Origin of the sequence: Arthrobacter sp. CJ23 (assembly GCF_024741795.1) — a bacterium.
In the GTDB taxonomy this organism is placed as follows: domain Bacteria; phylum Actinomycetota; class Actinomycetes; order Actinomycetales; family Micrococcaceae; genus Arthrobacter.
In genome coordinates this window covers 113,612-344,297 of sequence record NZ_CP102950.1, presented here as the reverse complement: position 1 = coordinate 344,297, position 230,686 = coordinate 113,612, and the positions used below count along the sequence as shown (strand labels likewise).

Annotated in this window: 167 protein-coding genes, 1 tRNA gene, 7 rRNA genes and 2 pseudogenes (2 of these 177 cut by a window edge); 76 read left to right on the top strand and 101 right to left on the bottom strand. The window is 66.5% G+C overall.

All coding sequences use genetic code 11. The features are described 5' to 3' along the window. The 5 genes and pseudogenes from solA to NVV90_RS01415 form a co-directional block, all read left to right on the top strand. Positions 1-267, top strand: the final stretch of a protein-coding gene (gene solA, locus NVV90_RS01435; RefSeq protein WP_258439421.1) for an N-methyl-L-tryptophan oxidase. 867 nt of this gene lie to the left of the window's left edge; only the last 267 of its 1,134 coding nucleotides appear in the window; its start codon lies off the left edge, out of view; its stop codon occupies positions 265-267. Between the two features lie 78 nt (positions 268-345). Next, positions 346-1,599 (top strand): aspartate aminotransferase family protein, encoded by a 1,254-nt coding sequence (locus tag NVV90_RS01430; RefSeq protein WP_258439420.1) that lies wholly within the window; start codon positions 346-348, stop codon positions 1,597-1,599. A gap of 24 nt (positions 1,600-1,623) precedes the next feature. Then, entirely contained in the window at positions 1,624-3,075 is a 1,452-nt protein-coding gene (locus NVV90_RS01425) for an NAD-dependent succinate-semialdehyde dehydrogenase (protein ID WP_258439419.1), read from the top strand. Positions 3,076-3,108: 33 nt separating this feature from the next. Then, positions 3,109-3,285, top strand: a pseudogene (locus tag NVV90_RS01420) (GntR family transcriptional regulator); the annotation flags it as partial. Between the two features lie 30 nt (positions 3,286-3,315). Next, positions 3,316-3,807, top strand: a complete 492-nt coding sequence (locus tag NVV90_RS01415; RefSeq protein WP_258441032.1) for a GntR family transcriptional regulator — start codon at positions 3,316-3,318, stop codon at positions 3,805-3,807. Positions 3,808-3,984: 177 nt separating this feature from the next. Here NVV90_RS01415 and NVV90_RS01410 read toward each other — a convergent pair whose 3' ends face one another. From NVV90_RS01410 to NVV90_RS01385, 6 genes are all read right to left on the bottom strand, one after another. Then, positions 3,985-6,357, bottom strand: a complete 2,373-nt coding sequence (locus NVV90_RS01410) for a glycoside hydrolase family 65 protein (protein WP_258439418.1) — start codon at positions 6,355-6,357, stop codon at positions 3,985-3,987. A 28-nt stretch (positions 6,358-6,385) separates the two neighbouring features. Next, on the bottom strand, positions 6,386-7,111 hold the full coding sequence (locus NVV90_RS01405; RefSeq protein ID WP_258439417.1) for an HAD family phosphatase: 726 nt from the start codon (positions 7,109-7,111) through the stop codon (positions 6,386-6,388). 15 nt (positions 7,112-7,126) lie between these two features. After that, positions 7,127-8,155 carry a LacI family DNA-binding transcriptional regulator gene (locus NVV90_RS01400; protein ID WP_258439416.1) on the bottom strand — a complete coding sequence of 343 codons (1,029 nt, stop codon included), beginning with the start codon at positions 8,153-8,155 and terminating at the stop codon, positions 7,127-7,129. 247 nt (positions 8,156-8,402) lie between these two features. Further along, positions 8,403-9,020: an alpha/beta hydrolase gene (locus NVV90_RS01395; RefSeq protein WP_258439415.1), complete on the bottom strand. Its 618-nt coding sequence runs from the start codon at positions 9,018-9,020 to the stop codon at positions 8,403-8,405. A 297-nt stretch (positions 9,021-9,317) separates the two neighbouring features. After that, entirely contained in the window at positions 9,318-10,556 is a 1,239-nt protein-coding gene (locus NVV90_RS01390; RefSeq protein ID WP_258439414.1) for a M20 family metallopeptidase, read from the bottom strand. A 58-nt stretch (positions 10,557-10,614) separates the two neighbouring features. Continuing rightward, entirely contained in the window at positions 10,615-11,997 is a 1,383-nt protein-coding gene (locus tag NVV90_RS01385; protein ID WP_258439413.1) for a DUF3100 domain-containing protein, read from the bottom strand. A gap of 111 nt (positions 11,998-12,108) precedes the next feature. Here NVV90_RS01385 and NVV90_RS01380 point away from each other — a divergent pair, with 111 nt between their 5' ends. The 7 genes from NVV90_RS01380 to NVV90_RS01350 all read left to right on the top strand — a co-directional run bounded on the left by NVV90_RS01380 (position 12,109) and on the right by NVV90_RS01350 (position 20,786). After that, on the top strand, positions 12,109-13,095 hold the full coding sequence (locus NVV90_RS01380) for an Lrp/AsnC family transcriptional regulator (RefSeq protein WP_258439412.1): 987 nt from the start codon (positions 12,109-12,111) through the stop codon (positions 13,093-13,095). Positions 13,096-13,246: 151 nt separating this feature from the next. Continuing rightward, positions 13,247-14,599 carry an HNH endonuclease signature motif containing protein gene (locus NVV90_RS01375; protein ID WP_258439411.1) on the top strand — a complete coding sequence of 451 codons (1,353 nt, stop codon included), beginning with the start codon at positions 13,247-13,249 and terminating at the stop codon, positions 14,597-14,599. 312 nt (positions 14,600-14,911) lie between these two features. After that, complete coding sequence (locus NVV90_RS01370; protein ID WP_258439410.1) at positions 14,912-15,697, top strand: DeoR/GlpR family DNA-binding transcription regulator; 786 nt, start codon at positions 14,912-14,914, stop codon at positions 15,695-15,697. Then, positions 15,694-16,680, top strand: coding sequence for a 1-phosphofructokinase family hexose kinase (locus tag NVV90_RS01365; RefSeq protein ID WP_258439409.1), 987 nt, complete (start codon positions 15,694-15,696; stop codon positions 16,678-16,680). Before NVV90_RS01370 ends, NVV90_RS01365 begins: the two co-directional genes overlap by 4 nt. Positions 16,681-16,682: 2 nt before the next feature. Further along, complete coding sequence (locus tag NVV90_RS01360; RefSeq protein WP_258439408.1) at positions 16,683-18,725, top strand: fructose-specific PTS transporter subunit EIIC; 2,043 nt, start codon at positions 16,683-16,685, stop codon at positions 18,723-18,725. 39 nt (positions 18,726-18,764) lie between these two features. Continuing rightward, positions 18,765-20,477: a phosphoenolpyruvate--protein phosphotransferase gene (ptsP, locus tag NVV90_RS01355; protein WP_258439407.1), complete on the top strand. Its 1,713-nt coding sequence runs from the start codon at positions 18,765-18,767 to the stop codon at positions 20,475-20,477. Between the two features lie 30 nt (positions 20,478-20,507). Next, positions 20,508-20,786: an HPr family phosphocarrier protein gene (locus NVV90_RS01350; RefSeq protein ID WP_258439406.1), complete on the top strand. Its 279-nt coding sequence runs from the start codon at positions 20,508-20,510 to the stop codon at positions 20,784-20,786. 738 nt (positions 20,787-21,524) lie between these two features. Here NVV90_RS01350 and NVV90_RS01345 read toward each other — a convergent pair. Continuing rightward, complete coding sequence (locus NVV90_RS01345) at positions 21,525-22,469, bottom strand: Ku protein (RefSeq protein ID WP_258439405.1); 945 nt, start codon at positions 22,467-22,469, stop codon at positions 21,525-21,527. A gap of 38 nt (positions 22,470-22,507) precedes the next feature. On the opposite strand from NVV90_RS01345, the gene NVV90_RS01340 reads away from it, so the two are divergent. Next, entirely contained in the window at positions 22,508-25,054 is a 2,547-nt protein-coding gene (locus tag NVV90_RS01340) for an ATP-dependent DNA ligase (RefSeq protein ID WP_258439404.1), read from the top strand. An 81-nt stretch (positions 25,055-25,135) separates the two neighbouring features. On the opposite strand, the gene NVV90_RS01335 is transcribed toward NVV90_RS01340, so the two are convergent. Together NVV90_RS01335 and NVV90_RS01330 are read right to left on the bottom strand one after the other, a co-directional pair. After that, a complete protein-coding gene (locus NVV90_RS01335) occupies positions 25,136-25,396 on the bottom strand; it encodes a hypothetical protein (RefSeq protein ID WP_258439403.1) in 261 nt (86 codons plus the stop codon). A gap of 72 nt (positions 25,397-25,468) precedes the next feature. Further along, positions 25,469-25,684: a hypothetical protein gene (locus NVV90_RS01330; RefSeq protein WP_258439402.1), complete on the bottom strand. Its 216-nt coding sequence runs from the start codon at positions 25,682-25,684 to the stop codon at positions 25,469-25,471. A 469-nt stretch (positions 25,685-26,153) separates the two neighbouring features. Between NVV90_RS01330 and NVV90_RS01325 the strand changes: the two genes are divergently transcribed. Continuing rightward, positions 26,154-26,957: a putative protein N(5)-glutamine methyltransferase gene (locus NVV90_RS01325; RefSeq protein ID WP_258439401.1), complete on the top strand. Its 804-nt coding sequence runs from the start codon at positions 26,154-26,156 to the stop codon at positions 26,955-26,957. A 256-nt stretch (positions 26,958-27,213) separates the two neighbouring features. Then, complete coding sequence (locus NVV90_RS01320; protein WP_258439400.1) at positions 27,214-28,914, top strand: MFS transporter; 1,701 nt, start codon at positions 27,214-27,216, stop codon at positions 28,912-28,914. On the opposite strand, the gene NVV90_RS01315 is transcribed toward NVV90_RS01320, so the two are convergent. Beyond that, positions 28,845-29,360, bottom strand: coding sequence for a hypothetical protein (locus NVV90_RS01315; protein ID WP_258439399.1), 516 nt, complete (start codon positions 29,358-29,360; stop codon positions 28,845-28,847). The genes NVV90_RS01320 and NVV90_RS01315 overlap by 70 nt on opposite strands. A 165-nt stretch (positions 29,361-29,525) precedes the next feature. Here NVV90_RS01315 and NVV90_RS01310 point away from each other — a divergent pair, with 165 nt between their 5' ends. From NVV90_RS01310 to NVV90_RS01300, 3 genes are all read left to right on the top strand, one after another. Continuing rightward, entirely contained in the window at positions 29,526-30,230 is a 705-nt protein-coding gene (locus NVV90_RS01310; protein WP_258439398.1) for a response regulator transcription factor, read from the top strand. Then, positions 30,227-31,579 carry a sensor histidine kinase KdpD gene (locus NVV90_RS01305; protein ID WP_258439397.1) on the top strand — a complete coding sequence of 451 codons (1,353 nt, stop codon included), beginning with the start codon at positions 30,227-30,229 and terminating at the stop codon, positions 31,577-31,579. The genes NVV90_RS01310 and NVV90_RS01305 overlap by 4 nt, the downstream gene beginning before the upstream one ends. 63 nt (positions 31,580-31,642) lie before the next feature. Then, the gene (locus NVV90_RS01300) at positions 31,643-32,062 is read left to right on the top strand and encodes a VOC family protein (protein ID WP_258439396.1); all 420 of its coding nucleotides are present in this window, start codon (positions 31,643-31,645) and stop codon (positions 32,060-32,062) included. Here NVV90_RS01300 and NVV90_RS01295 read toward each other — a convergent pair. Then, positions 32,032-32,934: an alpha/beta fold hydrolase gene (locus NVV90_RS01295; RefSeq protein ID WP_258439395.1), complete on the bottom strand. Its 903-nt coding sequence runs from the start codon at positions 32,932-32,934 to the stop codon at positions 32,032-32,034. The two genes, NVV90_RS01300 and NVV90_RS01295, sit on opposite strands and share 31 nt — an antisense overlap. A 113-nt stretch (positions 32,935-33,047) precedes the next feature. Between NVV90_RS01295 and NVV90_RS01290 the strand changes: the two genes are divergently transcribed. Further along, the gene (locus NVV90_RS01290; protein ID WP_258439394.1) at positions 33,048-33,692 is read left to right on the top strand and encodes a TetR/AcrR family transcriptional regulator; all 645 of its coding nucleotides are present in this window, start codon (positions 33,048-33,050) and stop codon (positions 33,690-33,692) included. 73 nt (positions 33,693-33,765) lie between these two features. Here NVV90_RS01290 and NVV90_RS01285 read toward each other — a convergent pair whose 3' ends face one another. Beyond that, positions 33,766-34,221 (bottom strand): SRPBCC family protein, encoded by a 456-nt coding sequence (locus tag NVV90_RS01285; RefSeq protein ID WP_258439393.1) that lies wholly within the window; start codon positions 34,219-34,221, stop codon positions 33,766-33,768. Between the two features lie 396 nt (positions 34,222-34,617). Here NVV90_RS01285 and NVV90_RS01280 point away from each other — a divergent pair, with 396 nt between their 5' ends. The 8 genes and pseudogenes from NVV90_RS01280 to NVV90_RS01245 all read left to right on the top strand — a co-directional run bounded on the left by NVV90_RS01280 (position 34,618) and on the right by NVV90_RS01245 (position 45,107). Beyond that, positions 34,618-36,165, top strand: coding sequence for a circularly permuted type 2 ATP-grasp protein (locus NVV90_RS01280; protein WP_258439392.1), 1,548 nt, complete (start codon positions 34,618-34,620; stop codon positions 36,163-36,165). A gap of 53 nt (positions 36,166-36,218) precedes the next feature. Further along, a complete protein-coding gene (locus tag NVV90_RS01275) occupies positions 36,219-37,145 on the top strand; it encodes an alpha-E domain-containing protein (RefSeq protein ID WP_258439391.1) in 927 nt (308 codons plus the stop codon). Beyond that, positions 37,142-37,990 carry a transglutaminase family protein gene (locus NVV90_RS01270; RefSeq protein WP_258439390.1) on the top strand — a complete coding sequence of 283 codons (849 nt, stop codon included), beginning with the start codon at positions 37,142-37,144 and terminating at the stop codon, positions 37,988-37,990. The genes NVV90_RS01275 and NVV90_RS01270 overlap by 4 nt, the downstream gene beginning before the upstream one ends. A 165-nt stretch (positions 37,991-38,155) precedes the next feature. Continuing rightward, positions 38,156-39,145: a LacI family DNA-binding transcriptional regulator gene (locus tag NVV90_RS01265; RefSeq protein WP_258439389.1), complete on the top strand. Its 990-nt coding sequence runs from the start codon at positions 38,156-38,158 to the stop codon at positions 39,143-39,145. 638 nt (positions 39,146-39,783) lie between these two features. Beyond that, on the top strand, positions 39,784-39,918 hold the full coding sequence (locus NVV90_RS01260) for a hypothetical protein (RefSeq protein WP_258439388.1): 135 nt from the start codon (positions 39,784-39,786) through the stop codon (positions 39,916-39,918). Beyond that, positions 39,915-42,524 carry an alpha-glucan family phosphorylase gene (gene glgP, locus NVV90_RS01255; protein WP_258439387.1) on the top strand — a complete coding sequence of 870 codons (2,610 nt, stop codon included), beginning with the start codon at positions 39,915-39,917 and terminating at the stop codon, positions 42,522-42,524. The genes NVV90_RS01260 and glgP overlap by 4 nt, the downstream gene beginning before the upstream one ends. A gap of 116 nt (positions 42,525-42,640) precedes the next feature. Continuing rightward, positions 42,641-43,951: pseudogene (gene glgC / locus NVV90_RS01250) on the top strand (glucose-1-phosphate adenylyltransferase); the annotation flags it as partial. 88 nt (positions 43,952-44,039) lie between these two features. Beyond that, complete coding sequence (locus NVV90_RS01245; RefSeq protein WP_258439386.1) at positions 44,040-45,107, top strand: FUSC family protein; 1,068 nt, start codon at positions 44,040-44,042, stop codon at positions 45,105-45,107. Here NVV90_RS01245 and NVV90_RS01240 read toward each other — a convergent pair. After that, complete coding sequence (locus NVV90_RS01240; RefSeq protein ID WP_258439385.1) at positions 45,073-45,840, bottom strand: SDR family oxidoreductase; 768 nt, start codon at positions 45,838-45,840, stop codon at positions 45,073-45,075. The genes NVV90_RS01245 and NVV90_RS01240 overlap by 35 nt on opposite strands. A gap of 204 nt (positions 45,841-46,044) precedes the next feature. On the opposite strand from NVV90_RS01240, the gene NVV90_RS01235 reads away from it, so the two are divergent. Next, the gene (locus tag NVV90_RS01235) at positions 46,045-46,464 is read left to right on the top strand and encodes a YciI family protein (protein ID WP_258439384.1); all 420 of its coding nucleotides are present in this window, start codon (positions 46,045-46,047) and stop codon (positions 46,462-46,464) included. Positions 46,465-46,508: 44 nt separating this feature from the next. After that, positions 46,509-47,756, top strand: a complete 1,248-nt coding sequence (locus NVV90_RS01230; RefSeq protein WP_258439383.1) for an RNA polymerase sigma factor — start codon at positions 46,509-46,511, stop codon at positions 47,754-47,756. 36 nt (positions 47,757-47,792) lie between these two features. Here NVV90_RS01230 and NVV90_RS01225 read toward each other — a convergent pair whose 3' ends face one another. From NVV90_RS01225 to NVV90_RS01210, 4 genes are read right to left on the bottom strand one after another with little or no spacing between them, the layout of a single operon-like run. Continuing rightward, positions 47,793-49,634 carry an IucA/IucC family siderophore biosynthesis protein gene (locus NVV90_RS01225; protein WP_309304086.1) on the bottom strand — a complete coding sequence of 614 codons (1,842 nt, stop codon included), beginning with the start codon at positions 49,632-49,634 and terminating at the stop codon, positions 47,793-47,795. Next, positions 49,631-50,221, bottom strand: coding sequence for a GNAT family N-acetyltransferase (locus NVV90_RS01220; protein ID WP_258439382.1), 591 nt, complete (start codon positions 50,219-50,221; stop codon positions 49,631-49,633). The genes NVV90_RS01225 and NVV90_RS01220 overlap by 4 nt, the downstream gene beginning before the upstream one ends. After that, positions 50,218-51,561 (bottom strand): lysine N(6)-hydroxylase/L-ornithine N(5)-oxygenase family protein, encoded by a 1,344-nt coding sequence (locus NVV90_RS01215; protein ID WP_258439381.1) that lies wholly within the window; start codon positions 51,559-51,561, stop codon positions 50,218-50,220. Before NVV90_RS01215 ends, NVV90_RS01220 begins: the two co-directional genes overlap by 4 nt. Then, a complete protein-coding gene (locus tag NVV90_RS01210) occupies positions 51,558-53,132 on the bottom strand; it encodes an aspartate aminotransferase family protein (protein ID WP_309304085.1) in 1,575 nt (524 codons plus the stop codon). Before NVV90_RS01210 ends, NVV90_RS01215 begins: the two co-directional genes overlap by 4 nt. Positions 53,133-53,516: 384 nt before the next feature. Between NVV90_RS01210 and NVV90_RS01205 the strand changes: the two genes are divergently transcribed. Continuing rightward, complete coding sequence (locus tag NVV90_RS01205) at positions 53,517-53,867, top strand: hypothetical protein (RefSeq protein ID WP_258439380.1); 351 nt, start codon at positions 53,517-53,519, stop codon at positions 53,865-53,867. 30 nt (positions 53,868-53,897) lie between these two features. On the opposite strand, the gene NVV90_RS01200 is transcribed toward NVV90_RS01205, so the two are convergent. The 4 genes from NVV90_RS01200 to NVV90_RS01185 form a co-directional block, all read right to left on the bottom strand. Further along, a complete protein-coding gene (locus NVV90_RS01200; RefSeq protein WP_258439379.1) occupies positions 53,898-54,254 on the bottom strand; it encodes a GNAT family N-acetyltransferase in 357 nt (118 codons plus the stop codon). Continuing rightward, complete coding sequence (locus tag NVV90_RS01195) at positions 54,251-55,636, bottom strand: acyltransferase (protein WP_258439378.1); 1,386 nt, start codon at positions 55,634-55,636, stop codon at positions 54,251-54,253. The genes NVV90_RS01200 and NVV90_RS01195 overlap by 4 nt, the downstream gene beginning before the upstream one ends. A gap of 85 nt (positions 55,637-55,721) precedes the next feature. Beyond that, positions 55,722-56,921 carry an amidohydrolase gene (locus NVV90_RS01190; RefSeq protein ID WP_258439377.1) on the bottom strand — a complete coding sequence of 400 codons (1,200 nt, stop codon included), beginning with the start codon at positions 56,919-56,921 and terminating at the stop codon, positions 55,722-55,724. Next, positions 56,918-58,339 carry an MFS transporter gene (locus tag NVV90_RS01185; RefSeq protein ID WP_258439376.1) on the bottom strand — a complete coding sequence of 474 codons (1,422 nt, stop codon included), beginning with the start codon at positions 58,337-58,339 and terminating at the stop codon, positions 56,918-56,920. The genes NVV90_RS01190 and NVV90_RS01185 overlap by 4 nt, the downstream gene beginning before the upstream one ends. Before the next feature lie 149 nt (positions 58,340-58,488). Here NVV90_RS01185 and NVV90_RS01180 point away from each other — a divergent pair, with 149 nt between their 5' ends. Both NVV90_RS01180 and NVV90_RS01175 read left to right on the top strand, forming a co-directional pair. Beyond that, entirely contained in the window at positions 58,489-59,493 is a 1,005-nt protein-coding gene (locus tag NVV90_RS01180; RefSeq protein ID WP_258439375.1) for an Lrp/AsnC family transcriptional regulator, read from the top strand. A gap of 165 nt (positions 59,494-59,658) precedes the next feature. Further along, positions 59,659-62,436: an aminotransferase class I/II-fold pyridoxal phosphate-dependent enzyme gene (locus NVV90_RS01175; RefSeq protein ID WP_396125333.1), complete on the top strand. Its 2,778-nt coding sequence runs from the start codon at positions 59,659-59,661 to the stop codon at positions 62,434-62,436. On the opposite strand, the gene NVV90_RS01170 is transcribed toward NVV90_RS01175, so the two are convergent. From NVV90_RS01170 to NVV90_RS01150, 5 genes are all read right to left on the bottom strand, one after another. Then, entirely contained in the window at positions 62,433-62,825 is a 393-nt protein-coding gene (locus NVV90_RS01170; RefSeq protein ID WP_258439374.1) for a DUF1304 domain-containing protein, read from the bottom strand. The two genes, NVV90_RS01175 and NVV90_RS01170, sit on opposite strands and share 4 nt — an antisense overlap. A 38-nt stretch (positions 62,826-62,863) precedes the next feature. Further along, a complete protein-coding gene (locus NVV90_RS01165) occupies positions 62,864-63,739 on the bottom strand; it encodes a class II fructose-bisphosphate aldolase (protein WP_258439373.1) in 876 nt (291 codons plus the stop codon). Continuing rightward, positions 63,739-65,205: a GntP family transporter gene (locus NVV90_RS01160; RefSeq protein WP_258439372.1), complete on the bottom strand. Its 1,467-nt coding sequence runs from the start codon at positions 65,203-65,205 to the stop codon at positions 63,739-63,741. Before NVV90_RS01160 ends, NVV90_RS01165 begins: the two co-directional genes overlap by 1 nt. Before the next feature lie 101 nt (positions 65,206-65,306). Next, on the bottom strand, positions 65,307-66,206 hold the full coding sequence (locus NVV90_RS01155) for an NAD(P)-dependent oxidoreductase (protein WP_258439371.1): 900 nt from the start codon (positions 66,204-66,206) through the stop codon (positions 65,307-65,309). A 45-nt stretch (positions 66,207-66,251) separates the two neighbouring features. Continuing rightward, positions 66,252-67,748, bottom strand: coding sequence for a four-carbon acid sugar kinase family protein (locus NVV90_RS01150; RefSeq protein ID WP_258439370.1), 1,497 nt, complete (start codon positions 67,746-67,748; stop codon positions 66,252-66,254). A 132-nt stretch (positions 67,749-67,880) separates the two neighbouring features. Between NVV90_RS01150 and NVV90_RS01145 the strand changes: the two genes are divergently transcribed. Then, on the top strand, positions 67,881-68,687 hold the full coding sequence (locus NVV90_RS01145; RefSeq protein WP_258439369.1) for an alpha/beta fold hydrolase: 807 nt from the start codon (positions 67,881-67,883) through the stop codon (positions 68,685-68,687). 78 nt (positions 68,688-68,765) lie between these two features. Beyond that, positions 68,766-69,467, top strand: a complete 702-nt coding sequence (locus NVV90_RS01140; RefSeq protein WP_258439368.1) for a FadR/GntR family transcriptional regulator — start codon at positions 68,766-68,768, stop codon at positions 69,465-69,467. 85 nt (positions 69,468-69,552) lie between these two features. On the opposite strand, the gene NVV90_RS01135 is transcribed toward NVV90_RS01140, so the two are convergent. Continuing rightward, on the bottom strand, positions 69,553-70,521 hold the full coding sequence (locus NVV90_RS01135; RefSeq protein ID WP_258439367.1) for an AraC family transcriptional regulator: 969 nt from the start codon (positions 70,519-70,521) through the stop codon (positions 69,553-69,555). A 550-nt stretch (positions 70,522-71,071) separates the two neighbouring features. Between NVV90_RS01135 and NVV90_RS01130 the strand changes: the two genes are divergently transcribed. Genes NVV90_RS01130 through NVV90_RS01105 form a run of 6 tightly spaced genes read left to right on the top strand, consistent with a single transcriptional unit; the run spans position 71,072 to position 79,083 of the window. Then, positions 71,072-71,857, top strand: coding sequence for an SDR family oxidoreductase (locus NVV90_RS01130; protein WP_258439366.1), 786 nt, complete (start codon positions 71,072-71,074; stop codon positions 71,855-71,857). 57 nt (positions 71,858-71,914) lie between these two features. Continuing rightward, positions 71,915-73,156 carry a styrene monooxygenase/indole monooxygenase family protein gene (locus tag NVV90_RS01125; protein WP_258439365.1) on the top strand — a complete coding sequence of 414 codons (1,242 nt, stop codon included), beginning with the start codon at positions 71,915-71,917 and terminating at the stop codon, positions 73,154-73,156. 26 nt (positions 73,157-73,182) lie between these two features. Further along, on the top strand, positions 73,183-74,964 hold the full coding sequence (locus NVV90_RS01120) for a flavin reductase (protein WP_258439364.1): 1,782 nt from the start codon (positions 73,183-73,185) through the stop codon (positions 74,962-74,964). Positions 74,965-74,985: 21 nt separating this feature from the next. Further along, complete coding sequence (locus NVV90_RS01115; RefSeq protein ID WP_258439363.1) at positions 74,986-76,617, top strand: NAD(P)/FAD-dependent oxidoreductase; 1,632 nt, start codon at positions 74,986-74,988, stop codon at positions 76,615-76,617. Between the two features lie 7 nt (positions 76,618-76,624). Beyond that, a complete protein-coding gene (locus tag NVV90_RS01110; protein ID WP_258439362.1) occupies positions 76,625-77,410 on the top strand; it encodes a cyclase family protein in 786 nt (261 codons plus the stop codon). Further along, positions 77,407-79,083 (top strand): thiamine pyrophosphate-binding protein, encoded by a 1,677-nt coding sequence (locus NVV90_RS01105; protein WP_258439361.1) that lies wholly within the window; start codon positions 77,407-77,409, stop codon positions 79,081-79,083. Before NVV90_RS01110 ends, NVV90_RS01105 begins: the two co-directional genes overlap by 4 nt. An 82-nt stretch (positions 79,084-79,165) precedes the next feature. Here NVV90_RS01105 and NVV90_RS01100 read toward each other — a convergent pair whose 3' ends face one another. Then, entirely contained in the window at positions 79,166-79,594 is a 429-nt protein-coding gene (locus NVV90_RS01100; RefSeq protein ID WP_258439360.1) for a universal stress protein, read from the bottom strand. Positions 79,595-79,782: 188 nt separating this feature from the next. On the opposite strand from NVV90_RS01100, the gene NVV90_RS01095 reads away from it, so the two are divergent. Beyond that, positions 79,783-79,992: a dodecin gene (locus NVV90_RS01095; protein ID WP_258439358.1), complete on the top strand. Its 210-nt coding sequence runs from the start codon at positions 79,783-79,785 to the stop codon at positions 79,990-79,992. A gap of 77 nt (positions 79,993-80,069) precedes the next feature. On the opposite strand, the gene NVV90_RS01090 is transcribed toward NVV90_RS01095, so the two are convergent. Continuing rightward, positions 80,070-81,533: a YdiU family protein gene (locus NVV90_RS01090; protein ID WP_258439357.1), complete on the bottom strand. Its 1,464-nt coding sequence runs from the start codon at positions 81,531-81,533 to the stop codon at positions 80,070-80,072. A 109-nt stretch (positions 81,534-81,642) separates the two neighbouring features. Here NVV90_RS01090 and NVV90_RS01085 point away from each other — a divergent pair, with 109 nt between their 5' ends. The 3 genes from NVV90_RS01085 to NVV90_RS01075 are packed head-to-tail and all read left to right on the top strand — an operon-like array spanning position 81,643 to position 84,502. Next, entirely contained in the window at positions 81,643-82,614 is a 972-nt protein-coding gene (locus NVV90_RS01085; protein ID WP_258439356.1) for an aldo/keto reductase, read from the top strand. A gap of 5 nt (positions 82,615-82,619) precedes the next feature. Further along, on the top strand, positions 82,620-83,450 hold the full coding sequence (locus tag NVV90_RS01080) for an aldo/keto reductase (protein ID WP_258439355.1): 831 nt from the start codon (positions 82,620-82,622) through the stop codon (positions 83,448-83,450). 2 nt (positions 83,451-83,452) lie between these two features. Then, the gene (locus tag NVV90_RS01075; RefSeq protein ID WP_396125332.1) at positions 83,453-84,502 is read left to right on the top strand and encodes a lactonase family protein; all 1,050 of its coding nucleotides are present in this window, start codon (positions 83,453-83,455) and stop codon (positions 84,500-84,502) included. On the opposite strand, the gene NVV90_RS01070 is transcribed toward NVV90_RS01075, so the two are convergent. Both NVV90_RS01070 and NVV90_RS01065 read right to left on the bottom strand, forming a co-directional pair. Continuing rightward, a complete protein-coding gene (locus NVV90_RS01070; RefSeq protein ID WP_258439353.1) occupies positions 84,499-84,729 on the bottom strand; it encodes a hypothetical protein in 231 nt (76 codons plus the stop codon). The genes NVV90_RS01075 and NVV90_RS01070 overlap by 4 nt on opposite strands. After that, entirely contained in the window at positions 84,726-84,923 is a 198-nt protein-coding gene (locus NVV90_RS01065; protein WP_258439351.1) for a hypothetical protein, read from the bottom strand. The genes NVV90_RS01070 and NVV90_RS01065 overlap by 4 nt, the downstream gene beginning before the upstream one ends. A 404-nt stretch (positions 84,924-85,327) precedes the next feature. Here NVV90_RS01065 and NVV90_RS01060 point away from each other — a divergent pair, with 404 nt between their 5' ends. After that, positions 85,328-88,060, top strand: a complete 2,733-nt coding sequence (locus tag NVV90_RS01060; protein WP_258439350.1) for an alpha-amylase family glycosyl hydrolase — start codon at positions 85,328-85,330, stop codon at positions 88,058-88,060. A 77-nt stretch (positions 88,061-88,137) separates the two neighbouring features. Here NVV90_RS01060 and NVV90_RS01055 read toward each other — a convergent pair whose 3' ends face one another. The 12 genes from NVV90_RS01055 to NVV90_RS01000 all read right to left on the bottom strand — a co-directional run bounded on the left by NVV90_RS01055 (position 88,138) and on the right by NVV90_RS01000 (position 103,338). Then, a complete protein-coding gene (locus NVV90_RS01055; protein ID WP_258439349.1) occupies positions 88,138-88,713 on the bottom strand; it encodes an HhH-GPD-type base excision DNA repair protein in 576 nt (191 codons plus the stop codon). A gap of 5 nt (positions 88,714-88,718) precedes the next feature. Further along, positions 88,719-89,762, bottom strand: coding sequence for a HoxN/HupN/NixA family nickel/cobalt transporter (locus NVV90_RS01050; protein ID WP_258439348.1), 1,044 nt, complete (start codon positions 89,760-89,762; stop codon positions 88,719-88,721). Continuing rightward, positions 89,762-90,619, bottom strand: a complete 858-nt coding sequence (locus NVV90_RS01045; protein WP_258441026.1) for an urease accessory protein UreD — start codon at positions 90,617-90,619, stop codon at positions 89,762-89,764. Before NVV90_RS01045 ends, NVV90_RS01050 begins: the two co-directional genes overlap by 1 nt. Before the next feature lie 47 nt (positions 90,620-90,666). After that, positions 90,667-91,284, bottom strand: a complete 618-nt coding sequence (gene ureG, locus NVV90_RS01040) for an urease accessory protein UreG (RefSeq protein WP_258439347.1) — start codon at positions 91,282-91,284, stop codon at positions 90,667-90,669. 16 nt (positions 91,285-91,300) lie between these two features. Beyond that, positions 91,301-92,008: an urease accessory protein UreF gene (locus tag NVV90_RS01035; protein WP_258439346.1), complete on the bottom strand. Its 708-nt coding sequence runs from the start codon at positions 92,006-92,008 to the stop codon at positions 91,301-91,303. Beyond that, entirely contained in the window at positions 91,989-92,474 is a 486-nt protein-coding gene (ureE, locus tag NVV90_RS01030; RefSeq protein ID WP_258439345.1) for an urease accessory protein UreE, read from the bottom strand. Before ureE ends, NVV90_RS01035 begins: the two co-directional genes overlap by 20 nt. A 21-nt stretch (positions 92,475-92,495) precedes the next feature. Then, on the bottom strand, positions 92,496-94,268 hold the full coding sequence (gene ureC / locus NVV90_RS01025) for an urease subunit alpha (RefSeq protein ID WP_258439344.1): 1,773 nt from the start codon (positions 94,266-94,268) through the stop codon (positions 92,496-92,498). Then, entirely contained in the window at positions 94,265-94,642 is a 378-nt protein-coding gene (locus tag NVV90_RS01020) for an urease subunit beta (protein WP_258439343.1), read from the bottom strand. The genes ureC and NVV90_RS01020 overlap by 4 nt, the downstream gene beginning before the upstream one ends. Before the next feature lie 13 nt (positions 94,643-94,655). Further along, positions 94,656-94,958 carry an urease subunit gamma gene (locus NVV90_RS01015; protein WP_207617649.1) on the bottom strand — a complete coding sequence of 101 codons (303 nt, stop codon included), beginning with the start codon at positions 94,956-94,958 and terminating at the stop codon, positions 94,656-94,658. Between the two features lie 331 nt (positions 94,959-95,289). Beyond that, positions 95,290-97,530 (bottom strand): immunoglobulin-like domain-containing protein, encoded by a 2,241-nt coding sequence (locus NVV90_RS01010; RefSeq protein ID WP_258439342.1) that lies wholly within the window; start codon positions 97,528-97,530, stop codon positions 95,290-95,292. Between the two features lie 53 nt (positions 97,531-97,583). Further along, on the bottom strand, positions 97,584-100,664 hold the full coding sequence (locus NVV90_RS01005) for a beta-L-arabinofuranosidase domain-containing protein (RefSeq protein WP_258439341.1): 3,081 nt from the start codon (positions 100,662-100,664) through the stop codon (positions 97,584-97,586). 136 nt (positions 100,665-100,800) lie between these two features. Beyond that, positions 100,801-103,338 (bottom strand): alpha-L-arabinofuranosidase C-terminal domain-containing protein, encoded by a 2,538-nt coding sequence (locus tag NVV90_RS01000; RefSeq protein WP_258439340.1) that lies wholly within the window; start codon positions 103,336-103,338, stop codon positions 100,801-100,803. A gap of 385 nt (positions 103,339-103,723) precedes the next feature. Here NVV90_RS01000 and NVV90_RS00995 point away from each other — a divergent pair, with 385 nt between their 5' ends. The 8 genes from NVV90_RS00995 (at position 103,724) to mmsB (ending at position 114,144) form a co-directional block, all read left to right on the top strand. Then, positions 103,724-104,704 (top strand): ABC transporter substrate-binding protein, encoded by a 981-nt coding sequence (locus NVV90_RS00995; RefSeq protein ID WP_258439339.1) that lies wholly within the window; start codon positions 103,724-103,726, stop codon positions 104,702-104,704. Between the two features lie 107 nt (positions 104,705-104,811). Continuing rightward, a complete protein-coding gene (locus NVV90_RS00990; RefSeq protein ID WP_258439338.1) occupies positions 104,812-106,338 on the top strand; it encodes a sugar ABC transporter ATP-binding protein in 1,527 nt (508 codons plus the stop codon). Further along, a complete protein-coding gene (locus NVV90_RS00985) occupies positions 106,335-107,366 on the top strand; it encodes an ABC transporter permease (RefSeq protein ID WP_258439337.1) in 1,032 nt (343 codons plus the stop codon). The genes NVV90_RS00990 and NVV90_RS00985 overlap by 4 nt, the downstream gene beginning before the upstream one ends. After that, positions 107,366-108,382: a galactofuranose ABC transporter, permease protein YjfF gene (gene yjfF, locus NVV90_RS00980; protein WP_258439336.1), complete on the top strand. Its 1,017-nt coding sequence runs from the start codon at positions 107,366-107,368 to the stop codon at positions 108,380-108,382. The genes NVV90_RS00985 and yjfF overlap by 1 nt, the downstream gene beginning before the upstream one ends. 89 nt (positions 108,383-108,471) lie before the next feature. Continuing rightward, a complete protein-coding gene (locus NVV90_RS00975; protein WP_258439335.1) occupies positions 108,472-109,923 on the top strand; it encodes a family 43 glycosylhydrolase in 1,452 nt (483 codons plus the stop codon). A 185-nt stretch (positions 109,924-110,108) separates the two neighbouring features. Then, entirely contained in the window at positions 110,109-111,230 is a 1,122-nt protein-coding gene (gene chvE / locus NVV90_RS00970; RefSeq protein WP_258439334.1) for a multiple monosaccharide ABC transporter substrate-binding protein, read from the top strand. A 76-nt stretch (positions 111,231-111,306) separates the two neighbouring features. Beyond that, positions 111,307-112,836 (top strand): multiple monosaccharide ABC transporter ATP-binding protein, encoded by a 1,530-nt coding sequence (gene mmsA / locus NVV90_RS00965; protein WP_258439333.1) that lies wholly within the window; start codon positions 111,307-111,309, stop codon positions 112,834-112,836. Positions 112,837-112,842: 6 nt separating this feature from the next. Next, positions 112,843-114,144 (top strand): multiple monosaccharide ABC transporter permease, encoded by a 1,302-nt coding sequence (gene mmsB, locus NVV90_RS00960; protein ID WP_258439332.1) that lies wholly within the window; start codon positions 112,843-112,845, stop codon positions 114,142-114,144. 200 nt (positions 114,145-114,344) lie between these two features. Here the strand turns inward: mmsB and NVV90_RS00955 are convergent, their stop codons facing one another. The 8 genes from NVV90_RS00955 to NVV90_RS00920 all read right to left on the bottom strand — a co-directional run bounded on the left by NVV90_RS00955 (position 114,345) and on the right by NVV90_RS00920 (position 151,161). Continuing rightward, positions 114,345-115,361, bottom strand: coding sequence for a LacI family DNA-binding transcriptional regulator (locus NVV90_RS00955; protein ID WP_258439331.1), 1,017 nt, complete (start codon positions 115,359-115,361; stop codon positions 114,345-114,347). Next, positions 115,358-116,254: an aldose 1-epimerase family protein gene (locus NVV90_RS00950; RefSeq protein ID WP_258439330.1), complete on the bottom strand. Its 897-nt coding sequence runs from the start codon at positions 116,252-116,254 to the stop codon at positions 115,358-115,360. The genes NVV90_RS00955 and NVV90_RS00950 overlap by 4 nt, the downstream gene beginning before the upstream one ends. Continuing rightward, positions 116,251-117,771 (bottom strand): L-arabinose isomerase, encoded by a 1,521-nt coding sequence (gene araA / locus NVV90_RS00945; protein WP_258439329.1) that lies wholly within the window; start codon positions 117,769-117,771, stop codon positions 116,251-116,253. Before araA ends, NVV90_RS00950 begins: the two co-directional genes overlap by 4 nt. Before the next feature lie 54 nt (positions 117,772-117,825). Beyond that, positions 117,826-118,533, bottom strand: a complete 708-nt coding sequence (locus tag NVV90_RS00940) for an L-ribulose-5-phosphate 4-epimerase (RefSeq protein WP_258439328.1) — start codon at positions 118,531-118,533, stop codon at positions 117,826-117,828. Further along, positions 118,530-120,254 (bottom strand): ribulokinase, encoded by a 1,725-nt coding sequence (gene araB, locus NVV90_RS00935; RefSeq protein WP_258439327.1) that lies wholly within the window; start codon positions 120,252-120,254, stop codon positions 118,530-118,532. The genes NVV90_RS00940 and araB overlap by 4 nt, the downstream gene beginning before the upstream one ends. Before the next feature lie 134 nt (positions 120,255-120,388). Continuing rightward, positions 120,389-121,399, bottom strand: a complete 1,011-nt coding sequence (locus NVV90_RS00930; protein ID WP_258439326.1) for a LacI family DNA-binding transcriptional regulator — start codon at positions 121,397-121,399, stop codon at positions 120,389-120,391. A 71-nt stretch (positions 121,400-121,470) separates the two neighbouring features. Beyond that, the gene (locus tag NVV90_RS00925) at positions 121,471-150,753 is read right to left on the bottom strand and encodes a carbohydrate-binding protein (RefSeq protein ID WP_258439325.1); all 29,283 of its coding nucleotides are present in this window, start codon (positions 150,751-150,753) and stop codon (positions 121,471-121,473) included. 335 nt (positions 150,754-151,088) lie between these two features. Continuing rightward, positions 151,089-151,161 (bottom strand) — tRNA-Lys (locus NVV90_RS00920). Positions 151,162-151,296: 135 nt separating this feature from the next. On the opposite strand from NVV90_RS00920, the gene NVV90_RS00915 reads away from it, so the two are divergent. The 3 genes from NVV90_RS00915 (at position 151,297) to NVV90_RS00905 (ending at position 153,822) form a co-directional block, all read left to right on the top strand. Next, a complete protein-coding gene (locus tag NVV90_RS00915; protein WP_258439324.1) occupies positions 151,297-151,956 on the top strand; it encodes a hypothetical protein in 660 nt (219 codons plus the stop codon). Positions 151,957-152,192: 236 nt separating this feature from the next. Continuing rightward, on the top strand, positions 152,193-152,810 hold the full coding sequence (locus tag NVV90_RS00910) for a DUF47 domain-containing protein (RefSeq protein ID WP_258439323.1): 618 nt from the start codon (positions 152,193-152,195) through the stop codon (positions 152,808-152,810). Position 152,811: 1 nt separating this feature from the next. Beyond that, positions 152,812-153,822 (top strand): inorganic phosphate transporter, encoded by a 1,011-nt coding sequence (locus NVV90_RS00905; RefSeq protein ID WP_258439322.1) that lies wholly within the window; start codon positions 152,812-152,814, stop codon positions 153,820-153,822. A gap of 33 nt (positions 153,823-153,855) precedes the next feature. Here the strand turns inward: NVV90_RS00905 and NVV90_RS00900 are convergent, their stop codons facing one another. From NVV90_RS00900 to NVV90_RS00885, 4 genes are all read right to left on the bottom strand, one after another. Beyond that, positions 153,856-154,755 carry an RNA polymerase sigma-70 factor gene (locus tag NVV90_RS00900; RefSeq protein WP_258439321.1) on the bottom strand — a complete coding sequence of 300 codons (900 nt, stop codon included), beginning with the start codon at positions 154,753-154,755 and terminating at the stop codon, positions 153,856-153,858. Between the two features lie 5 nt (positions 154,756-154,760). Beyond that, positions 154,761-155,342, bottom strand: coding sequence for a carboxymuconolactone decarboxylase family protein (locus NVV90_RS00895; protein ID WP_258439320.1), 582 nt, complete (start codon positions 155,340-155,342; stop codon positions 154,761-154,763). Positions 155,343-155,431: 89 nt separating this feature from the next. Beyond that, positions 155,432-156,100 carry a response regulator gene (locus NVV90_RS00890; RefSeq protein WP_258439319.1) on the bottom strand — a complete coding sequence of 223 codons (669 nt, stop codon included), beginning with the start codon at positions 156,098-156,100 and terminating at the stop codon, positions 155,432-155,434. Then, positions 156,097-157,674, bottom strand: coding sequence for a sensor histidine kinase (locus NVV90_RS00885; protein ID WP_258441025.1), 1,578 nt, complete (start codon positions 157,672-157,674; stop codon positions 156,097-156,099). The genes NVV90_RS00890 and NVV90_RS00885 overlap by 4 nt, the downstream gene beginning before the upstream one ends. A 272-nt stretch (positions 157,675-157,946) precedes the next feature. Here NVV90_RS00885 and NVV90_RS00880 point away from each other — a divergent pair, with 272 nt between their 5' ends. The 4 genes from NVV90_RS00880 to NVV90_RS00865 all read left to right on the top strand — a co-directional run bounded on the left by NVV90_RS00880 (position 157,947) and on the right by NVV90_RS00865 (position 162,548). After that, on the top strand, positions 157,947-158,960 hold the full coding sequence (locus NVV90_RS00880) for a tripartite tricarboxylate transporter substrate binding protein (RefSeq protein ID WP_258439318.1): 1,014 nt from the start codon (positions 157,947-157,949) through the stop codon (positions 158,958-158,960). Then, positions 158,957-159,478 (top strand): tripartite tricarboxylate transporter TctB family protein, encoded by a 522-nt coding sequence (locus NVV90_RS00875; RefSeq protein ID WP_258439317.1) that lies wholly within the window; start codon positions 158,957-158,959, stop codon positions 159,476-159,478. The genes NVV90_RS00880 and NVV90_RS00875 overlap by 4 nt, the downstream gene beginning before the upstream one ends. 1 nt (position 159,479) lies before the next feature. Next, entirely contained in the window at positions 159,480-161,033 is a 1,554-nt protein-coding gene (locus NVV90_RS00870) for a tripartite tricarboxylate transporter permease (RefSeq protein ID WP_258439316.1), read from the top strand. A 246-nt stretch (positions 161,034-161,279) separates the two neighbouring features. Continuing rightward, positions 161,280-162,548 (top strand): IS110 family transposase, encoded by a 1,269-nt coding sequence (locus tag NVV90_RS00865; protein WP_258437945.1) that lies wholly within the window; start codon positions 161,280-161,282, stop codon positions 162,546-162,548. A gap of 372 nt (positions 162,549-162,920) precedes the next feature. On the opposite strand, the gene pstB is transcribed toward NVV90_RS00865, so the two are convergent. From pstB to pstS, 4 genes are all read right to left on the bottom strand, one after another. Then, a complete protein-coding gene (gene pstB / locus NVV90_RS00860; RefSeq protein WP_258439315.1) occupies positions 162,921-163,700 on the bottom strand; it encodes a phosphate ABC transporter ATP-binding protein PstB in 780 nt (259 codons plus the stop codon). Positions 163,701-163,773: 73 nt separating this feature from the next. Then, on the bottom strand, positions 163,774-164,877 hold the full coding sequence (gene pstA, locus NVV90_RS00855) for a phosphate ABC transporter permease PstA (RefSeq protein WP_258439314.1): 1,104 nt from the start codon (positions 164,875-164,877) through the stop codon (positions 163,774-163,776). Further along, positions 164,878-165,810 carry a phosphate ABC transporter permease subunit PstC gene (pstC, locus tag NVV90_RS00850; protein ID WP_258439313.1) on the bottom strand — a complete coding sequence of 311 codons (933 nt, stop codon included), beginning with the start codon at positions 165,808-165,810 and terminating at the stop codon, positions 164,878-164,880. A gap of 147 nt (positions 165,811-165,957) precedes the next feature. Beyond that, positions 165,958-167,076, bottom strand: coding sequence for a phosphate ABC transporter substrate-binding protein PstS (gene pstS, locus NVV90_RS00845; RefSeq protein WP_258439312.1), 1,119 nt, complete (start codon positions 167,074-167,076; stop codon positions 165,958-165,960). A gap of 267 nt (positions 167,077-167,343) precedes the next feature. Here pstS and NVV90_RS00840 point away from each other — a divergent pair, with 267 nt between their 5' ends. The 3 genes from NVV90_RS00840 (at position 167,344) to NVV90_RS00830 (ending at position 170,652) form a co-directional block, all read left to right on the top strand. After that, positions 167,344-168,471, top strand: a complete 1,128-nt coding sequence (locus tag NVV90_RS00840) for an aromatic acid exporter family protein (protein ID WP_258439311.1) — start codon at positions 167,344-167,346, stop codon at positions 168,469-168,471. A gap of 121 nt (positions 168,472-168,592) precedes the next feature. Next, positions 168,593-169,966, top strand: a complete 1,374-nt coding sequence (gene radA, locus NVV90_RS00835; protein ID WP_258439310.1) for a DNA repair protein RadA — start codon at positions 168,593-168,595, stop codon at positions 169,964-169,966. Between the two features lie 62 nt (positions 169,967-170,028). Then, a complete protein-coding gene (locus NVV90_RS00830) occupies positions 170,029-170,652 on the top strand; it encodes a Pr6Pr family membrane protein (protein WP_258439309.1) in 624 nt (207 codons plus the stop codon). Between the two features lie 12 nt (positions 170,653-170,664). On the opposite strand, the gene NVV90_RS00825 is transcribed toward NVV90_RS00830, so the two are convergent. Continuing rightward, positions 170,665-172,278 carry a peptide chain release factor 3 gene (locus NVV90_RS00825; protein WP_258439308.1) on the bottom strand — a complete coding sequence of 538 codons (1,614 nt, stop codon included), beginning with the start codon at positions 172,276-172,278 and terminating at the stop codon, positions 170,665-170,667. Positions 172,279-172,640: 362 nt separating this feature from the next. Here NVV90_RS00825 and disA point away from each other — a divergent pair, with 362 nt between their 5' ends. Beyond that, on the top strand, positions 172,641-173,717 hold the full coding sequence (gene disA, locus NVV90_RS00820) for a DNA integrity scanning diadenylate cyclase DisA (protein WP_258439307.1): 1,077 nt from the start codon (positions 172,641-172,643) through the stop codon (positions 173,715-173,717). Between the two features lie 29 nt (positions 173,718-173,746). Here the strand turns inward: disA and NVV90_RS00815 are convergent, their stop codons facing one another. After that, a complete protein-coding gene (locus tag NVV90_RS00815) occupies positions 173,747-174,328 on the bottom strand; it encodes a hypothetical protein (protein ID WP_309304084.1) in 582 nt (193 codons plus the stop codon). Between the two features lie 410 nt (positions 174,329-174,738). On the opposite strand from NVV90_RS00815, the gene NVV90_RS00810 reads away from it, so the two are divergent. The 4 genes from NVV90_RS00810 to NVV90_RS00795 all read left to right on the top strand — a co-directional run bounded on the left by NVV90_RS00810 (position 174,739) and on the right by NVV90_RS00795 (position 177,226). After that, positions 174,739-175,704, top strand: a complete 966-nt coding sequence (locus tag NVV90_RS00810) for an A/G-specific adenine glycosylase (protein WP_258439305.1) — start codon at positions 174,739-174,741, stop codon at positions 175,702-175,704. A 136-nt stretch (positions 175,705-175,840) separates the two neighbouring features. Next, complete coding sequence (locus NVV90_RS00805; RefSeq protein ID WP_258439304.1) at positions 175,841-176,272, top strand: DUF3592 domain-containing protein; 432 nt, start codon at positions 175,841-175,843, stop codon at positions 176,270-176,272. A gap of 3 nt (positions 176,273-176,275) precedes the next feature. After that, positions 176,276-176,707, top strand: a complete 432-nt coding sequence (locus NVV90_RS00800) for a DUF3592 domain-containing protein (protein ID WP_258439303.1) — start codon at positions 176,276-176,278, stop codon at positions 176,705-176,707. 66 nt (positions 176,708-176,773) lie between these two features. After that, positions 176,774-177,226: a hypothetical protein gene (locus tag NVV90_RS00795; RefSeq protein WP_258441024.1), complete on the top strand. Its 453-nt coding sequence runs from the start codon at positions 176,774-176,776 to the stop codon at positions 177,224-177,226. Positions 177,227-177,236: 10 nt separating this feature from the next. Here NVV90_RS00795 and NVV90_RS00790 read toward each other — a convergent pair whose 3' ends face one another. After that, positions 177,237-178,232, bottom strand: a complete 996-nt coding sequence (locus NVV90_RS00790) for an alpha/beta hydrolase (RefSeq protein ID WP_258439302.1) — start codon at positions 178,230-178,232, stop codon at positions 177,237-177,239. A 40-nt stretch (positions 178,233-178,272) separates the two neighbouring features. Beyond that, entirely contained in the window at positions 178,273-178,989 is a 717-nt protein-coding gene (locus tag NVV90_RS00785) for an alpha/beta fold hydrolase (protein WP_258439301.1), read from the bottom strand. Between the two features lie 365 nt (positions 178,990-179,354). Between NVV90_RS00785 and NVV90_RS00780 the strand changes: the two genes are divergently transcribed. The 3 genes from NVV90_RS00780 to NVV90_RS00770 all read left to right on the top strand — a co-directional run bounded on the left by NVV90_RS00780 (position 179,355) and on the right by NVV90_RS00770 (position 182,758). Further along, a complete protein-coding gene (locus NVV90_RS00780; protein ID WP_258439300.1) occupies positions 179,355-181,586 on the top strand; it encodes a helix-turn-helix transcriptional regulator in 2,232 nt (743 codons plus the stop codon). Between the two features lie 226 nt (positions 181,587-181,812). Next, positions 181,813-182,130, top strand: coding sequence for a hypothetical protein (locus NVV90_RS00775; RefSeq protein WP_258439299.1), 318 nt, complete (start codon positions 181,813-181,815; stop codon positions 182,128-182,130). A 13-nt stretch (positions 182,131-182,143) separates the two neighbouring features. Beyond that, positions 182,144-182,758, top strand: coding sequence for a dihydrofolate reductase family protein (locus NVV90_RS00770; RefSeq protein WP_258439298.1), 615 nt, complete (start codon positions 182,144-182,146; stop codon positions 182,756-182,758). On the opposite strand, the gene NVV90_RS00765 is transcribed toward NVV90_RS00770, so the two are convergent. Further along, the gene (locus NVV90_RS00765) at positions 182,745-183,542 is read right to left on the bottom strand and encodes a helix-turn-helix transcriptional regulator (RefSeq protein ID WP_258439297.1); all 798 of its coding nucleotides are present in this window, start codon (positions 183,540-183,542) and stop codon (positions 182,745-182,747) included. The two genes, NVV90_RS00770 and NVV90_RS00765, sit on opposite strands and share 14 nt — an antisense overlap. Before the next feature lie 70 nt (positions 183,543-183,612). On the opposite strand from NVV90_RS00765, the gene NVV90_RS00760 reads away from it, so the two are divergent. Beyond that, positions 183,613-184,125 (top strand): glyoxalase/bleomycin resistance/extradiol dioxygenase family protein, encoded by a 513-nt coding sequence (locus NVV90_RS00760; RefSeq protein ID WP_258439296.1) that lies wholly within the window; start codon positions 183,613-183,615, stop codon positions 184,123-184,125. 4 nt (positions 184,126-184,129) lie between these two features. On the opposite strand, the gene NVV90_RS00755 is transcribed toward NVV90_RS00760, so the two are convergent. From NVV90_RS00755 to lysS, 10 genes are all read right to left on the bottom strand, one after another. Further along, on the bottom strand, positions 184,130-184,489 hold the full coding sequence (locus NVV90_RS00755) for a VOC family protein (protein WP_258439295.1): 360 nt from the start codon (positions 184,487-184,489) through the stop codon (positions 184,130-184,132). A gap of 28 nt (positions 184,490-184,517) precedes the next feature. Continuing rightward, complete coding sequence (gene dhaM / locus NVV90_RS00750; protein WP_258439294.1) at positions 184,518-185,207, bottom strand: dihydroxyacetone kinase phosphoryl donor subunit DhaM; 690 nt, start codon at positions 185,205-185,207, stop codon at positions 184,518-184,520. Beyond that, positions 185,204-185,884, bottom strand: coding sequence for a dihydroxyacetone kinase subunit DhaL (gene dhaL / locus NVV90_RS00745; protein ID WP_396125331.1), 681 nt, complete (start codon positions 185,882-185,884; stop codon positions 185,204-185,206). Before dhaL ends, dhaM begins: the two co-directional genes overlap by 4 nt. Beyond that, a complete protein-coding gene (gene dhaK / locus NVV90_RS00740; protein ID WP_258439292.1) occupies positions 185,872-186,873 on the bottom strand; it encodes a dihydroxyacetone kinase subunit DhaK in 1,002 nt (333 codons plus the stop codon). The genes dhaL and dhaK overlap by 13 nt, the downstream gene beginning before the upstream one ends. A gap of 606 nt (positions 186,874-187,479) precedes the next feature. Continuing rightward, positions 187,480-187,989 (bottom strand): amino-acid N-acetyltransferase, encoded by a 510-nt coding sequence (locus tag NVV90_RS00735; RefSeq protein ID WP_258439291.1) that lies wholly within the window; start codon positions 187,987-187,989, stop codon positions 187,480-187,482. A 25-nt stretch (positions 187,990-188,014) separates the two neighbouring features. Further along, positions 188,015-190,117 carry a S9 family peptidase gene (locus tag NVV90_RS00730; RefSeq protein WP_258439290.1) on the bottom strand — a complete coding sequence of 701 codons (2,103 nt, stop codon included), beginning with the start codon at positions 190,115-190,117 and terminating at the stop codon, positions 188,015-188,017. 229 nt (positions 190,118-190,346) lie between these two features. Further along, positions 190,347-192,839, bottom strand: coding sequence for an ATP-dependent Clp protease ATP-binding subunit (locus tag NVV90_RS00725; protein WP_258439289.1), 2,493 nt, complete (start codon positions 192,837-192,839; stop codon positions 190,347-190,349). Between the two features lie 421 nt (positions 192,840-193,260). After that, on the bottom strand, positions 193,261-193,587 hold the full coding sequence (locus tag NVV90_RS00720; RefSeq protein WP_258439288.1) for an Lsr2 family protein: 327 nt from the start codon (positions 193,585-193,587) through the stop codon (positions 193,261-193,263). Between the two features lie 122 nt (positions 193,588-193,709). Then, positions 193,710-193,883 carry a hypothetical protein gene (locus NVV90_RS00715; protein WP_258439287.1) on the bottom strand — a complete coding sequence of 58 codons (174 nt, stop codon included), beginning with the start codon at positions 193,881-193,883 and terminating at the stop codon, positions 193,710-193,712. Positions 193,884-193,885: 2 nt separating this feature from the next. Continuing rightward, positions 193,886-195,352: a lysine--tRNA ligase gene (gene lysS, locus NVV90_RS00710; RefSeq protein ID WP_396125379.1), complete on the bottom strand. Its 1,467-nt coding sequence runs from the start codon at positions 195,350-195,352 to the stop codon at positions 193,886-193,888. Positions 195,353-195,536: 184 nt separating this feature from the next. Here lysS and NVV90_RS00705 point away from each other — a divergent pair, with 184 nt between their 5' ends. Then, positions 195,537-196,406 carry an alpha/beta fold hydrolase gene (locus NVV90_RS00705; RefSeq protein ID WP_258439285.1) on the top strand — a complete coding sequence of 290 codons (870 nt, stop codon included), beginning with the start codon at positions 195,537-195,539 and terminating at the stop codon, positions 196,404-196,406. Positions 196,407-196,483: 77 nt separating this feature from the next. After that, positions 196,484-197,317: an alpha/beta fold hydrolase gene (locus NVV90_RS00700; RefSeq protein WP_258439284.1), complete on the top strand. Its 834-nt coding sequence runs from the start codon at positions 196,484-196,486 to the stop codon at positions 197,315-197,317. On the opposite strand, the gene NVV90_RS00695 is transcribed toward NVV90_RS00700, so the two are convergent. Continuing rightward, positions 197,318-198,166 carry a DMT family transporter gene (locus NVV90_RS00695; protein ID WP_258439283.1) on the bottom strand — a complete coding sequence of 283 codons (849 nt, stop codon included), beginning with the start codon at positions 198,164-198,166 and terminating at the stop codon, positions 197,318-197,320. A gap of 7 nt (positions 198,167-198,173) precedes the next feature. Next, the gene (locus NVV90_RS00690; RefSeq protein ID WP_258439282.1) at positions 198,174-199,025 is read right to left on the bottom strand and encodes an alkaline phosphatase family protein; all 852 of its coding nucleotides are present in this window, start codon (positions 199,023-199,025) and stop codon (positions 198,174-198,176) included. Positions 199,026-199,096: 71 nt separating this feature from the next. On the opposite strand from NVV90_RS00690, the gene NVV90_RS00685 reads away from it, so the two are divergent. Further along, entirely contained in the window at positions 199,097-199,957 is an 861-nt protein-coding gene (locus NVV90_RS00685) for a LysR substrate-binding domain-containing protein (RefSeq protein WP_258439281.1), read from the top strand. A 69-nt stretch (positions 199,958-200,026) separates the two neighbouring features. Here the strand turns inward: NVV90_RS00685 and rrf (NVV90_RS00680) are convergent. The 4 genes from rrf (NVV90_RS00680) to NVV90_RS00665 form a co-directional block, all read right to left on the bottom strand. Beyond that, positions 200,027-200,143 (bottom strand): 5S ribosomal RNA (gene rrf / locus NVV90_RS00680). Positions 200,144-200,339: 196 nt separating this feature from the next. Next, a 23S ribosomal RNA gene (locus NVV90_RS00675) occupies positions 200,340-203,478 on the bottom strand. A gap of 540 nt (positions 203,479-204,018) precedes the next feature. Further along, positions 204,019-205,544: ribosomal RNA gene (locus NVV90_RS00670) — 16S ribosomal RNA — on the bottom strand. The 16S, 23S and 5S rRNA genes sit together here, the layout of an rRNA operon. 413 nt (positions 205,545-205,957) lie before the next feature. Beyond that, entirely contained in the window at positions 205,958-206,953 is a 996-nt protein-coding gene (locus tag NVV90_RS00665) for a patatin-like phospholipase family protein (RefSeq protein WP_258439280.1), read from the bottom strand. Positions 206,954-207,262: 309 nt separating this feature from the next. On the opposite strand from NVV90_RS00665, the gene NVV90_RS00660 reads away from it, so the two are divergent. Further along, positions 207,263-207,604, top strand: coding sequence for a YciI family protein (locus NVV90_RS00660; RefSeq protein ID WP_258439279.1), 342 nt, complete (start codon positions 207,263-207,265; stop codon positions 207,602-207,604). 31 nt (positions 207,605-207,635) lie between these two features. Here NVV90_RS00660 and NVV90_RS00655 read toward each other — a convergent pair whose 3' ends face one another. The 21 genes from NVV90_RS00655 to NVV90_RS00555 form a co-directional block, all read right to left on the bottom strand. After that, a complete protein-coding gene (locus NVV90_RS00655) occupies positions 207,636-207,953 on the bottom strand; it encodes a chorismate mutase (RefSeq protein WP_258439278.1) in 318 nt (105 codons plus the stop codon). Positions 207,954-208,151: 198 nt separating this feature from the next. Beyond that, positions 208,152-208,268: ribosomal RNA gene (gene rrf / locus NVV90_RS00650) — 5S ribosomal RNA — on the bottom strand. Between the two features lie 137 nt (positions 208,269-208,405). After that, positions 208,406-208,522, bottom strand: a 5S ribosomal RNA gene (rrf, locus tag NVV90_RS00645). Positions 208,523-208,719: 197 nt separating this feature from the next. Continuing rightward, positions 208,720-211,857: ribosomal RNA gene (locus NVV90_RS00640) — 23S ribosomal RNA — on the bottom strand. 539 nt (positions 211,858-212,396) lie between these two features. Continuing rightward, positions 212,397-213,923: ribosomal RNA gene (locus NVV90_RS00635) — 16S ribosomal RNA — on the bottom strand. 417 nt (positions 213,924-214,340) lie between these two features. Beyond that, positions 214,341-215,786 carry an MDR family MFS transporter gene (locus NVV90_RS00630; protein ID WP_258439277.1) on the bottom strand — a complete coding sequence of 482 codons (1,446 nt, stop codon included), beginning with the start codon at positions 215,784-215,786 and terminating at the stop codon, positions 214,341-214,343. Positions 215,787-215,891: 105 nt separating this feature from the next. Next, entirely contained in the window at positions 215,892-216,794 is a 903-nt protein-coding gene (gene panC / locus NVV90_RS00625) for a pantoate--beta-alanine ligase (RefSeq protein ID WP_258439276.1), read from the bottom strand. Positions 216,795-216,800: 6 nt separating this feature from the next. Next, a complete protein-coding gene (locus NVV90_RS00620; RefSeq protein ID WP_258439275.1) occupies positions 216,801-217,709 on the bottom strand; it encodes a Rossmann-like and DUF2520 domain-containing protein in 909 nt (302 codons plus the stop codon). Continuing rightward, entirely contained in the window at positions 217,702-219,246 is a 1,545-nt protein-coding gene (locus NVV90_RS00615; RefSeq protein ID WP_258439274.1) for a PH domain-containing protein, read from the bottom strand. The genes NVV90_RS00620 and NVV90_RS00615 overlap by 8 nt, the downstream gene beginning before the upstream one ends. After that, positions 219,243-219,755 carry a PH domain-containing protein gene (locus NVV90_RS00610; protein ID WP_258439273.1) on the bottom strand — a complete coding sequence of 171 codons (513 nt, stop codon included), beginning with the start codon at positions 219,753-219,755 and terminating at the stop codon, positions 219,243-219,245. Before NVV90_RS00610 ends, NVV90_RS00615 begins: the two co-directional genes overlap by 4 nt. Continuing rightward, positions 219,736-220,257 (bottom strand): DUF3180 domain-containing protein, encoded by a 522-nt coding sequence (locus tag NVV90_RS00605; protein WP_258439272.1) that lies wholly within the window; start codon positions 220,255-220,257, stop codon positions 219,736-219,738. Before NVV90_RS00605 ends, NVV90_RS00610 begins: the two co-directional genes overlap by 20 nt. Before the next feature lie 3 nt (positions 220,258-220,260). Further along, positions 220,261-220,800: a 2-amino-4-hydroxy-6-hydroxymethyldihydropteridine diphosphokinase gene (gene folK, locus NVV90_RS00600; protein ID WP_258439271.1), complete on the bottom strand. Its 540-nt coding sequence runs from the start codon at positions 220,798-220,800 to the stop codon at positions 220,261-220,263. Then, positions 220,797-221,186, bottom strand: coding sequence for a dihydroneopterin aldolase (folB, locus tag NVV90_RS00595; RefSeq protein WP_258439270.1), 390 nt, complete (start codon positions 221,184-221,186; stop codon positions 220,797-220,799). Before folB ends, folK begins: the two co-directional genes overlap by 4 nt. A 14-nt stretch (positions 221,187-221,200) precedes the next feature. After that, on the bottom strand, positions 221,201-222,106 hold the full coding sequence (gene folP / locus NVV90_RS00590; RefSeq protein WP_258439269.1) for a dihydropteroate synthase: 906 nt from the start codon (positions 222,104-222,106) through the stop codon (positions 221,201-221,203). A gap of 7 nt (positions 222,107-222,113) precedes the next feature. After that, entirely contained in the window at positions 222,114-222,755 is a 642-nt protein-coding gene (folE, locus tag NVV90_RS00585; protein WP_258439268.1) for a GTP cyclohydrolase I FolE, read from the bottom strand. Between the two features lie 10 nt (positions 222,756-222,765). Further along, positions 222,766-224,838, bottom strand: coding sequence for an ATP-dependent zinc metalloprotease FtsH (gene ftsH / locus NVV90_RS00580; protein ID WP_258439267.1), 2,073 nt, complete (start codon positions 224,836-224,838; stop codon positions 222,766-222,768). Between the two features lie 186 nt (positions 224,839-225,024). Beyond that, positions 225,025-226,068 (bottom strand): LacI family DNA-binding transcriptional regulator, encoded by a 1,044-nt coding sequence (locus NVV90_RS00575; RefSeq protein ID WP_258439266.1) that lies wholly within the window; start codon positions 226,066-226,068, stop codon positions 225,025-225,027. A 98-nt stretch (positions 226,069-226,166) separates the two neighbouring features. Further along, on the bottom strand, positions 226,167-227,504 hold the full coding sequence (locus NVV90_RS00570; RefSeq protein ID WP_258439265.1) for a right-handed parallel beta-helix repeat-containing protein: 1,338 nt from the start codon (positions 227,502-227,504) through the stop codon (positions 226,167-226,169). Positions 227,505-227,533: 29 nt separating this feature from the next. Further along, on the bottom strand, positions 227,534-228,484 hold the full coding sequence (locus tag NVV90_RS00565) for a carbohydrate kinase (protein ID WP_258439264.1): 951 nt from the start codon (positions 228,482-228,484) through the stop codon (positions 227,534-227,536). Between the two features lie 15 nt (positions 228,485-228,499). After that, the gene (locus NVV90_RS00560) at positions 228,500-230,083 is read right to left on the bottom strand and encodes a glycoside hydrolase family 32 protein (protein WP_258439263.1); all 1,584 of its coding nucleotides are present in this window, start codon (positions 230,081-230,083) and stop codon (positions 228,500-228,502) included. A gap of 39 nt (positions 230,084-230,122) precedes the next feature. Beyond that, positions 230,123-230,686, bottom strand: the 3' portion of a protein-coding gene (locus NVV90_RS00555) for a LacI family DNA-binding transcriptional regulator (RefSeq protein ID WP_258439262.1). Its footprint extends 480 nt past the window's final position; only the last 564 of its 1,044 coding nucleotides appear in the window; its start codon lies off the right edge, out of view; the stop codon is at positions 230,123-230,125.

Sequence of the window (230,686 nt, the reverse complement as noted above, 5' to 3'; positions counted from 1 at the left end):
ACCACGGAGACCGTTACCGAGTTCTTCCCTGGCCTGTTCCCGTCGATTGTGCGTTCGGATGCCTTCCCGGACCTGTATACCTCGGATGCACAGCCGCTATTGGGCTTCCTCGACGGCTCCAGCAGGATCTACTCCGCAACGGGCTTTTCCGGCGCCGGATTCAAAATGGCCTCTGGCTATGGCGAGATCGCGGCCGGCGAAGCCCTCGGCAAGCGGTCATTTGACGGGCTGGAATTCGTCCGACCCCAAAGATTCAAGAAGATCTAGCGACACTCGTGGGCGCTTCGGGCGAGACACGAATCGCGTATTGTTGACAATCTACAGTTCCTAAGAAAGTATGAAGCCATGGCAACACTCAGCCCTATCCTGAAGCAGGCGACCCCCGTGGTCGTCGACCACGCGTCCGGCAGCTGGATCCACGCGACCGACGGCAAGAAGTACCTCGATTTCACCACCGGGATCGGCGTCACCAGCACGGGTCATTGCCACCCCGACGTTGTCGCGGCGGCCCGCGAGCAGGTGGGCAAGATCGTGCACGCCCAGTACACGACCGTGATGCACAAGCCTTTGCTGGAACTCACGGAACTCCTCGGCGACGTCCTGCCCCAGGGTTTGGACAGCGTCTTCTACGCCACCTCCGGCTCCGAAGCCGTGGAAGCCTCCATCCGTTTGGCCCGCATGGCCACCGGCCGGCCCAACATCATCTCCTTCCAGGGCGGCTTCCACGGGCGCACCGTCGCGGCGGCATCCCTGACCACCGCCGGAACCAAGTTCCGCTCAGGATTCTCCCCCCTGATGAGTGGCGTGCACGTGGCCCCCTTCCCGCACTGGTACCGGTACGGCTGGGACGAAGCCACCGCCGTCGAATTCGCCCTGAAGGAACTGGACCACCTTCTCCTCACCATCAGCACCCCGAGTGACACCGCAGGGTTCATCATCGAACCCGTCCTCGGTGACGGCGGCTACATCCCCACCCCCGTTGCCTTCCTCCAGGGACTCCGGGAACGCGCTGACCGGCACGGCATCGTGCTCATCCTGGACGAGGTCCAGGCCGGCGTCGGCCGCACGGGCAAGTTCTGGGGCCACGACTGGGCCGGAATCCGGCCCGACGTCGTGATCACCGCCAAAGGCCTCGCCAGCGGCTTCCCGATCTCCGCCATCGCCGCCTCCGCAGAGCTGATGGGCAAGGCCTGGCCCGGTTCCCAAGGCGGAACCTACGGCGGAAACGCCGTCGCAGCAGCAGCCGGCGTCGCCACGCTGGGCGTCATCCAGCGGGAAAACCTGGTGGAAAACGCCCAGCTGCGCGGCGACGAACTCAGGGCAGGGCTGGACGCACTGCAGGCAGAGTTCACCGGAATCGGCAACGTCCGCGGCCGGGGCCTGATGCAGGGCGTCGAATTCACCGCAGCCGACAACACCCCGGACCCGGCAACCGCCCTCGCCGTCCAGCAGGCCGCCATCAAGGAAGAGCTCCTGCTCCTGACCTGCGGCCCGCACGGCAACGTCATCCGCCTCATCCCCGCCCTGAACGTCAGCAGCGATGAAATCCAGGCAGGCCTGACCAGGTTCACCCAGGCCCTCAAAACGGCCACCTCCTAGCCCCTGATCACTGAAAGAGCGAACATGAACTCCTTTGATCCCGCCACTCTCCACACAGATCTGTTCATCGATGGATCGTGGCAAAAGGCAGCTGCCGGCGCCACGTTCCCGGTGGAAAACCCTGCCACGAATGAAGTGATTGCCCACGTTGCCGACGGCGGTCCGGAAGACGCCGCCCGGGCCATCGAGGCTGCCGGCCGCGCCCAGGCCGCATGGGCAAAGTCCACACCCCGCGAACGGGCCGACATTCTCCGCCGCGCCTTTGAACTGGTGATCGCCAACACAGACCGGCTCGCCGCCATCATGACCGCTGAGATGGGCAAGCCGCTTGCGGAAGCAAGGGGCGAAGTGGCCTACGGCGCTGACATGCTCCGCTGGTTCTCCGAGGAAGCTGTCCGTATCGGCGGTGACAGCGCGAGTTCCGTAGACGGGAATACGCGGATCCTGATCACCAAGGAACCAGTGGGACCCACCGTATTGGTGACTCCGTGGAATTTCCCGCTCGCCATGGGTGCCCGAAAGATCGCCCCTGCCATCGCTGCCGGCTGCACCATGGTGTTCAAGCCGGCGGAGCTGACGCCTCTGACGTCACTCGCCCTTGTAGAGATCTTCAAGGAAGCCGGGCTTCCCGACGGCGTGCTGAACGTTGTGACGACATCCAGCGCTTCCAGCGTGGTACGAACCTGGACTGACAGCGGAATCGCCCGCAAGATCAGCTTCACCGGCTCAACCGAGGTCGGCAAGATCCTGCTGAGGCAGGCCGCGGACAACGTGATGCGGTCCTCCATGGAGCTTGGCGGAAACGCTCCGTTCATCGTGCTCGCTGATGCTGACATCGAGAAGGCCGTGGATGGAGCCATGAAGGCAAAGATGCGGAACATGGGCGAAGCCTGCACGGCCGCGAACCGCTTCTTCGTGCACCGTTCCGTCGTGGAGGAATTTGGCGAGAAGTTCGCCAAGAAGATGTCAGAATTGCAGGTAGGCAACGGCGCTGTAGCCGGCACCGACGTCGGGCCCCTCATCGAGCAGAAGGGCCTGGACAAGGTCGAAAGCCTTGTTGCCGATGCAGTCTCCAAGGGCGCACGGGTACTGACGGGCGGAAGCCGTCCGGAAGGCCCGGGCTACTTCTACTCCCCCACCGTCCTGGTGGATGTGCCCACGGACGCCGCACTGATGAGCACGGAAATCTTCGGTCCAGTCGCTGCGATCACGCCGTTCGACAGCGAGGACGAGGTCCTCCGCCTGGCCAACGATACCGAGTGGGGCCTGGTGGGGTACGTGTTCACGGAGAGCATGGACAAGGCACTGCGGTTCTCCGCGGAACTGGAGGTCGGAATGGTCGGCCTCAACACCGGACTGGTTTCCAACCCGGCGGCACCCTTTGGCGGCGTCAAGCAATCCGGACTGGGCCGCGAAGGCGGAAAGATTGGAATCGACGAATTCCTGGAGTACAAGTACACGGCAATAGCGGTCTAGTAGATTCAACTTGCCAAAGCATGAAATGAGGGGATGTCAATGGCGGCACCGGAGGGAATGTTCGTACTGGAGGGCCGGCCCACGGCGCAGCTGATCGCTGACCAACTCCGGGAGCTCATCGTCCAAGGGGCTTTCAGCCCTGGGCAGCAGGTGAACGAATCTGCTTTGGCGAGCCAGCTCAACACGTCAAGGGGCCCCCTCCGGGAGGCCCTGCAGCGGTTGAGCCAGGAGGGGATCCTGGTGAGCAAGCGCAACCGTGGCGTCTTCGTGTCGGAGCTTACAAGTGAAGACGTCAGGGAGATCTACGCCGTTCGTGAGGCGGTGGAGCTGGCTGCCGCCAACACGCTCCTGGACTCTGAGCCAGAACAGGTGACAGATACCTGCAGGGAACTCAAAGGCATCATCAGGAGCATGGCCAAGCAGGTTGCGGCGTCGGATTGGCAAGCCATTGCACGTCTCGACATGCAATTCCACACAGCCTTCGTTTCCGGTACCGGAAACACCCGCCTGATCCGGATTTACGAGACACTCGCAGCGGAATCCAGGATGTGCATCCTCAGCCTGGAAGTCGCCTATCCCCGCATCGACGCGCTGGTGCAGGAACACCAGACCCTCCTTGACCTGCTTGAGGCGCGCGACCGGAGCGGACTTCAGCAGGCCATCAAACGCCACATGCGGAAAGCCGTAGAGGACCTCACTTCAACGACGGAAGCAAACGGTATTACGGCATAAGAGACAACAAGCTCTACACATGGGAAGGGTCCAGTTCCAATGGAACTGGACCCTTCCCATGTCCCGACTGGGGCACACTTCCTGCCCCCACCAACCCATCTGACCAGCAATAGTGGTTGTTCTGAGCCGTCAGAACAACCACTATTGCGAGCTAGTTGGGCAAGCCGGATGCGAAGGTTACTGCCTCACGATGGGGAGGCCAGCCGTCGGGAAGACGCTCGGGAACACCGACGGCGGCGGCACGGGGACCGTCTCCAGCGGCACCCTCACGCCGTCCGCGGCGACGACGACGCGCTGGCCGCGCACGCTGACCTCCAGCGGGCTGGTATCCAGCGGGCCGCCGTCGGGCCCTGCTCCCTCGACCAGCGCGAGGCTGATGGCACCGGGCACCAGATCCACGGCCAGGAGCCGGCCGCGGATGGTGAGCCGGAAGGACAGCCCGTCCCACTCGGCCGGGAGCCGCGGATCGAAATGCAGCAGCTCGCCCTGGTCGCGCATGCCGGCGAAGCCGGACACGAGGGAGCTCCAGATCCCGCCGGTGGAGGCGATGTGGACGCCGTCGATCGTGTTGCCGTGCGAGTTGTCCAGGTCGATGAACAGCGCCTCGGTGAAGTGCTTGAGCGCGACGTCGGAATAGCCCACCTCGGCGGCCATGATGCCCTGCACGCAGGCGGACAGGGTGGAGTCGCCGGTGGTGATGGGGTCATAGAAATCGAAGGCGCGCTGCTTTTCCTCGGCCGTGAAGTCCTGCCACTGCAGGAACATGGCCAGCACGGTATCGGCCTGCTTGAGGACCTGGTGCCGGTAGATCACCAGCGGGTGGAAGTTCAGCAGGAGCGGGTACTTGGACCGCGGCGTGGACCAGTCCCAGGGCTCCAGGGTCATGAAGTCGTTGTCCTGGCTGTAGACCTTCATGTGCGGGTCGTAGGGCAGGGACATGCGTTCGGCCGCCTGGCGCCACAAGAGCCGCTCGGTGTCCGCGATGCCGGGGTGGTCCAGGGCCGCGGCGGCGCGCAGGTTAAAGCGGGCCATGACGTTGGTGTACAGGTTGTCGTTGACCACGGCCGTGTACTCGTCCGGGCCGGTGACGCCATGGATGTGGAACATGCCGTCCTTGCCGAAGAAGCCCAGGGAGGCCCACATGCGGGCGGTCTCGATCAGCAGTTCGGCGCCGATTTCCGAGCGGAAACCGGCGTCGCCGCTGGCCCATTCGTAGCGCCTGGACGCGAAGGCGATGGCCGCGGCGATGTGGAACTGGGCCGTGCCCGCGGCGTAGTAGGCGCTGGCCTCGAGGCCGTTGATGGTGCGCCACGGGAACAGGGCGCCGTCCACGCTCAGTTCCTTGGCCCGGACGCGCGCGTCCGGCAGCATGGCGTGCCGGGATTCCAGGACCTTCCTGGCCCCGCCCGGGTTCGTGTACGTCAGGTAGGGCAGGAGGTAGATTTCCTGGTCCCAGAAGTAGTGGCCCTCGTAGCCGGAACCGGACACGCCCTTGGCGGGGATGCCCGCCACGCCCGCGCGCGCGGTGGCCTGGGCCAGCTGGAACAGGCTCCAGCGCACGGCCTGCTGCAGCTCGGGCTGCCCGCCCACCACGATGTCCGCCGTGGTCCAGTACTGCCCGTAGTGGGCCGCGCTTTCGGCGAAGACCGTCCCGACGGCGGCCAGCGCCAGTTCGGCCTCGGCGGCCAGGGCTTCGCCGCGGCCGGGGTCCGCATCCGCGCCGGCCACGGCGTAGCTGACGGACTTCTCCAGCCGGAACGTCTCGCCGCCGCCCACGGCCAGGACGTAGCGGACGGTGGACTCGTCCTCCCCCACCACGGTTTCGAAGGGCTGCTGCTCCACGGAGATCCAGTGGTCCACGGCCATGCCGACGCGCTGCCGGGATTCCGCGGTTTCCCAGGCCAGGCGCAGCGAACCGTCGGAACCGTGCAGGTGCAGCGGCAGCAGGACGCGGCCGGCGTGCCGGCCGGCGCGGCGCGGATCGTGGGCCGATTGGTCCTCCACAGGCTGGTCCTGCCGGTTTACGACGGCGGAGGTGATGTCCGCGGACACCTCGCGGTCCGCCGTCAGGGACAGCTCGATGCCGAGGCAGCCGCGTGAATCGAAGCCGACGGCGCGGCGCTCCACCGTGGTGACCGTCGCGCCGGAGCGGCAGGCCCAGGTGACGGCGCATTCGTACACGCCCGTGGCGAAGTCCACGCTGCGGCGGTAGTCCTGCACCGTCGATTCGGCGAGGGACAGCTGCTCCCCGTCGATGCTGATGGTGAAGTTGTTGGCATCCGGAACGTACACGATCCGCTGGCCCGTCCGGGCGAAGCCGAAGGCGTTCTCGGCGTGCTTGATGTCCCAGGTTTCGTGGAAGCCGTTGATGAAGGTGCCGGGCAGTTCGGCGTCACCGTGGGTCGGGTGGGCGCCGCGGATGCCCAGGTGGCCGTTGCCGAGCGCGAACAGCGTTTCCAGGGTGCCGTCGTCGCCGGGGACGTGGATGCTTTCCGCGAGCTTCCAGGGCTCGCAGGGGAAACGCAGCCGGTCGGAGCTGATGAGTGCCATGGGGTGGTGTGGTCCTTAGAAAGCTCGGTTAGAGGAGGTCGTTGAGGTCGTCGACGACGAACGTCGCGCCGGCGTCGAGCAGTGTCTGGTGGCCCGCGCCGCGGTCCACGCCGATCACCGCCCGGAAGTTCCCGGCACTGCCGGCCTGCACGCCGGACACCGCGTCCTCGACCACGATGCAGTCTTCCGCCGGGACGTCCAGCAGCCCTGCCGCGTAGTCGAAGGTGGCGGGATCCGGCTTGCCCGGGAGCCCTGCGTCGGCGGCCACCTGGCCGTCCACCACCACCGGGAAGTAGCCGTCCAGTCCGGCCGCCTTCAGCACCGCGGGGGCGTTGCGGGAGGAGGAGACGACGGCGAGTTTGAGGCCCTGCGCGAGGGCGGCGTCGATGAAGCGGACGGAGCCGGCGTACGGCACCACCCCGTGGGCTTCGACGATCTCGTTGAAGATCAGGTTCTTCCGGTTGCCCAGGCCCTGCACGGTGGGGTGGGCTGGGTCGTCGTCCGCCGGGCCCTCCGGCAGCGTGATGCCGCGCGAGGCCAGGAAGTCGCGGACACCGTCGAAGCGCGGCTTGCCGTCGATGTAGTCGAAGTAGTCGCTCTCCTGGTAGTCCTGCGCGTGGCCGGTCTCGGCGAGGTAGCCGTCGAAGAGTTCCTGCCAGGCCTGTTCGTGCACGACGGCGGTGGGCGTCAGCACGCCGTCGAGGTCGAACAGCAGCGCTGCAGCGCCGGTCCAGGAAGTGCGGAGTTCAGTCATGGTGCGGTAGTCCAATCAGCGCTTGTGGCGCGTGGTTTTGCGTTCGATGAGTTTGGTGTCCAGCAGATGGTTGGCGGCTTGGTTGGGGGTCTCGGGACTCTGCAGGCGTTCGCACAGCAGGTTGGCGGCGAACGCGCCCTGGTCGGCAACGGGCTGCGCCACAGTGCTCAGGCCCAGGAACCAACTCATAGGGTGATCGTCGATGCCGATGATGGAAACGTTCTTGGGTGCCGAGAGGCCGTGTTCGCGCAGTGCCATGAGCGCACCGAATGCGGCTTCGTCGCACTCCGCGAAGATGGCGCTGGGCACGCTGCGGTGGGCGATGAGCTCGGTCATTGCCCGGCGGCCGCCGTCGATGCTGGAGTCGGCGCTGATGACCAGGTCCGGATGCACCGTGAGGTGGTGCTCGGCCAGGGCCCTACCGAAGCCCTTGAGCCGGTCCCCCGAGGTGAGCACGGAATTCCCGCGCGTCTCGCGGCCCGCCAGCACGGCCAGGTCCCAGTGGCCCAGCCCCAGCAGGTGGGAGGTTGCCGCCCAGGCCGCATGTTCGTCGTCAATCCCCACGTTGTCCCAGGGAACCTTGCTCATCCCGACGCTGGCCACGGCCAGGCCAGAGGCCACCAGGGCCGCGATCTCGTCGTCGCTAAGCTCCACGTTCAGCAGGAGCACGCCATCCACGCGCTGGGCCAGGCCGCTGAGGTCGCCCAGGACCTTGCGGCGCACGCTGGCCTTGTTGCGGAGGCTGATCAGGACGGTGTCGTAGCCGCTGTCCGCGAACACTTCCTCGGCCGCTTCCACGGCCTGGGCAAAGAACCATGCCGTGGCGGTGGGGGCGATGATGGCGATGGACCCGGTGCTGCCGCCGGCCAGGCGGGACGCTGCCGAGGATGCCTTGTAGCCGAGCTTGGCGGCGGCCTCGGCCACCTGGCGCTGCGCCTTTTCCGAGACATTGGGCAGCTTCCGGAGCGCCCTGGACACGGTACAGATGGACAAACCGGACAGGACAGCGACGTCCTGGATGGTGGCGCGGTGAGCCTTAACCATGCAACACGGCCTCAACCCTTTCTCTACTGGATTCGCGCTTGGATTCGCGCTTGGATTCGCGGTGCTGCGATGCACCGTCCGAAAAAGTGTAAGCGCTTACAATTTTTACAATCAAGAGGGTTTCTGCGGATTTCCCAAATGTGACGCGGGCCTCACCGGGAGGCGGGGATTCGGGTGGGGATGCGGCCCTCAGCAGGCCCCGGCGCTACCCCTCAGCGGACCCCGGCGCTGCCCCCGGCGCTGGTGCTCAGCGGAGGACGTAGTGGCGCAGGAAGGCGCTCACATCGACCAGTTCCGGCGATTCAATCCGGTGGCCCATGCCGGGGTAGCTCCTGGCCGTCAAGGCCATGTTGGCATTGAGCCACTCCCCCGTGTATTCGATGGCATCGCCATTGATGACAAGATCGGCCTTGTCGCGACCCCAGAAGAACGGCGGAGGGCTGTCGAAGGACTCACTGAGCGCGAGCAGATCGTTCTCCAGCACGAAGCCGGACAGGCCCACCGTGGCCTTGAATGCGTGGGGGCGGAGGCGCAGGAGCGTGCTGGCCATGGCCATGCCCTGCGAGTAGCCGAGAAGGCTGACGCTGCTGTGGTTGTCCTTGACCGAGTTGATCCAGGCAAAGACCTTGTTGGTGGACGTGATCACGTCGGCGAAGTCGTTGGCCAGGAAATAGTCCAGAAGGAACCAGCCGTGATGGTCGCCGATGTCCATGGGCCCGCGGAGCGCTGCGCAGCTGAACTCGGCCGGCAGTTCGGGAAAGAGCTGCACCATGCGCTGCTCGTCGGTGCCGTAGCCGTGCATCATGACCAGAAGGGGCGTTCCCGCGCGCTCGTTCTCGGGCTTGGACCAGACCACCGTTTCCATGGGGAACAGCCTAATCCCCACCGCCCTCCCTGGACTCGCTCCGCTCGCCCAGGGAACCCTGGCGGCGTGGGCCCATGCGAGGGGCCCCGGCCGAGGGCCCACGACGGCGAGGGTCCCGAACTGAGCGAAGCGAAGCTTGGGAGCCGGCGGGGACTTGCGAGGTTGGGGAGCAAGTTGGGCGCTACGGGGTTCAGACCCGCGGGCGCCCACACCATAAGGCGGCAGGCCGACGTCGGGATCAGTTCCCGACGGCGGCCTGCCGCCTATTGCTTCCGGTCCGCCTTGGCCGAGTCCGCCTCAGCCGAGCGCCGGGCTGCGGGTCGCGCCGGGACGCCGGGCCGCCTGCAATGCGAGCAGGGCTTCGCGGGTTTCCGGGTTGGTGACCATGTCAATGGTGGTCCAGGCCATGCCGAGCGCGCCGTCCAGGGCGGCCTGCTCGCCTGCCGGGGACCCGGCGTCGGTGGCGAATTCGATGGTGTGCGGAACACCGCTGGCACCGAGAACGGAGATCATCGGGTGGATCGAGGGAACGGCGTGCGACACGTTGCCCATGTCCGTGGAGCCGCCGCCGAGCCCGCTGACTTCCACGATCGTGCGGCCCAGGGCCTTGAGGTTCCGGTCCCAGGCCTCCGCCAGCAGCGTGTTCTGGACCAGGTTTTCGTAGCGCGGCTCGGTGGGCGCGACTTCCCAGGTGCAGCCGCTGGCGAGCGCGCCCCCGGCGAAGCAGTTCAGCATGCGCTCCTTGATGTCCTCAAGGGTCTCGAGATCGTGGGCGCGGACTTCGGCGCTGACCACGGTGCGGGCCGGGATGACGTTGGTGACGTCGCCTCCGTGCTCCACGAAGGCGTTCAGCCGGACGCCGTCGGGGAGCTGCTGGCGCAGCAGGCCGATCGCTATCTGGGAGATCGTGGCGGCGTCGCCGGCGTTGATGGCCTTGTGCGGGGCAGCGGCGGCGTGGGCAGCACGGCCGTTGAAGGTTACGGCGAAGCGGTCCACGGCCTGGGAGTGGGTGATCGCGCAGCTGAAGTCCTCGTTGCCGGCGGCGCCGTGGACCATCATGGAAACCGTTGCCTGCTCCCAAGCGCCGGCTTCGAGCAGCAGTGCCTTGCCGCCGCCGTGCTCCTCTGCCGGAGTGCCCAGGAGCACCACCCGCAGGCCAAGCTCGTCGGCCACTTCGCCGAGGGCGAGCCCTGTGCCGAGGGCCGCCGTCGCGATGATGTTGTGCCCGCAGGCGTGGCCGATCTCCGGCAGGGCGTCGTACTCAGCACAGATCACCACGGTGAAGTCACCGCTGCCCCGCACCGCCTCGAAGCAGGTTTCCATTCCGTAGGCGCTGCGTTCGACGGCGAACCCGGCCTCCTCGGCGATGGAGGCGAGGGTTTCCGCGGCGAGCCGTTCCTCGAAGGCCAGTTCCGGGTTGTCGTGGATGATCCGGCTGACCTGGCGCAGGCGGTCTTCCCACGAGTCGATGGTGCCGGAAACGGCCTTCTTGAGGGTATCGACGTCGACGGCGGCGGCTAGGGTCTGGCTGGTCATGGTGGCCTTTCGGGAGTGTCGGGTCAGCGGGTGCGGCTTGATGGCTGTTGGCGGGGCGTCAGTGCGCGCCGAGGCCGAGGGTGAACTGGGCGATGACCACGGAGAAGAGGTACGAGGAAGCGATGGCGATCAGACCCACGGGGACAATCCGCCAGCCGATGCGGCGCAGCAACGGAATGTCCTTGCCCAGGCTCAGCCCGGCGACGGTCAGCACCACGGTGCAGATGGACAGGAAGTTGACGCTGGTGACCATGGTGATCAGGGACTTGGCGAACGGCGAGACCGGGCTGGATGCCAATGCGCCGAGGGTGATGATGAAAACCATGCTGGGGACCTTGCCGCGGCAGAGCCTGGACAAGCCCATGCCCACCAGCAGGAGGGCGTCGATGATGAGGTAGCCGGCCACGATGTTCCAGGAGAAACCGCCCGCGGCGATCGAGGCGATGAAGATGCCGATCACGGTGAGGACAGGCATCGCGATGTACAGCGGAACCTTCACTGGGCCACGGTTTTCACCCTCGGCTTCCGCGGATGCGGACTCGACGGCGGCGGACTCGACGGCGGCAACGTCGGCGGCGGTTCCGGCGGCGGCGGTTCCGGCGTTCGCCGGGGCGCCGAGGTGCGGGAAGCGACGGATAAGTGCGTGGTACATCTTGTCCGCCAGCGGAAGCGCGATCCAGATGCCGACGTACACGCCCAACAGGCTGGTGATGATGTTCGAGGTGCCCGCAACGGCGAAGATCTGATCCTTCAGTTCGGGGAACTGGGCGGCAACGCTCGCGGCGCCTGCAGCCATCATGGAGCCGGAGCCCACACCGGCGCCCATGGCGAGGGCCAGCGGGTCGAAGATGCCCAGGGAAGCGGTCACGGAAGCCAGGAGAGAGATGAAGACGGCGCCGAAGATGGTGCCGAAGACGTACATCGACAGGACGCCGCGGTACGGGTGGGAGTCGGTGCCGTAGCGTTCGCTGACCATGGCGAAGGAGCCTTCACGGTCAATGGAGAAGGTGGCGCCGATGGTTGCCGGGCCCATCTTGAGCATGACGGCCAGCGGAAGCGCAAGGATCAGGGTGCCCAGCAGGTGGCCGACTTCCTGCAGCAGCAGGGCCGGGCCAGCACGGAAGAGCAGGGGAAGGTTCGGGCCCATGGTGAAGGCCAGGCTGCCTACCAGGATGAGGACTGAGACACCCATCAGGGCTCCGGCAGCCGACTGGAGACTCCGCGGCAACGGGCGGAACTTCTGCGAGGAGACGATGCCGCCGGCCAGGATTCCCCACACCATCGGGAGGATCGTGATCGCGGCAAAGCCAACAGGGATGACCTTCGGGCCAACGATCTGGCTCAGGGTCGCAATGAGCAGCGCAAGCCCACCGATGGGCCAGAGCCACGCCAACGATCCCCTGGTGCGCCGGGGAGCGGAGAGAACGGTTGTTGAAGTCATTGGGGGCTTCCTTTGGAACTGATGGGAGGAGAAACCGAATGGCTTAAAAGCTATATAACCCGCGTCACAGCGCCTTAGAATTGCAGGAAATTCAGAAAAGTTTGGTGACAAATGCAGGATCTTGTTTTCGACGAGCGCGATCTCCGGCTTCTGCATGCCCTGCAGGTCCGGCCGAGGGCTCCTTGGGCAACGCTCGCGCCAACGGTTGGCGCGGACCCTGTGACGCTCGCCCGGCGGTGGGAGCAGCTGCAGGAACAGGGCCTGGCCTGGGTGGGGTGCTACCCGGGTGCCGGCACCGGGGCAGTCACGGCGTTCCTGGAAATCGAATGCGCGCCGGCCAGCATGTCCCCCGTGGCGGAGGTACTTGCCAACGATCCCGAGGTCCTCACGATCGACCTGACGGCGGGCGGCCGCGACATGATCGTCACCTTGGTCTGCACGGACGACGCCGCGCTGTCCCGCTATGTGCTTGACCGGCTCTCCACTGTGGATGGCATCCGCAGTATGCGGACGCACCGCGCCATCCAGGTGGTGGCCGATGCCCAGGTCTGGCGCCTGCGCTCGCTGAGCGTTGGCGAAGTCAGGGCCCTGGAACGGGCCATCCCGGCGCCCAAGGAGGTCATGCGCCAGGTCCCCGCCGACATCGAGGAGGGGCTGGCCGGCATCCTGCGCAGGGACGCCCGCGCCTCCGTGACCAGCATTTCCGGCGAACTCGGCATCAGCCAGGCCAGGGTCCGGAGCGCGCTGAACACCGTGCTGGCCCAGCAGCGGGTGGTCATCCGCCTTGAAGTGGCCCGGCCGTATTCGGGCTGGCCGGTGTATGTGTGGTTCTTCATGCGCGTGCCGGCAACGCAGGTGGGCTCGGTGGCCGGGAAGCTGGTGGGCCTGGACGAAGTCCGGCTGGTCACCACCACCGTGGGCAACTACTCCCTGGTGGTGGCCGTGTGGCTGCGCCGCATCGAAGACATCACCTTGCTGGAGCGCCACCTCGGCGAGCGCCTGCCGTTCGCCGAAATCGTGGACCGCTCGATTGTGCTGCGCACCCCGAAGCACCTGGGCATCCGTCTGGATGCTTCGGGGCGGCGCATCGTGAGGTAGGCACCACGACGGCGGCGGCCGGGCATTAGGACGGCGACGCGTCGTGAGGTAAGCATCACGACGACGGCGACGGCGGAGGAGGAGAATGCCGGGCGTCCGAGTCAGATTCCGGCACCCCTTTAATGTCACTGCCTGGTGATGGGATGGGTTCATGGAGATCACCACCGGCCTGGATGAGTGGGCACCGCAGCCTGTTGCGGTGCCCGATCCGTTGCTGGTGCTGGACGGGCTGGTCTCCACTCTGGAGTCGCTGGAAGCGGCGATCGCCGGCTTGCAGGCCATACGGGAGTACACCCTCGCCATGGCCTCGCGGCTGGCGGAGATGATGAACGACGGCGGCTCGCGGCCGGAGTTCGCGGCCGCAGGCCGGGATTCACGCTCGGCGGAGCTGGCCCAGCGTGCGGTGGCGGCTGAGATCGCGACTGCCACCCGTGCGAACGACCGCACGGTGCAGCGGCAGATGGGCCAGGCGGTGGAGCTTCCGGACCGTTTCCCTGTGACGTTCCGGGCCCTTGCGCAGGGCCGGATCAGCCTGGCCCACGCCCGCGTGATCCAGGACGCCGGGACAAGACTGGACGACCCCGCCGCCCTGTCCAGGTATGAGTCTGTGGTGGTGGCCTGCGCCGAAAGGCAGGCGCCTGGCCGCGTAGGGCGCATGGCCGTCCGGGAGGCAGAGAAAGCCCAGCCTTGGCCTTTGACCACCCGGCATGAGCAGGCGGTTGCGGAACGGTGTGTCCGGGTGACACCCTTGCCCGACGGGATGGCAGAACTCGCCGCCACCCTCCCCGCAGCTGTGGCGCACAGCATCCACCGCCGCCTCACTCGCATGGCACGGACACACGCAGAAGCCGCGTCATCGGCCGGCCCCGCCGCGCCGGGCCGAAACACAGACCAGCTCCGCGCCGACCTCTTGGCAGATCTTCTGCTCCGCGGCGCCCCGTCTGCACATGACACCCCGCACGGACACCTGGCAGCCATCACCGCCCGGATCAGGGTCCTGACCGACCCGCTCAACGGCGCAGTCCTCACCGTGGACAGGTACCGGCCCGGCGAAGACCTCAAACGCCTCCTCACGGCCCGAGACTCCAGATGCCGCTTCCCCGGCTGTGGCATCAAAGGCCGCAAGCTGGACCTCGACCACACACACGACGCCGCCCTCGGCGGCCCCACAGAAACCGGCAACCTCGCCGGACTCCGCCGGCGCCACCACATGCTCAAGCACCACACAGCCTGGAAAGCCGGTCAGGCCGGGGCAGGGATCCTGGAATGGACCAGCCCCACCGGCCGAACATACACAGACCACCCGCCAATACCGGCGAGCTACACAGCAACCACAGCCCGCACCCCAGGACCGGCGCCCGGCGGCTCGTGGCCGGCGCCCGGTAGTGGCTTGAAGCCGACCGCAGCCCCTGCCCCACCGCCATTCCGAGTCGCCCCGGTACGCTTCGCCAGCGGAGTACCTCTCCCGAGGCCTAGCATGCGCCGCCATCGCAGCCCTCGCTGAAGGGTTGGGCAGCACCTCAAAGCACAGACGGCCACGAGGGCATCGACGGGCGCTTCATCAGCCGGGAATCCAGCCGGCGGCGGCGCGGGCCCACCCCCGGGGCAAGCTACGGGCACCCCGCTGGGCCCAACCCCAAACGCCCCGCCAAATCACGCGCACGTTACGCGGCCTTCACCAGCCGTGCCCGCGAATCTGTGTTTATGTTGTTTTCTATTGACTTACCAACATGAACAAAGATAGAGTCAAGCAATTCCACATCATGTGATGACTGTCACGGATGGTCCGGCCTTGAATCTACGCAATGGAGGGTACGTGTTCGCAGAGGAGCGCCAGCAGCTCATTTCCAGCCTTGTCGGCGAGCGCGGCCGCGTCAGCGTCACCGAACTGGCCGACCGTTTCAGCATCACCACCGAGACCGTGCGCCGGGATCTCGCCGCCCTTGAAACCGAAGGCAAGCTGCGCCGGGTCCATGGCGGCGCCGTATCCTCGGACCGCCTCAGCACCCGCGAGGAAAGCATCTTCGAGCGCACCGTCCAGCGGAAGCTCGAAAAGCTGCGGATTGCCGACGCCGCCCTGGCCTTGATCCCGGAGTCCGGCAGCATCCTCCTCGACGCCGGTTCCAGCACCGAGACCCTGGCCGAGGTCCTCGCCCAGCGCAACACCACAGCAGGGCCGGACGGGGAGCTCGTGGTCATCACCCACGCCATCCCCATTGCCGGCAAGCTCTCCAACACCCCCGGCATTGCCCTCCAGATCCTGGGCGGACGCGTCCGCGGACTCACCCAGGCCGCCGTCGGACAGTCCACCGTGGACGCCGCCTACAAACTGCGCCCGGACATCGCGTTCGTGGGCGCCAACGGGATCCACCCCGGGTTCGGGCTCAGCACCCCGGACCCCGAAGAAGCTGCCGTGAAGGCAGCCTTCGTCAAGTCTGCCCGCCGCGTTGTGGTGCTGGCCGACTCCTCCAAGCTGGACGCCGAAACACTGGTCCAGTTCGCCGCCCTGAAAGATGTGGACACCTTGATCACAGACAACACCCCCTCAGCAGAGCTCTCGGCCGCCCTGGCCGATGCCGGCGTCGACGTGGTGATCGTATGATCGTCACGCTCACCGCCAACCCCAGCCTCGACCGCACCGTTGAGCTCCCGGGCCCGCTGGCCCGCGGCGAAGTGCAGCGCGCCGTCGCCGTCCACCAGCACTCCGGCGGAAAGGGCGTCAACGTCTCCCGCGCGCTCGTGGCCTCCGGCCTTGAGACCGTGGCGGTGCTGCCGGGCGCGGATTCGGACCCCGTCCTTGCAGGACTGCACGACGGCGGTGTTCCGTTCGCGGCGCTGCCGATCGGCCAGGCGCTGCGCAGCAACGTGACGCTCACCGAACCGGACGGCGTCACCACCAAGATCAACGAACCCGGCCCGGAGCTGGGCGCAGAACAGCAGGAGGCCCTGATCGGGCTGCTGCTGGAGCGCTCCCGTGGCGCCAGCTGGGTGGTACTCGCGGGTTCGCTCCCACCAGGAGTTCCCGCGGATTTCTACGCCACGATCGCAACACGGCTTCGTTCCCGGGCCGATGGCACGGCAGTCCCGAGCATCGCCATCGATTCCTCCGGAGCCCCGCTCGCTGCCGCCCTGAAGGGTGAAGCCGCGGGGAAGCCGGACCTCCTCAAGCCCAACGCTGAGGAGCTTGCCGAGCTCGCCGCAGCGGCGGGTCTCACCAATGTCTCCACGGCTGACGAACTGGAAGCGGACCCGGCCAAGGCGGCCGAAGCCGCTGCCGCCGTCGTCGCCAGCGGTGTAGGGGCCGTTCTTGCAACACTCGGTTCCAAGGGCGCAGTCCTGGTGACGGCCGACGGTGCGTGGTTCGCCACGCATCCGCCGATCAAGGCCGTCAGCACGGTGGGCGCCGGAGATTCCTCACTGGCCGGATACTTGTTGGCCGCTACCCAGGGCAGGTCCCCGCAGGACTGCCTTCGTCAGGCCGTGGCACATGGTGCCGCTGCTGCTTCGCTGCCGGGCTCCACTGTCCCTGCAGTCCACCAGACAACCCCCGACGCCGTAACCATCACGGCCCTTCAGAAGGACTAACAGTGACCCAGCTCATCACCCCCCAATTGGTCACCCTCGACCAGAACCTCGGCGACGCCCCCGCCGACGTCATCCGTTTCCTGGCCGGCAAAGTTGCCGACGCCGGCCGCGCTTCCGAGGTGGAAGGGCTCTTCACCGATGCCTTCGCCCGTGAGCAAAAGACCGCCACAGGCGTCCCGGGCGGCATCGCGATCCCGCACTGCCGCTCCGCCGCGGTGACCGAACCGGCGCTGGCCATGGCCCGGCTTTCCCACAAGGTGGACTTCGGCGCCAAGGACGGCCCCGCCGACATCATCTTCTTCATCGCCGCACCGGAAGGGGCCGATCAGGAGCACCTGAAGCTGCTCTCCAAGCTGGCCCGCTCCCTCATCAAGAAGGACTTCACCGCAGCCCTCCGCGCCGCTGCCACGGAGCAGGACATCGTGGACCTCGTCGACGGCGCCCTGGCGGACAAGCCGGCTGCACACGCCGCCCCCGCTGCCGTCCCTGCAGAGTCTGCTCCGGCCGCGGCTGCAGCACCGGCCGCGCCCAAGCGCATTGTCGCCGTCACGGCCTGCCCCACCGGCATCGCCCACACGTACATGGCCGCCGATTCCCTCGTGGCCGCAGCGAAGGAACTCGGCGTGGACCTGCAGGTGGAAACCCAGGGTTCCGGGGCCGTCACCCCGCTGGACCCCGCGGTTATTGCCGCGGCCGACGCCGTGATCTTCGCTGTGGACGTCGACGTCCGCGGCAAGGAGCGCTTCGCTGGCAAGCCGGTCATCAACGCACCGGTCAAGCGCGGCATCGACGAACCGGCCAAGATGGTGCAGGAGGCTCTCACTGCCGCCGCGGACCCCAACGCCCGTCGTGTTCCGCACTTCGGCGCGGAAGAAAACGCCGAACACGCCGCCGAGGCAGCCAGCGAACACCTCGGCACCAAGCTCAAGAAGGTCCTGCTGACTGGCGTCAGCTACATGATCCCGTTCGTCGCCGGCGGCGGCCTGCTCATTGCCCTCGGCTTCCTGATGGGCGGCTACGGGATTCCCGGATTTGCGGACAAGATCCTGGCGGAGAACACCCTGGGCAACCTGCCGACCGCGTTCCCGGATCAGGCATGGGGTCCGCTCGGCGCGTACCTTGGTGCGGTGCTCTTCAAGATCGGGGCCTTGGCCTTCAATTTCCTCGTCCCGGCGCTGGCAGGCTACATCGCCTTCGGCATCGCCGACCGCCCGGGCATCGCTCCCGGCTTTGTTGCGGGCGCTGTCGCCGGATTCATGGGCGCCGGCTTCCTGGGCGGCATCGTGGGCGGCCTGCTGGCCGGTGTCGCGGCCCATTGGATCGGCAGCTTCACTGTACCCCGGTGGCTGCGGGGTCTCATGCCCGTCGTTATTATCCCGCTTGGGGCCTCCATCTTCGCCTCCGGCCTGATGTTCCTTGTCCTGGGCGGCCCCATCGCTGGCATCACGGTGGCTCTCAACGCTTGGCTGACCGGCATGACCGGCGCCTCCGCAGTGATCCTGGGCATCATCCTCGGCCTCATGATGTGCTTCGACCTCGGCGGCCCGGTCAACAAGGTTGCCTACGGCTTCGCCGTCGCCGGCTTGGGTGCCGGCAGCCTGGACAACCCCGCTCCGCTGCAGATCATGGCGGCCGTCATGGCCGCAGGCATGGTTCCCCCGCTGGCCATGGCCCTGGCCACCGCGCTCAACAAGAAGGGCTTCAGCCTGGTTGAGCGCGAGAACGGCAAAGCAGCCTGGCTCCTGGGTGCTTCCTTCATCTCCGAAGGTGCCATCCCCTTTGCCGCTGCTGACCCGCTGCGTGTCATCCCTGCGTCGATGGTGGGCGGTGCCGTGACCGGTGCTCTCAGCATGGCAGCCGGCGTCACGTCCCAGGCCCCGCACGGCGGCATCTTCGTCTTCTTCGCCATCGGCAACGTGCTCATGTTCGTCCTGTCGATCGTGGCAGGCGTGATTGTGACGGCCCTCGTTCTTCTTGCCCTGAAGCGCTGGGCAGTCCGGAAGCCGGTCGAGGCCGAGCCGGTTCCCGCGACCGCCGCAGCCTGAGCGCGCGAATAGTCATCAAGCAAGTAGAGGATTAGATCCATGCAGACCTTTTCAGGTGTAGGCGTCGCTCCCGGACGTGTCCTGGGGCCGGTGCGGCAGATGCCCAAGCCGGTGCAGGAACCGCACGCGAACGTGAACATTCCTGCCGACGTGACGGTTGAATCGCAGGGGCAGCGCATCAAGGATGCCGCCAAGGCCGTTCAAACCGAACTCCGGGCCCGAGCCGCTACCGCCAGCGGCGAAGGCAAAGAGGTCCTGGAAGCCACCGCGCTGATGGCCGCCGACCCCATGCTGGTGAAGTCGGCCATCAAGCTGCTCTCCCCCGAGGCCCCGGGCGGCGCCCGCACCGCTGAACGTGCCATCTGGGAAGCCGGCGGCACGGTGGCCGAGAAGCTCAAGGCCCTCGGCGGCTACATGGCCGAGCGCGTCGCCGACGTCCTGGACGTCCGCGCCCGCATCGTCTCGGAACTGCGCGGGCTGCCCGCGCCGGGCATCCCGGCGTCGGACGTCCCGTTCATCCTGGCCGCGGAAGACCTGGCCCCGGCCGACACCGCCACCCTGGACCCGGCCAAGGTCATCGCGCTCATCACCTCCAGCGGCGGCCCGCAGTCGCACACGGCCATCCTGGCCCGCGCGCTGGGCCTGCCCGCCGTCGTCGCCGCCTTGGGCGTGGACGATATCGCGGACGGCACCGAGGTCTACGTGGACGGCGCCGCCGGCGCCATCACCGTGGATCCCGGCGAGGAGCTCCGCCTGGCCGCCAAGGCCTGGGCCACCCAGGCTTCGACGCTGGCAGCCTTCAGCGGCAACAACGCCATGGCGGACGGCTTCCGTGTGCCGCTCCTGGCGAACGTCGGCACCGGCGCGGACGCGGTCAAGGCCGCCGGGGCCGGCGCCGAGGGCGTGGGCCTGCTGCGCACCGAGTTCTGCTTCCTGGACCGCGACGACGAACCCACCGTGGAGGAGCAGATCGCCGCCTACGGCGCCGTCTTCGCCGCGTTCCCGGGCAAGAAGGTAGTGGTCAGGACCCTCGACGCCGGCGCCGACAAGCCCCTGCCGTTCCTCACCAACGCCGACGAACCCAACCCCGCCCTCGGCGTGCGCGGCTACCGCACGGACCTCACCTCCCCGGGCGTCCTGGAGCGCCAGCTCGAGGCCATTGCCGCGGCGGAAGCCGCCAACAGCGCCGAAGTCTGGGTCATGGCACCCATGATCTCGACGGCGGACGAGGCAGCGCACTTCGCCTCCCTGTGTGCCGCCGCCGGCCTCAAGACCCCCGGCGTCATGGTGGAGGTCCCCTCGGCCGCACTGACGGCTGCCACGGTGCTGCGCCAGGTCAGCTTCGCGTCCCTGGGCACCAACGACCTCACCCAGTACGCCATGGCCGCCGACCGGCAGCTCGGTCCCCTGGCCACGCTCAACGACCCCTGGCAGCCCGCCGTGCTGCAGCTCGTGAAGCTCACCGCGGACGGCGCCGCCTTGGCCAGCGGCTCCACCGGCACCGCGAAGCCCGTGGGTGTGTGTGGTGAGGCAGCCGCGGACCCGGCCCTCGCCGTCGTCCTCGTGGGGCTGGGCGTGGCCACGCTGTCCATGAGCGCACGGGCGCTGGCCGCCGTCGCCGCCGTCCTGGCAACGGTCACCGTGGCGCAGGCCCAGCAGCTTGCCGCGACCGCGCTCGCCGCACCGTCCGCCGCCGCCGCACGCGCCGCCGTCCGGGCCGAACTCCCCATCTTGGACGAGCTCGGCCTCTAGACTTCAACCACCCGCAAGCAAGGAGCATCAATGTCTGAACGTACCGCCACCATCGCCAGCCGCGTCGGCCTGCACGCCCGCCCGGCCGCCATCTTCGCCGAAGCCGCCGGTGAACTGGACCTCGAGGTCACCATCGCCCGCGAAGGCGAACCCGCCGACGACGCCATGGACGCCGCCAGCATCCTGTCCCTCATGAGCCTCGGCGCCGCCCAGGGCGACGTGGTGGTGCTGCGCGCCGAGGGCGCCGGAGCCGACGAGGCCCTGGAGCGCCTTGTGCAGATCCTCGAAACGGACCACGACGCCGAGTAGTCCGGCTGCGCGGCGGCCGGGGCACCTCCCCGTGGCCCCGCCGTCCTGACCTTCTTTGAATGCCGGACTGCCCTCGACACGCCTGAATCGCGGCGTGTCGAGGGCAGTCTGCGTCCAAGACCGCGTCAGGACAAGACCGGTCAGGAGGGGTCGGCTCCCACGTCTCCATCCGGGATGTTCGGCTCGGGCGGTTCCGGGAAACCCGGTTCGGGGATCGGCGGATTCCCGTCCGGGTCCCAGGGCCCGGGAATTTCGTCCGGATGATGAGGCACAGGAAAGATCTCGGGGTCCCTCGGAATGGGGTTCTCCCCCGGATGCGGCTGCGTTCCCGGGTCGTGGGGGAGCAAATCGGGGCCTGGACCACCCGTCCGTGCGTCCGTGTCCACGGGCGCCGTTTCGTCTGCGGGCTGCCCGCTCGCGGACTCCGCGCCCGAAGGCCCGGCCTGCGGCCCGGGGCCGGCCTCCTGTTCGGGAGTCGGCGTCCCGTAGCCCCCCAAATTGTCTTCGGGGTGTGAGTGCGGCTTTTCCTGACTCATGTCTTCCTCCTCGCCTGTGGTGGATTGCGGTCACCCCCGTGTTGACCTTCTTTGAATTCCCCCAGCGCCGCGGCACGCCTGGCTCCGGGCGGGTCGCGGCGCTTCGCGCCCCAAACAAAGTTAGGACGGGCGACAAGGTCGGGACGGGCGGGCCGGTCACCCCAAGGCGCGCCGCCCAAGAAGCAGGCCCGACGGCGGCGCTTCAGGCCTTCTTGACCCGCGCCCGGGGCTTGCTGGAGGCTTTGTCCGCGGCAGCCTCGTCGTCGGGCGCTTCCGGGGCCTTCGACGCAGCACCCTTGGACCCGGCCGCCTTGCCGGCCCCAGCCCCCGCACCCGCCCCCTTTCCCGACGCGGCATCCTTCCCGCGCTTCTTCTCAAGGCTGCGCTTGAGGGCCTCCATGAGATCGATGACTTCGCCGCCTTCGCCCTCGCCCGCCGGTGCCCCGAACGTGGCCTCGGTGTCCAGGGAGTCGCCCTTCTCGATCTTGGCGTCGATGAGCTGGCGCAGCTGCACTTGGTAGTCGTCCGTGTACTGCTCCGGGTCGAAGTCGTGGGCCATGGAATCCACCAGGGCCGAGGACATCTCGAGTTCCTTGTCGGTGATGGGGATGTCCGTTTCCAGGGAGGGGAAGTCGGCCTCCCGGACCTCGTCCCCCCACAGCAGCGCCTGCAGCAGGAGCACGTCGCCGCGCACCCGCAGGGCGCCGAGCCGGGTCTTCTGGCGCAGGGCGTACTGCACGATGGCCACCCTGTCCGTGTCCTCGAGCGTGCGGCGCAGCAGCATGTAGGCCTTGGGCGATTTGGAGTCCGGCTCCAGGAAGTAGCTGCGCTCGTACATGATGGGGTCCAGCTGCTCGGCGGGGATGAACTCCACCACCTCGATCTCGCGGCTGTTTTCCTCCGGCAGCGACTTCAGCTCGGCCGCGGTGAGGACCACCGTGCGGCCTTCCTCTTCGTAGGCCTTGTCGATATCCTCGAAAGCCACAACATCACTGCAGATTTCGCACTTCCGCTGGTAACGGATGCGGCCGCCGTCCTTGTTGTGGACCTGGTGAAGGCCCACGTCGTGGTCCTCCGTGGCGCTGTAGAGCTTGACGGGCACGTTGACCAGCCCGAACGCGATGGAACCCTTCCAAATGGCCCTCATGCACCAAGTGAACATCACATCAAGGCGGAGGTGAAGAGGTGGCGGGCAAGCAGCAGGAACGCGTGGACGTTGAAGGCCATGAACTCACGATCACCAATCTGGACAAGATCATCTATCCGGAGACCGGCACCACCAAGGGCGAGGTGCTCGACTACTACGCCACCGTGGCCCCTTTCCTCATCCCCGCCGCCGCCAACCGGCCGGCCACCCGCAAGCGCTGGGTCCACGGCGTCGGGACCACGCAGGAGCCGGGGACGATGTTCTTCCAGAAGAACCTGGACGATTCCACGCCGTCCTGGGTTCCCCGCGTGACCATCCAGCACCGGGACCACAAGAATGTGTACCCGCTGGTCAACAACCTCGCCACGCTGACCTGGCTGGCGCAGATCGCGGCCTTGGAAATCCACGTGCCGCAATGGCAGGTGGACGCCGCCGGGGCCATGCTGCCGCCGGACCGCCTGGTGCTGGACCTTGACCCCGGCCCGGGCACCGGGCTGGCCGAGTGCGTGGAGGTCGCCAAGCTGGCGCGCGCCATCCTGAAGGACATCGGCCTGGACCCCGTGCCCGTGACGAGCGGCAGCAAGGGCATCCACCTGTACGCCGGGCTGGACGGCACCCGGAAGTGGGAGCAGGTCTCGGCGTTCGCGCACGAGCTGGCGCGGTCCCTCGAGGCCGACCACCCGGACCTTGTGGTCAGCGACATGAAGAAGGCGCTGCGCGGCGGCAAGGTCCTGGTGGACTGGAGCCAGAACAGCGGAAACAAGACCACCATCGTGCCGTACTCGCTGCGCGGCCGCGCGCACCCCATGGTGGCCGCGCCCCGCACCTGGCGTGAACTCGCCTCCCCCACCCTGGAGCACCTCGATTTCACCGCCGTCCTCAAGCGCGTCAAGGCCGGCAAGGACCCCTTCGCGGCCGTCTCGGCGGACCGCGGCGGACATCCCCCGGCGCACCTTCCGGGCGATGAGGGCAAGGACGGGGACGACGACGGCGGCTCCCCCGGCGGCGGGCCGCGCACCGGCGTCGGGCCGCGCACTGGCGTCGGGGGTTCCGGCGTCGGGGGTTCCGGCGTCGACCCGCGGCTGGCGAGCTACGTGGACAAGCGCGACCCCGGCCGCACGCCCGAGCCGTTCCCCGCCGTCGGGCACGGACGAAGGCCCCAGCCGGACGCGGAACCGAACCCGCCGGGCGGGATCTTCGTCATCCAGGAACATCACGCGCGCCGCTTCCACCTGGATTTCCGGCTGGAACACGACGGCGTGCTGGCCTCCTGGGCCCTGCCGCGCGGAGTCCCGGAGACCTCGGAGCGCAACAACCTGGCCGTGCGCACCGAGGACCATCCCCTGGACTACGCGAAGTTCACCGGCATCATCCCCAAGGGCGAATACGGGGCGGGCACGGTCAGCATCTGGGACAGCGGCGAGTTCGAATGCGAAAAATGGCGCGACGGCAAGGAAGTCATCGCCACGCTCACCGGTCAACCCGGCGGCGGGCTGCACGGCACCAAACGCTTCGCCCTCATCAACACGGGCGAACAGTGGCTCATCCACCTCATGAAGGACCGGCCCACACACCACACAGTGATCATGCCCGCGGCCACCCCCGCCGCCGGCCCCCTGCCCGTGCCGGCCTTCACACCGATGCTGGCCACGGCAGGCACCGCGGCCGACGTCGCCACCGGGAACTGGTTCTTCGAGCTGAAATGGGACGGCTTCCGGGCCCTGGTGCAGCGCTCCGGGGACACCGTGCGGCTGAGCAGCCGGCGGGGCAATGACATGTCGGCCACGTATCCCGAGCTCACGGATCCGGCGTGCTGGCCGGACCGCGACTTCGTGGCCGACGGCGAGATCGTGGCCCTGGACCGGAGCGGACAGCCCAGTTTCGAGCGGCTGCAGCAGCGGATGAACTTGAGCAAGCCCGCCGACGTGGAGCACGCCCGCGCCTCCGTCCCCGTGCGGCTGATGCTGTTCGACCTCCTGCACGACGCCGGCACGGACCTGAGCTCGATGCCGCTCGGCGAGCGCCGTGCCCGGCTGGGCCGTTTCGCCGAGGAGCTGCGCAGCGGATGCCCCATCCATCTGTCCGAGGTCCTGGAGCACGACTTGGACGACATCCTGGCCAGCGCGGCGGAACTGGGGCTCGAGGGCGTCATGGCCAAGCGCGCGGACAGCCGCTACCTCGCGGGCAAGCGCAGCCGTTCGTGGATGAAGCTCAAGCTCGAACAGAGCCAGGAAGTGGTGGTGGGCGGCTGGCGGCCGGGTGCCGGGGCGCGGCAGGGGACCATCGGGGCGCTGCTGGTGGGGATCCCTGACGGCGGGAAGCTGCGGTACGCGGGCCGCGTGGGCACCGGCTTCAAGGACTGGCAGCTGCGCGACATCCTGCAGAAACTCGAGGCCCGGGGCGCGGGAGAATCCCCGTTCCTGGACATCCCGGACGAGGACGCGGCCACGGCCCGCTGGGTGGAGCCCGAGCTCGTGGCGGAAGTGACGTTCGGCGACTGGACGGGCAGCGGCCGGATGCGGCATCCCGTGTGGCGCGGCTGGCGGCCGGACAAGACGCCTTCAGACGTGAGCCAGCCCAACTGACTGACAGTTGTGGTTGTTCTGAGCTCTCAAAACAACCACTACTGCGAGTCAGTTGGGCTGGCTACGCGGTTGGAACGGTGCTTAGGAGGAGTGGGGCATCTGCGGGCGGCTGGTCCGGTGGACCGCCGCCAGCGCGGCTGCCTGGTCTCTGCGTCCGTGGCTCATGCCGCGCTCGCGTGGGTGCCTCTGCTTGCCGTTCCCGTCAGGCCATTGCTGGCCCTTGTTCGTGCCCAGTGTTGCAACTACTGTTGCCGGGGCCGGCATGGGCGCCATGTCCATGGACTCGGCAAGGTGGCTGGCGAGCTCGGGGGTGATGGCTGTTTCAAGGTGCTTCGCAACCATGATTCTTCCTTTCTGCGGTGAAACGAAGGGAATTTCAATCTTAGGTGGGCGAGGACCGCTTGTCTGCAGGATTTACCAGCGGACCTTCTTCTGGGCCTTCGCCTGCTTTCCGCTCGAGTGAGTGGGCTTCTGGCCGCCCCCGGCGCCTTGCCATCCGGGGGCTGAACCCCCGCCGGACTTGCGGGCAAGCATCGCCTTCTGGGCGTCCGTCAGCTTGGACTTGATGCCGCTAGCCGGGGTTTCCGGGGTTTCCGCGGCGGTGTTGTCTTCGGGTTGGCTCGTTGTCATGCAGTGGACTCCTTGGTGTGTGGTGCCTGGGCGAGGAACGGAACCATGGCGTCGGCTGGCCGGACCCAGAACGGCTGGCAACAGCAGGAACGGCATGGAGGCGGGGCTCAACAGGCGTGGATTTTTGTCTTCCGAAACACGACGGGACGGCGACGCCGGACCAACTGCAGCGGCGTGCCGGAACCGGCCGGTCTACTCAAAAATCAGTGTTCCCATGGATCTACCCTAAACACGTGCCGCGCGAATGTGAACCCCGGAGTGCGGGGACACGGCCCGGGCCGTTCCTTTTCACGCCCGCCGGGCTCCGATAGCATGGCTTTTCCACGCCATTTCGCGCCATGTCATTTCACTCCAAGGAGGTGAGACCCATTACCGCTACCGCAGTCCGGGTGCTCCCTCTTGAGACCCCGCGGCGAGCCTGACCCAGGCGGCCCGGAGAGCACCCCTCGGAACCCCGAAAGGCTCTCCCATGCCATCTTCAACATCAGCTTTTTCCCCCGCATCGATCATCACCAGGCTCCGTGCCGCCGGCTGCGTTTTCGCCGAGGAAGAGGCTCGGCTCCTCATCGAAGCGGCCCGCATCCCGGACGAACTGGACCACATGGTGGACCGCCGGATCGCCGGCCTGCCCCTTGAACACATCCTCGGCTGGGTGGAGTTCAGCGGCCTCCGCATCGCCGTTGACCCAGGCGTCTTCGTGCCCCGGCGCCGCACTGAATTCCTGGTGCAGCAGGCCGCCGAGCTCACGTGGCCGGGCGCCGTCGTCGTCGATCTTTGCTGCGGTTCCGGCGCCGTGGGCGCCGCCCTGTCCGCGGCCGTGCCGGGCATCGAACTGTACGCGGCGGACATCGATCCCGCGGCGGTGGCGTGCGCAGCCCGCAACATCGGGCCCGACGGCGGACAGGCCCTTGCGGGCGATCTCTACCGGGCGCTTCCGGAACGGTTGCGCGGACGCGTTGACGTGCTGGTGGCCAACGCTCCCTATGTGCCCACCGAGTCGATCGGCATGATGCCTCCGGAGGCGCGGCTGCACGAACCGCTCGTTGCGCTCGACGGCGGACTGGACGGCATGGACGTGCAGCGGCGGGTCGCTAACGAGGCCTCCGAATGGCTGGCGCCGGGCGGCCACCTGCTCATCGAGACGAGCGCTCGGCAGGCCCCGGAGACGGCCGGAATTCTCGCCCAAAACGGCCTCTGGGTCCGGACCGCATTTTCCGAGGAAATGGACGCGACAATTGTGACTGGCTCCACACGGCAAATTCGGCGAAATTAGCCCGCAAACTCCAGCATTTTGGAGCCGGAACCAATCAATTTGGTTACGATGCCTCGAGAGACGCCAAAATCCCCGTGATTCCGGGGCTGGAGAGTCCAATTAGATTGTCTGACATCTACCCTGAATTCCCCCGATGGGCCTCCAAATGCGGGGGCTCGACTCTCGTTTTGGCGCCAAAGCGCGTAAAATTGAAAACCTGCCCAGAGCGGGGCAGCAGAACGTCGCAAGCAAATGACCTCCCCAAGGAGCAGCCCAAATGCCCATAGACCCAAGCAACACCGTCTCCCCGGCAGGCGCAAGGAACGCCACCGGAACCCGGATGCCGGCACCCACCGGTGCCAAGAAAACCAAACTACTCGCACGCCGCCGTTTGACGGTCTCCGACGTGAACGTCGTGAACCAGCCGATGCTGAAGAAAGCCCTCGGCGGCACCATCGTCGGAAACACCATGGAATGGTACGACGTGGGCGTGTTCGGCTACCTCATCACCACGATGGGTCCCATCTTCCTGCCCGAGGCCGACAAGTCCGTGCAGACCCTGTTCCTCCTCGGAACATTCGCCGCCACCTTCGTGGCCCGGCCGCTCGGCGGCGTGGTGTTCGGCTGGCTCGGCGACAAGGTGGGCCGCCAGAAGGTGCTCGCCGCAACACTCATGCTCATGGCGGCAAGCACCTTCGCCGTCGGGCTCCTGCCCGGCTACGCGCAGATCGGCGTCTGGGCCGCTGCCCTGCTGGTCCTCCTGAAGCTCGTCCAGGGCTTCTCCACAGGCGGCGAATACGCCGGTGCCACCACCTTCGTGAGCGAATACGCCCCGGACAAGCGCCGCGGTTTCTTCGCCAGCTTCCTGGACATGGGTTCGTACATCGGCTTCGCCCTCGGTGCCGCCCTGGTCTCGGCCCTGCAGCTGACGCTCGGCCAGGCCGCCATGGAGGAGTGGGGCTGGCGCCTGCCGTTCCTGCTCGCCGGACCGCTGGGCCTCATCGCCGTCTACTTCCGGAGCAGGATCGAGGAGTCGCCGCAATTCCAGGCAACCCTGGACGCCCAGGAGGCCATTGCCAAGAGCGCCGCCGCGCAGGACGCCAACGTGGCCAAGGGCCCCATCGGCATCATCAAGGCCTACTGGCGCCAGATCCTGCTCGCCATGGTCCTGGCCGCCGCCGCGAACACGGTGGGCTACGCCCTGACCTCGTACATGCCCACGTATCTGACCGATTCCAAGGGCTACGACCCCGTCCATGGAACCCTGCTGACCATCCCGGTCCTGCTGGTCATGGCCGTGTGCATCCCGCTGACCGGCAAGCTGTCCGACCGGATCGGCCGCCGCCCCGTGCTGTGGATCGGCGCGGTGAGCACCGTAGTGCTGTCCATCCCGGCGTTCCTGCTGATCGGCATCGGAGAAGTGTGGTCCACAATGGCCGGCCTCTCGCTCATCGCCTTCCCGGTGACCTTCTACGTGGCCAACCTGGCCTCCGCGCTGCCGGCCCTGTTCCCTACGTCGAGCCGCTACAGCGGCATGGGCATCGCCTACAACTTCTCGATGGCGATCTTCGGCGGCACCACACCGTTCATCGTGCAGGGCCTGATCGACGGCACCGGCAACGACATGATGCCCGCGTACTACCTCATGGCGACGTCCGCCGTGGGCGCGGTGGCCATCTACTTCCTGCGCGAATCGGCCCAGCGGCCCCTGCCCGGCTCCATGCCGAGCGTGGACACCGCCGCCGAGGCCCGCGAACTGGTAGCCACGCAGGACAGCAATCCGTTCATCGACCTGGATGAACTGCCGTTCGACGAGCAGCCGTTCGACGACGTGCCGATTGACAACCGTCCGACGCGCGAACTGGCCTCGGCCGGGGCCGGTTCGGCCGCGGGCGTGGGGAATCCGCGTCAGTCCGGCCTGCGCGCGGATTTCCGCTCCTGCATCCGCTGCGCCGCCTTCTGGATCTTCTCGCCGTAGCCACCGCTCAAGGCGCTCTCCTTGATCTTGGCGGCCGCGGCAAGCTGCCCGCCGTCGGCGGCATCCCGTAGGGCCGTCAAGTCCGCTTTCAAGGCGGCGGGCAGCCTGTCAGCCAGTTTCGGCCGCAGGTCCAGGATGAACCCCGCCACCTTCGCGGCGCGCTGTCCGTAGTCGGGGTTGCTGCTGTCGCCGTTCACGAAGAACCGCAGTGCCAGCCCCGCGCCCGGCCGCCCGAAGAACCGCCCGTCCCGGTCCGGCCCGGAGAATCCCGTGGAGTCCAGCGGTACTGTGAGGGCCGCCGTCGGGCCTGCCGGTACCGCCGCGTTTGCCGCAACGGATCCCCCGCCGAGCAGGAGTCCCGCCGCCAGGACGCCGACGACGGCGGTCCGCGCGGCCGTACGCTTGCCGCCTCCCGCGGGGGTGCTGATGCCTGCTGTGCTGTCCATGGTCCCTGTCCTTTCGATGCCGGCGGCGCTTCCGCCGGGTTCCTTCTCCCACTGTGGTGCGGCACCGTGAACTGGCTGTTCGGCGAATGTTCGGGGAATGTAAAGCCTCCCTGGACGCTGCCGGAAACCACTCCGGCCTGCCTGTCCGTGATGTTGAATGGACGCATGGAGGACGGACGCGGGTTGGTGCTGATTGCCGAGGACGAACAGGCAATCGCCGATATCGAGCGCCTGTACCTGAGCCGGGCCGGCTTCGGCGTGCACGTGGAACGGGACGGGGTTTCCGCGCTGGCCCAGATCCGGCGGCTCAAGCCGGTGGCCGTGATTCTCGACGTCGGGCTGCCGGGCATGGACGGGATCGAGCTGTGCAGGCAGCTGCGGCACGCCGAGGACTGGACTCCGGTGTTGTTCGTGACCGCCCGCGATGAGGAAGTGGACCGGGTGCTCGGCCTCGAGCTTGGGGCCGACGACTACCTCACCAAGCCGTTCTCGCCGGCCGAACTCGTGGCCCGCGTCAAGGCCGTGCTGCGCCGGACCTCGGGGCCTCCGGTACCCAAGCCGCTGGTGCTCGGCTGGCTTGAACTGGACCCGCTGAACCGCACCGCCCGTGCCGGTGCTTCCGCGCTGAACCTCACCGCCACCGAGTTCGATCTCCTCGCCTACCTCATGGCCCAGCCCGGGCGCGTGTTCTCCCGGGAGCAGCTGCTCTCCGCCGTATGGGGGCAGGCCAGCTACGCCGCAGGCAGGACCGTGGACGTGCACATCGCGCAGCTGCGGGCCAAGCTTGGTGCCCACTCCCCCATCGCCACGAGCCGCGGAGTGGGGTACTCGGTGGTGCCGCCCGGTGGCGGACACGGTGGCGGGCCGTGAAGCGCTGGTTCGGCTCGCTCGCCGGGCGGATCACGGCGGTGATTGCCGCCGTCGCCACCGTCGCCGTGGTGCTGGCGGGGCTGCTGGCAGCGCAGCTGGTGAACTCCTCCGCCGTCGATGAGGCACGGAAATACCTGGCCGCCGAGGCCGATGCCCTCAGCGGCCAGCCGCTGCTCGGCAACGTGCAGGACATCCGCTCGGACCTGCTGGTGCACGGCGCACGGCTCGCGCTGGTCCGGGCCGACGGCCGCGTCACGGGTGCCGGCGCCAGACTGGTGGATGACAAGAGCGTGGCGGACGTGCTGGCCGGGCGGCCTGTCTCGAAGACCGTGGACGGCCCGCAAAACCTCGTGGTCCTGGAGGCCCGCCCCATGGCCGGCGGCGGCGGGGTGGTCCTGGTGCAGCCCGTGGCCGAGATCCGCGAAGCCGCCGCGCCGCTGCTGCGCCGGATGCTGATCGCCCTGGCCGTGTGCCTGCTGTTCTCGATCGTGGCCGGCGGGCTCGTGGCGCAATGGCTGAGCCGGCCTTTGGTGCGCACGGCGCAGTCGGCGCACCGTCTTGCCGCCGGCGAACGCTCCGTGGCCGTGTCCCCCGGCGGCCCCGCCGAAGTGGTGGAGGTGTCGCAGGCGCTGGCAGCGCTTGACGCGGCACTGCGGACCAGCGAAGGCCGGCAGCGCGAATTCCTGCTCTCCGTGTCCCACGAGATCCGCACCCCCCTGACCGCGGTGCGCGGCTACGCAGAGGCGCTGGCCGATGGCGTGGTCAGCGGTCCCGAGGTGGCCGGCGTCGGGCAGACGCTGGTGGCCGAAACCAACCGCCTGGACCGGTTCGTCCGGGATCTCCTGGAGCTCGCACGGCTCGAGGCGGACGACTTCCGTGTGGAACTCCAGCCGATCGACGCGGCCCCGCTGCTGCGAGAGAGCTGGCAGGCCTGGCAGGCGGTCTGTGCACAGAACGGAATCGTGGGCAGCCTGAAGCTCCCGGCCGGCCCTTTGCCGCTCCGCAGCGACGGCCAGCGCCTGCGCCAGGTGGTGGACGGCCTGCTGGAAAACGCCCTGCGCGTGACGCCGGAGGGCTCGCCGGTGGTGCTCGCCGCGTACCTGACGGGCAGCGCCGGCGGGCTGACAGTGCAGGTGCGCGACGGCGGTCCCGGACTCACCGGGGCGGATGCCGCCGTCGCGTTTGAACGCGGTGCGCTCTTTGCCAGATACCGCGGCGAGCGCCCCGTGGGCAGCGGGCTGGGGCTTTCCATCGCGGCGCGGCTGGTGGAGCGGCTGGGCGGACGCATCAGCGTGCACACGGCGCCCGAGGGCGGTGCCGCCTTCGTGGTGGAGCTGCCTGGTATTTGAGTTTGGCGCCAGCACTGCGGGCATCCCGTTCCGCAGTACTGGCGCCGGACGTAGACTCGGCGGATGGACGAGAATCCGCTGGACTCCCTGCACCTGGGCTCCCTGCACCACGTCGAGATCTGGGTTCCGCACTTTGAGCGTGCCGATGCCGAATGGGGCTGGCTGCTCGCGGAGCTCGGGTACCGACCATTCCAGAAATGGGAGCATGGCTGCAGCTGGAAGGCCGGGGTCACCTACATTGTGGTGGAACAGTCGCGGGCCCTGACGGGGAGCACCCACCGGCGCACCGAGGCGGGCGTCAACCATCTCGCCTTCCATGCCGGCAGCCGGGAGAACGTGGACCGGATCCAGGGGCTCGGCGCGGACTTCGGCTGGTTCGTGATGTTCGAGGGCAAGTACCCGCACGCCGGCGGCCAGGACCACTACGCGGCGTACCTGGTGAACACGGACGGCTACGAGGTGGAGCTGGTGGCCGGGGACTGAGCGGCTACCAGAGGCCTGGGCTCCGGTTCGTCTTCGACGACAAAGCGGGTGACGGCCTCCAGGGTCAAGTCGGCAGCCAGGATGCGGGTGTGGCCCAGTGCTGTCGCAGCCAGCAACTGGGAACGCCCCGGGTGCGCGGCGGCCAGGCGCTGTGACTGGCCCGGGGACACCACCGCGTCCGCCTCATCGTGGACCAGGAGCAACGGGAGCCCGGCCGGCAAAGGATGGCCCACGCCGGAGAAGCGCTCGAAGATATCCGGACCGTCAGGGAACACACGGCGCTGAAAGACCTGCCGCAGCGCAGTGGTGGTGCCGGGACGGAGTGCAAGCTGGGCGGCGAAGCTGTCAACGAGGTAGCCGGCATCGGCGACGCCGGCAATGCCCACCATGCGGTGCGCCTTGACGCCCTCATTGACGGCCGAGAGTGCGGCCAGGACTCCGAAGGAGTGGGCCACGATCGCATGGAAGCCTTCCTCGGGCTGCAGCTGCCGGATGGCCTCTATGTAGTCGAGGATGTAGGTGCCGCGTCCCTCGGAGTCGCCGTTGGCAGGGGCATCGAAGGCCACCACCGCGAGGCCCTCGGCCCGCAGTTCCCGCACCAGTGCTGCGAATTGGGAGGCACGGCCCTGCCAGCCATGCACCAGCAACACCGTCTTGTTGCCGCGGCCCCACTCATACACGGCAACGCGTTTCCCATCCACGGTGATGTCACGGCGCCTGGCGGAATCGTGCGTGAAGAGGTCCTCTTCACGCACCCGGACGCGGCGACCGACGCGCATGAAGAGCGGGAAGGCGAGTTCAGCGGCGAGCCTCGGGGACAGGCGCCCTGCGGCCGCCAGTACGCCACGGGTGGCCTTGAGAGTCGTGGACATTGCGGGCTCCTTGCGAGCGGTGCTTCAATCGGCGTCGGACGAATGCGGGAATCAAACAATACGTACGATCGTTCTTATTTATATACGAACGATCGTACTACTAAACTGGGAGCATGCAACAGATGGATGGAAGAAAAGCCAGGGGCGACGAATCCCGCCGCACGGTGCTGGCCCGCGCCATCGATATCGCTTCCATGGACGGCCTCGAGGGCCTGACCATCGGCCGCCTGGCCAGCGACGTTTCGGCGAGCAAGAGCGGCGTTGCTGCCCTGTTCGGCTCGAAGGAGCAGCTGCAGCTGGCCACCATCGAGGCCGCCAGCGCCGTTTTTACTGAAGCCGTGATCGAACCCGCCCGGGCCTACCCGCGCGGCCTCCGCAGGGTCTGCGCCCTGGTACGCCTCTGGCTCGGCTACTCCGCGGAGCGCGTGTTCGAGGGAGGGTGCTTCTTCCTGGCAGCATCGGTGGAATACGACTCGAAGCCCGGGCCGGTGCGTGACGGCCTCCTCCGCACTCTCGCAGTGTGGGACGGCTACCTCGCCGCATCCATTGGCTACGCCATGGAGCAGGGCGAACTCCCGGGGCTCACGGATGCCGAGCAATTGGCCTTCGAGATCAACGCCATATTCAACGAATCAAATACCCGCTCCCTGCTGCACGACTCCCGCGTCCCCTACGATCGGGCGCGCACGGCCATTGCGGCCCGGCTTCTGGGCCTCGGAGCCGGGCCCGCAGCCTTGGCGGAGGCCGGGCTGGGCTGAGGACTGGGCCGCACCTCGGATTGCCGGATCGTGAGCAGCAATCAGACGGGCCGGGTGGTCTGCGCCTCCCGGATCATGGCCCCGTCACCGGATTGCACAGAAACGTATTCCGCTGTTCGATAAGCCGCTGCAGGTACCTGCCCAGGAACAGTCTTTCCGCCAGGCGCCCCAAGGGACCGAAAGGCGCGGCGAAGGCGACGCGGTCGATCATGAGGGTGCCGCCGCCGTCGGGCAGGAATTCGTGGGTGTGCCGGAAGTAGCGGAACGGCCCGCTGAGCTGCTCGTCCGTGAACGACGCCGGCGCGTCCATCTGCGTGATCCGGCTGGTCATGCGGAACGGCACGCCGAAATGCCAGGCCTGCCAGGTCACCTGCTCGCCTTCTTCCAGGAGGCCGGTCACCACCCCGGCGATGGCCCGCTCCTTGGACCGTGCCATCGACCCCACATGCGCGTCGACGCTCCGGGACAGGTCGAACAGTTGTTGGGGTTCCAGCGGCGAATGTGTGCGGCAGACGAAGGACACGGGCATCCCTCGATCCTGCCAGACAGCCGCCGCCTCGGGGCCCGCCCCAGGACGGCGTTGAACAATAGGCGAATTTCCTGTTCATTTCGTTGGCGTTAAGTTACAAAGGTGTGGTTTCCGGCCCGTGGCGGCCTCTGATCCTTGAGCTGGCGCTGTCCGGCGGCTGCTTGTCCTCCTGTCGGACAGCACCATGACCTCGCGGCATATTCACCGGAAGGAAGAGGAACTCCCGTCCGGGAACTTTCATTGGGCGCGGGGAAGATTCCTGGCAAGGGATTCCTTGCCAGCTTGCGTGCAGTGCTGAACCGTCTTTGTCGTCAATCAAAATATGTTTCGTGAAGCGAAACACGTTCGCAATACGCGTGGGATGTACTCATTCCACTCGTTTGAAAGGTGAGGGGAATGTCAGACCTGTTTGAAGACTATGGAACAAGCCTCGGACGCAGTGGCGCGTATGACGAGATGTTTGGGGCGAACATGTTGGCCCGTCGTTCCTATTCGGACGTCGCCGGAGCACTCGGGAGCCTCACCCTGGCGGATGTCACCGCCCGTGCTGATTCGATGGCGCGGACGTTCCTGGACCGTGGCGTGACCTTCGACTATGCGGGGGAGGAGCGGCCGTTCCCGCTGGACATCGTGCCGCGGGTGATCCCGGCCGATGAGTGGGATGTCCTGGAGCGCGGCGTGGCCCAGCGGGTGCAGGCGCTCGAGGCGTTCCTGAACGATGTGTACGGGCGCATGTCGGTGGTCTCGGACGGGGTGATTCCCCGGCAGCTGGTGACCACCAGCGCCCACTTCCACCGTGCCGTGCACGGCTTCGAGCCGGCCGGCGGGGTCCGGGTGCATGTGTCCGGCATCGACGTGGTCCGTGACGCGGCCGGCACGTTCCGGGTCCTGGAGGACAACGTCCGGGTCCCTTCCGGGGTCAGCTACGTGCTGGAGAACCGCCAGGCGATGGCCAAGGGCCTGCCGGAGGCCTTCGGCCAGCAGCACATCCGGCCCGTGGAGGAGTACCCGCGCCGGCTGCTGTCCGCGCTGCGCAAGACCGCGCCGTCCGGGGTCGATGACCCCACGGTGGTGGTCCTGACCCCGGGGGTGTTCAACAGCGCGTATTTCGAGCACACCCTGCTGGCCGGGCTCATGGGCGTGGAGCTGGTGGAGGGGAGGGACCTGATCTGCCGCGGGAACCGCGTCTACATGCGCACCACGGCGGGGGAGCAGCGCGTGGATGTGATCTACAAGCGCATCGACGACGATTTCCTGGATCCGCTGCAGTTCCGTTCCGATTCGATGCTGGGCTGCCCGGGGCTGGTCAACGCCGCCCGGGCCGGCGGGGTCACCATCGCCAACGCGGTGGGCAACGGGGTGGCCGATGACAAGCTCGTCTATTCCTATGTGCCGGACCTGATCCGGTACTACCTGCACGAGGAGCCGGTGATCGCCAACGTGGACACGTACCGGCTCGAGGAAAAGGACGCCCGGGAGCACGTGCTGGACCGCCTGGACGAGCTCGTGGTCAAGCCCGTGGACGGCTCCGGCGGCAAGGGCCTGGTGATCGGCCCGGACGCGTCCAGGGAGGAGCTCGAGGCCCTGCGCAAGCGGGTGCTCGCCGATCCGCGCGGCTGGATCGCGCAGCCGGTGCTGCAGCTGTCCACGGTGCCCACGCTGTCCGGGGACCGTTTCGGCCCGCGGCACGTGGACCTGCGGCCGTTCGCGGTCAACGACGGCGAGGACGTCTGGGTGCTGCCCGGCGGACTGACCCGGGTGGCCCTGAAGGAGGGCTCGCTGATCGTGAACTCCTCCCAGGGCGGCGGCTCCAAGGACACCTGGGTCCTGGGCGGGACACCGCAGATCCCGGTCCATGTCCCACCCCGGGAGTCCGTCACCCCCCGGGAGCCGATCTCTGTCTGGCCTGTTGAAAGCAGCTGGCAGGATGGGGCCGAACAGTGACCCCCGCCCCGCCCCCGCCATCCTCCGCCCCGTCCCACCGAAGGTAGAAGACCATGCTTAGCCGGATCGCTGAATCACTTTTCTGGATCGGACGCTACGTCGAACGCGCGGACGGCACCGCCCGGATCCTGGACGTCCACCTCGAACGCCTCAACAACCTGCCGGAGCTCCAGCAGGAGCGGATTTCCCGTGACCTTCTCGCCCTGATGGGTGCCCCCGCGGGCGATGCTCCGGTCAGCCGGGACATGCTGTTGAAGACACTCGCCTACGACAGACGCAGCCCGGCCTCCATTGCCGGTTCCCTTTCGGCAGCCCGCGAAAATGCCCGGCGCGCGCGGGAGACTGTGTCATCGTCCCTGTGGGAGGGCCTGAACACCACGTACTACGGCATCAACAAGCACCGCAGGGACATGGTGGGCACCTATGGTTTCTGCCACTGGGTCCTTGAGCGTTCGGCGATGGTCACCGGCCTCGCCGACTCCACGGTCAGCCACGACGAAAGCTGGCTCTTCCTGGTCCTGGGCCGTTCCCTGGAACGCGCGGACATGACAGCGCGCATGCTGTCCACCCGCGACCTACTCAGCGGCGGCATCTCATGGGTGCACATGCTCCGCTGCGCGGGCGCCTACGAATCTTTCCTGCGCAACAGGGGCGGGTCTTCGGGGGACCAGAACGCCGCCGAATTCCTGCTGCTGGACCGTTTGTTCCCGCGCTCGATCGTCTATGCCCTGCGCGACGCCGAGGAATGCCTGGCCAAGCTGGACCCGTCCTCCCAACGGGTCGGCTTCATCGACGACGCACGGCGCATCGTGGGCCAGGCCCGGACCTTCCTGGAATTCCACCGCACCGACAACCTGCTCGATGAACTCCCGGAACACATGGACCGGGTCCAGAAAGCAGTGGCCCAGGCCTCGGAAGCCATCTCCTGTAAGTACTTCAACCAGGCCAAGCAACTCGAATGGATAGGGGAGGTCTCATGACCCGGCTGAGCATCGTGCACACCACCAGTTACAGCTACAAGGCCGCCGTGGCACGGTCCTACAACGAAGCCCGGCTCACGCCGCTGAGCGACGACGGGCAGATGGTGCTGGAGAGCTCCGTGAAGGTGTCGCCGTCGTCGGCCGCCGTCGGAAACTATAGCGACTACTGGGGCTCCCGGGTGACCACCTTCGACCTGCAGAACCGGCACGAGAACATGAAGGTCACAGCCACCACCACCGTTGAAGTGGACCGGGCCCGGCTCGCGCCGGAGGCCGCCGCCGTTGACTGGGACGTGATGCGCTCGGGCACGGTCACCGACGCCCACAGTGAATGGCTCGCTGCCACACGGCTGACGGACATCGGCGGCGAGGTGCGTGCCGCCGTCGTGCAGGCCACCGAGGGGCTGGCCCCCGCAGAGGCCGCCCCGGCCGTCATGGCGTGGATGCGCGGGGAAATGGACTATGTGAAGGGCGTCACGGGCGTCACCACCAACGCCGAGCAGGCCTGGCGTCAGCGCAAGGGCGTCTGCCAGGACCTCGCGCACCTTGGCATCGGCGCCCTGCGCAGCATCGGCATCCCGGCCCGCTACGTTTCCGGCTACATCCACCCGCGGCCCCAGACCCCGCTCGGTGAGACCGTGGCCGGCCAGTCCCACGCCTGGCTGGAGTGGTGGGACGGGCAATGGCGCAGCTGGGACCCCACCAACCACAAGCCGGCCAGCGATCTCCACGTCACCGTGGCCATCGGCCGGGACTACCGCGACGTCTCGCCCTTGCGCGGCATCCTCTCCGGCGGCGGAGGTGCGGCGCCCACCGTCACGGTTGCCATCACCCGGCTGGCGTAGCGACCCGGAAACCATCTGCACACGCTGTCCGTCCAGGGACGGCGGCTCGCGCAGTGGTTGACTATGTGCAACAGTGGGCTGGGTTTGACGTAGGCGCTGATGGGCCACCGACTGTGAGGGGATCAATTCTTGGCGACTATGGCCGATGTTGCACGGATCGCTGGCGTGTCCAGGAGCACCGTGTCCTATGCCCTCAGCGGGGCCCGGCCCATCTCCCCGGCGACGCGAGAGCGCATCCTGCGCGCCATGGCAGACCTGGGCTACACCCCGAATCTCCTGGCGCAAGGCCTGGCCGGAAAGCGGACCGGCATCGTCTCGTTGATATTCCCGGTGGGCGAACAGGGCATGAACACTACGGAGTTTGAGTATGTGCAGGGCGCAGCAGAGCAGGCGCGTGCCGATGGGTACCATCTTCTGCTGTGGCCGATCGATGCCGAGGACGTCGATGAGGTCCAGCGGGTGGTAGCCCAGGGCCTTGTGGACGGCGTCATCCTGATGGAAATCAGGTCAGTCGACAAGCGGATTCCCGCCTTGGTGCAGACGGGTGTTCCGTTCACGATGATCGGACGGCCAAAGAATGCCGAGGGTCTTACATTTGTGGACGCAGACTTCGAGGCCATGGGAGAGCTTGCCGTGGCGCATCTGGCAGCCTTGGGCCACACGGAAATCGGCCTCGTGACGCATTCACAGGAGTCTCTGGAGGCCGGGTACGGCCCCATGGTCCGGTCCTGGGATGCTGTTGCGGCGTCGGCGTCCCGGCATCGCATCGGCGTGCGTTTGTTTCCGGCAGTCAGCACGCTCGCTGGCGGGCGCGAGGTTTTCGAGCAGATCCTGGCGACGGCTCCGCAAACAACGGGGCTCGTCGCGATCAATGAGGCCGCCACGATCGGTCTACTGGGGGCGGCGAGCAATCACGGCTGGCTTGTCCCGCGGGACCTTTCCGTCGTGGCCATCAACACGAGCGAAGGCGCGGCAGAGCGCACCATGCCTGCCCTGACGACGGTCTCCGCCGATCCTCGGGCAATGGGACGCCAGGCAGCGCATTTCCTGTCCAGGCGGCTCAGGGGTGAGGATGCCGCGGTCCTGCAGGCGCTGGCCGAACCCGTGCTGGCAGTGCGCAGCAGTACCGCGGCGGCTCGTACAAACCAGCCGTAGATCCCCTCACCGGCCACGGCGGGCGGCGGCCGCTGCGCAGGCCTTCCCGGACACACTCCACCCATGGAATGTGATATTTGACACAGTCACCTGCCGGGCTCTACTGTCACAGGTATCGAACCGCGTCGACAAGGCGCGTCGACGATGCAGCGATGAACTTCCTCCTGGTACAACCGCGGTGGACGGTCTCCGATCCGCTTTTGCCAGAGGCTAAGGAAGCAAGACGTGTTTGGAATCATTCGTTTCCCATCAGGGGCATTGCCCCAGCAGACTGCGACCGTGACCGGCAGGGCCGCGCCGGCAGGCGACAGGACGCCCTCCCGGAATCCGGGATCGACGCCAACCTTCCAGCATCGACATGCTGCGACTGCCCGCCTTCGCAAATCCCGGGGCAGCATCGGCCCGGGGCCGGTCATGGGCAGCGAGCCCCCGGCAACTTCGTCCGGCGGCTGAGACCTCCCGGCAACGAACAACACCCGGCTGCGGCTAGAACTCCGCCCGGCCTGGCCGGGCACCATCCCGGCACACCCCCTTACCGGCATCCGGCGGTCCTGCGGCAGACACACGTGCCGCCCCCTGCCCAACGGCTGCTCCCACGTCCCATCAATGAACACGACAACCTCCCGGAGGTACACAGCATGGAAACCATGACCGCACCGGCCATGCGCCGACAGCACAGGATCGCGCCGGCAGGCTGGGAAGAACCGCTATCCAGCGGCGTTGCCGGGACAAGCTCACCGCTGAACAGCGTGGACGCAGGAGACATCAAGTGAAGGCGATTCGAAGGTTTACAGTCCGTACCGTCCTCCCCGAGTCGATCCGGCCCCTGGCACGGCTCGCAAAGAACCTGCGCTGGTCCTGGCATCTGCCGACACGCGAATTGTTTGCCGCGTTGGACCCCGTGGCATGGGAACAGAGCAGGCATGACCCGATGGCCTTCCTTGGTCTGGTCAGCCGGGAGAAGCTGCAGGAACTGGCCGCCGACGGCGCAGTGGTGGAACGCATCCAGTCTGCCGCGGCCGAGCTGGACCGGTACCTCAGCGAGCCGCGCTGGTACCAGGGCCTGGGCGAGGACGCCCCGGCCTGCATCGCGTACTTCTCGCCCGAGTTCGGCATCACCGAGGTCCTGCCCCAGTACTCCGGCGGCCTCGGCATCCTGGCCGGCGACCACCTCAAGGCGGCCTCTGACCTGGGCGTGCCGCTGATCGGCGTCGGGCTGCTGTACCAGGCCGGCTACTTCAAGCAGTCGCTCTCCCGCGACGCCTGGCAGCAGGAGACGTACCCGGTCCTGGACCCGGACGGCCTGCCCCTGACGCTGCTGCGCGGGGAAGACGGGACCCCGGTCCTGATCACGCTCCCGCTGCCCAACGGCCGGACCCTGCGCGCGCACATCTGGCGTGCCGACGTCGGGCGTGTGCCGCTGCTGCTGCTCGACTCCAACGTGCCGGCCAACGACGACGCCGCCCGCGGCATCACCGACCGCCTCTACGGCGGCGGCGGGGACCACCGCCTGCAGCAGGAACTGCTGCTGGGCATGGGCGGGGTCAAGGCGCTGCGCGTCTACCAGCAGCTCACCGGCACCCCCGCCCCCGAGGTCTTCCACACCAACGAAGGCCACGCGGGCTTCCTGGGCATCGAACGCATCCAGGAAGCCATGTCCGATCCCAGCGAACCGCTCACCTGGGACGAGGCCCTGGCCGCCGGCCGCGCCTCCACGGTGTTCACCACCCACACCCCGGTCCCGGCCGGCATCGACCGCTTCGAGACCGTGCAGATCAGGCACTTCTTCGACGCCGGCCTGGCACCGGCCGTGCCCGCCGAGAAGATCCTGGACCTGGGACGCGAGAACTACGACGGCGGCAACCCCGCCGTGTTCAACATGGCCGTCATGGGGCTCCGCCTCGCCCAGCGCGCCAACGGCGTGGCCAAACTCCACGGCGTGGTCTCCCGGGAAATGTTCGCCGGCCTGTGGCCCGGATTCGACCACTCCGAAATCCCCATCACCTCCGTGACCAACGGCGTGCACGTGCCCACCTGGGTGGACCCGAAGATGAGCGAGCTGGCGGCAAAGTACTTTGGTACCAGCGATGTGGACGCCACCGGTTGGGACAAGATCTACGACGTGGATGATACGGAGCTCTGGGGCCTGCGCCGGCAGCTCCGGGCTGCCCTGGTGGAGGACGTGCGCCGCCGCCTGCGGGCCGCGTGGAAGAAACGCGGCGCCGCCGACGCCGAACTGGGCTGGACCGACACCGTCCTGGACCCGGACGTGCTCACCATCGGCTTCGCCCGCCGCGTGCCCACCTACAAGCGCCTCACCCTGATGCTGCGGGACCCCAAACGCCTCAAGGCCCTGCTCCTGGACCCCAAGCACCCCATCCAGCTCGTCATCGCCGGCAAGTCCCACCCGGCCGACGACGCCGGCAAGAAAATGATCCAGGACCTGGTCCGCTTCACCGACGACCCCGCCGTCCGGCACCGGATCGTGTTCCTGCCCAACTACGACATCGCCATGGCACGGACCCTCTTCCCCGGCTGCGACGTGTGGCTGAACAACCCCCTCCGGCCGCTGGAGGCCTGCGGGACCTCCGGCATGAAGGCCGCCATCAACGGCTCCCTCAACCTCTCCGTGCTGGACGGCTGGTGGGACGAAATGTACGACGGCGAAAACGGCTGGGCGATCCCGACCGCCAACAACGGCGCCTCCCCCGAGGAACGGGACAACATCGAGGCCGCCGCCCTCTACGAACTCCTCGAAACCCAGGTCGCCCCGCGCTTCTACGGCCTCACGGTCTCCGACGGCGCCGGCGCGGCCGGCCCCTCGCAGGCACCGGCAGCGGGCGTGCCGACGCACTGGGTCTCCATGATCAAGCACACCCTCGCGCACCTGGGCCCGGCCGTCTCCGCCGAACGCATGCTGCAGGACTACGTGAACACCCTGTACCGCCCGGCCGCCGTTGCGGGCAGGCAGGCGGGAACGGCCTCCTTCAAGGAAGCCAAGGGACTCGCCGCCTGGACCTCCAAGGTCCGCGCCGCCTGGCCGCAGATCGTGGTGGAACACGTCGACTCCGTGGGCGTCTCCGAGGAACCCCAGATCGGCGACACCCTGCACGTCAACGCCTACGTGGCCCTGCACGGCCTCACCCCGGACGACGTCTCCGTGGAGGTCGCCTACGGCCGCGCCGAGGAATCCGACGAACTCGACGACGTCACCGTCGCCGAGCTCGGCGCCCTGGAAAACCTCGGCAACGGCCGCCACCTCTTCAGCGGCTCCGTGGTCATCAACCGCTCCGGCTCCTTCGGCTACACCGTCCGGGTCTTCCCCAAGCACCCGGCCCTGGCATCCAAGGCCGAACTCGGCCTGATCGTCAACGCCTAAAGACGCTGTCACCCCCGCAGGCACTCAAGCCGCGGGGGTGACATGCAACCATCCGCCAAGGCCGCACGCGCAGCCCTGGCCTGCTCAACACCAACATCAAATGCGAGGTAGTCACCATGGCTGTAAAGAAGGTGCTGGCGATTGTTCTCGCCGGCGGTGAAGGCAAACGGCTCATGCCGCTCACGGCGGATCGTGCCAAACCTGCGGTCCCTTTTGCCGGCGGCTACCGGTTGATTGATTTTGCCTTGTCCAATCTCATCAACTCGGGCTACTTGCAGGTGGTCGTTTTGACCCAGTACAAGTCACACAGCCTGGACCGTCACATCTCGGAAACGTGGCGGATGTCCACGCAACTGGGCAACTACATCGCCTCGGTGCCGGCCCAGCAGCGCGTGAGCAAGAGCTGGTTTCTGGGCAGTGCCAACGCGATCTACCAGTCCCTTAACCTCATCCACGATGCCCGGCCGGACATTGTGGTGGTGGTCGGTGCGGATCACGTCTACCGCATGGATTTTGAGCAGATGGTGCGCAGTCACATCGATTCCGGGGCGAAGGCCACCGTTGCGGCGGTACGCCAGCCGTTGTCCATGGCCAGCCAATTCGGTGTGATCGAAGTCGAACCTCCCGAACGTGCTGCAGGCGCGGCCCACAAGATTTCCGCCTTCATCGAAAAACCGGACTCAACACCCGGACTTGCCGCTGACCCCACCCAGTTCCTGGCCTCCATGGGAAACTACGTCTTCGATGCCGACGCCCTGGTGGCCGCACTGGAACACGACTCCCTGCGCCAGGACACCCAACACGACATGGGCGGGGACATCGTCCCGTATTTCGTGAGCCGGGGCGAAGCCTTTGTCTACGACTTTTCCACCAATGACGTCCCCGGCGCCACGGACCGGGACCGCAACTACTGGCGCGATGTGGGCACCATCGACTCCTACTTTGATGCCCACCTCGACCTGATCTCGCCCATGCCCGTGTTCAACCTGTACAACTCCGACTGGCCCATCTACACCCGGCAAAGCATCTCGCCCCCGGCAAAAATGGTCCGCGGCAAGGGCAACGCCGCCGGAACCGCGCTTGACTCCATCGTCGCCAGCGGTGTGGTGGTCTCCGGCGGAACCGTCGAGAACTCAATACTCTCCGATGACGTGTTCATCTCCAGCGGCGCACACGTCACGGACTCGGTGCTCATGGACAACGTGATCATCGGCGAAGGAGCGGTGATCAGGCGCGCGATCCTGGACAAGAACATCAACGTCCCGGCCGGCGCAACCATCGGCCTGGACCCGGACCACGACCGCCGACGCGGCTACAAAGTCACCGATTCCGGCATCACCATACTTGGCAAGGACCAGCATGTCCCCTCCCCGGACGCACGCGACGAGGAACTGGTCCGGGCGGCGCGCACTGGCCCTGAAACGATGTGACCCGGCTAATGGTGGCCATTCCGGGCTTCTGATAATTTCGAAGGAGGGTTTGGACGGATAGGTGGTGTTGGCTGTGCGCAGTGTCATGACCCATGCCCGCTCCCTGCATGCGCTGGGCCCGGCTAACCACGATCGTCTCTCGGCCGTACGCGTTGCCCTGAGCGTGGCTGTGCCTTCCCTTGTCCTGCTGGCCATCGGCCGCCCCGAGCTGACCATGTATGCCGTGTTCGGCGCCCTGACGGGTATGTACGGCCGCTCGGAATCCCACCAGCTGCGCCTCAGGCACCAGGCCCAGGCGGCACTCGTCCTGGTCAGCGGCATCACGGTGGGCGTGTTCCTCTCCGTCAACCATCTCCACTCCTGGTGGCTGGTGTTGGTGGAGGCCCTGCTGGCGGGTGCCGGCTCCCTCTTTTCCGACAAGGTGCGGCTCAAACCGAACGGGCCGTTCTTCGGCATCCTGGCCCTGGGCGCCTGCGCCTCGGTCCCCACCAGCGTGCCGTTGCTGACGGCCGTGCTGATCGGCGCGGCGTCGGCCGCGTTCTCGATCTTGGTGGGCTTCGCCGGCTGGATGCGGGTCCGGGCCTGGCAGTCCGGCGCCGTCCGTGACGTGCCGCGTCTCAGCGGTGAACTCCGGCAGGCCGCGCTGGTCCACGCCGCCCGCTATGTCCTGGCCGTCGGTGCCGCCGGCGCCTTGGGGGTCCTGAGCGGCAGCGGCCACCCGCACTGGGCCATGGCCGCGGCTGCCGTGCCGCTCGCCGGCGCGGACCTGCCCAGCCGCGTCCACCGGGGGATCCACCGGATCGTGGGGACGTTCATCGGCCTGGCGTTGGTCGCCGTCGTGCTTTTCCCGGGGCCGCTGTCCCCGCTGCAGTACTTCCCCGGCCACACGGCTGCCGTGCTGGCACTGCTGGTGATCGCGTTCCAGTTCCCCACCGAGCTGTTCATGGCGCGGCACTACGGCTGGGCCATGGTGTTTTTCACCCCGGTGATCCTGCTGATGACGCAGTTGGCCGCTGCCGCGGACCCGGGCCTGCTGGTCACCGAACGCGCGGTGGAAACATTCGTGGGCGCCGTGATCGGCATCGCCGTGGTGGTGGCCGTCCGCGCGCCGCGGAAGGCTACTGCTTCGCTCGCCGCGGCGGCCCCGAAGTAAACCGCGCCGGCAGCACGCGCGAGACGGCGGCCACCAGCTTGTAGCGCTTGGTGGGGATCGAGACGCCCTTCCCGCGGGCATTCTCGGCCAGGCCATCGCGGACCACCCGGTCCGCGCGCAGCCACATCCAGCGCGGAGCCACCGACTTGTCCATGCCCATGCGGTCGTGGAACTCCGTGTGCGTGAACCCGGGGCAAAGTGCGGTGACGTGCACCCCGCTCGGCCCGTACGCCAGGTTGGCCCAGCGGCTGAAGTTGACCTGCCAGGCCTTCGCGGCCGAGTACGTGCCGCGGTTGGCGAAGGCCGCCACGCTGGCCACGTTGATGATCCGGCCCGAGTGGCGCTGCAGCATCCCCGGCAGGGCTGCATGGCAGAGTTCCATGGGGGTCTGCACATGCAGGCGCAGGTGCATCCTCTCGTCCTCCACAGGATTGTTTTCGAAGGAGTCCAGCAGCCCGATCCCCGCATTGTTCACCAGAATTTCAACCGGCCGCTCGGGGTCCGTGAGGCGCCCGACGACGGCAGCCACGCCGGCGTCGTCGGTCAGGTCTGCGGGCAGCACCTCCGTTTTGACGCTGTAGTCACGCTCCAGTTCATCTGCCATCTGCTGGAGCCGGGCGGCGTCGCGGGCCACCAGGACCATGGTGTGGCCTTCCTGCGCGAGTTGGCGGGAGAACTCGGCCCCGAGCCCTGCTGTTGCCCCTGTGACGAGGGCCGTGGTGGGTGTGTTCATGCGCCCAGACTAGCCGTGTTGGTCGCCGCCGGCGTGGCAGTTCGCGGCAATGTTGGGCGCCGCAACTGCCGCGAAGTGCCATCGTGACACCCGCTGGAAAAAGTTCAGGAAAAAGTCCCGGGTTTGTATCGATCCGCTCGCGCGCCGTTCGACCTGTGGATGAGAAGGTCGAAGGGCGACCTTCCACAAACCAAGGAGTACGTGATGGCCAAGTACATGTTGATTATGCGGGCAGACGACGAGGCGTTCGCGAAGTTCGAGAACATCGATTTCAACGAAATCCTTGAAGCGATGGGCAAGTTCAACGACGAGCTCATCCGCGCCGGGGTTCTGTTGGCGGCCGAAGGCCTCGACGACGCTAAGGACGGGGTGGTGGTCGACTTCACCGGCGAAACACCCGTGGTCACCGATGGCCCCTACGGCGAAACCAAGGAACTGTTCGGCGGCTACTACATCCTGGATGTGGCCTCGATCCAGGAAGCCGTGGAGTGGGCCAAGCGGGCTCCCATGACGGCGGGCACCAAGACCGAGATCCGGCGCGTGACCAGCATCGACGAGTTCCCGCAGGACAACGAATGGATCCAGAAGGAACGCGCCTGGCGCGAGCAGACCGGGCAGCTCTGAGCCGCCTGCACTGACGGCTCTGATACGACAGCCCTGATGCGGCAGTGAGTGCGGTTGAGGCGCGGGGCGCCGTCGAGGCAGTGTGGCGGATGGAATCCGCCCGCATCGTCGGCGCCCTGGCCCGCTATACCGGAGACTTCCCCCTGGCCGAGGACCTCGCTCAGGAGGCACTAGCCGAGGCACTCGTTTCCTGGTCCGTCAACGGGGTACCCGCCGAACCCGCCGGTTGGCTGCTGACCACCGGCCGCCGTCGTGCGATTGATACCTTCCGCCGGCGGGCGGCGCGGGACGAAAAGTGCGCGCTGCTGGCCCGCGGGCTCTCGGAGGAGGAACCGGGGGCGGATGCGTTGTTCGATCCCGATGCGATCGACGACGACGTGCTGGCCCTGATGTTCATCTCCTGCCATCCGGTGCTGGCCAAGGAAGCCCGGATCGCCTTGACGCTGCGGGTGGTGGGCGGGCTGGGCACCGGCGAGATCGCCAAGGCCTTCCTGGTGCCGGTGGCGACCGTCCAGGCGCGCATCACCCGCGCCAAGAAGACGCTGGCCGCCGCGCAGGTGCCGTTCGCCGTCCCCGAACCGCACGAGCTGGCCGAACGGCTGGGCTCGGTGCTTCAGGTCATCTACCTGATTTTCACGGAGGGCTCGTTCGCCTCCGGCGGTGCGGAATGGATCCGCACGGACCTGGCCGGCGAAGCCCGCCGCCTGGCCCGCGTGCTGGTGCGGATCGCGCCCGAACCCGAGGTGTTCGGCCTGCTCGCCCTGATGGAACTCACCGCCGCACGGTTCCCGGCCCGGCTGGACGCCTCCGGCCGCCCGGTGCTTCTGGAAGACCAGGACCGACGGCGGTGGGACCAGTCCGCGATCCGCCGCGGGCGTGCGGCGCTGGCCCGGGCCGCGGGGTCCGGACGCGGGCTGGGCGCCTACGGCCTCCAGGCGTCCATCGCCGAGTGCCACGCAGTGGCGCACTCGGTGGCGGAGACGGACTGGCAGCGGATCGTCATCCTCTACGAAGCCCTGGGGCGGCTGACCCCGTCCCCCATCATCGAGCTCAACTGTGCCGTCGCCGTCGCAATGGCCTCCGGCCCGGCCGAGGGATTGAAGCTGGTGGAGGCGATCGCCGCCCGCGGGGAGCTGGCGGGCTCGCACCTGCTCCCCGCGGTCCGCGGCGAAATGCTCACGCGGCTCGGCCGTCCCGATGACGCGCGCACCGCACTACTGCAGGCCATAGCGCTGTGCGGGAACGCAGCAGAGCGCGCGGTGCTGGAAGCCAAGGTGGACGGGCTCGGCTGAGGGTTGGCTGTGCCACCCGCCGTACCAGTGCCGACGCTACGCGAACCTAGCCAGCGGATTGGCCAGCCGCCCGGCCATCTGCAGGCCGCCGGACGGGTCCGAGATGTCCAGCATCTGCTGGTTGTTGCGCAGCTGCAGCCGGTTGAGGCAGGACAGTTCGAAGTCCGGGGCGAACAGATCGTGCATGGCGAACTGGTCCGCGAGTTCCGGGTGGCGCTGCTGGTATTCGTGCACCACGGCGGCGGCAGTCCCCCAGAACTCCTCCTCGCGGAGCGTCCCGTCCTCCACCAGGATGGCTCCGAGGAAGCGGAAGATGCAGTCGAAGACGTCCGTGAAGATGGCCAGGACCATTTCCTCGGCGGGGATCTCCGCTTTGACCCGGAACACCTCCTCGGGAAGCTCCAGCCGGTCCCCCATGACCACGATTTCCTCGGCGATGTCCTTCATGATGGCCCGCACCGGCACGCCGTTGTCGAGGATCAGGATGACGTTTTCGCCGTGCGGCATGAAGGCGAGCTCGTATTCGTAGAGGCAGTGCACCAGTGGCACGAGGTAGGCCTCGAAGTAGCCGCGCAACCACTCGATGGGTGCCAGGCCGGAGCGTGCAATGAGCGCGGACACCACGGACTGTCCGGAGGGGTCCACGTGCAGCAGCGATGCCATGGTCGCCAGCTGCTGCCCGTCCTTAAGCAACGGCAGCGGACTCTCCCTCCACAAGGCAGAGAGCATCTTGCGGTACGGCGACCCCTTGGCCGAAGCTGCCTCGTAGTAGTGGTTGTGGTAGCCGATGGCCGCGGTTTCACGGATCATGGCCAGGCCCCGGTTCCGGAGTTCCTGGTCATTCGCGATCAGTTCCTGCAACCAGTCGTTGATGGCCGGCGTTGCCTTCATGTACTGCGGAGACAGGCCACGCATGAAGCCCATGTTCAGTACGGACATGGCCGTCTTGACATAGGCCTTTTCCGGCGCCGTGGTGTTGAAGAAGGTCCTGATGGACTGCTGGGCCTGGTACGAATCTTCGCCGGTGCCTAGGTTCACGATGTGGCGCTGGGCGATTTCTGCCGCGAACGTCACCGTGAGTTTGTTGTTCCACTGCCAGGGGTGGACCGGCATCAGCATGTAGTCCTGGGGGTCCAGGCCCTGGGCCGAGAGTTCCGCGTCGAACCACGCCAGGGTTGCGGGCCCGAGCTCGGCCTCGAAGTGGTTCCGGTAGTCCAACCCGGCGCTCGATGTGAAAACAGCCTTGCTGCGGTGCACCGCGATCCACTGCAGCAGCACCGCCGCGCCGCTTTCCGGGGCGTAGGCGTGGTAGTCGGAGAGGCCGAAGCCCAGCCGGCCGTTGTTGGCCACGAAGCACGGATGCCCCTCGCTCATGCTGTGTTCAATGGCCTGGAAATCGGCGGCCGCGTCGGCCCCGCCGGTGATGCCCGCAGCCAACTGAGCCGAACTGAACGGCTTGCCCTGCTTGTAGGCGTGGCTGGCCAGCGTGCTGCTGATCTCCTCGAGGTACACCGGCAACATTTCCTCGCGGATGGCCAGGGTGTCCCGGAACTCGGTGATGAAGTCCAGGGCGTCCAGGGGCAGTTCCTCGCCGTCGCGGAGCCGCGCAATGGACTCCGGGGCGACGGACCAGTGCTCAAGCTGCAGGAGCCGGGCACGGAAGCGGTACTCAACCGTGTCATCGTCGCACACCACCTTATAGAGGCCCACGCCGGCGCCTTCATCGCGGATCAGTTCCGGCACCAGGATGCGTTCGTGCGAGAACTCGGCGATCGCTTTGCTGACAACGTGCCGGTTGGCGGCCTCCCAGCGGGCGGGCGTCAGGTGGGCCACGCGGGCGGCTTCGTGGGTGGTGATGGTTTCAACGGTGGTGGTCACAGGGATTCTCCTCTGCTCGCCGCGACGGGCGCGGCCGGAATCGGGGTCAGGGTGGCGAGGAAATCGGCGCGGGTGCAGAAGCTCAGCAGCGCGTCCTTGTGGTCTTCGGCAGGGTCGACGGCGGGAAGGGTCACCACGCCGCGGGACCGGAAGCCGACCCGCTCGTTGAGGACGTGGATCTTGTGGTTCCGGGCGTCAGGCTCGACGACGACCCGCTGGGTTGCGGGGTCATCGAACAGTTCCGTCATGACGGACTGCATGACGGCGGTGGTGAAGCCAGGCTGTGGATCACCGCTGGGTGGGGACACCAACAGGTGCATGCCGATGTCTCCGGATTGAACCTCATAGACGTCCGCCAACGGCGAGGACTCAGGACGGTACCGCTCCATGAGAAAGGCGGGAACGCCGTCGTCGAGCCCCAGGAACGCCTGGTGGTGGCCGCTGGCGACGATCCGCGAGTGCTCCTCCACAACGTCCTGTTCTGTGGCCGAAACCATGCCCCAGAACCGTGCGTACTGCTGGCTCACCCAGCTGTGGAGGACAGGTGCGTCCGCTATTGGATCGACGGGCCTGAACGTGAATCTCATGCGCCGGCCCCAGCGGTTGCCGGAACGGGAGCGGGCACGGCGGCTGGTGCTCCGAACTGCTGGAACGCGATGCTGCGCTCGACCGGATAGACCTCGCGGCCCGTGATCTCGCGGAGGATGCACGAGTTGCGGTAGGCGGCCATGCCGAGGTCCGGGGTGACGAAGCCGTGCGTGTGCAGCTCCGCGTTCTGGACGAAGATTTCGCCGGGTTCGACGCCGGTTCCATAGTTGCGCTCGACGTCGAAGCGGCCTTTTGAGTCGCGGCGGATGCGGTGGTGGATGCCTCCCAGGAACGCGGGCTCTTTGTAGCTGTAGCCGGTGGCCAGGACCACGGCCTCGGACTCAAGGCTGTAGTCGCGACCGTGTTCCTCGTGGTGCAACTGGAGCGTGTGGGTGCCGGTGGCCGGGTCCCAATCGGCGGCGGTAAACGACGAGTGCGTGTGCAGCTGGGTGTCCACCATGCCGGAAAGGCTCTTGGTGTAGAGGAGATCGTAGATGCCGTCGATCAGCTCCGAGTTGATGCCCTTGTACAGGTTCTTCTGGCTCTTGATCAGGGAATCGCGCTGCTCGCCCGGGAGCGAGTGGAAGTAGTCAACGTACTCCGGCGAGGTCATCTCGAGCGTGAGCTTGGTGTACTCCAGGGGGAAGAAGCGGCCGGAGCGGGTGACCCAGTTGAGCTGGTAGCCGTACACGTCGATTTCCTGAAGGAGCTCGTAGTAGAGCTCCGCGGCGCTCTGGCCGCTGCCCACGATGGTGATGCTGCGCTTGGACTGCAGCTCACTCTTCCTCGACAGGTAGTCGGCGTTGTGGAGGACAAGTCCGCCTGCCTCCACGATTCCTGCACAGGAGTCCGGTACGTACGGGGACGTGCCGGTGCCCAGGACCAGCTTTCGGGCGCGAAGCACCTCAGCGCCGTCCGGGCCCTGCACCGAAAGGCGGTACACGCCGTCGTCGTACGCCACATCCAGCACATCCGTGCTAAATCGCACGGAGTCCAGCTGTCCCGCCACCCACTGGCAGTACTGGTTGAACTCTGCGCGCAGCGGGTAGAAGTTTTCGCGGATGTAGAAGCGGTACAGGCGGCCGCTCTGCTTCAGGAAGTTCAGGAAGGAGTACTTCGAGGTGGGGTCCGCGAGCGTGACCAGGTCCGCCATGAACGGGACCTGGAGGTGGGCGGCCTCCAGCATCATGCCGGGGTGCCAGTCGAAGGATTCGCGGCGCTCCAGGAAGACGGCGTCGAGGCCGTCCACGGGTTCGCTGAGTGCGGCGAGTCCCAGGTTGAAGGGCCCCAGGCCGATGCCCGCGACGTCGTAGATCCTGCCGTTGTCAGGGGTACTCACGCTGCAGCCTCCGTGGTGTTCGCGAGCAGGCTGGCGCCCGTTCGACGGATAAGTTCGATGATTTCCTGGATGTCCCTCAAGCTGGCCTCGGCGTTCAGGAGGGTGAACTTGAGGAAGTGGCGGCCGGCCACCGTGGTGCCTGCCACCACGGCCTCCCCGGAGGCGAACACGGCGGCGCGGATGGCGGGGTTAAGGAGGTCGGCGGCGTCCTCCTCGAGCGGAACGCCGTCCACGACGGGGCGGTAGCGGAACACCAGCGTGCTCAGCTGCGGGTCCGCGGCGAGCTCGAAGTCCGCTTCCTCGGCGAGGAGCGAACCCACCCGGGCGGCGAGGTCGATCGCCTCGTCGAACAGGGCGCCGATGGCGTCCGCGCCCATGATGCGCAGCGTCAGCCACAGCTTGAGGGCGTCGAAGCGCCGGGTGGTCTGGATGCTCTTGTCCACCTGGTTGGGGATCTCGGCTTTGGCGGCGCTTTCCGGGTTGAGGTAGTCGGCGTAGTAGGTGACGTGGCGCAGCATGGCGCCGTTGCGGAGCAGCACGGCGCTGGAGCTCACGGGCTGGAAGAAGGTCTTGTGGTAGTCCACGGTGACGGAATCGGCCAGGCGCGTGCCGTCCAGCAGATGGCGGTAGCGACTGGAGACCAGCAGCCCGCCGCCGTAGGCGGCATCCACGTGCAGCCAGGAATCGTAGGCCCGGGCCAGGGCGGCGAGCTCGGCGAGTGGGTCCACGGAACCAAAGTCGGTGGTCCCGGCGGTGGCCACAACAGCCATCGGCACCAGGCCGGCGTCGCGCACTTCGGCCAAGGCCGCGGCGAGGGCGGCCGGGTCCATGCGGTGGTCCGCGGAGGTGGGCACGGCGATGACGGCGTCGAAGCCCAGGCCCAGCATGGAGGCCGACTTCTGGATGCTGAAGTGGCTGTCCACGGAGGTGAAGATCCGCAGCTTTTCCAGCAGGGAGGGCAGGCGCGCTTCGCCGCTCCCGGCACCGTTGCCGGCGCCGTGCTTGGCCACGGCGTGGTTGCGCGCGATCAGGAGGGCCTGGAAGTTCGACTGGCTGCCGCCGGAGGTGAACACGCCGTCGGCCTCTTCGCCGAAGCCGAGCCGTTCGGTGGTCCAGTCGATCAGGCGGCGCTCGATCATGGTGGCGCCGATGCTCTGGTCCCAGGTGTCCATGGAGGAGTTCACGGCGGACAGGATGGCCTCGCCCACCAGCGCCGGAATCACCACGGGGCAGTTCAGATGCGCGGCGTAGCGGGCGTCGTGGAAGTAGATGGCGTCCTTGAGGTACAGCTCGTCGAGCTCCTCGAGGGCGGCGGTGGTGTCCGGCAGCGGGCGGTCGAGGTCGACTGCGGCCACCCGCGCCTTCATCTCGCCGTGCCCCACGCCGGTGAACGGCCGGGTGGTGCGCTGGACTTTGGTGGAGACGGCGTTGACGGCCTGCAGCAGCTGCGCGACGTAGCTATGCGAATTGCGCGCATTGAACAACTGGCTGGTGGCAGCGAGGGCCAGCTCCACCCTGGAGCCAAAGTCTTCATCCGGGGCAACCCGGCTTTCAATACTGGGCGACGTCACGTCGGCTTCCTTCCATCGGCATTGGGCGCTTCTTAGCAAAGGCAAGCCTTACTTAGGTTTACCTTTTCGTCAAACTTTTGTGAGCTAATTCGCTTCAAGGCCGGGAATCCGCGGATTTTCGTGGGTCAGCGCGCGTCATTGACTTTGCTTGCCGCGCCGCAGAGTGCAAAATCGCGCCCGACGGCGGTTGGCTGGTGTCCGCGGAGCCGCTTCAGTGGGCACCGGGCCGCCTGGGGAACGTCCACTCATGCCACGCATGTTGCCTGGCGACGCGAAGAATACCTTTCGATAACAGGATTCCGGCGTCGACAGGTATTCTGCGAGTCCTCAGACGTTTGCACGTCGCCAGCCGGCTGCCGAGGATTTCTTGGAGAAAGGACTGTGATGAGGACTCCCAAATATCGGGAGCACGATTGGTTCGCTGTGGATGAGCGCGGCAACGCGAACACCGCAGCGCCGGACTACGGGACTGCCGGCTACGTCACCGCACAGGGCAACGCGAAACCGCGCATCAACCCCTTCATCGTGGCGCTCTGGGTGCTGGACGCGGCCCTTCTGGTGCCCGGGATCTGGTCCCTCGTGGCGACCATGGACCCTTCCATCATGTATGGATCCGGCCCGCTGCCCATCCCGTTCCTGATGTTCAACGTCATGCCGTACTGCTTCCTGGCCTCGGCCCTGGCCACCATAGGGCTCCTGTTCTGGCACGCGGCACAGTGGCAGAAAAAGCACTGACGCAGGCAGCGCACTGACGCCTGGAGCCGCCTACTCGTTCTCCGGCTCACCCACGGGCGGTTCGGGCGGCCAGTCGACGTCCAGATCGTAGCCCTCGTGGTGGCGCAGGTAGTGCGCGATGTAGGGGCAATGCGGGATGATGCGCTTGCCGGAGGCCACCACGTCATCCAGGGCGAAGTGGGCCAGGACCTTGGCCAGCCCCTGGCCCTTGAACTTGCTCCGCGTCTCGGTGTGCAGGAAGTCGATGTGGCCGGGTTTGTCCATGAACTGCGAAATCACGGCCACTTCGCCGTCAACCAGGAGCTCGTAGCGGTGGAACTTGTCGTTCCTGACCGTGGTGACACCCGGGCTGAACGACTCTTCGCGTGAATCCGTGAACTCAGTCATGAATCGAGATTGGCACTTAATCCCGGCGCTGGCAATGGCTCAGCCGGCCCGGCCGCGGGCGCCGGCACAGCGGCCCGCGGTGACGCTGGCGGCGGCGCCGGCACCTGCGCCGGGACGCTTGCGGGGACGTGGCCGAGCAGCAGGACGGCCAGCCCGAAGCAGGCCGCTCCCCCGCCCAGCAGCTCAAGCGTCAGGCCGTTGAAGACCGCATCCACCACGGGAATGAACACCGCCACGCCGGCGGCCACCACGGCGGCCGGCGGGCGGCCCCGGGCGTGGACAGCCGCCGTCGGGCGGTCCTCGAGCCTGCCGAACAGCGCCAGGACGGGCACCAGCAGCACCACGACGGCGAGGAAGACGAGCGGCCGGGCCAACCACCACTCCGCGGTGCCGGACGCCGGTTTGGGGAAGTCGGTCAGCAGGAGGAGCCCTGTCATTGCCACGAGCAGCGGCAGGTGCCACAGGTAGATCGTCATGGGCCGGTGGCCCACCACCGAAACCACCCAGTGGATCCAGCGGACGCCGGCCACCCAGGCCACGGCAGGGCGCAGCAGCTGAAGAGTGGCCGTCTGAGAGATACCCAGGAGCACAAGGCAAAGGTTGGGCGGGTTGAGGTTGGTCAGCATGTCTCCCGGATACACAGCCACGCCGGTCACCACGCCAAGGAGCAGGTTGCTTCCCGCGATCACACCAAGCAGCCAGATCCGGCTGCGGCCCGCGAACAGGCCGTCGGCCAGGAAGAAGCCGAGTTGCTGGATGGCGCACCACACGAAGATCAGGTTGATGAACGCCAGCATCGGCAGGAGGCCACGCAAAGAGTCCACCGTGATGATGCAGGCGAGCAGGATCCCCAGCGTCAGCCACGGCGCATGCCCGTGCATCCGGGCCATGAGTGGGACGCTGAGCTGCGCACCAAGGTACGCCGCAAGGAACCACAGCGGCATGCCTGCGCCCGTGGTCATCAGCTGGATGACCTGCGGATCCACGCCCACAAGCCGCGCCATCCAGAGGCCCACGAACATGACAGCGAGCAGCGCCGCGGCGGGCCGGATGAGCCGCAGGAGGCGGAGCTTGGCGTAGTCGAACCCGGTGCCGCCGCCGTCCTTCAGGCGGCGCCATGACTCCAGCCCGGTGACCCCGCCGAGCACGAAGAAGAGCGGCATGACCATCAGGATCCAGGTGAGCGGCACTATCCACGGCTGTTCCATGAGGGTGTTCTCCGTGGTGACCGTGCCGTCGCCGTGCAGCACCGGGCTGACCATCATGGAGTGTCCCAGCACCACCAGGGCGAGGCAGAGAAAACGGACGAGGTCGATCACGGAATCACGCTGGACGCCTCCGGTCCGGCCAACGGAATTCTTCAGCTGCCGTGGACGTCCCATGGCGCTCCTTCGCGAAGGCATCGATCACATCGATTGCTGCCTCCATTGTCCGCCTGCCCGGCGGCCGGAACCAGTAGCTGCGAGCTCAGTGAATGCTGCCGCCAAGCAGGCGGGCCCGCTGACGGGGATCCCGCGCCGCCGCCGCTGCTGCCGCCGCCAGGCCGAACGCGCCATCCAGCACTGCCCGGTCCGCCGAGGCGGAGGAGCCGTAGGCCGCGAACTCCGCGGTGTGGTGGGCCGCGCCGCCCACGTCGTAGCCGAGCAAGGGGTGGATGCTTGGCACCAGCTGCGAGACGTTGCCCATGTCCGTCGACGCCACCGGTTTGCTGTTGAAGGCGACATCCCTCCCCCGGGCACCCATCGCCTCACGGTACGCCTCGGAGAGGAAACCATCCTGCCTCAGCTCGGCGTACTCGTTGCCGGTGGGGGTGACCTTGAGTGTGGCACCGCTGGCGATGGCCCCGGCCTCGAGGCAGCGCCGCACCCGCTCGCCGATCAGGCGCAGCGTCGCCAGGCTCGGCGAGCGCATCTCCACGCTGGCCCGGGCCCGTTCCGGGATCACGTTGACGGCGCTGCCGCCCTCGGTGACGATGAGCGAGACGATGGAACCGGGCGGCAGCTGCTGCCGGGCCAGGGCCACCGCGGTTTGGGCGACCACCAGCGCGTCCAGCGCATTGACGCCCTCCTCCGGTGCCGCTGCAGCGTGGGCCGGACGCCCCTCGTACAGCACATCCCACATGCACATCGCCAGGGAGGAGCCGCCGGTCACGTCCTCGGGGCCGGCGTGGGCCATCATGGCCAGGGACACGTCAGCGAAGAAGCCCTCCTCGATGAGGTCCACCTTGCCCCCGGTGGTCTCCTCGGCGGGAGTGCCAAGGACTTTGACGGTGATGCCGAGTTCGTCCGCGACGGCGGCCAGCGCCAGTGCCGCCCCCACGGCACTGGCGGCGTTCACGTTGTGTCCGCAGGCGTGCCCGATGGCCGGCAGGGCATCGTACTCAACGCAGAGGGCCACCACGACGTCACCGGAACCGAACCGGGCGCTGAAAGACGCCGGAAGCACGGGCTGGACGCTGTCAAAGCCAAAGCCGGCGGTCCGGAGCAGCGCACGCACGCGCTTGGCGGCACGGAACTCCTCGCCGCTGAGCTCCGGATCGGCATGGATCGCATGGCTCAGGCCAAGGATTCCAGCCTCCCAGCGTTCCACCGCAGCAGAGATGCGGTCGTGTATCCCGGTCTCGAGCGCAGGGCCCGGCGCGGTCGGCGTCAGCGCAGCCGGGCTCATGCCGGGACCTCCGTCGCCTTCCGCTTCGGGTAGCGTGCGGATGCTGCCGCGGCGATCAGCGCTGCGACGGCGAGCGCTCCCCAGATCGAGACGAGACCGGCCTCGCTGATGCGCCCGGACTCGGCGGACGACGAGGAGATGAGCTTGACGACGGCGGCGCCCACCGCGATGCCGACGGACAGTGCCAGTTCGTTGAGGCCTGCCGCCGTCGAGGTTTCCTCCAGCGGCAGGCCCTCCACGGACAGGGCGCGGGTGCCTGCCTGGTACATGCCCAGGCTCAGGTTGAACAGGGCGAAGCCGACGCAGTAACCGAGCAGGGAATCGTGGGCCACGATCATGAGCACAAAGCCACCTGCCAGCAGGAGGCCGGCGAAGACGAGCGTGGCCCGCTCGCCGAACGACTTGAGCGCCCGGGCGGTCAGCAGCGAGGACACGAGGGAAAGAGCGGAAGCCGCGGCCAGGACAATGGCGATCATGAGCGGGCTGAGCGCGAATCCGTAGCCGGTCTTGTCAGGGTTGGAGTGCAGGAAGATGCCGTTGGTGCCGAAGTAGCTGATGGATGCGAAGCCGAAGAAGAACGTGGCCAGCGAGACCGTTCGGATGCGCGGGTTGGCGAGCATCCGCAGGTCCATGAACCGCTTGCCCTGCACCGGCGAGCGGGAGTCCAGTTTTGCCCAGAAGGCCAGGAGGGCGAGTCCGAGCAGCCCGGAGGCGATGGTCTTGGCGTCCAGCCAGCCCCACTCCGGCCCCATGGACAGTGCCACGACGAAGCCGATCAGCCCGAGCGAGCAGGCCAGAAGCGGTACGACGGCGATGCCCTCGCGGGTGGGGGTTCCGGCGTCGGGCAGGACGAACGAACAGATCAGTGCCACAACGGCGAACGGAACCGCCACCCAGAGGCCGAGGGTGGGGTCGTTGACCCCGACCACGCCCGCCAACAGCCCGCCTGCGCCGAAGGTGATCATAAGGACGCCGATCATCACGCTGACGCCCGTGCGGGTGTGGGCCGAACTGCTCACGCGCAGGATTCCCATCATGAGGGGAATGAAGCCCACTACGCAGGTGAGCAGGACGACTCCCACGGTCACGGTCCACAGGGAAGGCCAGAAGGCCATCAGGAAGGCGCCCAGCGCCACCACGGCCGTTGACCAGCGGAGCACCAGCCGGTATCCGTAGCTGTCGCCGAGGCGGGAGATGATGGGCGTGAGCACGGCGAAACTGACGTTGGAGATCAGGAAAATGCCGTTGATGGTCGGATCATCGATCGAGAAGGCGGGCCCGAGGGCGGGCAGGATGGGGTTCAGGTACCCCTGGGTGACGCCGCTGAGGGATTCGATCAGGGCCATGGCCACGATCATGCCGGTGATGGTTCTGCGGGCGATGGCCGCCGTCGCCGGTGGGGCTGTCTTGCTTGCCATGTGCTTCCTTGTGTTTCGGGGGGCTTGCGCCGTGACTCCGGGCGCTGGCACCGTGAGTGATGCGAGTCACAACGCTAGACGCAGCCCCATCCACTGCCGGACTATTGCTTGAAATCACCAACGTCACCATTAATTTGAAAGAATCGTCCATGATCTCTGAACTGGATCTTGAAATCGTCAATGCCCTCCAGATCAATCCGAGGGCGGACTGGTCCCGGGTGGCGGACGTCCTGGACCTGTCCGGGCCCACCATCGCCCGCCGCTGGAACGTCCTCGCCGAACAGGGCCTGGCCTGGATTACTCCGTCTCCAGGACCGCGGTACCTCAGCGCCGGCTGGTCCGCCTTCATCAACCTGTCCTCGGTGCCGGGGCAGCACGAAGAGTTGATCCGGCGCTTGTGCGCGGAACCAGCGTTCGGCACGGTGTCCCTGGTGTCCGGCCCCCATGACCTGTTTGTGGACTGCTTCGCGTCGAGCCACGAGGAACTCATGGCGATCGTCACCGGCGCGTTCGCCGACCTGCCGGGGGTGACACGCAGGGAGGTGGTCTTCGTGACGCAGCTTTACCGCCAGGCCTCGGAGTGGCGCAGCGGCACCCTGGAACCGGCGCGGGCCCGGCTCATGGCCAAGCAACCCGCGCCCGCCCCGCCCGCCTACGCTCCGGACCGGGTGGACGCCGCCCTGTTGGCGGAGCTTGCCCAGGATGGGCGGGCCAGCTGGGCGGAACTCGGCGCGGCCTGCGCCGTGTCACCGCAGACTGCCCGACGCCGGGTGGAGCGGATCCTGGCGTCCGGCTACATGACGATGCGGTGCGATACGTCCGTGGCGGTCCAGCAGGGCCTGCGCGAGGTCAGCCTGGTTCTCAACGTCCCCGCCACCCACGTGGACACCATCGGCCGGTACTTCGCCAGCCTCCCCAGCTGCCGGCTCAGCGCCCAGGTTCTGGGTGCCCAGAACCTGGTGGCGACCCTGTGGGTACGCGACTACCTGGAAGTCCAGGCGCACGAACGGGAACTGCTGGCCCGGGCGCCAGGAAGCACGGTGATCTCCCGGCAGGCAGTGGTACGGACCTACAAGCGGCTCGGCCACGTGCTGGACGAGTCCGGCCGCAGCAAGGGCGTGGTCCCATTGCCTCTATGGCGGGAGGCCTCGTAGGCCTTCCCGCCGACCCCATTCTGGTGTGTCAGACAGGACTGCCGCCATGTTCCTGCAGGCGGGGCTGCGTTGGCGTTTAGTTGGTACAGCTGTCAATTCACTTCTGACAACCGTCCCGGCGACGAAGAAGTCACCGGCACCCACAGAACAAGGACCAGGAATCCCATGCCTCCCGCAGCAATCATCCGTGAAAGCCCCGCCGAGCACGCCGAATCCACCGCGGAGGATGTGCCCGCAGCGTCAAACGCCCCCGCATCCACGGCAGGAGCTGATCCGTGTCCTGAGATCCCCAGCAGCGCCTGGCGGATGCGCGTTGACGCGTGGGAGTTCCTCGGCTACGCCGTCAGGCAGTTGACGTCCGGCAGACCCGGCTCGGGAGGCGTTCGCCTGCCCCCTGAGGCGGCAAGGCTGCTGCCGATGTTGGAGGCCATCGAGATGTACTGGGCGTCGCCGGGACAACCCTACGTTGCGGAGATACGGCGACGCCTGGAGTGCAGCGAGTACCTCGAAGCCTTGGGGCTCATCGAGTCGGTTACGCGCCGCTTGGCCGGGCATGGCCAGCAAGTATCCGAACAGTCCGCAGACCCTGAGCGCGAGGCTGAACGGATCGAAAACACAGCGGATGCCCGCCGACGGTTCGAAGTCCTGGTCATCGACGATGTATCGGACACCGAGCGCGAGGCCATGCAGGCCGAACTGCTGGGCCAGCGCCGTGCCGCCGACGACTTCACCTACGAGCTGGTGTTCGTGCCCAGTTTCGAGGACGCCCTGGTGGCGGTGCTCCTGAACCCGGACATCCAGGCCTGCGTCATCAGGCCGGGGTTCACCACCCACACCAGGCAGCAGCTGAGCCGGGACCTCGGGGCCTTCCTCAAGGGATTCGTCCGGGACCCGGCCCCACACCGTCCCATGGACCGCATCCTCCTGCTGGCCGAGAAGCTCGGCGAACTGCGGCCGGAACTCGACCTCTACCTGGTGGCCGGCGTGTCCATCGAGGAGCTGGCGGGATCCCTGACCCGGCGGTTCCGCCGCTTGTTCCGCCGCCAGGACAGCCTCGAACTGCACCTGTCCCTTCTGGGCGGTGCCGCGGAACGCTATGAGGCGCCGTTCTTCCATGCCGTCCAGCAATACAGCCGCAAGCCGGCCGGCGTCTTCCACGCGCTGCCGGTGTCCCGCGGCGGGTCCGTGGTGAACTCCAAGTGGATCAACGATCTCGGCGAGTTCTATGGGCTGAATCTCCTGCTGGCCGAAACATCGGCAACCTCCGGCGGACTGGATTCCCTGCTGGATCCGCACGGCTCCCTCAAGAAGGCACAGAAACTGGCAGCCAGGGCATACGGTGCCCGGAAGTCGTTCTTCGTCACCAACGGCACGTCCACGGCCAACAAGGTGGTGCACCAATCAATCGTTGCCCCCGGAGACGTTGTCCTGGTGGACCGGAACTGCCACAAATCCCACCACTATGCCCTGATGCTGGCGGGGGCCCAAGTGGCCTACCTGGACGCGTACCCCTTGGACGAATTCTCCTTCTACGGCGCGGTTCCGCTGGAGAGCATCAAGCAGATGCTGTTGGACTACAGGCGTGCTGGCCGTCTGGACGAAGTCAAGATGCTCGCCCTGACCAACTGCACGTTCGACGGCATTGTCTACGACGTCGAGCGGGTCATGGAGGAATGCCTTGCCATCAAACCGGACCTGGTGTTCCTGTGGGACGAAGCCTGGTTCGCTTTCGCCGGCTTCCACCACATCTACCGCCGACGCACGGCGATGGCTGCGGCAACCACCCTGGAAAAGCAGTTCCACGACCCGGCGTACGCACGGCGGCATGCCGAGCAGCAGCGCCGGCTTGGCGCCGTCGGCGGTCTCGACACCGTCAGCGACGAGCTGCTCCTGACGACCCGGCTGCTGCCGGACCCGGCCAAGGCACGCCTGCGCGTCTACGCCACGCAGTCCACGCACAAGACCCTGACCTCGCTCCGGCAGGGGTCCATGATCCACGTCCACGACCAGGACTTCGACCAGCTGAACGCCGAAAGCTTCCACGAGGCGTACATGACGCACACCTCCACCTCGCCCAACTACCAGATCCTGGCATCCCTGGACATGGGACGCAGGCAGGTGGAGTTCGAAGGCTACGAGCTGGTGCAGCGGCAGGCCGACCTGGCGGTCAGCATCGCCCAGGCGGTGGCCCGCCACCCCCTGCTGAAGAAGTACTTCAGGGTATTGGGAACCCGGGACCTGATTCCGGCACGGTACCGGGAGACACAGCGGCAGATGCCCCTGCGGGACGGGCTGGCGGCGATGGCCGAGGCCTGGCGGCGCGACGAGTTTGTGGTGGATCCGAGCCGCCTGACCCTGCACATCGGGCTTTCCGGCGTGGACGGCGATACGTTCAAGCACGAGTATCTGATGGACAAGTACGGGATCCAGGTCAACAAGACGTCCCGGAACAGCGTGCTGTTCATGACCAACATCGGCACGTCCCGCAGTTCCGTGGCATACCTGGTGGAGGTGTTGGTCAAGCTGGCGGAGTCCTTTGAGGACGAACAGGCAGCGTTGAGCGGCCTGGGCAAGCGGGCCCACGCAGCCAAGGTTGCGGCGCTGACCAGCGCCCCGCCGCCGCTGCCGGACTTCAGCCGCTTCGCCGCACGCTTCCGCAAGGACGGCCAGACCCCGGACGGCAACATACGGGATGCGTACTTCGAGAGTTACAAGCCGGGTTCCTGCGCCTACCTGGGCACGGCCGAGCTTTCGCGCCGGGTGGAAGCGGGCGAAGAACTCGTGTCGGCCTCATTCGTGACCCCGTACCCGCCCGGCTTCCCGGTGCTGGTCCCCGGGCAGGTCATCACGGCGGAAATCCTGGCCTTCATGTCGGCGCTGGATACCCGCGAGATCCACGGCTTCAACGCGGAGCTCGGGTTCCGGATCCTGACGGGCGCCTAGGCGAGCGCCACGGCCAGGAGGCCGAGCACGACGGCGAGCAGCGGCGTCGTTCCCTGAAGGGCCGCAGGGCGGAGGTACTTGCGTCCGCTCAGGGCGAGCACGACGGCCGCCAGCAGCATGGAGCCGCAGCTGCTGAACACGAGGGTCCAACCGACCACCGGCTGCCCGAGGGACACAGAGCCGATTCCCACCAGCGCGCCGATGGCTAGGAACAGGTTGTAGAAGCCCTGGTTATAGGCGAGTGACTTGGTGGTTTCGGCATCTGCCTGCGAAGTGAGGCTGAAGCGCTTCCACGTGGCCGGCTTGGTCCAGGTGATGGACTCCATGGTGAAGATGTAAACGTGGAGCAACGCCGCAATCAGGGCAAAAACAAGGGAGGCCAGGATCATGCTCTGATCCTAGCCTCCCTGTGTTCTTGCGCTTTGCGTCAGGCGCTCAGCATCGCCAGCGTGGCGCCGGCGAAGGACCACGCAGAGCCGTTCCAGCGGGCCAGCAAACCCTGGAGGTTCTCGCCGTCGGAACGGTGGGCGGCGGTTTCAGCCTCGAGCGTGGCAAGGATTCCTGTGCGAAGCTCTGTGTTGAAGTTCACCTTGCCCACCTGCATGGAGGGCGCCTTGGCGAGCTGCTCGGCCGGGACGCCGGACGCACCGTGAAGCACCAGCGGCACGTCGGTCCGTGCTGCAACTTCCTGCAGCACGTCCCAGCGGATGTTGGGCTCACCCTTGTACTTGCCGTGCACGTTCCCCACGGCAATGGCAAGGAGCTGCGCGCCGGTACGCTCAACGAACTCGGCCACCTGCGCGGGGTTCGTGAGCCCCGCAACTGAAATGCCGGCGTCGTGCGCTGAATCTTCAGCACCGAACGCTTTGTCCTCGTCGCCCGCCAGGCCGCCCAACTCTGCCTCGATCACGACGTCGGACGCACCTTGCGCATCCAGCGCGGCACGGACCTCGCGAACCAAGGCGATGTTGTCCTCGAACGGCAAGGACGAACCATCAGCCAGCACGGCATCCGCACCGGCAGCCACGGAGTCGCGGATGACCTGCAGGTCCGAGGCATGGTCCAGCTGCACCGAGACCGGGACGCTGGCGGAATCGGCCAAGCCGCGCAGGGCCGCAATGAGGCGCAGTCCGTTGGGAGTGGAAGCCGTCTTCGGAGCTACGAGCAGGATGACCCCGAGCCGGGCTTCCTCGGCCGCGGTCACCACGGCCAGAGCCGTGGTGAAGTCGTAGCAGGTGAAGGCCGGAACCGCGGATCCCGCAGCGAGGGCGGAGGTGACGAGGTGGTCGAGTTTGGCTCGCATCAGTGGCCCAGGCCTCCCACCAGGATCCACGCGACGTACGTCAGCACGAAGCCGGCCAGGCCCAGGATGGTGGTGAGGACGGTCCAGGTCTTGAGGCCGTCGGACACGGTGAGGCCGTAGTACCGGACCACGGTCCAGAAGCCGGCGTCGGTGACGTGGGACAGGCCCAGCGAACCGAAGCCGATGGCGATCACGATCACGGCGATCTGGGCCGGCGTGTAACCGCCTTCCATCACGGCCGAAGTGAGCAGGCCGGTGGTGGTCACGATGGCCACGGTGGCCGAACCCTGGGCGGCACGGAGAGCCAGGGAGATGATGAAACCGAGCACAATCACCGGCAGGCCGAGGCTGTCCAGTGTGTGGGACAGTGCGGCGCCGATGCCGGAGGTGCGGAGGACTTCACCGAACACGCCACCCGCTGCAACAACCATGAGGATGGACGCGATGGGAGGCAGGGCGCCTTCGAAGATCTCGCCGGTTTCCTTGAGCGACCAGTGGCGGCGGACTGCCAGCAGGAAGAAGGCGAGGGCCACGGCCACCAGGAGAGCGAAGAACGGGTTGCCAACGAAGGCGGCGATGCCGTACCAGTAGTTGTCCTTGGCGAGCGTGAGGGTGCCGAGCGTGCCGATGAGGATCTGGACGATCGGGGCGGCGATCAGGAACATGATCAGGCCGGGACGCGGAGGAGCGATGGCACGGGCACCGGGACCTTCAGAGCCCACGTGGACCAGGGACTCGGAACCGAACTCCTCAACCTGTGCCTTGACGCCGGGAAGCAGTTCGTATTCCTTGCGGTTCATGATGCTGGCAACCCAGTAGGAGAGGAAGCCGAGCGGCACGCAGATGATGAGCGAGATCAGGGTGATGAGTCCGATATCGGCGCCGAAGACGCCGGCGCCGGCAACGATGCCCGGGTGCGGCGGGACGGCCACGTGGATGGAGAGCATGATGCCGGCCATGGGCAGGCCGAATTTGATCGGGTGGACATTCGCGATCTTGGCGAAGGCGTAGACGATCGGGACGAGGACGATCACGCCGACCTCGAAGAACACGGGGATGGCAACCAGGAAGCCGACGGCAGTGAGGGCCACGGCAACGCGCTTGGCGCCAAGCTTTTCGGTGAAGTGGGTGGCCAGCGACTGGACGCCCCCGGAAACCTCAATCATGCGGCCAAGAACCGCGCCGAGCGCGATCAGCAAGGCAACCTTGCCCATGGTGCCACCGACGCCGGTGGAAACCACCGTGAAGATGTCCTTGAGCGGGATCTGGGCTGCGACGCCCACCAGGATGCTGACGGCCAGCAAGGCCACGAAGGCCTGGATCTTGAAGCGGATGATCAGCACCAGCAGCAGGGCGATGCCTGCCGCGGCGATGGTCAACAGGAGGGGTGTTCCCAGCTCTACTGCTGGTTTGATGGCGGGGGCATCGGCTGCCCGCACGATCAAGGAGTTGACGAGGGGGTTCATTGTGGAGTGTCTCCTTTGACAAACCAGTCTACGAAAGACCGGTGGGAAGTTGCGACGACGGCGAAGGGGGGACCGCCGTCGTCGCAGGTTTTATGGGGCGGTTAGGCAGTGCGCTTCGTGGGCGCGACAACCTTGATGACGGCGGAGTCGTCGGCGGCGGCGAGGCCCTGGGCCTGGCCGAGAAGGTAAAGCTGTTCGGCGGCGGCGGCAACGGGTGCGGCCAGGCCGGCGGCGCGGGTGGCCTTGCCCACGATGCCCATGTCCTTGACGAAGATGTCCAGGCGGGACAGGACCTCGGCGCCTTCCTCGGTGTAGGCCTCGAGGATGCGCGGTCCGCGGTTGGAGAGCATGAACGAGCCCGCGGCACCGGCTTCGAGGGCGGCGAGGGTCTTGGCCTGGTCCAGTCCGAGGGCGTCGGCCAGTGCCATGGCCTCGGCGGCGGCGGCGATGTGCACGCCGCACAGGAGCTGGTTGACGGTCTTCAGGGCCTGGCCGTCGCCGGGCTTGTCGCCCACAACGGTGAGCGTGGAGGCGAGGAGCTCCAGCGCCGGGCGGGCCTTTTCCCGGGCTTCCGGAGACGCGCCCACCACGATCAGCAGGTCGCCTTCGCCGGCACGCTTGGGGCCGCCGGAGAGCGGGGCGTCAACGAGTTCCACGCCGTACTCGGCCAGCTGTGCCACGGTGGCGGGGATGGCTTCCGTGCCCACGGTGCTGCCGAGGATCACCACGGCGCCCGGCTCCAGCACGGAGGCCACGCCGTTCTCGCCGAAGAGGACATCGTTGAGCTGCTCGCCGTTGCGGACGGCCAGGAGCAGGGCGTCGGCGCCCTTCGAGGCTTCCCGTGCGGAGGCGAAGGTGCGGATGCCGGCCTCTTCGGCGAGCTTGAGGCGCGGCTCGGCGATGTCGAAGCCGTTCACGGTCAGCTGGGATGCGAGGCGGGTGGCCATGGGCAAGCCCATGGCGCCGAGGCCCAGGACGGTGACGGTGTAGTTGCTGGTCATGGTGTTCTCCATTGAATGCGGGGGTTGGGGAAGGGGCGGAGTCTGTTAGAAGGTGGTGCTGAGCTTGCGGGTGACCTGGGCCAGTGACTGGTCGTCGCCCACGTTGCCCGCGAACACGATGTACGGGATGCCCTTGGCGGGGCCGTCCACCGGCTCCCAGAGGGAGACGATGCCCGGCAGCATGGGGCCGCGGACGATCGCGTGGCGGATTTCCAGGCCGTGCGCGGCCACGTCCGAGGAGGTGATGCCGCCCTTGGCGATGACGAAGCGCGGCGGGAAGGTCTTGAGTGTACGGTTCACCACCGCGACGACGGCGGCCGAGACCGTGCGGGCGATCTTCAGGCTCGCTGCGGCGTCGTCGGTCTTGATGAGCAGGCGGCTGGTGTGGACGATGACGTCGCCGCTGTGGAGGGCGTCGACTACGTCGGACACCACGGTTCCGATGTAGTCGTCAGCGCCAGCGGCGAGGAGCTGCTCGACGTCGATCTCGATGATGCGGGCCGCGCTGTGCTGGGCCGTGAGGACGTTGAGCTGGCGAGTGGTGACGCCCACGTGCGAGCCGACCACGATCAGGCCGCCGGCGGCGGAGGGGGTGTTGCCCTCGAAGGCTTCCTCGGTGCTGAGTTCGGCGCGGATCTCCTGGCCGATGCGGGCGCGGACGAACGGCGGGCCCACGCGGTAGAGGAGCTTCTTGCCGCGGCGTTCGGCTTCTTCCAGGCCCAGCGACAGGGCGCGGAGGTCGTTCTCGGTGACGATGTCGGCCACGATCGGGGTGGAGTCCGTGGCGCGGTCGAGGGCGTCGGCGATGGCCTTGGCGGAGACGGCGGGATCGCCGTCGGCTCCGGCGGCGCGGATGGTGTTCAGGTCCAGGACGATCACAGAGTCCGCGGCGAAGCGGCCCTGCGACTTCTCCTCCACATATTTGGCCATCTCGGAGTTGGCGAAGCCGAAGCTGGCGTCCTTGGCGAATTCGGTCTCGGACACCGGGGTGAGCTTGCCGGCGTCGTCCCCGGTGCCGCGCATGTAGTGCACGCCGCCGATGGTGACGCGGCCGGCGTCGGGGAAGGCCGGGACGATCACCACGCCGTCGGTGCTTTCGCCGGTGACGGCCTCAACGGTGGCGGCGATGACGTCCGGTTCCAGCGGGTAGTGGCCGCGGAGTGTGGAGTCGCCCCGGCTGACGAAGCCCAGGCGCACGCCGGGCTCCGTGGCTGCCGCGGCGGCCAGGGCGTTGCGCACGATTTCCTCGTTGCGGGCGGCGGCCTCGGCCGGGTCCAGGCTGCGGGTGTTGGTGAGGACGTAGACGGCAGGCTGGGCCTGGGTTTCGGCAATGTGGGCGAACGCCCAGGTGAAATCGGCAACGTCCCAGCGGGTGAGTACCGGCAGCTTGGACACGGACTGCGTGCCCGTGGGGTCGTCGTCGAGCACTACCAGGACGCGGGGGGAGCTTGTGGAGGACGCAGCCATGGCGTCCGCAACCAGCTGTGCGGGAATCTGGACTTCCGCCGGGAAAGCGGCCAGAACATCGACTTCAAGGGTCACGGTGCACTCCATCGTGGGGAAACTTTTGCTGCGGTTTAGTGAATGTAAGATGTCAGACATCTAACATTTGAATGCTAGTGTGACACACGGCTCTTCACCGCGCAAGGTGGCGCTGCTCACTAGGCTGTACGCATGGCCAACAGCGCGGTTTTGCTTCCGTTTGTGGACGTTCGGGCGCCCGCGGCGGTTTCCGCCGACGAGCAAGTCCCTGCAGTCCTGATCCACGGCTGGGCTTCCGGTTCCGCCTACTGGGAACGGCTCGCCGGGAAGCTGCTCGACGCCGGCCGTCCAGTCTGGATTCTCGAGCTACCGGGCTACCACCCAGGTGAGGAACTGCCCAAGGACTTCGAGTGGACGCTGGACTCGGCTGCCGCTTCGGTGGCCGCCGCAGTTCAGACCCGGGCTGAAGGTCCGGTGCATGTGGTGGGCCACTCCTTGGGCGGCAGCGTCGCGCTGACACTGGCGGCAGACCACCCTGGGTCCGTGGCCACGGTGACCTTGGTGGGCATGGTTCCGTCGCCGCCGAACGAGGGCTTCAGGACCATGCTGCTGTCCCAGTTGGAGCAGGGCTTCATCGACGCCGGGACCAGGGCGAAATGCATGAAGGCCTGGTTTGGGCCGCTGTCCGACGAGGACACGGAGCGGCTCAGCAAAGGGTTCGACGTCCCGTTTTCGGTTCTTGGCCCCAGCGGCGTGGCGGGCATGACCGGCGTCGAACCTTCGGTGCCCGGGCGCGTCCACGCGCCACTGCTGGTGCTGGCGGGAACCGGGGACCGCGTGCGGTCCATCGATCAGATGACCGCGTTCGTGGCTGCCAGTCCGACGCGGCAGTTGAAGGCCATTCCCGACGCAGGCCACAGCGTCCACTGGGAGCAGCCGGAAGCGTGTGCCGCGACGCTGAATGAATTTTGGAAAACGAGCTGGCCACCGCCAGCGTAAGATGTCTGACAACCATCCCGTCCCGGGGGAAAAATCCGCGGGGCGCCGGACGGTCTGAAGTACGAGAAATGGGGATACATGGCACGCAAGTCGCTGGTCGGCGTCGTGGCTGATGAGCTGCTGGACCGGATCATCGCGGGTGAGTTTCCGCCGGGAACCGTAGTCCCGGGCGAGCTTGAGCTCAGCGCCAAACACGAGGTAAGCCGCATGACCGTGCGCGAGGCCATGAAGACCCTGGAGGCGCAGCGGATCCTCAGCGTGGAACGGGGCCGCGGCACCTTCGTCAACCCGCTCAACCAGTGGGCGTCGCTGGAAGCCGTCCTTCGCGCAGCCTCCGAAGGAACCAAGGACGCCGCGGCCGCCATCCAGCTCATCGAACTCCGCCGCATGCTCGAAACCGGCGCCTGCGAACTCGCCGCGGAACGCATCTCCGACGACGAAGTCATAACCCTCAAAGAGCACGTGGAAAAGATGCAGGCCGCCCACGAAGTCAACGACGTCGCGGGCTTCGTGGAAGCGGATCTCGCCTTCCACGACGTCATCCTCCACGCCTCCGGCAACGTGTTCGTGGCAGTGCTCTTCGAGCCGCTGCACCGGGTCCTGGAGGCCCGCCGCACGGAGACCTCGGCCTTCGCGGAAATCCAGGAGCACGCAATCGGCCATCACCGGAACATCGCCGCCGCCCTGGCGTCACGCAATCCCAACGAGGCCCGGCTCGCGATGGACGCGCACATGCAGCAGACCCTGGACGACCTGAAGACGTACGTGCTGGAGGCTTAGCCCCCAACTAGGTAGCAGCAAGTGTCGTTCTGAACGCTGAAAACGACACTTGCTGCTACCTAGTTGGGCTAGCGGCTTAGTTGGGCTACCGGCGCAGGCTCTCCGACGGGAGCTCGCCGAAAGTCTTCAGATACAGCGCAGAGAAACGCCCCTGGTGCGTGAAGCCACAAAGTTCCGCAATGGTCGTGACGGTTTGCTCGCGCGGGTTGGCTTCGAGCAGTATCTCCCGGGCACGGTCGAGCCGGATGCTTCGCAGCAACTCCGACGGCGTGGCACCGGCTTCCGCCCGTAGCGCGGTTTGCAGGGTCCGGACCGACACCCTCAGACACTCGGCGATGTCCGGCACGGTGAGTTCCTCCGTTGCATGCCGTTCCAGCAGCTCGCGGCACTCCCTGACAAGACGGCTCTCGGACTCCGCGTCCGGGCTCCCGGCGGCAGGTGCCTCCATCGCCATCAGCAATCGCGACACCATGCTGTCCGCCAACAACCCCTGCACAAACGCCGGGGCGGCGGACTGCGGCTGGCTGATCATGTCGTCATGAAGTTCGACGACGGACCTCAGGAACGCGCGGCCGGCGCCACCCGACAGGTCCATGCCATAGCCCAGCTCAACAGGGCTTTCGCCGTACAGTTGTTCGGCGACGCGCACCAGCGCGGGACGGCGCACGTAGACGATCAAGTGCGGGCTTCCGGTATCCCAACTCATCGAGAACGGCCGGTCGATGGGTGGAACGGTGGCCGTTCTCGGACCCGATTCCACCACGCTTGAACCCACCTGCATGGACGCGTGCCCGGCCAGGGGAATCTGCACCAGATGGAAATCCTGCAGGCCCTCGGGCTCGATGCGGACATCCGCACCGTAGTCCAGGAACTCGATCCCGACGTCGCCCCGATGCAGGGAACGCAGCTTCATATCCACAGACGACGTCCGGGTCCGCGGCGCGAGCTCATGGCTGCAGAACAACTCGGCGATCTTGGCATGTGCCTCGTCCACGTCAGTTGTGGCCATTGTTGGCTGCCCCCGCAGGACGTCACGGGGAAGAATCTTCACCATTTGGGCACCCACTCCACAGTTTTGCGCTTTTCGGATGATCCTCGCGCTACGTGGATATTCCGGATTTCAGCGGCCGCCTAGAGTCGCTCTTAGGACAAGTATGACGCGGCTCACATCACCATAACAGTGCAGAAAGCGGGGTGAGGACCAGTGAAGAACATCAAGCTCGTGCATGACCGTCGGGTCGAATGGGACCGGAACCATCCGAAACCAGCCCCGCGGCCAAGCAAGTGAAGCGCCACTGCCTGCGTGACTCACCCGGAGAGGAAATCCAATGATCTCAATATTCCTGTTCTTCTTTCAACTACTCGATGTGCGCCAGCGAGGACTCGCGGCCCGGGAGATGGAGATGGATGCGAGCTACATCCGACTCACCTCAGCACCATGGGTGGGCTGGCACGAAGAAGTGGCTGAGTCTTCGCTTATCGGATGATCCTCGCGCCAAGTGGATATTCCGGACTACGGCGGCTGTCTAGAGTCGCTCTTAGGACAAAAATGACGCACGTCAGATTTTCGTAATAGCACAATCCGCAATTGAAAGGGTTTGACCATGTCAGCACTCGAAGGCAGGACGGCCATCGTCACCGGCGGAGCCACCAAGGTGGGCCAGGGCGTCGTCAGGGCGCTACGGGACGCCGGGGCCACGGTGGTGGTTGCGGATATAGACCCCGACGGCGGATCGGTCACCGCCGGGCTGGGCGAAGGAATCCACTACTCCCACACAGACATCACGGATGATGCCGCTGTGAACGCGCTCGTTAGCCAGACCGTAGCCACTCACGGTGGACTGGACATCCTGGTAAACCTTGCCTGCACGTACAAGGACGACGGCGCGGCTTCCGGCCGAGCCGACTGGCTCGAAGCGCTCAACGTCAACCTCGTGAGCGCAGTAGTGGCAAGCAACGCAGCTCGCCCCTACCTCAAAGTCTCGGGACACGGCGCCATCATCAACTTCACTTCGATCTCCAGCTCGGTCGCCCAAACCGGTCGCTGGCTCTACCCGGCCAGCAAGGCAGCCCTTGTCCAGATCACCCGCAGCATGGCTGTTGATTTCGCCGCAGATGGCATCCGGGTGAACTCGGTCAGCCCTGGTTGGGTGTGGAGCAACATCATGGACTCCCTCACGAACGGGAGCATCGAGAAGACGGACGCCGTTGCGGCACCCTTCCATGCACTCAAGCGGGTCGGTCGCCCCAAGGAGGTGGGTGACGTGGTCGCCTTCCTCGCCAGCGACCAGGCGAGCTTCGTTACCGGAGCAGATTGGGCCGTCGACGGCGGATATTCCGCCTTGGGTCCGGAACGCGCCGAAGAAACCATTCCGCTTCTCGCCACCTAACACCAAGGTTCTGCAGCTACCTTCAGCACAACTTCCATCAGAGACAAGGGGCAACACATGACGCAACGCCACATCACCATCGTCGGAGCCGGCCAGTCCGGACTCCAGCTCGGCATCGGCCTGCTGGACGCCGGATACCACGTCACCACGATCTCCAACCGCACAGCGGAGGAAATCCACGGCGGCAAGGTTTCGTCCAGCCAGTGCATCTTCCACAATGCCCTGGAGCACGAGAGGGCGCTGGGACTGGATTTCTGGCCAGACGCTCCAACCGTGGACGGCATCTCGTTCACCATTCCGCATCCAGAGCTCCCGGGCGAAAAGGCCATCAGTTGGGCCTCCCGACTGGACAACCACGCAAAGTCCATCGACCAGCGCGTAAAGTTTCCGCGGTTCATGGAGGCCTTCGTGGAACGCGGCGGGGAGCTGATCTTCGAAGACGCCGGAGTGGCCGAACTGGAGAAATACACGCAGGATTCGGACCTGGTGATCGTGGCAGCAGGCAAGGGCGAAATCGCCCAGCTCTTCACCCGCGACGCCGAGCGCAGCAGCTACGATGCGCCGCAGCGCGCCCTTGCGTTGACCTATGTGAAGGGCTTGAAGCCGCGCGAGGAGTACTCGGCCGTCTCATTCAACCTGATCCCCGGCGTGGGCGAATACTTCGTCTTCCCGGCGCTCACCACCACCGGCCCCTGCGAAATCATGGTCTTCGAAGGCGTGCCGGGCGGGCCCATGGACAACTGGAAGGGCCTTTCGCCCGAAGAGCACCTGGAGGCGTCCAAGAACATCCTGAAGACGTTCCTGCCGTGGGAAGCCGAACGTGCCACCGACGTCGAACTGACGGACCCCAACGGTGTCCTTCAGGGCCGGTTCGCACCCACCGTCCGCCACCCTATTGCCACGCTCCCGAGCGGCCGGCAGGTACTGGGGCTGGCCGACGTCGTGGTCCTGAACGATCCGATCACCGGGCAGGGTTCCAACAACGCCAGCAAGTGCGCGGCCTCGTACCTGGACAGCATCGTGCAGCACGGCGGCGGAGCCTTCGATGCACGCTTCATGCAGGCCACGTTCGAGCGCTACTGGGACTACGCCCAACACGTTGCCCACTGGACGAACGCCCTGCTGGCCCCGCCTCCCCCGCACGTCCTGCAGCTTCTGGGCGCGGCCAGCGAGGCCCCGGAAATCGCGCACCGCTTCGCCAACGGCTTCAACCACCCGCCGGAATTCCAGGACTGGTTCATGTACCCGGACAAAGCGGCCGACTACCTGGCGAGCCTCAGCAGCGCCAAGGTTTCGTAGCACTCCCCTGCCATAAAGGAACTGAAATGCGAAAGATTGCAATCATCGGGGCTGGCGAATCCGGCGCCCAGCTGGCCTTGGGCCTGCAGCGGGAAGGCTACGCGGTCACGCTGCTCTCCGATCGCTCGGCAGCCCAGATCCGCACCGGCAAGGTCATGTCCAGCCAGTGCATGTTCGCCACCGCCCTCGACGCCGAGGCGCAATTGGGCACGACGCTCATGGGACTCTACGAGGCCGGATCGGTGCCGGACATCAACGGGATCCGGGTCCGGGTCGGAGGCGCCGGCGACTCGGTCGAAACGTTTGAGTGGGAAGCCCCCTTGGACGGACCCGCCCGCTCCATCGACCAGCGGATCAAGAGTGCCCTGTGGATCGAGACGTTCGTCTCCAACGGCGGAGACTTCCGCATCGAAAAAGTCACTCCGCGCATGCTCGAAGAACTCGCCCGCGACTACGAGCTGGTCATCGTCAGCACGGGCAAGGGCGAGATCGGCCAGATCTTCCCGCGGGACAAGGCGAAGTCGCCCTTCGACCGACCGCAGCGGGTGCTGGCGCTCAACTACGTCACGCTCGACGGCGGTGCCGCCGCCGGCTCGGACGGTACCTCCCAGGACGGCACTGGAGCACAGCAGCAAGGCGACGCCATCCGCATGTCCATGGCTCCCGGCGTCGGCGAGTTCTTCACCTTCCCCGGGCTGACCGTCTCCGGTCCGTGCCGCATGATGGTGTTCGAGGGCGTGGTGGGCGGCCCCATGGACCGTTGGACCGACGTCGGGACCCCCGAAGAGCAGCTCGAGCGCTCCTTGGAGATCCTGCGCGAGCATTTCCCTCACGAGGCAGAAAACTTCGCGGGAGCAACGCTGACGGACAGCGGCGCCACGCTCCTGGGACGCATCACGCCCACGGTGAGGTCCGCCGTCGGGGAGCTCGGCAATGGCAGGCTGGTGTTCGGCCTGGGCGACGCCGTGGTCCTCAACGATCCCCTGACCGGGCAGGGCTCGAACAACGCGACCCTCGCCGCCAAGTATTACCTCGATTCGATCCTCCGCCGCGGCCAGCAACCGTTCGACCGGGAGTGGATGGAGCGGACGTTCGATGAATTCTGGCGCGGCTGGGGCCAGTGGGCCGTGGCGTGGACCAACGACATGCTCAAGCCACGGCGGGACCACCAGGTGACGCTGCTGAGCGAGGCCGCCGAGCATCCCGCGCTGGCTGCCAGCATTGTGGGCGGCTTCGACGATCCCCGGACGTCGTACCCGTGGTGGTTCGATCCGACCGCCGCCGTCGACTTCATGCAGGCACGCAAGGAAGAGGATTCTGCAGCCTTCGACCTGCGCGATTTCCGGAGTGCCCTGGGGCAGTTCGCCACCGGCGTCACCGTGGTCACCACCGTTGCAGCCGATGGCCGGAAGGTGGGCCTGACCGCGAACTCCTTCACGTCGGTCTCCATGGAACCGCCACTGGTGCTGTGGTGCCCCAGCAAGCGGACGCCCAGCCTGGCAGATTTCGAGGATGCCACGCACTTTGCCATCAACATCCTCGCCAGCGACCAGCACGTCCTGTCCCGCCAGTTCGCCACTCCCGCCGCGGACAAGTTCGCCGGAGCCGAAACCACGGACGGCATCGCCGGTGTCCCGCTGTTGAACGGCGCCGTGGCGACGTTCCAGTGCCGCACGGTATCGCGCCACGACGCCGGCGATCACGTCATCTACGTCGGCGAAGTGGAGAAATACAACAACGACGGCGGCGCTCCCCTCGTGTTCCACAGCGGCAAGTACCACGCGACAGCCAGCCACCCCGATTTCTAGGCACTTCTGAAAGGAGCGGTTATGGACGATTCCATTGACGTGGCGGTCATCGGATCAGGAATCAACTCCCTGGTTGCGGCGGCGGAACTTGCCCTGGCGGGGAAGCGCGTGTGCCTCATCGAGCGATCGGAGCGGCTGGGAGGTTTCATCCATTCCTCAGAGCGGACGCTTCCGGGCTTCACCCACGACACGTTCTCGTCCTGGCACCCGCTCTTCGTCTCCGGTGGCGCGTACGGCGTGCTGGGGACGGAGCTGCATGCCAGGGGCCTGGAGTACTGCAACACCCCTGGCCCCGTGACCGCGAGCGTCGCCGCCGACCCGGTGACGGGAGCGCACCGTGTGGCCATTGCCGATCGTGATCCGGGAGAGACTGCCGCGGCCTTCAAGGAACCGGGCGACCAGGAGGCCTACCTGGCAATGCTTGATGACCTCGGCCGCAACGCCGGGACCATCTTCGGGGCCTTCGGTGCGGAACTGCGGTCTTTCAGGGAGGTTGCGAAGATCGCCTTCGGGGCTGTTCGACGAGGCCGGCTGTCCGGGACCGAAGCTTTTGTCAGGGACTCCGTGATGAGCGGCCGCAACTACGTCCGGAGCCGCTTCGACGGGTGGGAAGCGGACCAGCTCTGGTCGCCGTGGCTCCTGCACGCGGGCCTCGGCCCTGACCAGGCCACGGGCGGAGTGATGCTGCCCGTGATGGCCATGACCATGCACGGCTTCGGCCTCCCGGTGGTGAAGGGCGGCGCCTCCCGGTTCGTGGCGGCGTTCGAGTCGCTGCTCCGGGACAACGGGGTCCGGATCTTGCTGGGCACGGAGGTGGAGGAAATCCTCGTTTCGGGCAAGACGGTGACCGGAGTGCGGACTTCGCACGGCGTGGTCTCAGCGCGCACAGTGCTCGCGAACGTCTCGCCGCAGGCGCTGTACACCCGGCTGCTCCGCGATGCCCCGGCCGCGGCGGCCAGTGCGGCAGCCCGCTACCAGAACGGCCGCGGAGCCATGCAGATCCACCTGGCCCTGGACAAAGCTGTTGAGTGGCTCGATCCCAGGCTCAACACCGTTCCGCTGGTGCACATCAGCAACGGTTCGGACAGCACCGGAATTGCCTGCGCCCAGGCCGAAGCCGGGCTCCTCCCGGACGAGCCGACGGTGGTGGTGGGCCAGCAATGCGTCCTGGATCCGTCGCGGGCGCCTGAAGGCAAGGCCACGCTGTGGCTGCAATTGCAGGAAGTGCCGTTTTCGCCGGTCGGCGATGCTGCGGGTGAGCTCGATGTTGAGGCAGGCTGGACCGAAGAGCTGAAGGAGAGGTACACGGAGCGCGTCCTTGACAGGCTGGAACAGTTCGCCCCGGGCACACGGGCAACCGTCCTGGCCTGGGACATCATCGCGCCCACCGACCTGGCCGCCGGGAATCCCAATGCAGTCAACGGCGACCCCTATGGCGGCTCAGCCGAGCTCTTCCAGAACCTCCTCTGGCGGCCGTTCCCGGAGGCGGCCCGCCACCAGACGGCGCTCAAGGGACTCTGGCACATCGGCGCTTCCACCCACCCTGGCCCGGGTCTCTCAGGAGGTTCCGGCCACTTGGCGGCCCAAAAACTGACCACACGCCCCTCACGGCTTTCCCGCATCCAAGCAGCACTGAAACCAAGCAAGCGATAGGAGAACAATGTCTGTTCTGGCCGGGCTCACAGCAGCCCTTTCGAATGGCTCGGTGGAGATCATCGACCTCACCACGCCGCTCAGCTCCGAAACCCCCATCCTGAACCTGCCGCAGCCGTTCGCGAACACGGTGGGCCTGTCCGTCTCGCCGGTAAGCAATTTCGACGACGCCGGTCCCGCCTGGGCGTGGAACGACGTCACGGTGGGTGAACACGCCGGCACGCATCTGGACGCGCCGGTCCACTGGATCACGGGCAAGGACGGGAAGTCGGTGGACCAGATCGAACCCCACCGCCTGGTGGGCCCGGTCGCGGTGATCGACAAGACCGCCGAGGCCTCTTCGGATCCGGATTTCCTCCTCGAACCGGAGCACTTTGAGCAGTGGCAGGAGGAGCACGGCCCGTTCCCGGAGAACTGCTGGGTGGTGTTCCGGACCGGATGGGCGGCCCGGGGCGCCGACGCCGCGGCTTTCGTCAACGCCGACGACGCCGGACCCCACACTCCCGGCGTCTCCGCGGCAGGTGCCAAGTGGCTTGCCGGAAACGCGTCCATCAGTGGCTTCGGTGTGGAAACCGTGGGCATCGACGCCGGGCAGGCCGGCACCCTCGATCCCATGTTCCCCGTCCACTCGTTCCTGCTGGGGGCGGACAAGTACGGCGTAACCTCCCTGCGGAACGTGGACCGCCTCCCGTTTGTCGGCGCCACCCTGGTGGTGGCACCATTGCCGATCGTGGGCGGAACGGGCAGCCCCAGCCGCGTGTACGCCCTGGTGGAAAAGGTGGAGCGCGCATGAGCGGGCAGATCCGGGTTTCCACGCTCGTCGGCAGGACGCTGGCGAAGCTCGGCGTCGGGCATGTCTTCGGGGTGGTGGGCAGCGGCAACTTCGACGTCACCAGCACCCTGGTCCAGGAAGGCATCCCGTACACCGCGGCCCGGCACGAGGGCGGGGCCGCCACCATGGCCGACGCCTACTCCAGGATGTCCGGCAAGGTCGGCGTCGTGACCACGCACCAGGGCTGCGGGCTCAGCAACGCCATCACGGGCATCGGCGAGGCGGCCAAGAGCCGCACCCCGCTGATCGTGCTGACGGCCGACACGCAGGCCGCCGCGACCAGGTCCAACTTCAAGATCGACCAGGACGCCCTGGCCCGCAGCGTCGGGGCCGTGGCCGAACGGATCCACACCCCTGAAACGGCCGTCGCTGACACCGTGAGGGCGTTCAGGACAGCCGTCAACGAACGCCGGACCGTGGTCCTCAGCCTGCCCCTGGACGTCCAAAGCGGCACCGCAGCAGACGAGGCGGGGGCCGTCGTCGTGCCTGTTCCGGCGAAGCTCCGCCCGGACGCCGCCGCGGTGGAGCGGCTCGTGGCGCTGATTTCCGCGGCGGAACGTCCCGTGTTCGTCGCCGGGCGCGGCGGGCGGGGTGCGCGGGACGAAATCCTGGCGCTGGCCCGGCATGCCGGCGCGCTGGTGGCGACGTCGGCCGTGGCGAGCGGGCTGTTCAACGGCGACCTGCACAACCTGGGCATTTCCGGCGGCTTTTCCTCGCCCCTGACGGCGGAGTTCATCAGCGGCGCGGACCTGATCGTCGGCTGGGGATGCACGCTGAACATGTGGACCATGCGGCACGGGCGGCTCATTTCGCCCGGCACCAAGGTGGTGCAGATCGACGTCGAAGACGCCTCCCTGGGCGCCAACCGGCCGATCACCCTGGGCGTCCTGGGCGATTCCGCGCTCACCGCCGCCGACGCGCTCCAGGCGCTGCGCGCCGTCCAAACCGAGCCCGCCGAGAAGTACCGCACGGAGGCCAACGCCCTGGCCATCAAGCAGGGATCGCGGTGGCGGGACGTCGAAACGCCGGACCTGTCCACGGCGGCGTCCATCGATCCGCGCGTGCTCAGCCGCGAACTCGATACGATACTGCCGGCCGAGCGGATCCTGGCCGTGGATTCGGGCAACTTCATGGGCTATCCCAGCCAGTACCTGGCCGTGCCGGACGAGTTCGGCTTCTGCTTCACGCAGGCCTTCCAGGCCATCGGGCTGGGCCTGTCCACGGCCATCGGCGCCGCGCTGGCGCAACCAAACCGTCTGCCCGTCCTGGGCGCGGGCGACGGGGGCTTCCTCATGGGCATCAGCGAACTCGAGACCGCCGTCCGGCTCAAACTGCCCCTCGTGTGCATCGTCTACAACGACGCCGCCTACGGGGCAGAGGTCCACCACTTCGCGGAACACCACTCAGGGGCGGACCTTGGCAGCGTGGTGTTCCCGGAGACGGACCTTGCCGCGATCGCCCGGGGCTACGGAGCCGAAGGGGTGACCGTCCGGACCATCGCCGACCTGGACGCCGTGCGCTCCTGGGTTGACGCGTACCGTGCCGGCACGCAGGAGCGGCCCATCGTCATCGACGCGAAGATCGCCTCAGACGGCGGATCGTGGTGGCTGGCTGAGGCGTTCCAGGGCCACTAGGTGCCGGGAGGCCCAACTGAGTAGCAATAGTGGTTGTTCTGAGCGCTCAGAACAACCACTATTGCGAGCTACTTGGGCGAGCTTAGTCGACGTCCGTGTTCACGATGTACACGTCGCATGGAGCCCCGTGCGCCACGCTGTTGGCGATGCTGCCGAGGACGCGCCCAAGGCCCTTCATGCGCTTGTTTCCAACCACGATCAGCTGGGCCTGGTTTGCCTCGGCGTGGCTGATCAGCGCGTTGGCCGGAGTGCCCCGGGCAGCGAAGTACTTGATGCTGCCGCCCTCCACGGTCAGTTCCTCCGACACCTGGCGGGCCACCGCTTCTGCGGAGTCGGCCGCGGAAACGACAATGCGGTCGCTGCCGCTTCCGAATTCTTCGATGCGGTCACTATCAAAGCCGCTGACCACGTGCAGCTCGGCTTTCAGGGCAGTGGCCAGCTTCGCTGCTGCCACGGCTGCCCGCATTGCCGTCTCGCTGCTGTCAACGCCGACAACGATCAATTCAGTCATGAGTTCTCCTGGGGGTGATGTTCGCTGGTACTGCTGCAATGGATCTGCACTCCATCATCATCGTTCAGGATCCGGTGTTTGCGAAGGAACACGCCTCTGGTCGCCCAGCCATCTGTGGGCTAGTCTGCATTCACGGCCTGCCGCGCGAGCCCGCAGTCCAAAGATCAGAGACGATGATGAGGAGCACCATGGCTGACCACACATATAGCGTTTCCGAGATTGTAGGCACCTCGTCCGAGGGGGTGGACGCCGCCATCAAGAACGGAATAGCCGCAGCCGCACAGACCCTGCGGAACCTTGACTGGTTCGAAGTCAAGGAAATCCGCGGCCATCTGGCCGACGGCGCCGTGGCCGATTGGCAGGTCACCATCAAACTTGGCTTCCGATTGGAACGCTGACCGGACTCCTGATTAACCGCTGATGGCCGCGCCCCGGAAGGGGCGCGGCCATCAGCGCTTAAGCCTGCCTGCACAGTCTAGGTTCCGCAGAAGGTCCGGTAGGCACCGAAGTCTTCCGGGGCTGCGGCGGCATATCGCTCCAGGCCGGGGCGCTCCTCGAAGGGCCGGGCCACCGCGTCCAGGAGCTCGTGGAGCGGATCGAGATCGCCGGCGGTGGCGGCGGCGAGGGCCTCTTCCACGAGGTGGTTCCGGGGTATGTAGGCGGGGTTGACCCGGTCCATCAGGCCGGCGTCGGGGTCTGCCGCGCGCCAGCGCCCAAGCCAGGCATCGAAGGCCGCCAGATCCAGGACCATGCCCCGTGCGGGCCCGGACAGGCCGCGGGCGGCCTTTCCGAGGTTCCGGAAGAACCCGGTGTAGTCGACGCGGCCTTCCTGGAGGAGCGCCAGCAGCTCGTCCACCAGAGGCGAGGCCACGCCGTCGTCAGCGTCTTGGCTCAGGCCAATCTTGGTCCGCATCCCCGCCGACCATGCCGCGCTGTACTGCCGGCGGAAGCCTTCGAGTGATTCGACCGCGAGCGCAACGCCCTGCTCCTCGTCGTCGTGGAGCAGGGGCAGCAGGGCCTCGGCGAGCCGGGCGAGGTTCCACTCCGCCACCACCGGCTGGTTGCGGTAGGCGTAGCGTCCGGATTCGTCGATCGAGCTGTAGACGGCGGCGGGGTCGAACCCCTCCATGAAGGCGCACGGCCCGTAATCGATGGTCTCGCCCGAGATGGTCATGTTGTCCGTGTTCATGACCCCGTGGACGAAGCCCACCAGCATCCACCGGGCCAGCAGCGACGCCTGGGCCGCAATCACCGCCTGGAACAAGGCAAGGTAAGGATTCCCGGCGTCCGCGGCTCCCGGATGGTGGCAAGCGATGGCGTAATCGGCAAGGCGTCGCAGGAGCTCGACGTCGCCGGTGGCGCGGGCGTACTGGAAGCTGCCCACGCGCAGGTGGCTGCTGGCGACCCGGGCCAGCACGGCTCCCGGGAGCAGCGTCTCGCGCTGCACGGCGCGGCCCGTTCCCACGACGGCCAGGGACCGCGTGGTGGGGATGCCCAAGGCGTGCATCGCCTCACTCACGATGTACTCGCGGAGCATGGGCCCGACGACGGCGAGGCCGTCGCCGTTCCGGGCGAACGGCGTGCGCCCCGAACCCTTGAGGTGGAGGTCGCGGGGCCGGCCGTCCACGTGGGTGAGTTCCCCGAGCAGGAGGGCGCGTCCGTCGCCGAGGCGGGGCGAATACCAGCCGAACTGGTGGCCGGCGTAGGCCTGGGCCACCGGGGTGGCTTCCTCCGGGAAATCATTGCCGGTGAGCAGGAGCAGGCCCGCCGGGCTGCGGAGGAAATCGGGGTCGAGGCCCAGCTCGGCGGCCAGCGGCGCGTTGAGCACCAGCAGACGAGGCTCGGGTGCCTTCTCCGCCCGCCAAGGAATGGCCATCTCCGCAAATTCGCGGGCGAAGCGGCCACCGAAGGTGACGGTTGAGGCGGCAGTGTCACTCATCCTTCAAGGATACCGGCGCCCCCTGGGAGAGCAGGATCGCGCCGAACTGCTGACTCCGGGCCGAAAACTGCATAGGCTCAGAACAACAGCCCAAGCCAAAGGAACCAGCGTGCATTACACCCATCTGGGCCGCTCCGGCCTGAAAGTCTCCCGCCTCTGCCTGGGCACCATGAACTTCGGCCCGCAGACCGAGGAGGCGACAGCCCACTCGATCATGGACGCCGCACTGGACTCCGGCATCAACTTCTTCGACACCGCCAACGTCTACGGCGGCACCGGACACCGCGGCTGGACGGAGGAGATCCTCGGCCGCTGGTTCGCGAAGGGCGGCGAGCGCCGCGAACGGACCGTCCTCGCCACCAAGCTGTACGGCACCATGACGGACCGCCCCAACGAGTCCAAACTCTCCGCGCTGAACATCCGGCGCGCCCTGGACGCCAGCCTCAAGCGGCTGCAGACGGACTACATCGACATCTACCAGTTCCACCACATCGATCGCGATACGCCGTGGGACGAGATCTGGCAGGCGATGGAAGTGGCCGTGCAGCAGGGCAAGATCCTGTATGCGGGCAGCAGCAACTTTGCCGGCTGGCACATCGCCCAGGCCCAGGAAGCCGCCCGGAGGCGCCACTACACGGGCCTGGTCAGCGAGCAGTCCATCTACAACCTGCTCACCCGTCAGGTGGAACTCGAGGTCATTCCGGCCGCGCAGCAGTACGGCCTCGGACTGATTCCGTGGTCGCCGCTGCATGGAGGCCTGCTGGGCGGCGTGCTGAAGAAGGAACAGCAGGGCGTCCGCCGCGCCGAAGGGCGTGCACTGGAAACCCTGAAGAAGCACCGGGACCAGATCCAGCAGTACGAGGACTTCGCCGATGACCTGGGCCAAGCCCCCGGCGACATCGCCCTTGCCTGGCTGCTCCACCAGCCCGCCGTGACGGCACCGATTGTGGGGCCGCGCACGCAGGAACAGCTCGACGCCGCCATCCGCGCATTGGATGTCACCCTCGACGCCGATGCGCTCAAGAGGCTGGACGACATCTTCCCGGGGCACCGCACCGCGCCCGAGGACTACGCGTGGTGACCGGCATGGCACTTTCACCGCTCATCGAACTCAACGATGGCCACCGGATCCCGCAGATCGGCTTGGGCACCTGGCCCTTGGACGACGCCCGGGTTGCCGAGGCGGTGGTCCAGGCCGTGGGGCTGGGCTATCGGCACATCGATACCGCCGTCAAGTACGGCAACGAGCAGGGCGTTGGCAACGGGATCCGCGCCTGCGGGGTGGTCCGGGAGGAACTGTTCGTCACCACCAAGCTGGACGGTGAGTTCCAGGGCTCGGGCAGGGCCGCGGCTGGACTGGACGGATCGCTGCAACGCCTGGGCCTGGACTACGTGGACCTGCTCCTGATCCATTGGCCGCTCCCCCGGCGCCGTGACTTCGTCTCCACCTGGAAGACCTTCGAGGAACTGCAGGCCTCGGGCAAGGTCCGCTCGATCGGCGTTTCAAACTTCAAGCCCGCGCACCTGGACCTGCTTTTCGCCGAAACCGACGTTGTGCCGGCCGTCAACCAGATCCAGCTGAGCCCCGCCATTCCGCGGCCGGTTGCGCGTGCGTTCAACCAACAGCACCACATCGTCACCGAGTCCTACAGCCCCCTGGGCGCGGGCGGGGATCTGCTCCATGCCCCGGTGCTGGCCCGCCTCGGGAAGAAGCACGCCAAGACGCCCGGGCAGGTGGTGCTCCGCTGGCACGTCCAGCATGGCCTGGTCGCCATCCCCAAGACCTCGAACCCGGAGCGCATGCAGGAAAACCTGGACGTCTTCGACTTCACCCTGGACCACGAGGACCTCGCCGCCCTGGACACGCTGGACGCCGGGCCCGACGCCGGCGTGGACTCCGACGTGCAGGGCCACTGACGGTGGCAGAACTGGTCTGGACAGGGTCCTACACCGCGGACAGCAACGGGAACGGGAAAGGCATCGGAGCGCTCTCGCTCGGCGCGGACGGCCACGTGGCGTCCCTGGGGCTGGCGACTGCCGCCGATTCGCCGTCGTTCCTTGCAATCCATCCCGAACTGCCGGTGGTCTACGCCGTGGAAGAACACGCGCAGACGGTCCGGGCCTATCGGCCGAGCGGCGCTTCCGGACTTGACCCGCTGGGCGGGACCTGGCCCGCCGGCCCGGCCGCCTGCCATGTGGCGGTGGATCCGCAGGGCCGCTTCCTGGTGGTTGCCTGCTGGGGCGACGGCCAGGTGGTCCTTTACGAACTTGACCACGACGGCGGCATCACCTCGCGCCACAGTGCCGCACCCGCCGTCGACCCTTACGGCGCCGGGCCTGGCGGCGAAGCGCGGCCCAGCCGTGCGCACGCCAGCCTCATGCTGCCGGACGGCCGCATCATGACGACGGACTTGGGCCATGACCTGCTGCGCGTGTGGCGCTACGTGCCGGGCGAGGGCCTGGTGGCGGACCATCAGGTGGTGCTCCCCAAGGGTTCGGGGCCGCGGCACCTGACCCGGCATTCCAGCGGGACCGTCTTTGTGGTGACCGAGTACTCGATCGAGGTGGCGACGGTCAGGCCCTCGCCGGACGGCACGTTTGAGCTCGCGGCCATTGGTCCCGCAACTGCGGAGGGAGCGTTCGACGGCGACTCCGCGGCTGAGATCGGGCTGTCACCGGACGGTCGGCACGCCTATGTTGGCGTCCGGGGGTCGAACCGCATCTGCGTCCTGCGTGTCACGGAGGACGGCACGCGCCTGGAGCCACTGGCGGATGTGCCGAGCGGCGGCAACTGGCCGCGCCACCACCTGGTGCGCGCGGGCTGGCTGCACGTTGCCCACGAACGGTCCAACGACGTGGTGACCTTCCGGCTGCACCCGGAAACGGGGCTGCCGGAAGGCCCGATCAGCCGTGTGGAAACCGGATCGCCGACGGCGCTGCTCGCCGCCGGCCATCTCGACGGGTCCTAGGCGGACCAGACCTCTACGGCGTCCGTTCCACAGAGCAATCTGCGGCCGGTGGGCTCAAGGAGCACCCACAGCAATTCGTGGTCCGTGGAGACCACGTCAACGCGCCCGGCTCCGACACCCCAGCCCGCTTCATAGATCCATACGGCATCGCCGGAGCTGAGCTCCGTCCATTTGGATGAGGGGATGTGCCGGTAGCCGGCCGGCCGCTTCAAAAGGATGCTGGTCATGCAGACGCGCCGCCGGCAGGGCGCCGGCGCCAGATGGTCGGCATGCCGTTGTGGGCGGGAAGCACATGGCCTTCGGGGAACACCTGCACGGCGTCCGGATCAGAGTCCGGGCTCCACAATCCCGATGCCGGGCAGTGGGAACCGGTGGGCATGGCGCGCGTGGCGCGCTCGCGAAGGAGGGCGATGCTCTTCATCGTTGAAATTCATCCTTGAGTCGTGTGAACCAGATCTCCTCAACCCTATGCAAGTCAGGAACGCCGCGTTATGGACAGGTGCATAACATTCCGCAGACTCATCATGCAGAGGCACAATGAGATTTTCCACAACGGGCAGTCGGCAGTAGTGCAAGCGTTTCCAGTTTGGCATCGCGTGATTCAGGAATTCGCCAGCAATTCCCTTCATTTCTGTGGATTAAGCCAACGCAAGCGTTTACAGTTGTGACTTGCCACACAGCAAAGTCGCTTAGCGGAAGGTTCATCACTTGTTATCTCGCAGCCCCCGAACCGTTTACCCCCAAACCGTCCCATCCAGAGCCGCCGTCCCCCGAAAGGACCCGAGTGGAAGTCCGCGCAGGGCATTCCGCCGCACGGCCGCCGTCGTGCTCGCCTCCGCGGTGGTGACGGCGTCGGGCGTCCTGCCCGCGGGCGCCGCGGACATCGGCCTCAAGAAGCCCGCCGCCGATCCAGCAGCCCAGCATTCGGTCCGCGGCGGCGTCAGCAATCAGAACTTCTACTTCGTCATGGCCGACCGTTTCGGCAACGGCAGCACAGCCAACGACGACGGCGGGCTGGGTTCCGATCCGATGGTGTCCGGCTACGATCCCACCCGCAAGGGCTTCTACAACGGCGGCGACCTGAAGGGCCTGCAGGACCGGCTGGAGTACATCCAGGGCCTGGGCACCAACGCCCTGTGGCTCACCCCGAGCTTCAAGAACAAGGCCGTCCAGGGCGGCGGGCAGCTGGACAACAGCTCGGCCGGCTACCACGGCTACTGGGTCACCGACTTCACCCAGATCGACCCCCACCTGGGCACCAACGCCGAGCTGAAGACCCTCATCGACGCCGCCCACGCCCGCGGCATGAAGGTCTACTTCGACATCATCGCCAATCACACGGCCGACGTCGTCCAGTACCAGGAGACGTCCTCGGCGCCCTACATTTCCAAGGCCACGGAGCCGTACCGCGCCGCGACGGGCGAGGCCTTCGACGACCACGACTACGCCGGGACGCAGGACTTCCCCGCACTGGATGCCGCCACGTCCTTCCCCTACACGCCCGCGGTTCCCACGGCCGAGCAGGACGTCAAAGTCCCCGCCTGGCTCAACGACCCCACGCTCTACCACAACCGCGGCAACACCAACTTTGCCGGGGAGGACTCCACGTACGGGGACTTCTTCGGCCTCGATGACCTGTTCACCGAGAACCCGCGCGTGGTTGACGGCATGGTGGACATCTACGAGATGTGGATCCGCGACTTCGGGATCGACGGCTTCCGGATCGACACCATGAAGCACGTGAACGACGAGTTCTGGCAGCAGTTCGGGCCCCGCGTGCTCAGCTACGCCAAGGAACAGGGCAAGGACGAGTTCTTCATGTTCGGCGAGGTCTTCGACACCTCCAAGAGCGTCACCTCGAAGTACACCACCAAGAACCGCATGCAGGCCGTGCTGGACTTCGGCTTCCAGGGTGCCGCCCGCAGCTTCGCGTCCCAGGGCAGCAAGGCCACCGGCCTGGCCGACTTCTTCGCCGGCGACGACTGGTACACGGACGCCGATTCCAACGTCTACCAGCTGCCCACCTTCCTGGGGAACCACGACATGGGTCGGATCGGCACGTTCATCGCCCAGGACAATGCGGGCGCCCCCGACGCCGAACTGGTGCAGCGCGATGAACTCGCCCACGAGCTGATGTACCTCTCCCGCGGCAACCCCGTGGTCTACTACGGCGACGAGCAGGGCTTCACGGGCGCCGGCGGCGACCAGGACTCCCGGCAGTCGATGTTCGCCAGCCAGGTCCAGGAGTACCTCGACGACGACCTGCTGGGCACTGCTTCCACGCACGCCACGGACAACTTCGACGCCCAGCACCCGCTGTACCGCAAGATCAGCGAACTCGCGGCCCTCACCGCCGAGCACCCCGCGCTCCGCGACGGCGCCCAGCAGAACCGCTACGCGGCGGACGGCGCCGGGATCTATGCCTTCTCGCGCATCGATGCCAAGGACCAGCGCGAATACCTCGTGGCCTTGAACAACAGCGAGACCGCGCAGACCGCCGCCATCCCCACCTATGAAGCGAAGCGGCCGTTCGGGCTCGTCTACGGCGATGCCGCGGCCGAGGCGAAGAGCGACGCGCAGGCCAAGCTCACCGTCACCGTGCCGCCGCTGTCCGCCGTGGTGTACCAGGCCAGCGGGCGGCTTGCGAAGTCCACGGCGGCCCCCGCCGTCGTACTCAAGAAGCCGGTCACGGCGGCCGGTGACGCCACCCGCCTGAAGGTAACCGCCGACGTCGACGGCAGCTCGTTCCATGAAGTCACCTTCGAGGCGCGCACGCCGGGCGGCGAGTGGCAGGCGATCGGCACGGACGACAACGCGCCGTACCAGGTGTTCCACGACGTTTCGTCGATCGAAGCCGGCGCCGCGGTGGAGTACCGTGCGGTGGTGCTGGACAACGCCGGCCACACCTCGGCCAGCGAACCGCGCAGCGGTGTGGTGGGCGAGCCGACGCAGCCCGAGACCGTCACCGTGGCGGGCAGCCTCAACACCGAGCTGGGCTGCTCGGAGGACTGGCAGCCGTCCTGCGGGCAGGCGTCCATGAGCTACGAACCGACCCACCGTCTGTGGCAGCTGAACGTCCCGAACCTGCCTGCGGGGCACTACGAATTCAAGGCTGCGCTGAACGGCAGCTGGGACGAGAACTACGGTGCGGGCGGCGAGCCGAACGGCCCCAACGTGGTCCTGGACCACTCAGGCGGCCCCGTCACGTTCCTCTACGACCACGCCAGCAACGTGATCAGTGCCGTCACTGCGGGACAGCAGCCTGCTGCCGTGTCCGTGCCGGGCAGCCTCAACTCCGAGCTCGGCTGCGCGGGTGACTGGATGCCGGACTGTTCGCAGGCCCGGCTGGCGCTGGATCCTTCGGACGGGATCTGGAAGCTGACCGTGGCGAATCTGCCGACGGGATCGTATGAGTTCAAGGCCGCGATCAATGGCTCCTGGGCCGAGAACTACGGCCTGGGCGGCGCCGCGAACGGCAGCAACATTGCGCTGAACCACGACGGCGGCCCGGTCACCTTCCGGTACAACCACGCCAGCCACCTGATCACGGCTGGTTGACCCAAAAGTAGGTAGCGGCAGGTGTCGTTTTGGGCCCCCAAAACGACACCTGCTGCTACTCAGTTGGGATTCAGAGGTTAGCCCTTCGCGGCCTTGGCGGCGGCCTTCGCCGCCTGCTTGCTGGCGCGCACCTTGCCCAGGGATTCCGGATCCACAATGTCCGCGACGGACAGGAAGGCGCCTGCCTGGCCGTAGTGTCCGGCGGCCTCACGCCAGCCTTCTGCCTGGAGGCCGCACTGCTTCCCCAGGAGCGCGAGGAAGATCTTCGCCTTTTGCTCGCCGAATCCCGGCAGGGCCTTGAGCCTGCGCAGCACTTCCTGGCCGTCGGGGTTGCCCTGCGTCCAGATGGCGGTAGCTTCCCCGTTCCACTCGCTGTGCACGGTTTCGGCCAGGTCCTGGACACGTCCGGCCATGGATCCGGGGAAACGGTGCACGGCAGGGCGCTCCTTGAACATGTCAACGAAGCCTTGGGGGTCGTAGCCGGCGATCACCGCCGGATCCAAGGATCCGATGCGCGTCCGGATCTTTTCAGGACCGGCAAACGCCGATTCCATGGTTACCTGCTGGTCGAGCAGCATGCCGGTCAGCAGTGCAAAAGCGTCATCGCTGAGCAGTTTGTCGGCAACGGGGTCCCCCGTGATGTGCAGTTCCATGCGCCCTATCCTGCCACTCTGGCCCGCCCACGCAACGCGGCAACGGCCCACACCACCACGAACAGGGCAATGAGGATCAGCCCGGCGTCGCCGAGGTCGATCCCGCCCAGCCAGCTGGTGAGCGGGTCTTCCAGTGAGAAGGCCGCGTTGAGGAAGCCGCCCAAGGTGATGACGGAGATGAACAGGGCCGAGACGGCCGAGATCCCGGTGATGACCGCGTTGAAGCCCAGCTTCCGCTGCGGGTTGTGGATGGCCGATTTGTACATCTTCATCATGGCGACGCCGTTCGCCGAATCGCACAATGTCATGGCCGCGGTGAACGCCAGCGGGAGCGCCAGCAGGGCGAGCGGCGAGACGCCGGCCAGGGACGCCGCCGTCGTCATGACCAGCAGGCCGATGGTGGTGGCGGTATCGAAGCCCAGCCCGAACAGGAAGCCGATCACGTAGATGTTCCGAGGCCGCTCCACCTTGGCCAGCGGCTTGGCCAGCAGGCGGGCGATGAAGCCCTTGGCCTCGAGGTCCTCCTCGCGCACCTCGCCGCCGCCCTGCACGTTCCGGTAGGCCTGGGCGGCGCGGAGGAAGGCCGAGCCGTTGAAGATGCCCATGGCCAGCAGGAAGAGCCCGGAGACGCCGCTGCCGATCAGGCCCAGCACTAGGTTTCCCGTGGTGCCGTCCTCCATGAACTGTCCCACCAGGGTGGCGCCGGCCACCACCAGGACGCCGGCCAGGATCACCACGGAGCTGTGCCCCAGGCTGAACGCGAAGCCCACGCTGACGGGGTCCTTGCGCTGCGCCACGAACTTCCGGGTGGAGTTGTCGATCGCGGCGATGTGGTCCCAGTCGTAGCTGTGCTTGATGCCGGCCAGGTAGGCGGTCAGGACCAGTCCCAGCGCCAGGGGCTGCCCCGCCCCTGCGATGCCGATGAGGAGAAGCACGACGGCGGCGAGGTGGAGGGCGGCGACGGCGCCGAAGGTGAACAGCAGGCGGGTCTTGATGGACAGCTGCTCACGCTGGCGGTACATGGTGGCGAACTCGGTGAGTGTTGTCATTAGTACTTCCTTAGGTTCAGCGGCGCCTGGCCGTACCAGCGTTCGCGCAGGAGGGCCGTGCAGGCCCCGAGCACATGGTTGAGTTCCTCGGTGCTGTTCGAAAGGGACCGCAGGATGAGTCCCGTGGTCCCGGAGACGGTGGCGGTCAGGGACACGCCTGTGTACGCGTCGCGGCCCGCGGTGAGGGCGTTCAGTTCATCGGCGAGCGCCTGGTCCACGCGGGCGTCCACCACGATCAGCGAGCCCAGGTGGCTGAAGCCCTCCATGAAGCCCATCCCGGTGACGTCCCCCAGCGGGGCGCCGACCCGGGGCCGGATGAGGAGGTTGTCCAGCGCCAGCAGCTCCGTGCCGTGGGTGCCGTCGCCGGCCGGGCCCGCCACGTGGATCTCGGTGCGGAGCCGCAGTTCCTCGTACTTGAACGAGGAACCGTCCGGCGACCAGCCGGGCGTGATGACCTCGGCCATGAGCAGGCTCGACGCCGGGTGCACGGTAATGTGCGTGTTCTGCCGGTAGCTTGCCTCGCGGTAGGCGATGAGCTGGTCCGGGGCCAGCTCCAGCTGCGCCCCCTCCCCCAGTACCAGGGACATCCGCTGCTCAGCGTAGGAGCCCGGCGTCCGGTAGATCTTGGTGGCCGACTGCGTGGTCAACAACAAGCGGGCCCCGGGCTCCACCTCGACGTCCACGGTGTACAGGTCCGCGCCCAGGTAGGCCCCGCCGGGGTTCACCATGACGTAGCAGACCTGGCCCGAGTCATCGAGGTAGTGCGGCCTCAAAACTCTTAAGGCACCCTGATGGAACTGATGCACGGCAACGCAGCGGTCCCCACGCACGGCGACCCTCAAGGCGAGCTCGCCCATCGCCTCCTTGACCGCCGGACCCCTCCCGTCCGCCGTCGTGCCGGTACTCACTGCGTCAGGTCGAGCATCAGGACGTCGTGCCGCACCCATTCGATGACCTTGTCCAGCCCTTCGTCCGTCTTCAGGTTGGTGAAGCAGAAGGGCTTCGCGCCGCGGAATTCCTTTGAGTCCCGTTCCATGATGGACAGGTCGGCGCCGACGTGGGGTGCAAGGTCGGTCTTGTTGATGATGAAGAGGTCGGACTTGATCATGCCCTGGCCGGCCTTGCGCGGGATCTTCTCGCCCTGGGCGACGTCGATGATGTAGATCGAGAAGTCCACCAGCTCGGGGCTGAAGGTTGCGGAGAGGTTGTCGCCGCCGGATTCGACGAAGATCACCTGCAGGTCCGGGTGGCGCTTCTTGAGTTCCTCGATGGCGGCGGTGTTCATCGAGGTGTCCTCGCGGATGGCCGTGTGGGGGCAGCCGCCGGTTTCGACGCCGATGATCCGGTCCTCGGGCAGGATGCCGTTGGCAGCCAGGATCTTGGCGTCCTCGATGGTGTAGATGTCGTTGGTGATGGCGGCCATGGAGATCTCCAGGCTCATGTGGCGCGTGAGCCGTTCCACGAGCTGGGTCTTGCCGGCGCCGACCGGGCCGCCGACGCCGATTTTGATGGGTTCAGACATGTGTCCTCCTGAATGTTTAACTCATGAACATACGGGCACGTTGTCTCTCGTGCCGCATCTGCGAAATCTCAAGTCCGGGGCTCACGGCCCCGAAGTCGTCCCAGCCCAGGTGACGGACCTGCCCGACGGCGGCAGCAACGGCGTCGTGCGCTGCCCGCAGCACGCGCTGCCCGGCGTTCTGGCCGAGCGGGATGGCGCGCACGGCGTTCTGCGTCAGGGACGTCACCGTGGCGAACAGGTACGCGGCCAGCGCTTCCTCGAAGGGAACCCCCAGGGAGTGCGCGACGACGGCGAACGCCAGCGGCTGGTGGCCGGCGGCGCGGCCTTCACCCACCAGGGTCCGGTACGCGTCCAGCTCGGCGGAGGGGAAAACCTCGGTGCCGATCTCGATCAGCCGCCCGCCCATCTTGGTGCTGGCCTCGCGCAGCTGCCGGGGCAGCAGCTGCGCGCTCAGGTAAGCGTCAAGTTCGGCGAGCTCGGCGCCGTCGTAGAGGAAGCGCATGGCCAGGGCGTCCGAGTAGGTCAGCTGCTGGGCCACGAAGGCGTGCAGCCAGGTGCCGAACGTGGCTTCGTCGTGCACCAGGCCGCGGTGGATGTACGTCTCGAAGCCCAGCGAATGCGCAAAGGCACCGGTAGGCAGCGCGGAGTCGGTCAGCTGCTGGAGCGCCAGCCGGTAGCCATGCCCTCCTTCGGCCGGGGCGGGGCTAGTGCGTGTGTTCGGCATGGCGGAACGGCACCGGCATCACGCGCTCTTGGCGGTTGTACAGGACGCCCACGTGCTTGAGATAGTCCTCCACTGTGTGGTCGTACTGGCACACCATCACCTCGGCCGCGTACTCGGAGGCGGCGTCGAAGAACTGGGCCTGCAGGTGGCGGTTGCCCAGGGAGTGCGCCACCACGCCCATCTCGTGGATGGTCCGCGGGGCGATGACCAGCACGTCGGTAGGCAGCACCGAAACCACGATCAGGTTGGCCTCCTCCACGGCGAGGATGTCGCCGTCGCGCAGGTCACCGGAACCGGACGGGAGCCGGATGCCCAGCTCCTTGCCGTGGTCCGTGGTGACGCGCTGGATGCGCTTGACCAGCAGGGCGCTGGGCAGCACGACCTTTTCCCGGTGGTGGCCGGCGTAGGCTTCGGCCTCGGTGGCGGGCAGCTCGTGCAGGTTGCCCAGGATCTTTTCAACAATCACGTGGTGGTCCTCTCGGAGAACTTAGAAGAGGAAGTAGCGCTGCGCCATCGGCAGCACATCGGAGGGTTCGCAGCTGGCTTCCACGCCGTCCACGGTGACGGTGTACGTCTCGGGATCCACCTGGATGTCCGGCGTGGCACCGTTGTGCTTCAGATCGGACTTGGTGAGGTTTCGGATGCCGGACACCGGGCGGATGACCCGCTCCAGGCCCAGTTCCGCGGGCACACCGGCCTCGATGGCCGCCTGGGACAGGAAGGTGATGGAGGACTGCTGCAACGCCTTGCCGAGCGTGGCGAACATGGGGCGCATGGTGCGCGGCTGCGGCGTGGGGATGGAGCCGTTGGAATCGCCCATCAGCGCGTACGCGATCTGGCCGCCCTTGAGCACCAGATCCGGCTTCACGCCGAAGAACGCCGGGTTCCAGAGCACCAGGTCAGCGAACTTGCCGGGCTCGATGGAGCCGATGGACTCCGCCATGCCCTGCGCGATGGCCGGGTTGATGGTGTACTTGGCCACGTACCGCTTGAGCCGGAAGTTGTCGCTTTCCGCACCCAGGCCGTTGGCGGCCCCGTGCTGGGCTCCCGAGGGGTCCTTCAGCACGCCGCGCTGCTGCTTCATGGCGTTGGCCACCTGCCAGGTGCGGGTCACCACTTCGCCCACGCGGCCCATGGCCTGCGAGTCCGAGGAGGTGATGGCGAAGATGCCCAGGTCCTGCAGGACGTCCTCGGCGGCGATGGTCTCGGCACGGATGCGCGAATCGGCGAAGGCCACGTCCTCCGGGATGTCAGGGTTCAGGTGGTGGCAGACCATGAGCATGTCCAGGTGCTCTTCAATGGTGTTGCGCGTGTAGGGCAGCGTGGGGTTGGTGGACGCCGGGAGCACGTTGGGCAGGCCGGCCATCTTGATGATGTCCGGGGCGTGCCCGCCGCCGGCGCCTTCCGTGTGGAAGGTGTGGATGACGCGCCCGTCGATCGCCTTGATGGTGTCTTCCACGAAGCCGCACTCGTTGAGCGTGTCGGTGTGGATGGCCACCTGGACGTCGTATTCGTCGGCGACGCGCAGGGACATGTCGATGGACGAGGTGGTGGAGCCCCAGTCCTCATGGACCTTCAGGCCGATGGCACCGGCACGGATCTGCTCGGCCAAGGGCTCGACGGCGGAGGCGTGGCCCTTGCCGAAGACGCCGATGTTGATGGGCAGGCCCTCGGCGGACTGCAGGATCCGGGAAATGTGCCAGGCGCCGGGGGTGATGGTGGTGGCCTTGGTGCCGTCCGCGGGGCCGGTGCCGCCGCCCACCATGGTGGTGACGCCGTTGCACAGCGCCGTGGGGACCTGGTCCGGGGAGATGTAGTGGATGTGCGTGTCGATGCCGCCGGCGGTGAGGATCTTGCCTTCGCCGGCGATCATCTCGGTGCTGGCGCCGATCACGATGTCCACGCCGTCGGCGATCTGCGGGTTGCCGGCCTTGCCGATCTTGAAGATGTGGCCGTCCTTGAGTGCGACGTCGGCCTTGTAGATGCCGGTGTAGTCCAGCACGATCACGTTGGAGATGACCGTATCCGGGACGTCCAGGACCTCGTCCGAGCCGGGACGCAACCCGTCGCGGGTCACCTGGCCGTTCTGGCCCATGCCGTCGCGGACCACCTTGCCGCCGCCGAACATGACTTCCTCGCCGTAGACGGTGTAGTCCTTCTCGATCTCGAGGAACAGCTCGGTGTCCGCCAGGCGGATGGCGTCGCCCGTCGTCGGGCCGTACAGCTCGGCGTACTGCCGGCGGGAAACCTCGAAGCTCACTGGGCGGTCCCTTCGCTCTTGCGGGAGGCGGCCGCGCCGGCGGGCGCGGTGGCGCGGGCGCCGGCGGTGTCCAGCGGTCCGTTGACGGCGTCGCGGAGGCCGTGGACCTCGCGGGTGCCGGCCAGCTCCACCAGGTGGACGGTCTTGGTGTCGCCGGGCTCGAAGCGGGCGGCGGTGCCCGCTGGGATGTCCAGGCGGCGGCCGTACGCCAGTTCGCGGTCGAATTCGAGGCCGGGGTTCGCCTCGGCGAAGTGGTAGTGCGAGCCGACCTGGACGGGGCGGTCGCCGCGGTTGACGACCTCGACGGCGATTGCCTCGCGGCCGCTGTTGCACGTGATCGGCTCCGAGTGGAGCCTGTATTCACCGGGAATCATGGGGGATGCGCTCCTAGCGGATGGGGTCGTGGACGGTGACGAGCTTGGTGCCATCGGGGAACGTGGCCTCGATCTGCACATCGTGGATCATCTCGGGCACGCCCTCCATGACGTCCTCGCGCCGGAGCAGAGTGGTGCCGTAGCTCATGAGGTCAGCCACCGTGCGGCCGTCGCGGGCCCCTTCGATCAGTTCGTAGCTGATGATCGCCACGGCCTCGGGAAAGTTCAGCTTGAGCCCCCGGGCCTGCCGGCGCCGCGCGAGGTCGGCGGCAACCACGATCATGAGCTTTTCCTGCTCACGGGGCAAAAGATGCATCAGTTCTCCTTCGGAAAGTTGGGTGCCGCGAAGCCGGACGTCAGATCACTCGAGGCTGGAAACAGCCGAGGACGTCGGGGGCAGCTACTACGGTTATAGCTCCAAACGTCTGACACTTCCAGCCAGGCCCGGCGCCGCCTCTCCCCAACGCATTGTGACCAGCGTAAGGGCCGGGCGTTTCCGTCAGGTTTCCGCGCTTCCCAATGACTCGCAGTTGTTGCCGTCATGCGCCTCATGACGACACCGGCTGTGACCCAGATGCGAGGAGGAGGGCCGCCGCTGTGACTAGTTCACAGCTGCGGCCCTCCTCCTCGTTTCAATCGTGCTCAGCTCACCCGAGCTGTCCGTGAAGCTGTTCCAGCTCGGCCTTGGTGACCGGCAGGACAGTCCCGTGGCGCGGAGCCCGGGGCAATTCGTAGTTGCTGGAGAGCTTCCAGTCCGGGTTTTCGAGGCTGGTGCTTTCCAGCGGAATGTAGCCGCGGCCGCCGAACTCGTCAACGAACAGGTAGTACTTTTGTTCGGTGTTCGACTTGAAGACCGTAGGCCCTTCCACCCCGCTTGTGCCGGCATTCTTGCCGATGCAGTTGCCCATCAGGGCCCAGTTGCGCGGGTCCGTGGCGGGCAGGTCGACGGCCAGCAGCTCGTCCGACTTTTCCTGCATGATGTCCAGGCATCCCGAGACACGTCCTTCGTCCTTCGTGAACCGGTAGAACGTATCGCCCTCCTTGATGACGGTGGAGTCGATGACTGAATTCCTGGGATCGTTCCACACCTTGGGCTCGGTGAAGGTCCTGAAGTCCCGGGTGGTGGAGTACATCATCTTGTTGTACGTGCCGCCGGAGTGGCTGGGGTCGTTGTCGGCGTAGATCTTGGAGGCCCAGTAGACAACGTAGGCGCCGATCGTCTCGTCGTAGTGTGCTTCTGGCGCCCAGGTGTTTCCTGCGGTGTCCGGCGAAACCTTCACGTGCCGCTGCGCGGACCAGGTCACCAAGTCGGTGGATTCCCAGACCTCGATGTACTGGCTTCCCTGGCGCTGAGAGGCGTCCCAGCTGGTTCCGCTGCCGATGGAGAGGTCCGTGGCGATCATGTAGAACTTGTCGCCTTCCGGGGAGCGGATGACGAACGGATCACGCAGCCCCTTGGTGCCTAGGCCGGATTTGAGGACGGGCTTTCCGCCGTTCAGTTCGTCCCATTTGAGCGCGTCATTGCCGCGGCTTGCGGCCATGAAGATGTTCTCGCCCGCAAGGTCGTTGCCGGTGAAGTACGCGAAGGCGTACCCTTCCTTGGCCTCGTCCTTGGGCAGGGGCAGAACGGTGGTACGGAACTTTTTCTTGTCCTTGGCCTTGCCGAGGGTGACAGTCGCCTGGAGGTTGAGCTCTGCTGCCCGGTTGCCATAGCCCGGCCGTGTGACCTCGCCGGTGGCGGTGATCACCGAAACGTCGCTGGACTTCCACTCCACCGTGGTTCCGTGAAGTCCCGTGGTGGGAAGGGTGATGTTCCCGCGGATGGCCTCGGCGTCCCACACGTTCAGGGCGGCGGTGGCTTCGCTGACCTTCTGCGCGTCGCTGATGTCCTCCGGCACGGTGACGGAGAACGTCCTGGAGGCCGATGCCCCGCCCCAGCTTGCCGTGGCGCTCAGGGTGACGGTGGCGGTTCCCTCTCCGTGGGCCGGGCGGGTTACGGCGCCCTGGGCGGACACGATGGCTGCATCGGAGGACGACCAGGTGTAGGCCGAGCCGTTGGGGCCGGTGAGGGGCAGCTTGAGGTCGGAAACCACTGCGGACGTATCCCCCAGGGAGAGGTTCTGCAGGTCCAAGGCAACGCGCTGTTCGGGGGAAACGTAGCCCAGCTCGCGGACTTCGTCTGCCGAGAGGGCCCGATTGTAGATGCGAAAGTCCCGGACCTGGCCTTTGAGGTATTTGTCAGCACTGTAGACGGAGCGGCCAAGGTAGTTGGCCGTCGTCGTGCCTCCGCCGATGCTGCCCGGGGTGATGGTGACGCCAGTCTTGCGGGCAACCTCGGTACCGTCCTCGTAGAGGACGGCCGTTCCGCCGCTGAGGGTGTAGGTGATAGTTTTCCAGGCCCCGCGGCCCAGGTCCCGCCCGGCGTTGGTGCTCTGCTCCGTTGCCCAGTTCCCGGAGGCGATGGCGGTCCGGTGCGAGTTGCCGGTGGTGAAGAGGTAGCCGTTCCCGATGCCGTTGCTGGTGTTCCCCATGCCCCAGATGAAGTAGGGGGCGCCCTGGTCGGGCGAGATCTTCACGTCCGTGGAGACCGTGATGGAGTCAAGGCCGCGCATGACGTCGTTCGGGAGGCGGACATGGCCGTTCGTTCCGCCAAGCTGGAGTCCTTCGGTGCCCAGCGTGGTGGCGTCTCCGCTGATCACTCCGTTCCGGCCGTTGCCCGAGCTGTCTTCCGCCACGGTCCCGGCGGTTTCCGTGAGGTTGTATTTGAGGACCAAGCCGTCGTCGACGGCGGCCTGGGCCGGAGATCCGGCGGCCAGTCCGCCGAGCATCACCGCCGCCGCGGTGATGAGTGCCGGACCCCTTCGGGCCCGGAAGGGTGCAAGGAACATGGGAATCGCTTTCTCTGGTGGGGACGGGGGACTTGTTCGAGAGGAGGCGTGGCTCAGGAGGTCAGGCGGACGATGAGCGCCTGCGCCCCGTTGAGCAGAAGCTCCCGCAGCGCCTGGTCAGTGATGGCGCGTGTGGCGGCGTCGACGTACTGCTCGAGGTTGTGCACGGCCTTGGCCGTGGTCTTCCCGGCGAGTGCCTTCTGTGCCAATTTCAAGCGGGCGGCAAGCTGATCGTTGGCTTCGGCCGTGATCCTGCCGGCGGCCAGAGCTGAGGACGCCATGTCCTGGAGATCGTCGATCTCTCCCGCCGGGTCGGCGAACGCCGCGCGCTGGGCCGCATTGAAGATGCGGTCAGCGTCCGCCGTCGAGAGCGTGCCTTCGGTGACCCAGGCACCCGTCACTTCGTTGACGCGCCTCAGAAGCTCCGCTTTGTTGGCAAAGGGCGCAGCCTGCCAGACGTCGTCGAGGAGAGTGGATTTGTTGGCCCGCGTCGGGTTGGCGACTCCGGACTCCACGCCGCCGAACACCACGGAGGGCTCGGCGCGCCGGAAATACGTGTGGAAGGGGTCGGCAGTGCCCTCGAAGAACGGGGCCAGCTCCACACCGGCAAGGGTGAAATGCAGCGGTTTGCCCGCGATCGGCTGGACGGCCGCGGCAAGATCGCCGTTGAGCGCGGATGCCCCGTAGAGGCTGAACGGCAGGAATGTGGTGCGGGCGTCCCTGGCAACGAGGTTCACCGGCCCATACATCAGGGTCTGGACCGTGGGATCGTCCAGGGCCCGTTCGCTCCGCAGCGCGAACGGCATCTCCACGTCCACGGTGTCCCCGTTGTTCCACGCCCGGTCAATGACGATGTAGCTGCCGGGCGCCGCCGGCGAATCGACCAACGCCCCGTTGACGCGGACGCTGAGGCCGGCCGTGGCCCAGGCAGGGACACGCAGCCGGAGTTCGAACTGCCCGGATCCGGCAATCTGGAGCGTTGTCCGCTGCTCGAAGGGAAAGGTGGTCTTCTGGGTGACCGTGATGTCCTTCCCGGCCCAGCGGAGCGTCGAAGGAACGTAGAGGTTGATGTAGAGCGCGCTGCCGTCGTCATCGGTGAAGTAGACGGAGTCCTGGTATTTCGTCGCCGACTCCAGGCCGGTGCCTTCGCAGCATGTGGTGCCCTGCTTCGGCGTGAAATCGCGGACGGCACCGGGCTGCAGGGCTACGAAGTACGTGACCAGCGGCATCTCGGCATTGTCCTGGTCCTGCTTGGAGCCGAGGACCTGGTTGAAGAGTGTGCGCTCGTAGTAGTCCATGTAGGCCGGATTCTGATCCCTGAAGAACAGTTCCCGGGAGAGCTTCAGCAGGTTGTAGGCGCAGCAGCTTTCGGCGTCGGACTCGTGCAGGGTTCCGGCGATCCGGTCCCGTTCCTTCCAGAACTCGCCCTGGCTGGTTCCGCCGATGCTGAACATCCGAGTGGGGACCACCATGCCCCAGAAGTTACGGGCCGCGGCAAGGTACCGGTCCTCGCCGGTCTTGTTGTACAAAAGCACCAGCCCGGTGAAAATCGGGATGTGCTGGTTGGCATGCAGGCCAGTGAGGATGTCCCTGTTTTGGGCACAGGCATCGATGAGGGAGTCCAGGTCGAAGTATGTGGCCAGTTCCAGGTGCTCCGGTTTGCCGGAGTGGCCGTGGGTCTCCAGGATGGCCTCCACGATGCCGCCGAACTCGCCGCTTGAGAAGATCCCCCACATCCGCTGGCGTACGGCGGGGGTGAGTCTGCTCAGCCGTGAATGCATCCAGTCGCAGAGCCCGCCCGCCAGGTCAAGGGCCTGCGGCTCCCCTGTTGCCGTATAGGCGTCGAGGAGGCCCTTCAGGATCTTGTGTGCTGTGTAGTAGGGGGCCCAGACCCGGAAGTAGTCCGGCGTGGTCCGGCTCTCCAGTTCAATGAACTGGGTCTCGGGGTACGCAGCGAGGAACCCGGGGTGGCTTGGCAGGCCCCAGGTGCGCCGGAGGGTGGCATGGCGGCCCTTGCCCGAGGCATCGGCAAGCAACGAGCCGCTGGTTTCGCTGCAGGCGAGGGCGACGACGTCACCGTGGCCTGCCGAAGTAGCTGAGGCGCGGGCGGCGGCCAACTCGCCGATCTGCCCGGCGGTCAGGGCGGACGACCAAATGTTCACGTCGTCGTAGGCCCCGGCAAACGTGGGATCACTGTACTGCGAGCGGCCAAGCCACACGTTCGCCAGGCTTCCCAGCAGCGCCGGAGTCAGGGTCATCGCGGTGTTCTTACCGGCCTGTTGGCCGTTGACGTAGAGGGTCCCTGCCTGGCCATCCAGGGTGACGGCCACGTGGCTCCATTCGTTGAGCGGCAACGGGGCATTGCCCACGATCTTCTGTTCGCCCCCGGCCCAGTTCTGCGTGATGGCGAACCGCGGAAGCCCTTGCCCGTCGCGCTGGGCCAGGAACGCGTAGCTTTTGGTGTTGTTGCCGAAGTCGAAGATCCGCGCCCAGTTCGCTGCCGCCGTGGGGCGCACCCAAGCGGCGAACGTCATCTTTTGAAGCCCGTTGACGGAGCCGGCTGGCAACTGGCCGTAGACATTGGAACCGCGGGCCACATCGACGGCGGTCCCGGAGAACCGGCCCGCAAGCGCCTGGATCTCCGGCTCCTGGGAAAGGGCCTGGCGGCATTCGTGCAGGGAACCCACCAAACTGCGCAGTTTTGTTCCGAACACCTCCTCCCCGGTGCTCGCGTAGGCCTGCGCCAGCATGGACAGGTGGTGGCCCGTGAAATGTCCCCGCAGGTTGCCATTCGCCTCACCGTCCAGGCCTTCCCAGCCGCCGGCCGGCAATGGGACCACCCCGGTCACCGGCCGGAGTCCGGCGTTGGCCCGGAAGACGTTGGCATAGCGCCGCTCGTCGTAGCCCCGCGCGAAGTTCAGGATCAGCTCACGCTTCCGGGCGAACACGCCGGGGCCCAGGCTGACGTCGGACAGCTTGAAGGGGCGGACGGCCCGCGCCGCCGCGAGGGCACCGCTGGTCATGGGGGTTTCAGCCGCGGATGCCGCTACGGCGGCAAGCGAGGGCAGCCAAGGCAGGACGGCTGTGGCCGCTCCGAGCCTGAGAAGGTTGCGCCTGGACACGTGATTCGTCATTGGATCTCCGATGGTTTGTCGCGAATGTTCTGGGGCCGGCCTCCCCCGGCCAAGGGGAAGGCCCGGCTGCGGGGAAGGCCCGGCTGCGCAATCCAGCCGGGCCTTCCCGGTCAAAGCCGTGGCTTCGGCGTGCCGCCTACTTGCGGGAGCCCGCCAGCCGGATGAACGTCACCGATTTGGGCTCGAACCCATAGGTGAACTGGGCTCCTGCACCGTTGAACGTGCTCGACGCCGGGGCCAGGTTCTGCCCGTCGGCGGTCTGGAGGAGTGTGGTGACCGCGGCCGTGGTGCCGATGCCGGCTGCGCCCTCCACCTTGATGTCGACCAGCGTGCGTTCGGCCGAGGTGTTGACCACCTTCACGATGGTGTCGCCCGACTCCGCATCCTTGGTGACCACGGAGTAGATCGGATCGGCGGGCGTATCGTCCACCGTGCCCCACAGGACGTTGTCCAGGTAGAGCTTGGCTGTGCGTCCGGTGACCTCGATCCGGATGTCATATTCATGTCCGGCCTGGATCACGGTGTTCTTTTCCAGGATGTTCGTCTTTCCACCGTTGACGGCCATCTCCACCACGGACTTGGAGTTGTTCCAGCCGCCAAGGTTCCACCAGAAGTAGTTTCCGGTGTCCTTCACTCCGAAGGAGACCAGGAAGCCTTCGGATCCGGCCAGCTTGGTTGCCTTGGTGCTGAGCGTGTAGTTGCTCCAGTCGGCGTTTCCGGCGGTCACCATGGTGTTCTGGGCCGTGGTGCTGGACTGGACGTAGCCGCCGTTCTGGATTGACCAGGACCCGGTGCCGTTGCCGGTCCACGCCGCAGCCGTTCCCGAGAAGTCGTCGCTGAACAGGGTTGCGCCGTCCTGGCCGGTGACCTTGACATTGTCATAGCGGGCGGACGTGGCCCACGTGGACAGGCCGATCTTGCCTGTGATCGGTGTGACGGTCGAGGCCGGATTGTTCTGCATGCTCGGGACCACCTGCGTGCCGACGTTGTTCATGAACAGCTTCTGGACCTCGAAGTTCGGCGTGGTCCGGATGGAGGTGCCGTTGAAGAACATCATGTCCGGGCTCCACTGCGTGTTGGCCTCGTTCGCGATCAGCGGGGCGTAGGACGCCATCTTCACCACGTCAGCGTTCCGCTCAAGGCCTGTCATGTAGGAGGCTTCGGCAAGCGCGTTGTCGGGTTTGTTCCCGCGAGAGGCATACTCGCCGAGGAACACCTTGTAGCTGTTGCGGTCGTAGGAGTCATAGCGGTGGTTGTTCTTCAGGAACCAGGACGGATCGTTGTAGTAGTGCTCGTCCACCAGGTCCACGCCGGTTTGGGCGTTGAAGTTGGCGAGGTCATCGAATTCAGGTCCCTGGCTGAACGGCCCGGTGTTTCCGATGATCTTGATCTCGGGATGGGCCGCCCGGACGGCGTTGTAGAACTGCGTGAAGTAGGCCTTGAACTCCGGCTTGTACTCCTCGTTGCCGAGGGAGATGCGGTCCAGCTTGTACGGTGCCGGGTGGCCGTAGGCGATGCGCTTGGCACCCCACACGGTGCTGGCATCGCCGTTCGCGAACTCGATCAGGTCCAGGGTGTCCTGGATGTAACGGTCAAGGGCTGCCTGGTCCGGGGCCTGCTTGTTGTCGCCGCACCCGGTCACGCCCACCGGAACGACGGGGACGGGGACGGCCCCCAGGTCCTCGGCCCACTGGAAGTACTCCATGTAGCCAAGGCCGTACGTCTGGTTGTAGCCCCAGAAGTTGCGGTTCACCGGGCGCTGTTCGACGGGCCCGATGGTCTCTTTCCACTGGTACGTGCGGGCCCGCGTGTAGTTGGGGGCCGAATAGCTGTCGTAACTTCCCGTGTTGACGATGCAGCCGCCGGGGAAGCGCAGGAATCCGGGGTTCAGCTCGTTGATCATCTCGGCGAGGTCCTTGCGGAGGCCGTTTTCCCTGCCGTTCCAGGTGTCCTTCGGGAAGAGGGAAATCATGTCAAGACGTACGGTGCCCGCGCCCTGCACAACGGTGGCGAGCCGGCCGGCGCCGGTGGAGGTTTTGGGTGAGAGGGTCACCGTGTACTTGGCCCAGGCGTCGCCCTTGATCTTGATGGTGGCGAGGTCCAGCCGTGTGCCCTCCGGGGTCTCCAGGGTCACCGCAAGGCTTGACCCGTCCGGGTTGGAGGTGCGGGCCCACACCGAGTAGTCGTACTTCTTGTGGGCCTCGAGCTTCTGCCCGGCGTTCCAGCCGGTGTTCCGCACGCCGATCCCTGCGCCGTTGCCGGCGCCGGCGGTGGTGGCATCGATCTGCAGGTAGTTCCGGTTGTTCTCGTTCAGCCGGCTGGTGTCATCGACGACGGCGACTGTTCCGTCGCTGCCCCGCCGCAGGGTCTCCCAGGCGGTCATGGGAGTGTATGTGCGGTGGTCCGCGGAGTTGAATTCAAAGGACCTGTTCTGGACCAGTTCCGCGTAGATGCCGCCGTCGGCTCCCTGGTTGATGTCCTCGTAAAAGGCTCCGTACATGGTCGAATCGATCGATGGCCCGGACCCTGCGGCGTTGATGCTGATGGTCCGGTTCTCGGTGGGCTCGGCATTGGCACCCAGGGCCGGAGTCAAGGACAGCAGCGCGGCCGCCAGTGACCCGGCAAGCACCATGGTGCACGCCCGTTTGGCGGGACTTGATGGTTTTGATGGCATGGACAGGAAAGACCTTTCTCCATTGAACGGTTCACCGGTGACCCGGCGATGCACGTGCAGGGCGGCAGCTGGCTGCCGCAGGGCACGTGCCGACGCCGGCCCGGCCCGGACGTCCGGCGCGCGGCTGAACACCGGCTTGAACGCATGTTGTGAACGCTAACAATCTAGCGAACGGAAACGAGTATTCGGCATCTTGCCGGTCTTGTAAAGAGGCCCGCCGAAGATCAACAGCGCCGTCATGGTCGAAGTGAAATTGTGACAAGTGCCACTTGACGGCCCAGTTGTTAGCGTTCACAATTGCTCGCAGAGCTCATCAGCTCACTTGCAGCAATGGCGGTGTTTGAAGTCTCCCGCCTGCATGTAACTACGCTTCCGGGAGGTTGTTTTGTTTAAGAAATCCCTGCTTGCGGTGGCCGCCGCATCAATGCTTGCCCTCACTGCCTGCGGTGGAACCGCCGGCGCCGGCACCGCTGCCGGCAACTCCGGCGACAAGATCACCATGGGCTTCGCCCAGGTGGGCGCCGAAAGCGGCTGGCGGACCGCCAACACCAAGTCCGTGCAGGACTCGGCCAAGAAGGCCGGCGTCGATCTGAAGTTCTCCGACGCCCAGCAGAAGCAGGAAAACCAGATCAAGGCGATCCGCTCCTACATCCAGCAGAAGGTCGATGTCATCGCCTTCTCGCCGGTGGTGGAATCAGGCTGGGACACGGTGCTGAAGGAAGCCAAGAACGCCAACATTCCGGTCATCCTGACGGACCGGGCCGTGGACTCGCCGGACAAGTCCCTCTACAAGACCTTCCTCGGTTCCGATTTCGTGGAGGAGGGCAAGAAGGCCGGCGCCTGGCTGGTGGAGGACTCCAAGTCCGCGAGCGACACCGTCAACATCGTCGAGATCCAAGGCACCACCGGCTCCGCGCCGGCCAATGACCGCAAGGCAGGATTCGAGGAAGCCATCAAGGCAAACCCGAAGCTGAAGATCGTGGCTTCGCAGAGCGGCGATTTCACGCGCAGCGGCGGCAAGCAGGTCATGGAGGCGTTCCTCAAGAACAACGCCGACATCGATGTTGTGTTCGCCCACAACGACGACGAGGGCCTGGGCGCCATCGAAGCGATCGAAGCTGCCGGCAAGGTTCCGGGCAAGGACATCAAGATCATCACGATTGACGCCGTGAAGGACGGCATGACCGCACTGAGCACCGGCAAGATCAACTTCATCGTCGAGTGCAGCCCGATGCTCGGCGACCAGCTCATGGAGCTCGCCAAGAAGGTACTCGCCGGTGAAACCGTGCCCGAGCGCGTGGTCACCGAGGAGGCCACCTTCACTCCGGAGCAGGCCAAGCAGGCCCTGGCCAGCCGCCAGTACTAAGCCGCGGCTCCCTGAACGTCCGTGCGGCGGCGGATACCGCCGCCGCACGGCACACCAAAGCCCGGCCACCCGCGGCACGGCAGACCTAGAACAGAAAAGACACGAGGATGAACGAAATCGTTCCGGTCGTCGAAATGACCGGCATAGCCATTGGATTCCCGGGGGTCAAAGCGCTCGACGGCGTGGACTTCCGCCTCTTTCAAGGTGAAGTCCACGCCCTGATGGGCGAGAACGGTGCGGGCAAGTCCACACTGATCAAGGCCCTGACCGGCGTGTACAACATTGACTCCGGCACCATCAAGGTCCTCGGCGAGCCGAAGCGGTTCTCGACACCAGGAGAGTCACAGGCGGCCGGCATCAGCACCGTCTACCAGGAAGTCAACCTCTGCCCGAACCTCAGTGTTGAAGAAAACGTGCTGCTCGGCCGCGAGCCGCGCCGCCGCGGCTCCATTGACTGGAAGGGCGTGCGGTCCCGGACCCGCGAGGTCCTGGCCGAACTGCACTTGGACCACGTTGATCCCGGATCCCTCCTGTCCACCCACTCCATCGCCGTCCAGCAGCTGATCGCCATCGCCCGCTCGGTGGAGATCAACGCCAAGGTCCTCATCCTGGACGAGCCGACGTCCAGCCTGGATGCCGACGAAGTCAAGCAGCTGTTCCGCGTCATCAGGGACCTCCGGGACCGCGGGGTTGCCATCCTGTTCGTCTCCCACTTCCTGGAACAGGTCTACGAGATCTCCGACCGCATGACGGTGCTCCGAAACGGAAAACTCGTGGGCGAATACCGCACCCGGGATCTTTCCCGGATGGGCCTCATCTCCAAGATGATCGGCAAGGAAATGGAGGCCCTGGCCGAGCTGGACCAGGCCCCCGCCCGCACGCGTGCAGGCACCGGCGCCGGGGTGACACCATTCTTCGAGGCCGAGGGCCTCGGCCGGAAGGGATCGGTGGCAAACGTTAATCTGTCCATCCACCCCGGTGAGGTAGTGGGCCTGGCCGGACTACTCGGTGCCGGCCGGACCGAGATTGCCCGGCTCGTTTTCGGCGCCGACAGGGCCGACGAGGGCGCCATCAGAATCAAGGGCGCGCGCCAAAAGATCCGTTCCCCACGTGCCGCCATCGACAATCGCATCGGGTTCTGCTCGGAAGACCGCAAGGAGGAAGGGCTCATAGGAGACCTGACCGTGCGGGACAACCTGGTGCTCGCAATGCAGGCGAGCCTAGGCTGGGCGCGCCGTATCCCCCGCCGCGTCCAGGATGAGCTGGTGGCCGAATACATCGAGGCCCTGGACATCCGGCCGGCCAACCCCGATGCGCTGATCCGCAACCTGAGCGGCGGAAACCAGCAGAAGGTCCTCCTGGCCCGCTGGCTGGTCACCTCGCCCGAGCTGCTGATCCTCGACGAACCCACCCGAGGCATCGACATCGGAGCCAAGACCCAGATCCAGAAGCTCGTCAACAAGCTTGCAGGCGAAGGCATGTCCATCCTCTTCATCTCCTCCGAACTGGAGGAAGTACTGCGCCTGAGCGACCGCGTGGCGGTCATCAAGGACAGGCTCATGGTCGCCGAAATCCACAACGACGACGTCTCTGTGGAAGACGTCATGACGGTCATCGCCGGAGGCACCCAGTGAAATCGATTCTCAAGCACCGCCTCGACTGGCCGGTCATCGCCCTCGCAGCGTTGCTGCTGGTGAACCAGGTCTTCCGGCCCGACTTCCTCAGCCTCAGGATGCAGGACGGCCATCTCTACGGCAGCGTCATCGACATCATGCGCAACGGCGCCCCCACGATCCTCATTGCGCTCGGGATGACCCTGGTCATCGCGACCCGGGGTATCGACCTTTCCGTGGGCGCAGTGGTGGCGATCGCCGGCGCGGCATCGTGCGCCTACATCGCCGGCTCACCCGAGCCCGCCTCCCCGGTGACGGCAGCCATGGCGGTCCTCATCGCCGTGATCGCCGGCCTCACCCTTGGAGTCTGGAACGGTTTCCTGGTCTCCACTATCGGCGTACAGCCCATCATTGCCACCCTGGTGCTCATGACGGCAGGCCGCGGCATCGCCCAGCTCATCACCGGCGGCCAGATCGTTTCCGTGTCCAACGACCACTACAAGTCCATCGGCGCCGGGTACCTGTTCACCCTTCCGATTTCCATCCTGATCACGGCAGCCGTGTTCATCCTGGCGGCCATCCTGACCCGGCGTACCGCACTGGGAACCCTGATCGAGGCCGTCGGCATCAATCCCGTCGCAAGCCGCCTCGCCGGGCTCCGCTCGCGGAACATCATCTGGGTTGCCTACATCTTCAGCGCGGTCTGCGCCGCCGTCGCGGGCCTCATGATCAGTTCCAACGTCACGGCCGCCGATGCCAACAACGCGGGCCTCTACATCGAAATGGACGCCATCCTGGCGGTGGTCATCGGCGGAACCTCGCTTGCAGGCGGGCGCTACACGCTGGTGGGCACCGTCGTCGGGGCCTTCATCATCCAGACTCTGACCACCACCGTCTACACCCTCGGGATCCCGCCTGAAGTGACCCTGGTCTTCAAGGCCCTCGTTGTGATCACGGTTTGCCTGCTCCAGGCGCCGAAGGCCCGGAAGCTGCTCGGCAGCCTCAAGGCAGCACCCAAGCCCGCCGCAAAGGAAAAGGTCGCACTGTGATGTCCCTCCTCTCCACGCTTACGCCCCTCACCGCCAAGAGCCCGACACCGGCCCGCAGCCGCCTGCGTGGCGGCGCCCGCTATGCGCCGACGCTTGCCACCGTGGGCCTGTTCATCGCAATGTTCGCCGTGGGATCCGGAATGTACCCCAGCTTCCTCTCCGGCCAGGTTTTCCTGAACCTCTTCATCGACAACACCTTCCTGATCGTTCTCGCCGTCGGCATGACGTTCGTGATCCTCACCGGTGGCATCGATCTTTCGGTGGGGGCCGTCGTCGCGCTGTCCATGATGGTGGGCGCCACGCTGCTGCAGCAGGGCTGGAACGCCGGGGCCGTCATTGCCCTGGTGCTGCTCATTGGCGGCGGGATGGGGCTGCTGATGGGGCTGATCATCCAGTATTTCGACATCCAGCCCTTCATCGTCACGCTGGCCGGCATGTTCCTCGCCCGCGGCCTGTGCTACGTCATCAGCCTGGACTCGATCCCCGTCACCGAAGGGTTCTTCACCGGCATGGCGCAGGCCCAGATCCCCCTGCCCGGGGACCTCTTCGTCTCACCGGGCGTGCTCCTGGCCCTCGGGGTGGTGGCCGTGGCCTTCTTCGTCCTGCACCACACGCGCTTTGGCCGGACCGTCTACGCGATCGGCGGCAACGAACACTCCGCCATACTCATGGGCCTGCCGGTAAAGGGCACCAAGGTCCTGGTCTACGTCCTGAGCGGCCTGTGCTCCGCGATCGCCGGCATCCTGTTCTCCTTCTACAGCCTCTCCGGCTACAGCCTCGCCGCCCAGGGCATGGAACTGGATGCGATCGCCGCGGTGGTCATCGGGGGCACCCTGCTGACCGGCGGAACCGGCTATGTCCTCGGCTCGGTGGTGGGCGTGCTGGTGCTCGGGATCGTCCAGACGTTCATCGCCTACGACGGCACCCTCAGTTCCTGGTGGACGAAGATCGTCATCGGCGGCCTGCTCCTCGTCTTCATCCTGCTGCAACGGCTCTTTGCCAGGAAGGCGCACTGACCCACCGCTCTTTTCCGCACTGATTCTCTGCACGTTCTCCGCAGATGTTTTCCGAATTGTTTTCCGCACGACGAAAGGACCCCTTCAGCATGAATGATCCCGTCAGCCACCACCTGTCCCGCCGGATGTTCCTCGGTTCCGGGACCGCCGCAGCCGCCGCGCTTGCCCTCGCGGGAGCCGGAGGCGCCGCCATGCTTGCCGCCCCCTCCGCCGCCGCCGCCGACGCCGCTCCCCTGATCAACCCGGTTGTTCCACAGCGGGCGGACCCCTGGCTGATGAAGCACACGGACGGCAGGTACTACTTCACCGGCTCCGTGCCCGAGTACAACCGCATCATCATCCGTTCTTCGCCCACCATCGCCGGGCTGGGCAGCTCCCAGGAAACGGTGGTGTGGACGCGGCCTGCCACCGGAACCATGGGCGGCCACATCTGGGCCCCGGAACTGCACCACTTCGACGGGAAATGGCACATCTACTTCGCGGCCGGCGACAGCAACGATGTGTTCCGCGTGCGGATCTACGTCATTTCCACGGACGCCGCCGACCCCACCACGGCCGTCTGGGAACCCCCGGTCCGGGTGCTCACCCATGCCGACACATTCTCGCTGGATGCCACCACCTTCGAGCACGCGGGCACGCGCTACCTGCTCTGGGCGCAGAGCGATACTGGCGTGAACTCGAGCCTCTTCATCGCCTCCATGTCCTCACCGTCCACCCTTTCCAGCGCCCCGGTCCGCATTGCCGTTCCGACCATGAACTGGGAGACCCGCGGATACAAGGTGAACGAGGGACCGGCCGTGATCAAGCGGAACGGCCGCATCTTTGTCACCTTCTCCGCCAGCGCCACGGACGCCAACTACTGCATGGGCCTGCTGACGGCGGATGCAAACGCCGATCTGCTCAACGCAGCGTCCTGGACCAAGACGCCCACCCCCGTCTTCGTCACCTCGGAGGGCTCAAAGCAATACGGTCCCGGGCATAACTCCTTCACCACCGATGAGGCGGGCAACGACATGCTCGTCTACCACGCCCGGTCCTACCACAACATCACCGGCGACCCGCTCTACGACCACAACCGGCACGCACGCGTCCAGCGCTTGTACTGGAACGCGGACGGCACGCCCGATTTCGGTGTTCCGGTGGGCGACGGCGAGCTGCCGGTCCGCCTTGAACCTGCCTCCGCCCCGGGCACCTTCCTGGCCCACGACGGCACGGCCATCGCTGCCGCCGCCTCCCCCTCAACGGGAGCCTCGCAGTTCCGCCTGGCCCCCGGCTACGGCAGGAAAAACTCGGTCATCATCGAACCGGTGCTGACCAAGGGGCGCTACCTCCGAGTGCAGGGCCCAGCGGTCACCATCTCATCCACGGAAGGCTCGTCGTCGGGCTTCGTGCTACGGAGCGGCCTTTCGGACGCCGCTGGCGCCTCCTTTGAATCGCTCGACTACCCGGGCTCCTACCTGCTCCTCCAACAGGGCGTTCTCGCACTGGGCAAGGTGGGCAAGCAGGACAAGCCGGCAGCCACGTTCTTCCTGCGCCCGTAATCCAGCATGCAAAATGGCGGCCTTGATCAAAATGTGATTTGATTCACAGGCCGTCCAGGGATACTATTTCCGTGGTTGTTAGCGCTAACAGAGATGTTGGCGCTGCCGGAGTCCCCGGCGGAAAGCATCTGGCTTTCCGCTCAAGCACCGATTCGTGGCCCACAGGCCACGAAAGGAGAAGCAACGTGAGAATCAAGAAACTCCTGGGCGCCGTCGCCGTCGTCCTGGCCGTTACAGTAGGGGCCACCGGCTGCGGCAGCCGGACCGGCGCCGCCGCGAACACCAGCACGGACACCGCCGGTGCGCTGGTGGGCATCTCCATGCCCACACAGACCTCCGAGCGGTGGATCGCGGACGGCAAGAACGTCTCGGATTCCCTGGCCAAGCTCGGCTACAAGACCGACCTCCAGTATGCCAACGATGACATTCCCACCCAGGTCTCGCAGATCGAGAACATGCTGACCAAGGGCGCCAAGTCCCTGATCATCGCCGCGATCGACGGCACCACGCTGACGAGCGTCCTGGCGAAGGCCAAGGAACAGAACGTCAAGGTCATCGCCTACGACCGGTTGATCAACGGCACCCCGGACGTGGACTACTACACCACCTTCGACAACTACCAGGTGGGCGTCCAGCAGGCGACCTCGCTGCTGACCGGTCTGGGCTTGGTGGATGCTTCCGGCAAGAAGATCGAGGGCAAGGGCCCGTTCAATGTGGAGCTGTTCGCGGGCAGCCCGGATGACAATAACGCGAACTTCTTCTGGACCGGCGCCATGGACACCCTGAAGCCGTACCTGGACGCCGGAACCCTCAAGGTACCCAGCGGACAGACGAAGTTCGAGCAGGCCGCCATCCTGCGCTGGCAGGCGGCAACCGCACAGAAGAGGATGGAAGACATCCTCACCGCGGCCTACGGCCCGGGCAAGAAGCTCGACGGCGTGCTGTCGCCCTATGACGGACTGTCGATCGGCATCATCTCCGCGCTCACCAGCACCGGCGGCTACTCCAAGGGCAGCCTTCCGGTGATCACCGGCCAGGACGCCGAAAAGGGTTCCGTGAAGTCGATCGTGGGCGGCGAGCAGTACTCAACCATCTTCAAGGACACGCGCAAGCTTGGCGAGCAGGCCGTGAAGATGGTGGACGCCGTGCTCAAGGGCACTCAGCCGGAAGTCAATGACTCCAAGACCTACAACAACAAGGTCAAGGTGGTCCCGGCCTACCTGCTGAAGTCCGTCATCATCACGAAGGGCAACTACAAGCAGGAACTCATCGACTCCGGTTACTACACGGACGCCGATATCAAGTAGCAGCGGCGGCTTGAGCACACAGGGGCCCTGCAATCGCAGGGCCCCTGCCTATCGAACCAATCAATGGGAATTGACCATGAACGTACCCATCCTCCAGATGCGGGGAATCACCAAGACCTTCCCCGGCGTCAAAGCCCTCCAGGACGTCACCCTGGACGTGAACCGCGGCGAAGTCCACGCGATCTGCGGCGAAAACGGGGCAGGCAAATCCACCCTGATGAAGGTGCTCTCCGGCGTCTACGCGCACAACACTTTCGATGGGGAAATCCTCTTCGAGAATGAACCATGCGGCTTCGGGTCCATCAGCGACAGCGAAAAGCGTGGGATCGTCATCATCCACCAGGAACTGGCCCTGAGCCCGTACCTGTCCATCGCGGAGAACATCTTCCTGGGAAACGAACTGGCCTCGCGCGGTTGGGTGGACTGGCGGAAGACCAATCTGGAAGCCAGCAAGCTGCTGGCCCGGGTAGGCCTGAGCGAAAACCCCGCCACCCCCATCCAGCACATCAGCGTGGGCAAGCAGCAGCTCGTCGAAATTGCCAAGGCGCTGTCCAAGCAGGTGAAGCTGCTGATCCTGGACGAGCCCACCGCGGCCCTGAACGACGAGGATTCCGGCCACCTCCTGGATCTCATCCTGCACCTGAAGGGGCAGGGCGTCACCAGCATCATCATCAGCCACAAACTCAACGAAATCCGCAAGGTGGCCGACGCCGTCACCATCATCCGGGACGGCAAGTCCATCGAGACCCTGCGCGTGGACCAGGGCCAGATCACCCAGGAACGGATCATCCGCGGCATGGTCGGCCGGGACCTGGACAGCCTCTACCCCGAGCGTGATCCGCAGATCGGCCAGGAAGTCCTCCGGATAGAGGACTGGACGGTCCAGCATCCGCAGGACCACAGCCGCACGGTGGTGCACAACGCCAGCCTGAGCGTCCGCAAGGGCGAAGTGGTGGGACTCGCCGGCCTCATGGGGGCCGGCCGCACGGAATTGGCCATGAGCGTCTTCGGCCGCAGCTACGGCCGGGCCGTGTCCGGGAAAGTGTTCAAGCACGGCAAAGAAATCAACACCTCCACTGTCCCGGACGCCATCCGCCACGGCATCGCCTATGCCACCGAGGACCGCAAACACTACGGCCTGAACCTCATCGAGGACATCCAACGCAACATTTCCATGGCGGCCCTCCCCAAGCTCGCCAAGCGCGGCTGGGTGGACAAGAACCGGGAGGCCACGGTGGCCAACGGCTACCGGACCAGCATGAACATCAAGGCACCGTCGGTGGGCGCCATCACCGGAAAACTCTCCGGCGGCAACCAGCAAAAAGTGGTCCTCAGCAAATGGATGTTTTCGGACCCCGATGTGCTGATCCTTGACGAACCCACGCGCGGCATCGACGTCGGGGCCAAGTACGAGATCTACACGATCATCGCCGGGCTCGCCGCCCAGGGAAAAGCCGTCATCGTCATCTCCTCGGAGCTCCCCGAGCTCCTGGGCATTTGCGACCGGATCTACACCCTGTCCGCCGGCCACGTCACGGGTGAACTCCCCATCGCCGAGGCCTCCCAGGAATCCCTCATGCACTACATGACCCAAGAGAAGGAATAACGAACCATGTCCGCCTTACGAGAATCTCTAGGCTTCCTGGCAAGCCGCCTCCGCCAGGTCGGCATCTTCGTCGCCCTGATCCTGATCGTGCTGCTGTTCCAGATCCTGACGGACGGAATCCTGCTCCAGCCGCAGAACGTCACCAACCTGGTGGTCCAAAACAGCTACATCCTCATCCTGGCCATCGGCATGGTCATGGTGATCATCGCAGGCCACATCGACCTGTCCGTGGGCTCCATCGCAGGATTCGTCGGTGCCGTGGCCGGCGTGATGATCGTGCACTGGGGCTGGCCCTGGTGGGCCGCCATTCCGGCGTGCCTCCTGGTGGGTGCCCTGGTGGGCGCCTGGCAGGGGTACTGGATCGCGTACGTCGGCATCCCGGCGTTCATCGTCACCCTCGCCGGCATGCTCATCTTCCGCGGCCTGACCCTGATCACCCTCAAGAACCAGCAGATCACCCCGTTCCCGGAGGAGCTCCGCGCGCTCGGCGGGGGCTTCCTCCCGGACATCGCGGGCGGCACCTCGGTGCTCGAGTGGCTCACCGTCATCCTTGGCGTCGGCGGCACCGCGGCCCTGCTGTTCCAGGCCATCAAGGAACGCCGCGTCCGCAGCAAGTTCAAGCTGGAAAACGAGCCCCTGGCCTGGTTCGCCACGAAGACCGCGTTCATTGCCCTGCTGATGCTCGCCATCACCTTCCTCCTGGCCAGCTACCGCGGCACCCCGATCGTGCTGATCGTCCTCGCAGCCCTGGTCATCGGGTACTCCGCCCTGATGAACAACAGCGTCTTCGGCCGGCACACGTACGCCATCGGCGGGAACCTCCACGCCGCCGAGCTCTCCGGGATCAAGACCAAGGCGGTGACCTTCCGCCTGTTCGTCAACATGGGCGTCCTCGCTGCGCTGGCCGGCCTGATCTTCGCCGCCCGGCTCAATTCCGCCCAGCCGGCCGGCGGCACCGGCTTCGAACTCGATTCCATCGCCGCCGCCTTCATTGGCGGGGCCGCCGTCCAGGGCGGCATCGGCACGGTGGCCGGTGCCATGATCGGCGGCCTCATCATGGGCGTCCTGAACAACGGCATGTCCATCCTGGGCCTCGGAACCGACTACCAGCAGCTGATCAAGGGCCTGGTGCTCCTGCTCGCCGTGGCCTTCGACATCTTCAACAAGAACCGCAGCGGCGGCGAATCCGTCTTCGCCAAGCTCTTCAGCTTCAAGTCCTCACCACGGGCCAAGGACCAGGCGCCCGCACCGGCCCCGGCTCAGGCTGAGTCCGCTGAACACGTAAGGGCAGGCTCTCCGGGCACCTGAACGCCGGAACCTTAACCGGGCCAGCCCCTAACGACAGAGTCCCTCCCGCAGTTCAGAACTGTGGGAGGGACTCTGCTGTTAAGGAAAAGTGCCCGACGCCGGGACGTTCTGCCTGCCGTCCGCCGTCGGGCAGCGGGACGTCAGTCAGCGGACGTCAGTCAGCGGACGTCAGTCAGCGGACGTCAGTCAGCGGACGTCAGTCAGCGCCGAGGCGGCGCCGTCGAATCCCGGACCATGAGCTGTGGGTTGAGGACCGAGGCCGCGCCCGAGCGGCCGTGGGCCATGTCGCTCAGGAGCATCCGGATGCAGCGTGTGCCGAGTTCGGTGAACCCCTGGTTCACAGTGGTCAGTGGCGGGACGAAATACCCGGCCTCGGCCTGGTCGTCAAAACCCACCACGCTGATGTCCTCCGGGACGCGCAGGCCCAGCTCGCTGAACGCGCGCAATGCTCCGAGTGCCATCTGGTCGTTCGCCGCGAACAGGGCGGTGACATGGCCCGTGGCTGCCAGTTCCAGTCCGGCCCGGTAGCCGCTTTCGGCGCTCCAGTCTCCCCGGATCAGGACGGCGTCCTGCAGCCCGGCCCCCTCCAGAGTGTGGCGCCAGCCTTCGGCCCGGGCGGCTGCGTCAAGCCAGTCGAGCGTCCCGGAAACGTGGGCAATGGAGGTGTGGCCGAGGTCCAGCAGATGCTGCACAGCGAGGACGGCGCCGGCGCGCTGGTCCACGGCTGCGACTGTCAGGCGGTCATCCGCCCCGATTCCCACGGCAACCAACGGAACGGACACGTCGATGGTCCGCAACGCCGTCGCCATGGCCTCGTGCGGGACGATCACCACGATCCCGTCCACGGACTGCAGCAGGAAGCGCTCCAGGGCGTCGTGGATGCCGGCCGGAGTCACCTGGCTCAGGCTGGCCATACTGACGGAATAGCCTTCGTCGCGGGCTGCCTGCTGGATGCCCAGCAAAGTGTTGGCGGGGCCGTAGTGGGCCATGCCGGCGCCCAGCACTCCGATGGTCTGGGAGCGCCGGGTGACAAGGCTGCGGGCGGCGGTGTTGCGCCGGTACCCCAGCTCGGCGATGGCCAGTTCCACGCGTTGGCGGGTCTGGGCGCTGACGTTCGGATGCATGTTCAGCACCCGGGAAACGGTCTGGTGGGATACCCCGGCAAGGCGCGCCACGTCTTCCATGACGGGAGGACGTGGCGCGGTGTGTTTGCTCACGCGGCGAAGATGCTCCAGGCCGCCCGGTGCGTGGCACCGGGCTCCAGGCGGACCAGGTCCCTGCCGCTGTTGAAGGCATCTGGCGGGCATGTCATGGGCTCCACGGCCAGGCCCAGTCTGCCGGGGACGGGCGGCTGCTTGTCGGCCGTGTGGATCTGCAGCCAGGGGCAGTTCCGGTCCCAGGACATCCCGACGCCGGTGCCCGCCGGGTCGCGCAGCGACAGGCGCGCCAGCCCGTCGTCGAACGCCAGGTCCGTGAAGGCGTGGTCGATTTCGGTAGCGCCGATCGCCCGGGGCGCCCGGAAGTCGAAGGCGTGGCCGTCCACCGGCACCGTGCCCAGCGGCAGGAGCCTGTCCGGGGTGACCTCCAGGAAGGAAGCGGCGGGGAGCTCAAGGACCCACTCGTCCAGCGGAGAGAGGCCGGCCACCAGGTAGGGGTGCGGGCAGACGCCGTAGGGGGCTGTAGCGGCACCGGTGTTCTCCGCCGTGACGGAGCAGTGCAGCCCGGCGTCGTCCAGGACGTAATGCGCCCGCAGCTCCAGCTCAAAGGGGTAGCCCGCAGAAGGGCCCACCGCGCACGTCAAGGTGAGCGAAGCGGCGTCGTGCTCCTTGGGCGACCAGTCCAGCGGGAAAGCGAGCCCGTGCAGCGATGTGCCGCGCTCCGGCTCGTTGACCGGGAGATGGTGCATCTCGCCGTCGAAACGGTAGGCGCCGTCCGCGATCCGGTTGGGCCAGGGTGCGGCGATGATGCCCCGGTAGTCGGGGATGGGCCCGCCAGCGGCGAAGGGAACCACCAGGTCGCGGCCCTCGAACTGAAGGACACGCAGGGCGGCGGCGCGGGCGGTGACAACGGCGGTGTAACCGCCCGCGCTCAGCGTGAATTCTGTGCTCACAGGCCGCCGGCCAGCTTGTAGTAGGCGGCGTTCCAGTTGAGTTCCTTCTTGAACTGTTTGATGGTGGTGCCTTCGTCGATGGTGAGGAGTTCTGTCTTGGCGATTTCGGCGAAGTCCTCGAACACGTCCAGGCCCACCTGCGTGGACAATACCGTGTGGTGGGCGGCGCCGGCGGTGAGCCACGCGGCGGCCGAGGTGGCGAAGTCGGGCTTGGGTGACCAGAGGGCCCGGGCGACGGGGAGGTTGGGCAGCGGCTGGTCGAGGTCCACCACGTCCACGGCATTCGCGACCAGGCGGAAGCGGTCGCGCATGTCTGAGAGCGCCACGACCACGCCGGGTCCGGCGTCGGTGTCGAAGACCATGCGGACGGGGTCTTCCTTGCCGCCGATGCCCAGCGGGTGGACCTCCACGCGAGGCTTCTTCGCGGTCAGGGACGGGCAGACCTCGAGCATGTGGGCGCCCAGGATCTTCTCCGAGCCGGGCTCCAGGTGGTAGGTGTAGTCCTCCATGAGGGAGGCGCCGCCGGGCAGGCCGGCGCCCATGACCTTGGCCGCGCGGACCAGGATGGCGGTCTTCCAGTCGCCCTCGGCGCCGAAGCCGTAGCCGTCGGCCATGAGCCGCTGGACGGCCATGCCCGGGAGCTGGCGCAGCTCGCCCAGGTCCTCGAACGATGTGGTGAACGCGGCCGAACCGTTCGCTTCAAGGAAGCTACGCAGGCCCAGTTCGATGCGGGCGCTGTAGCGCAGCGACTCGTGGCGGGCACCGCCCTTTTGCAGCTCAGGAACCACCTCGTAAAGGCGCTCGTACTCTGCCACCAGGGCGTCGACGTCGGACTCCGCGGCGCCGTGCACGGCGTCGGCGAGCTCGTTCACGGACCAGGTGTTGACCGAGACGCCGAAGCGCAGCTCGGCTTCGGTCTTGTCGCCTTCGGTGACGGCCACGTTGCGCATGTTGTCGCCGAAGCGGGTCAGTTTGAGGGTGCGGACGGCGGCCCAGCCGGCGGCGGCGCGCTGCCAGGCGCCCACCTGGCGGGCGACCTCGGGGTTGCTGACATGCCCGACGACGGTCTTCCGCGGCACGCCGAGACGCGACTGGATGTACCCGAACTCGCGGTCGCCGTGGGCTGCCTGGTTGAGGTTCATGAAGTCGAAATCGATGTCCGCCCACGGCAGGTCCCGGTTGGCCTGGGTGTGCAGGTGCAGCAGCGGCTTGCGCAGCAGGTCCAGGCCCTGGATCCACATCTTCGCGGGGCTGAACGTGTGCATCCAGGCGGTCACGCCGATCACGGCATCGTCCGAGTTGGCCTCCAGCGCGGTGCGGCGGATGGCGTCCGAGTCCGTCAGCACGGGCTTCCAGACGAGCTTGACCGGCACATCCGAGGCAGCGTTGAGGACGGCGGCGATCTCCTGCGACTGCGCCGCCACCTGCTTGAGGACGTCCTCGCCGTAGAGGTGCTGGCTGCCGGTGAGGAACCAGACCTCGTACTGCTGCAGGGAGGTGTTGTTGGCGTTGGGCATGGTGTGCTCCTGAAAAGTTTGGGGGTTCGTGGGCCGGGAGGGTTGTTCGGGGCGTCAGCGCCCGTAGACGTTCTGGTACCGCTCGTAGAGGGATGCGATCTTGGCCTGGTCAATGGGCAGCGGCTCGCCCAGCTGGCGCGAAATATGGACGGTGCGTGCGACTTCCTCGCACATCACGGCGGCCTTGACCGCCGACTTCGCGTCCTTGCCGATGGTGAAGGGGCCGTGGTTCTGCATGAGGACCGCGGGCGAACTGGAGTTCTTCAGTGTCTCCACGATGCCCTGCCCGATCGAGTCGTCGCCGATCAGTGCGAAGGGGCCCACCGGGATGGTGCCGCCGAACTCGTCGCCCATCATGGTGAGCACGCACGGGATCGGCTCGCCCCGCGCAGCCCAGGCCGTGGCATAGGTGGAGTGCGTGTGGACCACTCCCCCGACGTCGGGCATGTTCCGGTACACGTACGCATGGGCGGCGGTGTCCGACGACGGCGACAGCCCCGGGTTGCCCCACTCCACCGTGCCGCCGCTTCCGATGTTGGTACCACTGACAGGCACCCCGTACAGGTCCGTGACCACCATGGACTCCGGCGTCAGGTCCGCATAGGAGACGCCCGAGGGCTTGATGACCATGAGGTCATGGCCGGGGACGCGGGCGGAGACGTTCCCGGCAGTCCAGACCACCAGTTCGTAGCGCGTCAGCTCGGCGTGCAGTCCGCAGACCTCGGCGCGGATCCGGGCGATAGTTTCCAGCAGCGTGCTCATGCCAGGGCCCCGGCGGCAACAAGGGGACGGACGCTGTTCCGCTGGATGGCCTTCAGCCGGTGCATGACCTCGTTGGCCCCGCGGCCGAAGTAGTCATGCAGGGTGCGGTATTCCTGGAACAGTTCCTCGTAGGCTGCGACGTTTTCCGGGATGGGCGTGTACACCTCACCGGGGGCGGCGCCCATCGCTGCCGCGGCTTCCCGGATGTCGGCGAACTTTCCGGCCGCGACCGCTGCGTGGATGGCCGAGCCCAGGGCGGGTCCCTGGGTGGAGCCGATGGTGGAGAGCCGGAGGCCGGTCACGTCCGCGTAGATCTGCATCAGGAGCTTGTTCTTCAGGAGGCCGCCGGCCACGATGAACTCCTTCACCGGCACGCCGGAATCGCGGAAGGCGTCCACGATGGTGCGGGTGCCGAAGGCGGTTGCTTCGAGCAGGGCACGGTAGGTGTCTTCAGGCTTCGTGGCGAGGGTCTGGCCCACCACCACGCCGGAGAGTTCGTGGTCCACCAGCACCGAGCGGTTGCCCGAGTGCCAGTCGAGCGCGATCAGGCCGTGCTGGCCGATGGCCTGGCGGGAGGCGAGCTCGGTGAGGTATTCGTGGATGCCCAGCCCGGCGGCAGCGGCGGCCTGGTGGTATTCCGGGGGCACGCCGTTCCTGGTGAACCAGCCGAAGATGTCGCCCACGCCGGACTGCCCGGCCTCGTAGCCCCAGAGCCCGTCCACGATGCCGCCGTCCACCACGCCGCACATGCCGGGGACTTCGCGGAGTTCGTCGCCGTTCATGACGTGGCAGGTGGAGGTGCCCATGATGGCCACCAGCTGGCCCGGTTCCACGGCCTTGGCTGCGGGCGCCGAGACGTGGGCGTCCACGTTGCCAACCGCGACGGCGATTCCCTCCGGCAGCCCGGTCCAGGCGGCGGCCTCTGCCGTGAGGTAGCCGGCGGCGTCGCCCAGCCGGCCGATGGCGTGGTCCAGCTTGCTGCTGACGAAGTCCTTGAACTCCGGATTCAGCGCGGCGAGGAACTCCTCCGAGGGGTAGCGGCCGTCCTGGTAGATGCCCTTGTACCCGGCGGTGCAGGCGTTGCGGACGTAGTTGCCGCACAGCTGCCAGACAATCCAGTCGGCGGCTTCCACCCAGCGGTCCATGTGTGCATAGGCTTCGGGGTCCTCTTCCAGCAGTTGCAGTCCCTTGGCGAATTCCCATTCCGAGGAGATGAGCCCGCCGTAGCGCGGCAGCCAGGATTCGCCTCGTTCCGTGGCGAGTTCGTTGATGCGGTCGGCCTGCGGCTGGGCCGCGTGGTGGCGCCACAGCTTCACATAGGCGTGCGGCCGGTTGGCGAAGCCCGGCACCTCGTTGAGCGGGGTGCCGTCCGCAATGACAGGAACCATGGTGCAGGCAGTGAAGTCGGTGGCAATCCCGACGACGGCGGCCGGGTCGATCCCGGCGTCTGCGATCGCGGCAGGGACCGCATGGCGGAGGACGTCCCGGTAGTCATTGGGCACCTGCAGCGCCCATTCCCCGGGAAGGCGGACGGCATCCGCCTCGGCAACGCCGGCAAGGCCCGAGGGGAGGGCTTCAGTGACCACTGCGTGCGGGTAATCGAACACTCCGCTGCCGAGTTCCTTGCCGTCCCGGACCCGGACCACCACGGCCCGGCCGGACAGGGTGCCGTAGTCCACCCCAATGACATAGTTTTCGCTGCCGTCTGCTGCGACGTCCATGAATCCTCCAAGTAATAAGCACGCCGTTTCGCGGCCTGGAACCATTGTGAGCGCTAACAACTTGCCGCGTCAAGTGCCTTCGTTGGAGAAGCAGGAAACGCACGGACCCATGAAGAAGGGTCCGGGAACGTGGATCAGGCCGGGGCTGCGGTGCTCCGGCGGATGACGAGCTCAGGCTCCACAACCGTGGTGCTCACGTCCCCGCCGTTCCCGATGGCGCCCAGCATCAGGTCCATGCAACGCCGGCCCAGCTCCTCGAAGTCCTGGCGCACAGTGGTGAGCGGCGGGGTGAAGTAGCCGGACTCGGGCTGGTCGTCGAAGCCCACCACCGAGACGTCCTCCGGCACGCGGACGCCGGCCTCATTGAAGGCGCGCAGCAGGCCCAGGGACATCTGGTCGTTGCCCACGAAGATTGCGGTGGCGGACCTTTCCGCCGCGAGCCGGCGGCCGATCTCGTAGCCGCTGCCGGCGCTCCAGTCCCCTTCCACCATCAGGCTGTCATCCAGGCCGGCGGAGCGCAGCGCCGCACTCCACGCCTCTGCCCGGGCTACGGCGTCGATCCAGTCCTGGGGCCCCGCCACATGCCCGATCCGGCGGTGGCCCTGCTCGATCAGGTGCGCGACGGCCAGCTCCGCGCCCCGCCGCTGGTCCACCATGGCTCCGCTGACCGTCCCGCTGCCCAGGGACCCCACGGCCACCACCGGCACGCCGGGTTGCAGTTCAGCCAGGGCGAGGAGTGTCTCCGAATGCGGCACGATCACCACAATCCCGTCCACGGACTGGTCCATGAAATGCCCTATGGCATCGAAAATCGCTTCCCGGCTCACCGTCTTCAGGGCCGCGATGCTGACGAAATAACCGGCGTCGCGGGCGGCCTGCTCAACTCCCAGCAGCGTGTTGGCGGGACCATACTGGGACAACTCGCTGCCCAGCACGCCGATGGTCTGCGACCTGCGGGTGACCAGGCTCCGCGCCGCAGTGTTGCGCCGGTAGCCAAGCTCGGCGATGGCCGCTTCGACGCGCTCGCGCGTGGCCTTGCTGACGTTCGGGTGGTTGTTGATCACGCGGGAGACGGTCTGGTGGGAGACCCCGGCCCGCTCCGCCACATCCTCAAGCCGGGGAAGCCTCGCGTTGCTTTTCGTCATGAGCACATTCTGCGCGATGATCCCACCCATCACGAATTATCCCCGCCCCCGCGTGGCCCCAACTGGGTTGCTCAGACCGTTAACGTGATGGTGGCCAGGACGCGGGGGCGGTTGATCTGCTTGGGGATTTCCAGCGTGGCCGTGCAGCTGCCCGACGGCGGGTAGACGGCCTGGGTGGTGCCGGTGCCGTCCGCTCCGATCACCACATTGAGGGTGGTGGAGTAATCCCCGCAGGTGACCCGGACCGTGTAGTAGTCCCGGTTGTTGGCGCCTGTGACCGTGAAGCTGACACCGCCGTCGGGCAGGTGGTTCACGGTCAGCGGGCCCGAACCGGGGGCGGCAGCGGGGGCCGGGGCCGCCATGGGTGAGAGAGCTTCCGCAGTGGTGGACGGCGGGCTGGTGGGGGGAGCGGCGGCGGTGGAAGCGGCGCCCCCGGCTCCGCTTCCACCGCCGCTCGTCCCGGCTATGGGGGCGGCGTCGTCGTTGGTGATGGTCACCAGGCCGTAGCCGTCGGCGAGGTTGAAGTCCGGGCCGCCCAGGAGCTGGACCATGAACTGCTCGTTCTGTTCGTAGAGCGTGTCACCGTAGACGGTCACGGTGAGCGTGGCCGTGGTGCTGTTGGCCGCGAAGGTCACGGTCCCCGAGGCCACGGCCAGGAAATCCGTTCCCGCCGTCGCGCTGGCCGATCCTGCGGTTCCGGCGAGCGTCCTCCAGTTCACCGTGAGCGGGGTGCCCTGGGACTGGTCGAGGCTCAGGGTCAGCGTGACGGTCTTGCTGCCGCTGTTGCCCTCGGCCACGGTGGCGTCGCCGATCCGCACTTCACGCTGGATGACTGCGGGCGGGGTGAACTGATCGTCGTCGGTGCGGAAGCGGAAGCGGTCGAAGGAGGCGGCCGCGTCGGCGCCCGGAACAGAGCTGCCGAGGACGCCGGTGCGGCCGTCCGCCACGGAGGAATTGAAGGCCCGGCTGGTGACCACCTGGCCGTTCAGCGTCAGGGTCACCACGGTGGCCTTGAGGACCAGGTTGAGCGTCTGCTCGCTGCCTGCGGCGATGGTCCGGGCGATCGCCTGGTCCACCACCCGGCCGCTGCGCGGGCTGACGTGGCCGATCAGGATCCGCTGGCCGGGAATGTCCAGGACCACGAACTTGTAGTCGTTGGCGGCGTAGTAGTCGAAGATGGTGCCGGTGACGCCGAGGGCCCGGAACGTGGCCTCCACCTCCACGTAGGAGAGGCTGTCGATGCCGAGGCTGCCGAACTGGGCCGCCGCCAGGGCGACCGTTCCGGCGGTGGCGTTGCCCACGTAGCGGCCGGTGTCGGTGTTCCACGAACCGGCCACCGGCGTGAACGCCTCGGCCACGCCGTCGTCGAAGAATTCGGTGCGGTCCAGCGAGATTTCCGGCGAAATGACCGTCAGGGAAATGTTGTCGAACCAGCCGCGGGCCTGCTGCGAACCGAAGCCCACCAGGCCCTTGTTCAGGGCCACGGCGTCGCCGTCCACATAGCGCACCGGGAACTGGTGGCTGAAGGCGTTCTTGCCGTCGATGGTCACGGTGACCACCAGGCCGTTCACCACCACGTCCAGGTTGTAGAACTTGCCGGCGCTCACCGAGCCGGGCACCGCCGATTGGGCGTCGTACCACCAGCCGGCGGCGTTGCGGTGGCCGATCACCATCTTGTTGATCGAATCGTCCACGCCGGCGAACTTGAAGTCCTCCGGGGCGAAGTAGTCGAAGACGATGAACGCGTTGGCCTTCCAGCCGCCCACCGCCTTGTCCATGGAGATCTTCGCGGCGAGCTCGTAGTAGACCGACTTGTAGGCGTCCGAGTACCAGACCGCGACGGCGTCCTGTCCCCAGCCCGTGGCCGTCACCTTGAGCAGGCCGTCCTGGACGGTGAACGCGCCGGAGTCGGTGGCGAAGCCCTGGAGCGTGCCGTCGTTGAAGTCCGCACCGCGCAGGGTGTCGCGGCGTCCGCCCGGGATGTTGCCGGCCTGCGGGTCCGTGGGCCCGCCGGTCTGCGTCTGCCACTGGCCGTGGTCGTGCTGGGTGATGAGGCCCAGCTCGCCGTCGGGTTCGCCGTTGCGGACGGGATCGTTGCCGGTGTCCGCGGCGCGGGTGGGGTCTGCGCCCTGGCTGCGGGACAGCGCGTACAGGAACATGGGCAGCTGCGGTTCCACCTGGCGGCTGACCGTGGCGATGCCGAACGGCGAGAACGGGACGAGGTAGCTGTTGAACTCGCCCACCCAGTCGATGAGCCGGTCGCCGCCGGTGTTGCCGATCAGGATGTCCAGGCCGGCGCCGCCGAAGACGCGGTCCTGGTAGCTGGAGTTCACGCCGTCCGGGACGTCGTTGAGGCCGTTGTTGCTGGTCAGCAGCTCATCGGCGTTGGAGAGGTCGTTGCCCCAGCCGGCCCAGATGGTGTCCTTGCCGGTGCCGCCCACGGACCAGTCGTTGCCGAGGTCCCCGAAGATCGCATCGTCGCCGTCGGACGGCTGGTTGGTGATGGTTCCGGTGCAGTTGCCCTGGTTGTCGACGGCGATGCAGGCCGTCACCCAGTTGCCGGAGGCGGCGTCGTTGTTCAGGAAGAACTGGCGGGTCCACGGCGGGGTGGCGCCCTTCCAGACGCTGCCGTCCGTGTTGAACAGGACCACCCGGCGGGGATCGTATTCGTCGTAGAGGAGGAACTCGCCCAGCCGGCCCATGTTGTGGTTGTTGCTGTGCCAGGCGTTCGTGTCGGCGCCGAAGTGCAGCACATCGCCCGGGTTGTAGGGGTGCAGGAAGTCGATCAGTTCCAGGCCCACGGGGTTGCCGTTGGCGTCGAAGTGCTGGGCGTAGGAGGTGCTGAGCGCTTCCGATCCGGAGATGGCGTCGTCACCGGCGCCGCCGTGGATGAAGTCGCCGCCCCAGCCGCCGAAGATGATGTCGTCCGAGTTGTTCGCGTCAAACAGGGGCTGGTCCGCCACGTGGTGCTGGCTGGCGTTGACGTTGTCGCCCAGGTTGTACGGGGTGAGGTCCACGGCCTTGGCCAGCTGGCCCGCAACGTTGATGGTGGCCGTCTGCACCTGGCCCGGGGTGTAGATGAACTCGTTGAGCACATCCCCTTCGCTGGTGCGCGTATCCGGGTCCACGGTGCGGAACTTGTAGACGCCGTAGAGCGGCTCGCTCAGCTGCGTGCACACGGCGCTGGAGGCGGTGGAGCAGCCGGTGTTGCGGCTGGTGAAGATCCTGCCGTCGTCGCCCAGGATGCCGTCCGTGCCGGTGCCGCCGGAGATCCAGTCGTTGCCCCAGCCGCCGATCAGGTCATCGTCCTGCGCATCGCCGTAGATGGCGTCGTGGTCGGCCCCGGTGTGGACGGTGTCGTCGCCGGATTCGCCGTGGACCTCGTCGCGGCCGCCGATCTGCAGGTACTTCCAGGTGCCGGTGGCGGTGTCCAGGATCAGCGAGCAGGTGGGTTGCGTGGGCGAACCGTTGCAGCTGCTGCCTGCGCCCTGGCCGAAGTTGGCGGGGACGAAGTCCGGTCCGCCCGGGGTGTAGTCGAGCAGGTGGACGCCGCGGACAACTAGTTTCAGCGAAACAGGGCCAGTTCCGTAGTTGTCGTAGTTGAAGGTCACGTAGTTGGCCGCGCCGGCCACCCCGGACGGGTTGATGTCCGTGTGGTTGACGCCCACGATCCGGATGATCCGGCCGTTGTCCGCCACGATGGTGTCCGCGTCGCGTGCGTGCATGTTGGCGGGGAGCGTGTTGTCCGCCAGGATGCCGCCGGCCAGGCCGGGGGTTCCTGCGATGCCGCTCACCTGGTTGTTGATGGCGATCTGCGTGCCGGCGCCGCCGAACAGGAGGTCCGCGCCGCGGTCATCGCCCGGCAGGTAGGCCAGGGCCGGGAACGGCAGGCCGTCGGGCCGGAGCTCCGGGGTGGTGAGGGAGAAGAAGTCGCTGCTGCCGCCCACGATGTCGTCCTGGCCCAGCCCGCCGAACACCACGTCGTTGCCGGCGTTGCCCTCGAGGTAGTCCTCGCCGTCGCTGGCCGCCTCGAAGGAGGCGATGACCGTGAGCACCCCGGTGAAGTCGCAGACCACGTTGCCGGGGGTTCCGGTGCAGCCCAGCGGGGTGCGGGAGGCGCCCACGTGGTAGCTGAGGGTGGCGTCGTCCACCATGCGGGCGAAGGCCAGTTCAATGCCGCCGTCGCCCTGGATGACGTCGTTGCCGAGCTGGCCGAGGATCACGTCGTGGCCCTGGCTGCCGGCCAGGTAGTCGTGGCCGTTGCTGCCTGCCCACTTGCTGCCCTGGTCCGAGGCGAAGTCGTGGAAGAGGTTGGTGACGTCGTATTCGGCCCACCAGGGCGCCCCGTCCGGATCGCGGTAGGCGCGCGGCGTGCCGTCCACCAGGAGGAGTCCGCTGTTGTCCTGGTTGACCGCACCGACGCAGGCGTTGGCCTGGTCCGATCGGCTGTACAGGAGCGTGCCGCAGAGGGTCTGGAAGTGGTAGCTGAGGAAGTCGGTCCGCAGCAGGTAGGCGTTGTCGCCCAGGACGAGGTCGTCGGCTTCGTCGCCGTCGGCCATGTCGTGCCCGGCGCCGCCGATGATGAGGTCGCGGCCGAGGTTGCCGAAGATGGTGTCGTCCGCGCCGCGCTGCAGGTTCCGGGACTCCACGGCCAGGACGGTGGCGAGCGCCGTCGTCTGGATCTTCTGCAGGCGGGCGTCGGGTTCGTTCGGGTCCGCGACGTTCTGCAGGATGGCGCCGTGGTCGCCGAAGATGATGTCGTCGTAGGCGCTTTCCGGGGCGGAGCCGACAGTGCCGGCGCCCTCGCCGAAGAGCAGGTCGCGGCCGGCCATCAGGAGGTCGTCGCGCACAGGGGAGGCGTACGGCTGGATGGTGGTGCCGTTGTTCAGGAAGCCCGCCCCGGTCACCGAGGGGCGGGGGCTCTGGTCGACGACGGCGATGTCCAGCGCCCGGGTGAAGACGTTCACGTTGACGCCCGAGTCACCGTAGATGTGGTCCACGCCGCGGAGGCCGCGGATTTCGTCGTCGCCCGAGCCGCCGGCCAGGTGGTCGCCCGCCTGGCTGCCGATGATGAGGTCGTCGCCGAGTCCGCCGAAGGCCGTGAAGCCGACCGTGGGCAGCTGGGCCGCGGTGAGGTGGGCGAAGAGGCCGGAGGCGTCGATGACGTCGTTGCCGGCGTAGTCGTACCAGTTGGCCAGGCCCAGCATCCACTCGTCGTCCTCGTTCTCCGCATCGGGGATGTGGACGAAGGGGTCGAAGGGCTTGGGGCCGAACTCCATGCCCAGCACGTCGTAGGGGCGGCCTGAGTACCAGACGCCGTCCTGGCTGGTGTCGCCGTAGACCACCAGGGGCGAGCCGGGGCCGGCCGTGGCGTTCAGATCGCAGGGGACGCCGTCTATGGGGTTGACGATGTTGCAGACGGTGATCACGTCGCCGCCGATGAGCAGGCCGCCGTCGCGGGTGGCGTCGTAGCCGGTGACGGTGAAGGCCGGCGCATCCCAGATGGCCACGCCGGCCGCATTGAGGTGGACGGTGGGCTGCAGTGCCGCGTTCCAGAAGGTCATGGTGCTGGCCGTGAGCGCCTTGATGGTGAACGGGCCGGCCAGGCCGCTGATGCGGACCTGCATGCCCACCTTGAAGCCGTCGGCCAGGAAGGAGCCGCCGTCCGTGCGGAGCAGGTAGTCGGTGTGCAGCTGCATGGTGCCGCTGGCGGTCAGCGCCACGGGCTTGGCCACGTGGACGTCGGTGGGCAGCACGGCGGTGGGGCCGCCGTAGACCGGGCCGGAGAGGTACATGACCGAGCCTTCGCCGCAGTGCGGGAACGGATCCTCGAAGGGGCAGGCGGCGTTGCCGAAGCCCAGGATCATGCGGGTGAAGGACTCCCCTGCCAGCTGGATGTGCTGCGGGCCGTGTCCGTAGGGATCGAGGGCGAAGTAGCCGCTGCCGGGCAGGTAGCTCGTGAGGCCCCAGGGCAGGCCGTCCTGGCGGGTGAGGACCAGGCCCGTGCCCGCAGGGGCGCCGACGCCGTTGCCAACGCCCGGTGCGGAGCGTTCCATCTCGAAGACGTTTTGCATGAACGAGTTGCCGCCGCCGTGCACGGTGGTCAGGCCGCCGTGCGGTCCGGGCACGAAGACGTTGTAGCTGCCGCTGAGGGCCGGCAGGGCGTCCCCGCGGGCCAGGGTCAGCGTCAGTGCGCTCACCGCGGTGAGCCGCCAGGCTCCCGTGACGCCCTGGATCATGACCAGCTGGCCTGCCACGAAGCCGTCGGCGATCCAGCTGCCGCCCGCCCGGGTGACCGTGCCGCCGTCGTTCTGGGCATTGGGGACCGTGGTGACGGCGCCGGTGAAGGTGACCGGCACGTCCGCCGCGATGACGGTCCGCAGGGCGGTGGAGGCACCTGCGACGGTGCCGGAGAGCTGCAGCAGGTACATCACGGTGTTGTCCGTGGTGTCCATGGGATCGTCGTCGCCGAAGCCCACCACCTTCCAGGTGCCGGCGAGTCCGCTGATGGTCACCGGCTGGCCGATCAGGAAGCCCTGGGCCTTCCAGTCGAACGGTGCGGGGCGGCTGAGGCGGTGCGTGGACCCGAACTGGCCGGCGGAGGCTGCCAGCACCACGGTGCCGGTGAGCTTCACGGCGTCGTCCGGCTGCAGGGTGCCCTGGATGTCCAGGCGGTCGTTGCCGTAGCCGAGCATGAGGTTGAAGATCTCGATGGTGGACTTTGCATCGTTGCTGACGAACTGGCCGTCCACAAATTGGACCGTGCCGTAGCTGATGCCGCCCGGGAACACCTGCGGTTCGCCGAAGGTCTGTCCTTCGGCTCCGCCGTACGCGGCGCCGAAGTCCAGGTCCTTGGCCATGTTGAAGCCCTTGATGGAGGTGCTGTTCATGACGCCGCGGCCGTTGGCCTGGGAGGAGTCGTTGTAGATGTTCAGGATGTCAATCTGCTTGCTCTCCGGCGCCTGCGTGGCGATCGCGAAGAGCGGGCCGTCCTGTTCACCCGGGAGTTTGAGGCCCAGCTGGAGCGAGCGGTCGGCGCCGGTGACGCCGCCTTCCACGGCGAGCGGGCCGCGCAGCCGGGACACGAGGTGCTGGCTGACCGGGAAGATCTTCACGCCCTGCCGCTGTAGCGGCTGCTCGTAGGCGATGTCAGCCTCGAGTTCGATGAACCGTTCCTGGTACCAGTTTGCGGCATTGAAGGTGGCGACGGCGGCGATCCGCACCACGGTGAACGCTCCGGCGCCGAAGCCGGCCAGGGAGTCGCCGCTGAGCAGGAAGTCACGGAGTTCCAGTTTCTCGTCGTGCCCGGCGTTGTCGCCGCGGATGACGGCGATCTTGGCCCGGATGCAGCTGCCGGCCTGGCAGATCTCCACCCACTGGCCTTCGCTGAAGCCGTCGGCGAGCCAGCTGCCGCCGGTGGGGCCGGCAATCGGCCGGACCAGGCGCCAGGCGCCGTCCACGAATTCCGTGGTGGCGGTGCCGTCCCACACTCCGGAGCGGGTCAGCCGGTTGATGCTGGTGCCCGTGCCGCCCGCGCAGGCCGGGGCGGAGGACAGGACCATGCTCTTGCCGTCCAGGGCGACGGACAGGATGGTGAAGATGGTGGCGCCGCAGCCGGAGATGGTGATGCGTTGCCCGGCCGCGAAGCCTTCGTCGCTGAAGCTGCCAAGGTCGCTGCCGTTGGCCCGGCTGATGGTGGATCCGGCGATCGCGAGGGCCCCCAGGAAGGCACGGGCCGGGATGTCGCCGCCGATCACCTGGTAGTCGGCCGGGGTCACTGCGGTGCCGCCAACGGACACCACGTCCACCAGGCCGTCCGGGATCAGCGCGATCCGCACGTCCCCGTTGGGGGCCTTTGTCAGCCTGATCGTGTAGCCGTCGGTCCCGCCGGGGATGGTGCAGGCGGTGTTGCCGCATTGGATCACCACGGTGTCCGTGCCGGTGGGGATGCTGACCACATTGGGGGTCTCGTCGTCGTACACCAGCACGTCGGTGCGCTGCAGCCCGCTGCGCAGGTTCGGGAACGGGTAGGCGGCCGCCGCCGCAGGGGCGGTGAGCAGGGTGTCGAGTTCGTAGTTGATGACTGCCGTCAGCGGGTCGCCGGGATCGCTGTTGGGGCGGGCGTTGACCACGATCCGCAGCGGGACGTTCCAGTTGCCGGCGTTGAAGCTGACCGAGTAGTAGGTGCCGCCGTTGCCGTCGGAGAAGGCGAGCCAGCGGCCGGCCGGGACCAGGCTGAAGTCGAGCTGGATGAGGCGCTGGCTGTCCGCGTCCATCCAGATCTTCACCCAGATGGTGTCGCCGGCGGCGGGTGCCTTGGCCAGGGTGAGCAGGAGGTCGTCGGTGCGCTGCGTCAGGGCGCTGCCTTCGATGACCAGGGTGCGGCCGTCCAGGGCGGCGCCGCCGGGTTCCACCTCGGTGACGTACACGCCGGGGGTGTCGTTGTCGTAGACCAGGGCGTTGACCTGGCGGACGGCTGCCCGGTGGAAGCGCGCGTCCTGGCTGATCACGCTGTGCTGGAGGACCACGGTGCGGTCGCCCTCGGCCCGGGGATCGTCCACCGCCCAGAGGTACACGCGCTGCGGCACGTTCCAGGTGCCGTTGGTAAAGGTAAGGGTGACGGCCCGGCCGTTCTCGTCCACCACCGCGCCGTTGACCACGTAGTGGCGCTGGAACTCGGCGAATTCGTCGCACTGCGTGTCCGCGGTCCCCACGCACAGCCACACGGTGTCGCCCAGGCCGTTGGGCAGCGGGGCCGGGTTGATGAGGCTGCCGTCGGCTTCCTGCGACGGCGGGAAGGCGGCGGAGACAGTGACGTACACGTTCGACGTCGGGGCCACCGCGAGTTCCACGGTGTAGTACGCGTAGCTCTTGATGACGTCCGTTCCGGCCCCGCCTTCGCGGACCCGGGTGCCGCCGGTGCCCTCGCGGATCACCACGATGCCGCGGTCCTGGGTGGCCAGGTTGTACGGCACGCCGTCGGCGGTGAGGCCGTCGTAGCCGGGGTCGGTGGGCGAGGTGACGATGTGGTCCACGGCGCCGCTGAGGCCCTCGAGTTCGCGGGTGACGATGTCCGCGGTGACGTCGCCGGTCACGCTGATCATGTCCGAGCCGAGGCCGCCGATGATCCGGTAAGCCACCCCGTAGGCGGTGGACTGGACGAAGAACTGGTCGTCGCCTTCCAGGCCGTCCACTTCCACTACTTCGATGGTGGTGTATTTGACGTTCAGGCCCGCCCCGAAGATGCCCTTGTCCGTGATGGCGAAATCGTCCGCGAACTCGGTGCCCAGGATGACCAGCTTGTCGAATCCGGTGCCGCCGTCCACGTTGACGGGGGCGTTGACGTTGTACTGGACCTCGTCCTCGCCGCCGCCGGACCGGATGTCCAGCGGGCGGGAGGTGGAGAAGCCCAGGCCGATCACGGGCACGGCCACGCCGTTGGCGTCCAGCGGGATGATGTCGTCTTCCCACATGGTGTTGTCGAGGTCGATGTTGGAGCCGGCCAGGTGGTTGAAGGTGGTGTGGGCATCGGCGTTGTTGCAGACGCCGTCCCCGTTGCGGTCGTAGCGGGTGTAGCTGCCGCTGATGACGCAGGAGCCGAACGCCACCGTGGTGGGGAAGGTGCCGCCGGCGGGCACGAACGTGACGTCGCTGAGCCCGCAGCCGGCGATGCTGTCCGCGTCGGTGTCGCAGACCGCTGCGATGGCGAAGGCCCGGACGATGAAGATGTCGTTGTTGTCGTCGCCGTTGAGCTGGATCTCGGCCTGGTTCGAGTACACGGTGAACTGGTCGTTGCCGGTACCGCCGGTGGCCAGCAGCGGGGCGTGGGCGCCGGGGGTGAGCCAGCCGCGCGTGGTGGGCACCAGCGCCGGGAAGGTGTCCGCCGGAAGGAGGGCGCCGCCGTCGGGCGCGTTCTGCCCGTCGCGCTGGGTGCCGAAGATCTGGCCGATCTGGAAGACGTCGTTGCCGGCGCCGCCGTCCAGGGTGATGGTAGCGGAGGTGTCGTCCACGTAGAAGGCGTCGTTGCCGCCCTCGCCGAACACCGTGATGCGGCCGTTGAGCGCGGTGTCGTAGTTGATCCGCTGGACCAGGGCGCTGGGCTCGTTGCCGGCGATCCGGTCGCGGTAGGAGCCGATGCCGCCGTCCGCTGCGAGGCTGCCGGCCAGCAGGGCCACGAACGCCGGGTGGTCCGCCGTCTCCGTGGGGCTGAGGCAGCCGCTGGGCACGCCGGCGCTGAGCGTGAACGGGCTCTCGTTGTCGATGCACTTCAGGGCCCGCAGCAGGAAGATGTCGTCCGTGGCCGCGTTGCTGGTGGTGCCGGGCAGGTAGCCGTTGTAGGCGGCCGCGGTGTTGTTGTAGCCGTAGATGGCGAGCTCGTCCACGCCGGCATCCGGGGCGCCCGTGTCCAGGACGTTGATGACGTAGTTGCGGACATTGCCGTGGCTGCCGTTGGTGTAGACGGCGTAGTGGTCGGACTCGCCCTGGCCGTCCAGGGTCAGGGTGTGCCCGGCGCCGGTGCCCGTCAGGGCAGGATCAGCGAGGCCGGTGGGGCTGGTGACGACGTCCATGGACTGCAGGTACCAGACGGTGATGCGGTCCTCGCCGTCGGCGGTGCCGGAAGCGGCGGTGGCGTTGCCGTGGACCGTGGTCTTGGAGCCGAGGAAGATGTAGCCGGCGTCGCCCAGCTGTTCCTTGTTCAGGGCCGGGTTGGTGGTCTGTGCCAGGTCCAGTCCGGAGGGATCGCCGAGCTGGATGAGGTCGACGTCGGAGCCGCCCCAGATGTGTGTCTGGCGGTCCGCGGCGGGGTTGGCGGCGCTGGGGGCGCAGCTGCCCATGGGGTCGCCGGTGGCATCACCGGCGGTGACGACGCAATCGGCGATGATGCGGCCGCGCAGGATCATGCTGCTGCCGTATTCCGGGTCCGGGACGGCCAGCGTGCCGCCGGTGTCCGCGTTGCCGAAGTCGCCGCGGACGTCGATGCCGAGGTTGGCCAGGACCTGGGTGTTCTGGTGGAAGGTGAGGTCGTCGCCGACACGCAGGTCCACGCTGCCGGTCTCGGCGAAGACGGTGCCCACGGGGACGCTGCGGAGATGGTCGGCGTCGTTGCCGGGGACGGTGGTGTTGTCCTCGGCGAAGTTGGCGCTGCCGTTGCGGATCAGGAACAGGTCCTCGTCCAGTTCCGCGCTTTCCCGGACCGTGATGCGGATGTTGCCGGTGACCGCGTGGGCCAGGAGCAGCCGCAGGTACGCGTCCGTTTCCGTGAGGTAGATGCCGGTGCCGGCCTCCAGGGCGACGTCGTCCGCGGCGGCGGCGAGGCCGGCGTCGGAGGTCCCGTTGTTCAGCAGCCCGGTGTTGTTGGCGCAGTTGGCGTTGGTGCAGGCGAACGGCGAACCGCGGAGCGAATCGATGTCCAGGTCCTTGGCCGCGGTGCCAATCGAGCCGCCGTGGGCGTCGATGTCGATCGTCTGGCCCAGCACGTCAGCAGCGGCGTCCCCGGCACCGTTCGCGGCGCCGTCGATGATGGAGCCTGCCCGGCTGCGCAGCGAGACATTGCCGGTGCTGAGGCTGTCATCGCCGGCGGTTTCCACGACGCCGATCCGCAGGTCCCCGGCCACCTGGTCGAGGTAGATGCCCAGGGTCTTGTCGTCGTCGGCCGCGAGGTCGTGGGCGTTCAGCAGGCCCTTCGCAACGTCCGGGAAGCCGCCCACGGCGTCCGCCTGGATCTCCAGGAAGTTGTCCGGGAGGCCGATGCCGCCGGTGCCGGAGACGCTGCCGGCCTCGCCCAGGCCGTTGTCGCCGGCGGTGAGGGTGATGTTGCGGCCGGTGACGTCCACGCCGTTCTGGACGCCGCTGACATCGAGGTCGTAGGCGTCCACCAGGATGCCGTCGTCGTCGGTGTCCAGCACGCCGCTGTCCAGTTCGGCGTCGAGGATCCTGCGCGGCGAATCGAGCCGGACGTCCGCGGGGATCGGGTTGGCGCACAGCGCCGCGGCGCCGGTGCAGAGGCCGGTGGAGTGGATGTGGCCCACCCGCAGATCGCCCTTGCCGCTTTGTTCGATCACCCAGATGTTGCCGTTGTTGAGGACGTCGATCTTGCCGGAGCCGTCCGTCACGCCGTGCGTTGCCCCGGTCTCGTCGTCCGTCCACTGGCCGTCCACATCGGTGAACGCCTTGATGGTGATGGCGGTGGCCGGGGACGGGTGGAAGATGGCGATGTTGTGGCCGGCCCGGATGTCGCTGAAGGTGTAGTTCGCGTTGATCGGGGTGAGGTCGGCGCCGAAGGCCACGGCCACCACCGCGCCGCCCACGGTGACAGGGGCGTCCGCGCCGCCCGTGCACAGGGGGCCGTCGGGGCGGAAGAAGCAGGTGGTGGGTACGGAGGAGAGCACGCTGCCGGAGCCGTACGGGGCCGGCTTGTTGTTCGGCGTGTAGATGTCCACGTTGATGTCGCCGATGGCGGGGCCGTTGATGCCTTCCGCGCTGTCCCGCAGGATCACGACGGCGTCGTGCCCGGCCTTGACGGGGCCGATGACGGGGTTGATGGCGCCGGTGTTGGCGGTGAGCGAGTCGCGGCGGAGAACCGTGAGGTCCAGGTAGAGGTCCTGGCCTGCTTCGGCGTCGAGGGCCACCGGCTTCAGCACGGCCGGGACGCCCACCTCGCCGGTGTGGAAGATCTGGAAGAGGACCAGGGTCAGCGGGTTCGGGACGGTGCCGAGGGAGCCGAGTTCCGAGTCCAGGGTGATGGTGTTGCTGTAGAACGTTTCGGAGCCGCCGTCGGTACCGCGCAGGATGGATCCGCGCTGGTTTGTCAGGTGGGTGTTGCCGATGATGTTGCGGATGTCGCCGTCGATGGTGAGGTTGAAGCCGGTGGCCGCCGTTGGCCGGAGGCTCTCGATCACCACGTCGGTGGCGGGGAAGATGTGGTGTACGTGCCAGAACCATTGCGTGGCCGGGGGTGCGTGCGGGCCGTTGTCCACGGAGACGCTGATGACGGCCTCCGGCGTGGTGGACAGGTGCGAGTTGAGGGTGTTGATGGACACGCTCTGCGGGTCCGTGGTGCCCTTCAGGAAGATCGACTTCTCCGAGCTGTTGCGGATCAGCACGGAGTTCCAGGTCTCCTGCATGTAGAAGATGCCCAGGCTGCCGTGGATGAGGCCGTTGCAGTCGTCGTCGCAGGCGCTTCCGGCGGCGTTGGCCTCGAAGAGGGCGGCGGGCAGTTCGTCGTAGATGATGGGGTCGATCCAAATGGTGCCGCCGGCGATCGTGTCGCCGATGTTCAGGGCGGGGCCGAACTCGCTGGCGCGGACCGTCACGTTGTAGGTCTTGGCGATGATCTTGCCCGTGGCGTCCACGATCAGCACCGGGTTGGGTTCGCCCAGCAGGTACACGGTGGACTCCCACAGGATGTCCCGCTTGGGCTTGTACTGGATGTCGGAATCGGAGGAGCCGACGTCGAAGAAGCCGCCGGAGCGGTGCGCCCGGACGTACAGCCGGTCGAAGGACGTCAGTGCCGAGACCACCAGTTCGGCCGTGCGGATCACGGACTCGTCCACGCCGTTGACCCGGGAATCCCCGGTGAACTTGACCTCCGCGTAGGCGTCCGTGTCGCCGCCGCCGCAGCCGCAGTTGGCGCTGGCATCGGCCGTGAGGTTCAGGTTGGCGTGCTGTGCGCGGATGGTCACGGCATCGCCCTCCACGTAGGAGGCTGCGGAGAGGGTGACGGTGACGTTGTCGTTGACGCTCACGTAGGCGCTGGCGTCGGAGTCGGCTCCGAGGGCGTAGGCATCGGCGGTGGAGGCGGCCAGTGCCCGCACGGTCTCGTTGACTGCGTCGATCGAGCCGTCGGAGAGGTCGATGTTCCAGCGGACACCGGAACCGGCAGCCACCTGGACGGCCGCACCGCGGAGGCTTGCCGTCCCGAGGAGCACGGCGTCAACGGTGGCGGCGTGTTCGCGGCCGATGCCCACGCCCTGGCCGCTGTCGTCGTTCGCATCCGAGTTGGTGCCCAGGCCGCCGGATCCGGAAGAGGCGATGGCCACTCCGTTGTAGCCTGCGGAGGCGCCGATGAGGACCGAGCGGTTGGCCACGATGTCGCCGCCGATTTCGGTGCGGACCGTGTAGCCGATCTCGGCGTCCACGTCGGTGTCGGCACCGGCGATGAGGCCGCCCGTCCGGTTCACCGCGTGGCCGTTGGCGCTGGTCATCGCGAAGGAGGTCACCTGGACGTCGGTGGAGGAGAACACCGTGGCGCCGTCGGCGAGCTTGGTGGCCACGTTGTTGACGGCGTCCATGAAGGCGTTGGAGGCGCCGAAGCCCAGGAATCCGCCGCCCTTGCCGATCGAGGAGGTCGCGGTGCGCAGGTACGAGCGCCCGTCGATGACCACTGCGCCGCCGCGGAGGGTGCCGGACTGGACGTCCACCGTGAGGTCGATCGTCACATTCGTCTCGGAGAACACGTCGCTGAAGCGGAACAGCCCGCCGCCGATTCCCGTGGACGTCGCTTCCACCACGCCGTTGACGCCTGTGGCGCTCGGCGAGCCGGGTCCGCCCACGCCCATCATCTGGTGCGGCGATCCGCTCATCGTGGTGCCCGGGGCCAGGTCGATGTAGAGCTGCTGGCTGCCGGTGCCCGGGCCGGTGACGGCGATGCCCTGGTTCCGCAGGACGTGCGATCCCAGCTTTGTGGACAGGCCGCCCACCGTGTTGCCGGCGGCGTCGCGCAGCTGGATCTTGTCGTCGTCGGCGTCGTCGATGAGGTGGACGTAGTACATGTTGCCCTCAACGAGGCCGATCGTTTCGTAGCCCACCCTGCGGAGCGTGTGGTCGGCGATGATGGCCTTGAAGAAATTGGCGTTCATGGGGTTGGTGATGGTGGAGATCGAGATCGCCTGGATGTCCCCGGCACCGCAGGGCTGGAGGTCCACGCCCGGGCCCGGATCGACATCCTTGGTGCCCAGGCCGGTGTGGCAGAGGGACGTGGCCAGCCGGATCATGTGCGGCCCGCTGGCTCCGAGGGGGCAGAAGAACGGGCAGCCGCCGTCGGGGTCCGCGGTGAGGACGTAGTACGTGGCACCGTTGACCAGGCCGCCGATCGCCATGGAGGGGTCAGTGACCGTGTAGACCACGGCGTCGCCGTTGCTCCAGCCATGGAACGGGGCGTAGATGGTGTTCCAGCCGCTGTCGCGGACGATCTTCCCGTCCCCGTCCACCTCGAGCTGGCCGGAACCATCGGTGTTGATGTCGATCAGCGTGCTCTTGAACTCCACCACTGCGGGCGCGTAGTACACCACGCCCTGGCCTTCCACCAGGCCGGAGTGGCTGCCGACGTTGATGGTGTTGCCGCCCGTGAGCGTGGAGGCGTCCGGGGTGAAGGAGCGGACGATGAAGCCGTCGTCGTCGAGCAGGCTCGTGGAGAGCCGGATCCGGTAGCTGTCCACCACGAAGACGTAGTAGGAGGCGCCGCACACCAGCCCGCCGGCCGGCGTGGTGCCCAGTGCCGTGCCGCCTGCTCCGCAGTTGTAGACCACGCGGTCGCCCGTGAGGAAGTTGTGTCCGTTGGGGAAGTACAGGCTTCCGGTGTCCAGCTGGATGAGCTGGCCGTCGTAGGGGATGTCCGGATCGTTGGGGTTGGCGGCGTCGAACTGTTCGCCGAGGCGGAGCGTGGTACCGTCCACCGAGATCACCCCGTACGTGCGGCCGTCGCCCAGGCCGCCGATTGCGAACGGGTTGGGGATGGTGCCGTTGTCCACCAGCGGGTTCCCGGTGGCCGGGGCACTGTACGTGACGATCGATCCCGTGTCGATGCCGTGGGCGGCGGAGAAGCAGATGGTGTCCGCGCCGTTGCAGTTGATGCCCGTGATGGTTCCGTCGGACACGCTGCCGGGGATGATGCCGTGCAGTGCCGTGATGGACAGGACGCCGCCCGCCTGGACGAAGCCGCCTGTCACGGTGGCGAAGATGTCCGGGTTGTCATGCGATTCGGCGGTGAACCCGGCCTGGATGTCGATGAGGCCGCCGGAGACCGCGCTGGCGAAGGAGTCGGCGTCCGTCTTCGACTGGGCGAACAGTGTCACGTTGCCGGACGCCGTGACCTTGCCGCCGCCGAACTTCGCGGCCACCACGGTTTCGGTGCGGGCCTCGGCGGTGGATGCCGAGACGGCCACGAGCCCAACGGACAGGCTGTCCACGCTGGACTTGGTGGCGTCGTCGGCCACTGCCTTGACCTCCACCTCCGCGGCACCGGCGTCGCCCACGGTCCCGACGGCGGGGTCCACGTGGGTGGCGCCGACGTCGCCGTTCAGTTCGGCCTTGGTGACAGCCCGGTCCACGGCGGCCGGGAAGATGACGCCGATGCTGATGCCGCCGAATCCCTTGCCGCCGGCCACCGCGATGGCCCGGTTCACTGCGTGTGCGTACACGAGGAGCTTGGCGGTGAGGCCGGAGATCTTTGCCGTGCCGCCCACGATCGCGGACGTCACCGTGGCTGCGGCGATGGTGGCGTTCGCCGCGCCGCCCGTGACGGAACCGAGTCCTGTGGAGAGCACCTTGAGGGTGGACTTGGCCGTGTTGGTGGCGTCGGCTTCCACTGTCATGTTGGCGCCGGCGGTGACCGTGCCGTCCCATTGCGCCCGGGTGGGTGCCGAAATGTCGGCGTTCGGCGCTCCCACGGCCACGCCCAGCAGGATGCCGCCGGTCATGACGTTGGACTTCGCCGTGGACTGGTTGACGCTGGTGGCCGTGAAGCCGATGTCCGCGCCGGCCGCCGCGATGGACCCTGCGCCGCTGGCCACGGTTCCGCCGGTGACGGACGCGTCCGCGAGCCCGATGGCGAGGGAGGCCAGCGCCACCGATCCGGTGAGGATGTCCGCGAAGGCCGTGTTGTGCGAGTCCGCCCGGACGGTGAGGCTGCCGGCTCCGGTGACGGCGCCGTCGAGCGTTGCCCGCGTCTCGTTCCGCACGGCACCGATGGCCACGAAGGCCTTCAAGTCCGCCAGGCCCGCCACCGAGGCGGAGTCGATGGTGGAGGTGGCCAGGTTTCCTTGACCCTGCGTGCTTGCCTTGATCATGATGGCGCCCACGGAGCCCAGGCTGGAGCCGGCTTCCGCGATGGCCAGGATGTAGGCGCCGGAGGTGATCTTGGAGCTCGCCCACGCCCCGGAGAGGCCCAGGAGCGAACCGCTGTAGAGCTCCACCCTGGCGTCCGAGGTGTTGGCCGCCGTGGCGACGACGTCGATGGCCGAGGCACCGCTGACGGTGCCGGTGGCCTTGGCGGAGGTGTGGCCGGAGAGTTCCGCGAACACCACGGTGATGGCGATGGCGGCGGCTCCAACGGCGACGCCCGGGGCCTTCAGGACCGCCGAGTTGCTGGCGGTGGCCCGGGATTCGACGGCGCCTGCCGTGGTGATGTTGCCGCCCACGAGGGCCTCGAGGTGGCGGCCGGAGTTGACGCGGGCCACGGTGAGCCCGATCGCCACGGCGCCGACCGTCACGTTGAGCACCCGCGATGTCATGGTGCGGGTTCCGGTGGCCGTGACGTGCACGCCGCCGGCACCGATGGTGCCCACCGGAGATGCGCTGGCGGAAGCTGTGCCAACCAGGCTCACGAAGGCCACCACGCCGCCGATCGCGCCGATGCCGCCGGCCGCACTGACCGCGAGGGCGTTGGCCGTGATGTTGTCCGTCACGGTGGAGTTGAAACCGGAGACGGGGCCATCGGCGGCGACGGCCACGGAGCCGGTGCTTGCTGTGTTGTCGCCGGAAATGTTGATCACGGAGACGGAGATGCCGGCACCGATCGCGCCGATGGCCGCGGCGATGGTGTACGTCTCAAGGTTACGGTCCGCGGTGGAGGCCACGGTGACGCCGGAGCCGGCCTCGCGGACCTGGGCGCCGCCGTCGATGTGTGCGTTCTGGACGCCGGAATCGTTGACCACCACCACCTGGCCGGAGATGCCCACCAGCCCGGCGCCGCCGGCGAAGCCGATCGCCACGGAGTCCTCGTCCATGGAGGCCGAGACCACGATCTGATTGCCGGCGGACAGCCTGGCGGTGGAGAGGACCGCGGCTTCGGTCTTGCTCTTGATGTTCAGGACCAGGACCGAGACGCCGATTCCCACGGCGCCGGCGGCGGCGGCACCGGCGACGCCCAGGACCAGGAGCCGGTCGTTGGCCTTCACGTGGATGTGTCCGCCGGCCACGATGGTGGCGCCTACCCGGGCGGTGGTGCCGCCCGTTGCGGGGGCCGCGAGCGCCTGGGTAGTGGGGTTCTGTGCCGGGGCGGCCCCGGAGATGGTTCCGCTGACTCCGCCGAGGTGACCGGCGAGCCGGTCGTTGGTCTTTGTCTCGGAGCCCGAGATCTCGCGCCAGTCGGTGGAGGCCACGGTGGGGTCGGAACCGCCGGAGGCCACGTTGTGCCGGGCCGCGAAGGTGCGGCCGCCGAAGCTCACGCGCTCGCCTTCGTCGTAGGAGGTGGCGTTGCTCCACGGGTCCGGTGCCGCCGCGGAGGCGGTGCTTCCGGTGAGCGTGTTGTCCTTGTAGCCGCCGCTGCCGCCCTGGGCCGCCTCGCCGCCCTGCGTGGCCGATCCGAGGGAACCGCCGCGCTTCCAGTAGCTGCCGTCGTCCGTGTAGCTCAGGGTGTCCGCGAACGGGTCGATGCCCTGGACGCCGTCTTCCGTTGCTGTGTAGTAGTGACCGGCCAGGTGGACCTCGTCGCCCTTGTTGTAAACGGCGGAGGCGCTGTAGTCGCCGCGGCCCAGCGCGCTCTGCGCACCCAGCCACTGGGTGGGGTTGGCTTCGGGGTTGTTGCCGGCGCCGGTCAGGGTGTTGTCCACCTTGGCGGAGTAGCGCTTGCCGTTGTAGCTGACCACATCGCCCTGGCGGTAGCTGGTGCCGGAGTCCCAGGCGCCGCGGTCGTCGCCGCCGTCGGCCGCGTGGTAACCGCCCGTGGCGGTGGTGCCGATGGTCCATACGGACACCGCGGCGGCCACGCCCACGAAACCGCCGGCGGCACTGACGGCGAAGGTGCTGACGTCCTTCTTGGAGACGGCGTAGACCTCCACGTTGCCGCTGGCCGTGACGGTCAGTCCGGCTCCGAGTTCGGCCACCACCGAGTTGTTCGCCACGCCGATGTCCACGCCGCCGGCCACGCCCACGAAGCCGCCGGCGATGCCACCGGCGATCGTGAGGGACTTGAAGCGGTCCGTGGCGGAGACGTTCACCCCGGCGCTGCTGTCCACCGTGCCGCCGTCCTTGATGAAGGCCTTGACCAGCACGGTCAGCAGGGTCACCTGCACGCCGCCGGCCACACCCACGAAGCCGCCGCCGATCGCGGGGGCGAGGCCGAAGATGTCCTCGGAGGAGTCGGCACGGACGATCACTCCGGAGAAGCCCTGGCGGCCGAAGCCGCTGCCGCTGACGCTGCCATCGGAGACGCCGCCGATCGCAGCCCCGCTGGCGAGGGCCGTGACGGCGCCGTTGCCGCCGAGGTACGCCTGGACCTTCTTGTTCATGACCGCGACGCCCACCGCCGCACCCACGCCCACCAGGCCGCCGGCCATGGCGATGGTGAGGAGCACGGCCTTGGTGTCGTCCTGCGCGGAGACCACCACGTTGTTGCCGGCCCGGAGGGTGGCGCCGTTGCCGGTGCATTCGAAGGCGTCGCTGCCGCCCGGGGTGCCGGTGCAGGCGAAGGTGTTGACGTTCAGCACGGTCACGCCCACGGTGCCCGCCACGCCCACGGTGCCGCCGCCGGCGCCGGCGGCCACCGAAACCACGGTGCCCTTGCCCTGGGCCGTGACCTCGATGTTGTTCAGCGCCCGGACCGTGGCCCCGGTGCCGATGTACGCGTAGGTATCGATGTTGGCCACCCGCACCGCCACCGGCACAGCCACGCCGGCAGTGCCCCCAATGGCGAGTGCCGCCGCGATGCCCAGCGAGTAGTACTGGTTGGCAGCGGCCACGCGCACGGACTGCCCGCCGTTGGCGCCGGTGACGGTGGTGGCGCACGTGGCGCCGCAGTTGATTGCGGCGTTCGCACCGATGTGCGCGGAGGTGTGAACGGTGTTGACGGTGACGGAGCCTGTCACGGCCACGCCGGCGGTGCCGCCGATCGCGAAGCCGATGCCGAAGGCGCCGATGTTGTCCGAGTTGTTGGCCGTGACGGCGACGCCCCGGAAGCCCGCGTCCGTGCCGGCGAGGATGGCGCGCGGGCCGAAGGAACTCGGATCGCCCGACGGCGCAGTGCCCGACTTCGCGAGGCTGTGTGCCCGGCCGAGCTCCAGGGCGGTCATGCCGACGATGCTGATGTCGATGACCGCGGAACCTGCCTCGGTGCTCTTCTTGTTGCGGAGCTTAAAGGTGTTGCCGGCGACGTCCGAGATGAAGTATGTGCCGCCGTCCACCAGTCCGCCAATGGCCGCGCCGCCGCCCGAGCTGTAGACCACGGCGTCGTCGTTGGCCACGCCGCCCAGGTTGAAGGTGATCTGGTCCGTGCCGGAATTGACGGTGGTGATCGGGTTGAATCGGGGGGTGGAGTCGGCGGTGACGTTGGCTTCGTCGGCCTTGTAGAAGCGCTGGTTCCCGCTGCTGCCCTGGCCGGTGATGTTCACGGCGGCGCCGCCCTTGCTCAGGGAGACCTGGAAGGTGTTGGCGGTGGCACCGACGATGAAGTAGGCCTGCTCGCGGTGGGTGAGCCCGGCGGCGCCGCAGGCGGGGAGGGTGGCGCAGCCGGCGTCGTAGTAGACCACGTCGCCGTTCTGGAATCCGTGGTTCGCCAGCGTCACAGTGTCGGTGCCGGTGTTGATGTCCGCGGGCGTGAAGCGCATGTCCTTGGTGGTCACCGTGTAGGTGCCCGAGCTGGCGGCCAGCGGCGTGCCGCCCTTCGCTGCCACGGAGGCCCAGTTGCCGATCCAGGCGTGCGTCTCCTTGCTGGTCACGGGGACCGCCACGGATGCGCCCACGGCGGCGGTTCCGCCACCGGAGATGTTGCCGCCGATCACGTTGAGGTCCAGGGTTTCGGTGGCCGCGATGCGGACGCTGCCGTCCACCGCCACGCTGGCGGCATCCGCGGCGCTGGTGCCGTCCGCGATGAACGCCTTGGTGGTGACGTTGACGGCCGCCACGGCCGCGTTGATGTTCACCGCTGCGGTGCCGGCGAATCCGCCGCCGAGCGAGATCGAGGTGATGTCCTCGCTGGAAACCGCGTCCACGGTCAGGTTTCCGGTGCCCACCACGGCGGCGGTCTTCGCGAGCCAGGCTTGGGTGTCCTTGGTGATGACCTCCACGTCCACGCCGGCACCGATGCCGGCAGTGCCGCCGATGGTGAGCTGGCCTGCCAGGGAGAGGATCGTCGTCGTGTCCTGGGCGAGGACCGCGATGTGGGTGGTGGGTGCGCTGGTGGCGCCGTCGAGGTGGGCTTTGGTGCTGTTGTTCAGGACATTGACGACGACGGCGCCGGCCACGCCTGCCGAGTTGCCGCCGGCGCCGGCCACCGCGACGAGGGTGAAGTCGCCGGACTGGACGGCGGAGATGAGGAGGCCGGTGCCGCCGGACTGGACGTCGGCGCCGCCGAGCACGCGGGCTTCGACGTTCGAGCCGCGGACGATCACCACGGCCGAGGCGCCCACGCCGGCGGAGCCGCCGCCGATCGAGAGGTTGCCGGAGGAGAACGCCCCGGTGATGCTCCGGGATGCCTTGACCTGCACGGCGCCGGCTGCGTGGACGTCGCTGTTGCCGACGCTGGCCTGGACCATCGGGCTGCTGCCGCCCTGGTTGAAGACGAACACCAGCACCGAACCGGAGACGCCTGCCGAGTTGGCGGAGACCGCACCGGCCACGGCCAGGACGAACCAGTCCTCGCTGGCCTTGGCCTCCACCGTCACGCTGCCGCCGGCACGGAGCTGGGCGGAGTCGCCCACCCAGGCGCGGACGTTGGAGTTGACGATGATGACCACCACGGTGAGGCCCACGCCTGCGGAGTCCTGGCTGAGTGCGAGGGCGCCGCCGATGTCCACGATCCTGATGTGGTCCGTGGCCCGGACGGTGATGCTTTGTCCCGCGCCGCCGGTGGAGCCTTCCTGGTTGATCCAGGCACCGTTGGCGATCCACGCCTGCGTGTCCAGGCTGATGATCTCCACCACGAAGCCGCCGGTGACGGCCGCGCCGCCGGAGCTTGCGCCGCCGGCGATGGCCACGCTGTTGAGCTTCAGCCAGTCCACCTTGCCCTTGAGCGGCTCGGGCAGGTCCGGGATGAGCGGGTTGAGGCTGGTGCGTGCGGTCACGGACGTGGCGCCGCCGGCGTCCACCTTGGTGTGCGTCACGGCGGTGGAGTCGATCCAGGCCTTTGTCTGCAGTTCGATCCAGTTCACGGAGAAGGAGGCGCCAACGGCGGTGCCGCTGCTGGTGGACAGCGCACCGGCGATCGCAAGGTTCTGGAACCGGATGGGCAGGTAGGCGCCGATGGTGATGCCGCCGGCCGGTGCGTCGAGTTCGGCTCCGGCACCCACCCAGGCCTTGGAGGTGAGGAGGAGGATCTGGACGGCGGCACTGCCCGCCACGGAGGTGCTCTTGCCGCCTGCGGCCGCGAAGGACCACACGATGAAGTCGTTGTAGCTGGGCGTGCCGGCGTTGAACGGGTCATCGTCCGCGTCCGGTACGGGGACGGTGGCTTCCACGGTGATGTCGGCCTGGCCGGTCACATGGGCGCCGGCGCCGATGGAGGCCTCGTTGGTGACGTCCTGGACGTTCAGGCCGATGGTGGCGCCCACCCGGGTTCCGTCGGTGTCGAGGTCGATCGCCGAGCCCATTCCGAAGGCGTTGGCCCGGAGCAGGAACGTGGTCCGGACGGTGACGGCGCCGTTGGTGGCGGTGACCGTGCGGTTGGCGGTGATCCGGGCCGTGGAGGTGGCAACCACCCAGTTGACGGCGATGGCGGCCGCCACACCGGTGCTGCTGCCGGAGGAACCCGATTGGCTGCTCTGCTGCCCGTTGGCCCCGTTGGCCCCGTTGGAACCGCTGGTGCCGCCGCTGGAGCTCGGCATGCCGGCGGTGGAGGACTTGGTGCCTTGTGTGTTGGGGTTGTCGCCGTTGGCCTGGCCGTTGGCCTTGGAGTCGCCGCTGTCCTCGCTGTCCTCGGATCCGGAGGCGCTGGCCACGGACCTGGACTCGCTGCGGATCACCGAGACGGCCAGCACGTCCACGCTGCTGCCGGTGACGTTCCGGGCGATTTCGGCGAGGGTGTCCCAGCCCACCACGGCGTTGACGGCGATGTCGATCCCGACGGCGGTGTCCTTGCCGGCCGCTTCGGCGTTGCCTTCGGTGTAGATGACGTTCACGTGGGTGGCGGTGACCTTGATGGCGCCCGTGGCGGTGAGCGCGGTGCCCGAGGTGCCGATCCGCGCCGTGACGTCGTCGTTGACGCTGACCAGCAGAGCCACCACGGGGGTGACCGCGGTGCCGCCGGCCGTGCCGCCCTCGGCCTTGGTGACGATCTCCCGGAAGCCCAGGGCGTCCACAGTCACCGTGGTGCCTCCGCTGAGGGCGGAGGCGTTGGCGGCCTCTGCCCGGACCACGTTGTCGTGGATGATCTGCAGGGCCACGGAGGCGCCCACACCGGTGGCACTGCCCACCTCGGCCTTGCCGCTGGCCTTGGCAAGATCGTATTCGTTGGCCAGGGCGGAGATTACGACGGCGGCGCTGCTGAGTGTGGCCGTGGCGCCGGCCTGCAGGACTGCCTCGGTGGTGGAGCTGAGGATGTTCAGGGCCAGGGCGCCGGCGATTCCCACGCTGGAGGCCTTGCTGGCACCGGCGCGGGCGGTGGCGGAGACCTCGTGCTCCCAGAGCCGGAAGAGCTGGTCCACGGAGGGGCTGGCCGGGAAGCGGTCGCCGTCGGTCAGGGTCACGGACTGCAGGATCCACTGCTGCGAACCGTTGCGCTTGTAGAAGCCGGGGGCGTTGCTGCCGTCCTGCGCGGTGAGCTGGAACCAGTCGTTCTCCTCGATGTCGTTCTTGGGCAGTTCCGCCTTCTGGCCGTAGGTGTCGGCGGTGACGAAGTCCCACTCGCTGCCGTCGTACTTGTAGACGCTGTTGCGCGGGTGGCCGTCGTTGGCGGTGGTGAGGAGGAAGTAGTCGCCGCTGGCCGGGGATCCCGGGAACTCCGCGCCGCTGGCGATGGTGACGTCCTCGTCCAGGGTCCAGTCGCTGCCGCCGAACTTGTAGATGCCGTCGTTGCCGCCGGTGCCACCGTTGGTCTTGACGTAGGCGAGATCGTCCTTGGACGGGCCGGGGAGTTCCGCCCCGCTCTCGATGGTCTTCCATTCCGTGCCGGTCCAGCGCCGCACCACATCGTTGCTATCCCCGCCGGTGAGGGCCGCGGTGAGGACCAGCCCGGTGCCGGTGATGGTGGCGGTGCCCGTGACGGCCCGGTTGTGGATGTCCACCTTGTTCACGGCCACGCCGGCGCCGATGCCCACGCTGGCGTCCGCCGCGCTGTCGCCCTTGGCGTTGGCCAGGACGTCGGTGTTGGCGAGGCTCTTGAGGGTGACGATGCCGGCGGAGCTGATGGCCACGCCGTTGGCGAACCAGGCCCGGGAGCTGGTGTCCACCACGTTGATGGCGATGGCGCCGGCGATCGAGACCGAGCTTCCGCCGTCCTCGTTGCTGGCGGCCTTGGGGGTGGAGCTGGTGCTGGAGGTCTTGCCGGTTTCGGAGGACTGGGTGCCCTTGGCCTGGCCCAGGTTGGCGTCGGCCTTCTGGTTGACGTCCTTGCCGCCTCCGTCGCTGCCTTCGCTGGGCGAGGCGCCCTTCGCGGAGGCTTCCGCGGTGGTGGTGGTATCGGAGGTGCCGGTGGCCTTGAAGCTGATGGCTCCCCCGGCGGTGATGCTGCGGGCACTGCCGGAGTCGACGTCGTTGTCGATGATGGCCAGTGCGAGGGAAACGCCGATGCCGGCAGTGCTGCCTACCTTGGTGTCGCCCTTGGCGGTGGTGGTGGCCTTGACGGTCTGGGTGGCCTGGGCGTCCACGGCGCCGGTGGCGGTGAGGGCCGTGGCGCTGGCGCCGAGCGAGGCGCTGCTGAGAATGTTGGCGATGGTGATCGCGATTGCCGGGGTGATGCTGACGGTTCCGCCCGCTGATCCGCTTTCGGCTGTGGTGGTCAGGGTGTGCGCGGTGGTTGCTGCGATGGTGACTGTGCCGGCTCCGGTGAGTGGGGGTCCGCGCGTCGGGTCCCCTACCTGGTCGATTCCCGAGTACACCGTGTCGTTGACGAGGTTCAGGGCGAAGGCTGCGCCGATGCCCACCGTGCCGCTGCCGGACTGGCTGGCCTTCGCCTTGGCGTTGGAGGTGGAGTTCGAGTTGGCCGTCATGCCCACGGCGCCGCCGGCGAGGACCGCGACCCCCGGGGCAGCCGGGGCCTGCGGCGCCGGGGTGGGGTCGGCGTGGATGGTGGCCAGCGTGCTCTGGTCCACGATGTTCAGGGCGAAGGCACCCGCCACACCCAGGTTGCCGCTGCTGCCGGAGGCGCCTGCCTTGGCGTCAGCTTCGAAGGCGTGGGTGGTGTCGCTGCCGCCGCCCAAGGATCGCATCTCGGCGGTGAGGTTGAGTCCGGCCGCGGTGACCGCGGTCCCGACGCCGATGCTTGCCTCGTTCCGCAGGATCACCTTGTTGATGGCCAGGCCTGCGCCGATGGTCACCGAGCTGCCGTCGCTGGCCGAACCATCGGCCACGGCCTTGGCGTCCGTGTTGTTGAGCGCCTTGAACGTCACGGCCCCGGCTGCGGCGACCACAATGGCCGGCTGGCCGAGCGCCGCGACGGCGAGCGCCGTCGTCGTCGACGTCACCAGGTTGAGCGCGATCGCGGCGGCGACGGTGACGGTGGTCCCGTCCTCATTCTTGGCGGCGGGGGTGCTGGTGCCGTTGGAGTTGGTGGAGGTGGACTTGGAATCGGCGAAGCCGAGCTGGGCGTCGGACTTTTCCTTGCTGTCCTTGTTGGAGGAGTCCTTGCCGCCGGCGCTGTCCCCGCCCTTGGCGCCGGCCGCGCTGGCCGTTGCCGTGGTGGCGGTGGTGGAGGTGCCGTCCGCTTCCATGCTGATGAGCCCGCCCGAGGTGGTGTTCCGGTAGAGCGAGGAGTCCACCAGGTGCTCGGCGGAAGTGAGGGCGAAGGAGATGGCGGCGCCGAGGGTGGCCCCGGCCCCGGCGGTGGTGGAACCCAGGGCCTTGGTTTCGACCGTGGCCGTCTGGTCCGCCTTGCCGGTGATGTCGCCGGTGGCGGCGAGGCTGGCGCCGCGGTTGACGGAGGCGCTGGACTTGATGTTCGAGATGGTGATGCCGACGACGCCGGTCAGGACTGCCGTGCTGCCTCCGGCTGCGCCGCCGCTCGCCTCGGTGGTGGTGGCGTCCGTGGTGGTGGCGTTCATGGCCAGCTTCTTGGCCGCGGTGAGGATGCCGTTGACGGCCAGGCCCGCTTCCACGATGTTGTTGATGACGCTGATGGCCACGGAGGCGCCGATGCCCACCGAGCCGCCGCCGTCCTGCTTGGCCTCGGCCTTGGCCTTGTTCTCGTGGTTCGCCTTGGCGGTCTGGGTGAGGTCCGAGCCGTTGATGTTGGCGCCGGCGCCGCGGACGTTTGCCAAGGTGGTGGCTGTGATCAGGTTCAGGGCCAGGGAGCCGGCCACGCCCACGGTGGCATCTCCGCCGGCGCCGGACGTGGCGTTGGTGGTGAAGGCGTTCTTGCCGGCAGACGGTCCGAAGGCTTCCAGGATCACTCCGCCGGCGTTCAGGATGGCACCGCCGGCCAGGTAGGCCTCGGTGAGCAGCGTGACCACGTTGATGCCGACGGCCACGCCCACGCCCAGTCCGCTGCCGGAGGTGGTACTGCCGTTGGCGTTGGCGGTGGCGTTGTTCTTGGAACCTGCGTGGATGGTCTGTGCGCCTGTGGTGTTGACCCTGGCGCCGCTGATGTGGGCGCCGGTGGTGCTGTCCAGCACGTTGACGGAGAGGGCGCCCGCGATGCCGATGTTGCCGTCGGCCGTGTTGGCCTGACCGTTGCCGCGCTCGGCGTCGTTGGGGTCCTTGTCGTTCTGGGTGGAGCCCTCAACCCCGGCCTTGGAGGCCGAGGTGTTGGTGGCTTCCGAGTCGGCGGTGATGTCCAGCTTGGCGGCCGTCGTCGGGGCCGTGCTGCTGGAGTCGATGAACGCTGTGGTGGTCTGGTTCAGGTTGGCGACCGCGACGCCGGCACCGGAGTTCGCGTCGCTGGCATCGCCGGTGGCGGTGAGCGTGGCGTGGTTGACGGCTGCCAGGGCGAGGTCCCCGACTACTTCCAGGTGGGCGGTGCCGGTGACCTTGGTGATGGACTTGGCTGTGACCGTCAGGATGGCCACCGAGGCGTCGAAGCTGCTGTTTCCGGAGGAGTCGGCCTCCCCCTCGTCCTTGCCGGCGGCTCCGGGCGTCGCACCGGCGTCGACCGTTGAAGTGGACGTCATGGTGACGTTGGAGCCGGCGGTGACCACGGCGCTGCCGCCCACCGTGACGGTCGCGTCGGAGGAGATGATGGCGAGGTCGCCGTAGTCCTTGTTGAGGGTCACGGGGCCCACCGTGGATGTGGCGCTCATGACCACGGCGCCGACGGCTGCCAGCAGCGCGTTGCCGGTGACCTCCACGGCGGCCTTGGAGTCGACGTTGACGGCGTAGGCCGAGAAGTGGCTGGCGTCCGGGACCACGGTGGAGGTGGCGGTGAGGTTGAGGTTGTTGGCGCTGATGTTGCCGCCGTTGATGGTGACGGCCACGTCGGTGCAGTGCGTGGCGAGGGCCAGGAGGCAGTCCAGGTCCGGTCCCCCGGTCACGGAGTCCGCCGCTTCCAGGGTGACGTCGCCGGTGGTGGTGATGACGGCGTCGTCGGCCACCTCGATGATTTCCATCTGGATCAGCAGCCAGGCGGCCATCAGGGCGATGGTCCCGGAGAGGGTGATCTTGTCCTTGCCCGTGCCGCCCTTGATGGTCAGGGATGCCGTGGGCGCGGCGAAGGCCACCGTTTCGAACGTGGCCCCGCTGAGCTCCAGGAGGCCGCCGCCGTTGAGGGTCAGCGTGGCCACGTCGTCGCCGCTGGTCAGCTCGTACACGGCGTTGCTGGCATCGCCCGAGACGATCGGTTCGATGTTCAGGTAGTGGATCACCGTGGCGTCCAGCCAGATGGTTCCCGAGTGCGGGTCCGTGGCCACCGAGTTGCTGCTGGCGGTGGTGCCCGCGGTGACCAGGGTGTCGAAGCCGGCGGCGCCGTCGAAGGTCACGGTGATGGCGGGGTTGTTGGCGCCGCGGTTGACCGTGAAGGTGTCGTCGCCAGCGGTGCCGGTGACGCTGATGGCGGTGACGGTTGCCAGCTCCCTGGTTTCGCCGGCGAACGTTGCCGTTCCGTCAGCGTTGAAGACCAGCGTGGCCGCGGTGGCCGTCATGGTGACGATCCACGGGACGGGGGCCGCGGGGACTGCCGCGGGCGCTGCTTCGGCCGGGGCCGGGGCGGACGCCTCAGGTGCGGGGGTGGTTTCAGCCGCCGCGGCGGGCACGGGTTCAGCCGCAGGAGCGGGCTCGCCGGTGCCGGACGCCGTCGTCGAAACGCCTGTAGCGGGTTCAGGGGACGTCCCAGGCCCCGGGGCCGGAACGGGTTCGGCCGCGGGGGCCGGCTCGGGGGCCGGTGCAGTTGCCGGATCCACAGCGGGAACGGGTTCGGCTGCGGGGGCCGGAGCCGGAGCGGGCTCAGGAGCGGGCGCCGGTGCCGGGTACATCCGCTCGGCGCTGTTGGAGCGGCGCTCGCCGGGGCTCAGGGTGCGGGTCATCAGATCGGCACCGCCCTCGATGTCCGCGAATCCGGCGATGTGGCCGTATTCGTGGGCGAGGACGGTGAGCAGGTCCATGGTGCCCGGGGCGGGTGCGCCGAGGGTGGCGGACCAGCCCCAGCCTGCCGCCGTCGGGTCAACCGCAATGCTGTTGCCGGACGTGATGGCGAGTGCATCGCCGGGCAGGTCCTGCAGGAAAACCGCGGCGCCGCCAACGGCCCAGCCGGGCCACTGCGCCGCCGCGGAACCCTGAACGGCTCCGAGGTCAGCCGCCGTAATGGTGGCGCCTGCCTGCGCTGCCGCGGAGTGGGCCGCGTCCTGGTGTTCGCCGGCGAAAAGCACTGAGCCCAGGCTCGGCGATGCCGGAGCCTGGGCTGCAGGGGACTGACCGTTGGGCGACTGGGCCGTAGCGGCCTGGTTCGCCCCGGAAATCAAGGGATTCGCGGCCGGGAGGTTGAAGGCCACAACCATGCACAGGGCCACCGCAACGGACACAGTCCGCCGCAGGGCATTCCCCAGCACAGATGAAGTCATCACGTTTGCCTCGTGGATGATGCGAATCCGGAAAGCGCCGGGACAGGCGTTGCTGCCTGCCATCGTGGCGCTCGTGGCCTCTGAGAAGACCACGACGTTGCGTTGTGCCGGAGCGCCCCCAGAGGCTCGGTCCGGACCGTCTGCTGGGCCGCCGATGCGACCCAATCGGGAGATTACGCCTGTGCGAAAAATTAAGTCAATACCCTGTACTAACCACGCGGCGAGTCGGCCTTAGGACACGCCGAGGTTATTCGATTCACAAAATCAGACTTGTTCCAAAATCCCGCGCAAACAACAGCAGGCCAGAGACTGTGTGTCTCTGGCCTGCGAAAGGGTGGGCCCTGTGGGGATCGAACCCACGACCCACGGATTAAAAGTCCGATGCTCTACCAACTGAGCTAAAGGCCCCTGCCGGTTGTCGAAACAGCCGGCCCAGTCCATTTCTGGACGATAGATACTTTACCCCACCTCGGGGTGGGCTGTGGCACATTGGCCCAAGGCACGCTGCTCGACCCCGGCGGCACACGGGAGTAGCGTGGTGGCATGAGCGAACAGCCAGGACCCCGCGCCTACGGCGGAGCAAACAGGCACCACAAGCCCAAGCCCTTCGCGCCCATAGACTATGAACCGTTCGCCGGCGGGGCAGACCCCGCGCGGGTATCCGAGGCCGCCCACCTCGCCGCGCAGGCGTTGGTGCGCCGCGGCCGCGAAAGCGATGACCCCAAGGTCACCAAGCGTCTCGTGAAACTGGCCGACGAACAGGGCCTGGAAGCCATCGCGGAAATGTGGGCCGAAAGCCCGGCCAGGTCCTTGCCCGGTGCCCTCTGGCGCCTCTACGCACTGCGTGCGGCCACCATGCAGGATTCCGAGCGGATTTCCGTGTACTTCAAGGCCGGCCGTGACACGGCACAGGTCTCCAATGTGGTGGCCGGCGCCGCTGAACCTCCCGGCGCCGACGAAATGAGGAGCATGGCGGACGCTATTCTTCACGGGGCGTTCGACGGCGATTTCGACGTCGCGCTGGAACGTTCGGCGGCTTTCTGCCGGGTCGTGGCGCTCGGCCAGGCCACCATCGCCGACGGCGCCGAGCACTCCAACGAGGGCCACGCGAGCAAGCTGACGCGAAATTCCCACCAGCTCGTGAAGACCGCCGAGGACCTTGAGCACGCCGCAAATGCGTGGCGCTTGGGCGAGCTGGACTAACAGTCCGTCCGTGGTGGAACCCCTGCCAGCCCACCACTTCCCGGCCCGGCTGTCAATGTTGACTTAGCCCGGCGGACGTAGAAAACTGAAACTGGTGTCGAACCGCGAAACCCCCGGGCTTCAACTTATAGCCGCTTCGAGCGGCCTACCGCCGAGAGGCGTATCCGGTTCGGCACCATTTTTATGCCCATGGCAACGATGCCGGTACCACCTGCCCCTCCGACACCGAAGGCACCATGAAGCTGCGCCTCTTTCCCCAGGAACCCGCCGGACTGGTCCTTCTCGCACAGATGGCCGGCCAGATCCTTGCCGCCACCGGAACCATGTCGGAGATCCTGGGCGCACAGGCCAGTGAGCACGAGCGCCTGGCCGAAGAGCTGCACGAGCACGAGTCCAAGTCCCTGGACCTGCACTTCGCACTCCTGACGCACATGCGCACCAGCTTCGTGAACCCGCTCCCCCGCGAGGACATGTACGCCCTGTCCCGGCACCTCAACGATGCCATGGAGAAGCTGGACGCCGCGGGCGAACTCATTGCCCTGTACAAGCTGGACCGCCTGCCCAAGCGCGCCGCGGACCAGCTGGAAATCATCAGCCGCCAGGCCGAACTCACGGTGGACGCCATGCGTAAGCTGGACAACCTCGATGAGTTGGAGGACTACTGGATCGAGATGCTGCGGCTGGCCAAGCGTGCCGAGCGCACGCACCGGGTCTGGGTTGCCGAGCAGCTCAGGGACCTGAAGTCCGCCCAGTACGCCCGGCACCGGGACATCGCCAACCAGCTGGTGCACGTCACCAAGGAAATGCGGAAGGTTGCCACGCAGGTAGGCAGCATCATCGTCAAGGAATCGTGACGTGACCCCCGCCTTCCTCGTCCTGGTAGTGGGGCTGTCCGCCGGTTTCGCCTTCTTGAACGGCTTCCGGGACGTCTCCAACGCCGTCGCCCTGTCCACCCGGACCCGGGCCCTGACGCCTTCCGTTGCCGTGCTGCTGGCAGCCATCTTCAATTTTGTGGGCGCCCTGCTCAGCGGCGGTTTCGTGCTCGCCTTCACCCAGTCCTGGATCACCCTGCCCAGCGGCGCCAGCGGCCTGACCATGCTCGCCGCAGCGTTGGGCAGCGCCATCCTGTGGGGCGTGTACGCATGGTGGCGCGGCATTCCGCTGTCCTCCACGAACTCGCTGGTGGGCGGCCTCATCGGCGCCGCCACGGCCAGTGTGGTGGTGGGCGGCAATGCCGTGGGCGGAGTGGACAACGTGCTGCTGACCCAGGTGGTCCTGCCATTGGTGCTGTCGCCGGTCATCGCCTTCGTGGTGGCCTACCTGCTCGTCTGGCCCGTGACGTGGGCGGCGCGCTATACCCAGCCGGATGTGGTCAACGGCCGCTTCCGCCGGGCGCAGGCAGTCTCCACGGCCGCCGTGGCATTCGGCCACGGGCTCCAGGACGGCCAGCGCACGGCGGCCGTGGTGCTGTTGGCACTCGTTGCGGCCGGCTTGTCCAGCGGCAGCGAGGTCCCGCTGTGGGTGCTCCTCCTCACGGCCGCCATGCTGACCGCAGGCACCCTGTTCGGCGGATGGCGGATCTCCCACACCCTGGGCCACAAACTGACCCATGTGGATCCGCTGCGGGGATTCGTGGCGCAGACGCTGACCTCGGTCATGCTGTTCATCGGCGCCATCGGGCTCCACCTGCCGCTTTCCACCACGCACACGCTTACGGCGTCAGTCCTCGGCGCCAGTACCAACCAGTCCTTCTCCGGCACCAACCGCAGGCTTGTCATCAGGATCCTGACGTTCTGGGTCCTCACGCCCCTGGTCACCGCGGCCGTGGCGTTCATCCTGGAACTCGCCTTCTCGCCGCTCAACTGAGCTTCCCGGGCAAGCGTCCCGGCGGCGGAGCTGCTAGCGCGCGAGCTGGGTTTCCGCCTCCAGCCAGCCGAGCTTGTCCGGGTTCCGCATGGCGAAGATCCGTGCGATCCTGCCGTCCTCCACCACCACGCTGATGAGTGACGGACCTCCGGCTTCGTCGTCGATCCGGATGCCGAGGCCGCCGTTGAGCCAGAGCAGGGCGATTTTCGGGTTGATCGCGGCCTGTGGGAAGGACTTCAGCAGGTTGACCACCTTCTTGGCACCGTAGACCGGCACCCGTACGGCCTGCGCCACGCCGCCGCCGTCCGCGACGAGGACGACGTCGGGAGCCAGGACATCCATCAGGCCCTGCACATCCCCGGTGGTCACCGCCGCGATGAACCGTTCGACGACCTTCTCCTGTTCGCTGCGGTCCACCTGCATCCGGGGGCGTCGCGCGGCCACGTGGGAGCGGGCCCGGCTGCCGATCTGGCGCACGGCCGCCGGCGACTTGCCCACGGCCTCGGCGATCTCGTCGTAGGGTGCGTCGAACACCTCCCGCAGCACGAAGACCGCCCGCTCCACCGGGGTCAGCGATTCAAGGACAGTGAGCATGGCGATCGAAACGCTCTCGGCCAGCTCCACGTCCTCGGCGACATCGGGGACGGTGAGCAGCGGCTCTGGCAGCCACTCCCCCACGTACTCCTCCCGCCGTCGGCTCAGCGTGCGCATCCGGTTGAGTGCCTGGCGGGTGACGATACGGACGAAATAGGCACGCGGGTCACGCACCTCCGCATGGGCTTCGGCACCCAAGGCGGCCCACCGAAGCCAGGCCTCTTGCACCACGTCCTCGGCATCGGCGGCGGAGCCGAGCATCTCGTAGGCGACGGTGAAGAGCAGGCTGCGGTGGGCGACGAAGACGTCCGATCTGTCCGTGGTCCCGGGGTTGCTCATGCCGGTCACGCTACTACGCGCCCGCTTGGCGCCGCGAGCGGCTTCAGGCCGCAGGCATCCGCGAAGCCCTCGGACTCGATGCCGAGCGCAACGTTGCCGCGGGTGGTGAGGTTGGCGTAGCCGATCACGCTGGTCAGCTCGACCAGCGCCGGTGCGCCGAGCTGCTCGAGCAGCCGGGCAGCAAGCTCGTCGGTGACGGTCACGGGCGTGGTGCTCATGGCCTCGGCATATTCCAGGACATCACGCTCCAAGGGCGTGAAGACCCCGGAATCGCGCCAGCGCGGAATCTGCTGCGCCTTCTCCAGGTCGAGGCCGTGGTTGTGCGCCATGAAGTAGTTGAAGTCCAGGCACCATGTGCAGCCGATGAGCGAGGCCACTGCCATGTGGGCGTAGGACTTCAGCGACTCGTCGCAGCTGTCCCATTTCTGCAGTCTTTGGCCCATGCCCATGGATGCCTTGAGCACGGCTGGGTTGTGCCACATAACGCCCAGCGACTCCGGCACCTTGCCGAACATCTTTACGCTGAACTTCTTCACCAGGGTGCCATAGAGGCCGGTGATTTCTGCGGCCGGGATCCGGGTAGTCATGATTCCTCCTGCGGGTCGGTTTTGGTCCTTCGACATGAAGACACCGCCCGCGCACAATCTGTGACAACCCGATTCCGAAAATCAGTAATTCAGCCCAGGCCTTTGTACCGGCGCTCGGGCCGGCCGATCCCGCCGTAGCGTAGCTGGACCGCGGCGCGTCCTTCCTCCACGAGGTATTCGAGATACCGGCGGGCGCTGACCCGCGAGGTGCCGAGCGCGTCAGCGGCCTCGGTGGCGGACAGATCCGCGCCGGCCTTGCGGAGCAGATCCTCCACAAGACTCAAGGTCTCGGTGCTGAAACCCTTGGGAAGCGGACGCGCCGTCCCGCCCAGCCCGAACACACGGTTCACGTCGGCTTGTTCCGCCGTGCTCTTCGAGGAATCCAGCGAACCATAGCTTCGCCGGTAGTGCTCCAGCCGCTCGCGCAGGTCATCACCGGAGAACGGCTTCATCAGGTAGTGGACGATGCCTCCGCGCAGCGCTCGCCTGACCGTGTCCACCTCGCGTGCGGCGCTGATGACCAGGACGTCCAGCTCGGGTACGGCTTCCCGCAGCTGATGCAGCAGCTCGAGGCCGCTGATGTCCGGCAGATGGATGTCCAGCAGGACCAGATCGGGCATGAGGCGCCGGGCCTCGATGACCGCCTGGGCGCCCGTGTGGGCGACGCCCACCACCTCAAACCCGGGGGTCTGCCGGACAAATCCGGAGTGGACCTTGGCCACCATGAAGTCGTCGTCGACTATCAGGACCTTGATCATGTCAATGGGCTCCGCTTCTGCAGGCGTGCTGTGAAAACGGCGCCCTTGTCGTTGCGGACGCCCACCTCGCCGCCGCGCCTCAGACATACTAGCCGCGTCAGCGGCAGCCCGAAGCCCCGGCCGCCGTCGCCGGTTGATGTTTTGGTGGTGAAGCCGCGCCGGAAGATGTCATCCATCTGCTCCGGGGCGACGCCGGGGCCCGAGTCGCGGACGGTGACCAGCACGTGGTCTGTTTCCTCGGTGACGCGGATGCGCACCGTGGCTTCCGGGGCTCCCGTGACGGCGTCCATGGCGTTGTCCACCAGGTTCCCCACCACCGTGGTCAGGTCGCGCGAAAGCTGCTCGTCCACGCGGCCAAGGCGCGAGTCCTCATCCAGCTGCAGGGTCACCACGCGTTCGCCGGCCAGGCTGGTCTTGGCGATGAGCAGGGCCGCGAGCGCGGGGTCGTGGATCCGCGAGGTGACGTCGTCGGAGAGCCGGTTCCGGCTCTGGCTGACGCCGTTGACGAAGCTGACCACCTCCTCGTATTCGCCCAGCTGGATCAGCCCGGAAATGGTGTGGAGCTGGTTCGCGAACTCGTGGGTCTGCGCCCGGAGCGTGTCCGTGGTGGTGCGCGTGGCCCCGAGTTCCTTCTCCAGCGAGGACAGCTCGGTCCGGTCGCGCAGGGTGGTCACGGAGCCGATGACGCGTCCGTGGGAGCGCATGGGTTTCCGGTTCAGCACCACCAGCCGCTCACCCACCAGGACCAGGCGGTCCGGGTCCGGCTGCTCCGTGGTGAGGTCCTCCCGCAGTTGCTTTCGCATGGCCAGCTCCTCGAGCGTCCGGCCAACGCAGTCCTCCGGAAGTTCCAGGAACTGCCTGGCGCTTTCATTGGCCACGGTGATCCGCTCATGCGGGTCCAGGGCGATGACCCCTTCCTTCACGCCGTGCAAGATGGCTTCCCGGTGTTCCACAAGCCCGGCGATCTCGCCCGGTTCCAGGCCGAAGGTCTGCCGCTTGATGCGACGCGAAAGCAGCAGCGAACACGCGGCGCCCAGTGCCAGCGAGACGCCCAGGTAGGTCAACAGATTGGGGACCGCCTCGCCCAGCCGCTCCGGGACAGAGGGGTATTGGCGCCCGACGGCGACGATGCCCACCATGGTGCCGCCGTCGTCGAGCACTGGCACGTGGGCCACCAGCGACGTGCTGCCCTCCATGCTGACCGCACCGGTCCACGCCCTTCCTTCACGCACTGCACTGGACCCGAGGTCCAGGGGCGTGCCCAGCTTGGAGCTGTCCGGGGACGTGAGAATGGTCAGGTCCGGCTTGGCGAGGATGACAAAGCTGGACCCGGACACTGTCCGGGCGGACTCAGCCACCGAGGGCAGGGCGGCACCCTGGCGGGGCTCCGCCGTCGGAAGCAGCGAGCGCACCACCGGCATCGCGGCCAGCGATTCGGCGGCGGAGAGCGCCCTCCTGCCTTCCACGCGCTCAAAGGTCTGGGTGGACTGCGCCAGGGAGATCGCGATGACACCCAAGAGCACCGCCAGGACAATCAGCAGCTGAAACCCCAGGAGCTGCCCCGCCAAGGACAGCCGGCGCCGTCGCAGGAATCTGGGCCTGCCGGCACCGTGCGGCTGGGCCTGTTTCGGCAGCGCATCTTTGAGCCGCGCATCTTTGGGCAGCGCATCATTGGGCACAGGGGGTTCCTTCGGAAGGGTGGAGGTCCATTCATTATCGGGCACGGAAAACCGATTGCGGCTGTGACCACAATGAACAAAACGTTCTTTGAGAACACAAGCGTGACCTGCGTCACGGGTGGCCATAGCGTGGAGCTACTCCCACCAATGACGAGAAGAGGAACATCATGCGTCGATTGAACGTATTGCGCGCCCTGGCCGTGACTGCAGGCATCGCACTGGCAGCAACAGGCTGCGGTGTGACCGGCAGCGCCGATGCCGGCAAGGCGAGCAGCAGCTCATCGGCTTCAGGCCCGCTGACCGGGCTGAGGATCATGGTCCCCAACACCCCGGGCGGCGGTTACGACACCACTGCCCGCACCGCAGCAAAGGTCATGGGCGAGACCAAGACCGCCACGAACGTCGAAGTCTTCAACCTGGCGGGCGCGGGCGGCACCGTCGGCCTGGCGCGCCTGGTCAACGAAAAGGGCAACAAGGACCTGGCCATGCTCATGGGCCTGGGCGTGGTCGGGGCCAGCTACACCAACAAGTCCGAGGCGAAGCTGACGGCCACCACTCCCCTGGCCCGGCTCATCCAGGAACCGGGCGCCATCATGGTGGGCAAGGATTCCCCGTACAAGACCATCGACGATCTTGTGAAGGCCTGGAAGGAAGACCCGTCCAAGATCGCCGTCGGCGGCGGTTCTTCCCCGGGCGGCCCGGACCACCTGCTCCCCATGCAGCTTGCAAAGGCCGTGGGCATCGACCCCAAGAAGGTCAACTTCGTCTCCTTTGACGGCGGCGGCGACCTGCTCCCGGCCATCCTGGGCAACAAGATCGGCTTTGCCGCCTCCGGCGCCGGCGAATACATGTCCCAGATCAAGTCCGGTGAGGTGCGCGTGCTGGCCACCAGCGGCGAGTCCCGCCTGGATGGCGTGGACGCCCCCACCCTCAAGGAATCCAAGATCGACCTCGTCTTCACCAACTGGCGCGGCATCGTGGCCCCTCCGGGCGTTTCCGACGCCGACCGCGACCGCATCGTGGAAACCCTGACCAAGATGCACGGCAGCGAGGAATGGAAGACCGCCCTGAAGACGCACGGCTGGACCGACGCCTTCATCACGGGCGACGAGTTCAAGACCTTCCTCACGGACCAGGACAAGCGAGTTGCCGATGTACTGAAGGAACTGGGGCTGGCGTGACGCAGCAAACCACCGACGCCGGCAAACCGGCGGCGGGCAAGGGCCGCTCCGAGCTTGGCATTGCTGCCCTGCTCGGGGCGGCCGGCGCCGTCGTTCTTTGGGACGCGTCCCGGCTAGCGGTCCCGTATTCAGTGTCCGATCCCGTGGGCCCCAAGACCATGCCCATCATCATCGGGAGCCTGCTCCTGGTCACTGCCGTCCTGCTGGCCATCAACGTCCTGCGCGGCGGGCGCGGCCAGGCAGAAGAGGGCGAGGACGTTGACCTGAGCCACCCCACTGACTGGAAAACCGTCCTCCCCCTGGTGGGCGCCTTCATCCTGAACATCCTGCTGATCGACGTTGCCGGCTGGGTCATTTCCGGGGCGCTGCTCTTCTGGGGCAGCGTGTGGGCCCTGGGCGGCCGCAACTATGTCCGCGACGGGCTCATCTCCGTGGCCATGGCCCTGGCAACCTTCTACGGCTTCTACTTCGGGCTGGGCATCAAACTGCCCGCCGGCATCCTGGCAGGAATCCTCTGATATGGATACGTTCAACTTGCTCCTGGGCGGGTTTGCCACAGCGCTGACCCCCATGAACCTTCTGTTTGCCTGCCTCGGCGTGCTCCTTGGCACAGCGGTGGGCGTGCTGCCGGGCATCGGCCCGGCCATGGCGGTGGCATTGCTCCTGCCGCTGACCTACAACCTCGAGCCCACCAGTGCGCTCATCATGTTCGCCGGCATCTACTACGGCGGCATGTACGGCGGCTCCACCACATCCATCCTGCTGAACACCCCCGGCGAATCCTCCACCGTCATCACGGCCATCGAGGGCCACAAGATGGCGAAGGCAGGCCGGGCGGCACAGGCCCTGGCCACGGCTGCCATCGGCTCCTTCGTGGCCGGCACCATCGGCACCGCGCTCCTGGCAGCCTTCGCCCCCTTCGTGGTGAAGTTCGCGGTGAGCCTGGGCCCGTCCAGCTACCTGGCCATCATGGTCCTGGGCCTCTTGACCGTGACCGCCGTCCTGGGAGCCTCCAAGCTCCGCGGCTTCGCGTCCCTTGGCCTCGGCCTGGCCATCGGCCTGATCGGCATGGATCCTGTGACCGGCCAGCAGCGCCTGGTCTTCGGCATCCCGCTGCTGACCGATGGCCTGGACATCGTAGTGGTGGCCGTGGCGATCTTCGCCGTCGGTGAAGCCCTGTGGATCGCGGCGCACCTTCGGCGCAACAAGATGTCCACCATCCCGGTGGGCCAGCCATGGATGGGCAAACAGGACTGGAAGCGCTCCTGGAAGCCGTGGCTCCGCGGCACCGCGCTTGGCTTCCCGTTCGGCGCCATGCCGGCGGGCGGCGCCGAGGTCCCCACCTTCCTGTCCTACTCGATCGAAAAGAAGCTCTCCAAGCACAAGGACGAATTCGGGCATGGTGCCATTGAAGGCGTGGCAGGTCCCGAGGCCGCCAACAATGCCTCGGCCGCCGGCACACTGACTCCCCTGCTGGCCCTGGGCCTGCCGACCAACGCCACCGCGGCAGTCATGCTCGCGGCCCTGGTGCAGTTCGGCATCCAGCCCGGCCCCCTCCTGTTCCAGAACGAGCCCGTGCTGGTCTGGGGCCTCATTGCCAGCCTGTTCATCGGGAACACCCTGCTCCTGGTGATCAACCTGCCCATGGCGCCCCTGTGGGCCAAGCTGCTGCGGATTCCCCGGCCCTACCTGTACGCAGGAATTCTGTTCTTCGCCACGTTGGGCGCCTATGCGGTCAACATGCAGGCGTTCGACCTGATCATCCTGCTGGTGCTGGGTGCCCTGGGCTTCGCCATGCGGCGTTTCGGCCTTCCGGTCCTGCCCCTGATCATCGGCCTGATCCTGGGCCCCCGGCTCGAGGGCCAGCTGCGCAAGGCCTTGCAGCTAAGCGCCGGCGACATCAACGGGCTGTGGAACGAGCCCGTGGGCGTGGCGGTGTACGCAATCGTGGCGCTGATCCTCGCCTGGCCGCTGCTGGCCCTCGGGTGGCGCCGCTTCGGGCCCCGGAAGCCGCTCGACGGCGGGACCCACCCCAGCGAGGCAGAGCACGCCCCCGCCCCACTCCCCAAGTAAGTAGCCTTTGTGTCCCTTGCGGGACGCCCGTTCCGGGCTGAAAATGTGCTTGTGGCCGCCTGCCAACGCCGTGCTTCCATGGTTCGTTGAGGCCGCTAAGTAGCCGGGCGTTGGGGGTCACGTTGTGGGCCCTTCATTGTTCCTTTCATCGAGAACGAGGACTAGATTCCCGTTGTCCCTGGTGATCCCCACGGGCGGCCACTTCGATATTCAGAAGGGCCGCGCCGTGAGGAGATGAGCAGGATCATGCTGGCTGAAACCCAGGATGAGGAACAGATCATTGCCAGGGTCGCCGGGATCGACATTGGCAAGGCCGAACTCGTGTGTTGCGTGCGGGTCCCCGCGGAGGGGAACCGAAAGAAACGGTTGCAGGAGGTGTCCACGCATTCGACCATGACCCGTTCGTTGGCGGACCTGGCCAACCATCTCGTGGACCTGCGCATCGAGCGGGTGGTGATGGAGGCGACCAGCGACTACTGGAAGCCGGTGTTCTACCTCCTCGAGGCGCACGGGCTCGAACCGTGGCTGGTCAACGCCCGCGACGTGAAGCATCTGCCGGGACGTCCCAAAACCGATGTGCTGGATGCGGTGTGGCTGTGCAAGGTCGCCGAACGGCAGATGCTCCGGCCCAGCTTCGTCCCGCCCGCCCCGATCCGCAGGCTCCGGGACCTGACCCGGTACCGGATTGACCTGGTCGGGACCCGGACCGCGGAGAAGAACCGGGTCGAGAAACTCCTCGAGGACGCCTGCATCAAACTCTCCTCGGTGGCCTCGGACACCTTCGGGGTGTCCGGCCGGGAAATGATGGCAGCGCTCATCGCCGGAGAACGCAACCCGGGCGTGCTCGCGCAGCTGGCACGCTCCAGCATGCGCAGGAAGATCAGCGAACTGGAGGAGGCGTTCACCGGCCGCTTCGATGACCACCACGGCTTCCTGCTCGCCCGGATGCTGGCAAGGATTGACGGCATCGACACCGATATCGCCGCGCTCGATGAACAGATCGAGGTCCAGCTGGCCCCTTTCGCCGCGGCGGCCAAACGCCTGGATGAGATCCCGGGCATCGGCCCCATCGCCGCCGCCGTAGTTCTGGCCGAAATCGGGGTCGACATGTCCCGGTTCCCGACCGCGGGGCACCTGTGTTCCTGGGCAAAGTTCTCCCCGGGCATCAACTCCTCCGCAGGCAAGACCAAAGGAAACGGCTCGACCGGGCACGGCAACCGCTATCTCGCCCGGGCCCTTGGCGAGGCCGCCTTCGGAGCCGGCAAGACCAATACCTTCCTGGGCGAACGCTACCGAAGGCTCGTCCGGCGGCGGGGCAAGAAACGCGCCATTGTCGCCATCGGACGTTCCATCCTCGTCATCGTCTGGCACCTCCTGCAGGGCCCGGACACACGGTTCCAGGATCTCGGCGCCGACCACTTCACCCGCCACACCAACCCCGAAACCAGGAAGCACAGCCACATCCGGCAACTCGAGGCCCTCGGCTACACCGTCACCCTGACCCCTGCCGCCTGACTCCAACATTCCCCGTCCACCGAGGGCTGCCTTTCGCCCCCGGATGCCCAAACACGCGCGCCAACGAACGCACATCACCTCATTTTCGGACTAGCAGCATGTGTCGTTTTGGAGGCTCAAAACGACACCTGCTGCGACCCAGTTGGGCGGGCCGGCCACAACTGACGCGTTAAGGAACGACGGCGACCGTACCCCCAAGGTACGGTCGCCGTCGTCGTTAACCGGTTCCCCCAAAGCAACCGGAGCCTGCTGGGCTGGGCCCACAGCCGCAGGGGTCCCCCGGGCGAGCGTGCGAGCCTGGGGAGCGGCTGGTTGGGCCCACGCCGCCAGGGTTCCCTGGCCGAGCTTGCGAGGTTAGGGCGGCGGTGGGGATTATCCGAAGCGGCCGGAGACGTAGTCTTCCGTGGCCTTCTGGGACGGGTTGTTGAAGATGGTGGTGGTGTCGGCGAACTCGATCAGCTTGCCGGGCTTGCCCGTGCCTGCGATGTTGAAGAACGCCGTCTTGTCCGAGACGCGGGCGGCCTGCTGCATGTTGTGCGTCACGATCACCACGGTGTACTGGTCCTTGAGCTCGTTGATGAGGTCCTCAACGGCCAGGGTGGAGATGGGGTCCAGGGCGGAGCAGGGCTCGTCCATCAGGATCACCTGGGGTTCCACGGCGATGGCGCGGGCGATGCAGAGGCGCTGCTGCTGGCCGCCGGAGAGGCCGGAGCCGGGCTTGTCCAGGCGGTCCTTGACCTCGTTCCACAGGTTGGCGCCCTGCAGGGAGCGCTCCACCAGGGCGTCGGCTGCACCCTTGGAGATCTTCTTGTTGTTCAGCTTCACGCCGGCCAGCACGTTGTCGCGGATGGACATCGTGGGGAAGGGGTTGGGGCGCTGGAAGACCATGCCGATCTGGCTGCGGACCGTGACGGGGTCAACGCCGGGGCCGTAGAGGTTGTCGCCGTCCAGCAGGACCTCACCTTCAACGCGGGCACCGGGAAGGACCTCGTGCATGCGGTTCAGCGTGCGCAGGAAGGTGGACTTGCCGCAGCCGGACGGGCCGATGAAGGCCGTGACGGACTTGGCTTCAATGTTGATGTTGACGTCCTCGACGGCCAGGAAGCTGCCGTAGTAGACGTTCAAGTCCTTGACGTCGATGCGCTTAGACATGGTGTTCCTTCATTGCTTGGGGTGTGGAAGTTTGTGGGTGGCGGGGCCGCCGCCGGAAGGACTCGCGCCCAGTTTAGCGGCCGGTCTTCGGTGCGAATAGGCGCGCGATCAGCCGGGCGCCCAGGTTCAGGAGCATCACGAGGATGATCAGCACCAGGGCCGCGCCCCAGGCCCGCTGGTCCGAGGGACCGGGGTTGGACGGCGAGGTCGGGTTCAGGATCTGCGTGTAGATGAAGGTCGGCAGCGAGGCCATCCAGCCCCCGAACACGTTGTTGTTGATGGTGGTGGCGAAGCCGGCGGTGACCAGGATCGGGGCGGTCTCGCCGATGACGCGGGCGATCGCGAGGGTGACGCCGGACGCGATGCCGGAGATCGCCGTCGGGATGACCACCTTGAGGATGGTGCGCCACTTGCGCACGCCCAGGGCGTAGGCGGCCTCGCGCAGCTCGTTCGGGACGATCTTGAGCATTTCCTCGCTCGAGCGGACCACTACAGGGATCATCAGGACGGAAAGCGCGACGGCGGCCACCGCACCGGTTTTGGTGCCGGGGCCCACCACCGCGAAGAAGAACGCTGCCGCGAAAAGGCCGGCCACGATCGAGGGGATGCCGGTCATGACATCCACAAAGAAGGTGATGGCGCGGGCCAGCGGACGGTCGTTGCCGTACTCCACCAGGTAGATCGCGGTCATCAGGCCCACAGGCACGGAGATCACCGTTGCCAGGAGCGTGATCTGGACGGTGCCCAGGAGGGCGTGGTAGATGCCGCCCACCACCTTGGTGCCTTCCTCGACGCTCTTGTTGTCGAACGCTCCGGTGACGCCGTTCATGGACGTGCCCAGGAAGCCGGGAGCGATCAGGCCGGGGACGCCGTTGACCAGCACCGTCCAGATCACCGAGACCAGCGGCAGCAGTGCGATGAGGAATGCGCCCATCACCAGGCAGGTGGCGAGCTTGTCCTTGGCCTTGCGTCCACCTTCGACGGCGGCGCTCCAGCCGACCAGGCCCACCGCAAACAGGATGGCGGAGACCAGGCCCCAGCCGAAGGCGTTGAAGCCGATGAGCGCCAGGATGGCGGCGCCCACCACCAGGGCCACGGCCAGGACGATGTACGGCGCGAACTTGGGGAGCTGGCCCTTGGTGAGCGCGGAGCGCTTGCGGACGATTGTGGCAGTCATTTAGTTGGCTCCCGAGAATTCTTTGTGCTTGGTGATGATCCAGCGGGCCACCATGTTGACGCCGAGGGTGATGACGAACAGCACCAGGCCGGCGGCGATCAGGGTGTTGACCTTGACGCCGCTGGCTTCCGGGAAGTTCAGGGCGATCTCGGCGGCGATGGTCTGGTTGCCGGACTGGATCAGGCTTGCCGTCAGCACGCCGGAGGAGAGCACCAGGGCAACGGCCATGGTCTCGCCGAGAGCACGGCCCAGGCCCAGCATGATGGCGCTGACGATTCCGGGGCGGCCGAACGGCAGGACTGCCATCCGGATCATTTCCCAGCGGGTGGCGCCCAGGGCCAGCGCGGCTTCCTCGTGCAGCTTGGGGGTCTGCAGGAAGATTTCGCGGGACAGGGACGTGATGATCGGCAGGACCATGACGGACAGGACGATGCCGGCGGTCAGGATGGTCTTGCCGGTTGCGGAGGCCGGACCCTGGAAGATCGGCAGCCAGCCCATGTTGTTGGCGAGCCAGTCATAGGCGGGCGAGATTTCCTTGGCCAGGAAAGCCGCACCCCAGGCGCCGTACACAACGGAGGGGATGGCGGCCAGGAGGTCAACCACGTAGCCGAGGCCCGAGGCCAGGCGGCGCGGTGCGTAGTGGGAGATGAACAGGGCGACGCCGATGGCCACCGGGGTGGCGATCACCAGGGCGATCGCTGCAGCGATCAGGGTGCCGACGACGATCGGCCCGATGTAGGCGAAGAAGCCGTGACCGCCCTGGATCTGCTCGGGCTGGGCCGTGAGGGCCGGGATCGACTGCACCACAAGGAACAACGCGACCCCGAAGAGGACCGCAAGAATCAGGCACCCTGCGGCCATGGCGGCCCCGGAGAAAACCTTGTCCCCGGCGCGTCCGGCGCCTTGGGAGGTTGTCAGGGAGTTGGTGGTCACTTCACGATCCTTCAGTTTCAATCAACTGGTAATACATGGCTAAGTTCCCTGCCCTGCCAGAGTGGCATTTAGCCACTCTGGCAGGACAGGGAACTTCGGTGTTCCGGAATGCTTTGCTTTGAGTATGAGCGCTCCGGAGCTGGATTCTTAGGCCTTGGCCTTGATGGACTCGATGGCAGCCTTGGCCTTGTCCTGCAGGGTCTTGGACAGCGGCGCGGACTTGGCGGCGTCGGCTGCGGCCTTCTGGCCGGCGTCGGAGACTACGTAGCTTTCGAAGGCCTTGACCAGGTCAGCAACTGCCTTGGTCTCGTAGGTGGAGCAGACGACGTGGTAGGAGACCAGCACTACGGGGTAGGCGCCGCTGGCGGTGGTCTTGCGGTCCAGCTTGATGGCGACGTCGTTGGCGGAGCGGCCGTCAACGGCCTTGCCGGCTTCGACAGCCTTGGCTGCGGCCTCGGCGGAGATCTTGACGAACTCGGTGCCGACCTTGATGGAAGCGGTGCCCAGCTTGCCGGAGACGGCGGAGTCATCGGCGTAGGTGACGGCGCCCGGGGTGTCGGTGACGGTCTTGACGACGCCGGAGGTGCCCTTGGCGTTCTCGCCCTTCAGGGCTGCGGGCCAGATGCCGGCTGCCTTGTCGGTCCAGACCTCGGGAGCAGCAGCCGCCAGGTAGTCGGTGAAGTTGGTGGTGGTGCCGGAGTCGTCAGAGCGGTTGACCGGGGTGACCTTGAGGTTCGGGAGGGTGACGCCGGCGTTCAGGGCGGCGATGGCCGGGTCGTTCCAGGTGGCGATTTCTCCGCGGAAGATCTTCGCTACGGTTGCGGCGTCGAGCTTCAGTTCCTTGATGTCAGGAAGGTTGAAGGCGACGGCGATCGGGGAGATGTAGACCGGGATGTTGATGGCGCCATCGGCACCGCACTTGGCCTTGGAGGCGGCCAGTTCGTCGTCCTTCAGGTAAGCGTCCGAGCCGGCGAACTGGGCCGAGCCGTCGATGATCGCCTTGCGGCCTGCGCCGGAGCCGTCCGGGGAGTACTGCACGGTGGCGCCCTGGTTGGCGGAGGCGAAGCCGGCCTTCCACGCGTCCATGGCTGCACCGGTGGAGGATGCGCCGATGCCGGTCAGCGTGCCGGTGACCTTGACGCCGGCAGCAGCCTGCGTGGCGGGGGTCGAGCCGGTTGCGTTGTCGGAACCGCAAGCGGTAAGCGCGAGTGCGCCAGCTGCGATGACCGCGATTGCCGCGTTGCGGCCGAAGCGAGTTGCCTTCACTTGAATGTACCCCTTCCAGGGATTCTCTGATGCGAGCCGAACGGAGATCGGCATACGAAGCTGTGGACCTTATTTGTGCCTTTATTGACGGTAAGGAATGCAGGTAACGGGATGTCCGGTGCAAAGTGAACAGCAGGTGAACGACGGCGGACCATTCGGTGTTGTGGCGCGTCGCTTGTTGAGCTGCGTCATACGACGGCCCCTGTGCCGTTGAGTGCCGCCCGCGGCTGGACGGGGAGGCCCTGCCCGCCAAATAGACTGGATTCCATGGCAGCCGTGAAGGGACTTTCCAGAGGCAAGAAATTCCTGCGCGCCCGGGTCAGGACCGGCCTTGTCCGCAGCCGCAATTCGCTGGTCCCGGCCATCCAGATGACCGTCTGCGCCGTGGGCGCCTATGCCTTCGCCGAATACATCCTGGGCCACTCGGGCCCGCTTTTCGCGGCCACCTCGTCCCTGATCGCCCTCGGCTTCTCCCGGGAGCCAAGGCTGCGCCGCGTGGTGGAGGTGGGTCTGGGCTGCACCATTGGCATCGCGGTGGGCGATCTGGTGCTCCACTGGCTGGGCGGCTATATCTGGGTTGCCGCGCTCGTTCTCCTGATTTCCATCCTGCTTGCGCGTTTCTTGGACAGCGGCACCATCTTCACCACCCAGCTGGGGCTGCAGTCCCTGCTGGTGGTCCTGCTGCCAGCGCCCGACGGCGGACCGTTCACGCGCAGCCTGGACGCGGTGGTGGGCGGCGTGTTCGCCCTGCTGGTGACCATCCTGGTGCCCAAGGATCCGCGCCGCGAGCCGCGGGAGGACGTCCGGAAGCTCCTGCACGAGCTCGCCGAGGTGCTGCGGGAGTGCGCGGAAGCGATGATCCACAGCGATTCCACGCAGGCCTGGCACGCCCTCATCCGCGGCCGGAACTGCCAGCCGCTGGTGGACCGGATGCGCCAGACGCTCCGGGCCTCCGGTGAGGTGGCAACCCTCGCCCCCGCCTACCGGCGGCACCGTGAGGAGCTTGCCGACCTGGAAAAGTCGCTGGACTTCATCGACCTCGCCCTGCGCAACAGCCGCGTGTTCGCCCGCCGCCTGACCAGCGCCATCAACCATGCCGCGCTCACGGACGAAGCCACGGACAACATCTCCGAGGTCCTTCAGGAGACGGCAGCGGCCGTCGACGAGCTGACCGTGGGCCTCTCTGAACTGAACGACGGCGCCCGCCGCGCCCACTTGCGGGTGGCGCGGCAGGAGCTGACGCTGGTTGGCTCCCGGCTGCACCCGAGGATGTTGGACGTGCACCGGCTGGAGGGCGAAACCGTGGTGATGCTGTTCCGGCCGCTCATGGTGGACCTGCTGGAGGCGAGCGGCATGGAGCCGGAAGAGGCCCGCGCCGTCCTGCCGCCGCTGTAGGCACCAGCCGGAATTGCACCCGGTGATTACTTCGGCGCCGATTGCAGCTGGTGCCGAAGTATTCAGCGGGTGCGGAAGCCGCCGAAGTCCCGTTGTCGTACCCCTCCACTAACCTGAACACATGGCAACCAAGACGTCCCGCGCATCCAAGACTCCCGCGTACAAGTGCGCCGAATGCGGCTGGACGGCGGTCAAGTGGGTGGGCCGCTGCGGCGAGTGCCAGGCCTGGGGAACCGTCGAGGAAACCGGCGCCACCGTCGCGCGTACGACGGCGGCAGCAACGGTTCTGGAGCCGGCCCGCCGTATCGCCGAGGTGGACGGCACCACAGCGGCTTTCCTGCCCACCGGCGTGGATGAGCTGGACCGCGTCCTGGGTGGAGGGCTCGTGCCCGGTGCCGTCATCCTGCTGGCGGGGGAACCCGGCGTCGGGAAATCCACCCTTCTGCTGGACGTCGCGGCGAAGTTCGCGCGCACCGGCCAGGATGTCCTGTACATCACGGGCGAGGAGTCGGCAGCCCAGGTGAAGCTGCGCGCGGATCGGATCGACGCCGTCGCGCACACCCTGTACCTGTCCGCCGAAACGGACCTCGGCCAGGCCCTGGGCCAGGTGGAGAAGCTGGAACCCAAGCTGCTCATCGTGGACTCCGTGCAGACGCTCAGCAGCGCGGACGTGGAGGGCAGCGCCGGCGGCGTCTCGCAGGTGCGCGAGGTCGCTGCCTCCATCATTGCCGCGGCCAAACGGCGCAACATGACCACGCTCCTGGTGGGCCACGTGACCAAGGACGGCACCATCGCGGGCCCGCGGCTGCTCGAACACCTGGTGGACGTGGTCTGCCAGTTCGAAGGCGAGCGCCACTCCCGGCTGCGGCTGCTGCGGGCCGTGAAGAACCGCTACGGCGCCACGGACGACGTCGGCTGCTTCGACCTCAACGAGGCCGGCATCGAGGGCCTGGCGGATCCCAGCGGACTGTTCGTATCGCGGACCCGCGAGCCCGTGTCCGGCACCTGCATCACGGTCACCATGGAGGGCCGGCGGCCGCTGCTGGCCGAGGTCCAGTCCCTGCTCGCCGAGAGCCCCAATTCCCAGCCCCGCCGCGCCACCAGCGGCCTGGACAGCTCCCGCGTCTCCATGCTGCTGGCGGTCCTGCAGCAGCGCGCGGGGTGCCTGCTGCACAAGGACGATTCCTACGTGGCCACCGTGGGCGGCGTGAAGCTGAGCGAACCCGCCACGGATCTCGCCGTGGCCCTGGCCGTCGCCTCGGCCAAGGCCCGCAAGGCGCTGCCGCAGCGGCTCATTGCCTTCGGCGAGGTGGGCCTGGCCGGCGAAGTCCGTCCCGTGCCCGGCATCAACCAGCGCATCCACGAAGCCCACCGGCTCGGTTTCACGCATGCCGTGGTGCCGGCGAGCCCCACCGGAGCCGGTCCGGTCCCGGACGGCTTCACAGTCCGGGAAGTCGGGCACCTGGTAGAGGCCCTGGAGCTGCTGATCGCGTAACGCCTCAGTTGCTGCGGAGTGTCGTCGGCCCCGGAAGGCACGGTTTCAGGAAGATTTAGCCCATGACCAAAAGAACTGTGCTTATTGGGGGACGCTTTTTCTTCGGCCTCTTGACGTTGGTGGCTGTGGGGACGCAGCTGACGGTCCATCTGGGCATGGGGTACGACCCCTGGAACTTCTTCAGCTACTTCACCAACCTGTCCAACATCTTCGCCGCGGTGGTGCTCCTGGTCAGCGGCTACCGCGTGCTGGTCAACAAGCGGCCCAGCGAACTGGACGACGCCACCCGCGGAACCGCCACCATCGCCATGGCCGTGGTGGGCCTGGTCTTCGGCGCGCTCCTGGCCGGCGAGGACCTGGGTTCCCTGCTGCCGTGGGTCAACTTCGTGGTCCACTACCTGATCCCCGTGGTGATGGTGGCCGACTGGCTGTTCCAGCCGCCGCGCGCCACGCTCACCATGAAGCACCTCTGGTACTGGCTGCTCTACCCCATCGCGTACCTGGTCTACAGCCTCATCCGCGGCGCCTTCGTGAACTGGTACGCCTACTGGTTCATCGACCCGGCACGCGCCGGCGGCTGGGGCGGCGTGCTGGTGTTCGCCGTCGCGATTTCCGTGGGCTTCGTGCTGGTGAGCCTGGCCATGATGTGGCTCGGCAACAAGCTCAAGCGGCAGGTGGACTACTAGCCCAGTCCGCGACTACTTGGCCGGGTTGTGCGTTCCGATCGGCACCAGCGTCAGGGCCGGATGGTTCTTCTCGATCCGGCGCAGCGCCCAGATGTCGTTGAACAGCGCCAGGTACTCCCCGTCGGACCGCAGCAGCACCTCGGCGCCCACCACGTTGGCCAGCGCAGGCATGGCTTCCTGCGTGGAGATCCTCGCCATGGAATACGGCAGGCGTTCCAGCCGCAGCGGGGCGTTGAAGTCGTGCTCCATGCGGTCCTCCACCACCTCGAACTGCATGGGCCCGACGGCGGCAAGCACCGGCGCCTGGTCGCCGCGGAGGTCGGAGCGGAGCACCTGGATGACGCCCTCGTGCTCGAGCTGTTCGATGCCGCGGCGGAACTGCTTGAATTTGCTGGGGTCCTTGGAGCGCGCCACCTGGAAGTGCTCCGGGGCGAAGAGCGGGATGGCCGGGAACTCCACGGCACCATCCAGGAAGAGACTGTCGCCGACGCGCAGCGAGGAGGCGTTGACCAGCCCCACCACGTCGCCGGGGTAGGCCTCGTCGATCACTTCGCGCTCCCGGCCGAATACCTGCTGGGCGTACTTGGTGGCGAACGATTTGCCCGTCCGGGTCTGCGTCACCACCATGCCGCGCTCAAAGACACCGGAGCAGACGCGGATGAAGGCCACGTGGTCGCGGTGGGCCTTGTTCATGCCGGCCTGGACCTTGAAGACAAAGCCGGAGAAGGGCGACTCCACCGGGCGCGGGCTTCCCTCGACGTCGGGCCGTGGTGCGGCATGCGGCGCGAAATCCACCAGGGCGTCCAGAAGTTCCTTGACGCCGAAGTTCAGGGCGGCGGAGCTGAACAGGATGGGCGTTGCGGTGCCCGCGTGGAAGGCGTCGACGTCGAACTCGAGGTTGGACTCGATGACCAGCCCGGCTTCGTCCACAGCGTTGGACCAGTCCACGCCTTGGCTGTCCGCGGCTTCCTCGGGAGTGAAGTATTCGGTCAGCGCGATGCTGGCGCCGGCGTTGTTGCGCTGGAAGCGGGCGAAGCGGTCGTTGCGCAGGTCCCAGACGCCGCGGAAGTCGCCGGAGATGCCCACGGCCCAGGTCAGCGGCATCGGCTGCAGGCCGGTGCGTTCGGTGATCTCGTCCATCAGGGCGAGGGCGTCCAGGCCGGGGCGGTCCCATTTGTTGATCACGGTGATGATCGGGAGATTGCGCTGCTTGCAAACCTCGAAGAGCTTCATGGTCTGCGTTTCCAGGCCTTTGGCAGCATCCACCAGCATCACGGCGCAGTCAACGGCGGCCAGGACACGGTAGGTGTCCTCGGAGAAGTCGGCGTGGCCCGGGGTGTCCAGCAGGTTGATCACACTGTCCCGGTAGGAGAACTGCAGCGCCGCGGAGCTGATGGAGATGCCGCGGTCCTTTTCCATCTGCATCCAGTCCGAGACCGTTTCCTTGCGGTTGGCCTTGCCGCTGGACGCGCCTGCCGTGCCGATGACCTTGGCGTGCAGCGCGAGCGCTTCAGTGAGCGTCGACTTGCCGGCGTCGGGGTGCGAAATAACGGCAAAAGTACGACGCCGGGCCGCCTCTTTGTGAATCTCGTGGACTCGTGCGGGGTTCAGGACGTCTTGGGACACGGTGCTACTTTCGCTGCGGTGAGGGGTGACCCCTTGCGCGTGGCGGGGACTGGGCTGGGAAGGGACCGGCGGGGGGCCGAGTACCAAGTTTATCGTTGCGCCTGCCAACCACCGAAAAGGAGCCTTCCGGGCATCCCGGCCTGGCGGCGGAAGTGCCCGCCGGCCAGCCGTCGTCGGACGCGTTCCCGGGGCGCTTCGCGGCACGCCCTGATGGGGCACTTTGGGGCTTGCCTGTGCGGTTGTTGGCCTTCTTTACCTCTATCATTGAGCTTGCGGGAAACTGAGTACTTTTTGATCCTGTTGACGCACAGTGGAACGGGCAGAGCTGCGCATGCCTGTCCACACCTTTGAAGGGAACACCTATGGCTCGGAGCCCCGAAGAATCGCTCAAGGCGACTCTGGGCAGAGTTGCGCCCGGCACTCCCCTGCGGGACGGCCTGGAGCGCATTCTCCGTGGCCGCACCGGAGCCCTCATCGTGCTCGGCTCGGACCGCACCGTGGACTCCATCTGTTCCGGCGGTTTCGACATCGGCATCGACTTCTCCCCCACGCGCCTGCGCGAGCTCGCCAAGATGGACGGCGCCATCATCTGCGACAAGGACGCCGGCAACATCCTCCGGGCCGCCGTCCAGCTGGTGCCGGATTCCAGCATCGAAACCCAGGAATCGGGCACGCGGCACCGCACGGCCGAGCGCGTGGCCATCCAGACCGGCGTCCCCGTCATCTCCGTCAGCCAGTCCATGCAGATCATCGCCCTGTACGTGAACGGGCTGCGGCACGTCCTGGAAGGTTCCGAGAAAGTCCTTGCCCGCGCCAACCAGGCCCTGGCCACGCTGGAACGCTACAGCGCCAGGCTGGACCAGGTGACCAGCTCGCTTTCGGCACTGGAAATCGAAGCCATGGTGACTATCCGCGACGTCGCGGTCACCCTGCAGCGCCAGGAAATGGTGCGTCGCATCTCCGAGGAAATCGCCCAGTACGTGCTGGAACTGGGTGAAGACGGCCGTCTCCTCTCGCTCCAGGTCGAGGAACTCAACCAAGGCCGCGGCCCCGGCAGCGACGTCATCATCCGCGACTACGCCGATCCCGACGCCACGCCGGAGGAGATCGAGGAGGCCGTGCAAGCGCTGCTCAACCTCGACTCCACGGAGCTGATCGACCTCGCCAAGATCGCCGGGATCATGGGGTTCTCCGGCGGCGTGGACCTGCTGGACACCGTGGTGCAGCCGCGCGGCTACCGGCTCCTGTCCGGGCTCACCTCGGTTCCCAAGGCCGTGGCTGACCGCCTGGTGGACTACTTCGGCGGTTTGCAGAACCTGATGGCGGCCACCATCGACGACCTCATGACCGTGGACGGCATCGGCGACCAGCGCGCCCGCACCGTCCGCGAGGGCCTGAGCCGCATGGCCGAGGCAAGCCTCCTGGACCGCTTCCTGTAGGTGACTCTTAAGGAGCGCCCCGCGCCGGCTCAGTTCAGTTGGAAGACCGCCTTGGTGCTGGTCTTGTTCCCCAGCCGCGCCACGAACGTGTAATACGCGCCGCCCGCTCCGGGCTTGGCATTGATCACCCCGCACCCTTCCAGCGTGCGGTTGCGCTGCCACTTGAAGTTTCCGGTTTCGCTCGCGCCCGGTTCGATGGTCTTGACCAGGTCCTCGCTGGCGGCCTGGCAGTCCTTCGAGGAGAAGATCCGGTCCGCGCCGCTCATCACCAGGAACTCCATCTGGGATGTCCCCATGTTCACCTGGCAGGGTGCCGTGCCGCCGTTGGTGACCTTCATGCTCAGCACCGGCAGCTCGTCGGCCCCATAGCCGGGCTTGTCCGTCGCGGCGGCCACGGTCACCAGGCTCAGATCGCACACGGCACTGGGCGTTGGCGTGGCCTGGCCCGCCGAGGCAAGGGGCGTGGCACCGCCGTCGGGGGCCTGGGTGGACCGGGTATCGTTGGCGGCGGCGCCGGCATCCTTGCCAGGGTTTCCGGCCAGCGCGCTGCCGATCGCCAGGATCCCGCCCACGAACAGTGCGATCACCAGCACCAGCGCGCCGAACACCACCTGCCTCCGACGCCGGTACACGGCGGGGCTTGCCCGCCGGGTTCCGGGGCGGCCAGGTGGCCGGGTACCCGGACGGCCAACCGGCCGGGTACCGGACTTCGCGGAAGGGCGGCTGCCGCCGCCTGCTGGCCTCACGGTCCGGGCAGGGCTTTTCGCCGGCGCTTTCTTGCGCGCGGACGGTTCCTGATTGCCCTGTTTGACCATGTTTCTAGGCTAGGCACGCGCGGGCCGGGCGCCCCTTCACCACGCCGCTGCCGGCCAATCCGGCCCAGTATGACGTGCGTCATCCACAAGCCGTTCCACTACAGTTGATGGCAGCAAGCGGCGGCACCAGCAACCGCAACAGCAGCCAAGACGGCACCAAGAGACCACCCAAGCCAGCACCAGCCAGAACCCGGGAGAAGCAACGGATGACACTGCCCGGAGCCACACTCCCCGGTGCCACGGAACTGGCCGGACTCCACCGCGCCCTGGATGCCTGGTTCGCCGAATCGGCCCGAGAACTGCCGTGGCGGTCGCCGGACTGCAGCCCGTGGGGCATCCTGGTCAGCGAGGTCATGCTCCAGCAGACGCCGGTGGTCCGGGTCCTGCCCGTCTGGGATGACTGGATGGAGCGCTGGCCCACGCCGGCACACCTGGCCAAGGAGCCGGCCGGCGAGGCCGTCCGCCACTGGGGCCGGCTCGGGTACCCGCGCAGGGCCCTTCGGCTGCACGCGGCCGCCGTCGCCATCCAGGAGCAGCACGGCGGCGCGGTGCCGGGCACCCACCACGAGCTGCTCACCCTTCCCGGGGTGGGCGACTACACGGCCGCCGCGGTGGCTGCCTTCGCCTACGGGCAGCGCGAAACGGTGGTGGACACCAACATCCGCCGGGTCCACGCCCGCCTGGTTTCCGGCCTCGCACTTCCGGCGCAGTCGCTCACGGCTGCCGAAATGCGCCTTGCCGAGGCCCTCCTGCCGGACGATGCCGCCCTCTCCGTACGCTGGAACGCCTCGGTCATGGAGCTCGGGGCGGTGGTCTGCACGGCCCGCTCCCCCAAATGCGCCGAATGCCCCGTCCGCGCGTCCTGCGCCTGGCTCGCCGCCGGTGAGCCGCCGCCGTCGTACACGCCCAAGGGGCAGGCCTGGCACGGTACCGACCGGCAGGTCCGCGGCGCGGTCATGGCCGTCCTCCGCGAGGCTGACGCCCCCGTTCCGCGCGAGATGTTCGAGCAGGCCCCTGCCGATCTCGGCTTCGCGCCCTCCGGCGTCGGGGTTCCGCTTGCGGCGCTGCACCGCCTCAACTCGGCGCCCGAACAGCTTGGCCGTGCCCTCGACGGCCTGCTGCTCGACGGTCTCGCGGAACTGCACGACGGCGGGCTGCGGCTTCCGGCCTGAGGCATTGCCGTACGCGGGGCGTTTCAGTACGGGCGTTTCAGTACGGGCGTTTCAGTACGGGCGTTTCAGTACGGGCGTTTCAGTACGCGGGGCCCCGGCTGGCATACTTCTGGGGACTCGAATCTGGGGGAAGCTCATGAGAATCGTGCTGTATGCCATCTGGGCGCTGTTCGTTGCGGCTGCCATTTTTTCGCTCGTCCATTCGCTGCGGAAGGCCAGGCGGCAGGAAAAACTGATCGCCGGCTGGCCGAAAGTGCAGGCCACGGTCACCGGCAACGTAGCGGGCTGGAGCCATGGCGGGGGCGGCTCAACGCGGAGCAGGCGCTTCTACCCCAGCTACCAGTTTTCCGACCCCAACGGGACCCTGTATGCCGGCGAATCCGAGGTTTCGTACGCCAATCCGCAGGTACCGGGATCGTTCGTGGAGGTTGCCTACAACCCGCTGAATCCCAATCAGTCGTTCCAAGTGGCGTCCGAATCCAGGAGGATGCTCGGCTGCCTGGTGCCGGTCTTTGCACTATTCGCCCTGCTGCTGTTCTGGGCAGCCGGCGCCTTCCCGCTGGGCTGAACCATGGACTCCGTGAAACTGCTGTTCGTCGTGCTGCCGGGGATTTTCCTTATTCTGGGACTGCTCCTGATGGGGCTGTCCCTGGCGGCGGCCGTCCGCCGGAAACGGTCCATGGCGGGGTGGCGGGAGGCTTACGCCACGGTCACCGGCAATCTGCATGGCACGGACGGTCCGGCGAGCAACGGCCGGAACCGCTTCGCGCCGTCGTACGAATTCCTGGACGCCGGCGGCAAGCGCTGGCTGGGGCAGTCCGATATCTACAGCCAGGACCAGGCGATCATCGGAACCCTCATCCCGGTGGTCTACAACCCGGCCAATCCCGCCGAATCCACGCTGCCGGGCTTCCTCGTTGCCAAGGGCCGGCTGTCGCTCGGTCTCATTCTGGCTATCTTTGGCGCCGGGGGCATAACGATGTTTGCATCACTTCTCGGCTAGCCATGCGGTGCTGCCCTGCCGGACCTACGCTGAAGTATGCGCAGGTTCGGATTGGCTGTGACTTTGATGACCACGACGGCGTTCTTCCCCGGGTGCCAGCCGCAGCCGGCCCCGTGCCCCATGATCGCGATGGCCCCCGTGGTCACCGTGACCATCCCGGCCAGCTACGTCCCCGCAGTGAAGTCCCTACATCTGAAGGCCTGCCAGGACGGCGCGTGCAAGGAAGAGGACCTGGAGCTGATGCCCGGATACGTCTCTATCGACCAAGGCTGCCGACCGGAAGGCATGTGTTCCGCAACCGCCTCGCCCGACGGCACGCGGATCGGCCACCTGTTCCTGCCGACCCTGAGCGAATCACCAATCGACGCCACGGCGAGCGGCGCCGGCACGGACGGCAACCCCCTGCCGGTACGGACCATGACGTTCACGCCGAAGGCCAGCTACCCCTACGGCGAACAGTGCGGCAGGTTCATCACGGCCAATCTGGTGCTGGACGCCGAGGGGCTGAGGCAGGGGTAGTGCAGTCCTGTTACCTTGAGGAAGGTGACGGGGCCCGTACAAAGTCAGGAACCAGCGCAGCCTTGAGGACCGCGACGGCCTGTCCGATAGCGGCCGCGGCTGCATGCGTTTCATGCATGGAATTGACCATGACGAAGTCGTGGACGATTCCGCCAAAACGGACCTGGGTCACGGGGACTGAGGCTGCCCGCAACTTGGCGGCGAAAGCCTCGCCCTCGTCACGCAGCACGTCGGCCTCCGCGGTGATGACCAAGGCCGGTGGGAGCCCGGCGAGCTGTTCGGTGGTTGCGCGGAGCGGGGACGCCGTGATCTCTGCGCGCTCTGCCTCGCTCGTCGTGTATTGGTCCCAGAACCATTTCATACCTTCGCGCGAGAGGAAGTAGCCTTCAGCGAATTGCTCGTAGGAAGCAGTGTCGAAGTTTGCGTCCGTAACGGGGTAGAACAGCACCTGTTGCTTGAACGAGACATCACCTCGCTCTTTCGCCATGAGGGTCAAAGCGATTGCCATGTTTCCGCCGACGGAATCCCCGGCCACGGCCATCCTGGACCCGTCCAACCCCTTGTCTGCTCCGTTGGCGCCTACCCACTGCGCCACCGCATAGCTCTGCTCGTTCGCAACCGGGTAGTGCACCTCCGGGGAACGGTCGTATGCCGGGAACACCACAGCGGCCTCGGCCCCGACTGCGAGGTCGCGGACCAGCCGGTCGTGGGTGTGTGCGTCACCGAAGACCCACCCTGCGCCGTGTGTGTAGAGAATGACAGGAAGTGTGCCAGTGTTCCCCTTCGGCCTGACGATGCGCGTCCGCACAGACCCAGTAGGGCCGCCCGGGACCGTAATCCATTCCTCGTCGATCTCGGGCTTCCAGATCTCGCCATCTTGGACGCCGTCGACTGCTTTCCTGCCTTCCTCAGGTGTGAGCTGGTACAGGAAGGGCGGCTCGCTGGTGGCGTCCACGAATGCCTGGGCCTGCGGTTCGAGGGAGATGTTGTGCGGATTTCCGCTCATGGTGTGTCCTTGTCTGCTGTGTTTGGAAGGTTTGGGGCGATCAGGAAAGCTCGTCGATGGCGTCCGTGATGAACTTCGCCACCTCTTCCGGGTGCGTCATCATGACCAGATGGGGAGCATCGAGCTCAAGGATCCTTCGTGCGTTGGCGCGCTTGTAGCCGAAGCGCTCGACGTCCGGGTTGATGGTGTGGTCCGAGCTGGAGACGATGCCCCAGGCCGGCTTGGTCTTCCAGGCCGCTACGGGCGCCGCCTCGCCGAAGGCAACAGCCGAGAGGGGCCGCTGTGAAACGGCCAGTACGCGGCTGACTTCCTTCGGGACCCCGGCTGCGAAAATGTCAGGGAAAGCCTCGGGCTTCACGGCGACATCAGTGCCTGGGTCCGAGCCGTCGATTGGATACGGCGAGTACACGAGGTTCTCTGCCAGATCTGAATCCGGGAAGCCCCCTTGCAGGGCGCCAAGGCTTTCGCCCTCGTCCAGGGCGTAGCCCGCCACGTAGACGAGGCCCACGACGTTCTCGGCCACCCCGGCAACCGTGATGACTGCACCGCCGTAAGAGTGACCGGCGAGGATTACTGGACCGTCAATCTGTTCGACGAAGGACTTGATGTAGGCGGAATCTCCGGTGAGGCTGCGGTTGAAGACTGGCGGAACGGCTACGTCGTATCCCTCGTCGAGCAGCGCGCGAGTAACGGGCGCCCAGCTTGCCGCATCAGCGAACGCGCCATGCACCAGGACGATGGTGGGGGTTGTGGACATGGGATTCTCCTTGTGTTCTTGGTTACCCGGTGGGGGTTGGAAGGATCATGTGCCCGCCACGCCTTCGCACCGGTGGTTTCTGGAGCGCGCTGTGTAGCGCCCTTGCCAGTTCATCCCATGCGCCGTTGTGGGCACCATGAAGAAAGGACGCAGAACGGGACTTCTGACGACCGCGGCTAACCTTATGTAGTTGTGGCCACGCGGATGTATGTCATGCGGGCGCACACTTTGCCCGGATTGGCAGATAGGTTCGCTGGATGGATTCCGTTCCGAAGGGTGGCAGTGTGTCTGTCGACAAGTCAGTGGTAACGCTTCGGCCCTTGGGGTCTTTGCTGCGTGGGCACCGCGAGCGCGCAATATTGTCCTTGGAGCATCTGGCAGAGTTGTCCGGGGTCAGTGACCGGACCATCAGCGACATCGAACGCGGTGTCAGCACCGCCCCACAGCGCCGCACTCTCTTGGCCCTTGTCGGGGCCCTGAAGCTCACGGACGCTGAACAGGACGAGTTTCTGGGCGCTGCCCGCGCAGGAAAAATTACGACGGCGGCCGGCGGCCGATCTGCGTCCCTCGAGCCCCGCCGTCTCCCGGACTTCACGGGACGCACCTCGGAAATGGCTGAACTTCTGGCTTTCCTCGAAGTGGACTCGTCCGCGCAGCGGACGGTGGCCCCCGTCGCCATCCTGCATGGTGCCCCCGGAATGGGCAAGACGGCAATGGCCGTCGAAGCCTTGCACCGCCGGCAGGAGAATCACGCGATGGCCCTTTTCGTGGACCTCAACGGCTTGGATGCCTTTCCGCTGACACCTTTGCAAGTCCTTCAGGCACTGCTCAAGCAGGCTCTTCCCTCCGGCAGGCAGGTCCCGAAAACCCTGGCATCGGCTGCATCCCTGTGGCGGGAAGTCTCGGCAGATTCACCGGTGGCAGTCCTCTTGGACAACGCCGCGAGTGAAGCCCAAGTACGCCCGGTCCTGACAACCGGACACAGAGGGGTTGTCGTAGTGACGTCGCGACGCAGCCTTGCAGGACTTGAAGGCGTCCGCAGGTTTCCATTGGGGCCCCTCCCGCCGTCAGACAGCGAGGCACTGTTGGCTGAAATAGTCTCTGCAGGTCAGCGCGGGGCGCCGCTGAAGGACTTGGCCGTCTTATGCGACCAGATTCCGTTGGCGTTGCGGATCGCAGGGAACCGACTGGCAAGTCAGCCGGCTTGGACGGTGAGCGACTTCCTTGATCGCCTCAGGTCCGAGGAACGCCGACTGCGTGCACTCGTGGCCGGTGATCTCGCAGTGGAGGCGGCCTTTAGCTTGTCCTACGGGCACCTTGACGAGGAGCACAAGCAGCTATTCCGCAATCTCTCCCTTCTCAAGGGGGCCACTTTCAGTGCCCCTCTTGCCGGTGCCGCCATGGCTGGCGCCAACACCGCCCACCTCGGAAGTGCCGCGGACGTCGAGGAACGTTTGGATGAGCTCGTGGACCTGGGCCTGGTTCAAGCACTAACCGGTAGCCGCTACCGTCTTCACGACCTGCTGAGGCTGTACGCCGCCGGGCGGTTACGTGCGGAGACGAGCGCCGAGGACATCGCAGCCCACCGGGCTCACCTTCGCGCGTGGCTTCTGACGAGCACGGTAAATGCTGGAAACTGGTTCGAACCTCATCCCGCACCGGGGCTGATTGGCGGCACGCCAGGAATGGAATTCCGTAGCTCGGCCCAGGCAAGGCACTGGCTGCAGTCCGAGACCCCGGATTGGTTTGGAGCCTATCAAGAGGCGGTTACGAGGCATGAACATCAGAACGTCGTAAAGGTTGCCGAGTCCCTGCACTGGTTCGCTGGCATTTGGGAATCATGGGGCAACTGGCATCGGCTCTTCGCGGATTCCGTCAAGTCCGCCGCTGCGCTCGGCGACCAAGCATGCCATTCAGCTCACCTCGGTTACCTTTCGTTTGCCTACAACAATGAGCGGATGGATCATGAACGGGCCCTCTCAACGGCTCTTCTTGCCATGGACGCCGCCATCGGAGCGAACAACCCAACGCTGCAGGGGTGGGCATATCTCTACATAGCGCTGAGCTATCGCGGTCTCGGGAAGATCCCCGAAGCCATGACCAGCGCCGAACAGGCCATCTCCCTTTTCGAGGCAGTGGGTGAGATCGAGGGTCAGGCGCCAGCTTTGATGCTCAAAGGAAGCATCCACCAAGCTTGGGACCAGCTCGATACCGCTGTTGATGTCGCTGCGGGACTCTTGACACTTGTCAGGAGCAGCAGGATGCCAGCCAACGTGGCTGACTTCATCGAGTTCTACACGCTGCAGTTGTTGTGCGGCTCGCTGTATGACCTGCAGCGCTATGAGGAATGCATTGAGGTCGCCGGGGAGGCGCTTGCAGTGGCGGAACAGATGGAATGGCATCTGGGGCGTGCCTCAGCCCTGTACCACAGAGGCAAAACGTACGACGCCCTCAACAGACACTCACTCGCGGCCCAGGATCTCTCCCGAGCGCTCGGTCAGGCTGTCACAGCGGGAGACAAGCGGCTGGAAACAGCAATCCGACAGATGGCAGGCGAAATGAAGGACAAACTGGCAGCCCTGCGATGTGACTCCTGAGCAAGCCGGCTACCTCTCGGGTTCCTCAGCCGATGTCAGGGATGGCCCATCTGCCGCCTTGGTCGCCGCCGTCGTCGTATTTTCCGTGTCCGATGCGTTGCCTCTGCCCAGTTTATTCGTGCGTGAATGTGCCGGCCGGACTCAGCCCGCGGTGTTGCGCAGATCACATTTGATGCCTAGTCTGGGGAGGCTGCGGCGTGGCAGCGAACCGATGAAAGGCAGCGTATTGGCCAGCGACAAGCTCTCCGTAGTTGTTCGAGTCGACCTTGACGGCGCACAGATCCAGATCGCAGCGACCGGGCATGTAACAACATCAAATCTCCATGCGCTTTATCCCATCGTTCAACGCACCTACAACCTTGCCGACCGCCTCGACGTGGAGATGGACCTCACGCAGGCCCTGGTCGAGCCGGATGCACTCGAACAACTGCAGAGGCACGGCAGGCTCCACGAACTGCCGGTCAGAGTTGATCGCAGCATTGCCGTCCTGCCGCCTCAAGAAGCACGCACTGTGACACTCTCGGCAGCAACGCTGGCTGCATAACCAGGAGCACACCATGGGAATCCTCTCCGTCGACCTGTTCATCACCCTCGACGGCGTGTACCAGGCGCCGGGCGGCCCCGACGAGGACCGGGAGGGCGGGTTCGAGTTCGGCGGCTGGCAGGCGGCGTATTCCGACGAGCAGACCGGCGAGGCGATCGGCGCCGGCATCAACCGCATGGACGCATTGCTGCTCGGACGCAAGACCTACGACATCTTCGCGGGGTTCTGGCCCACCCGGGGCGACGACGACCCTATCGCTGTGACATTCAATGCCCTGCCGAAGTTCGTCGTGTCCCGCTCCCTGACCGACCCGGCATGGGAGGGCACCACGGCTTTGTCGGATGTCGCGGAGGTGGCCACCCTCAAGGACCGGTTCAACGACGTCCACGTCATCGGTAGCGGCGACCTGGCGCGGTCGCTGCTCGAGGCCGACGTCGTGGACCGGCTGAATCTCTACCTCTACCCGCTCACGTTCGGATCGGGCAAGCGGCTGTTCGCCGATGGTACCGGCGTGCCGGCGGCATTCCGATTCGCACAGCCGCCACAGGCGTTTCCGAAGGGCGCGATCTTGCTCGCATACGAGCGCGCGGGCGCGCCGATCACGGGCATCGACATCAGCCAGGCGTAGCGGCGCCGAATGACCGGCGATACGTGCTCGGCGTGAATCCCAGGTACTTCTGGAAATCATTCGTCAGGTGGGCGTGGTCCGCGTAGCCGAGTTCGGCAGCGATCTCGGCGAGGTCTGCGCTTGGGTCCGTCCGCGAGCGCTCGGCGGCGTCCTGCAGGCGTCGGCGGCGGATCAGCACGGACGGGCTGAGGCCGATGTATTTTCTGGCAACCCGCTGCAGGGTCCTGGGCGAAACCGAGATCCGGGATGCCACGTCCTCAATCCGGGTCACCCCGGAATCCGAAGCGATGACCTCCATCATCGCGTTTGCAAGCAACCCTTCGTCCGAAACAACAGCACCCAAGGAAACCAGCCACGCCACAAAGGCCGCGACGGCCCGCTCGCGGCGGGCACCGCCGTCGGGCGAGTCCATGGCCGCCGAGACGGACAGGCGAAGGTCATGCAGCGGGAGGGCAAGCCCGGTGTCACGAAGGCTGCCGGGATCGTCGGTGAACAGCGGCACGGCCGCGGGGCGCAAAAGGGCACCGACCGCCCAGCCGCGGCCGGCCAGGTCTCGATACGTGGCGTGGGTGGTGGGACCGGAGAACTCGACTGCGTCCGGCTGCACCACCAGATTCGAGGCCGGGTAGGCGATCAGGTGCTGGCGGGAGGTACGCCCGGGCTGGATGTCCCATTCGGGGATCCAGAACCACTGCACCAGGTCCGCGACGGCAGCCGGCGCGGGCAGCCTGTGGAACGTCGGCAGCCGGGCCGGGTACAGGATGCCCTTGAACGAACCCTCCATGGAAGACACCTCCAAGACCTGTCGCGAATCTCCAAGCGCCGGCGAATCTTCGGCACGTAGCGTCGAAGCTATGACAGATACTACAAGCACCCAGCCAGCCACGGCCGCCCACGGCGAGCACACAAGCCACGGGATTCCGCACGGCGCCACGAGCCTCACACCGTTCCTTGCCGTCGCTTCCGCCAAGGAGGCCATCGGGTTCTACCGGGACGTCTTCGGTGCGCGCATCATCAGCGCCACCGAGTTCGGCGGAATCGTGGTCCACGCCGAACTCGACTTCGGGCAGGGCCACCTCCAGATCGGCGAGCCCAACCCGGACTACCACCTTGTCCCGGCACCGAAGGGCGACGACGACTGCTACTCGCTGGGCATCTACTGTTCCGACGCCGACGCCCTCGTGGAGCGCGCCGAAAAGGCCGGCGCCACCATCCGGGAACCACTGGCCACCTTCGTCTCAGGCGATCGGTACGCCAGCATCCGGGATCCCTTCGGCGTTCGCTGGTCCATCATGACCCGCGTGGAAGACCTCTCCGAGGAGGAAAGCAACCGCCGCGTCGCAGAATGGGCCGCCCAGCAGGGCTAACGCCTCAGGACGAGCACAGGCAGAAGGGGTGGCCCGCCGGGTCAAGGAACACGCGGAAGGTGGTGCCGGGCTGGTACTCCGCCTTGGTGGCTCCCAGCCCGGTAGCCACCTCCTCGCCCTTGTCCAGGTCTTCGACCACCAGGTCCAGGTGCATCTGCTGGGGGACCGTTTGTCCTGGCCACTGCGGCGGGCGGTAGTCCTCCACCTGCTGGAAGGAGATGCAGTTGCTGCCGTCCTCGGGCCGGATATCCACCCAGCCGCCCTCGTCCTTCACGTCCCAGCCCAGCAGCCCGCTGTAAAAGGCCGCCAGGGCCGCCGCGTCGGGACAATCGATAACAACACTCGGAAACCGTGCAATAGCCATGCGAATTCCTTCCCTGTTTCATCACTGATCACTCTGTTGGGAGCTCGCCGAACCCGTCCGCCACCAGCCTGCCGACGTAGTCCACCGCTTTGCGCGCGTCCGGCCCCCGCGCCTCCACGTGCAACACTCCACCCTGTCCGGCGGCGAGCGTCATGAGTGCCATCATGGACGTGCCCTCGACGCCATTGACGGTCACCTCTGCATCCAGGCCGGAGAGCCCACCGGCGATCTTGGCCGAGGGACGTGCGTGGATGCCCATCGGGTTGATGAGTTCGAAGTCACCCACGGAATCCGGCTCTCCGGATCCGGCATCCGCCGGACCGGACGGGCTGCCGCCGAAGCCAATGGCCTCCGCTGCCTTGCGTACCTCATAGGCGCCGGCGCCACCCTGGGCGGCCACGGCTGCGGCTACGAGCCCCTCCACCAGCGGCGCATCGGCGAGGAGCACGGCCTCGGGCTGCGAACAGAATTCGACGGCGGACTCGGCCGTCATCACCGCGGAACCAAGGTCCGTGAGCACCACCACGCCGTCGCCTGCCGCTCCGGCCAGTGAATGCTCGACAGCGGCCAGCACCTTTTCGAGGCTGGTTCCGATCCGCTCGTCATCGGTGCCCCCGGCGGCGAGGAGTCCGACGTCGGGAGCCATCTGGGCGGCAAGTTCCACGGCCCCCTCGGCGATCTTGCTGCTGTGGGAGACCACCACGATCCCAACCGTCATGCGGCGCCGTTCCCGGCTGCGCCCGCAGACTCCTGGGAAGCGGCGGCCGTGGCCGCGGCACGCAGCAGCAGGGCGCTCGACGCCGCGCCGGGATCACGGTGCCCGGCGCTGCGCTCCCCCAGGTAGCTTGCCCTGCCCTTGCGCGCGATCAGGGGGTCCGTGGCCACCGCCCCGGCTTCGGCAGCCTCCGCGGCCGCCACAAGTACTGCGGTGGTGTCCCCGCCTGCCGCGGCAGCTTCCGCCGCCTCCACCGCCGGAGTCCAGGCATCCACCATGGTCTTGTCGCCGCTTTCGGCCTTCCCGCGGGCTACGATGCCGTCCCGGCCGGCCACCAGGGCGGCCGCGAGCGCGGCTGCGTCAAGCTCGGCCGCATCCCCGATCGACGTGGCAGCCCGCAGGTAGGCGGTGCCGTACAGCGGCCCGGCAGCCCCGCCCACCGTGGACATGAGCGTCATGGCCGCCAGCTTCAGCGCGGCGCCCGGGGACGCCGGCGGGGCGTCCTGCAGTTTCTGGAGCACGGCCTTGAAACCGCGGTCCATGTTTTCGCCGTGGTCGGAATCGCCGATTGGCCGGTCCAGTTCAATGAGCTCCGTGCGGTGTTCTTCCATGAGCTGCGCGGAAAGCCGCAGCCATTCCACGGCCCAGGCAAGCCCCAGCCCCACGCCTACATTCCCCATCGCAGGGCGGCCGTGTGCACGGGCGCGTCCCAGAGGGCCGTGAGTTCATCATCCAGGCGGAGGACGGTGATGGAGCAGCCCTGCATTTCCAGCGAGGTGACGTAGTTGCCCACCAGTGACCGCTCCACGGTGGCGCCCTTCTCCGCGAGCAGCTGCGCGGCCCGGCGGTAGACGATGTAGAGCTCGCTCAGGGGCGTGCCGCCCATGCCGTTCACGAAGAGCAGCACCTTGTCGCCGGCGGTGATGCCCAGGTCTTCCATCACCGGGTCCAGGAGGCGGCCGGTGATGGCATCGGCGCCTTCCATCGCGATCCGGTGCCTGCCCGGCTCTCCGTGGATGCCGATCCCGATCTCGATCTCGTCCTCTGCCAGCTCGAAGCTGGGCACGCCGGCGTGCGGAACGATGCAGCCGGTCAGCGCCACGCCCATGGTGCGGATGTTCCGGACCACGCGCTCGGCAATCTCGGTGACGGCGTCCAAGGCGTCGCCGCGTTCCGCGGCGGCGCCGGCGATCTTCTCCACCATCACGGTTCCGCCCACGCCGCGGCGGCCTGCCGTGTACAGGGAATCCTCCACCGCGACGTCGTCGTTCACCAGCACGGTCCGCACGCTGACACCCTCGGCCTGGGCCATCTCGGCCGCGGTTTCGAAGTTCAGGACGTCTCCGGTGTAGTTCTTGACGATGTGCACCACACCGGCGCCGCCGTCCACGGCCACTGTTGCCGGAATGATCTGGTCAGGCGTCGGTGAGGTGAAGACGGCGCCCGGCACGGCGGCGTCGAGCATTCCGGGTCCCACGAAACCGGCGTGCAGGGGCTCGTGTCCGCTGCCGCCACCGGACACCAGTGCCACCTTGCCGGACACGGGCGCCCCCTTGCGGAGGACAAACTTTGGTTCGGGGTGGACGTCCACGAGCTCGGCATGCGCCATGCCGAACCCCTCGACGGACTCGTCCACTACCGCGCGGGGATCATTGATCAGCTTTTTCATGGCGTTGCTCCTGGGCGTGCTGGCTGCTGCCTCGACCCTACTACCAGCATCCGGACTGCGGTAGGGCCGTGCCGGTGGCTGCCGGCCCGGCCGGTCCGGCCTGGATCCCGCTCCCGGAGGCTTAATGGCGGAAGGGACAGCCCCCAATGACTGTCCCTTCCGCAAACTTCGGCCCCGCCGATCCGCCCGGATCTGCCCCACGGGCGCCCGGCCGCAGGGGCTACGGGGAGCTGCGATCCGGCCAGATGGGTGAGACGAGATCCTGCCAAACCTCCGTGCTTCCAGGCGGGCGGGCCTCGGGCGCCTGGTGGGGAATATCAATCTGGAACGCTGAAAAATCCGGAAAAATGACGCGGTCTTGCATCTTTCGCCTCCGAGCTGGGCTGGTTCCTCTCTGGGTGGGACCGGGTCCAGTTTATCTATCAATTTGATTTATGTGAAGCCCCTTACCCGATGACCCCTCCCCGGAACATGCGGGCAAAAGGAAATCCCCTCCGCGACGACGCGGAGGGGATCCGGGTGGCGCCCTGCGCCAGCGCGGGCCAGCCGCCCGGGGGCCTGGCTGCCGGGCGGGCCCGGGCGGCCGGGTGCGCCTGGCTGCCGGGGCTACAGGATCTTGATCATCCGGGTGTTGCCGAGGGTGTTGGGCTTGACGCGCGCCAGGTCCAGGAATTCGGCCACGCCTTCGTCATGGGAGCGCAGGAGTTCGGAGTAGACCTCGGGGTCCACTGCCGACTGGTCTTCCATGACCTCGAAGCCGTGTCGCTTGAAGAAGTCCACCTCGAAAGTCAGGCAGAAGACCCGGGACACGCCCAGGGCCTTCGCGTCCTCAAGCAGGCGGGCCACCAGCATGTGGCCCACACCCTTGCCGCGCCAGCTGTCGGCGGCGGCAAGGGTGCGGACCTCGGCCAGGTCTTCCCACATGACGTGGAGCGCGCCGCAGCCGATCACCTCGCCGTCGTCGGATTCGGCGATGCGGAACTCCTGCAGGCTTTCGTAGTAGGCCACGGTTTCCTTGGCCATCAGGATCCGCTGCCCGGCGAGGGGCGCCACTAGCCTCTTGATGGCCGCCACGTCACTGGTGCGGGCAGGGCGGAGGCTGAAGGTCGAAGTCACTCCCCCATCCTACGAGGCCAGCCGCTTACAGCCCCAGCTCCTCCGGAACCGGGATGTCCTCACCCAGGACCTGCTTGGCCAGGAAGTGTTCCACTACTCCGTACCAGACCTTGGCGTGCTGCGGCTTCAGGATCCAGTGGTTCTCATCCGGGAAGTAAAGGAAGCGGTGCGGGGTGCGGCCGTTCTCGTCGGCGGCCAGCTGCGAACCGGAGAGCAGTTCATACCAGAGCCGCAGGCCTTCTCCGATGGGCACCCGGTAGTCCTTGTCGCCGTGGATCACCAGCATGGGCGTCTTGATGTTGCCCACGTTGCGGTGCGGCGAGTTCTCCATCGCCATCTCGGCGGTCATTTCCTTGAGCCAGTACTGCGAGGCGTCGGTGGTGGGGCCGAACTGGTCCAGGGCCCAGAGGCTCGCATGCGTCACGATGGCTTTGAAGCGGTCGGTCTGCCCCGCCACCCAGTTGGCCATGTACCCGCCGAAGGATCCACCCATCGCGGCCGTGCGCGATTCGTCGATGTCCGGCCGCGCCACCACGGCGTCCGTGATCGCCATGAGGTCCGTGAACGGCCGCTTGCCCCATTCGCCCCAGCCGCGCTGGATGAAGTCCTGGCCGTAGCCGGTGGAGAGGGCGGGATCGGGCAGCAGGACCGCGTAGCCCTTGGCCACCAGCAGCCACGGGTTCCACCGCCACGTCCAGGCGTTCCAGGAACCCAGCGGACCGCCATGGATCCAGAGCAGCAGGGGCGCCGGGTTTTCGGCCGAGGCGCCCTCCGGCAGCGCGAGGTAGGCCGGGACGCGCACCCCGTCCGCCGCCTCCGTCTCCACGCGCTCCAGGCTGCCCTTGTAGGCGGGGCGCTCGGCGGGGGCCGGCAGCCGGACCACGTCGCCGGAAGCGAGATCGATCCGCACGGCTTCCGGCGGGTAGCCATAGGAGCTGCGCAAGGCATAGGCGCTCAGCCCGTCGGGCGAAACCACGACGTCGGTGTACGCCGCCGCGTCCGGCGTCACCCGGGTGACTGCCCCGTCGGCGACGGCGACCCGGAAGACGGGCGTGGCGCCGTCGTCGTCCGCCGTGAGCAGCAGGGCGCTGCCGTCCGGCAGCCAGGCCGCCGGGGCGCCCCAGCGGTCCCAGTGGTGGGCCAGGGGCGCGAGGTCCAGGGTCTCCCCCGCCGCCACGTCCAGCAGGTGCATCTTGACCCGGGGAGCTTCGGCAGGGGTGGTGTCGCTTTCGCTCGTGACCACGAGCGTCCGGTTGTCCGGGCTGACCGGCCCTGGGAAGTAGCTCATGCCTTCGCGGTCCAGCAGGACCTTGACGGATCCGGTCGCGACGTCCACGGCGGCCAGGACTTCGCGGCTGTCCGCCTTGGCGAGAGCCTTGCTGAGGCTTGTGAAAAGGGTCCTGCCGTCGGGGCTGACCACGGATTTGGCCTCGCGCAGCGAGCCCCCGACGCCGGGGGTGAGGTTGCGCAGCTTCAGGGGAGCCGTGGCATCAACCGTCGAGGGCTTTCCCGGTTCAGGCGTGTCGCCATGCTCAACGGCAAAGAGCCGCGGCTCCGCGGGGCCCAGGTCGGCATCCCAGTAGCGGACCGGGTAGCCGGAGTGCAGGATCGCGGCGACTTTGTTGTCCTTGCGGCCCTTGCGGCGCTCCTCGTCGTTCTCCTCGTCCGTGGAACCGGCCAACACCGAGGCGTTGACGAAGGCAGCATCGGCAGCGGCGGCCGTCATGACGGAGCCGACCCCTCCATCGCGGGAGAGGACCACGCGGGCCTCGCCGCCGTCGGCCGGCAGCAGCCACAGCGCACTGACGGGCTCTGCATCGGGGCTGTCCGGGTCCGGGCGGGCCGAGGTGAAGTAAAGGTCGCCGTTGGCCGCGAAGGCGGCGCCGGCCTCGCCCTTGGCACTGCGCGTGATGCGCCGGGCGTGCTTTTCGCCTGCGGGGTCGATCTCCCACAGCGCGGTGACGTATTCGGTGCCCTTGCCGTTCAGCGTGGACACGGTGGTGACGAGGCGCCGGCCGTCCGGGCTCAGCGCCAGGCCGCCCACCCGTGGGATGGCGAGGTAGTGGTCCAGGTCGTGGAAGGGAGTTTCGGGGTGCGTGCCCGGGGTCTGGGCTTCAGTCGAATCCATGCTCCGATTCAACACGTCTTGTGCTGCGGATCACAGGGGCGTTCACTAAGAGTGAAACGTTGCTTTCACATATTCAGCCCAACTAGGTAGCAGCAAGTGTCGTTCTGAGGGCTGAAAACGACACCTGCTGCTACCTAGTTGGGCGGAGGGCGCCGCCAACGCAAGAGCCCCGCCCACTCCTTGCGGAATGGGCGGGGCTCTTCACGTCGTTGGCCGGGTGGCAGGAGCCTTAGGCGCTCGGGGCGATCTCCGGGATGCGCGGCTTGGCGTTGCCTGCGAAGGTGAACTTCGCTGCGTCGCCGTCGCCGTCAACGTCCACCACCACGATGTCGCCGGGGTGCAGCTCGCCGAAGAGGATCTTCTCGGAGAGCTGGTCCTCGATCTCGCGCTGGATGGTGCGGCGCAGCGGCCGGGCACCCATGGCGGGATCGTAGCCTCGCGTGGCCAGGAGGACCTTCGCGGCCGTGGTGAGCTCGATGCCCATGTCCTTGTCCTTGAGGCGCTTCTCGAGGCGCGTCACGAACATGTCCACGATCTCGATGATCTCGTCCTGCGTCAGTTGCGGGAACACCACCACGTCGTCAACACGGTTCAGGAACTCGGGGCGGAAGTGCTGTTTGAGCTCTTCCGTGACCCGGGCACGCATGCGGTTGTATCCGGTCTGGGTGTCCGTGCCGGACTGGAAGCCCGTTGCGACGCTCTTGGAGATGTCGCGGGTACCCAGGTTGGTGGTCATGATGATCACGGTGTTCTTGAAGTCCACCACGCGGCCCTGGGAGTCGGTCAGGCGGCCGTCTTCCAAGATCTGCAGCAGCGAGTTGAAGAGGTCCGCGTGGGCCTTCTCAACTTCGTCGAACAGGACCACGGAGAACGGACGGCGGCGGACCTTTTCGGTCAGCTGCCCGCCTTCTTCGTAGCCGACGTATCCGGGAGGGGCACCGAAGAGACGCGAAACCGTGTGCTTCTCGGAGTACTCGGACATGTCCAGAGTGATGAGGGCGTCCTCTTCACCGAACAGGAACTCGGCGAGAGCCTTGGCCAGTTCGGTCTTGCCGACGCCGGTGGGGCCGGCGAAGATGAACGAGCCGCCGGGACGCTTGGGGTCCTTCAGGCCTGCACGGGTGCGGCGGATTGCCTGGGAGAGGGCCCTGATGGCCTCGTCCTGGCCCACCACGCGCTTGTGCAGTTCGTCTTCCATCTTGAGCAGGCGGCTGGACTCCTCCTCGGTGAGCTTGAAGACCGGGATGCCCGTGGAGTTCGCCAGAACTTCCGCGATCAGGTCCTCGTCAACCTCGGAGATGTCGTCCATTCCGCCGGACTTCCAGTTGCGTTCCTTCTCGGCGCGCTCGGCAATGAGCTTCTGCTCCTTGTCGCGCAGCGAGGCGGCGCCTTCGAAGTCCTGGGCGTCGATGGCGGATTCCTTCTCCATCTTCACAGTTGCGATGCGCTCGTCCATGGCCTTGAGCTCCGGCGGAGCGGTCATGCGGCGGATGCGCAGGCGCGCACCGGCTTCGTCGATCAGGTCGATCGCCTTGTCCGGCAGGAAGCGGTCCGAAATGTAGCGCTCGGCGAGCGTGGCCGCGGAGGTGAGGGCGCCGTCGGTGATCGTGACGCGGTGGTGTGCCTCGTAGCGGTCGCGCAGGCCCTTGAGGATCTCGATCGCGTGCGCGACGGAGGGTTCCTTGACCTGGATCGGCTGGAAGCGGCGCTCCAGCGCTGCGTCCTTCTCGATGTGCTTGCGGTACTCGTCAAGCGTGGTGGCGCCGATGGTCTGGAGTTCACCACGGGCAAGCATCGGCTTGAGGATGGAGGCGGCGTCGATGGCACCTTCAGCAGCGCCGGCGCCCACAAGGGTGTGGATTTCGTCGATGAAGAGGATGATGTCGCCGCGGGTGCGGATTTCCTTGAGGACCTTCTTGAGGCGCTCTTCGAAGTCACCGCGGTAGCGGGAACCGGCAACCAGGGAACCGAGGTCAAGCGTGTACAGCTGCTTGTCCTTGATGGTCTCCGGGACGTCGCCGCGGACGATCGCCTGGGCGAGCCCTTCGACGACGGCGGTCTTGCCGACGCCGGGTTCGCCGATGAGCACGGGGTTGTTCTTGGTGCGGCGGGAGAGGACCTGCATGACGCGTTCCATCTCCTGCTCGCGGCCGATCACAGGATCGAGCTTGTTTTCGCGGGCAGCCTGGGTGAGGTTGCGGCCGAACTGGTCCAGCACCACGGAACCAGCCGGGGTGCCTTCCTGCTGGCCGGGGCCGGAGCCGGAGCCCGGCGTTTCCTTGCCCTGGTAGCCGGAGAGCAGCTGGATGACCTGCTGGCGGACCCGGTTGAGGTCTGCGCCGAGCTTGACCAGCACCTGGGCAGCCACGCCTTCACCCTCGCGGATGAGGCCGAGCAGGATGTGCTCCGTGCCGATGTAGTTGTGGCCCAGCTGCAGGGCTTCGCGGAGCGAAAGCTCAAGCACCTTCTTGGCGCGCGGGGTGAAGGGGATGTGGCCGGAGGGAGCCTGCTGGCCCTGTCCGATGATCTCCTGCACCTGTTCGCGGACGCCGTCGAGCGAGATGCTCAAGGACTCAAGCGCCTTTGCGGCAACGCCTTCACCCTCGTGGATCAGACCCAAGAGGATGTGTTCGGTGCCAATGTAGTTGTGGTTAAGCATGCGTGCCTCTTCCTGGGCAAGCACAACCACGCGACGGGCACGGTCCGTAAATCTCTCAAACATTTCGCCACACTCCTAGCTACGACGTACTTTGATGCTACGTGCCGGAGCCCAGTTTTTGTGGCGTGTTCGCCACAGGGGAAACATGACGCCGCGGCGGAATAATTCCGGCACGGCCCGATCGGCGCCGGCAGGGCCGTCCCGGCTCCCGGCAGCGGCCGTGCCGCCGTCCGCCGATGGCAAGCTGATGACATTCCTGAGAGTATTCCGGCAAGCCTTCCGGCGGACAATCCGGGGCCAAATCCGGGCAAAATCCGGTGCCGAACGTCAGCCCCATTAGCCGGCGTCGGGGTTCAAAAGGGCTCCGCAACAATCCACGCCCATTCACGGGAAATTCCAAGGTTTGGACTAATCATTACTGGTACGGCGTATGCCGTTAAAAGACAATGCCCCCGGCTTATCGCCGGGGGCATTGAACCGAATGTCAGGAATTTGCCTTCTGGTATGCTTCCTGGATTTCGGCCTGAATGCGGCCGCGGCTGTTTACGGTAAAACCGTTGTCCCGCGCCCACTGGCGGATCTGTGCAGAATCCTGGCTCCGGGCGACCGTTGCGCGTCCTCGCGTGGCACGGCCGGTTGAGGTCTTCCGTGCCTTGGCGACAAAGGGTTCAAGCGCATCGCGCAGCTTGGAGGCATTGGCAGATGACAGGTCCATCTCGTAGCTGACGCCGTCAAGGCCGAAGCGCACGGTTTCGTCCGCCGAGCCTTCATCCAAGTCATCGACGAGGATGATTTTTACTTTCTGTGCCATGAAGGGCCTCTCTCGGCAGGGTATTCAGATCGAACGGTATGTAATAGTCAATTATCGTCCACGGCAAGGGCGCGCGTCAAAGGAGAAATGCTTCCTGTGGATAGTGACAGGCGAAAGTCCGGCTATTCAGCAGGCGTGTCGCCGCCGGCCATCTTTGAATTGCGGGAATCCGCCTCCGCCTGGGCGCGGGCTTCAGCCCGCCGCTCGGACTTGTCGGCATTGAAAATGGATTTCATCGCAAACCAAAAGATGAGCCCAACCACAACGGACGGCGCAAGTACGGCAATGTATTCCATGGTCAGTGGCCTTCAGGCTTCAGGAGCGGGAACAGGATGGTTTCGCGGATGCCGGCACCGGTGAACAGCATGACCAGGCGGTCGATGCCGAGGCCGATCCCGCCCATGGGCGGTGCTCCGTATTCGAGGGCGCGCAGGAAGTCCTCGTCGAGCTGCATGGCTTCGACGTCGCCGGCCGCGGCGCGCCGGGACTGCTCGGTCAGCCGCTCACGCTGGATCACGGGGTCGATCAGCTCGGAGAACGCGGTGCCGCGCTCCATGCCGCCGATGATCAGGTCCCAGGCCTCGATCAGGCGGCCGTCCTCGCGGTGCGGTCGGGCCAGCGGCTGGGCCGACGGCGGGTAGTTGTAGACGAAGGTCGGGTTCAGAAGCGTGGGCTCGACGATCTCGCCGAACAGCTCCACCACGATCTTCTCGGCGTCCCACTTGGGGTCCACCTTGACCTCGTGCTTTTCCGCAATGGGCAGCAGCTCGGCCACGGTGGTGTCCGGGGTGATCTCGACGCCGATGGCCTCGGACAGCCCCGGGTACACGGCCACCCAGGCCCAGTCGCCGTCGAGGTTGATCTCGCCGGCGTCGGTCTGGATGGTGCGGGTGCCAACGACGTCGGCGACGTTGAGGATGATTTCCTTCATGCGCTCGGCCATGACGAATTGGTCGGCCCAGGCCTCGTAGCACTCGAGGGTGGTGAATTCGGGGCTATGGGTGGAGTCCACGCCTTCGTTGCGGAACACGCGGCCCATGTCGTAGACGCGGTCAATGCCGCCCACCACGGCCCGCTTGAGGAAGAGCTCGGTGGCGATGCGCAGCGTCATCTTCTGGTCGAAGGCGTTCATGTGCGTCTCGAACGGGCGTGCCGTGGCGCCGCCGTGGATGAGCTGCAGGATGGGGGTCTCGACCTCCACGTAGCCGCGGCGGTCCAGGGTGTCGCGGACGGAGCGCGTGATGGCCGCGCGGCGGTAGACCATTTCGCGGGCTTCGTCGCGGACCATGAGGTCCACGTAGCGCTGGCGGACCCGGGTTTCCTCGTTCAGTTCAGCGTGCAGGACGGGGAGCGGGCGCAGCGCCTTGGAGGCCATGGACCATGAGTCGGCCATGACGGACAGTTCGCCGCGGCGCGAGGAAATGACCTCGCCCTTGATGAGGACGTGGTCGCCGAGGTCAACCAGGGCCTTCCAGTCGGCGAGCGCTTCCTCGCCGATGTTGGCCAGGCTCAGCATGGCCTGCAGGCGGACGCCCTTGCCGTCCACGCCGCCTTCCTGGAGGGTGGCGAAGCACAGCTTGCCGGTGTTGCGGACGAAGACGATGCGGCCCGTGATGCCCACGGTGTCGCCGGTGGTCTCGTCGGCCTCGAGGTGCGCGTACTTCTCGCGGATTTCGGCGAGGGAATGGGTCCGCTCGACACCCACCGGGTAAGCCTCGCCGCCGCGCTCGATCAGCTTGCTGCGCTTTTCCATGCGGATGCGCATCTGTTCGCTGGCGTCGGCGGGCTCTGTGGAGGGGGTGTTTTCAGCAGTCACAAGGGTTAAGTTTACCGGGAGTTGGGCATCTTACTCGACGCTCCCGTTCCTGCGGAAAACCGCGCGCGGAGTGGACCTCCCGGCCGTGCCGCGCGGGTGACCGCACTGCGCGGCTCCCGCCTAGACTGGGGCGGTGGAAGAGCGGACCCTGGACACCGACGACGGCGGACGGCTGGCGCTCTACAGCTACGGCACCGCTGATGCACCGGCCGGGCGGCGCGTCCTGGTAATCGGCGGCGCCTTCCTGACGGCCCTCATCTACAGGCCGTTTTCGATGGCCCTCGCGGCGCGGCTCGGCGAGGGCTGGGCCGTGGACGTTTACGACCGCCGTGGCCGGGGCGGCTCGAGCGAACAGCCTGCGGACTATTCCATGGACACGGAGATCTCCGATGTCCGGGCAGTCCTTGGGATCACCGGTGGCCGGCATGTCTTCGGGCATAGCCTGGGCGGCTCGGTGGCGCTCAACGCCGCCAAGGAGTTCACCGGGACGGCCTTCGAGATGGACAGGCTCGCCGTCTATGACGCCGCGGTGAACATTGACGGCAGCGTCGACATGTCCTGGCTGGCCGGCTTCGCCGAATCCGTTGACGGCGGCGACTTCCCCCGGGCCATGGCGCGGCTGAAGCGCGGGATGAGCCCGGGCACAGCCTTGGCACGCATCCCGGAACCGGTGCTGGCCGGCCTGCTGGCTGTGGTCTCACGGACCCGGGCCAACAAGCTCCTCCGGGAACTGATGCCAAGTGGCGTGGGTGAACTGAAAGCGGCGATGGAGGAGCGGCGGCACGCTGCGGATTTCGCCTCCTTGCCGGAAGGCACGTGCTTCCTGGTGGGCGCGAAGAGCCCCGAGTACTACAAGGTCACGGCGGAGCGGCTGCACGCCGCCGTGCCCGGAAGTTCACTCCGGGTCTCGCCGAAGGGTGTCCATGGCTCGGTGCCGGCGGCCTTCAAGGAGCTGGTCGCCGATATTGCCGGCTACTTCTCGGAGACGAGCAACGCAGCGTGACTCCTGCGGCGTGGCGCAACAGAGCCGGGGTGCGTGCCGAACTGTCGGCTTTCAGGCGGCTCCGTTAGGCTCGATGCATGACGCGCGAGAACATCACCACTACCGACGGCGGAACACTGGAGGTCCTCACCACGGGGGGTGACCTCGCGGCTGCCGGCTCCGGCGTCGTCGTCGTTCCCGCATCCATGGTGACCGCCGCCGATTACGCGCGTTTCGCGCAGAAACTGAGCGCGGCGCTGGGCCGGCCGGTCCATACTTTCAACCGCCGCGGGCGGGGCGGGTCATCGCCGCAGCCGATGGATTACACCCTTGACGTGGACATCCGCGACCTCGCCGCGGTCATGCAGCACACCTCCAGCACGGACGTTTTCGGGCACAGTTTCGGCGGTGCCGTGGCCCTGCACGCCGCACGGACCCTCCCCGTGGAACGGCTCGCGGTCTATGACCCCGCCGTCTCCGTGAACCACAGCGTCAAGGCCGATTGGGCACCCGAGTATGAACGCGCGACGGCGGCGGGAGACTTCGACCGTGGCCTCGCCGTGCTGGTCAAGGGCGTCGAGACGGGCGGCGCATTCTCACGCATGCCGCTGTCCATGCTTACCCTGGCCAACAAGCTGACGGCCGGCACCACCATGGGCAAGCAGATGCGCGAGCTCATGCAGTGCGGTGTGCGCGAGATCAAGGCCGTCATTGCCGCGGACATGCCGGCGGAGCCGTTCCTGGAGCTGCCGCTGGAAACCCTGATCGTGGTGGGCGAAAAGAGCCCGGCATACTTCGGGGTTGCCTGCGGGCAGATCCATGACGTGCTGTCCGGCTCCAGCTACACCATCCTGCCGGGCTACGGCCACGACGGCCCCATCAAGGCCCCGGACAAGCTGATCGCGGAACTTTCCGAGTTCTTCTCCGGCTAGTCAGCCGAGCTGCAGGGCAACAATCCCGCACACGGCCGCGGCCGTCAGGCCCATGCGGACCTTGCTGAAGCGTTCGCTGAAGAACACCGCCCCGATCACGCCGGCCAGCAGCACGCTCGTCTCACGGAGCGCCGAAACCAGTGCCAGCGGGGCCAGGCTCTGGGCCCAGACCACCGCCGCGTAGGCCAGCATGGACATGAGCCCGCCCAGCAGCCCGGGTTTCCAATGTGCGCGGACCTCGATCACGAATCCGCCGCGGCTGGGCGCCAGCCACCAGCACAGCATCGGAATCATGGCGCCCTGGAGCAGGAACAGCCAGGCGACATAGCCCAGCGGCTCCCCGGACAGCCGCACGCCCACCCCGTCCACCAGCGTGTACGCAGCGATGCTCAGCCCCGTCAGCACGGCGAACAGGGAGCCTTTGCGGTTGCCAGCCCGGCCGCCGGTCAGCGACAGGCTAAGCAAGGAACCCGCGACGACGGCCACCCCCGCCAGTTGCATCAGGTTGAGCTGTTCCGCCAGGAAGGTCATGGCGACGGCGGCCACCACCAGCACGGCCAGCCCGCGGGCCAGCGGGTATACCTGCGAGAAGTCGCCGTGTTTGTAGGAGGCGGTCAACAGGATCATGTACATGGTCTGCAGGCACGCGGATGCGGCAATGAACGGCCAGGACGCCTCCAGCGGAGCGCCGAAGACCAGGGAGCCGGCGATGCCCGAGACCAGGTAGACAAGTGCGATCAGGGTCGAGGCGGCCAGCCTGTCCGGGATGGCCTTGGCAATGGCGTTCCAGCCGCTGTGCAGCACGGCTGCGAAGAGGACCACGGCTGTCACGGTCAGGGTCAGGGTCAAGGCGGGCCTACCGCGCGCCGAAGAGGACGCCGTCGGTGTCTTCCGCGGGGATCCCGAACGCCGCCAGCACCTGGGCCGCGATGTCGGCGTGGTCCAGCGCCTCGACGGATTGCGGCACGCCTGCCCCCGCTGCGGCCATCCAGGCCGTACGTTCCTCATCGCTTTCGCCGCCGTGGCCGCCGGCGTCCACGTGCCCGTGGTCGGTCACCACGATGACAGTCCATCTCTCCCTGGCCCGGGCTGGCCTGCTGTCGATGGCGGCCAGCAGCACGCCGAGGCGGGCATCGCAGCGCTCGATCGCAGCCACGTAGTCCGGGCCGGTGCCGTGGTTGTGGGCTTCGACGTCGGCCTCCCCGAAATAGACGAAGGAGGCGGCAAGGTCCTCCCGCGCCAGGCGGCGGGCCGCGTATCCGGCAACGGCGTCGTCGGCGAGGATCCAGCTCCCGGCGTCGTTGGCGTCTTCCGGGTCCGGAGTGGGAACCCAGCCGCGGGAGGAGAAGATCGGGCCGCACTCGACTTCGCTGGCCAAGGGGTGCCAGCTTGCGGCAACCATGGTCTCGAGCCCGGGCCTGGCCGACCTCAGCCGTGCCGTGAAGTCCGGAAATCCGTCCAGCTCACCGGGGTGGTGGCTGTTGCCGGTGACCATGTGCCTGTCCTGGTACACGCCGGTGGCCACCGTGGACCATACGGGGCCGGAGATGGTGGCGTTCTTTTCGTGCACGCGGACCGCCAGCAGAACCCCCGACGCCGCGAGCCGGTCGAGTGCCGGGGTGGACGCGGCCAGGAGGGTGTCGTAACGGATGCCGTCGATGCCGACGACCAAGACGTGGGGCTCATGGGCCGTGGGAAGGTTCTTCACGGGACTGACGCTATCCAGCCGCGACGTTGAAATATAGGGACAACCACTAATATCTATAGAACACTTAGGCCATGCCTATGAATATGACCCATCTGCGGGCCTTCCACCTCGTGGCCAACTACGGCAGTTTCGTGGCGGCCGCGCGGGCGGCGGGCGTCAGCCAGCCCACGCTCTCGGAACAGGTCCGCTTGCTTGAGCGGCGGCACACGGCACGGCTCCTCCAGCGGGTGGGCCGCTCCGTGGAACTCACGCCGTTGGGGCGCAGCCTCTTCACTGTCACGGCGCGGATCTTCGCCGCAGAGAAGGAAGCGGAGGGCATCCTGGCCCGTGCTCAGCATGCCATGAGCGGAGAGCTCCGCTTCGGGACGGATGCGCCGATCAACGCCGTCGGGGTGCTGAGCGCGTTCCGCCGGCTCCACCCCGGCGTCGCCGTCCAGCTGGTCAGCGGGAACTCCGCCGGCATCCGGCAGCGCGTGCTCTCCGGCACCGTTGACGTGGGAATCATCGCCGACGAAACGCCTCACCCGGAGCTGACAGCCAGGACACTGTCAACGCAGGACCTGGTGGCCTTCGTGCGCAATGACAATCCGCTGGCGGCATCGAAGACCATCAGCCTCCGGGACCTGGTGACCCAGCCGCTCATCATCCGGGAAGTGGGTTCAGTGACCCGGAGAAGCATCGAGCAGGCACTCAGCCAGGCAGGGCTGCAGCCGGAGGAGGTCCTCGAAACGGACAGCCGCGAGGCCGTCCAGGCAGCCGTCATGGCCGGGCTCGGCATCGGCGTCATCGGCGAGGACGAATTCAGCGACCACCCCCGCCTGGCCCTGCTCGACTTCACGGACAGGATTCCGCCCATCACGGAGTACCTCATCTACAGGACCGAGAACCGGGGCAGCCACGTGATCCAGGCGGTGCTGGAGTGCGTGGGGTAGCGTGGGCTGTTTTGTGGGTTAAACGGGAGTGCCCCCAACCGGGGTTGGGGGCGCTCGACCTGAATGGTTGTCCGGCGGTGTCCTACTCTCCCACACCCTCCCGGGTGCAGTACCATCGGCGCTGTGGGTCTTAGCTTCCGGGTTCGGAATGGGACCGGGCGTTTCCCCCACGCTGTGACCGCCGTAACCCTGTGTCCCGTCCCCGCACTCGCCTGGCTGTGCCGGGGGTGGGAAATCCGTGGTTACAACATGTTCCTGCCCGTGCGGGCAGGTGTGGTGTTGTTGTTGTTTAGTTGTGGTTGTGTTCCTGTGCCGTGCAAACCGCGGTTTGGGTTTGTTGGTCGGGAACCACATAGTGGACGCAAGCAAGTGTTTTGTTTGTGTGGTGTAAGTTGTCGGCCTATTAGTACCGGTCAGCTTCAACAGTCTTTGGTCCTGTCTTCCACATCCGGCCTATCAACCCAGTGGTCTGGCTGGGGGCCTCTCACACACGAGGTGTTTGGAAATCTCATCTTGAAGCGAGCTTCCCGCTTAGATGCTTTCAGCGGTTATCCCATCCGAACGTAGCTAATCAGCGGTGCACTTGGCAGTACAACTGACACACCAGAGGTTCGTCCGTCCCGGTCCTCTCGTACTAAGGACAGCCCTTCTCAAATTTCCTGCGCGCGCAGCGGATAGGGACCGAACTGTCTCACGACGTTCTAAACCCAGCTCGCGTACCGCTTTAATGGGCGAACAGCCCAACCCTTGGGACCTACTCCAGCCCCAGGATGCGACGAGCCGACATCGAGGTGCCAAACCATGCCGTCGATATGGACTCTTGGGCAAGATCAGCCTGTTATCCCCGAGGTACCTTTTATCCGTTGAGCGACGGCCATTCCACAATGTACCGCCGGATCACTAGTCCCGACTTTCGTCCCTGCTCGAGATGTCTCTCTCACAGTCAAGCTCCCTTGTGCACTTACACTCGACACCTGATTGCCAACCAGGCTGAGGGAACCTTTGGGCGCCTCCGTTACTTTTAGGAGGCAACCGCCCCAGTTAAACTACCCATCAGGCACTGTCCCTGACCCGGATCACGGGCCGAAGTTAGATGTCCAAAGTGACCAGAGTGGTATTTCAACGATGACTCCACCCGGACTGGCGTCCGGGCTTCCACGTCTCCCACCTATCCTACACAAGCCACTCCGAACACCAATACCAAACTATAGTAAAGGTCTCGGGGTCTTTCCGTCCTGCTGCGCGTAACGAGCATCTTTACTCGTACTGCAATTTCGCCGAGTTTATGGTTGAGACAGCGGGGAAGTCGTTACTCCATTCGTGCAGGTCGGAACTTACCCGACAAGGAATTTCGCTACCTTAGGATGGTTATAGTTACCACCGCCGTTTACTGGGGCTTAAATTCTCAGCTTCGCCACCGAAGTGGCTAACCGGTCCTCTTAACCTTCCAGCACCGGGCAGGAGTCAGTCCGTATACATCGTCTTGCGACTTCGCACGGACCTGTGTTTTTAGTAAACAGTCGCTTCCCCCTGGTCTCTGCGGCCCACACCCGCTCCGGAGAGCAAGTCTCCATCACGGGGCAGGCCCCCCTTCTCCCGAAGTTACGGGGGCATTTTGCCGAGTTCCTTAACCATAATTCTCTCGATCGCCTTAGTATTCTCTACCTGATCACCTGTGTCGGTTTGGGGTACGGGCGGCTAAAACCTCGCGTCGATGCTTTTCTAGGCAGCATAGGATCACCGGATCCCCCCTTGCGGGAGTCCCATCAGATCTCAGGAACGTGATTGAACACACAGGGACGGATTTGCCTATCCCTGACCCTACATCCTTAGACCGGGGCAACCATCGCCCGGCCCGGCTACCTTCCTGCGTCACACCTGTTAATACGCTTACCTCCCGGGATCAGGTCCCGCGCTCGGCCAAAACCCGCACACCACAAGGGTGATTGGGCAGGCTCCGGGCGGTTAGTATCCCCCGCTTGGCATGGGCGGTTTTTCGCCGGTACGGGAATATCAACCCGTTGTCCATCGACTACGCCTGTCGGCCTCGCCTTAGGTCCCGACTTACCCAGGGCAGATTAGCTTGACCCTGGAACCCTTGATCATTCGGCGGACGGGTTTCTCACCCGTCTTTCGCTACTCATGCCTGCATTCTCACTCGTGTAGGCTCCACCGCTGGTTTACACCGCGACTTCACCGCCCACACGACGCTCCCCTACCACTCCAGACGCCTGAACCACGAAGGCTAGGCCATGTCTGAAATCCACAACTTCGGCGGTGTACTTGAGCCCCGCTACATTGTCGGCGCGGAATCACTTGACCAGTGAGCTATTACGCACTCTTTCAAGGGTGGCTGCTTCTAAGCCAACCTCCTGGTTGTCTTCGCAACTCCACATCCTTTCCCACTTAGCACACGCTTAGGGGCCTTAGTTGGTGGTCTGGGCTGTTTCCCTCTCGACTATGAAGCTTATCCCCCACAGTCTCACTGCTGCGCTCTCACTTACCGGCATTCGGAGTTTGGCTGACGTCAGTAACCTTGTAGGGCCCATCGGCCATCCAGTAGCTCTACCTCCGGCAAGAAACACGCAACGCTGCACCTAAATGCATTTCGGGGAGAACCAGCTATCACGGAGTTTGATTGGCCTTTCACCCCTACCCACAGCTCATCCCCTCCATTTTCAACTGAAGTGGGTTCGGTCCTCCACGACGTCTTACCGTCGCTTCAACCTGGCCATGGGTAGATCACTCCGCTTCGGGTCTAGATCACGCCACTACGATCGCCCTGTTCAGACTCGCTTTCGCTACGGCTTCCCCACACGGGTTAACCTCGCGACGTAACACTAACTCGCAGGCTCATTCTTCAAAAGGCACGCCGTCACAGCTACAAGGCTGCTCCGACGGATTGTAAGCACACGGTTTCAGGTACTGTTTCACTCCCCTCCCGGGGTACTTTTCACCTTTCCCTCACGGTACTGGTCCGCTATCGGTCATTAGGAAGTATTTAGGCTTATCAGGTGGTCCTGACAGATTCGCACGGGATTTCTCGGGCCCCGTGCTACTTGGGATCCTCTCCAGGCGGTGCACAACATTTCGGTTACGGGGCTCACACCCTCTCTGGCCGGCCTTTCAAGACCGTTCACCTATGCCTGCACTCCACACCCCACCGGTCCGGCAGAACCAGTACGGAAAGTCCCACAACCCCGCCCATGCAACGCCCGCTCGGCTATCACACATGGAACGGTTTAGCCTGATCCGCGTTCGCTCGCCACTACTAACGGAATCACTCTTGTTTTCTCTTCCTGCGGGTACTGAGATGTTTCACTTCCCCGCGTTCCCCCCACGCACCCTATGTGTTCAGATGCGGGTCACCAGATCACTCGCGCGTCTGGCGGGGTTTCCCCATTCGGACATCCTGGGATCACCGTTCGGTTATCAACTCCCCCAGGCTTATCGCAGATTCCTACGTCCTTCTTCGGCTCCTAATGCCAAGGCATCCACCGTGTGCCCTTAAAAACTTGACCACACAAAGATCAAAAGCTTTTTCGAGAGAACCATGACCACAAGGGCCAGGTTCTTCATAAAAAGAAATTGCTGTAAGACACACACACGCCCCGCCCCCGAAGGAACGGCCATGCGCATGCCTAGATGCTCGCGTCCACTATGTAGTTCTCAAACAACAACCCCGTCCCCCACACCCCACACACCCAGCCACCCCCAAGAGGGCGGCCACCGTGCGTGTTCGGTGAAGGCAGGAAAAACAGAAACCCCAGGAGGTTCCCGCATTGCTGCAGGTCCTGTTGCCTCAGGACCCAACAGTGCGCCAAACACAACCCCGCATCCCACGCCCCGGCGCGTTCCCAACACCCACACCCCCAAGGGGGCGCGGGCGCCGTACTGGCACCAGGACACGGCCGCGACGGCCATGCCAAAACAAGTCTGATTCGTTGATATTCCACCCATGAGCACCCACCGCAGGACGAATGCCTGCGCAATGGGCTTTGCTTCCACACACCCACTCCAAGACCATGCGGTCCCTTCGGGGCGATGATGGTGCTCCTTAGAAAGGAGGTGATCCAGCCGCACCTTCCGGTACGGCTACCTTGTTACGACTTAGTCCCAATCGCCGGTCCCACCTTCGACGGCTCCCTCCCACAAGGGGTTAGGCCACCGGCTTCGGGTGTTACCAACTTTCGTGACTTGACGGGCGGTGTGTACAAGGCCCGGGAACGTATTCACCGCAGCGTTGCTGATCTGCGATTACTAGCGACTCCGACTTCATGGGGTCGAGTTGCAGACCCCAATCCGAACTGAGACCGGCTTTTTGGGATTAGCTCCACCTCACAGTATCGCAACCCTTTGTACCGGCCATTGTAGCATGCGTGAAGCCCAAGACATAAGGGGCATGATGATTTGACGTCGTCCCCACCTTCCTCCGAGTTGACCCCGGCAGTCTCCTATGAGTCCCCGCCATCACGCGCTGGCAACATAGAACGAGGGTTGCGCTCGTTGCGGGACTTAACCCAACATCTCACGACACGAGCTGACGACAACCATGCACCACCTGTGAACCAGCCTCAAGAGGGGCGCCTGTCTCCAGGCGTTACTAGTCCATGTCAAGCCTTGGTAAGGTTCTTCGCGTTGCATCGAATTAATCCGCATGCTCCGCCGCTTGTGCGGGCCCCCGTCAATTCCTTTGAGTTTTAGCCTTGCGGCCGTACTCCCCAGGCGGGGCACTTAATGCGTTAGCTACGGCGCGGAAAACGTGGAATGTCCCCCACACCTAGTGCCCAACGTTTACGGCATGGACTACCAGGGTATCTAATCCTGTTCGCTCCCCATGCTTTCGCTCCTCAGCGTCAGTTAATGCCCAGAGACCTGCCTTCGCCATCGGTGTTCCTCCTGATATCTGCGCATTTCACCGCTACACCAGGAATTCCAGTCTCCCCTACATCACTCTAGTCTGCCCGTACCCACTGCAGAACCGGAGTTGAGCCCCGGTCTTTCACAGCAGACGCGACAAACCGCCTACGAGCTCTTTACGCCCAATAATTCCGGATAACGCTTGCGCCCTACGTATTACCGCGGCTGCTGGCACGTAGTTAGCTTAGCGCTTCTTCTGCAGGTACCGTCACTTTCGCTTCTTCCCTACTGAAAGAGGTTTACAACCCGAAGGCCGTCATCCCTCACGCGGCGTCGCTGCATCAGGCTTTCGCCCATTGTGCAATATTCCCCACTGCTGCCTCCCGTAGGAGTCTGGGCCGTGTCTCAGTCCCAGTGTGGCCGGTCACCCTCTCAGGCCGGCTACCCGTCGTCGCCTTGGTAGGCCATTACCCCACCAACAAGCTGATAGGCCGCGAGTCCATCCAAAACCGCAAAAGCTTTCCACCACCACACCATGCGGTGAGCGGTCGTATCCGGTATTAGACCCAGTTTCCCAGGCTTATCCCAGAGTCAAGGGCAGGTTACTCACGTGTTACTCACCCGTTCGCCACTAATCACCGGCGCAAGCACCGGGTCATCGTTCGACTTGCATGTGTTAAGCACGCCGCCAGCGTTCATCCTGAGCCAGGATCAAACTCTCCGTTGAAGTAAAACAAAAACAGACACAACCAACACCCCCGGAAACACGGGGAAAGAAGGCTGCACAAAATTTGAAACCAGCTGAAACCAGGCCACCACACACGGGGGTGCGGGCAACCCGGCAAATCAACCAATTCATAAAAACAAATCGGTATCAACAAACTTGGCACACTATTGAGTTCTCAAACAACAGACCCCATGATTCATCACCCGCCAGCACGCCACAAAAGACACACCAACAAGCCATTGGAAAAAGGAGATTATTTGGCCGCCATCCGAAACATACACACCTTCCGGCTTTCCGTTCCGCACCCGGCGACTCAGAAAACAATACACCCACCCACACCCCCACGCAAATCCACCCCAAACACGCTGCATCGGTCCGCGCGGCCTCGTTTCCGGTCAGGTTCGCGGTGGGCATCAGCGCCAGAATTCGGTGAGTTGCCCGGCAAGGGCCCTGCCTTGCTCGTAACCGGCTCGAGCGGCGGGCGGACGCAGTGACAGATCCATCGCATTGGCACCAAACATGTGCTCGGAGTTGCTGTCCGGGAAGATCGTTTCGACTCTGCCGCCGCGTGCACGCAGTTCGTAGACCTGTGTCGCGAGATGCATGCCCCACCCCACCGGAGTCCGTGATCTGCCGCCGAATGGCGACAGCACCAGCACCCGTGCGTATCCGGCCGCCAGATCGGCGTTCTCGGCGTTGGATCGGTAGCCGCCGTCGATGTATCGGCTGCCGCCGATCTTGTAGGCGAAGCCACTGGCACAGCTGGCAGCCACGGCGTCCACCAGGTCGACGCCGCTGTGGCGGTCGAACACGACCGGTTCACCGGTAGAGGCGTTGACCGCCGTGATGAGCAGCGTTTGTTTCGGCCAGTGCCGGCTGGGCAGCCGGGTGGCGACGGTAGCGCGCCACCGCGTTTGCCCGGAGCCGTCCGACGCCGCGTCGATTTCGAGCGCCGCCGCACCCATTCTGCGGCGCATGTCGGCAGCATCCTCAGCGGCGGCGATGATTCGGCTCGTTCTCTCCATATGGTTCGCCGCCGCTCCACTGTGAACGCGTCCGCCGTCGGATCCCGCCGGAGCAGTGCGTGGCTGGGGTGCGGCGGAAAGGATGGCGGCCAGCAGTTCATTCGAGGTGGCGCTGGTGATCTGGGCCGCGGCAGTAGATTCTGCCGACGTGCCGATGATCAGGTCCGTCTCCCTTGCATCCAACCCGGCTTCGAACAGGCCGGCGATGACGCCGATCAGCCAGGCATTGCCCGCCGATCCGCCACCACCGAGGACCAACGCTCGCTCACCCGCTCCGTGTACCCGGCTTGTGGCGTCGACCTGTGGGTGATCCTGGTCAGACCTCGGCAGCTCGGTGGCCGCCGTGGAAATGGAGTGCAGAGGTGAAGAAGGTGTTGTGTTCATGGGAGTCGCCTTTCGCGAATTGCCTGATGGGGCGCTCCCGGTGGCGACTACCTCAGTCGAGCGATCGTGGACTGCAAGGGAGCACCCACTGCGGATACTGCGTTCATGGGACTCACCTCCTGCCGATAGATCACGATCACTGAAAGCTAGCACGCCCGCGAAGCGGTGCGCCATCGGCCTCATGCCGGATACGGCGTCGCTGCACCTTGACGACGTGGCGGGCGTCGGAGCCATAATCGGGCTGGGCACCAGAGCGGTGCCGCAGAGAGGAGCCGGCGGATGGCGCCGCCGGAGTAGAGGAGTCTTCGAATGACGAAGTACCTGATCTCGTTCCCCGGTGAGGCCATGGTGATCCCCGAGGAGGACTTCGAGTCGGTAGTGGAAGCCTCGCATGCCGTCATCGACGAGGCCAAGGCGGCGGGCGTGTACGTCTTCGGCGGCGGGATCGATGAGGACGTGGACCCGGTGCTCGTGGCCGGTGACGGCACCGTCACCGAGGGCACGTACCCAGGCCACAAGGTGCCCAACGGCGGCTACACCGTTCTCGAGCTGCCCTCGCGGGAGGCCGCACTCGAGTGGGCCGCGAAGATCGCCGTCGCCTGCCGCTGCTCGCAAGAGCTCCGGCAGTTCCACTACGACCCGGCCAGCTGACATGGCCGAGGGATGCCGCTGGCAATCCGGATCAGACAGCGTTGCTCTGGGTGGCCGAGGCCGAATCGCGGTGGTTCTCGTGGATGGTCAGCTCAAGGTCGATGAAGGCCGCGATCATCGCCCGGTACGTTCGCTCTACAACGTCAGGGGCCGCACCAAGCTCCACAGCCAAGGCACGCACCTTGGAAATGACCTGCTCAACGCGGTCCGGAGCCCGGACCGCGCCCGGATCGCTCTTCAGCTTGCCGGCCTCCACCACCCAATGCTGCCGCCGGCACAGGAGTTCAACGATCTGCCGATCCAGCGCATCAATCTCCGTGCGAACATCCTCTATACCAACACGTGTCATCCGGCCATTCCTGTTGAGATCCATCGGGTCACCCCAGCTGGGGATCCTGACGCCCGGCCCTTGCTGGATTGAATCAAGAACGGGGCGACGTTGTCATTCTCACACTTTGGTCCTGCTCGGGCCGGAATGCACGGGCAGGTGCTTGTTAAATGACAGAAGCCCCGACCGTCATGGTCGGGGCTTCTGTACTGAATGGTTGTCCGGCGGTGTCCTACTCTCCCACACCCTCCCGGGTGCAGTACCATCGGCGCTGTGGGTCTTAGCTTCCGGGTTCGGAATGGGACCGGGCGTTTCCCCCACGCTGTGACCGCCGTAACCCTGTGACCCGCTCCGCCTGGCTGCGCCAGGGGTGGGAAGACTCGTGGTTACTACTTCAGTGCTCGTATTCAGTTTTGCAAACTATCCATGGGAGTGCCCCCAACCGGGGTTGGGGGCGCTCGACCTGAATGGTTGTCCGGCGGTGTCCTACTCTCCCACACCCTCCCGGGTGCAGTACCATCGGCGCTGTGGGTCTTAGCTTCCGGGTTCGGAATGGGACCGGGCGTTTCCCCCACGCTGTGACCGCCGTAACCCTGTGTCCCGTCCCCCGCACTCACCTGGCGGTGGCGGGGGTGGGAAATCCGTGGTTACAACATGTTCCTGCCCGTGCGGGCAGGTGTGGTGTTGTTGTTGTTTAGTTGTGGTTGTGTTCCTGTGCCGTGCAAACCGCGGTTTGGGTTTGTTGGTCGGGAACCACATAGTGGACGCAAGCAAGTGTTTTGTTTGTGTGGTGTAAGTTGTCGGCCTATTAGTACCGGTCAGCTTCAACAGTCTTTGGTCCTGTCTTCCACATCCGGCCTATCAACCCAGTGGTCTGGCTGGGGGCCTCTCACACACGAGGTGTTTGGAAATCTCATCTTGAAGCGAGCTTCCCGCTTAGATGCTTTCAGCGGTTATCCCATCCGAACGTAGCTAATCAGCGGTGCACTTGGCAGTACAACTGACACACCAGAGGTTCGTCCGTCCCGGTCCTCTCGTACTAAGGACAGCCCTTCTCAAATTTCCTGCGCGCGCAGCGGATAGGGACCGAACTGTCTCACGACGTTCTAAACCCAGCTCGCGTACCGCTTTAATGGGCGAACAGCCCAACCCTTGGGACCTACTCCAGCCCCAGGATGCGACGAGCCGACATCGAGGTGCCAAACCATGCCGTCGATATGGACTCTTGGGCAAGATCAGCCTGTTATCCCCGAGGTACCTTTTATCCGTTGAGCGACGGCCATTCCACAATGTACCGCCGGATCACTAGTCCCGACTTTCGTCCCTGCTCGAGATGTCTCTCTCACAGTCAAGCTCCCTTGTGCACTTACACTCGACACCTGATTGCCAACCAGGCTGAGGGAACCTTTGGGCGCCTCCGTTACTTTTTAGGAGGCAACCGCCCCAGTTAAACTACCCATCAGGCACTGTCCCTGACCCGGATCACGGGCCGAAGTTAGATGTCCAAAGTGACCAGAGTGGTATTTCAACGATGACTCCACCCGGACTGGCGTCCGGGCTTCCACGTCTCCCACCTATCCTACACAAGCCACTCCGAACACCAATACCAAACTATAGTAAAGGTCTCGGGGTCTTTCCGTCCTGCTGCGCGTAACGAGCATCTTTACTCGTACTGCAATTTCGCCGAGTTTATGGTTGAGACAGCGGGGAAGTCGTTACTCCATTCGTGCAGGTCGGAACTTACCCGACAAGGAATTTCGCTACCTTAGGATGGTTATAGTTACCACCGCCGTTTACTGGGGCTTAAATTCTCAGCTTCGCCACCGAAGTGGCTAACCGGTCCTCTTAACCTTCCAGCACCGGGCAGGAGTCAGTCCGTATACATCGTCTTGCGACTTCGCACGGACCTGTGTTTTTAGTAAACAGTCGCTTCCCCCTGGTCTCTGCGGCCCACACCCGCTCCGGAGAGCAAGTCTCCATCACGGGGCAGGCCCCCTTCTCCCGAAGTTACGGGGGCATTTTGCCGAGTTCCTTAACCATAATTCTCTCGATCGCCTTAGTATTCTCTACCTGATCACCTGTGTCGGTTTGGGGTACGGGCGGCTAAAACCTCGCGTCGATGCTTTTCTAGGCAGCATAGGATCACCGGATCCCCCTTGCGGGAGTCCCATCAGATCTCAGGAACGTGATTGAACACACAGGGACGGATTTGCCTATCCCTGACCCTACATCCTTAGACCGGGGCAACCATCGCCCGGCCCGGCTACCTTCCTGCGTCACACCTGTTAATACGCTTACCTCCCGGGATCAGGTCCCGCGCTCGGCCAAAACCCGCACACCACAAGGGTGATTGGGCAGGCTCCGGGCGGTTAGTATCCCCCGCTTGGCATGGGCGGTTTTTCGCCGGTACGGGAATATCAACCCGTTGTCCATCGACTACGCCTGTCGGCCTCGCCTTAGGTCCCGACTTACCCAGGGCAGATTAGCTTGACCCTGGAACCCTTGATCATTCGGCGGACGGGTTTCTCACCCGTCTTTCGCTACTCATGCCTGCATTCTCACTCGTGTAGGCTCCACCGCTGGTTTACACCGCGACTTCACCGCCCACACGACGCTCCCCTACCACTCCAGACGCCTGAACCACGAAGGCTAGGCCATGTCTGAAATCCACAACTTCGGCGGTGTACTTGAGCCCCGCTACATTGTCGGCGCGGAATCACTTGACCAGTGAGCTATTACGCACTCTTTCAAGGGTGGCTGCTTCTAAGCCAACCTCCTGGTTGTCTTCGCAACTCCACATCCTTTCCCACTTAGCACACGCTTAGGGGCCTTAGTTGGTGGTCTGGGCTGTTTCCCTCTCGACTATGAAGCTTATCCCCCACAGTCTCACTGCTGCGCTCTCACTTACCGGCATTCGGAGTTTGGCTGACGTCAGTAACCTTGTAGGGCCCATCGGCCATCCAGTAGCTCTACCTCCGGCAAGAAACACGCAACGCTGCACCTAAATGCATTTCGGGGAGAACCAGCTATCACGGAGTTTGATTGGCCTTTCACCCCTACCCACAGCTCATCCCCTCCATTTTCAACTGAAGTGGGTTCGGTCCTCCACGACGTCTTACCGTCGCTTCAACCTGGCCATGGGTAGATCACTCCGCTTCGGGTCTAGATCACGCCACTACGATCGCCCTGTTCAGACTCGCTTTCGCTACGGCTTCCCCACACGGGTTAACCTCGCGACGTAACACTAACTCGCAGGCTCATTCTTCAAAAGGCACGCCGTCACAGCTACAAGGCTGCTCCGACGGATTGTAAGCACACGGTTTCAGGTACTGTTTCACTCCCCTCCCGGGGTACTTTTCACCTTTCCCTCACGGTACTGGTCCGCTATCGGTCATTAGGAAGTATTTAGGCTTATCAGGTGGTCCTGACAGATTCGCACGGGATTTCTCGGGCCCCGTGCTACTTGGGATCCTCTCCAGGCGGTGCACAACATTTCGGTTACGGGGCTCACACCCTCTCTGGCCGGCCTTTCAAGACCGTTCACCTATGCCTGCACTCCACACCCCACCGGTCCGGCAGAACCAGTACGGAAAGTCCCACAACCCCGCCCATGCAACGCCCGCCTAGCTATCACACATGGAACGGTTTAGCCTGATCCGCGTTCGCTCGCCACTACTAACGGAATCACTCTTGTTTTCTCTTCCTGCGGGTACTGAGATGTTTCACTTCCCCGCGTTCCCCCCACGCACCCTATGTGTTCAGATGCGGGTCACCAGATCACTCGCGCGTCTGGCGGGGTTTCCCCATTCGGACATCCTGGGATCACCGTTCGGTTATCAACTCCCCCAGGCTTATCGCAGATTCCTACGTCCTTCTTCGGCTCCTAATGCCAAGGCATCCACCGTGTGCCCTTAAAAACTTGACCACACAAAGATCAAAAGCTTTCTCGAGAGAACCATGACCACAAGGGCCAGGTTCTTCATAAAAAGAAATTGCTGTAAGACACACACACGCCCCGCCCCCGAAGGAACGGCCATGCGCATGCCTAGATGCTCGCGTCCACTATGTAGTTCTCAAACAACAACCCCGTCCCCCACACCCCACACACCAGCCACCCCCAAGAGGGCGGCCACCGTGCGTGTTCGGTGAAGGCAGGAAAAACAGAAACCCCAGGAGGTTCCCGCATTGCTGCAGGTCCTGTTGCCTCAGGACCCAACAGTGCGCCAAACACAACCCCGCATCCCACGCCCCGGCGCGTTCCCAACACCCACACCCCCAAGGGGGCGCGGGCGCCGTACTGGCACCAGGACACGGCCGCGACGGCCATGCCAAAACAAGTCTGATTCGTTGATATTCCACCCATGAGCACCCACCGCAGGACGAATGCCTGCGCAATGGGCTTTGCTTCCACACACCCACTCCAGGACCATGCGGTCCCTTCGGGGCGATGATGGTGCTCCTTAGAAAGGAGGTGATCCAGCCGCACCTTCCGGTACGGCTACCTTGTTACGACTTAGTCCCAATCGCCGGTCCCACCTTCGACGGCTCCCTCCCACAAGGGGTTAGGCCACCGGCTTCGGGTGTTACCAACTTTCGTGACTTGACGGGCGGTGTGTACAAGGCCCGGGAACGTATTCACCGCAGCGTTGCTGATCTGCGATTACTAGCGACTCCGACTTCATGGGGTCGAGTTGCAGACCCCAATCCGAACTGAGACCGGCTTTTTGGGATTAGCTCCACCTCACAGTATCGCAACCCTTTGTACCGGCCATTGTAGCATGCGTGAAGCCCAAGACATAAGGGGCATGATGATTTGACGTCGTCCCCACCTTCCTCCGAGTTGACCCCGGCAGTCTCCTATGAGTCCCCGCCATCACGCGCTGGCAACATAGAACGAGGGTTGCGCTCGTTGCGGGACTTAACCCAACATCTCACGACACGAGCTGACGACAACCATGCACCACCTGTGAACCAGCCTCAAGAGGGGCGCCTGTCTCCAGGCGTTACTAGTCCATGTCAAGCCTTGGTAAGGTTCTTCGCGTTGCATCGAATTAATCCGCATGCTCCGCCGCTTGTGCGGGCCCCCGTCAATTCCTTTGAGTTTTAGCCTTGCGGCCGTACTCCCCAGGCGGGGCACTTAATGCGTTAGCTACGGCGCGGAAAACGTGGAATGTCCCCCACACCTAGTGCCCAACGTTTACGGCATGGACTACCAGGGTATCTAATCCTGTTCGCTCCCCATGCTTTCGCTCCTCAGCGTCAGTTAATGCCCAGAGACCTGCCTTCGCCATCGGTGTTCCTCCTGATATCTGCGCATTTCACCGCTACACCAGGAATTCCAGTCTCCCCTACATCACTCTAGTCTGCCCGTACCCACTGCAGAACCGGAGTTGAGCCCCGGTCTTTCACAGCAGACGCGACAAACCGCCTACGAGCTCTTTACGCCCAATAATTCCGGATAACGCTTGCGCCCTACGTATTACCGCGGCTGCTGGCACGTAGTTAGCTCTAGCGCTTCTTCTGCAGGTACCGTCACTTTCGCTTCTTCCCTACTGAAAGAGGTTTACAACCCGAAGGCCGTCATCCCTCACGCGGCGTCGCTGCATCAGGCTTTCGCCCATTGTGCAATATTCCCCACTGCTGCCTCCCGTAGGAGTCTGGGCCGTGTCTCAGTCCCAGTGTGGCCGGTCACCCTCTCAGGCCGGCTACCCGTCGTCGCCTTGGTAGGCCATTACCCCACCAACAAGCTGATAGGCCGCGAGTCCATCCAAAACCGCAAAAGCTTTCCACCACCACACCATGCGGTGAGCGGTCGTATCCGGTATTAGACCCAGTTTCCCAGGCTTATCCCAGAGTCAAGGGCAGGTTACTCACGTGTTACTCACCCGTTCGCCACTAATCACCGGCGCAAGCACCGGGTCATCGTTCGACTTGCATGTGTTAAGCACGCCGCCAGCGTTCATCCTGAGCCAGGATCAAACTCTCCGTTGAAGTAAAACAAAAACAGACACAACCAACACCCCCGGAAACACGGGGAAAGAAGGCTGCACAAAATTTGAAACCAGCTGAAACCAGGCCACCACACACGGGGGTGCGGGCAACCCGGCAAATCAACCAATTCATAAAAACAAATCGGTATCAACAAACTTGGCACACTATTGAGTTCTCAAACAACAGACCCCATGATTCATCACCCGCCAGCACGCCACAAAAGACACACCAACAAGCCATTGGAAAAAGGAGATTATTTGGCCGCCATCCGAAACATACACACCTTCCGGCTTTCCGTTCCGCACCCGGCGACTCAGAAAACAATACACCCACCCACACCCCCACGCAAATCCACCCCAAACAGAACAACGCTCCCCCGCCAAAGCGAAGGAGCGTTGTTGGCTGCTGCTGGCCGGATCAGTGTCCGGCAGCACCAGGAGTCTTGCGCATCATGGCGGAGAGGACAACGGCCGCGATGGCAATGACGGTCGCGGTCAGGAAGGCGGCGTGCATCCCGGCTACGAGTCCCGAGGCCGCGGAGACCGCAGCGAAGATCGAGACCAGCAGGGCCGTGCCCGCAGCACCGGAAACTTGCTGCGCCGTGCTCATGATTGCCGAGCCGTGCGAATAGAGGTGCGGCGGCAGCGGGTTCAGGCCTGTGGTGAACGCCGGCGTGAACAGCAGCGCCAGGCCCAGGCTCAGCAGCACATGCAGGGTGATGACCCACCAGAGCTGGCTTGCCTCATTGAGGGCGGAGAACTGCCACAGGGTCAGCACCATGAGCACGGAACCGGAGACCGTCAGCGGCAACGGGCCCACCTTGTCGAAGAGCCGGCCGATCACGGGGCCGAGCAGGCCCATTGCGAGGCCGCCCGGCAGGAGCGCCAGCCCGGTTTCCATGGGCTGCAGGTGCAGGACGTTCTGCAGGTACAGCGGCAGCAGGATCACGCCGCCGAACAGCGCCATCATGGCCACAACCATGAGCAGCGTGGACACAGTGAACATGCGGAAATTGAAGGCACGGAGATCCAGCAGCGGGGCGTCGGACTTCTGGAGCCTGAGCTGGCGCAGCACGAAAACCACGAGGCAGATGATGCCGACAACCAGCGCAATCACCGGACCCACACCCGCACCCGCGCCGCCGATCTGGCTCAGCCCGTAGACCAGGCCGCCGAAGGCGGGAACCGTGAGGACCACGGAGGCGAAGTCCAGGGTGGTCTTGCCCCGTTCGCCCACATTGGTCAGGAAGCGCGCGCCGATGGCCATGGCGGCCAGCGCCACGGGCAGCACGAACACGAACATGAACCGCCAGGAGAAGTGGTCCAGGATGATGCCCGACACCGTGGGCCCGAGTGCCGGGGCCACGGAGATCGCGATGGTCACGTTGCCCATCACGGCACCGCGGCGGGCCAACGGCACCAGGGTGAGGATGGTGGTCATGAGCAGCGGCAGCATGATGGCCGTGCCGCCGGCCTGCACGATGCGCGCCAGCAGCAGGACGGGGAAGCCCGGAGCGAGCGCCGCGAGCAGGGTGCCTCCGCTGAACAGGCCCATGGCCAGGAGGAAGGCCGCCCGTGTGGTGAGGCGCTGGAGGATGAATCCGGTGGTGGGAATGACTACGGCCATGGTCAGCATGAAGCCGGTGGCGAGCCACTGGACCGTGGGGGCGTCCACGTGGAGGTCCGTCATGAGGCGCTGCAGGGCAACGTTCATGATGGTCTCGTTGAGGATCACCACGAAGGTGGCCACCAGCAGCGTGACGATGACGGTTACGGACTCGCGCGACATCTTGTCGCCGGTTGTGGGAGCCGCCTGGGTGGGGACTGGGTCGTTATGGGCGTCGGACGTGACGTCGGTAGACATGAGGATTCCTCAGCTTTAGGGCGTTGGTTCCGGCGATCCATGCCGGTGCAGATTCCAACAGTCTAAGTCTCCGCAGCATTCCCGTCACGGGAAAAAATCCAATCGTTAGGAATTCAGCGGTGCGTTGTCGATCAGCCTGACCGGCCCCACCTTTGCGGCGATGATCGCCAGGCCCTCTCCGCGGAACGGGGTTTCCCTGCAGTTCTCGGCGAGCGGTTCCAGGGTGCGGGGATCGACGACGTCGAAATAGTCGAGCTGAACCAGCGGCTGTGATTCAACCAGCGCGACGGCGGAGTCCAGGTCGAGCGGTTCGTGCGCCTGGGCGCGCTGCCCGATCAGGCGGAGCGCGCGGGACAGGACCAGCGCGGCCTCGCGCTCGTCTCCAGACAGGAAACGGTTGCGGCTGGACAGGGCGAGGCCGTCGTCATCGCGGACTGTGGGGACGGCGACGATCTCCACCGGGAAGTTCAGGTCCGAGACCATGCGCTTCACCAAGGACAGCTGCTGGGCGTCCTTCTGGCCGAAGTAGGCGCGGTAGGCCGCCGTCGAACCATCCGGGGCCGCCCCGCCGGGCAGTCCGTAGTGCAGCAGTTTGGAAACCACGGTGAGGGCGCCGTCGAAGTGGCCGGGACGGGAGGCGCCTTCCCAGGTGTTGCCCATCGCACCGGCGGTCACGCGGACCATCGGCTCGCCGAAGGGGTAGACCTCCTCCACCGAGGGGGCGAAGACGAGGTCCACGCCTTCGGCATCGAGGAGGCCCAGGTCGGCGTCGAGGGTGCGCGGGTAGCGGTCAAGGTCCACGGCGTCGCCGAACTGCAGCGGGTTCACGAAGATGGTGGCCACCACCACGTCGTTCTGCTCGACGGCGGTGCGCGCCAGGGCGGCATGCCCGGCGTGCAGGGCGCCCATCGTGGGCACCAGCCCCTGGGAGCTGCCCTTCTTTTCGGCGAGGAGCCGCGCGCTCTCCGCCCGAAGTTCAGCCGCAGTGGTCACGAGTTTGATGGCCATGGTGTTTCAGTGTCCTTCCGGCGCCGAGGGATCCGTGCCCAGGGCGTTGTTGATCTCATCCAGCTGCCCCGCCTTGAGCAGCCCGCGGTTACCGGCGCGCCGGGCGGTGGCGCGGGCCATCGCGCGGTACGCCTCGAGGACGTCGCCGCCGGCACCGCCGTCGTACTCCGCCAGGGCCTGGGCATGCGCGGAAACGGTGCCCACATCGCCGCGGGCCACCGGGCCGGTCAGGGCAGACTCGCCCGAGGCGAGGGCGTTTTCGAGCGTGGCGCGCAGGAGCGGCCCCAGCATGCGTTCCGGTGCGTCGACGCCGACGTCGCGCAGCAGTTGCGATGCCTGGGCGACCAGCGTGACCATGTGGTTGGAACTGTGCGCGAGGGCCGCGTGGTAGAGGGTGCGGTCCGCCTCCGCGATCGACACGGGCTCCGCGCCCATCTCCACCACCAGCGCCTGGGCGATCGGCAGCATGGCGGCATCCGCCGTGACGCCGAAGGTGCAGTCCAACAGCCGGGTGAGGTCCAGGCTCATGCCCGTGAATGTCATGGCCGGGTGCATGGCCAGCGGGATCGCCCCGGCGGCGCGGACCGGCTGCAGGATCCCGACGCCGAAGCGGCCGGAGGTGTGGGCCACCAGCTGGCCGGGCTGCCAGGCGCCCAGCTTGGCGAGGCCTTCCACCAGTTCGCCCAGGACGTCGTCCGGGACGGCGAGCAGCACGAGCTGGGAACGCTCCACGATGTCCTGGATCTCCAGGACGGGGACGCCCGGAAGCAGGGATTCGGCACGTTCGCGGCTCGCTTCCGAGACCGCGGAAACCCCGACGACGGCGTGCTCGGCCGCGCGCAGGGCGGCACCGAGGACGGCGCCCACCTTACCGGCGCCGATGATGCCGATACCGAGTCGTCCTGGCCTAGCCATGCTGCGGATCCTCCTGGGTTGCTGCGGGGTGATGGGGTGCGGGTGGTGGTGCCGTCGGGATGACCGACGGGGACGGCGGTGCCGGCGGGGCAGGTGGCGGGGCCACCTGGGCCAGCCACTGCTCGCTGGTCTGGCGTTTCCTGGCCTCGCGGGCGCGGGCCGCCTGCAGGTCGAACAGCTCCACGGCCTGCCCCACGCCCGCCTGGATGAGACGGGGAACAACCGGGCCGGCGGTGGTGTGCAGGACCAGGTCGGCCACGCCGAAGCGGCGGCCCAGCGGGCCCTGGTGCAGGGCCATCGACTGGGTGCGCTGGTGCGGGACCAGCACGAGCTGCCGCCACCAGCGGCCCGAGCGGATCAGCAGTGCAGTGCCGGTGGCCAGGAAGCCGTTGCGGCGCCAGCCCAGGGGCGCCAGGAGCCGGGCGCTGCGCGGAGTGGCGACGAAACCGCCGTCGGAGTCAAGGCCCTGGAGCCCGGCCGTGAAGACCCGTTCCGGATCATCGGTGCCGGGATCCGGGAGGACGAGCGAAAGGATCCTCATGACATCGGACTTGGGCCCCACGGGAAGGAGCGTGGTGCGCGCCGCGCCCTCGTTGCCGGCGGCGCCGCCGTAGCCGGCAACGTTGACCTGCATGCGGTACCAGCCGAGGATGCGCCACAGCGGTGGCTGCGACACCTTGAGCGCCTGGATCCGGCCCGGCGGCAGGGTCTGGGCCTGGGTGTCCAGGAGCCCGTAGCGCAGGCGGATGCCGTCCGGGGAAATCGCGGCCGTGAAGTTGTAGCCCCTGTTGAAGGAGCTCCAATAGGCGGCGCCGATGCCCAGCACGGCCGGAATCAGATACAGGTAGAAGGCGCCGCTCTCGGTCAGCACGGAGAGGACCACTGAGGCCACAGCTCCCAGGAACACGGCCACTGTCTGTTCGCTGAGGACCAGTGATCCGATGAGCCGGCCCGGCGGCACGGAGAGCACCACGTGCTCGGGCGCCTCCGGGGCGTCCACGGTTTCCGGGCCCGTCACCACGCCGGCGGCGCGCGCCAGGATGGTGGCACGCAGCTGCTTGGCCTGCGCGAGCGGCAGGTACGCCAGCCGCACGGCCGACTCGCCGGCGTCGGCCACTTCAAACTTCAGCTCGGCAAGCCCGAAGATCCTTGCTAGCAGCGGCTGCACCACGTCGATGGCCTGCACCCGGTCCAGGCGGGCCTGGCGCTGCTGCTTGAAGAGGAAGCCGGTGTTCACGCGGACGTAGCCCTCGGCCACCTGGTAGCGGGTGAAGTACCAGCTCAGGATGAAGCCGCCCACGGTCAGGAGCAGCAGGATGCCGCCCCCGGCGAGCAGCCACGGAGCGCGGCCGTTGAGGTTGGGGTCAACGAGGTCCCGGCCCTGGAGCAGGCGTTCAAAGGTGTCGCGGCCGAAGAAATAGCCGACGGCGGCCAGCGCCACCCAGCCCCGCACGAACGGTGACGCCGGGTGGACGCGCTGCCAGTCGCCGTCGGCCGCGTTGGCCGACGGGCCTGCGGCGGTGCCTGGCTGGGTCACAGCCCGGCCAGCCTGGCTTCACCGCGGGCCGAAAGCTGCTCGCGCAGGCGGGCGCCCTCGGCGGCAGGCAGTCCTGGGAGCAGGGCGTTGGTTCCGGCCGAGGCCGTGTGGAGTTTGAGGGTGCACAGGCCGAGGCTGCGCTCGACGGGGCCCACGGCAACATCCACGTACTGCATGCGTCCGTACGGGACCACCATGGTGCGCTGGAAGAAGATGCCCCGGCGGATCAGGAGATCGTCGTCGCGTTCGGCGTAGCCGATGGCCCGGACCTGGCGCGGAATCAGCACCAGCCGCCACAGGGCGAGGACCAGCATGGCAGCCGGGACGCAGGTGGCAAGCCACAGCGGCGGCCACGACCACCAGCCCAGGAGCACGAGCAGCAGCGGCAGGGATACCACGGCGATGGAGATCAGGTTGCCGATGGCCCACTCGACCAGCCGGACCGTGACGTATTTGGGCGACACCCGCAGCCACTGGACGCCGGGAGGGTCAATCGCCTCGGTATGCATATTCGCCTTCACCCTTGGGTTCACCGCGGCGGGGATCCGGAACGCCGGTCCCGCCTTCCAGGTCCTCCGGGGGGATCCGGCAGAACCGTTCAACAACGAGGCCCACGGCAACCATGACCAGGCCGCCGCCGCCCATCAGGAGCGTGAGCCACAGGATTCCCTGGTCACTGCGCAGGCTCCAGATCCGGAGCAGGTCAACCGCGATCCCGGCATGCCAGCCCAGCAGGACCGTGCCCGCGTAGGCGCAGGCCTGGGCCAGGACCAGCGTCCGGGCCGCCAGGATGGGGTTCAGCATGGTCTTCTTCTTGCCGTTGCGCCAGCGCAGCACGCGGATGCCCATGACCAGGGTGAGCGCGGCAATCACGCCCATGGTCACCAGCGCCGAGGGTGGCAGCACGGGGGTGGCGAGGCTGTAGCGGCCAGCCGCCAGGGCGGCCAGCCAGCCCACCGCGGCAACAACGACGGCGATGATCACCAGAAGGAGCGGACGGATGGCTTTCATGGGCTACTCCACCGCGCCGGTGGCGGGCACTCCGGCGACGTCGCCGTAGCCGTCGAACGGGCGGATGTCCGGCATGTCGGCAGCCTGCGCGGCGAGCTCGCCGACGCTCTGCCCGTTGAGCTGCGCGGAAGGATCCAGCAGCGACCAGGGGTAGAGAACGAAGGCCCGTTCGGCGGCGCGGGGGTGGGGCAGGGTCAGTTTTTCGTCGTCGCTCACAAAGTCCCCGAAGACGATGATGTCCACGTCCAGGGTCCGCGGCCCCCAGCGGATTTCGCGCACGCGGTGGTGCTTCTGTTCGACGTCGTGACAGTGCTGCAGCAGCTCAAGCGGCGCGAGGGTGGTCTCCACGGCGATGACCATGTTCAGGAAGTCCGCCTGCCCGGCAGGACCTCCCACGGGCTTGGTCTGGACTACTGGCGAGACGCCCAGGAGCCGGACTTCCGGCCGGTCCACGAGGTCCGCGACGGCGGTGGACAGGGTGTCGTTGCGTTCCCCCAGGTTGCTGCCGAGCGCGAGGACCGCTTTGGTGAATGCGGTGCTCATGGCCGGTCCTGGAGTGGACGGGACCCGTGCGGCCGGGCCCTGTGCACGCTGACCGTGACATCGCCGAAGGGCACCTCGATGGGCGCCTTGGGCTTGTGGACGGTGACATCGACGGCGCCCACGTTGAAGCCGGCCAGGATGGCGTCTGCGATGCGGACGGCCAGGGCCTCGATCAGGTTCAGCGGCTCGCCCTCGATGAGGGAGGTGATCAGCTCGGCCACCTCGCCGTAATGCGCCGTGTACTGGAGGTCATCGGTCTCCGCAGCCTTGGTGAAGTCGGTGTGCAGCACCACGTCCACCACGAACGGCTGCCCGTCGCGGCGTTCGAAATCAAACACCCCGTGGTAGCCGACGGCGGTGACTCCGGTCAGAGTAATCCTGTCCACAGCATGTCCCCCGATCACTGCTTGATGCGCGCGGCGACCTTGACAGCGTCAAGGCTGGGGCCGACGTCGTGCACGCGGACGGCCCAGGCTCCCCCGGCGGCGCTGAGCGCCGTGATGGCGGCGGTGGCGTAATCGCGTTCCAGCGGCGCCGCGGACTTGCCGGACACCGTCAGGAGAGTGCCGAGGAAGCGCTTGCGTGATGCCGCCACCAGGACCTTGTGTCCCAGGGCATTGAGCTTGGGGAGGTTCTTGAGGAGTTCCCAGTTCTGGGCCTCGTTCTTGGAGAACCCCAGGCCCGGATCCACGATGATCTGCTCGGGTGCCACACCGGCGGCGTAGAGCTTGTCGCGGACCTCGCGCAGCTCTGCCACGACGTCGTCCGCCACGTTTCCGTAGTCGGTGAGGCTGTCCATGGTCTTGGCATCGCCGCGGCGGTGCGTGAGGACGTACGGCACCTTGGTGCGGGCCACGAGTTCGGGCATGCCCGGCTCGATGGTCAGACCGGAGACGTCGTTGATGATCGCCGCGCCGGCTTCCACGGCGGCCGCTGCCGTGGAGGTGTGCATGGTGTCGATGCTGACCAGCGCGCCGGCCTTGACCAGGGCCTGGATCACGGGGATCACGCGGCGCTGCTCTTCGGCCGGGTCAACCGGCTCGGCACCGGAGCGCGTGGATTCGCCGCCGACGTCGATGATGTCCGCACCGGCGTAGAACATCCGCAGGCCCAGCGCGATGGCCGAGTCCGGGGTCTTGTGGCTGCCGCCGTCGCTGAAGGAATCCGGGGTGACGTTGAGGATTCCCATGACGAGCGTGCGGTCCGTGGGCAGGTCCTGGAACCTGGCCGCCGGGAGCGGCTTGCGGAGGATCGGCAGGGGGCTGGTGGCCGGGCCGGTTCCGGGTGCTGCAGCGAGGGAATCCATGTGTTTGTTACCTTCCGAGTATGAGACTCATGGCCTCGGCACGGGTGGCCGGGTCATGGAGTTGCCCGCGCACTGCGCTGGTGACGGTCTTGGCGCCGGGCTTGCGTATGCCCCTCATGGACATGCACATGTGTTCGCATTCCACCACGACGATCGCGCCGCGGGGGTTCAGGTGGTTCACGAGGGCTTCGACGATCTGCGTGGTGAGGCGTTCCTGCACCTGCGGACGGCGCGCGTAGATGTCCACGAGCCGCGCAAGCTTGCTGAGGCCGGTCACCTTGCCGTCGTGCGAGGGGATGTACCCCACGTGCGCGACGCCGTGGAACGGCACCAGGTGGTGCTCGCACGTGGAGTAGAACGGGATGTCCTTGACCAGGACCAGTTCCTCGTGGTCGAGGTCAAACGTGGTGGACAGGACGTCCGCCGGGTGCTGGTGCAGGCCCGCGAAGACCTCGGCATACGCCTTGGCCACGCGCTTGGGCGTGTCCAGCAGCCCGCCGCGCTCCGGGTCCTCGCCGATGGCCAGCAGGATTTCGCGGACAGCCGCTTCAATGCGCGGGCGGTCCACTTTGTGGCCTGAGTGGCCTCCCGGCTTGCCCGCGGAGTGGCCGCCGGCGGCGGAGTGGTCGTCGTCGTCGAAATGAGTCACAGCAGAAAGCTTAGCCGTGAAGCGTAGTAGTGTCGGTGCCGCCGTCGGGCCCGGAGCCCTGGAACGGCTCCTGGCTGCCGACGCCCTGCGGGTGCGGCGACTGGGCATCAAGGGGTTCCTTGAGACGTGCGGCCTTGGCCTCTTCCTGGGCCTCGCGCTCTGACTTCTCCGCACGGGATTCCACGGGGGGGATGGTCTGGACGGGACGGGATTCCTTGGAGAGCCACACTTCGCGGAAATCGCGCTTGCGGATATCGCTGAAGATGTGGGCGATCTCGGCCTGGTTGAGGGTCTCCCGCTCGAGCAGCTCAAGGGCCAGCTGGTCCAGGACATCGCGGTTCTCGGTCAGGATGGCATAGGCCTCGTCGTGGGCCTGGTCGATCAGGCGGCGCACTTCCTCGTCCACGATGTAGGCCACCGAGTCAGAGTAGTTGCGTTCCTGGGCCATGTCGCGGCCAAGGAACGGCTCGCCGCCGCCGCTGCCGAGCTTGACGGCGCCGATCCGCTCGCTCATCCCGTACTGGGTGACCATCTTGCGGGCCGTGGAGGTGGCCTTTTCGATGTCGTTCGAGGCGCCCGTGGAGGGGTCGTGGAACACGATTTCCTCGGCAACGCGGCCACCCATGGCGTAGGCCATCTGGTCCAGGAGTTCGTTGCGGGTGACCGAGTACTTGTCATCCTCCGGGACCACCATGGTGTAGCCAAGGGCACGGCCGCGGGGCAGGATGGTGATCTTGGTGACCGGGGCGGAGTTCCGCAGGGCCGCCGCCACCAGGGCGTGGCCGCCTTCGTGGTACGCGGTGATCTTGCGTTCGTGTTCCTTCATGACGCGGCTGCGCTTCTGCGGGCCGGCCATGACGCGGTCGATGGCCTCGTCCAGGGCGCGGTCGTCGATCAGGTTGGCGTTGGAGCGGGCGGTCAGCAGGGCGGCCTCGTTGAGCACGTTGGCCAGGTCCGCACCCGTGTAACCGGGCGTCTTCTTGGCGACGCCCTTGAGGTCCACACCCTGGGCCATCGGCTTGCCCTGGGCATGGACGTTGAGGATCTGCTCGCGGCCGATCAGGTCCGGGGCTTCCACGGTGATCTGGCGGTCGAAGCGGCCCGGGCGCAGCAGCGCGGGGTCCAGGACGTCCGGGCGGTTGGTGGCGGCGATCAGGATGACGTTGGTCTTGACGTCGAAACCGTCCATCTCAACCAGGAGCTGGTTGAGGGTCTGCTCGCGCTCGTCGTTGCCGCCGCCGATGCCGGCGCCGCGGTGGCGTCCCACGGCGTCGATTTCGTCAACGAAGATGATGGCCGGGGAGTTGGCCTTGGCCTGCTCGAAGAGGTCGCGGACACGGGACGCGCCCACGCCGACGAACATTTCCACGAAGTCCGAGCCGGAGATGGAGAAGAACGGCACGCCGGCCTCGCCGGCGACGGCGCGGGCCAGGAGGGTCTTGCCGGTGCCCGGAGGGCCGTACAGCAGCACGCCCTTGGGGATCTTGGCGCCCACGGCCTGGAACTTGGCCGGCTCCTGGAGGAATTCCTTGATTTCCTGGAGCTCTTCAACGGCCTCGTCCGCGCCCGCGACATCGGAGAACGTCACCTGCGGCATGTCCTTGTTGACCAGCTTGGCCTTGGACTTGCCGAACTGCATCACCTTGGAGCCGCCGCCCTGCATGCGGGACAGCAGGAACCAGAACAGCACGCCGAGCAGCAGCACCGGGATCAGCAGGGAGAACAGCCCGGAGAACCAGTTGTTCTCAACGGGCTGGTCGGTGAAACCCTTGGCGGGATTGGCGTTGGTGACGGCCTTGACGATGTCCGGTCCGCGGTCCGTGACATAGAAGAACTGGATGTTCTTGCCCTTGTCCTGGCCGTCGAGGACCAGGTTGTCCTTCAGGATCAGGTCAACGCGGTTCTCGGCATCGAAGATCTTGGCCTGCTCCACCTTCCCGCTTTGGGAAAGGAGCGCGAGGCCGTCCTTGGTGTCGATACGTGTGGATCCGCCTGGGGAAAACGTTGCGAAGGCCACCAGGAGCAAGCCGACTACGACAACAATCCAGATGCCCGGGCCCTTGAAGAAACTCTTAGCTTTCATCTGATCGGGGCTTGGCCCCGTCCCTCCTGGTAGTGCTGCAAGGCGCAATAGTCTGCGCGCTGTGTGGTGCTGCGTCAGTTTCTAGCTTTACACCGTTCGGAGTGATTCACGCATAGGAAAAGGCAAAAGTTCCCTCTAGGCGTACATGAAACCCTGCAGCACCTGCCGTGACCCGTGGTTGGGCGGTCAGGCGGCGGGTGGCGCGATGGAGTCGCGGAGCACCAGGGGGCAGTCAAGGATGGTGGGGTGGGAGGAGAGCAGGGCGAGGTCCGTCTTCCCCTCAATGGCATCGATGAGGTTGTTCGTGGCCCAGGCGCCCATTTCATAGTGCGGCAGGGCCACCGTGCTGAGGCCCGGGTAGAGGTTGGCTGCGATGAGCTCCTGGTCATCAAAGCCCACCACGGACAGGTCCTCGGGAATCCTCAGCCCGATCTCCGCAGCCGCCCGGTAGAAGCCCATGGCCATGCGGTCGTTGTAGCAAAACAGGCCCGTAGGGCGGTCTGGACGCTGCAGCATGCGGCGCCCGGCCACGTAGCCGCCCCGGGCCTCGGACAGCTCAGCCTCAACGGGCGCCGCATCGCCGTCGAGCCCTGCCTTTGACAGAGTCTCCCGGAAGCCGCGGAGGCGGTCGCGGGTGGCGGGCACGTCGTCGGTGTTGTTCAGGAAGCCGATCCGGGTGTGGCCGGCGTCGAGCAGGCTCTGGACAGCAGCCCGGGCCCCGCCTTCCTCGTCCGGGACCACCGACGTCATGTCTCTGGCGAGGCTTTCGGCGTCCACCAGAACTGAGGGCACACGGGCCAGGTTCGCCGGGACGGCCACCTCGCGGTGGTACATGGTGGCGTACAGGATGCCATCCACGCGCCGCTCGAGGAGGGCCTCGACGTCGGCCTCCCTGGATTCCGGGCTGGCCGCGCTGGAGGTGTTGATGATCATCAAGTTGTAGCCGCGGGCCCTGGCCGCCTCGTCGGCGCCCAGGATGATCCGGCCTGCGTGAGGTGTGGTGGCGATTTCCTCGCTGATCAGGCCAAGCATGCCCGTGTGCTGGGTGCGAAGGGCCTGTGCCAGGCGGTTGGGGCCGTATCCCAGGCGCGCGGCCGCCTCCTTGACCTTGTCCCGGGTCTCAGGGCTGATCCTGGCATACGAGACGTTGTTCAGGACGTGGGAAACCGTGGTCACAGATACGCCGGCGGCAACGGCAACATCCTTGATGCCAATGTTCTTGTAACTCAACGGTTTCCCACGTCCTCAACTAGCCGGTCCTGCTGCCGGTCCGATGTGGAAACGGTACATGCTTCAGAGCCCGAAGTGTTCCTGCGCGCTGCTGCCGCCTAAGCGACGGTGGGTGTGGCCCTCAAGGCATTAAGAGCCCTGTCTGCGATAACTTGGGCGTCACTTCCGGAATCAAGGATCGTGTTCCGGGCTGATTCGGAATCGACCATGACGGCCGTAACGGCGAGGGCGTCCGAAGCCGCGGTGGTCAACAGAGCGTCCACCTGACCTTCGAAGCAGTCGTCACTTGACGTGGCGTGAACGTCCATCGCCACCACGTGGTTGTTGGAGACGAAGTTGCCAACCCCCTCCATCAGCCGAATGATGACAGGCGTCGCACCTGCAGGCCGGATGCTCTGCGAGTCGATGATCTGGGAGAAGTGGTTGCCGACCACAGAGTTGTTGCTTCCGCTGACACAGAGAAGTCCGTTGAGGTCGTCCAGTCCGTTGTCGACTCCCAGGAAGGGCGTCCAGGGCTCATGGTCACGCAGGAAGTGATTCGTGGCCACGAGGTTTTCCGAACTGTTCGCTGCGAGAACCACCATCCCGGGATAGAACGAGTGCAAGCGGTTGTTGGTGACGCTTGAACGCGTGACGCCGTTGAGATGGACGCTGCTCGCACCACGGGGGAAGACGTTGTTCGCGGTTATCAGGAGCCCGCCATGGTTCTCGGCGTAGATCGAGTGACCCTTGAAACCTGCCCCGACCAGGTTGTCGGTGATCTTTGACGCCTGTCCCCACCCGCGCAGCTCGATGCAGCTTCCGCATTCAGCGATGAAATTGTCGTGAATGGAAAGCGCGTCCGCGTTGTAGATGGTGAGAGCGTTCTCCAGGTAGACGAACCCCATGCCGGTTATGCGGAATGAGTCATTGGCATTCGCGACATAGATGCCGGTCTTGCCGTTGACGTAGCTGTTCTCCGGATGCATCCCCGAGCCATCCGGGGTGAAGTGCAAGCCGTCGATGCAGAAGTTGGAGAACTCCACCGAGCTGATCCGCGGGCTCCCGCTCCGCTCAACATAGAAGGCGGCTCCCTTGGATTCCTCCCCGTCCGCGGCAACGGGAAGGTCGACGATGATGCGGCTCCCGCCGGGCCACAGCTCATGCAGGTCGGGCCATTCGTCTTCGGGAACGTTGAACCGGATGCTCGATGACGTGAAGCCGTGTCCCGAGCCCTCGATCCTGAGGAAGCTGACGTCGATCAGCACCTGCGTACGAAGGTGGTAGTCCCCGGGCGGAATGTAGATCACCGCGCCTGGCTTTCCGCCATTGTTCTCATCGGTGGCCCTCTGCCGGTCCTTGATGTCGGCGATGATGCTGTTGATTACTTCACCGACGTCCTTGGACGCATTACCGACGGGCCACGTAGTCACGTCGTAGTAGTTGTTGCTTGACATGGGTTCTTCCCTTGTGTTGTGGTCGGGCTTCATTGGGCCACCGGTTGATGCTCCGGGAGTTCCTCCCGTAGTTCCTCTGACGTTGGAGGGTGAGCGCCTGGGCGGCGTACTGTGATGGCCGCTGCTTTGGATGCCATGCGGCCCAGCGACTCCAGCGCCGACGGTGCCAGCCCATCTGCTCCGCGCCTGAGGAGTCCATAGATCAGGGCAGACATATACGAGTCGCCGGCCCCAATGGTGTCGACCACGGCTGACTTAACCGAGGGAACGATGACCCGCGTGCCTCCCGTTGTGAGCAGGGATCCCTCCGCTCCCATCGTGACGGCGACGAGTCTGGTCCCAAGTTCAAGGATACGTTTTGAGATGTCTTCCAGGGATAGCTGCGGATAGAGCCACAGTGCGTCCTCGTCGCTGAGTTTAACTACCTCCGTGAACGGGACAAGTTCCTCGAAGAGGGTTCTTGCCTCAAACTGGCTGCCGAGCAATGCAGGGCGGATGTTGGGATCGTAGGTGACCACACAGCGCTTATGTGCTTGCTCGAGAAGCTCCCTTACCACTGCCGCTCCCGGCGCCAGGAAGGTAGCAATCGAGCCGGTGTGCAGGACGTTGGGAAGGCTCGCCGGAGCGATCCGCGGGAGGTCCCACCGGATGTCGAAGTCATAGTGTGCTGAACCATCGGAAGCCAGAATCGCAGTCGCCGTAGCGGTTCCGCCACGGCCCTTGGAACCGGGCAAGAGGTTAACACCGGCACTCCGAAGGTGCTTCTCGATAGCGGCGCCATGGTGGTCGTCGCCGATCGAGGTCAACAATGCGGTGTCCGCACCCAGCCGTCCGAGTCCGTAGGCAACGTTTGCGGGTGACCCACCGGGGTGCTCCACGGTGCCTTGGGGAGAGACAACGATGTCCACGAGGGCTTCACCGACAACAAGGACATCAATGCTCGGTTTGGAGTCATCGTCGGTGTGCTGGGCTGTTGGCATTCTGGACCTTTCGGATTAGGAGAGTGTTGAGACCGCGAGCTTCAGTACTGTTGCTGAGCCTCCCGCAGCCGATAGCCAGTTCTCCGGGCTTTCGGCTTCGGGGAAGATGAGATCAGTCAGGACGACCTTGCCGCCCTGGACGAAGACTTCAACCGAGCAGTGGTCCACGACGATCAGTAATTTGAGTACACCGTTTTCAAGGTCAACTGGTGCCGACTCGACCGAAGCGAATTTCCCGTGGAAGCCGGTGTTTCCTGACCGTCTGCGGTCAAGGATGAGCTGCGCGCGGCTTGTGTCGTAGCTAAGAATGGTGCCCTTGCTCCCGTCACTGCTTCCGAAGAGCCGGAAATCAAAGCGTTCGGCGCTTCCGGGCAGTATCTCCGCCTCAATGATGTGGGCGCTGCCGGGCACCGCGTCCGGCAACCGGAGGGCTGAATTTCGCAGCTCAAAGGTGTCTGCGTTCAATTGGTCCTTGGCAGTGGGCAGCTCTTCTCCTGCGCAGGGCTCGGCCAGGACCGGCTGCTGGATCAGACGGGCGGAGCCGTTGATTGCTGTGAGGCGCAGTTCGCGGGCGAGGGTCATCGAGGACCGCCAAGGGGCGGTGGGCAGCTCGTTGGCGTAGTCCCAGTTGTTCATCCAACCGATGATGATGCGCCGGCCATCCGGGGCGTTGCTAAAAGATACGGAGGCGTAGCAGTCGCGTCCCCAGTCCAGCCACAGGCATTGCTGCAAGGCTGCAGCGGCCGCCTTGGGGTCGGTGAGGGAGGCCACTCCTGCTGGCGCCGCGAGTGCACCGGCGTCCGGGAGGAAACGGGCGCCGTCGAAGTGCCCGATGAAGTACTGGCCACCGGAACCCCCAGCCACTGCGCCGGGGTTAATGTTTACGATCAGTACCCATTTGATGTTGCCCGGGTCCCCGTCCACCGCCAGGGGAAAGAGATCGGGGCATTCCCATTCGCCGGCGTCGGCGTTGGCCGGCCCGAAGTCGCTCAGGAAGTCCCAGGATTTGAGGTCTTCCGAACGATAGAAGACCACCTTTTGGTGCTGCGCTTCGACGGCGACCATGACCCAGTAGGCACCTTGGTCCCCTTGATAGCGGAAGACTTTGGGATCGCGGAAGTTCGCGGAGTTTCTGGTGAGGACAGGGTTTCCTCCGTGTTTTCGCCACGTCATCCCAGCGTCTGTGCTGTAGGCCAGAGACTGGGCCTGAGTGCCGCTGTGTTCGGACCCGGCTTTGTAGGCACTGGTGTAAATGGCCACGAGGGCAGGTGCGTCCGCCGTGCCGAAACCGGACGTGTTGCCGTGGTCGACTACGACACTCCCTGAGAAGATGTCCTCTGCCTCGTCGCAGGCAATGGCAACGGGATGTTCCGTCCAGTGCAACAGATCAGGGGAGGTGGCGTGGCCCCAGGACATGTTGCCCCAGACGTTGCCGTACGGGTTGCTCTGGAAGAAGAGGTGGTACACGCCGTCGAGGAAAACCAGGCCATTGGGGTCGTTCAGCCAGGTATCCCTTGCCGTGAAGTGGACGGCAGGCCGGAACCTGGAGGTTTCGGCCGGGGCTGTTTCCGGGCGTGCGGCGTCAAGGCAACTGGACATGTGTGGCGTTCCTCTGGGGAAGTGGAAGGGGCTGGCTGCCTATGGCCGCGGAGCCGCGACGGAATCACGGCGCACGAGGGGGCAGCTCAGAATGGTCGGGTGGAGTGCCATGAGGGTAAGGTCGGTCTTCCCCTCGACGGCGTCAATCAGGTGCTCGGTGGCCCAAGCACCCATCTCGTAGTGAGGCAGGGCCACGGTGGTGAGGCCCGGGTAAAGGTTGGCGGCGATCAGTTCCTGGTCATCGAAGCCGACGACTGAAAGATCAGCGGGAATCGCAAGTCCCAACTCCGCAGCGGCGCGGTAGGCTCCCATCGCCATCCGGTCGTTGTAGCAGAACAAGCCGGTGGGCCGGTCCTCGCGTGCCAGGATCCGCCGGGCCGCTTCATAGCCCCCTTGCACCTCGGAGACCTCGGACTCGACAGGTGCCGCGTCGCCGTCGAGCCCTGCTTCAGTCAGCATGGTCCGGAAGGCCTGGAGGCGGTCCCGGGTTGCGGGGACATCATCGGTGTTGTTGATGAAGCCCACCCGGGTGTGGCCTGCTTCGAGGAGCGCGCCCACGGCGGCGCGTGCACCACGTTCTTCGTCCGGGATCACGGCTGTGAT

Coding starts and splice junctions, on each gene's coding strand:
- NVV90_RS01430 (WP_258439420.1), top strand. CDS start 346: ATGGCAACACTCAGCCCTATCCTGAAGCAGGCGACCCCCGTGGTCGTC.
- NVV90_RS01425 (WP_258439419.1), top strand. CDS start 1,624: ATGAACTCCTTTGATCCCGCCACTCTCCACACAGATCTGTTCATCGAT.
- NVV90_RS01410 (WP_258439418.1), bottom strand. CDS start 6,357: ATGGCACTCATCAGCTCCGACCGGCTGCGTTTCCCCTGCGAGCCCTGG.
- NVV90_RS01405 (WP_258439417.1), bottom strand. CDS start 7,111: ATGACTGAACTCCGCACTTCCTGGACCGGCGCTGCAGCGCTGCTGTTC.
- NVV90_RS01400 (WP_258439416.1), bottom strand. CDS start 8,155: ATGGTTAAGGCTCACCGCGCCACCATCCAGGACGTCGCTGTCCTGTCC.
- NVV90_RS01395 (WP_258439415.1), bottom strand. CDS start 9,020: ATGGAAACGGTGGTCTGGTCCAAGCCCGAGAACGAGCGCGCGGGAACG.
- NVV90_RS01390 (WP_258439414.1), bottom strand. CDS start 10,556: ATGACCAGCCAGACCCTAGCCGCCGCCGTCGACGTCGATACCCTCAAG.
- NVV90_RS01385 (WP_258439413.1), bottom strand. CDS start 11,997: ATGACTTCAACAACCGTTCTCTCCGCTCCCCGGCGCACCAGGGGATCG.
- NVV90_RS01380 (WP_258439412.1), top strand. CDS start 12,109: ATGCAGGATCTTGTTTTCGACGAGCGCGATCTCCGGCTTCTGCATGCC.
- NVV90_RS01375 (WP_258439411.1), top strand. CDS start 13,247: ATGGAGATCACCACCGGCCTGGATGAGTGGGCACCGCAGCCTGTTGCG.
- NVV90_RS01365 (WP_258439409.1), top strand. CDS start 15,694: ATGATCGTCACGCTCACCGCCAACCCCAGCCTCGACCGCACCGTTGAG.
- ptsP (WP_258439407.1), top strand. CDS start 18,765: ATGCAGACCTTTTCAGGTGTAGGCGTCGCTCCCGGACGTGTCCTGGGG.
- NVV90_RS01350 (WP_258439406.1), top strand. CDS start 20,508: ATGTCTGAACGTACCGCCACCATCGCCAGCCGCGTCGGCCTGCACGCC.
- NVV90_RS01345 (WP_258439405.1), bottom strand. CDS start 22,469: ATGAGGGCCATTTGGAAGGGTTCCATCGCGTTCGGGCTGGTCAACGTG.
- NVV90_RS01335 (WP_258439403.1), bottom strand. CDS start 25,396: ATGGTTGCGAAGCACCTTGAAACAGCCATCACCCCCGAGCTCGCCAGC.
- NVV90_RS01330 (WP_258439402.1), bottom strand. CDS start 25,684: ATGACAACGAGCCAACCCGAAGACAACACCGCCGCGGAAACCCCGGAA.
- NVV90_RS01325 (WP_258439401.1), top strand. CDS start 26,154: ATGCCATCTTCAACATCAGCTTTTTCCCCCGCATCGATCATCACCAGG.
- NVV90_RS01320 (WP_258439400.1), top strand. CDS start 27,214: ATGCCCATAGACCCAAGCAACACCGTCTCCCCGGCAGGCGCAAGGAAC.
- NVV90_RS01315 (WP_258439399.1), bottom strand. CDS start 29,360: ATGGACAGCACAGCAGGCATCAGCACCCCCGCGGGAGGCGGCAAGCGT.
- NVV90_RS01310 (WP_258439398.1), top strand. CDS start 29,526: ATGGAGGACGGACGCGGGTTGGTGCTGATTGCCGAGGACGAACAGGCA.
- NVV90_RS01300 (WP_258439396.1), top strand. CDS start 31,643: ATGGACGAGAATCCGCTGGACTCCCTGCACCTGGGCTCCCTGCACCAC.
- NVV90_RS01295 (WP_258439395.1), bottom strand. CDS start 32,934: ATGTCCACGACTCTCAAGGCCACCCGTGGCGTACTGGCGGCCGCAGGG.
- NVV90_RS01290 (WP_258439394.1), top strand. CDS start 33,048: ATGCAACAGATGGATGGAAGAAAAGCCAGGGGCGACGAATCCCGCCGC.
- NVV90_RS01285 (WP_258439393.1), bottom strand. CDS start 34,221: ATGCCCGTGTCCTTCGTCTGCCGCACACATTCGCCGCTGGAACCCCAA.
- NVV90_RS01280 (WP_258439392.1), top strand. CDS start 34,618: ATGTCAGACCTGTTTGAAGACTATGGAACAAGCCTCGGACGCAGTGGC.
- NVV90_RS01275 (WP_258439391.1), top strand. CDS start 36,219: ATGCTTAGCCGGATCGCTGAATCACTTTTCTGGATCGGACGCTACGTC.
- NVV90_RS01270 (WP_258439390.1), top strand. CDS start 37,142: ATGACCCGGCTGAGCATCGTGCACACCACCAGTTACAGCTACAAGGCC.
- NVV90_RS01260 (WP_258439388.1), top strand. CDS start 39,784: ATGGAAACCATGACCGCACCGGCCATGCGCCGACAGCACAGGATCGCG.
- NVV90_RS01245 (WP_258439386.1), top strand. CDS start 44,040: ATGACCCATGCCCGCTCCCTGCATGCGCTGGGCCCGGCTAACCACGAT.
- NVV90_RS01240 (WP_258439385.1), bottom strand. CDS start 45,840: ATGAACACACCCACCACGGCCCTCGTCACAGGGGCAACAGCAGGGCTC.
- NVV90_RS01235 (WP_258439384.1), top strand. CDS start 46,045: ATGGCCAAGTACATGTTGATTATGCGGGCAGACGACGAGGCGTTCGCG.
- NVV90_RS01220 (WP_258439382.1), bottom strand. CDS start 50,221: ATGAGATTCACGTTCAGGCCCGTCGATCCAATAGCGGACGCACCTGTC.
- NVV90_RS01205 (WP_258439380.1), top strand. CDS start 53,517: ATGAGGACTCCCAAATATCGGGAGCACGATTGGTTCGCTGTGGATGAG.
- NVV90_RS01200 (WP_258439379.1), bottom strand. CDS start 54,254: ATGACTGAGTTCACGGATTCACGCGAAGAGTCGTTCAGCCCGGGTGTC.
- NVV90_RS01195 (WP_258439378.1), bottom strand. CDS start 55,636: ATGGGACGTCCACGGCAGCTGAAGAATTCCGTTGGCCGGACCGGAGGC.
- NVV90_RS01190 (WP_258439377.1), bottom strand. CDS start 56,921: ATGAGCCCGGCTGCGCTGACGCCGACCGCGCCGGGCCCTGCGCTCGAG.
- NVV90_RS01185 (WP_258439376.1), bottom strand. CDS start 58,339: ATGGCAAGCAAGACAGCCCCACCGGCGACGGCGGCCATCGCCCGCAGA.
- NVV90_RS01180 (WP_258439375.1), top strand. CDS start 58,489: ATGATCTCTGAACTGGATCTTGAAATCGTCAATGCCCTCCAGATCAAT.
- NVV90_RS01175 (WP_396125333.1), top strand. CDS start 59,659: ATGCCTCCCGCAGCAATCATCCGTGAAAGCCCCGCCGAGCACGCCGAA.
- NVV90_RS01170 (WP_258439374.1), bottom strand. CDS start 62,825: ATGATCCTGGCCTCCCTTGTTTTTGCCCTGATTGCGGCGTTGCTCCAC.
- NVV90_RS01165 (WP_258439373.1), bottom strand. CDS start 63,739: ATGCGAGCCAAACTCGACCACCTCGTCACCTCCGCCCTCGCTGCGGGA.
- NVV90_RS01160 (WP_258439372.1), bottom strand. CDS start 65,205: ATGAACCCCCTCGTCAACTCCTTGATCGTGCGGGCAGCCGATGCCCCC.
- NVV90_RS01155 (WP_258439371.1), bottom strand. CDS start 66,206: ATGACCAGCAACTACACCGTCACCGTCCTGGGCCTCGGCGCCATGGGC.
- NVV90_RS01145 (WP_258439369.1), top strand. CDS start 67,881: ATGGCCAACAGCGCGGTTTTGCTTCCGTTTGTGGACGTTCGGGCGCCC.
- NVV90_RS01140 (WP_258439368.1), top strand. CDS start 68,766: ATGGCACGCAAGTCGCTGGTCGGCGTCGTGGCTGATGAGCTGCTGGAC.
- NVV90_RS01135 (WP_258439367.1), bottom strand. CDS start 70,521: ATGGTGAAGATTCTTCCCCGTGACGTCCTGCGGGGGCAGCCAACAATG.
- NVV90_RS01130 (WP_258439366.1), top strand. CDS start 71,072: ATGTCAGCACTCGAAGGCAGGACGGCCATCGTCACCGGCGGAGCCACC.
- NVV90_RS01125 (WP_258439365.1), top strand. CDS start 71,915: ATGACGCAACGCCACATCACCATCGTCGGAGCCGGCCAGTCCGGACTC.
- NVV90_RS01120 (WP_258439364.1), top strand. CDS start 73,183: ATGCGAAAGATTGCAATCATCGGGGCTGGCGAATCCGGCGCCCAGCTG.
- NVV90_RS01115 (WP_258439363.1), top strand. CDS start 74,986: ATGGACGATTCCATTGACGTGGCGGTCATCGGATCAGGAATCAACTCC.
- NVV90_RS01110 (WP_258439362.1), top strand. CDS start 76,625: ATGTCTGTTCTGGCCGGGCTCACAGCAGCCCTTTCGAATGGCTCGGTG.
- NVV90_RS01105 (WP_258439361.1), top strand. CDS start 77,407: ATGAGCGGGCAGATCCGGGTTTCCACGCTCGTCGGCAGGACGCTGGCG.
- NVV90_RS01100 (WP_258439360.1), bottom strand. CDS start 79,594: ATGACTGAATTGATCGTTGTCGGCGTTGACAGCAGCGAGACGGCAATG.
- NVV90_RS01095 (WP_258439358.1), top strand. CDS start 79,783: ATGGCTGACCACACATATAGCGTTTCCGAGATTGTAGGCACCTCGTCC.
- NVV90_RS01090 (WP_258439357.1), bottom strand. CDS start 81,533: ATGAGTGACACTGCCGCCTCAACCGTCACCTTCGGTGGCCGCTTCGCC.
- NVV90_RS01080 (WP_258439355.1), top strand. CDS start 82,620: ATGGCACTTTCACCGCTCATCGAACTCAACGATGGCCACCGGATCCCG.
- NVV90_RS01070 (WP_258439353.1), bottom strand. CDS start 84,729: ATGACCAGCATCCTTTTGAAGCGGCCGGCCGGCTACCGGCACATCCCC.
- NVV90_RS01065 (WP_258439351.1), bottom strand. CDS start 84,923: ATGAAGAGCATCGCCCTCCTTCGCGAGCGCGCCACGCGCGCCATGCCC.
- NVV90_RS01055 (WP_258439349.1), bottom strand. CDS start 88,713: ATGGAACTGCACATCACGGGGGACCCCGTTGCCGACAAACTGCTCAGC.
- NVV90_RS01050 (WP_258439348.1), bottom strand. CDS start 89,762: ATGACAACACTCACCGAGTTCGCCACCATGTACCGCCAGCGTGAGCAG.
- NVV90_RS01045 (WP_258441026.1), bottom strand. CDS start 90,619: ATGGGCGAGCTCGCCTTGAGGGTCGCCGTGCGTGGGGACCGCTGCGTT.
- ureG (WP_258439347.1), bottom strand. CDS start 91,284: ATGTCTGAACCCATCAAAATCGGCGTCGGCGGCCCGGTCGGCGCCGGC.
- NVV90_RS01035 (WP_258439346.1), bottom strand. CDS start 92,008: ATGCCGAACACACGCACTAGCCCCGCCCCGGCCGAAGGAGGGCATGGC.
- NVV90_RS01020 (WP_258439343.1), bottom strand. CDS start 94,642: ATGATTCCCGGTGAATACAGGCTCCACTCGGAGCCGATCACGTGCAAC.
- NVV90_RS01015 (WP_207617649.1), bottom strand. CDS start 94,958: ATGCATCTTTTGCCCCGTGAGCAGGAAAAGCTCATGATCGTGGTTGCC.
- NVV90_RS01010 (WP_258439342.1), bottom strand. CDS start 97,530: ATGTTCCTTGCACCCTTCCGGGCCCGAAGGGGTCCGGCACTCATCACC.
- NVV90_RS01005 (WP_258439341.1), bottom strand. CDS start 100,664: ATGACGAATCACGTGTCCAGGCGCAACCTTCTCAGGCTCGGAGCGGCC.
- NVV90_RS01000 (WP_258439340.1), bottom strand. CDS start 103,338: ATGCCATCAAAACCATCAAGTCCCGCCAAACGGGCGTGCACCATGGTG.
- NVV90_RS00990 (WP_258439338.1), top strand. CDS start 104,812: ATGAACGAAATCGTTCCGGTCGTCGAAATGACCGGCATAGCCATTGGA.
- yjfF (WP_258439336.1), top strand. CDS start 107,366: ATGTCCCTCCTCTCCACGCTTACGCCCCTCACCGCCAAGAGCCCGACA.
- NVV90_RS00975 (WP_258439335.1), top strand. CDS start 108,472: ATGAATGATCCCGTCAGCCACCACCTGTCCCGCCGGATGTTCCTCGGT.
- mmsA (WP_258439333.1), top strand. CDS start 111,307: ATGAACGTACCCATCCTCCAGATGCGGGGAATCACCAAGACCTTCCCC.
- mmsB (WP_258439332.1), top strand. CDS start 112,843: ATGTCCGCCTTACGAGAATCTCTAGGCTTCCTGGCAAGCCGCCTCCGC.
- araA (WP_258439329.1), bottom strand. CDS start 117,771: ATGCCCAACGCCAACAACACCTCCCTGCAGCAGTACGAGGTCTGGTTC.
- NVV90_RS00940 (WP_258439328.1), bottom strand. CDS start 118,533: ATGAGCACGCTGCTGGAAACTATCGCCCGGATCCGCGCCGAGGTCTGC.
- araB (WP_258439327.1), bottom strand. CDS start 120,254: ATGGACGTCGCAGCAGACGGCAGCGAAAACTATGTCATTGGGGTGGAC.
- NVV90_RS00930 (WP_258439326.1), bottom strand. CDS start 121,399: ATGACGAAAAGCAACGCGAGGCTTCCCCGGCTTGAGGATGTGGCGGAG.
- NVV90_RS00925 (WP_258439325.1), bottom strand. CDS start 150,753: ATGACTTCATCTGTGCTGGGGAATGCCCTGCGGCGGACTGTGTCCGTT.
- NVV90_RS00915 (WP_258439324.1), top strand. CDS start 151,297: ATGAGCGAACAGCCAGGACCCCGCGCCTACGGCGGAGCAAACAGGCAC.
- NVV90_RS00910 (WP_258439323.1), top strand. CDS start 152,193: ATGAAGCTGCGCCTCTTTCCCCAGGAACCCGCCGGACTGGTCCTTCTC.
- NVV90_RS00900 (WP_258439321.1), bottom strand. CDS start 154,755: ATGAGCAACCCCGGGACCACGGACAGATCGGACGTCTTCGTCGCCCAC.
- NVV90_RS00895 (WP_258439320.1), bottom strand. CDS start 155,342: ATGACTACCCGGATCCCGGCCGCAGAAATCACCGGCCTCTATGGCACC.
- NVV90_RS00890 (WP_258439319.1), bottom strand. CDS start 156,100: ATGATCAAGGTCCTGATAGTCGACGACGACTTCATGGTGGCCAAGGTC.
- NVV90_RS00880 (WP_258439318.1), top strand. CDS start 157,947: ATGCGTCGATTGAACGTATTGCGCGCCCTGGCCGTGACTGCAGGCATC.
- NVV90_RS00870 (WP_258439316.1), top strand. CDS start 159,480: ATGGATACGTTCAACTTGCTCCTGGGCGGGTTTGCCACAGCGCTGACC.
- NVV90_RS00865 (WP_258437945.1), top strand. CDS start 161,280: ATGCTGGCTGAAACCCAGGATGAGGAACAGATCATTGCCAGGGTCGCC.
- pstB (WP_258439315.1), bottom strand. CDS start 163,700: ATGTCTAAGCGCATCGACGTCAAGGACTTGAACGTCTACTACGGCAGC.
- pstA (WP_258439314.1), bottom strand. CDS start 164,877: ATGACTGCCACAATCGTCCGCAAGCGCTCCGCGCTCACCAAGGGCCAG.
- NVV90_RS00840 (WP_258439311.1), top strand. CDS start 167,344: ATGGCAGCCGTGAAGGGACTTTCCAGAGGCAAGAAATTCCTGCGCGCC.
- radA (WP_258439310.1), top strand. CDS start 168,593: ATGGCAACCAAGACGTCCCGCGCATCCAAGACTCCCGCGTACAAGTGC.
- NVV90_RS00830 (WP_258439309.1), top strand. CDS start 170,029: ATGACCAAAAGAACTGTGCTTATTGGGGGACGCTTTTTCTTCGGCCTC.
- disA (WP_258439307.1), top strand. CDS start 172,641: ATGGCTCGGAGCCCCGAAGAATCGCTCAAGGCGACTCTGGGCAGAGTT.
- NVV90_RS00810 (WP_258439305.1), top strand. CDS start 174,739: ATGACACTGCCCGGAGCCACACTCCCCGGTGCCACGGAACTGGCCGGA.
- NVV90_RS00805 (WP_258439304.1), top strand. CDS start 175,841: ATGAGAATCGTGCTGTATGCCATCTGGGCGCTGTTCGTTGCGGCTGCC.
- NVV90_RS00800 (WP_258439303.1), top strand. CDS start 176,276: ATGGACTCCGTGAAACTGCTGTTCGTCGTGCTGCCGGGGATTTTCCTT.
- NVV90_RS00795 (WP_258441024.1), top strand. CDS start 176,774: ATGACCACGACGGCGTTCTTCCCCGGGTGCCAGCCGCAGCCGGCCCCG.
- NVV90_RS00790 (WP_258439302.1), bottom strand. CDS start 178,232: ATGAGCGGAAATCCGCACAACATCTCCCTCGAACCGCAGGCCCAGGCA.
- NVV90_RS00785 (WP_258439301.1), bottom strand. CDS start 178,989: ATGTCCACAACCCCCACCATCGTCCTGGTGCATGGCGCGTTCGCTGAT.
- NVV90_RS00770 (WP_258439298.1), top strand. CDS start 182,144: ATGGGAATCCTCTCCGTCGACCTGTTCATCACCCTCGACGGCGTGTAC.
- NVV90_RS00765 (WP_258439297.1), bottom strand. CDS start 183,542: ATGGAGGGTTCGTTCAAGGGCATCCTGTACCCGGCCCGGCTGCCGACG.
- NVV90_RS00760 (WP_258439296.1), top strand. CDS start 183,613: ATGACAGATACTACAAGCACCCAGCCAGCCACGGCCGCCCACGGCGAG.
- NVV90_RS00755 (WP_258439295.1), bottom strand. CDS start 184,489: ATGGCTATTGCACGGTTTCCGAGTGTTGTTATCGATTGTCCCGACGCG.
- dhaM (WP_258439294.1), bottom strand. CDS start 185,207: ATGACGGTTGGGATCGTGGTGGTCTCCCACAGCAGCAAGATCGCCGAG.
- dhaL (WP_396125331.1), bottom strand. CDS start 185,884: ATGGGGAATGTAGGCGTGGGGCTGGGGCTTGCCTGGGCCGTGGAATGG.
- dhaK (WP_258439292.1), bottom strand. CDS start 186,873: ATGAAAAAGCTGATCAATGATCCCCGCGCGGTAGTGGACGAGTCCGTC.
- NVV90_RS00730 (WP_258439290.1), bottom strand. CDS start 190,117: ATGGATTCGACTGAAGCCCAGACCCCGGGCACGCACCCCGAAACTCCC.
- NVV90_RS00725 (WP_258439289.1), bottom strand. CDS start 192,839: ATGTTTGAGAGATTTACGGACCGTGCCCGTCGCGTGGTTGTGCTTGCC.
- NVV90_RS00720 (WP_258439288.1), bottom strand. CDS start 193,587: ATGGCACAGAAAGTAAAAATCATCCTCGTCGATGACTTGGATGAAGGC.
- NVV90_RS00715 (WP_258439287.1), bottom strand. CDS start 193,883: ATGGAATACATTGCCGTACTTGCGCCGTCCGTTGTGGTTGGGCTCATC.
- lysS (WP_396125379.1), bottom strand. CDS start 195,352: ATGCGCATCCGCATGGAAAAGCGCAGCAAGCTGATCGAGCGCGGCGGC.
- NVV90_RS00700 (WP_258439284.1), top strand. CDS start 196,484: ATGACGCGCGAGAACATCACCACTACCGACGGCGGAACACTGGAGGTC.
- NVV90_RS00685 (WP_258439281.1), top strand. CDS start 199,097: ATGCCTATGAATATGACCCATCTGCGGGCCTTCCACCTCGTGGCCAAC.
- NVV90_RS00665 (WP_258439280.1), bottom strand. CDS start 206,953: ATGAACACAACACCTTCTTCACCTCTGCACTCCATTTCCACGGCGGCC.
- NVV90_RS00660 (WP_258439279.1), top strand. CDS start 207,263: ATGACGAAGTACCTGATCTCGTTCCCCGGTGAGGCCATGGTGATCCCC.
- NVV90_RS00655 (WP_258439278.1), bottom strand. CDS start 207,953: ATGACACGTGTTGGTATAGAGGATGTTCGCACGGAGATTGATGCGCTG.
- NVV90_RS00630 (WP_258439277.1), bottom strand. CDS start 215,786: ATGTCTACCGACGTCACGTCCGACGCCCATAACGACCCAGTCCCCACC.
- panC (WP_258439276.1), bottom strand. CDS start 216,794: ATGGCCATCAAACTCGTGACCACTGCGGCTGAACTTCGGGCGGAGAGC.
- NVV90_RS00620 (WP_258439275.1), bottom strand. CDS start 217,709: ATGGCTAGGCCAGGACGACTCGGTATCGGCATCATCGGCGCCGGTAAG.
- NVV90_RS00610 (WP_258439273.1), bottom strand. CDS start 219,755: ATGCATACCGAGGCGATTGACCCTCCCGGCGTCCAGTGGCTGCGGGTG.
- NVV90_RS00605 (WP_258439272.1), bottom strand. CDS start 220,257: ATGAAAGCCATCCGTCCGCTCCTTCTGGTGATCATCGCCGTCGTTGTT.
- folK (WP_258439271.1), bottom strand. CDS start 220,800: ATGAGCACCGCATTCACCAAAGCGGTCCTCGCGCTCGGCAGCAACCTG.
- folP (WP_258439269.1), bottom strand. CDS start 222,106: ATGGATTCCCTCGCTGCAGCACCCGGAACCGGCCCGGCCACCAGCCCC.
- ftsH (WP_258439267.1), bottom strand. CDS start 224,838: ATGAAAGCTAAGAGTTTCTTCAAGGGCCCGGGCATCTGGATTGTTGTC.
- NVV90_RS00570 (WP_258439265.1), bottom strand. CDS start 227,504: ATGTCAAGCAACAACTACTACGACGTGACTACGTGGCCCGTCGGTAAT.
- NVV90_RS00565 (WP_258439264.1), bottom strand. CDS start 228,484: ATGCCAACAGCCCAGCACACCGACGATGACTCCAAACCGAGCATTGAT.
- NVV90_RS00560 (WP_258439263.1), bottom strand. CDS start 230,083: ATGTCCAGTTGCCTTGACGCCGCACGCCCGGAAACAGCCCCGGCCGAA.